This is a genomic window from Janthinobacterium sp. GW458P (assembly GCF_002127585.1).
GTDB lineage: Bacteria > Pseudomonadota > Gammaproteobacteria > Burkholderiales > Burkholderiaceae_D > Janthinobacterium.
The window spans coordinates 57,672-285,413 of record NZ_NEGZ01000002.1; the positions used below are offsets into that span (position 1 = coordinate 57,672).

The window sequence follows — 227,742 nt, forward strand, 5'->3', positions numbered from 1 at the left end:
TTCAGTACCGCCAACTGGTCAGTTTGATTCACGCAAGTCCTCCGTTTTTTTTATTCTACTCCGCGTGCGGGGATTTCACCGAGGCGCCATTTTTGCCGGTTGTAAAAAAATCCGCATCGCGGGCCGTGCATTGGTTGTAAATGAGAATCATTTCCATTAGAATGCCCGCCAGTAGTTATTTTGCAATGCGTGCTTCCACCCGAAAGGCCATGCCCATGAGATTCCCCCTGTCCTTCGCCGCTGTCCTGCCCGCCTGCGTGCTGGCGCTGAGCGCCTGCAGCAGCGTCGCTCCAGTCACTGACGCTGCCACCGCGACTGCCGCCGCTTCGCCAGACGTGCGCCAGCTGGGCGAGATCGTCGACCTGCGCAGCGGCCAGCGCGTGACTGCCGAACAATTGCTGGACCGGCTGGCCGCCGCGCCGCGCGTCATCGTCGGCGAGCAGCATGACCAGCTCAGCCATCACCGGATCGAGCAGTGGCTGCTGCAGCAGTTGCAGGGCCAGCGTCCGCAAGGCAGCGTGCTGCTGGAAATGCTGAACCCGGACCAGCAAGCCAAGGTGGACAAGGTCAAGCCGTGGCTGCAGACGGACCCCGTCGTGCGCCCCGAACACGTCGCCGAGCTGCTGGCCTGGCAACCGAGCTGGAAGTGGGCGCAATATGGCGACCTGGTGATGACCGTGATGCGCGCGCCGTATCCCGTCTGGTCGGCCAATCTGGACCGCAGCGAAATCAAGCAGCTGTTTGTCGACCAGCCTGCCGTGCAGGGCAAGCACTCGAACCTGGCCAACGACGGCAAAGTGCATGACAAATTGAAGGACATCATCCGCGTCATGCATGACAACCAGATCGACGCGCCGCGCCTGGCCGCCATGCTGTCGGTGCAGCAGCAGCGCGACCGCCGCATGGCCGAGCGCCTGCTGGCCGCGCCCGCTCCCGCCGTGCTGATCGCCGGCGCCTACCATGCGCACAAGGACCTGGGCGTGCCGCTGCACGTGCAGGACTTGACGGGCGGCCCCGCGCCGCTGGTGCTGGTGCTGGCGCAGCAGGGCGCCGCGGTGCAGGCGCCGCAGGCGGATTTTGTGTGGTACACGCCGGTGGCGGCGCCCGCCGTCGCCAGCGCCAAGTAAGCCGTTGCAACTCCGCTGGGCATTCAGCCCGGCACTCCTCCCCAGCAAGCCTCTTCGCAGCAGCCAGGTAGTCCGTCCGATTTTTTTGCATGCGCGTGCGCGCCGTTGGCGCAGCCATGCCTGTTAACTGTAGAAGCTACCATGCGTACCCCCTTGTTGTATGTCAAAGCCGCCGCCGGCGGCGTATTTCTTTTCCTATTCCATGCCATGGCGCAAGCGTCCGCCTTGCCGCACGACATGTCGCCGCTGGGCATGTTTTTCGCCGCCGACCAGGTGGTGAAAAGCGTGCTCATCGGTTTGTTGATCGCCGCGCTGGCCACCTGGGTAGTCTTGCTGGTGAAGGGCGCCAGCTTGCTGCAGGCGCGGCGCGACGCGGCGCAAGCCGTCGCCATGCTGAAGTCGGCGGCCTCCTTGCCGGACGCGGCAGTAAAGAGCGGGGCGTCTGGCCTGGCGCAACGGTTGCTCGACGAGGTGCAGCAGGAACTGAACCTGTCGCACGCCAATGCACCTGCGGCGGCCCTGAAGGAGCGGGCCGGCTTTCGCCAGGAACAGTTCATTGCGCAGCAGGTGCGCAGCATGACGCAAGGCATCGGTTTGCTGGCCAGCATAGGTGCCGTGGCGCCCTTCGTCGGCCTGTTCGGCACCGTGTGGGGCATCATGAACAGTTTCATCGGCATCGCCGTCAGCCAGAGCACGAATCTGGCGACCGTCGCGCCCGGCATCGCGGAAGCCTTGCTGGCTACCGCGCTGGGCCTGGTGGCGGCGATACCCGCCGTCGTCATCTACAACGTCCTGAGCCGCGGCATCAACCAGTACAAGGCGCTGCTGCGGGCCGCCTCGGCGCAAGTGCTGCTGATGCTGAGCCGCGACCTCGACACGCGCCAGCAGGCCTGAGCCATGGCGTCCCTTTTCCCTTCGCCGGACGACGACGCGGCCGACATGCCGGAATTGAGCGAGATCAATGTCACGCCCTTCATCGACGTGATGCTGGTGCTCTTGATCATCTTCATGGTGGTCTCGCCGCTGGCTACCGTCGACCTGAAGATCGACTTGCCGGCCGCCACGGCCCAGCCCGAACCCCGTCCCGACAAGCCCCTGTTCGTTTCCCTGAAGGCCGACCGCAGCCTGTATCTGGGCGAAGCGCCCGTGGCGCGCGAGCAGCTGGGCAGCCGGCTCGACGCGCAGACGGGCGGCGACCGCCAGCGCACCCTGTTCTTCCAGGCCGACAAGCAGGCCGCGTATGAAGACGTGCTGGGCGTCATGGATGCCCTGCGCCGGGCCGGCTATCTGAAAGTGGGCCTGGTGGGCCGGGAGGGCGGGTGAGTGCGCCGTCCACGCCGGCGCCGCGTCCGGTATTGAACTGGGGCATCGCCACCTCGCTGGTGGTGACGGGCGCACTGGCGCTGCTGCTGTGGGCCGGCTGGCAGCCCGTCACCGTCGTGCCCGCCAACCCGGCGGCCAGCGTGATGGTGGTCTTTGCGGCACAGGCCATGTCGCCGGAGACTCAACAGGCGGCAGCGGCAGGGGCACGCCAGTCGGCCGCGTCCAGCGCCGCCCAACCGAAAAAGAGTACGACCAGGCAGCAAGCGTTGCCCGTGCTGGCGCGCGCCGCCGCACCGCAGATCGTCGCCGCGGAAAAAGAGGCGAAGGCAGAAGCCAGTGCGTCGCCTGATCCCGGCAAGGATGCCGCGAAGGAAGCGTCCGTGCCCGCGCAGGCCAGCAGCAGCGCCACGCCGGCACCAAGCTCCGTGCGCGGTCCGCAGGCGGCGCCGTTCGACAGCGACATGCCGCCCGCCAGCGCGGCGCCGGCCAGCTGGCAAAGCCGGGTACTCGGCCACCTGGCCCATTTCAAGCGCTATCCGGGCGACGCGCGCCAGCGCAAGCGGGCCGGCGCCGCCTGGGTGCGCTTCCAGGTGGATGGCGACGGCAAGCTGCTGGCCAGCGAGCTGCTCACGTCGTCGGGCACGGTGCTGCTCGACCGCGAGGCGCTGCAAGTGCTGCAGCGCGCGCAGCCGCTGCCGGCGCCGCCCGCCAGCGTCTTGCGCCAGGGCACGGTGACGGTGACCTTGCCCGTGTCGTTCAAGCTCGACGCCGAAGGCGGCCACGGTGCCGGCTGATTTATCGCATTTTTTCAATCACATAACAAATCGAGGGTGTATGCATATCAAGACAATGACGCAGGCCGTGGGCATCTGCATGGCCTTGCTGGTACAGCAGGCCGGGGCGCAGTCGCAGGAAAGCGGCAAGGTGGAATTTTCGCCGCTGAATGTATCGGGTGAAACTGTGTCCGTGGAACAGCAGGCACTGGAAAAGCCGGGCGCCGTCAGCGCGCGCGGCGCGGACACGCGCTTGCAGCCGGTCGATCAGATCGTGCGCAGCATGCCGGGCACGTTTACCCAGATCGATCCGGCGCAGGGCGCCGTCAGCGTCAACATCCGTGGCCTGTCGGGCCTGGGACGCGTGAACATGATGGTCGATGGCGTGAGCCAGAATTACTATGGCAGCGCGCCCTCGTCCGTGTCGCACGGCGGCGTGCCCAGCAGCCAGTTCGGCGCCCTGATCGACCCGAATTTCATCATCGGCGTGGACGTGTCGCGCGGTAATGTCGTCGGCGGCGACGGCGTCAATGCGCTGGCCGGCAGCGCCAACTTCCGCACCATCGGCGTCGATGACGTGGTCTTCGCCGGTGAAAAGGTGGGAGCGCGCACGAAGATGTCGACCGGAAATAACGGCGTGGGCCGCAGCGCCATGCTGGCCGTGGCGATGAAAAACCCCGCCTTCGACGGCGGCAGCGTGGGCTTCATGGCCGCCACCAGCGCCAGCGTGATCGGCAATAATTACACGAATGCGAAAGGCGTCAACAGCGAGGAATTCGGTTTCGGCTACAACCGCTATTACAAGCAAAAGCCCAAGTCGCAGCTGCTCAAGCTGGACCTCACATTGAGCGATTTCCACGCGCTGGAACTGTCGGCGCGCGATTACCGCAATACGTTCACGCGCCGCGATATCCAGAGCGATGACTACTACGTAAAATATCACTACACGCCGTTTTCCGAGTTGATCAACCTCAATGTGGTGGCCAGCAGCAGTCGCGGCAAGCAGAAATACATGCCCGCGGCGCTCACCAATTTCATCAACACCCACGCGGCCAACCGCGCCGACGCCGTCGACATCAACAACACGAGCAGCTTCCGGCTGGCCGGCGGCGATGCGCTGGTGACCATCGGCGGCAAACTGATGCGCAACAAGTACAGCAAGCACGTGGAAAGTCTGGTCGACGATCCGGACAACCCCGATGCGAACCAGCAATCGATTGAAAACAATACCTTCGGCCCCGAGGGCGTGCAAAAGATCAGCAGCCTGTATGCGGGCCTGCAATACAACCGGAGCATCTACCAGATCAGCGCGGGCCTCAACACCACGCACTTTGATTTGACCGGCTACAAGCCGGCCTGCGATCCGCGCGTGCAATGCTTTCCGCAGGGGGCGAGCAATATTGCGTTGAAGGAACATGGCATCAACCCCTCGCTGCTCGTTTCCGCGCAGCTGACGCCGTGGTTCCAGCCGTTTGCCAGCGCCGAGCGCACCATGCGCGGGCCGAATCCGCAGGAAGTGTTTTTCTCGAATGACGGCGGGGCGTCGATGAATCCCTTCCTGAAGGGGGAGAAAGCGACGACCTACCAGCTGGGTTTCAATTCCAGCCTGCATGGCTTGCTGAGCAAGAACGACGTGCTGAACTTCAAGGCCCTGTACTTCAAGAGCAAGATCGACGGCTATATCACCAGCCAGTCCTTCCTCGTGTGCGACCGCGGCCGCAAGTGCAATATCGCGGAAGTGCTGGCTAATGACTGGCAGAACGTGGATGACTACATGACCAACATGTATATCTACATCAACTCGGCCACGCCCGTGTATTCGCGGGGATGGGAACTGGAAGCGCAATACCAGCTGGGCCCGGCGTATGCGCGCCTGTCGTACACGCGCGAAACGACACGCCAGCCGACGTCGATTGCCAGCGCCTGGTTCGGCGCGTCCGACATCAGCGAGCTGCCCAGCGTGTATTACAACCTCGACGTGGGCACGCGCTTGCTCGATAACAAGCTGGAAGTGGGCGCCATCCTCAAGCACACGGGCTCGAACCGCCGCCTGTCGCCCGACAATGAAGCCGACGAAGCGACGGGCGAGGTGCTGAAGGCCGAGAATCCGAAGATCCCGGCCGTGATCGACCTGTATGCGAGCTGGCAGGTGTCGAAAAACCTGTTCCTGCGCCTGTCCGTGCAGAACGCCATGAACAAGGATTTCTCGGAAGCGCTGAACCGGCTGAACTCGATGCCGTCGCAGTCGCAGGACAACACGCCGCTGAGCACGGCGCGGGGCAGGACGTATGTGGCGGGGCTGGAGTACCGCTTTTAAACCAGACCCCAGCCCCGCGCTTTGGCTGAATTAATACTCGCGTGGTGTCGTTCCGTAGTAACTATGGATGGAATTGGCCCACGTGGTATCGGCCATGTTCGGCCAGTTATCCGTATCGAAGCCGGGGGCGTTTTCGATGCGCTCCTTGTCGACGTTCAGGGTGAAGCGCTTGTTGACGGTGTCGAGCAGCAGCGCTTCCCAGGGCACGGCGAACAGCTTTTCGCCGATGGTGAAGACGCCGCCGTGCGACATGACGGCGTAGGCGATCTTGCCGCTGCGCATGTCGATCATGATTTCCTTGATTTCGCCCAGGTGTTCATCCCTGGCGTTGTGCACATGGTCGCCGATCAGGGTGTCGGCACCCATCAGTTCAGGGCCGGGGCCTTTGTGGCCGCGGTTGACATACATGCCGTAGGCGTCGCGTTCTTCGTAGCTCATGATGGACCTCCTGTTGAAAATGCCAGTCTGCGGCCTGGGAGCGGCAGGGTCTGTTCGCTCGCCCACACAAAGTATGGAATTGGAAAGATTTCAATTATTGCTATCGGGTAATTTTGTTGTGCGTAGACAGCAGGAGGGCGGGGGATAGTCGGTATTTGGCGCAAATTTCCGCGTGCGGGGGGCGACGCAGGCGGGCTTTAGTGTATAATTTCAATTTCCCGCACGTGCCGTTCGGCACCATCTGCAATGACCAAATTTGTCTTCGTCACTGGTGGCGTTGTGTCCTCCCTTGGAAAAGGGATTGCCGCCGCCTCCCTCGCCGCGATCCTCGAATCGCGCGGCCTTAAAGTCACCATGCTCAAGCTCGACCCGTATATCAACGTCGATCCTGGCACGATGAGCCCTATGCAACACGGTGAAGTATTCGTCACCGACGACGGGGCCGAAACCGACCTCGACCTCGGTCACTACGAGCGCTTCATCTCCACCCGCATGAAAAAGGTGAATAACTTCACCACCGGCCAGATCTATGAATCGGTGATCCGCAAGGAACGCCGGGGCGAATATCTGGGCAAGACCGTGCAGGTGATTCCGCATATCACCAATGAAATCCAGGATTACATCCGCCGTGGCGCCGAAGGCTACGACGTGGCCCTGTGCGAAATCGGCGGCACCGTCGGCGATATCGAATCCTTGCCCTTCCTAGAAGCGGCACGCCAGCTGAGCCTGCGCGCCGGCCGCAAGAATACGGCCTTCGTCCACCTGACCCTGGTGCCTTACATCGCCTCGGCCGGCGAACTGAAGACCAAGCCGACCCAGCACTCGGTGCAAAAGCTGCGCGAAATCGGCATCTTGCCCAACGCCTTGCTGTGCCGCGCCGACCGCGCCATCCCGGAAGACGAGCGCGCGAAAATCTCGCTGTTCTCGAACATCGAGGAAGACGCCGTCATTTCCGTGTGGGACGTCGACACCATCTACAAGGTGCCGCAGATGCTGCACGACCAGGGCCTCGACAAGATCATCTGCGACGCGCTGGACCTCGACCCGGCGCCGGCCGACCTGTCGATCTGGAGCAAGCTGATCTACACGATGGAGCACCCGAAGGCGGAAGTGACCGTCGGCATGGTCGGCAAGTACGTCGAACTGACGGAATCGTACAAGTCGCTGATCGAAGCGCTGCGCCACGCCGGCATCCACACGGAAAGCCGCGTCAACATCGAGTACATCGATTCGGAAGAAATCGAAACGACCGGTTGCGACAACCTGGCCAAGTACGATGCCATCCTGGTGCCGGGCGGCTTCGGCAAGCGCGGCGTGGAAGGCAAGATCAAGGCGGCCCAGTTTGCCCGTGAAAACAAGATCCCTTACCTGGGCATCTGCCTGGGCATGCAGGTGGCCCTGATCGAATACGCGCGCAACAAGGCTGGCATGCCGAACGCGAATTCGACCGAGTTCGACCTTGATACGGATCAACCTGTCGTTGCACTGATCAATGAGTGGCAAAACCACGATGGTAAAGTCGAGTTGCGCGATGAAAACTCGGACCTGGGCGGTACCATGCGCCTGGGCGCGCAGACCTGCGCCGTCAATCCGGGCACCCTCGCTTCCGAGATCTACGGCAGCGTGGTGACCGAGCGTCACCGCCATCGCTACGAAGCCAATAATCACTACCTGGCCCGTGTCGAAGCGGCTGGCCTGATCGTCTCGGCCCGCACGCCGAGCGAAGATTTGTGCGAAATCATGGAATTGCCGCGCACGGGTGAAAATGCCCACCCATGGTATATGGGCGTGCAATACCATCCCGAGTTCAAGTCGACGCCACGCACCGGTCATCCGCTGTTTACCTCGTTCATCAAGGCAGCGCTGGCGCACAAGGAAGCCAACGCCGCCGCAGAATAACGCGGGTCGCTTGCGACAGTATTACCCGTAAGACAGCTCCCGGCCAGATCGTTCCCGCCGGGAGTTTCTTTGCCCCCTTTGTGCAATTGCGCATCAGAACGCAGTGTGCAGCCCCTGTTACGCTTAACTTTGGAGAATGACATGAGTGCTATTGTTGATATTATCGGTCGCGAAATCCTGGACTCGCGCGGCAACCCGACCGTCGAATGCGACGTGTTGCTGGAATCGGGCGTGATGGGCCGTGCGGCCGTGCCGTCGGGCGCCTCGACCGGTTCGCGCGAAGCCGTGGAATTGCGCGATGGCGACGCCAAGCGCTACTTCGGCAAGGGCGTGCTGCAAGCATGCGAAAACATCAATACCGAAATCTCCGAAGCCATCATGGGCCTGGACGCCAATGAACAGGCGTTCCTGGACCGTACCCTGATCGACCTGGACGGCACGGAAAACAAATCGCGCCTGGGCGCCAACGCCATCCTGGCCGTCTCCATGGCCGTGGCCAAGGCTGCCGCCGAAGAAGCGGGCTTGCCGCTGTACCGCTATTTCGGCGGTTCGGGCGCCATGCAGATGCCGGTGCCGATGATGAACGTCATCAACGGCGGCGCGCACGCCGACAACAACCTGGACATCCAGGAATTCATGATCATTCCCGTGGGCGCCCCGTCGTTCAAGGAAGCCGTCCGCTACGGCGCGGAAGTGTTCCACACGCTGAAAAAGATCCTGCACAAGAAGGGCCTGAACACCAACGTGGGCGACGAAGGCGGTTTCGCGCCATCCTTGGCCAACCATGAAGAAGCCATCAAGCTGATCATCCAGGCCATCGAAGAAGCGGGCTACGAGCCAGGCACGCAGATCGCCATCGGCCTCGATTGCGCCGCGTCCGAGTTCTACAAGAACGGCAAGTACGAAATGGAAGGCGAAGGCCTGAGCCTGACGGCCACCGAGTTCACCAACCTGCTGGCGACCTGGTGCGACAAGTACCCGATCATCTCGATCGAAGACGCGATGCACGAAGGCGACTGGGACGGCTGGGCGATCCTCACCCAGGAACTGGGCAAGAAAGTGCAACTGGTCGGCGACGACCTGTATGTCACCAACACCAAGATCCTGAAAGAAGGCATCGCGAAAGGCATCGCCAACTCGATCCTGATCAAGATCAATCAGATCGGCACGCTGACGGAAACTTTCGCCGCCATCGAAATGGCCAAGCGCGCCGGCTACACGGCCGTCATTTCGCACCGCTCGGGCGAAACGGAAGATTCGACCATCGCCGATATCGCCGTGGCCACGAACGCCCTGCAGATCAAGACCGGCTCGATGTCGCGTTCGGACCGCATGGCCAAGTACAACCAGCTGCTGCGTATCGAGGAAGACCTGGGCGACATCGCCACCTACCCTGGCCGCGATGCGTTCTATAATCTGAAGTAAGCTGCTGTAAAACCCACTGGCCGGCCGGAGATGTTCCGGCCGGTTTTTTAACTGAATGCCCCATGCGCCTCATTACGCTCGCTCTGGCAGCCCTGCTGCTGCTGATCCAATTTCCCCTCTGGCTGGGTAAAGGCGGCTGGCTGCGCGTTGCCGACATGGAAGCCCAGGTGGCGGTGGCGAATAAAAAGAATATGGAATTGAAGGCGCGCAACGCCAAGCTCGAGTCCGAAGTGCGCGACCTGAAGGACGGCACGGGCGCCGTCGAGGAGCGTGCCCGCTATGAGCTGGGCATGGTCAAGCAGAATGAGATTTTCGTGCAGATCGTGCGCAAGGGCCAGACCCCGCCACTGCTGGAAACGCCGGTGGACGCTGCTGCGCCACACTAAGAAGTAAGACTTCCCGCTTGCCAGCCTGGACCGATTGCCAGGCTGACATGTCAATGACTGCCTTGTTACCTTGTACTGACTACTTTGTACTGCTGCACGCGACTGGCCGCATGGCGCGGCGTGGTGCGACTGCCTTGCTGCTTGTTGATCAGAAACGGGCCTTGCCGGTCGAGATCAGGTAGAAATGGATGCCGGTAACGACGACGGCTACGGCGATCAGTGCGGTTTCGAGAAACATCATAAAAATCCTTGTGAGTAAATAGTTAGCTTAAAAAAACGTCCAGGGCCAGGCGCCCAGCCGAAGACAGTACGCACTACGGCGAGGCGCAGGCAACGCCGCCCTGGGCGTTTTTTAGCCGCGCGAGGCCAGGAAGCGCAGTTCGGAGGCCAAGTTCGGCATCAGGTGCTCGTAACGGGCCGCTTCCGAGTTCAGCAGGGCGATATCGCGCATGCTTGGACGCACATAGCGCTGGTCTTCGGCGCTGCGGACAGTGCTCGTGGCGATGACTTCCTTCTGCGCCAGTTCGCTGTATGGCTTGGAAGCGAGCAGGGCGCCCAGGAAGGCGCGCGTGGCGCGGCCCAGGTTGCTGAAATAGTTATCGTCGTTGCTGTAGGTGTTGGTAAAAGTGGACATATGCCCTCCATGTATGGTCTGTTGTTGCATTGCACAATAATGGAGTTGGCGATATATGTCTAATTCCAAATTCCAATTTCAGAAATTCAAGAAACGAATAATAAGGGCGTAGCCGCCGGCCACGCCCTGAAAAAGAATTTGTTACGAAATGTTTATCCGGCGGCGATGCGCCCCAAGCCGGGATCATCGCTGAAAAAGCCGTCCAGTCCCGTCTCGACGTAGCGCCGCATTTCGGCCACGGAACCGGCTTCGTTGCGCGCATTGTCGCCATTGCCATCGCGGAAGTCGGCCGCCAGGAAACGGTTTTCCGGGCGGAAGGTCCACGTGTGCAGCAGCAAGCCCGCCTGGTGCGCATCGTCGACGATGGACGAGGGCTTTGCCAGGCGCTGGTCGGCGCCCAGCGCGATGACGCCCCGCGTGGGCGGCGCCACCACGTCCGCGTAGGCGGCGATGTCGCGCAGGCCGGCCGGCGAGGTCATTTGTCCAAACGTCAACTTTCCTCCCGCCTTGACGACATCCATCGGACGCACGTCGCCGCCCACCACCAGCTGCATCAGGCGCACGTTGGCGCGCCGTCCCAGCTTCTCGCGCAGGTATTTCAGATTCGCCACTTCGAAGGACTGGATTTCGATCGGCGCGCGGCGCGTGTATTCGTGCGCCAGCATGGTCGACAGGAAACGGTCTTCCAGCGCCAGGCCCCCATCGCGGAAATACGTCGAGCTTTTCAGCTCCGGCACGAGGCCGATGACGCGGCCGCTGGCGGCAGATTGCGCTGCAACAAAATCGATGATTTCTTCCCACGTGGGGATCTGGAATTGTCCATCGTATAAGGTGTTGCCGGTACGCACTTTCGGCAGCCGTTCGACGGCGCGCAGGGTCTTCAGTTCGGCCAGCGTAAAGTCGTCGACGAACCAGCCTTCGTGCCATTCGCCGTCGACCAGCTTCTTGCCGCGCCGGCTGGCGAACTCGGACCGGCGCGCCACGTCGGTGGTGTCGATCAGATTGCTTTCATGCCGGGCCACGAGGATGCCGTCGCGCGTGGCCACCAGGTCCGGTTCCACGTAGTCGGCGCCGTCGAGGATGGCCTTGGCATACGAGGCCAAGGTGTGTTCCGGGCGCAGGGCGCTGGCGCCCCGGTGGGCGAACACCAGCGGACGGGCCGGGGGCGTGGCCAGCAGGCCGGCGGCAAAGCCCGGCGCCGCCGCCAGGGCCAGGCCGCCCACGGCCGCCTGGACGAAGCTGCGGCGCGAAAAGTGCCGTTGCGGGAGGATGGGTGAGCGCATCAGAAATCCGCCGTCAGGGTCAGGAAGCCCTGGCGAGGGGCGATCGGGAAGGTGTTGTACGTCTTGTCGGCCGCGCCCACCACCACGTTCAGCGCGCCTTCGCGGTTGGCCAGGTTGCTCACATTCACGCGCCAGCGCGGGTTTTTCAGCCAGCCGGCCAGGGCCGGCAGCTTGCCCGACACGCCCAGGCCCATCAGGAAATAGCTGGGGACCGACAAATCGTTGGTGTATGTCGCGTAGCGCTTGCCCACATAGTCTCCAGTCAGCTGCACTTCGATATCGCCAAACGTAGCGGAAGCCACGAACTTGTTCAGCCATTCCGGCGAGCCCGGCACGTTCTTGCCCGCCGTCGGCACGAGTGCGGCGCCATTGTAGTAATTGTCCGAATAGCGTGAACGGTTGTATGACAGGGCATTGTAGAACGAGAAATTATTGCCGAAGTGAACAGTGCCCGCGATATCGATGCCGTCCGTGCGCACGCTGCCCACGTTGGCCAGCACGGGGTTGCCGCCGATGATGGAGGAAATCACGGGCGTCGGGCTGATCTGCAGCAAACGGTTGCTGAAATCGACGTGGTAGACGTTGACCTGGCCATCGATGGCCGTGATGGCGCCCAGGCTCAAGGCGTGGCTGCCGCGCACGCCCGCTTCATAGGTGAGGGCCGTTTCCGGCTTGGCGTCGCGCTTGAACAGATCAAACGCCGCCTGGCTCGACAAGCTCCAGGGCGAGGCGCCGCCGCCGCCGTAGGTGACGAACTGGCGCATGTTTTTCTGGATATTGAAGTACAGCTGGTCTTGCGGCGTGACATCCCAGCGCGCGCCCACTTGCGGCAGGAACCATTTTTTCGTGTTGATGGTGCCGATCGGCAAGGCCGTCGAGCCGCCGGCGATGGCGCCCTTGGCCGGCTGCACGGGGAATTGGCCATCGGCAAACTGCAGGCTGGACTTGAAGCCGGCCTGCAGGGCGATATCGGGGCGGATGCGCCATTCATCCTGCAGGTGCAGCTGCACCACCTTGTTGTCGATCTCGCTGCCGTACTGCGTGATCAAAGGATTGCTGGGGCGGTCATACGGCGAAGTGGGCTGGTTGACGTCGAGCGCATACCAGCGGCGGTAGGCGGACGAGCGGTTCTGCTCCAGCCACAGGCCCGCTTCGAGCTGGTGATTGCCGAGCTCCTTGCGCACGGTGGAAAGGAAGCCGCCGCGCTTGATGTCGTATTCCGTCGTGCGCACGGCGTAGCCGGAATTGCCGAAGACTTCCTTCAGGTTCTGTTTCGGGTAGTACACGCTGAACAGGCCCGGCAAGCCGGCCACGCCGATGGGGCCGGCCACCACGCCGGCGCCGTCATCCTTGTGGTAATACATCTGGTTGGACCAGGTCATGCCATCGGACAAGTTGGCGTCGAACTTGGCATACGCCAGGTAATCGGTGCGCTGCGCATCGCTGTAGTAATTGCGGTAATTATTGCCGTCGGCGGCGGGCGTGGCGCCCGTGGGCGACAGGTAATTGAGGGCCGTCTTGAAGTCCGGGTACAGGAAGGGGCGCGTGTACGGCGCGCTCGTCTCGCCCGCCACGTGCACGGTGCTGTCTTCGTTCGGCTCGATCTTGTCCGAATAGTTGAAGAACAGGGTCAGCTTGCCCGCCTCGCTGCGGTTGACGTATTTGGCGTTGACCTGGTCGCCGCCCTGGCGCGCATCGAAGTCCCAGGCCCGCGCCTCATGGTGCAGGATGGAAACATAGGCGCTGCTGCCGTCGCCGAAGGCGCCCGTGTCGTAGCGGGCAAACGTGCGCGAGGTGCGGTGGCTGCCCACCGTCTGCTGCACGCTGGCGCCCCGCGTGGCCAGCGGGTCGCTGGAATACGTCTCGATGGTGCCGCCCAGGTTGCTCGTCGAGGCCGTGGCCAGGTCGCCCGCGCCCGAGGACAGCACGACGCTGCGCACGTTCTCGCTGATGACGGCGCGCTGCGGCGACAGGCCGTTGTAGTTGCCGTACTGCTGGTCGCCCAGCGGCACGCCATCCATGGTGTAGCCGAGTTGCTGGCCGGAAAAGCCGTGCACGAACAGCGACAGGTTCTGCTCGTTGTTGCCCCATGGATCGGCCGTCTGGAAGCTGACGCCGGGCAGGGTTTGCAGGGCTTTCAGCGGGTTCGTGCCGGGCAGGATTTTCTGGATTTCATTCTTGCTCAGGGCGACCGAAGAACGCGTCTTGCGCGAGGAAATCTCCACGGTGGCCATGGGCGCATTGTCCTCGGCCGCCGGGGCAGCAGAGGCTGCCATGTCGGTAGTGGCGGACGCCACGGCGGCGGCCACGGCCGTTTGCGCCAGGGCCGGCAAGGACAGGCCTGCGGCGCAGGCGCCCAGCAAAACATGAAAGGAATGGCGGCGCAGGGCCAGCGTCAAGTGGGGTGTCATCATCAGCCTGTGGAAAATATTGGAAGCAATACAAGCTGCGCAGCGTAACGGCGGCGCGTGACGGGCTGATGACGAACTGATGACGGGACGATGACAGCGGAAACAATTGCGCCGCCTCAAGGGCGGCGCGGTAGATTCATTGCGAAAGTGTAATGATCAATTGATGCTGGCCGCTGGCGGAATCAACACCTCGGCCGGCGCATCCGTGATGAACAATTGCGCACAGTCAACCTTGTCGAAATCGTAGTGCTGGCCGCAGAAATCGCAGTTCACGCCCACATGGCCGATCTCTTCCAGGGTGCTGTTGACCTCTTCCTCGCCCAGCATCTTGAGCATATTGCCCACTTTTTCGCGCGTGCAGGTACAGTGGAAGCTCGGGTGCAGCGGGTCGAAGACGCGGATCGTCTCTTCCCAGAACAGGCGCTGCATCAGGGTGTCGATATCGGTTGACAGGATTTCCGCCTCTTTCAGGGTCGAGGCCAGCATCACGGCGCGGTTCCAGGTGTCGAGTGCGTCTTCTTCCGACACGGGCGTCGCTTCGGCCTTGCCGCCGTGGTGGGGCAGCTTTTGCAGCAGCAGGCCGCGCGAGACGGTGTCGTCCGTGGCCAGCCACAGGCGCGTGTCCAGCTGTTCCGAGCGCAGCATGTAGTTTTCGATGACGGTGGCCATGTCGTCGCCGTCCAGCGGCACGATGCCCTGGTACGGCTGCTGGCCCGGCACCTTGTCGGCCGGGTCCAGGGTGATGATGAAGCGGCCCTTGCCCGTGGCGTTGAGCAATTGCGGCACGGTGGCGCCGTCGGCAATGGCAGCGTCCGGGTCCAGCTTGGCCGTGGCGCGCAGGCGCAGGTTCGAATCGCATTCGACCACCATCAGGCGCACGGGACCGTCACCGTGGATCTGCATGATGATGGAGCCGTTGAATTTCAGGTTGGCCGACAGCAGGGCGGCGGCCGCCACCATTTCGCCCAGGACTTTTTTCACGGCCGTCGGGTAGGCGTGGCGCGACACCACTTCCTGCCAGGTGGTCGAGACGTCGATGAACTGGCCGCGCACGGCGGCGTTGTCGAAAATAAATTTTTGCAGGGTATCCTGGCCGGTGGCGGCGGCGCTGACGGCGCCCGTCGTTTCAGTCGTCATTCTCTTATCCAATCTTCTTGAGTTGCGTATTAAATAGCTGGCCGCGCTGCACATAGTTCACGGCGTTGCCTTGTAGCCTGGTGATATCGTCTGCCGTCAGGGCCCGCACGGCTTTCGCCGGTGAGCCGAGGATCAGCATATTGTCGGGAAATTCCTTGCCTTCCGTGACCAGGGCGCCCGCGCCGACCAGACAGCCCTTGCCGATCTTCGCGCCGTTCAGGACCACGGCCTGGATGCCAATCAGGGCGCCGTCGCCGATCGTGCATCCATGCAACATTGCCTGGTGGCCGATGGTGACGTTCTCGCCGATGTCCAGCGGGTAGCCGGGGTCCGTGTGCAGCACGGCGCCTTCCTGCACATTGCTGTTGGCGCCCACGCTGATGCGTTCATTGTCGCCGCGGATGGTGGCGCCGAACCATACGGAGCTGTTCGCGCCCAGGGTGACCTTGCCGATCACGTTGGCCGTGTCGGCCACAAAAGCGGAAGCATCAATCTGCGGCGCATAGTCGCCCAATTGGTAGAGTGTCATCGTTAGCCCGTGGCGGTGGTGGAAGCGCCGGGCAGGGCCGGACGCGGAAGTTACTGCGCTGCGTACGCTATTTTACGCTGTTGCAGGACAAGTCCTGCCGCCGACCGCCAATCCGGTATAATTATCGAACGGTCGTACTTTTATATGCGCATTATCTACAGACACAGCATGTGGCGCCATTCGCGCCACTTTCAAGGCAGGCATCCGATGAAACCCATGAAACTTTCCCGTTCCGAATTCATCAACATCCGCGGCGCCCGCACGCATGTGCGCCACTGGGGCCGCGAAGGCGCGCCCATACTGTTCATGGTGCACGGCTGGATGGACGTGGCCGCCTCGTTCCAGTTCGTCGTCGACGAGTTGCAGGGCGACTGGCACGTGATCGCGCCCGACTGGCGCGGCTTTGGCCTGAGCGACTACACGCAGTCCGACACCTACTGGTTCCCCGACTACCTGGCCGACCTGGACGCCATGCTGCTGTACTATTCGCCCGACGCTCCCGTCAAGCTGCTCGGCCACAGCATGGGCGCCAACGTGGCCGGCCTGTACGCGGGCGTGCGGCCGGAACGCATCAGCCGCTTCATCAACCTGGAAGGCTTCGGCATGATGGCAACGCGGCCGGAGCAGGCGCCGGGCCGCTACGCCAAGTGGCTAGCCGAATTGCGCGAGCCGCCCGCCATGCGCAGCTATCCCAGTCGGCAGGCCGTGGCCGAGCGCCTGCAAAAGACCAATCCGCGCCTGCCGGACGACCGCGCGGCCTTCCTGGCCGAGCACTGGTCGGCGCAGAACGAGGCGGGCGAGTGGGACATCCTCGGCGACCCGCAGCACAAGCGGGTCAACCCCATCCTGTATCAGGTGGAAGAGGTGATGGCTTGCTGGCGCCGCATCACGGCGCCCGTGCTGTGGGTGGAGGCCGCCGACACGAATATGTGGCAATGGATGGGGCCGAAAGCGGAGGCGCGTATCGAAATCGACAGGCGTTTGCGTTGTATCAAGGATGTGCGCTGCGAGATGATGGCGGATGCGGGCCATATGCTGCACCATGACCAGCCGGCGGAACTGGCGCGCCTGGTGGAAATCTTCCTCGCCCGAGCATGACGGGAACGCTATGCGCTTTTGACAAGCAGCGTACAATAAAAACTTCTTTCATGTAGAGCCCGTGCAGGGTATTGTTTTCGTATGCTTAAAGTCGACCTGCATTGTCATTCGAATATCTCCGACGGCGTGCTGTCACCGGCCGCCGTGGCTGCGCACGCCCGCAAGGCGGGCGTCGACGTGTGGGCGCTGACGGACCACGATGAAGTATCGGGCGTCGCCGCCGCGCGCGCGGCCGCGCTGGACCTGGGCATGCGCTTCGTGGCCGGCGTGGAAATTTCCATTACCTGGGCCGGCGAAACCGTGCACATCGTCGGCTTGCAAGTCGATGAAAACAATCCCGGCCTGGTGCAGGGCTTGCACCAGACTCGTTCGGGACGCGACGCGCGCGGCCGCGAGATTGCCCGCCAGCTGGACCTGGCCGGCATCCCCGACGCCTATGAAGGGGCCTTGAAATTCGTCGGCAACCCGGACCTGATGTCGCGCACGCATTTCGCCCGCTACATCGTGGAAACGGGCAAGTGCGCGAACATCCCCGACGTGTTCAAGAAATACTTGTCCGAAGGCAAGCCTGGCTATGTCGAGCACCGCTGGGCCACCCTGGCCGAAGCGGTCGGCTGGATACGCGGCGCGGGCGGCGTGGCCGTCATTGCCCATCCGGGCCGCTACCGCTTCAGCGACATGGCGCAAGGCGTGCTGTTCGATGAGTTCAAGCAATTGGGCGGCGTGGCCATCGAAGTCGTCACAGGCAGCCACAGTCCGGACCAGTATCCGGAATATGCGCAACTGGCCAACGCCTACGGCTTCCTCGCTTCGCGCGGCACGGATTTCCACGCGCCGGGCGAGTCGCGCGTGGATTTTGCCATGCTGCCGCCGCTGCCGTCGAATGTCACGCCCATCTGGCACGACTGGTTCTAGCTGAGAGCCAGGCAAATCTGCTGCGCGGCGCGCTTTGCGGCCGGCGATGCTCACCGTACCCAGTACGGTTGCGCTTCTCGGCCACAAATCACTGCCGCTCGCGACGATTTTCCTGGCTGCCGATGCGCTGGCGTATTGCCATAGCTGCTTGAAAATGCGCCTTTCCGTACTTATCTTTTCGTTATTCTTGTCATACATAGTCATCTGGAGCCATCGCCCATGAAACGCATCGTCCTCTTTATCGTTACCAACCTGGCCGTGATGCTGGTGCTGTCCATCGTCCTCAGCTTGTTGGGCGTGGGCAATCCGGCGCGGGGCAGCACCCTGAACCTGGGCAGCCTGATGGTGTTTTCGCTGGTGGTAGGCTTCACCGGGTCCATCTTTTCCCTGTTGATCAGCAAGCCCATGGCCAAGTGGAGCACGGGCGCGCACGTGATCGACAATCCGACCTCGTCGACGGAATTGTGGCTGGTCAATACCGTGCGCGCGCTGTCCGAGCGGGCCGGCATCGCCATGCCGGAAGTGGCCGTCTATGAAGGCGACGCGAATGCGTTTGCCACGGGTGCTTTCAAGAATTCGGCGCTGGTGGCCGTCTCGACCGGCTTGCTGCAAAGCATGAACCGCGATGAAGTTGAAGCCGTGCTGGGCCATGAAATCGCCCACGTCGCCAATGGCGACATGGTCACCTTGACCCTGATCCAGGGCGTGGTGAACACTTTCGTCGTCTTCATGGCCCGCGTGGTGGGCTTCTTTGTCGATAATGTGTTGCTGAAAAATAACAACCGCGAAGGCGGCGGGCGCGGCATCGGTTACTTCGTGACCGTGATGGTGTGCGAAGTGATCTTCGGCTTGCTCGCTTCCATCATCGTCGCCTGGTTCTCGCGCCAGCGCGAATTCCGCGCCGACGCCGGCTCGGCCAAGCTGCTGGGCAGCCCCACGCCGATGATGCATGCGCTGGCCCGCCTGGGCGGCGTGCCGCCGGGCGAGTTGCCGCAATCGATGCAGGCGCTGGGCATCAGCGGCGGCGATGGCGGCTGGGGCGCGCTGTTCGCCACGCATCCGCCGATCGAGCAGCGCATTGCCGCGCTGCGCGGCGTACAATAATGCTAACTTAACAAGCTGGTTCGCCAGAACGCTGACACATGAGTCAATTTTTCCAGATTCACCCCGACAATCCGCAATTGCGCCTGATCAAGCAGGCGGCGCAGATCATCCAGTCCGGCGGCGTCGTGGCCTTGCCCACGGATTCCTGCTACGCGCTGGTATGCCAGCTCGATGACAAGGGCGCCGTCGAGCGCCTGCGCCGCATCCGCGGCGTCGATGAAAAGCACCATCTGACCTTGCTGTGCCGCGACTTGAGCGAGCTGGGCGTGTACGCGCGCGTCGACAACCGCCAGTTCCGCCTGCTCAAGGCGGCCACGCCGGGCGCCTACACCTTCATCCTGGAGGCGACGCGGGAAGTGCCGCGCCGCCTCAGCCATCCTTCGCGCAAGACCATCGGCCTGCGCGTGCCGCAGCACCGCATCGTGCAATGCCTGCTGGAAGAGCTGGGCCAGCCCCTGCTGGGCGCCACGTTGACCCTGCCCGGCGATGAAGACAGCCTGACGGACGCCGACACCATCCGCGCACGGCTGGAAAAGCTGGTCGACCTGATCATCGACGGCGGCGTCTGCGCACACGGCCCCAGCACCGTGATCGACCTGACGGGGCCGGAGGCGGAAGTGGTGCGCGTGGGACGCGGCGACCCGGCCGTGCTGGGTTTGTAGCGAGGCATCGCGCACCCGTTCCGGCGCCGCTCTTCACCTATTCTTAATGACAACATAAGCAAGGACGGTGGACGCCTCTGTTAAAATCGGCGTCATGAATGATATCAATGTGACGGTACAGACGGTCGCGGTGTATCTGGTGCCGGTGCTGTTTGCCATCTCCCTGCATGAAGCGGCGCACGGCTACACGGCCAGGTATTTTGGCGATCCGACGGCCTCGAACGAGGGCCGGCTGAGCCTCAATCCCATCCGGCACATCGATCTTTTCGGCACGATCCTGCTGCCCTTGACCCTGTATTGGGCGATCGGCGTGCCGTTCGGCTATGCCAAGCCGGTGCCTGTCGATTTCAGCCGCCTGCGCAATCCGAAGCGGCAGATGGCCTGGGTGGCGCTGGCAGGGCCGATGGCCAACCTGGCCATGGCGTTTGGCTGGATGATTGCGCATGTCCTGCTGGGCACGGTATCGCCCGGTTTTGCCATGCGCGGTTACCTTGACGAGGTGAGCCTGGCTGGCGTGGCGGTCAACGTGGTCATGTTCTGTTTTAACCTGATACCCGTGCCGCCCCTCGATGGCGGGCGCATCGTCGCCGGCATGCTGCCCGACAGCCTGTCGAGGAAGTACGCCAGCATTGACCGCTATACGCCGTTCGTCTTCGCTCTGCTGATTTTTCTGAGCTATAAAGGCTACCTGGGCCTGGCGTTGAGCGGCGTGCTCCAGAAGGCGGTGGAGCTCCTGTACGCGATGACCTTGCCGCTGCGTATGCTGCTGGGCTGATGTGTGCTAAAGAGCAATTAACTGATGGAAGTACCGATGCAAGCAACTGAACAAGTAGTAGACACTGAAACGATTTCTGGCTGGGTGCGCCGCTGGGCGCCCCTGATTCCCGGTGGCGAAGTGCTGGACCTGGCGTGCGGCGCCGGCCGTCATGCGCGCCACCTGGTGAGCCTGGGCCACCCCGTGATCGCGCTCGACCATGATCCGGAAATGCTGGAAAAGGCGGCCGGCACGGGCATCACCACCTCGCTGGTGGACCTGGAAGGCCCCGACGCCGCCTGGCCGTTCGCTCCCTGCCGCTTTGCCGGCATCGTCGTCACCAATTATCTGCACCGGCCGCTGCTCGAGGCGATGATCGCCAGCCTGGCGCCCGATGGCGTGCTCGTGTATGAAACGTTTGCCGAGGGCAATGAGCAGTTCGGCAAGCCGTCGAATCCCGCATTCCTGCTGAAGGAAGGCGAGATGCTGGCCTGGGCGGTAGAGCATGGCTTGCGTGTGGTAGCGTACGAGGACGGGCGCGTGGAACAGCCAAAAGCTGCTCTGGTGCAACGAATTTGTGCCGTCCGGCCAGATTTTCCACGGTTGGCAGCCCTGCTGCCGACCTTTTGAGCGGCAGTTTATACTTCAGAATGCACCACAGGCGCGGGCTATCCGCTACAATCGTTGTTTTATTTATCGGCGCTATAAACTTACTATGATCAAGGGCAGCATTGTAGCAATCGTCACCCCGATGCACGCGGACGGCAGTCTGGACTTTCCAGGTCTGCGCAAGCTGATCGACTGGCATATCGCCGAGGGTACGGACGGCATCGTCATCGTGGGCACCACGGGCGAATCGGCAACTGTGAGCGTGGAAGAGCACTGCGAACTGATACAGCTGACCGTCGAGCACGCCAAGGGACGCATTCCTATCATCGCCGGCGCCGGTGGCAACTCCACGGCCGAGGCCATCAAGCTGACGCGCTATGCGAAAGAAGCGGGCGCGGACGCTGTCCTGCAAGTGGTGCCGTACTACAACCGTCCTACCCAGGAAGGCATGTACCAGCACTTCAAGGCCATCGCCGAAGCCGTCGACATCCCCGTCATCCTGTACAACGTCCCTGGCCGCACCGTTGCCGACATGAGCAACGAGACCATCGTGCGCCTGTCGGCCATCCCGAATATTGTCGGCGTGAAAGATGCAACGGGCAATATCGGCCGCGGCGTCGACCTGCTGCGCCTGGTGCCAGCCGGCTTCGCCGTGTACTCGGGCGACGATCCGACGGCCATGGCGCTGATGTTCTGCGGCGGCCACGGCAATATCTCCGTGACGGCCAACGTCGCGCCGCGCGCCATGCACGAGCTGTGCGTGGCCGCGATGGCGGGCGAACGCGCCACGGCCATTGCCATCAATAACAAAGTTTTCCCATTGCACCAGAAATTGTTTGTCGAGCCCAACCCGGTGCCCGTCAAATGGGCGCTGGCCGAAATGGGCATGATGCCTGCCGGCATACGCTTGCCGCTGGTGCCGCTGGCTGAAAATTGCCACGACACCGTGCGTGACGCCTTGCGCGACGCGGGCGTCCTGTCTTAAGCCCGGACTTTAAGCCCGGACTCGTACAGTCCGGACCTTCCCTGATTTCAGCTGCTACTTAGCTTCTTATCCAGTTACGACATGACTAATTGCAAGAAAACCAAACCGGCGCCTGCCACCATCGCCGTCCGCGGCATCGTCATCGGCGCCGTCGCAGCCAGCCTCGCGGGCTGCGGCATGATCAGTTCGGTGGTTGGTGGCGACAAGGTCGACTACAAGTCGGTCAAGAAAGCCAGCACCCTGGACGTGCCGCCTGACCTGACGCAATTGCAGCAGGACAACCGCTACTCGCTGCCAGACTCGAAAAACGGCGTGGCCACGGCTTCCGGCTACAACGCGCAGCGCAACGCCACGGCAGGTACGCCTGTCGTCGTGGGCGCCGACGGCGTGGTGGGTGTCGTGCCGGTCACGGCGGGCGGCGTCAAGGTTGAGCGCGCGGGCAACCAGCGCTGGCTGGTGGTCAAGCAGTCGCCTGAAGTGCTGTGGCCGCAACTCAAGCAGTTCTGGGAAGATTCCGGCTTCAGCATCGCCATCGACCAGCCGACGGCCGGCATCATGGAAACCGAGTGGAACGAGAACCGCGCCAAGCTGCCGCAGGATTTTATCCGCAACACCATCGGCAAGGCTTTCGATTCGCTGTATTCGACGGGCGAGAAAGACAAGTTCCGCACCCGCATGGAGCGCCTGGCCGACGGCTCGACCGAGATCTACATCAGCCACCGCGGCGTGGAAGAGGTCGTTACGGGCCGCGACAAGGAAACCACCACCTGGACGGCGCGTCCCAACGATCCGGGCCTGGAGGCGCAATTCCTGGCCAAGCTGATGACGCGCCTGGGCGCGGCCAGCGACGAAGCGCAAGCGAAGACGGCCGTCGACGCCGCCATCGTGCAGCCGCAGCACGCCAAGCTGGTGGGCGACGCCGCCACGCCGGCGCGCGCCATCGAAGTCGATGAAGCGTTCGACCGCGCCTGGCGCCGTGTCGGCCTGGCGCTGGACAGGGTTGGTTTCACCGTGGAAGACCGCGACCGCACGCAGGGCACGTATTTCGTGCGTTACGTCGATCCGGACGCGGTCAAGAAAGATGGTTTCTTCTCGAAACTGTTCAGCTGGGGTTCGTCCTCCGACAAGGACAAGGAGGCGCAGCGTTACCGCGTGCTCGTCAAGGCCGGCAATGGTTCGACCAGCCTGGTCAGCATCCTCAGCAACGAAGGCCAGCCGGCCACCTCGCCAGTGGCCGAGAAGATCCTGGGTCTGCTGAACGACCAGTTGAAATAAGCGCTACATTCGCGGCAGGCATCAGAACCTGCCGCACATTAAAAAGGCTGGCCCGGGAAACCGGGCCAGCCTTTTTTATTGCCTGCGTCCGGCATATATATCCTGCGGATAAAATGCCGGACGCAAAAAAGCCGGCCCGAAGGCCGGCTTTCTTTAGTGCAGGGTGCTAAATTACTTAGCAGCCGATGCAGCAGCCGAAGCAGCCGAAGCAGCGTCGGTAGCGGCCGAAGCGGCAGCCGAAGCAGCAGCAGCAGCGTCGGTAGCGGCCGAAGCAGCAGCGTCAGCAGCAGCAGCTGGAGCAGCTTCAACTGCTGGTGCTGGTGCTGGGGTTTCAACTACTGGTGCTGGTGCAGGAGCTTCTTCTTTTTTGCTGCAAGCAGCCAGAGCAACAACCATCAGGGAGGCGATCAGCAGGGATTTTTTCATTTGTTTTCCTTAATTATTTCAAAAAATAAATCAACATTGTTGCGATGAATAATTACCGGTAATTATCGCTCGTTAGGTCGTCTTCGAAGGCTTTTCGTACCAGGTGGTGCCTGCCAGACAACGGAAACTTCCTAACCGAATATTATAGCGATTTTTGGTGCGTCGCAATAGGAGCAAGAGGCAAATTCGCAACTATTTTGTGATATCGCAATATTTGCCGGGGCAAATTGCAAGCAAGTGTAAATGTTTTGCGAAAGCGCGACAAAACGATATAAAAATAATATGCTTTGTTGCGCTAGCGCAGAACTCGCACTATTTGCCCTTGTAATACCACTTTGCTACGCTACCGTCATTCAAGCCAGTTCGATCCAGCCATCCTGATACCAGGTATATAACGCATCCATGACGTCATCGGAAGCCTGGGCCACGGCGGCGCCATCGAGGGCGCGTTCGTTGGCCAGGGTTTCCAGAGCCGCCTTGTCGGCCTTGCCAATGGCAAATGACTCGCCATTGATAAAGACATTCTTGCCACGATACAGCATCAGGGTCTTGCGTGACAACACAACACCCTTCTTTTGCGCGGCATCCGCGAAGCGGCCCACCGTCAATGGCTTCGACAGCGGCGTGAAAAACACATTGTGCTTCGGTTCCGACAGGTGTTCGCCCAGGAAGATGGTGACATCTTCTTCCGTGAAGCGCACCTTGTTCAGTTCTTCTGCGATGGTGCTGAGCATTTCACGGGGAATTTCCGCCGGTTTGCCCGAGGCTTTCAGGTCCGGATCGCTGTAAATGCCCGGCAAGTCGATCGAGTCGGCCATGAATTGCAAAAAGGCTTCACCCAGTTCCTGGAACGTGGGCGAGCGGAAACCGATCGAATACGTCTGGCAGTCGCCGATGGCCACGCCGTCGTGCGCGTAGTGGGGCGGCAGGTACAGCATGTCGCCCGGTTCCAGCGTGAATTCTTCGTCGGGCGTGAAATTGCTGAGGATTTTCAGCGGCAGGCCGTCGATCAGGCTCAGGTCCTTCTGCGCGCCGATGCGCCAGTGGCGCTTGCCCTGGCCTTGCAGCAGGAACACGTCGTAGGAATCGAAATGCGGGCCCACGCCGCCGCCGTCGGTGGCGAAGCTGACCATCAGGTCGTCCAGGCGCGCGTCCGGCAGGAAACGGAACTGGCGCAGCAGGGCGTCGGCCTTGGCGCTGTGCAGGTTGGCGCCCTGCACCAGCAAGGTCCATTCCTTCTGTTTCAGCGAAGGCAGGCTGGTCAATGGACCCTGCTGCATGTTCCAGTGGCCATCCGCGTGGCTGACCAGGCGCGATTCGACGTGGTCCAGCGTGGCCAGCTCGGCCAGAGCCTTGAAATCGAACAACGCCTTGAAGCCGGGCACGGCCTGGCGGATCAGCAGGGGCTTTTTATGCCAGTAGTCGCGCAAAAATTGCGCCGGCGTGATATCGCCGAGGAGAGTTAATTTATTCATGCGCCCATTATAACAACCGGAAATGCAGGAATGCGCCTGTCGTTGGCGGCGTAAAGGTATAATTTGCCAGCTTATACAATGAAAGGAAGCATAATGAAGATTGCCAAGAATACGGTCGTGACTGTCAACTACAAACTGTCAGACGCGCAAGACAATCTGATCGAAGATGGCCGCCAGCCTATGGTCTACCTGCATGGTGATTATGAAAACACCCTGCCGAAGATCGAAGAAGAGCTCGACGGCAAGGAAGTTGGCTACTCCAACACGATCCAGATCGAACCGGATGATGCTTTCGGTGAATACGACCCAGCCCTGGTCAAGGTAGAGCCGCGCAATCGCCTGCCTGAGCCGCTGGAAGTGGGCATGCAGTTCGAAGGCATGCCGGAAAGCGATTCGCCGGACGAAGAAGCGATGATCTTCACCGTCACCGATATCGCCGACGACAAGGTCGTGCTGGACGGCAACCATCCACTGGCCGGCATCGCGCTGCGCTTCTCGCTGACCGTCGCTGACGTGCGCGCAGCCACCGACGAAGAAATCGCCCATGGCCACGTGCATGGCGCGCATGGCCACGACCATGGCGATGATGAAGATGAAGGCGAAGAGGGCGATCACTTCCGCACCCACCCAATCCACTAACACCTGACCAAACCTGCTGCGCGCGGCGGGGCGCGGCCGGCGATGCTCACCGGCTCGGCGCCCCCGTACTTACGTACGGTTGCGCTTCTCGGCCACGCCGCGCCGCTGCTCGCGACGGTTTTGTCAGGCGTCGTGACGTTTGTTGGTCGTGACGTCTGTTGTTGGATAGATGAAGGCTGGCTGCGTGCCGGCCTTTATTTATTGCGGCGCACTTTTATCGGCGCAGTGTCGACGCCCTGGCGCGGGCCTGCGCCGATGGCCTGACGGCCCGTTGACGCACCTCAAAGTATGGCGTCTTGCCGGGCCGCACGGCGATGGCGGACCAGTCGTTGTCGATGCTGACGTGGCCCAGGTTGCCTTTCCAGCGGATTGCCGGCGCGCCCGTCCTGGCCGTGGCCTTCTTGTTTTTTCCCTCTTTGCCGTCCGCGTCGCCATCGCGCTGCGTATCGACCAGTAACACCTTGCCGCTGAACTTCTTCGCCAGGGTGCGGATCTGCTTGCGCGGCCCCGCAAAGCCATCCTGTTTCGAACTGAAACTGGGCAGCAGCGAATTGTCGTCTTCATCGAGCACGCCCACGTCGCCGTCGGAAAACAGCACGATGCCGTCGAGCTGCTTGCGCTGCGCCATGGCGAACAACCGCTGCAGCCAGGAACGGTTGGCCACCAGGCGGTCTTCGAACTCGCTGTTGCGGCCCGCTTCCGGCAGGAAATGGTTGTTATTTGCGGGCAAGTTGACGGTGGCAAACAGCACGCCGCCGTATTCCCAGTGCGCGTTTTCCGCATAGCTGCGGAACTTTGCCGTCGATGACAGCCGCGACAGGGTCAGCTTGCGCTGGCCCAGGCTCTGGTCGTCCGCGAAATACACGTCGCGCAGGCGGTTCAGGCGTTCGATGGCGTTGATGCGGCCGCGCGAATTGCGGCAGTTGGCCCAGTCGCTGGCCGACAGCGAAACGATCAGCGGCGGCCCGCTGGCGTCGAGCAAGTCCTTGCGCTGGCTGTACAGCTTGTCGCTGCACGATTCGCTGGCCGCCTTGATGCCGGTCGCCACCACGAAGGAGGCATTGAAGGCGCTGGTGTCGGCGATGGCTTTTTTCAGCGGGCCATCGTCGGGCCCCGCCTTGAAGGAGTGGCCCAGCACGGCAAACTCGAAGCCGGCCTGGTCGCCCGGGGCTGCCAGCGCCGGCTGTCCCTGCAGGCAAGCGGCCAGCAGGCCGGCCGCCAGCAGGGGCAGGCGAACGAAGCGGCGCCCGATGGTCATGCGGCGGCCAGCCGTTTCAACTGGTACAGCTGCTCCAGCGCGTCGCGCGGCGTGAGCGCATCGGGATCGAGGTCGGCGATGGCGTCGAGCAAGGCTTGCTGCGCTTCATTGAGCGCGGCCAGCGGCGCCGCCGCTGCCTCGTCTTCATCTTGCGCATACGGATCGGCTGCCGGTGCGGCGAACAGGTCGCGCTGCGGCGTGGCGTCCAGCGCCTGCGCTTCCAGGCGCGCCAGGTGCTTGCGCGCGGCCTTGATCACCGGTTGCGGCACGCCGGCCAGCTGCGCCACCTGCAAGCCGTAGCTTTGCGAGGCGGGACCGGCTTGCACGGCGTGCAGGAAGACGATGCTGTCCTTGTGTTCGACGGCGGACAAATGCACGTTGGCGGCGCTCGGATGACTGTCCGGCAGTTGCGTCAGCTCAAAGTAGTGTGTGGCAAACAGGGTGAAACTACGGCTGGTGTCGATCAGATGGCGCGCGATGGCCCAGGCCAGGGCGAGGCCGTCGAAGGTCGAGGTGCCGCGGCCCACTTCATCCATCAGCACCAGCGAGTGCTCGGTGGCGCCGTTCAAAATCGCGGCCGATTCCGTCATTTCGACCATGAAGGTCGAGCGTCCGCCCGCCAGGTCGTCGGTGGCGCCGATGCGCGTGAAGATGCGGTCGATGGGGCCGATGGTGGCGGACGCGGCCGGCACGTAGCTGCCCACGTAGGCCAGCAGGGTGATCAATGCCACCTGGCGCATGAACGTCGATTTACCGCCCATGTTCGGGCCGGTAATCAGCAGCAGGCGGCGTTCGTTGACGAGGCGGCAATCGTTGGCGATGAAGCGTTCGATCTGCTTTTCCACCACGGGGTGGCGGCCTTCGACGATATTGATGCACGGCTCGTCGACCAGTTGCGGCGCGGCCCAGTTGTGCTGCTGCGCATGTTCCGTCAGCGCATTCAGGGTGTCGAGCTGGGCCAGGCCCTGCGAAATGGTCTGCAAGGTGCCGATGTGCGGCGCCAGCTCGGCGAGCAGCAGGTCGTACAGCATCTTTTCGCGCACGAGGGCCTTGTCTTGCGCCGACAGGGCCTTGTCTTCGAACACCTTGAGTTCCGGCGTGATGTAGCGTTCGGCGTTCTTCAGGGTCTGGCGGCGGCGATAGTCGTCCGGCACCTTGTCCGTCTGGCCGTGCGTGACTTCAATATAGAAGCCGTGCACCTTGTTGTATTCGACGCGCAGGTTGGCGATGCCCGTGCGTGCGCGTTCACGCGTTTCCAGGTCGAGCAGGAACTGGCCCGCGTTTTCCGACAGGGCGCGCAGTTCATCGAGTTCCGCGTCGAAGCCCGTGGCAAACACGCCGCCGTCGCGCACCATGGCGGCCGGTTCCTGCGCCACGGCGCGCACCAGCAAGTCCAGGCAGGCGGTCGGTGTCGCCAGGGCCGCGTGGATGGCGGCCAGCAAACCCGTTTCGCCGCCCTGGCCAGGGCCATAACAACGGACCACGTCGCCGCGCAGGGCCGGCAGTTGCAGCAAGCCGTCGCGCAAGGCGGCCAGGTCGCGCGGACGCGCCGACAGCAGGGCGATGCGCGTGGTGATGCGTTCGATGTCGGGCACTTGCGCCAGGGTGGCGGCGAGCGGACCGGCCGCTTCGCTTTGCGCCAGCGCGGCGATGGCTTCATGGCGCGCGCGCGCCACGTTCTGGTCGCGCCGCGCATGGTGCAGCCAGTGGCGCAGCATGCGCGAACCCATGGCCGTGCGGCAATGATCCAGCAGGGAAAATAGCGTCGGCGATTCCTGGCCGCGGATGGTTTCCGTCAGTTCCAGGTTGCGCCGCGTGGCCGCATCCAAGCCGATGAATTCGCTTTCCGTTTCCGTCGTCAGGGAGCGCACGTGCTGCAAGCCGCGGCCCTGCGTCGATTGCGCATAGCGCAGCAGCGCGCCGGCCGCGCCGAACGCGGCGCCGAGGCCGTCGGCGCCAAAACCCGTCAAGGTCGCCACGCCCAGCTGGTCAAGCAGGGCCTTGTGGCCGCCGACCACGTCGAAATGCCAGTCCGGCACGCGGTTGATGTGGGTGCCCGCATAGTCGTCGAACAGGTTGCCGTTGTCGCCGCTCAATATTTCGGCCGGCACGATGCGCTCCAGTTCCTGTTGCAATCGCGCGGCCACGGTGCTGCTGTCGCCGGAAAACTCCATCAGTTTTAGTGCACCGCTGGCCAGCGACAGCCAGGCCAGGCCCGTGGTGACCGTCTTGCGTTGCGTGATGCTGCACATGGCCAGCAGCGGGCGCTCGGCCTTTTCGGGCAGCAAGTCCGCATCCGTCAGGGTGCCGGGCGTGACCACGCGCATGACCTTGCGCTCGACTGGGCCCTTGCTGGTGGCCGGATCGCCGATCTGTTCGCAAATGGCCACCGACTCGCCCAGCTTGACCAGCTTGGCCAGATAGCCGTCGAGCGAGTGAAACGGCACGCCGCACATCTTGATGGGGTTGCCGCTGGCCACGCCGCGCGCCGTCAGGGTAATGCCCAGCAGGCGCGAGGCTTTTTCCGCATCCTCGAAAAACAGCTCGTAGAAATCGCCCATGCGGTAGAAGACCAGCATCGTCGGATGGTTTTCCTTGATGCCTAAATATTGCTGCATCATGGGAGTAAGCTTTTCAGCCGAATTTTTCTTTGCCGCGGCGGCGTTGATTTCTTTTGGGACGGTGGTCATGTGTTCTTTGTCGTTGGTCCGGCGGCAGGGAAACGCATGCCTGCCGGGCTGTGGGTGGTGCTGTGTGCGTGCCAGGCCGCGCCAGGGGGCGGAGCTTGGGTTCAAGGCCGTCATTTTACCGCTTTCGGCGGGCAGGGCGGCGTATTGCGTGCGGATGGGGGGGGCTGCCGCGCCGACAGGCGGCGCGGCGTGAATATATCTGTTTGAAGCGAAGGGCAGGAATCGCAATGTCAAACGATAACAAGGGCAGTCATTCCGTCATGGTCACAGGCATGGGCATTGATCTCCACGATATCAGTCTCTTCGGGGAAAAAGTACAGATCTTCCACTTGGATCTGACTAATTTCTGCCTTTGACGCTGCGGCACATGATTGATAGAGAGTACAACGTCCTGTCGCAGCGTGGATCTGCATTGATCCCCCTGTTTATAGATGAGCGGAATTAATTTGGTCCAGTATCGCCGCCGATGGAGCCTTCCGGGTCGAAAGAAAAGACGCGTAGTTCTGGTTGCCGACTATCGCCCCGCAAGATGCGGACGGTCAGCACGAATGATATTTCCCAGCGTCCCTTCGTGTGGCCCACATCAAGCGTGTGCTTCCATTCCTGGCGTATGCGGCGCAGGTCGGGCAGGAGTGGATCTGGCGGTAGCAGCTCGGAAACAAAATCGAGTTGCAGGGGATAGGTGGCGCCTACGGCTTGCAGGAAGGGGGATGGGGGGGAATAGACGGTCGGAATACCGGTGCCTATCTGTGTCAGCTGCGGTACGCTGATGATGCAGCAATCGAGGATCTGAAATGAGGTGAAGCCGCTTTTTTCCGAGCCGCAGCAATTGACTTCCAAGTAGACATGCTGGCCCGCTTGAAAGTGAACACTGCCCATATAAGGGCCGTGGCGCGGGTCGGCTGTGCCATCGCAGGAAGTGAAGGTATAGTCGAGCTGGTTGCTGGTTTGGTCGGCGTCAAAATGTACCGACAATTTCATCCACGGCTTTTCATACATCATTTTTTGCTGTCACTTTCTAATTTGATAAGAAGTTGTTGATAACGAGTATCCCTTCGCAATGGAAGGAAATCGGGTTCCGATTCGATCAGGTGCAAGGGATAGCCGAGTTTTGCCGCTTTTTCTAAAGAAACAATCGCTTCAGTACGCATGCCGATCAGTTCGAAGGTGAGTGCCGCCCGAAATGCGATGGCGCTGGTTTCGGCCTGCGCCAGTGTTTTTTTTAGTAACTCCAACGCCTGTTGCTTGTGCATGACACGGGCCTGGTAAAGCGCCATGCGCGACAGGGCGGTCGTATCGCCTGGCGTGCGTTCAAGCACGGGCGCTAGCAGGGCGATGGCGCGCTGGTAGGATTGGATGGATGCGGCCGCCAGCGATGGTACCCAACGTTGCGCATCGGCCAAGTTGGCCCATTGCAGATAGGCGCGCGGATTGCCTTTGCTGGCGGAGACACTATCCTCAAAGGCGCGCACTGCACCCAGGTAGTCGGTCTTGGTAAATAGCAACGTCCCAAGATTGTTGTACAGTTCCCAGTGGGGGCGGATTTGCAAGCCTTGCTGTAACACTTGCGCGGCTTCCTCGTTGCGGTTCATGCTTTGCAATACCAAGCTCAAGCCTGCGTAGGAACCGGATGACAGCGGATCCATCTTGATACTGTTGCGCATTGCCTGTTCTGATGCGGCAAGCTCTCCTTGCTCAAAATACATGCGTCCCTGCAATGCGTGAAAAAGGTGTTCTTGCGGATAGGCTGCCATGGCGACGGCCAGAGTAGCCTTGGCCAAGTCGTAATTTTTGGCATAAATCAGCATGCGTGTCTTGCCGTACAAGCCCAGCAAGTTGTTCGGTTCCAGGTTCAGTGCAGCGGTGGCTTCCTGCATGGCTTCTGCACGCTTTCCCTGAAATTCCCGTACCCACGCCTGTGCCACGTGCGACAGGGCAAGCTGGTTGTCGGCTTCCAGCGCCTGCCTGGCGCTCACGTCGGCCCGCTGCAGCCAGGTGTCGTCGCGGCCATTGCCGATATAGCGCAAGCTCGAAGCCAGCGATAAGCCAGCCGCGGCGGCGGCGTTGGCTGGATTATGCGCCAGCACTTTGCTGAATTCTTCAATGGCAAGGGTCTGGCTGGTATCGCGATCGAAGGTACGCAGCGCCTCCATGCCGGAACGCATGGAGGCTATCTCGGAATAGGCGGCTGTGGCGTTGTCGCTGCGCCGGGTGGCGATCAGTTCTGGTGCTTTCCAGGCGGCCAGTGCCAGCATCACGGCCGCCGCACAGGCGAGCATGGTGCGTTGGCTTGGCAAGTGAAAACGGATCGAAATGGCTTTCTGTGGACTTGGCGCCGGTTTGCTCGGCATAGCGTGAGCCGGCTGCTCATTACTTGGTGCCCCTAGCGCCTCGCGCACGTCGCGCATGGTGCGCGGCCGCTCGGCCGGGTCGTGCGCCGTCATCGCGCGCACGAGGGCGTTGATGGCGGGCGGCACGGAGTCGGGCAGGTCGGGCCACGGCTCCGTCGCCTGCATGTGGGCGGCGGCCAGGGCCAGGCCGTTCAGGTGGGCGAAGTGGCGCTGGCCGGCCAGCATTTCGTACAGCATGGCGCCCAAGGCATACACGTCGCCGCGCGTGTCGGGCAGGCGGCCCATCAGGCGCTCGGGCGCCATGTAGGCGATGGTGCCCTGCAGGTCGCACAGGGTAGTCGTTTGCGTCGCTTGCGGGTCGATGTGGCGGGCCAGGCCGAAGTCGAGGATGCGCACCTTGCCATCCGCTTCCAGCATCAGGTTCGACGGTTTCAGGTCGCCGTGCACGAGGTCCATGGCGTGCGCTTCGTCCATCGCGTCGGCGATCTGGTAGGCGATGTCGAGCGCCGCCTGCAAATCCGCCTTGCCGCTGTGCATGAACTGCCCCAGGGTCTGGCCTTCGACCAGTTCCATGACGATGGACTGGCTCGTGCCCTGGCCCTCGATGGCAAAGATGCGCACGAAGGCCGCATGCTTGAGCGAGGCGGCCAGGCGCGCTTCATTGATGAGTTTTTCGGGATGCAGCACGTCGGCTTGCGGTTTTAGACGCTTCAGCGCCACGCTGCGGCACAGCTTGGCATCCCACGCTTCGAATACATGGCCGAAACCGCCTTCGCCCAGCAAGCGGCGCACTTCGTAGTGCCCGCTGATCGTGTCGTCTTGCGGCGGGGTCTGACGCAGGGAGTCGAGCAGTTCCATATACCTTGGCTTCAGAGTGCATCAGCGTGGACGTCAAGCATCGAGAGGGTCAATGCGATGTTTGAATGCCCAAGATGATTGATTTTGAGTAACTTCCTGATTTAAAACGATTGTTTCGAATAAGTCAATTAATATTGGCAAGGAGTGAACAAAAGTTGCTGCCGGATGGCGATTGCTATTTTTGCGCCCGGCATGCCGTCAATGTGCGCGAACGCAATGACGAATGTTTCGTAGCACCCGATAATGCCAACGGGAGAGGCACCGCATGGACCGGTGCCGCGTTGTGTGCCGGACAAGGATAGGAGTCATTATGCGCGGCGTGATCCGCTTGAACGATCCCACCAGCCACGGCGGCAAGGTGGCGGGCGCGGCGCCGGACAGCACGGTGCTGGGCGTGGCCGTGGCGCGCAAGGGCGATCCTTGCGTGTGTCCGATCAAGGGCCATGTGCGCTGCGTGATCGCCGAGGGCGATCCGCAGGTGCTGATCGATGGCGTGCCCGTGGCGTTTGATGGGCACAAGACCAGCTGCGGCGCCAGCCTGATGTCCACCGTGGGCAACAGCGGGCGCGGTTAGCGCAGGCAGGCGTCGATGGCCGCGCCCAGCTTGTCGACGATTTCCTCGACGTGGCTGGCGTCGATGATGTAGGGCGGCGCCAGCAGGATGTGGTCGCCGTGCAGGCCGTCGATGGTGCCGCCCATGGGGTAGCACATCAGTCCATTCTGCATGGCTTGCGCCTTGATGCGCGCGTGCAGGCGGCGGGCCGGGTCGAACGGCTGCTTGGTGGCGCGCTCCTGCACCAGTTCCAGGCCCAGGAACAGGCCGCGGCCGCGGATGTCGCCCACGTGCGGGTGCTCGCCGAAGCGCTGGCGCAGCCGCTCCTGCAGCAAGCCGCCCATGGCGCGCACGTTGGCCAGCAAATCGCGCTCCTCGATCTGCCGCTGCACGGCCAGGGCGGCGGCGCAGGCCGTGGCGTGGCCGATGTACGTGTGGCCGTGCTGGAAGAAGCCCGTGCCGGCGCGGATGGTCTCGCGGATGTCCCTGGACACCATCACCGCGCCGATGGGCTGGTAGCCGGCGCCCAGCCCCTTGGCGATGCAGATCAGGTCGGCCGTGACGCCTTCCTGCTCGCAGGCGAACAGGCTGCCCGTGCGCCCCATGCCGCACATGACTTCGTCGAGGATCAGCAGGATGCCGTGGCGCTGGCAGATGGCGCGCATGCGCGCAAAATAGCCGGCGACGGCGGGCAGGGCGCCGGCCGTCGCGCCGACGACGGGCTCGACGATGAAGGCCATGACGTTCTCCGCGCCCAGTTCGGCGATATTGTCTTCCAGTTCCTGGCCCAGGCGCGCCACGTAGTCGGCATCCGTTTCGTGCGCCTGCTGGTCGCGCCAGGCGTAGCAGGGCGACACATGGGTCACGCCGATGAGAAGCGGCTCGAACTGCTGGCGGCGCCAGGCGTTGCCGCCCGTGGCCAGCGCGCCCAGGGTGTTGCCGTGATAGCTCTGGCGGCGGGCGATGACGTGGCGGCGCTGGGGCTGGCCCCGCTCGACGAAATACTGGCGCGCCAGCTTGAGCGCGCTCTCCACCGCTTCCGAGCCGCCGGAGACGAAATACACGCTGTCGATGCCGTCTGGCGCCCGCTCGACGAGGAAATCGGCCAGCTGCTCCATCGGCTCGCTGGTGAAAAACGAGCTGTGCGCGTATGCCATCGTGGCAATCTGCCGCTGCACGGCGGCGATCACGGCCGCATCCGAATGGCCGAGGCAGGAGACGGCGGCGCCGCCGCAGGCGTCCAGGTAGCGCTTGCCATCGGCATCGATCAGGTAGGGACCGTCGCCGCCCGTGGCGACAGGGTAGGTGGCGGTCAGGCTGCGGTGGAAGACATGGCTCATGGCATCGCTTTCTTGTCGGCAAGTGGGAATGGCCGATTATAGGATGCGCTGCGCCGCATTGCAACGTTTGATGTATTTTTTCTTAATTTACATCATTTGATGTTTCTGCATAGGCGCCTAGCGCCCGCAGCTGGTTTTCCGCCGCGCCGATGGCGTGCACGGCATCGTGTCCCGCGCGCGCCACCAGCAGTTCCGCCAGGCTTTCCACGGCCGCGACGCCGGCCACGATGGAGGGGAAGAACGAGGGGCTGTCGACGGCGATGACGATGCTGGCGTCGGCCTGCAGGGCCAGCGGCGACATGGCGCTGTCGCTGATGGCGACCACCTGGCAGCCGGCCTGGCGCGCCGTTTGCGCCACCAGCAGCGCTTCGCTCGAATACGGCGCGAAGCTGACGACGACGACGGCTTCGCCTGCCTGCAGGGCGCGCAAGTCCATTTCCAGGGTGCCGCCCTGGCCGCTCAGCAGCTGCACGCTGGGGCGCAGCAGCCGGTACAGGTAGTGCAGGGTGTAGGCGATGGGGTGGGCGGCGCGAAAGCCCGCCACGTGCACGCGGGGCGCCGCCTGCAACAGATTGGCGGCAGCATCCAGGGCGGCGTGGTTGGCGCTTTCCGTGGCGGCCAGGTTGCGCTGCTGCGCCGCGAACACTTCCGTGACCAGGCCGCCGTCCTTGCCGGCCAGCGCGCCCGCTTTTGCCGCGTAGCCGGCCGGGCCGGCGCGCAGACGTTCGACAAAGATGGCTTTCAGTTCCGGCCAGCCGGCAAAGCCCAGCTGCTGCGCCAGGCGCACGAGGGCGGCCGATTGCACCTGGGCCCGCGCGGCGATGCTGCGCATCGAGGAAACGGCCACGTCGTCCGGATGGTCGGCCAGGTAGCGGGCGCCGGCCTGGAATTGCGGACTCAGCCCCGCATAGCGGGCCTTGATCAGGTCCATCAGTGCCGCATAATTGTCGTTGGTGCTTGCTGCCTGCATCGCCTGCCTTGCATCGTGAGTGTCGTTGCGGCGATGGTACAGGATTCGTCAGCGCGCCGGTAGCGGCGCGCCTTGCACCCGGGCGGCCGTGCGTGGACGCAGGCGGGCAAACAGGTGCGGCCCGGCCGGCTTGCGGCGCGGTCCCGTCGTCAGCACGCGCAGGGCGACGGGCAGCGGCACGTCGTGGCAGTGCAGAAACAGGGCGGCGGCGCCCGTGCCGGCCATTTCCTGCAAGGCCAGCGCATGTTCGACCAGCGCCGCCGTGCGCATGTCGAGCCGTACCGGGATGTCGGGTTGAAATAACTGTATATCGACGTGCCGTGCATCGCGCATGCTGTCCCCGCCGGGTTCGCTAGTCAAGCTGCCAGCATAAAAGCGCCCCGGTAGCACCACTTTGCGCCACATCAATTCCTATGTCGGATAGATTCCACAAGGCAAAAAAACGCTAACCGTGGCCGGCTGGCGCTGCAAACCCCCGAAGGAAGAAAATATGTTTTTCAACGATGCTGCGACACCTGACAAAATCATCGCCGGCCGTAAAGCGCGCCGCGCAGCCGGTTTGCTCAGGTGTTACTGCCGGTGCTAAGAACGTCGAGGGCGAGGCGCCGCGCCGAAGACAGTACGTACAGTACGGCGAGGCGCGGCAACAACGTGCTGGACGTTTTTAGTAGCTCCAGCGGACGGACAGGCCGACAACCTTGTCATAGCGCCGCACATCGCGCACATACTCGGGCGTGTCGTGGTAGTCGCGGTAGGTCGAGTCGAGCAGGTTGTTCGCGTCCAGCGTTACCGTGGTGTTCGGGTTGAGCTTGTACGAGACCGACGCGTCCAGGGTTTTCGTCGGCGCAACGGTCAGGTGGATGCCCTTGCCGCGGTAGTTGTAGTCGTCGACGTACTTGTCGCGCCAGCTGTAGGCCAGGCGCGCCGACCACGGTCCCTGTTCGTACAGGCCGACGATATTGGCCGACCACTTCGACATGCCCGTGAACGGGTGCGCGCTGCCATTGAGTTCTTCCAGTTCGCCCGTCATGTAGGTGGCGTTGGCCTGCAAGCCCAGGCCGCTCATCCAGCCGGGCAGCTTGTCGTAGAACTGCTGGTAAGCCATTTCCAGACCTTGCAGGTGGCCCTTCGAGGTGTTGCGCGGGCGGGTAATGTCGTACTCGATGCCGCCGTACGTTTCCTTGGCCGAACCGGACAGGATGTAATTTTTGAAATTGTGGCGGAAGACGGTGGCCGTGACGGAACCCGTCTGGGCGAAATACCATTCCAGCGCCACGTCCAGGTTCTTGCCTTCCACGGGTTTGAGGTCGGGATTGCCGCCGCTGCCAGTCGGGCGCACCATTTCCAGGCTCTGGCCCAGGGTCACGCCGGGGTTAAAGTCGGCGAAGTTCGGGCGCTGCACGGCCTTGCCGGCCGTCAGGCGGGCGATCAGGTCCTGGCGCAGCATGGCTTTCAGGGTCAGGCTGGGCAGCACGTCCGTATCCGACGTCTTCACGCGCACCGGCGTGACGATGCCGTCTTGCGCGGAATTGCCTTGCAAGTCCTGCTTGGTCTGCACCACGCGCACGCCCAAGGTGCCATCGACCGGCACTTGCGCCAGATCAAAGCCGATGCGCGCCTTGCCGTAGACGGCATTGGTTTTCTCCACGTCCTTGTAGTGGGTCATCGGATCGTCCGGGCTGCGCTCGCTGCTGCCCGTAAACAGCTGGCGCAGCACGGCTGTGTTGTTGAGCATGAAGTCGCGGCAGGGCGTGAGCCAGCTTTGCAGGCCGAAGTTGCCCGTGTTCTTGTGCGAGGCGCAGGCCAGGCCGGGAATCGCGTCCGCAGTCATGGGCGACGCCAGGCCGCCTTGCACGTTCTTTTCGCGTATGGCTTCCGCCTTGCGCCTGGCCAGGCGCACGCCGCCCGAAAATTCGCGGAAAAAGCCCGTGCTGTCCATGTCGTAGCTGACGTCGCCGCGCCAGTCGGTGAAGCTGCCTTCGTCGTGGCTGTGGTTATCGTAGAAGCCGAGCAGCGTGTAGTTCTTCGGGTCCAGCATGTTGTAGCCGGGGTAGCTGATCTGCGCGCCGCCGTTGACGTTCGTGCTGCCGATCACGCTGGTCGGGTGGGCGAGAAAGTCGAGGATGGGAAATTCGCGCTCGAAGTTGCTCACCGTGCGCGCCAGTTCCGTCGTCGCGCGCAGCTGCGGCGTGATGTCCCAGCGCGCGCCGATGGCGCCTTGCGAGCCGATCGAGCGGTCGCGCCGCGCCTGGGTCGAGCCGAGGGTGAACGGCGACCACGGGCCGTCGATCTTGCCCACCGTGGCCGCCTGGCTGGTGCCGGGGATCAGGGTGATGTCGGGATTTTGCCCCCAGGGCAGCGAACCGACGAAGAACTGACTGTCGAACGCATGCTTGATCAGGGTCGACATGCCTTCCGCATACACTTCCACCTGCGAGTTCGGACGCCACTGGAAGGCGGCATTCGCCGCGTAGCGCTTGCGGTCGCCCACGGTCGGGATCATGCCGACGGAATCGGGGCCCGTGATGTTGCCCGCTTCGGGGCGCTTGACGGGTTCGGCGTTCCAGATCGTCTCGTCATAGTATCTGCCGCGCTGGTAGGACAGGCCGAGCAGGGCGCCGAATTCGCCGTATGGGGTCTTCCAGCGGTTCGAGACCATGCCGCTGACGTTCGGGTCCGTCGAGCCGGCCTTGTCGCGGTGTTCGGCGCGCACATTGCCCGATGCCGTAAAGCCCTTGAAGTCGAACGGGCGGTTGGTACGCACGTCGACCACGCCGGCCGTGCCGCCTTCGACCATGTCGGCGCCCTGCGATTTGTACACGTCCACGCGCTGCAGCATGGCCGTCGGAATGTCGGCCAGGTACAGGCTGCGGCCCACCGAGGTGAACATCTCGCGGCCGTTGAGCAGGGTCACCACGCCGGGCAAGCCGCGGATGATGACGGTGCCCGCTTCGCCGCCTTCGCGGCGGACCTGCACGCCCGTCACGCGGCCGAGGATTTCGGCCACGTTCTTGTCGGGGAATTTGCCGATTTCATCGGCGACGATGGAGTCGACCACCTGGTCGCTGTTTTTCTTGATCGTCTGCGCGCTCTGTGCCGCCCTGCGCACGCCCGTGACGGCGACGACGGCGATGCCGCTGTCGGCCGGAGTTGCTGCCGGCGCCGTTTCTTCCACTGGTGTTTTCGCGGCGGGCGCCTGTTGCGCCCGGACGGAAGCTCCGCTCAGTAGCCCTGCGCCGGCCAGCGCGGCCACTGTGGCTTTCAAGGTCAGCCGTGTATTGTGTCGGGACGTGCGGGTGCCCGTTGCCATCGATTGCTTCATCTTGTCTCCACCTGTATTTTAGTTATGTTGAGAACGCTGCGGCAGTTGCCGCCGGAGCTGAAACTTGCTCAAGAAATATGGTAGGGGGTATGACTTTGCCCCACAAATGAGTTCTTTTGCGCTGTCCATATCAATTCCGGTATCCCTGCCGCATTCATGCGCGCTGGCGGCAGGCGCAGGCAAGCCTTGCCGCTGCGGACGTGTGGCAAAGGGGCGACAGGTGGAGACAAATTGCGTTGTGTCTTGCGGCGGCGCCGCTGTTCGCTGCCGAAATGGGCGCCGTTGCGCTGACCATGCAGGGGCGAAAAAAAAGGCGGCCCGCAGGCCGCCCTTGTGCGCAGTTGGCGCGCTTATGCTTCGGCGACGCGCATGGCGATGTGCGCCAGCGCTTCTTCCACCTGGTCGATCAGGATCAGACACAGGTCGCCTTCGTTCAAACGCGCCAGGGCCTTGTCGATGGCGACGAATTCGCCGTTGATTTCATCGATATGGCTGGTGCGCTTGGCGCCGTCCAGGCCCTGGCGCAGCAAGGCCACGACTTCACCGTCGGCGCGGCCGCGCTGGCACTGGTCCTGGTACAGCAGCACGTCGTCGAAGGCGGCGCCGAGGATTTCCGTCTGCTGACGGATGTCTTCGTCGCGGCGGTCGCCGGCGCCGCTGATGACCACCGAGCGGCGCTTGGCCGGCATGCTTTCGACGGCCTGCACCAGCGCCAGGATGGCGTCCGGATTGTGGCCGTAGTCGGCGATCAGCGTGGCGCCCTTGTAATCGAAGACGTTGAAGCGGCCCGGCGCATTGTCGGCTTCATTGGCAAAGGTTTTCAGGCCCAGTGCAATGGTTTTCCAGTCCAGGCCCACGGCCCAGGCGGCGGCCAGCGAGGCCATGACGTTGTCGACCTGGAAGCCGATGGCGCCGTTGCGCGTGATGGGCACTTGCGACAGGGCGATTTCGTGGCGCTCCTTGCCCTGCGCCGCCACCAGCTTGCCGTCTTCCACGTACACCACGCGGTTGCCCTGCGCGCGGTGCGTGGCCATCACGGGATGCGTCTTGTCGGCGGCGAAGAAGGTCACCGTGCCGCTGCAATTCTTGGCCATGCGGGCCACGGCCGGGTCGGTGGCGTTCAGCACGGCCACGCCGCTGTCGGCCACGTTCTGCACGATCACGCGCTTCAATACCGCCAGGTCTTCCACGGTGGTGATGTAGTTCAGGCCCAGGTGGTCGCCCGCGCCGATATTCGTCACCACGGCGACCTGGCAGCGGTCGAAGGCCAGGCCTTCGCGCAGCATGCCGCCGCGCGCCGTTTCGAACACGGCCGCGTCCACGTCCGGGTGCAGCAGCACGTTGCGCGCGCTGCGCGGGCCGCTGCAGTCGCCGCTGTCGATCTGGCGTCCTTCGATGTACACGCCATCCGTGTTCGTCATGCCCGTGCGCAGGCCGGAAGCCGTCAGCAGGTGGGCGATCAGGCGCACGGTGGTGGTCTTGCCGTTGGTGCCCGTGACGGCGACGACGGGGATGCGGCCATCGTCGCCTTCGGCGAACATGGCGGCGATGATGGCTTCGCCCACGGGGCGCGGCTTGCCGAACGAGGGCGCCAGGTGCATGCGCAGGCCCGGCGCGGCGTTGACTTCGACGATGCCGGCGTTCTGCTCTTCCAGCGGTTTCAGGATGCTGTCGGACACCACGTCCACGCCGCAGATGTCCAGGCCCACCATGTGCGCGGCCGCGACGGCGCGCGCCGCCACTTCCGGATGCACGTCGACGGTGACGTCGGTGGCCGAGCCGCCCGTCGACAGGTTGGCGTTATTGCGCAAGATCACGCGCTGGCCCACGGGCGGCACGGATTCGGCCACATAGCCCTGCTTGGCCAGGCTGGCCAGGGCGATGTCGTCGAAGCGGATTTTCGTCAGCGAGGTGGCGTGGCCGCTGCCGCGGCGCGGGTCCAGGTTGACCTGGTCGACCAGTTCGCGCACCGTGTGCTGGCCGTCGCCCACCACTTGCGGCGGGTCGCGGCGGGCCGCCGCCACCATCTTGTTGCCGATGACGAGCAAGCGGAAATCGTGGCCCGGCAGATAGCGCTCGACGAGGATGTCGTCGCGGAATTCCTGCGCCGCGATGAAGCCGGCCGTCAGCTGTTCGCGCGTGGTGACATTGACGGTGACGCCCTTGCCCTGGTTGCCATCCTTTGGTTTCACGACGACGGGCAGGCCGATCTCGCAGGCGGCGGCCCAGGCATCGTCCACGTCGATGGCGACACGGCCTTGCGGCACGGGCACGCCGGCCGAGTCCAACAACTTCTTGGTCAGTTCCTTGTCTTGCGCGATGGCTTCGGCGATGGCGCTGGTGCCGTCCATTTCGGCGGCCTGGATCTTGCGCTGCTTGCTGCCCCAGCCGAACGTCACCAGGCTGCCTTCGGTCAGGCGGCGGAACGGGATGTTGCGGGCCACGGCGGCGTTGACGATGGCGCCCGTCGAAGGGCCCAGGCGCACGTCCTCATCGAGTTCCTGCAACTGGTGCAGGGCGCCGGCCAGGTCGAACGGCGCGTCGTCGAGCGCGGCGCGGCACAGCTGCTGCGCCAGTTCCAGGGCCAGGCGGCCTACGGCTTCTTCCGAGTATTCGACGACGACCTGGAAGATGCCCGTTTCCAGGGTCGGCGTGGTGCGGCTGAAGGTGACGGGGCAGCCGGCTTGCGCCTGCAGGCCCAGCGCCGCCAGTTCCAGCACCTGCGCCATCGGCGCGGCGTTGTAATTGCCCAGCGGTTGCAGCGGGCTCAGTTGCGGAAAGAGTGCGCGCAGGCGGGCTTCGAAGCCGGGCAGCTGGGCGATGTCGAGTTCCTGCGTGGTGCAGGAAACGATGGCTTCCACGGCGGTGTCGTGGCTCCAGAGGTTAGGGCCCCGCAAGGCCCGTACGCGAGATACTTCCATAATTAAACCGTAATCCTGTTGTGTTCTTGTGGGCCCGGCCGTAGCCGGGCTTCTACGTCAAATTAAACCGTAGCGAGCGGATGGGAGGCTCGGCGCCCCCGTTGGCCCGAGAAGCGGAGCTGTGCGGATGCACAGTGAGCATCGGAGGCCGCAAATCGCGACGCGCAGTCGGTTTGGTTTGACGTTTCTGGTTTTTCAATTCCCGATGCAGCCGGGGGCCGCGTCGAAGGTGCGCAAGCCGGCGCAAATCAGGTCGACGGGCAGGTTCAGGGCCCAAGCGGCGGCCGCGACGGCCAGCACGCTGTCGACATTGCCGGCCGTGGCCGGTTTCAGCAGGTCCAGGCACAGCAGGACCGTTTCGATGCCGCCTTCGGCCAGCACGATGTGGTTGCCGCGCACAAACACGGCGCGCTGGCCGGCGGCCAGCTGTGCCGCGAGGGCCGGCAGGCTGCCATCCTGCGCATACAGGGTCACCGTGCCGTCGCACAGTTCGGCCAGTTCCAGCACGTGGGCGTTGGCGGCGTTGAGCACGGCCACGCCGGTCGGCACGACCACGTCGACCTGGCTGCGCACGGCCTTGTACAGGCCCGCCTCGTCCAGCACGTCGAAATCCTTGATGCTATCGAGGCTGCCCATGTCCGTGACGATGCCGACCTGGCACTTGTCGTAGGCCAGGCCTTCGGCCAGGATCATGCGCGGATTGCTCTCGAACAGGGCCGTCTGCACGGTGCGGTTGAGCAGCAGGCGCTGGCCCGCGTCCCAGTTCACGCAATCGTTGCTGACGACGCGGCGCTGGTCCAGGTACATGCCTTCGCTGCAGACGGCGCCCGTGTGCAGGCCCGACAGGTTGAGCAGCTTGCACAGCATGCGCACGATCAGGCTGGCGCCGCGCGTGCCCGTCACGCCGATCAGCGGAATGCGGCCCGTTTCTTCGGCAGCGAACAGGTGGTCGACGATGGCCGCGCCGACAGGGCGGGGCTGGCCCACGCCCGGCTTGATGTGCGCCAGCAGGCCGGGGCTGGCATTGACTTCGATGATGGCGCCGCGCTGTTCTTCCAGCGGACGCGTGATGTCGGTGGTGACCAGGTCGATGCCGGCGATATCGAGGCCCACGACCCTGGCGGCCAGCAGGGCCGCATGCACGACGGACGGGTGCACGTCGTCGGTGACGTCGATAGCCACGTTGCCGTTCGGCTGGATCAGCACTTTCTGGCCCGATTGCGGCACGGACAGGGCGGTCATGCCCTGGCGCTGCAGTTCCAGCACGATTTCGCCCGACTCGTGCGGCTTGACGGTGCCCAGCGGGAAATCTTCGCCTTCGCCGCGGCGCGGATCGGTATTGATCTGCGTGTTGACCAGTTCCAGCACGGTGGACACGCCGTCGCCGTCGACCCACAGGGATTCGCCCTTGGCGGCCGCGATCAGCTTGTTGCCGACGACGAGCAGACGGTGCTCGTCGCCCGTGATGAAGCTTTCCACCAGCACGGCCGAACTGTCGCCCTTGCGCGCGGCCAGTTCATAGGCTGCCTTGACGTCGCTTTCTGTCATCAGGTTCAGCGACACGCCGCGGCCGTGGTTGCCGTCATACGGCTTGACGACGACGGGCACGCCGATGTCCTGCGCTTCTTCCCAGGCCGCTTCGGCGCTGCGCACCAGGCTGCCTTCGGGCACGCGCACGCCGCACGATTTGAGCAGGAATTTGGTGAGATCCTTGTCGCTGGCGATGCCTTCGGCAATCGCGCTGGTGCGGTCCGTTTCGGCCGTCCAGATGCGGCGCTGCGCGGCGCCGTGGCCCAGCTGCACCAGATTGCCGTCGTTCAGGCGCAGGGAAGGGATGCGGCGCTCGGTGGCCGCATCGACGATGCTCGCCGTGCTCGGGCCCAGGCAGCGCGAATCGACCATGTCGCGCAGCGGCGCCAGGGCCGCCTCCAGGTCGTAGGCTTCATCATTGATGGCGGCCATCAGCAGTTCGCGCGCGGTCGCCAGGGCAGCGCGGCCCACGTGCTCTTCGCGCGTGCGGAAGGCCATCTTGTAGACGCCGCGCTGGCTGGTCGAGCGCGTCTGGCCGAAGCCCGTGCGCATGCCGGCCAGGTTTTGCAGTTCCAGCACCACGTGTTCGAGGATGTGGGCCGACCATGTGCCTTCGCGCAGGCGCTCGAAAAAGCCGCCCCGTTCGCCCACGCCGCAGCGGTGCTCGATCATGCCGGGCAGCCACGCCACCAGGCGCTCGTACAGGCCGGGCAGGGTATTCGATGGATAGTCTTCCAGTTCGCCGATATCGACCCAGGCTTCAATCACCGGGCGGTAAGTCCAGATGTTGGGGCCGCGCAAGTGGGTGACGCGGACGAATTCGATGTTCTTCTTCTTGATCATGTAAGTGGTTTCTTGATAACAAGCCAGGCGTCTGGGCGCCAGATACTTTATGTTGGCTTTACAGAGTCTTTTCAGGCTCGTGCTTGGTTCTTTATCCCGGGTATGCGCAGTGTGCCACTTTTAGCGGCCTCTTGTCGCGTTTGCTTCTCGTATTCTGCTGGTGTTGTCATTCTAATTGTTACTAATTGTTGCCATACTTGTTATAAAGTTACCGACTCCGGGCTAAGCTGGAGCATTTGCGCAACAGCGGGCTGTTGTATACTTGCCCCTGTACGATGGCCGCGCATTTTTTTGCTCCGTTTTGCCATCATTCATTACCTGCAGGCATCCATTCGATACAATACAGGAAATTGCCACTGGTGCATCTACCTCGCCATCGCGCAATACACAAACATTGATCGGGCGTCTGCCCCATCCCCCAAATCCCGCCCTGAAGGGCTTGGCCTCGAGCCGGAGTATGCTTTACGATGACAACTGAACTGAGTGTTCCTGCAACAACTATTCCCCTTACCTCGCTGCCGGAACACTGGCTGGCGGAAGTGGAAAGCAAGCTTTCTCCAGGGGAGAACGTTTTAAGTAGCGTTGAGGTTGACCTCGATGCGCGATTACGTTTCACAAAAGGCATAATTGTTGTCACAGAGAAGCGTTTACTGGCCCGTTCCCCGGGCGATACCGCCTGGAAAAGTTGGTCTTTCCGCCACGGACTGCGCCTGACGCACCACGACCATGCCGGTGTCGGCCACCTGGAACTGTTCGACGACCACGGCCGCCTGGCCTCGTGGCGCTTTACCCTGGGACAGAATTTGCATGCGATCCGCGTGCTGGAGCAGTTCGTCGAGCGCCTCGACAGCCACCTGACGGGCCAGCCCGTGCTGGAAGCAGAGCAGGAAGTGTGCCCCAGCTGCAAGGCGCCTCTGGAGCCGGAACAGGAAGAATGCCCGATCTGCGCCAAGGTGCTGCACACGCCGCCGTCCACCTGGACCCTGTTCCGCCTGTGGCGTTTTGCCCACCCTTACCGTGGCCAGCTGGCGCTGGGCTTCCTGCTGATGCTGCTGAGCACCGCTGCGCACATGATTCCGCCCTACCTGACGGCGCCGCTGATGGACAATGTGCTGATCCCGTATCAGAACGGCAAGCATATCGACCCGTGGCTGGTGGTGTACTACATGAGCGGCTTGCTCGGTTCGGCCCTGCTGGCCTGGCTGCTGGGCTGGGGCAAGACCTATGTGCTGGCCCTGGTGTCCGAACGCATGGGCGCCGATTTGCGCTCGGCCACGTATGAACACCTGATGAAGCTGTCGCTGGAATTTTTCGGCGGCAAGCGCACGGGCGACCTGATGGCGCGCATCGGCAGCGGCAGCGACCGCATCTGCGTCTTCCTCTCGCTGCACTTGCTCGATTTCGCCTCCGACGTGTTGATGATTATCATGACGGGCGTCATTTTGTGGTCGATGAACCCGTGGCTGGCCATCATGACCCTGGCACCGCTGCCCTTCATCGCCTGGATGATCCACCTGGTGCGCGACCGTCTGCGCACGGGCTTTGAAAAGATCGACCGCGTGTGGAGCGAAGTGACCAACGTGCTGGCCGATACCATTCCCGGCATCCGCGTGGTCAAGGCGTTTGCGCAGGAAAAGCGCGAAGCGGCCCGCTTCCGCGACGCCAACGCGCACAACCTGGCCGTCAACGACAAGTTGAACAAGGTCTGGTCGCTGTTTTCGCCGACGGTCTCCTTCCTGACGGAGATGGGTTTGCTGGTCATCTGGTGCTTCGGCATCTGGCAACTGTCGCGCGGCGAAATCACCGTCGGCGTGCTGACCGCCTTCATCGCCTACAGCACGCGCTTCTATGGCCGCCTCGACTCGATGAGCCGCATCGTCTCCGTGACGCAGAAATCGGCGTCCGCCGCCAAGCGCATCTTCGACATCCTCGACCATGTGTCGAGCGTGCCGGAACCGGCGCAACCGGTCAAACTGGACAAGATCGAAGGCCGCATCGACCTGCGCGAAGTCGGTTTCCGCTATGGCAACCGGGCCGTCAACCGCGGCATCACCCTGAACATCAAGGCGGGCGAGATGATCGGCCTGGTGGGCCACAGCGGTTCGGGCAAGAGCACGCTGGTCAACCTGATCTGCCGCTTCTACGACGTGTCGGAAGGGGCGATTTTGCTCGACGGCGTAGACATCCGCTCGTTCGCTGTCTCTGACTACCGCCGCAACATCGGCCTGGTGCTGCAGGAGCCGTTCCTGTTCTTCGGCACCATCGCGGAGAATATCGCCTACGGCAAGCCGCACGCGACGCGCCAGGAGATCATCGCCGCCGCGCGCGCTGCGCATGCCCACGAATTCATCCTGCGCCTGCCGCAGGGCTACGATTCGATGGTGGGCGAGCGCGGACAGGGCCTGTCCGGCGGCGAACGCCAGCGCATCTCGATCGCCCGCGCCCTGCTGATCGACCCGCGCATCCTCATCATGGATGAAGCGACATCGTCGGTGGACTCGGAAACGGAAAAAGAAATCCAGAAGGCGCTGGACAACCTGGTGCAGGGCCGCACGACGATCGCCATCGCCCACCGCCTGTCGACATTGCACCGGGCCGACCGCCTGGTGGTGCTGGACCGGGGCCAGGTCGTCGAAGTGGGCAGCCACGATGAACTGATGGCGAAAGAGGGCGCCTATTTCCGCCTCTATGAAGCACAGGCGCGCAACAATGAGCTCGCCCTGGATGACAAGGAATAAGCATGGCCAGTACAACTTTTACATTAAGCCGCGACCCCTTCGGCAAGCTGGTGATGACGGACGCGGACGGCCAGGTTTTTGAGGGCGTGGCGCCCGTGCGCGCCTTTCCCATCCAGTCGCCGGATGAAGGCATTTCGCTGGTGCTGGGCGACGGCAAGGAAGTGGCGTGGATCGACCGCCTCGACGCCTTGCCGGAGCCGACGCGCGGCCTGCTGCAGGAAGAGCTGGAAGGGCGCGAATTCATGCCCGAGATCGCGCGCGTGAAAAGCGTCTCCAGTTTCGCCACGCCGTGCACCTGGTACGTCGACACGGACCGGGGCGAGACGCAATTCGTGCTGAAAGGCGAGGAAGACATCCGCCGCATCGGCGCCACGTCGCTCTTGATCGCCGACAACCACGGCATCCACTTTTTGATACGCGACATGTTCAATATCGACAAGACGACGCGCAAGATACTCGACCGCTTCCTGTAAGCGTTGGAGTTACCTGAAAACCGCTGCCTGCAGCGGTTTTTTTTCGTCTGCCGGGCATGAAAAAAGCCGCACAGGCGTGCGGCTTTCGAGGGCAACGCCGGCAACCGTTTCAGACTGCCGGATAATGCGCTACATTACATGAATTTGTAGCCTGCGCCGATGTAGAAGTAACGGCCGCGCACGTTGTACAGCTGGGCAAAGCCCAGGGTGCCGTACTGGTTGGTGGCACCCGTCGCGCTAAACGGCGGCATCTTGTCGAACAGGTTCTTGATGCCGGCCGTGAAGGTCAGGTTTTGCATCGCCACGTACTGGCCCGTCAGATCCACTTCCGTGTGCGAAGGAATCGTGCGGGTGCCCGGCTTGACTTCGTCGCGTCGCAAGGGCGAGTCGATCATGTCGCCCGTCGTGCGGATGACCAGGGTGCCGGACATATTGTCCTTTTCCAGGCTGGCGGTGAACGTGTTGCGGTACTTCGGATTCATGAACATCTTCATCGTGCTTTGTTCTGGATCCGTCGCCGTGTCCTGGGTGTCCATGCGGGTGTAGATGGTGGACGCATTGCGGATCGTGAATTTGCCGAACATCGTTTGCGGCGAGATGTAACGCAGGTCCGTATCGAAACCGCGCACTTCGGTGGTAGCCAGGTTCTGGTTGTTCAGCAGGATGCGCGCATCGCCATTCTTGATTTCCACGTTGCCCAGCTCGATCGCCTTGGTTTCCGTCAGGGTGCCGATCTCATTCTTTTTGTTAATCTTGAAGAAGTCGATGCTGGCTGTGAACGAGTTCACTGGCGAGAACACCACGCCCAGGTTGTAGGTCTTGCCCGTTTCAGGTTTCAAGTCCTTGTTGGAGCCGGAGACCTGGTAGTAGGCAAAGTTTTTGCAATTGCCGGCAATCGATGGGAAGGCTTTGCAGATATCCGCATCGCTGGTCGTGTAGGCGCCCGCATCGACGCCGCCGTACATCTGTTTCAGCGATGGCGCCAGGTAGCTGCCCGCATACGAACCGCGGAACATCAGGTTGTTCAGGGGCTGGTAGCGCAAGGCCAGTTTCGGGCTGGTCTTGCTGCCGACATTCGAGATGTCGTCATAGCGCAGGGCGACCTGCGCTTCGACGTTTTTCAGGAATGGAATCGACAGTTCGCCGAAGATGCCCTTGGAATTGCGGTCCGCCTTGACGGCCGCTTGCTGGATGCTGCCGAAGACCACGCCATCAATCTGGTTCTGGTCGGGTTGGTCGCTCAGCGTTTCCTTGTTGTACGACACGCCAACGGCGTAAGCCATCGCGCCGCCTGCCAGGTCCATGATCGGCGCCGATGCCTTGGCGTTGAAGAAGGTCAGTTCCGACTTGCCGGCGCGCGTAGGCGTCAGGCGAATCTTGTCGACGGCTGCCTGCGGATTGTCGGTGCGGGTCGGATTGATCGTACCATTGGCGATCGCTTCGTTGAACAGGTCGTAATGTGCGTAGTTCGAATCGCGGTTGGTGGCCTTGCTCACGCCCTTGCCGATGGCGACATCCCAGTCGATGCCGCGCGTCGTGCCTTCCAGACCCGTCGAGAACTGGGTCATCGTGCCCTTGCGGTTGGTCTGGCGCGGACCCATCTGCATGAAGCGGCCGGCGACGGTCTGGTTGCCGACCTTGAAGTTGCCAGGCGCTGGCTGGGACGAAAAGTCGTCCTTGCTTTCGGAATAGGTAAATTCCGCAAACGCGCGGATGCTGTCGCTGATTTTCAGGCTGCCGATCAGCATGCCGCTGGCGCGGTCGGCGCCGTTGGTGGAGGTCAGCAAGGTCTTGTTGACGTCAAAACGGCAGCCTTCGGGGCTTACATCGCCCGCTGGGCAAGGCACCAGGGTGCCGCCGCCGACGATATTGCCGCTAGGATGATAGCCGCTGCGGCCATCCGGGCCGCCAAAGCGGCGGAAGTCTGCCGAACTGGTCAGGTCGCGGTCCTTGCGGTAGATCGGGTCGCGCTTGAAGATGTCGACTGTGGCCAGCACGTTGAAGCCCTGGGTGTCATAGTCGCCATAGCCGTACACGAGGTTGGCCGTCTTTTCCTTGGCGTCCGAGCGCGAGCTTTGGCCGTAGCTGGTTTTCGCTTCCAGGCCCTGGTAGTTCTTTTTGGTGATGAAGTTCATCACGCCGGCGACTGCATCGGCGCCATAAATGGCGGAGCCTCCGTCTTTCAGGATTTCAATGCGTTCCAGCGCGCTCAGCGGGATGGCGTTGACGTCGACCGCTGCGCCCGCCCCCGAACCGTCAGCCAGCGCATTGGTCGGCAGGCGGCGGCCGTTCAACAGGATCAGCACGTTGCGTTCGCTCAGGCCGCGCATCTTGATGTTGGTGGTGCCGGAACCGGAAGGGGAGCTGGCGCTCAGTTCGCCCTGGTCATTGATGTCGATGGAGGCCAGGTTGCGCACCAGTTCGGCGACGCTGGTGGCGCCAGTGCGCTCGATATCTTTCTTGCTGTAAATCTCCACCGGTGCGGCTGTCTCGGCATCCACGCGTTTGATGGCGGAACCCGTCACGACCACGCGCTGCAATTTCTCGTCAGCCTTGGCTTCCTGCGCTTGAGCCGCCTGGTGCATGAAGCCTGCGCTCATGACCAAAGTGCCGGCAAACATCATGCGCAAGGATTTGCTTAATTTCTTTTCAATCATTGTCCATCCTCCAACTAGGAAACTTAAGTTTCCTTAGGTTTTTATTTAGCTATTTGAAAGTATTTTCAAAATTACCATGTTTATAAATTTAGCAGCTTAAATTTACAATTCATCAGACCATTTTTCGCCTTCGGCTGTCAAGACGCCTCTGCTTTTTGCGTATGGATTCTTTATTCGAAGAATGACGCTGGATGAATTTGATTTGTGTATGGCAGGAAATCATGAAATTTTAATTGTTAAATAAATTTAATTTTCCAATTGGCAAAAAAAGCGTGGATAGTTTTGTTTTTTTGTAATGCCAATCTAGACATCTGTTGTTTTTTTGTGACGTTTTATATCGTCGTTGCGACGATTGTCCGCCGCATTGCGGCAGCGCTACGGGCAAAAAAAAGCCGCCCGTGGAGGGCGGCTGGCATGACGGGGGAGCGCGATTACTGAAACGCCACCTCGGCAAAACTGCGCAATTTGCGGCTGTGCAGGCGGTCCACTCCCTGGCGGCGCAGCAGTTCCACGGCGCGGATGCCGATGCGCAGGTGCTGGTCGACGCGCTCGCGGTAGAAGTGGTTGGCCATGCCGGGCAGCTTGATTTCGCCGTGCAGCGGCTTGTCGCTCACGCACAGCAGGGTGCCGTACGGGACGCGGAAGCGGAAGCCGTTGGCGGCGATCGTCGCGCTTTCCATGTCCAGCGCGATGGCGCGGCTCTGGCTGAAGCGGCGCTCCGGCGTGCGCTGCGGCAGCAGTTCCCAGTTGCGGTTGTCCGTGCTGGCGACTGTGCCCGTGCGCATGATGTGCTTCAAATCATGCCCCGTCAGCTGGGTGATTTCCGCCACGGCCGTTTGCAGCGCCTGCTGGATTTCCGCCAGCGGCGGGATCGGCACCCACAGCGGCAAGTCTTCGTCGAGCACGTGGTCTTCGCGCACATACGCATGCGCCAGCACGTAGTCGCCCAGGCTTTGCGTGGTGCGCAGGCCCGCGCAGTGGCCCAGCATCAGCCAGGCGTGCGGGCGCAGCACGGCGATATGGTCGGTGATGGTCTTCGCGTTGGCCGGCCCCACGCCGATATTGACCATGGTGATGCCGCTGCCGTCCGCGCGCAGCAAATGGTAGGCGGGCATCTGCGGCAAACGCGGCGGGGCCGCGCCCAGCGCGTCGTCGCTTTCGCCGGCATGGCCGACGCGGCGCGTGACGACGTTGCCCGGTTCGACAAAGGCGATGTAGCCATCGTCGTCCGACGGTGCGGCGGCGTCGGGCGCGCGCTGCATCAAGGCTTGTCCCAGGCGGATGAATTCATCGATGTAGAACTGGTAATTGGTAAACAGGACGAAGTTCTGGAAGTGCTGCGGCGAGGTGCCGCTGTAGTGGCGCAGGCGCTGCAGCGAATAGTCCACGCGCGGTCCCGTAAACAGCGACAGCGGCTGCGCTTCGCCGTGCGCCGTCTCGTGCGTGCCGTTGGCGATGCCGTCGTCCATGGCCGACAGGTCCGGCAAGTCGAACAGGTCGCGCATGGCCATGCGGCGGCCCGCATCCATATTGCCTTCGATGTGGTCGTGCTCGGCGAACGAGAAGTGCACGGGGATGGGCTGGGCGCTGACGCCCACTTCCAGCAGCACCTTCTGGCCACCGTTATGGTTTTTCAGCAGCAGGGTGAACTGGTCGAGGTAATAGTCGCCAAACAGGTCGGGGCGGGTCAGCGTGGTTTCAAACACGCCGGGGCCGGCGACAAAGCCGTAGGCCAGCGGCGAGTCGGCGCGCGCCACGGTCTCGGTCTGGATGCGTACGAAGGGGTAGCAGGCGCGCACCCGTTCGTGCATGTCTTCGCCAGCGACAAAGCGCTGCAGCGCATCGCGCAAGTGTTCGATGCTGCTGCGGTAAATGGCTTGCACCTGCGCCAGCGCCTGGCGTGGATCGTCGAAGCGGGCGGAGGCGATGAAGGGGGGCGTAAGCAAGCGGATTCTCCTTGTGGCGGTTCGTGCATATCATTGTAAGGCAGCAAGGCAAGTCGTGTTGGCCGCGTTGCCTGGCCGTCTGGGGCGCTTGACGGATTCAAATAGAATCGGTATTCTATTTGAATGGTCAGACTAGCCAAATTCAACGAAAACAACTTCATCGACAGCGCGATCGCCGTCGCCGCCCAGTGCGGCGTGGGCGCCGTCTCGATGGCCGCCATCGCCGTCAAGGCCGGTGCGCCCATCGGCTCCGTGTATCACCGCTTCGATTCGCGCAACGCCATCCTGGCGCGCGCCTGGCTGCGCGTGAAGAGCGACTTCCGCGAGGAAGTGGCCAGCCGCTGGCTCGGCGGCGACACCTGGGCCGGCGTGCACGGCTTGCTGGACTGGTGCCGGCGCAAGCCCGTGTACGCGCGCTTCCTGCTGCAATGCGAGGACAATCCCGATTTCAGCGGTGGTCTCAGCGAGGAATTGCTGGCCGCCGTCGAAGAGGAGCAGGCGGCGCTCGACGCCTGCTTTGAGCGCTGCGCCGAAGCCATGCCCGCCAGCAAGGAGCTTGATCTGGATCACATGCTGCTCAAATTCGTGCTGATCGACGCCCCCGTGGCCGTCGTCAAGCCTTACCTGGCGCAGGAGCGGCCGATACCGGCCAGCGTCGATGCCATGCTGCGCGCCGCGCACGATGCCGTGCGCGGCTGGGCGACCCAAACCATCACACACTGACAAAGAAAAGAATCTCCATGCGCTATTCCACCCAGCTTGAACACGGCAAGAAAATCCCCCTGCACGACGAAGAAGGTTTCATCGGCATGCGCGCGGCCGGCCGCATCGCCGCCGATACGCTCGACTACATCACGCCCTTCGTGAAGCCGGGCGTATCGACGGCCAAGCTTGACGCCCTGTGCGAGGAATTCATGCGCGCCGCCGGCGCCATCCCCGGCACCATCGACTACCACGGCTACAAGCACGCCAGCTGCATCTCCGTCAATCACGTGGTCACGCACGGCATCCCGTCCGAGACGAAGATACTGAAAGTGGGCGATATCCTGAACATCGACGTGACGCCGAAGTTCCAGGGCTGGTTCGGCGACACCAGCCGCACCTTCAAGGTGGGCGCCGTGTCCATCCTGGCCAACCGCCTCGTCAACACGGCGTATGAAGCCATGATGGCCGGCATCCACACCGTGCGCCCGGGCGCGACCCTGGGCGACGTGGGCGCCGCCATCGAGGCGGTGGCTAAGGCGCAGGGCTTTTCCTCCGTGCGCGATTTCTGCGGCCATGGCGTGGGCCAGGTCTTCCACGACACGCCGCAAGTGCTGCACTATGGCCGCGCCGGCACGGGCATCGTGCTGGAACCGGGCATGATTTTTACCATCGAGCCGATGCTCAACGTGGGCAGCTACCAGGTCAAGGTCTTGCCCGACAAATGGACGACGGTGACGAAAGACCGTTCGCTGTCGGCGCAGTTCGAGCATTCGCTGGCCGTGACGGAAACGGGTTTTGAAATCTTCACCCTGACCGGCTTGTCCGATCCGCTGGCGTAAGCATGGATGACGCGCGCCGGCAGCAGCTTACCGAGATCGTCGCCGCGAAAGCCGGCGTGGATGCGGCCTGCGCGGCGCGCCACCTGGCGCAGCATGATGACGACGTGGCCGCCGCCCTGCGCGGCATTGACGCCGAGCGCTACACGCTGACGCAGCGCCTGCTGAACAAGTACCGGCGCGACCCGCAAGACGCGCTGCAGCAGGTAGCGCTGGCCGTGCTGCAGCAGGAAGGCATCCGCGACGACCGCGTGCTGCGTTCTGAACGCATCGCGGCCCTGGCGCCGCCCGTCGCCGGCGTGGTGCTGCTGGCCGAGTGGCTGGCCTATGTGGAATGGGAAGGCTTCGACAGCGCGCTGTACGCGAATATCGACGCGGTGGCCGCGTTCATCGCCGGCGAATTGGACCTGCCCGGGGTGGCGGCCAACCTGCTGCAGGCGCGCGACGAATGCGCGTTCGAGGCGCAGCGCCCCGCACTGGCGCTGGCCGCGCTGGCGTACATCGAACGCCACATGACGCAGTTTCCCTGACGGCGGGCGCTTTGCCGCCGGCGTGGCAGGTCTTACAATGGAGGCAAGCACTGTTGCCCCATTTTGAAGACTCCACATGAGCGATTTTCCCGAAGATATCTACACCGAGCCGTCCGTTGACGTGCACACGCTGAACAACCTGGGCCCATTGACCGGCATGGCCGGCATCTGGACGGGCACGCGCGGCCTGGACGTCAAGCCGAAAGCCGACGGCCCGCGCAAGCAGGCCTTCGTCGAGCGCATCGAGCTGCAGCCTATCGACCCCGTCACCAACGGCCCGCAACTGTTCTACGGCTTGCGCTACTACATCCACATCACCAAGCCGGACCAGGTCAAAACCTACCATGAGCAAGTCGGTTACTGGCTGTGGGAGCCGGCCACGGGCGCCGTGATCCAGACCCTGGCCATCCCGCGCGGCCAGATCGCCATGGCGTCGGGCACGACGACGGCGGACGCCACCAGTTTCGAACTGGTGGCCAAACGTGATTCGACGGCCTACGGCATCTGCTCGAATCCCTTCCTTGAACACGCGTTTACCACCGTCGAATACCGCATCAAGGTCGACATCCACGCCGACGGCAGCTGGGGCTATGACGAAGACACGGTCATGCTCATTCGCGGCAAGGATGAACCGTTCCACCACACGGACCGCAACCTGCTGACGAAAATCGGCGAGCCGACGCCGAATCCGATGGCCTTGCAGGCGCTGGCGGCGGTGTAAAAATCAAAAAGCGGCGACTTTTGCCGCCGCTCTGCTGGAGCGCCTGAAAAATGCTCAGGGCTAGGCGCGTTGCCGCAGGCAGTACGAACGTACGGCCAGGCAAGGCAACAACGCCATGGGCTTTTTCTCAGGTCTTTTGTCGCCGCTCTGCTGGAGCGCCTGAAAAATGCTCCGGGCTAGGCGCGTTGCCGCAGGCAGTACGAACGTACGGCCAGGCAAGGCAACAACGCCATGGGCTTTTTCTCAGGTCTATTGTCGCCGCTCTGCTGGAGCGCGTGAAAAATGCTCCGGGCTAGGCGCGTTGCCGCAGGCAGTACGAACGTACGGCCAGGCAAGGCAACAACGCCATGGGCTTTTTCTCAGGTCTTTTGTCGCCGCTCTGCTGGAGCGCCTGAAAAATGCTCAGGGCTAGGCGCGTTGCCACAGGCAGTACGAACGTACGGCCAGGCAAGGCAACAACGCCATGGGCTTTTTCTCAGGTGCTCCTTAAGGTTTGCCTTGCGCGACGGCCTTAATCGCGCGCTCCTCTCCCATGGCGGCAGCGATCTTCCAGCGCTGCATGGCGCTGTCGCGGTCCGGGCGCTTCAAGCCGGCGCCTTCCCAGTCCATCAGGCCCAGGTTGTAGATGTCGCCCGCGCTGCCCTTGTCAGCGGCCAGGGTGAACCATTTGCGCGCTTCCTTATGGTTGACGGGAAACTGGTAGCCGCGCACGTGGTACAGGCCCAGCAAATGCATGGCTTGCGCATTGCCCTTGTTGGCCGCCTGCTTCAGCAGGTCCAGGCCGCGCGCCATATTGCGCGGCTCCTGCCAGCCTTCGGCCAGCATCACGCCCTTTGCCGTCAGCGCGTAGCTGTCGTTCTTCACCAGGCCCTTGCCGACCAGGGGCTTGGCGGCCACCTGGCGCGCCTCGCGCTGGCGCGCCGTCGGCGCCGTGACGGGGCCGTTCTGGCCTTCGCCCATCAGCAGCATCCAGCCATACAGGCCATACGCGCCCGCGTCGCCCTTGCCGACCAGGCTTTCCAGCATGGCCAGCGCCTGCGTCTTGTCGCCATTTTCATACAGTTTGACGGCCCTGGCGCTGCTTGCGTCCGGCGGCACGGTGGCCGGTGCATGGGGCGCGACGGGCGCCGAGGCCATGGCCGTTTGCGGTGGCGCAGAAGCGGGACGCACGCGCGCGGGCAAGCCATAGCTGGCGGCCAGCACGGCGACGCTGGCGGGCGCCAGGATCAGCACGTGGGCCAGCTGGTTGCGGCGGCCCTTGCCGGCGATGCCCATGGCCCGTGCGGCCTGCTGCTGGCCGCCCAGCGCCTCGCTCAGCACGTTCTTGACCTTGCGGTTGAACAGCCAGTAGCCGGCGCCCGCGACGAACAGGCCGGCGACGGCGGCCGCACCGCGCCCTGCGAAGAACCAGGCGGCGATGGCGGCGGCCAGGGCGGCCAGCGCGCTTTTCCACCAGAACTGCTTGGCCAGCCGCGTGTAGACCTGGCGCAAGGCACCGAGCACGCAGGTGCGCACATTGTTGGCATACTCGGCGGAGACGACATCGACGTGGGCGTGGTCCGCGTCGCCGCTGAGGACAGACTCGATCACGTCCGCATTCAATTCCGATGCGGCCACGTCGCGCAGCGGCGTCAATAAGCCCTGGACGTGGGCCGAGAACAGGCCGTCGTCGGCGCTGCCGGCCAGCGCGTCGCTGAGCGCCTTGAGGTCGCCGCGCAGCAGCTTTTCCACGATGTCGTCCAGGGTCAGCCAGCGCAAGTCCGTGCCGTACGCCACCAGGTGGTGCTTTTCCCCGTTGCAGGCGGCGTCCAGGCGCACGATGCGCAGCTTGCCCCCGTACAGGGCGTCGACTTCCTGCGGCTGGTCTTCATTGTAGATGCTCACTTTCGCCAGGGCCAGGCTGCTGGCGATGGCTGCCAGTGAGTGCACGCTCTCCTTGTCGCGGATGCGGCGCGCGTCGTCTGGCGCCTGCTTGGGCAGGCTGACGCTATAGCCGGGCGCCACGTGCACGTCGATCCAGGCCGCCTTGCCCACCTTGCCGGAACCGTCGCACGGGTTGCAGCGCAGGTCGCCCGCGCCGCTGCAGGTGCGGCAGGTGACCTTGCCGCTGGCGCGGCAGGTGGCGCAATTGATGTTGCCGGAACCGTGGCAGGTGTTGCACGTGACCTTGCCGAAGCTGCAATGGTAGCAATTGCGGTGCTCGGTGCGGTACTGCGTGCGCGTTTCGCTGTGGTAGCTGGTGTGCGAGCTGCCGTTGCTGTAGGTGGTAGTGGGTACTTGCACCGTCACGTAGTCGGTGACTTGTTCGGCCACCGTGCCGTTGCCGTTGCAATACGAGCAGGAGACCTTGCCGCTGCCGTAGCAGCCGTAGGCGTCGCAGCTGACGGTGCGCCCGCCGTGGCAGGTCCAGCACGTTTCCGTGGTCAAGCCGTGGCAGGTATGGCAGCCGATGCGGCCTTTGCCGGAACAGGCGCTGCAGGTATCGAGGTGCCAGTACTTGACGGCGTGCGGCAGGTAGATGCCCGCCTCGATGCCGTTGTAGGCCTGGCCCGGCTGGCGCAGGGCGGCGTCAAGCTTGCCTGCCGCGCGGCGCAGCCTTTCCTTCTCCTGCGTGTGAGCGAGCGCTCCCACCTCGTGGGAGCCACAGCGGCAGTCATTTCCCGCCGGCGCAAAATAGCCATTGATGACGCGCTGCTCGAAGCGCGCCTCGAGCGCGTAATTCGCCTGCAGCGAAAAATCCTGCAGCACGTCTTCCTCGCCCAGCGGCGTGATGTCCTGCGGCTCGAAACGCGTCTTGTCCTGCACCAGGGTGCGCAGCTTGCCCAATACGGTGGGGATGTCCTCTTTGCCGAGCTTGAGGGGCGCTGGCGCCGTCGCGGCCGTCTCTGTCACCTGCGGCGCAACCTCGCTGCCTGGGGTTTCATGGGCCGTCTCGGTGCTGGAGTTCATGCGCGTCCTTTTGCTCTCTGGAAAGATGTTTGAATTTTAGCATCCATGCCTGGAAAGCATGCAGTTTAGTCCACGTTTTTCAGCGCAGGCCGCGGCGGAACTGGTCGGGCGTGCCGCCGCTCTGGCGGCGAAACATGGCGATGAAGGCCGAGGCCGTGCTGTAGCCCAGTTCCAGCGCGATCGCCTGCACGGTATCTCCCTGTTCCAGCATCGGCAGGGCCGCCAGGAAGCGCTGGCGCTGGCGCCATTCGCCGAAGGGCATGCCCAGCTCGCGCTGACAGCGGCGCGCCAGCGTGCGCTCGGTGACGTGCAATTGCGCGGCCCACTCGGCCAGTGAGCGGTTACTTCCCGGCTCCGCCTGCAGGGCGGCCAGCAGCGCCGCGATGACGGGTTCGTCGCTGCCGGGCAGATAGTTGCGGCTGCACGGCGCCAGCTGCAGCTGGTCGACCAGCACCTGCGCCAGGCGCTGGTCGGCTTCGGTGGCGGGCGTGGTGACGCCCCTTTCGGCGAAGTCGCCGAGTATGGCTTTGAGCAAGGGACTGAGCACCAGCGCGCACGGCTGCGCCGGCAGCTGCGCGCACAGGCCGGTATCGATGTAGGCGGAGTGAAATACGACGTCCTGGCGGATATAGCCGTCATGCAAGGTCTCGGGCGGTATCCACACGGCGTACTGGGGCGGCGACAGGTAGCGCTGGCCCGCCACCATGATTTCCATCACGCCCGTGGAGCAATACGTGAGCTGGCCCCACGGATGGCTCTGGTAATCGAACTGCTGGTGCGCGTGGTAATCGTCGAGGCGGAAATACACGGGATAGGGCAGGGCGTCGGAAACGGCGGGGAAATGCTGGTTGCTGGCCATGGTATCTCCTGTTTTGTCCTGTTCTTCGCATCGTTTGTCCGGTTTTCATTATATCCATGGAATCGGACCATGCGAAAATGGCAGTCATTGAATCGTGGAGTTACTTGCATGAAAGCCAAGCATTATCTGTTTCCCGTGATTGCCGTGCTGATCTGGGCCATCAACACCATCGTCAGCAAGATGGCCGTGGGCGTGATCGACCCGGCCGCCATCTCGTTCTATCGCTGGCTGCTGGCCGGCGTGCTGCTGGCGCTCGTGTTTGCCCGTCCCGTGTGGAAGCAGCGCTCCGTGGTGAAACCGTATCTGGGCAAACTGTTTGTGCTGGGCATGTTGGGCATGGTCATGTACCAGTGCCTCGCGTATATCGCCGCGCAGACGACGACGGCCACCAACATGGGCATCCTCGCGTCGATGATGCCGCTGCTGGCCGTGGGCCTGTCCGTGCTGGTGCTGAAAGAGGCGCCCACCGTGGGCGGCGTGTTCGGCGGCATCGTGTCCTTGCTGGGACTCGGCTACCTGCTCAGCCATGGCGACCCGGCCGCGCTGCTCGCTCATGGCGCGGCCGTGGGCGACGCCCTGATGCTGCTGGCCTGCCTGTCGTATGCGGGCTACGGCGTGCTGCTCAAGCGGTGGAAGATTCCCCTGAATAACTGGCACTCCTTGCTGATCCAGGTCTGGTGCGCCGTGCCCGTGCTGTTCGTGTATTACCTGAGCCAGTCGGCGCCGCCCGTCACCGGCGCCGGCTTGCCGCTGGTACTGTTTGCCGGCATTCCCGCTTCCATCATCGCGCCGTTCTTGTGGATGCACGGCCTGGCCAGGCTGGGGCCGAGCCGCGCCACGACATTGATGAATCTGCTGCCCGTGTTCACGGTGATCATCGCCATGCTGTTCCTTGGTGAAACCTTGCACAGCTATGATGTGATCGGCGGCGGCGTGACCCTGCTGGGCGTGGTGATGGTGCAGTACCTGAAACGCCCATTGAGGCGCGCACAGGCGTAGTATTTTTGCTATGCTGATGTTTTTCGCAAGGAGCCATCATGCCGGACATTGATACCCTGTTGAGCGAACTCGAAGCCTTCGGCAGCAGCAACGATGCGGCGCACGCGGAGCGCGCCAGCCGCATGCTCAACATCACGCGCGACACGGGCGAATTGCTGGCCGTGCTCGTGCACGCGCGCGGCGCGCGCCGGGTGCTGGAAATCGGCACCTCGAACGGTTACTCGACGCTGTGGCTGGCGCGCGCAGTGCAGGCGCTGGGCGGCAGCGTGGTGACGGTGGAAAAGGCGCAGGACAAGTTCGACATGGCGCACGCCAACTTTGTGCGCGCGCAATTGCAAGGCGTGATCGGTCAGCTGCTGGCCGACGCCGGCGACGTGCTGCGCGATGCGGCGGACGGCGCCTACGATTTCATCTTCCTCGATTCCGCGCGCCAGCAATACGAACAATGGTGGCCGCAGCTGGACCGCGTGCTGGCGGCCGGCGGCGTGCTGGTGGTCGACAACGCCAGCTCGCACTACGCGGACATGGCGCAGTTTCTTGACGCCATCCGCGCCGACAGCCGCTACACGACGTGCCTGGCCACGGTCGGCAAGGGCGAATTCATCGCCGTCAAGGCGGGCAACTAACGCTTACTCGGCGACGATGGCCGCTTCCAGCACGCGCACCAGCGATTCGACGCCTCGGGCGTCGACCTCGTCGAAGCGGCCGGTCAATGGGCTGTCGAGGTCGAACACGCCGATGATGTGACCTTGCGCAAACACGGGCACCACCAGTTCCGAACGCGAATTGACGTCGCAGGCGATGTGGCCGGGAAACGCATGCACGTCCTGCACGACGATGGACTTGCCTTCGACCACCGTGGTGCCGCACACGCCGCGTCCTTTCTTGATGCGGATGCAGGCCGGCTTGCCCTGGAACGGCCCCAGCACCAGTTCCTCGCCTTTCAGAAAGTAGAAACCGGCCCAGTTCAGGCCCGGCATGGCGTGGAAGACCAGCGAACTGAAGTTGGCCGTATTGGCGATGAAGTCGGTTTCGCCCGACAGCAAGCCTTGCAGCTGCGAACGCAGATCCGCATACATGGCTTGCTTGGCTTCGGGGGTATCGGTGGCGTAGGCGGTGTCGCTGAGGGTAAACGTCATGGTCGTGGCGGGGCGCAAAATGGGGAAGGCGCCATGGTAGCGCGTCTGGCGCGTCCGCGCGCGGCCCTCACTTTTGCAGATGTTCTTGCGCCAGCCGGCGCAGCAGGGGCAGGGCAGCATGCCCGTGTTCTTCCCGCCAGGCCAGGCCGATGCCGGCCGCCAGTTCCTCGCCCTCTGCCAATGGCCGGTAGGCCACGCCAGCGAGGCGCAGCGCGCGGAACGAGTCGGCCAGCAGCGCCATGCCCTTGCCGGCCGCGACGTCGCCGAGCAGCACGTGGTGGTCGGGCGCTTCGCGCAGGAAGGCGGGGGCGAAGCCGTGGCGGCGGAAAATGGCCTGGCAATGGTCGAAAAAGGCGGGCTGGCGCGCCCGTTCGAACCAGTAGATCGATTCCTGCGCGATATCAGACAGGCCCAGCTTGCGCTTCTTCGCCAGGCGGTGCCCGGCGGGCAGGGCCAGCATCATGGGCTGGCGCGCCAGCGGCTGCACGGCCAGCTCGAACGTGGCGCTGGGCAGGGCGAGCAGGGCGGCGTCGAGCTGGCCCTTGCGCACGGAGGCCACCAGGCGCGGCGACGGCGCCGCCGTCAGCTCCAGCCGGACATTGCCCAGTTGCGCCTCCAGCTGCCCTTCCAGCACCGCCAGCAGCGGACGGAACAGGCCCGCTTCCACGGAACTGGTCAGGCCCAGGCGCAGGCGCGCCGGGGCCGCATCGCGCTGCAGCGAGGTTTGCGCCGCATCCAGCAAGTCGAGGATGTGCAGCGCCTGCGGCAGCAGGGTGCGGCCCGCCTGCGTCAGGGCCACGCCCTGCGTGTCGCGCTCGAACAATCGGGCGCCCAGCTTGTCTTCCAGCGTCTTGATGGCGCGCGACAGGGGCGGCTGGGTCATATGCAATTGCTCGGCCGCCTGGCGGAAGTTCAGGCAGCGGGCGACGGTGCAAAACAGGGTCAGGGCATGGGTGTCAAGGGCTCTCATACCAGAAAGGTATCACGAAATCGCGCATTCCCCCGCCAGCCGGCGCGGTCTAGACTGGCCGCATTGACACTTGAGGGAGATCAACATGCAACTGCAACAACGACGCATCGGCCATAGCGGCTTGACCAGTTCGGCACTGGGCCTGGGCTGCATGGGCATGTCGGAATTCTATGGCGCCACGGACGAGGCGCAATCCTTGGCCACGCTGGAAGCGGCCCTGGCGGCGGGCGTGACCCTGTTCGACACGGCCGACGCCTACGGTTTCGGCCACAACGAGCAATTGCTGGGCCGTTTTCTGAGCAAGCATCGCGGGCAGGCGCTGGTCGCCACCAAGTGCGGCCTGGCGCGCGAGGCGGGCAGCTATGCGCGCCGCGTCGACAATGCTCCCGCCACCATCCGCCATGCCTGCGAGGCGTCGCTGGCGCGCCTGGGCGTGGAGACCATCGACCTGTTCTACCTGCACCGCCTGAACCTGGACACGCCGCTGGAAGAATCGATGGGGGCGCTGGCGCAGCTGATGCAAGAAGGAAAAATTCGCGCCGTGGGCCTGTGCGAAGTGAGCGCCGCCACTTTGCGGCGCGCGGCGGCGCTCTGCCCCGTGGCGGCCGTGCAGAGCGAATACTCGCTGTGGACGCGCGAGCCGGAGCAGGGCGTGCTGGCCGCCTGCCGCGACGTGGGCGCCAGTTTCTTTGCCTACAGCCCGCTGGGACGCGGTTTCCTGACGGGAACGATCGTCGGCGCGGACAGTCTCGACGCGGGCGACTTCCGCCATTTCAATCCCCGTTTCGCGGCCGGAAACCTGGCGCGCAACCAGGCCATCGTGGCGCTGGTCCAGGACCTCGCGCGCGCCAAAGGCTGCACGCCGGCCCAGCTGGCGCTGGCCTGGCTGCTGGCGCAGGGCGACGACATCATTCCCATCCCCGGCACCAAGCGCATCGCCTACCTGCACGACAATCTCGGCGCGCTGGACGTGCGGCTCGATGCCGCGGAACTGGCGGCGATCAGCGCCGCCTTTCCTTTGGGCATGGCGGCGGGCGCGCGCTACACGGACGAAGGCATGAAGGGCGTGGATGCGTGAAAAAAGGCGCGCGAGTGTACGCCAGCGTACCTAACTGAAGCTTTTCCTGCGGGACAATCCACGACGATCTGCTAGCATTTGGCAGTGACTGCTCGGTGCGCGTTGCACCGTGTTCAACAGTCAGGTATCCGATGAGGTGGATGTTGTTAGATGACGATATTTTCGATATAGAACTGAAATTATTGCTTGAGGGAATCTTGTTGAGATATCAGCACGATTTCCGCGATTATTCCGTGGCGTCGCTGCGCCGCCGCATGCGCCAGGCCATGGAGCGCTTCGGCTGCGCCAGCCTGTCGCAGTTGCAGGACCGCATACTGCACGAACCTGCCGTGTTCGCGCAGATGCTGCAGTTTTTCACCGTGCAGGTGAGCGAGATGTTCCGCGATCCCGCGTATTTCCGCGCCCTGCGCGAAAAAGTCGTGCCCATCCTGCACACTTATCCATCGATCAAGATCTGGGTGGCCGGCTGCAGCAGCGGCGAAGAGGTGTGGTCGCTGGCCATCCTGCTGGACGAGGAAGGCTTGCTCGAACGCAGCATGATTTATGCGACGGACATCAATGTCGAGGCGCTGGCGGCCGCCGAAGCGGGCATATACGCCGTCGAGCGCATTGCCCAGTTCAGCGAGAATTATCAGCTGGCGGGCGGCAAGCGCTCGCTGTCCGACTATTACACGGCGGCCTACAAGGGCGCCATCTTCGACCGGCGTCTGCGGCGCCAGTTCGTCTTCGCCGACCACAGCCTGGCGACGGACAGCGTGTTTTCGGAGGTGCACATGGTTTCCTGCCGTAACGTGATGATTTATTTCAATAAAGATTTGCAGGACCGCAGCCTGGGCCTGTTCCACGAAGCGCTGGTGAACCGGGGCTTCCTGGGCCTGGGCATGAAGGAAAGCCTGCATTTCAGCCGCCATGCGGACAGCTTCAACGAGCTGAGCCCGGCCGAGCGCATCTTCCAGCGGGCCTGACATGCTGCCCACCTGCGACGTGGCGCCGCCGCCGCCGGGCCTGCGCCTGATCGCCATCGGCGCTTCGGCCGGCGGCGTGGAAGCGCTGGGCATCGTGCTGCGCGCCTTGCCGGCCCGCTGCCGCGCGGCCGTCGTGGTGGTGCTGCACCTGGCGCCGGGCCGCTCCAGCCAGTTGCCGCAGCTGTATGCGCAGCGCTGCCAGCTGCCCCTGCGCGAAGCGCAGGACAAGGAGCCGCTGCAGGCCGGCGTCGTGTATTTCGCGCCGCCCGACTATCACCTGCAAATCGAACCCGAAGGCTGTTTTTCGCTGTCGCAGGAAGAACCCGTGAATTTTTCGCGCCCGTCCATCGATGTCCTGCTGGAAACGGCGGCGTATGCCTACCGGCGCGCCATGCTGGCCATCATCCTGACGGGCGCCTCGGCCGACGGCGCGGTGGGGCTGGCGCGCGTGCGGCAGCTGGGCGGCGGCGCCTGGGTGCAGGACCCGGCACGGGCCAGTTGCGCCGTCATGCCGGCCGCTGCGCTCAAGCGTGCCGGCGCCGACCGCGTGCTCGATTTGCCGCAAATGGCCGCCAGCCTGGCGTTGCTCGGTGCATGAACGGACAAATGGATCGCTGCGGGGAGTGCGTGTAATATATGACCACTGATGTGAATACAGAAATAATACTAATTTTAAATATCGCAACATGCCGGCATGCCGCCATGGCGACGCCTGAAGACTGATCCGTGACTGCACCTATTCATATCCTCGTCGTTGACGACATCGCGCAAAACCTGATCGCCGCCGAAGCTGTGCTGGCGCGGCCCGGTATTGTTGTCCTGAAAGCATCATCGGGCGCGGAAGCGCTGGAATTGCTGTTGACGCACGAGGTCGCGCTGGCCCTGATCGACGTGCAGATGCCGCAGATGGACGGCTTCGAGCTGGCCGAGCTGATACGCGGCAGCGAACGCACGCGCAGCATTCCCTTGATTTTCCTCACGGCCGCCTCGCGCGAACCGAGCTACAGTTTCCGTGGCTACGAGGCGGGCGCCGTCGATTTCCTGTACAAGCCCATCGACGTGAAAGCCTTGCAGAGCAAGGTGGCGGTGCTGGTGCAGTTGTACCAGCAGAAACGCGAACTGTCTGCCCAGCTCGACGAGCTCAAGCACGCCCTGCACCTCAACGAATTATTTACGGCCGTGCTGGGCCACGACTTGCGCACGCCGCTGTCGGTGGTGATGAACGGCGCCATGCTGCTGCCGATGATGAGCGACCACCCGAAAGTGGTCGTCACGGCGCAGCGCATCGAAAGCAGCGCCAAGCGCATGGCGCGCATGGTCGACCAGTTGCTGGACCTGGCGCGCATCCGCTCGGGCACGATGGAGTTGCGCAGCAGCATGCACGACTACCTGGCGCTGGCGCGCGCCATCGTCGAGGAATTCGAAACGGCGGGACAGGCCGCATCCATCGAACTGAGCAGCGTCGGCGAGCTGCATGGGCAGTGCGATGCGGGCTTGCTGTCGCAAGTCATTTCTAATCTCTTAAGCAACGCCATCACGCATGGCGAGGCGGGCGCACCCGTGCAGCTGGCGCTCGACGGGCGGGCTGCCGACTGCATCGAGTTGCGCGTGATCAATCGCGGCGTGATCCCTGCCGCCCTGCTGCCGACCCTGTTTGAGCCGTTCCAGCAGGCGCGCGAGAAACGCAGGACGGGGCAGGGACTGGGCCTGGGCCTGTACACCGTGAACATGTTCGTCAAGGCCCATGGCGGCACGGTCGAGCTCAGCTCGTCGGCGACGCAGGGCACGGTGGCGACGGTGCGCATTCCGCGCCATTGCCATGTGTGCGTGCAGCCCGACGTGGCGGCGCCATGAGCAAGCCTACCTGGCCGCGCGGCGGCGGCAGCATGGGCGAGCTGGTGCGCCAGTTCGACTGGTCGGCGAGCAGCCTCGGCGCGCTCGACGCCTGGCCCGCCCATTTGCGCACCAGCGTCGACATCGTGCTCCATTCGCCGATGGCGATGGTGCTGATGTGGGGGCCGCAGCACGTGATGGTCTATAACGACGAGTACATCAATATCGCCGGCCCGCGTCATCCGGCCGCGCTGGGCGGCACGGTGCCGGCCGTCTGGCCCGAGATCTGGGACTGGAACGCGCGCATCCTGGAGGCGGGCTTGCGCGGCGAGACGCAGGTGCACCGCGAGCGCTGCCTGCCGCTGTTGCGCGACGGGCAGCCGACGGACGTCTGCTTCGACCTGTTCTACACCCCCGTGCATGGCGCCGATGGCCAGGTCGACGGCGTGCTGTGCACGGCCGTGGAATTGACGGCGCGCATGGAAGAAGGGCGCCAGCTGAAGCTGGCCACGGCCGAGCTGGGCAAGCTGAACGCCACCTTGCAGGCCGAGAGCGAGGCGGTACGGGCCGCGAACCGCCGCCTGGACGAGGACCGCGCCCTGCTGCGCGCCCTGTTCCAGCAGGCGCCCAGCTTCATGGCTCTGCTGCGCGGGCCGCAGCATGTGTTCGAGCTGGCCAATGAACACTATCTGCGCCTCGTGGGACGCGACGACCTGCTGGGCCAGCCCGTGGAAGTGGCCTTGCCGGAAGTCAAGGCGCAGGGCTTCATCGACCTGCTCGACCAGGTCTACCGTTCCGGCGTTGCCTACGAGGGACGCCAGGTCAGGGTGGACTTGCAGACGGCGGACGGGCAGACGGGCGAGCGCCATGTCGATTTCGTGTACCAGCCCATCAAGGATGCGGACGGCGCGGTGACGGGCATCCTCGTCGAAGGCATCGACGTCACCGAGCGCATGGAAGGCGAGGAGCGCCTGCGCCTGGCGCAGCAGGCGGGCGGCATCGGCACCTTCGAATGGTTCCCCGAGACGGGCGCGATGCTCGTGTCGCCCACGTTCCGCCGCCAGTGGGGCATCGCCGATGATGAGGAAGTCACGCAGCAACTGCTGGTGAGCCTGGTCGATGCGCGCGACCAGCAAAAGGTCGGGCCCAGCAAGCTTGAGCTGGCGCCCAATCCGCTCGAATACGTGGAATACCGCATCCGCCGCCCCGCCGATGGCGCGGTGCGCTGGATCGCGCGCCAGGGCGAGGTCATTGCCGGCCGCTTGCCGGGCCAGCGCCGCTATGTGGGCGTGTCCTTCGACGTCACGGAACGGCGCCAGATCGAGGAGGAACTGATGGCCAGCCAGGAGCGCATGGCGGCCATTTTCGGCCAGGCATCCGTCGGCTTGTCCGAACTGGGCCTCGATGGCCGTTTCCAGCGCGTCAACGGCGCGCTGTGCTGCATGCTGGGGCGGTCGGCCGAAGAGCTGCTGAGCCTGAACATGAACGATATCCTGCATCCCGACGACGTGCCGGGCAACAATGTGCTGTTCCGCCGCCTGGTGGAGACGGGCGAGTCGTTTTCGCTGGAAAAGCGCTACCTGAAACCCGATGGTTCGCAAGTGTGGGTGTCGAGCAATGTCAGCCGCCTCGTCGATGAACAGGGACACACGCGTTCCTTGATCGCCGTCAAGACGGATATCACGGACCGGCGCCGCGTGGAAAAAGCGCTGCATGAATTGAACGAAACGCTCGAGCACCGGGTCGAACAGGAAGTGAGCGAGCGCACCAAGGCCGAAGACGCCTTGCGCCAGGCGCAAAAAATGGAAGCCGTGGGCCAGCTGACAGGCGGCATCGCGCATGACTTCAACAATGTGCTGCAGATTATTTCCGGCAATTTGCATCTGCTGCAGCACCTGGCGGGCACGGATGGCCTCATGCGCCAGCGGCTCGACACGGCCATTGCCGCCGTCGAGCGGGGCGCCAAGCTGTCCTCGCACCTGCTGGCGTTTGCGCGGCGTCAACCGCTCAAACCCGTGGTGGCGGACCTGGCCCGCGTGGTGCGCAATATGGATGCGCTGCTGCGGCGCGCCTTGGGCGAGGCCATCGACATCGTGCTGGTGGGCGGCGGCGGCCTGTGGAACACCCTGGTCGACCGCAGCCAGATCGAAAACGTCATCCTCAACCTGGCCATCAATGCGCGCGACGCCATGGATGGCGCGGGCAAGCTGACCATCGAGCTGGGCAATGTCGTGCTCGACGAGCATTATGTGCACAACCTGGTCGACGTGCCGGCCGGACAGTACGTGATGCTGTCGGTGACGGACACGGGGCGCGGCATGAGCGGGCCCGTGCTGCAGCGCGCGTTCGAGCCGTTCTTCACCACCAAGCCGGAAGGGGCGGGCACGGGCCTGGGCCTGTCGATGGCCTACGGCTTCGTCACGCAGAGCCGCGGCCATATCCGCATCTACAGTGAACCTGGCGTGGGAACGGGAGTCAAAATCTATCTGCCCCGCTCCCTGATGGCCGAGGCGGACGAGGAAGTGGAATTGAGCGGCGTCGTCACGGGCGGCACGGAAACCGTGCTGGTGGTGGAAGACGACGTGGGCGTGCGCACCACGGTGGTCGACATGCTGGGCGCGCTCGGCTATACGGTGCTCAAGGCCGAGGATGGCGAAAGCGCGCTGGCCGTGCTGCACAGCGGCGCGCAGATCGATCTGTTGTTTACGGACGTGATCATGCCCGGTCCCGTCAGCAGCACGGACATGGCGCGCCAGGCGCGCGAGCTGCAGCCCGATATCGCCGTGCTGTTTACGTCCGGCTATGCGCAAGACGTCATCGTGCACGAAGGGCGGCTCGACGCAGGAGTAGAATTGCTCAGCAAGCCGTACCGGCGCGAAGAGCTGGCGCGCAAGCTGCGCCATGTGCTGGCCAACCGCCAGCAGCAAATGCGCGCGCGCCAGTTTGAACGGTCCGGCGCACCGGTGTCCGGCGGCCTGGCGGCCAGCGCACTGGGCGCCGGCACGCCGGGGCTGGATTTGACGGGCCATGCGCCGGCGCCGCAGGGAGACATGCCGACATCGATGAAAATACTCGTGGTGGAAGACAACCTCGATTCGCAGCTGATGGTGTGCGAGCTGGTGGGCATGCTCGGGCATACGGTGAGCGGCGTGTCCGATGGCGAGTCCGCGTGGCAATTGCTAAGCGAACAAGACTTCGATATCCTGTTTACCGATGTCAGCCTGCCCGGCATGTCCGGCATCGCGCTGGCGCGCATGGTGCTGCGCGAAAAACCTGACATGCGCATCATCTTTTCCACCGGATACGGCAAGGAATCGATGGATGAGCTGGGCTTTTCCGCCAGCGTCCTGCGCAAACCGTATGATTTGATGGAGCTGCAAGCGGCACTCGACCAATCCTGACGGGCGCGCGCCATCGGCCCGCCCGTCTTACCCTGCAGAGGCAAGCATGACCCCTGAACTGACGATGCTCGCGTGTACCCTCGTGCTGGCCCTGCTGCAAATCCTCCTGCCTGCGCTGTTGCGCACGCTGGAAACGGGTCCTCAATACAATATGGGGACGCGCGACAGCGCGGGGCCGCCCGTGGGCAAGGTCACGGGCCGCTTGCAGCGGGCCCAGGCCAACCTGTTCGAAACCCTGCCCCTGTTCGCCACCGCCGTGCTGATCGTCCACGTGACGGCGCAGGAAAGCGCGCTGACCCTGTACGGCGCGGCCCTGTACCTGGCCGCGCGCGTGCTCTACCTGCCCCTGTACGCGTTCGGCATCCCCGTCGTGCGCACGCTGGTGTGGTGCGTGTCGGTTGCCGGCCTGCTGATGCTTTACTGGGCCATCCTGTTCGCTTCCTGAATTCCTACGCGGGCTGTAGCGGCCGTCCTATGGCCTGTCGACAGGCCCGGCCGTAAAGTAGCGGCGAGCTGGCGACTGGCGCCGGCATGCGAGGAACCAGACCGCGATGGCGACTACTATTTCTGCAGTGCAAGACCTGGGCCGCGTGCCCCAGCGCAAGATCCAGCGCCTGCTGCGCTCGGTATTCGGCATCGCGCGCCTGCGCGCGGGCCAGCAGGAAGTCATCGACAGCGTGCTGGCCGGGCGCGATACCCTGGCCATCATGCCCACGGGCAGCGGCAAGTCGCTGTGCTACCAGCTGCCGGCCGCGCTGTTGCCGGGCGCCACGCTCGTCGTGTCACCGCTGATCTCGCTGATGCACGACCAGCTGGAAAAATTGCATGCACTGGGCATCACGGCCGTGCAGCTCAACAGCAGCCTGTCGCGCGCCGAGGAAGACGATGCCATCGCCCGCATCGCCCAGGGTGGCAAGCGCATCATTTTTTGCACGCCGGAACGCCTGGCGACGGCCGGATTCCTGGCCCTGCTGGCCGCCGCACCGCCGGCGCTGGTGGTCATCGACGAAGCCCATTGCATCTCCCAGTGGGGTCACGATTTCCGTCCCGCCTACCTGGACATCGCCGCCGCCCTGCGCGCCCTGGGCCGCCCGCCCGTGCTGGCCTTGACGGCCACGGCCACGGAAGACGTGGTGGCCGACATCCGCGCCCAGCTTGCCGCGCCGCAGTTGCGCGTCGTCAATACGGGCATTTACCGCGCCAACCTGCGCTATGGCGTGGTCCAGGTCACCAATGCCGGCGAAAAACACGATGCAGTCCTGCGCCTGCTGCGCGAGACGCGAGGCGCGGGCATCGTCTACGCGGCCACGGTGAAAACCGTCGAAGAGCTGGCGACGCGGCTGGCGGAGCTGGGCGCAAGCGTCACCTGCTACCACGGCAAGCTGGCGGCGCGCGAGCGCAAGCACAACCAGGACCTGTTCATGGGCGGCGAACGCCGCATCATGGTGGCCACCAACGCCTTCGGCATGGGCATCGACAAGCCCGACACGCGCTTCGTCATCCACCTGCAGGTGCCGGCCAACCTGGAAGCGTACTACCAGGAATCGGGCCGGGCCGGGCGCGACGGCTTGCCCGCCGACTGCACCTTGCTGTATTTCCAGGAAGACAAGCGGGTACAGCAGTTTTTCCTGGCGAAACACTACCCAACGGCTGACGAGCTGGCCGCCATCGTGGCGGCAGCGCAAGAACTGCCGGCCACGTTCGCGTTCGCTGCGCTGGCGTCCAGCCTGCCCGATTTTTCCGACGGTCACCTGAAGGTGTGCCTGAAACTGTTGAAAGACGGCAAGCTGCTGCGCCAGGACCGCCAGCTGGGCTACACCTTGAAAGCGCCCTCGGCCAGCTCGCCCACGTACGCGCAGCTGGCGCAGGTCTATGTCGACAAGCAGGAGCGCGACAAGCAGGCGCTCGAGCAGATGGTGGCGTATGCGCAGAGCGGTTTTTGCCGCTGGAAGCTGCTGCTCGAGTATTTCGGCGATGCGGGGGATTTCGAGCGCTGCTGCACCTGCGACAATTGCCAGTCGCCGCCGGCGCTGACGACGCCCATGCTGCTCGACGACGCCCCCGTGCCGCCGCTGCCCGCCGCGCCATCGGCACCGTCGATCGCCGTGGGCAGCCGGGTGCGCGTGCCCCGCTTCGACATCGGCACCGTGCTGTCGGTGGCCGGCGACCAGGTCACCATCGCGTTTCCGGAAAACACCACGCGCACCTTCATGGCGGAATTTGTCGCCCCCGCGTGAAGCCAGTGTGCGCTGCCCGACAGATGATCTGGCGCAAGAGCGCTAGAATCAGCCCATTCCAACGCATGTTAACGTAGGAGCTGGGCATGGCGGACATGGTAGTGGTGCGCAAGGAAGGCCTGTATTGCGTGCCGGGACAGTTTTATATCGACCCGTGGCGTCCCGTCGAGCGCGCCATCATCACGCATGCGCATGCCGACCATGCGCGGGCCGGCCACCGGCATTACCTGTGCGCGGCCGACGGCGCGCAGGTGCTGCGCGCGCGCCTGGGCGCCGTTTCCATCCAGGGCCTCGCGTATGGCGAGACCATCGAACACCACGGCGTGCAGGTGTCGCTGCACCCGGCCGGCCACGTGCTCGGTTCGGCCCAGGTGCGCATGGCGCACGGCGGCAAGGTATGGGTGGCGTCGGGCGACTACAAGCTGCAGCCGGACCCCACCTGCGCGCCGTTCGAGCCCGTGCGCTGCGATACCTTCATCACGGAATCGACCTTCGGCCTGCCCATCTACCGCTGGCAGGCGCCGCAGGAAATATACGACGACATCAACCAGTGGTGGCGCGGCAATGCAGCCGAGGGGCGCACCAGCGTGCTGTTCTGCTATGCCTTCGGCAAGGCGCAGCGCATCCTGGCGGGCCTGGACGCTACCATCGGCCCCATTATCTGCCATGGCGCGGCGCAGGCATTGACGCAGGTCTACCGCGAGTCGGGCGTGGCCTTGCCGGCCACTGTCATGGTGGGCGAGGTGACGGACAAGGCGGCCCTGAAGACGGCCATGGTGATCGCGCCCCCATCGGCAGCCGGTTCGCCGTGGATGAAGCGTTTCGGCGACTACAGCGATGCGTTCGCCAGCGGCTGGATGCTGCTGCGCGGCGCGCGCCGGCGGCGCGGCGTGGACCGGGGTTTCGTGTTGTCCGACCACGCCGACTGGCCCGGCCTGATGCAGGCCATCACGGCCACGCAGGCCGGACGCATCATCGTCACGCACGGCGCCATCCCCGTGATGGTGCGCTGGCTGCGGCAGAACGGCTGGCAGGCGGGCGGCTTCGAGACGGAATATGGCGATGACGAGGCCGATGACGGTGCGCCTGGTGCTCCCACGGCGGCGGAGGACGTTGCGCATGCGTGAATTTGCCCGGCTGTACGCGGAACTCGACGAGACCACCGCCACCAGCCGCAAGCTGGCGGCCCTGCAAGCGTATTTCCAGCGCGCCAAGCCGCACGATGCGGCCTGGGCCGTGTATTTCCTGGCCGGCGGCAAGCCGCGCCAGGCCGTGCCCACCAGGCTGCTGCGCGACTATGCGACCGAACGGGCCGGCCTCGACGCCTGGCTGTTCGACGAGGCCTATCACGCCGTCGGCGACCTGGCTGAAACCATCGCCCTGATCCTGCCCGCGCCCACCCGCCACAGCGACATCGGCCTGGCCGAGTGGGTCGAGCAGCGCATCGCACCGTTGCGCGGCGCGCCGCCGGACGCCATCCGCGCCGCCCTGCTGGGGTACTGGGACGAGCTGGAAACGCGCGAACGCTTCCTGTTGATCAAGCTGATCGGCGGCGGCTTTCGCGTGGGCGTCTCAAAACTGCTGGTGACGCGGGCGCTGGCATCGATCGCCGCCGTCGACAGCAAGCTGATCGCGCAGCGGCTGATGGGCTGGACCGATGGCAAGGTCAGCCCCACGGGCGCGGGATTTTTGAAACTGATCGCCGCGCAGTCCGATGGCGAGCAGGCGTTGCGCGGCGGCCAGCCTTACCCCTTCTTCCTGGCGCACCCCTTGCAGGCAGCGCCGGAATCCTTGGGCGAGCCTGCCGGCTGGCTGGCCGAGTGGAAATACGACGGCATGCGCGCCCAGCTGCTGCGCCGCGAGGGCGTGAACTGGCTGTGGTCGCGCGGCGAGGAATTGATCACGGACAGGTTTCCCGAACTGGCGCAGCTGGCCTTGCCGGAAGGTACCGTGCTCGATGGCGAAATCCTCGTCTGGCAGCCGGGCGCCGTGCCGGCGCCGTTTGCAGATTTGCAACAACGGATGGGCCGCAAGACGGTCTCGCCGAAGCTGCTGGCAGCGTTGCCCGCCGTGCTGGTGGCTTATGACGTGCTGGAACTGGACGGCGTGGATATCCGCCACCTGCCGCAGCACGAGCGCCGCGCGCTGCTGGAAACCGTCGTCGCCGCAGTGGATGCGCCCGCGCTGCGCCTGTCGCCGTGCATCGCCGCCGAGAGCTGGGAAGCGCTGGCCGCCATCCGCGCGGAATCGCGCGCGCGCGGCGTGGAAGGCTTGATGCTGAAAGCCGCGTCGGCCGCGTATGGCGTGGGGCGCACGAAAGACGTGGGCACCTGGTGGAAATGGAAGATCGACCCCTACGCCGTCGACGCCGTGCTGATCTACGCCCAGGAGGGCCACGGCCGGCGCGCCTCGCTGTACACGGACTACACGTTCGCCGTGTGGGATGAAGCGGACGATGGCGAACGCAGGCTGGTGCCGTTCGCCAAGGCGTATTCAGGCTTGACGGATGCGGAAATCGCCCAGGTCGATGCCGCCATCCGCCAGACCACCATAGAAAAATTCGGCCCCGTGCGCAGCGTCAGGCCCACCATGGTGTTCGAGATCGGCTTCGAGGGCATCGCCGCCTCCGGCCGCCACAAGGCGGGCATCGCCGTGCGCTTTCCCCGCATCCTGCGCCGCCGCGAAGACAAGGCCGTCGCCGACGCCGACACTCTGGCCACCCTGCAAGCCATGCTGGCCGGTGCCGGATGAAGGACGGTCCATGAGCAAGAGCTTGCTGGCGCAGCGCGTCGCTGCCTGGTTCACGGGGCGCGGCTGGGCCGTGTTCCCTTTCCAGCGCGCCGTCTGGCGGGCCAGCGCGCAGGGACGATCCGGCCTGCTGCATGCCAGCACGGGCTCCGGCAAGACCTACGCCGTCTGGTTCGGCGCCCTGCTGCGCGCCGAGCGCCTGGCGGGCAAGCGCCGCAAGCAGGGCTTGCGCGTGCTGTGGATCACGCCCATGCGGGCGCTGGCGGCCGACACGGTGCGCGCGCTGCAGGCGTCCGGCGAAACGCTGGCGCCCGGCTGGCGCATCGAGGCGCGCACGGGAGATACCAGCGCCGCGCAGCGGGCGCGGCAGGCCAAGGCCTGGCCCGAGGTGCTCGTCACGACGCCGGAAAGCCTGTCCCTGATGCTGAGCCAGGCGGATGCGCACGCACGCTTCGCCTTGCTGGAAACGGTGATCGTCGACGAGTGGCATGAATTGATGGGCAGCAAGCGCGGCGTGCAGGTGCAGCTGGCGCTGGCCCGGCTGCGCCGCTGGCAGGAAAACCTGATGACGTGGGGCCTGTCGGCCACCTTGGGCAATCTGCGCCAGGCGCAGGACGTCTTCGCGCGCCTGAAACAGGGCGACCATTTTCTGTTTGGCGGGCGCATCCTGGAATTCGTGCGCGTGCACGAGATGACGGCCTATGTGCGGCGCGCCACGGGCAGCCGCGGCGCCGTGCCGCGCTGGCAGGGCGGCAAGATGCCGCTGTCGTCGGAACTGGCGCACGCCGTGCTCGACCAGCTGCAGCTGGCGCGGGAGGGCCGTGCCAAGGGGCCGGAAATGCGCGCGCTGGCGCCCCTGCTGGCCATCCAGGCGCGCTGGTCGGCCCTGCCCACGCGCACCAACCTGCTGGTGGAAACCCTGTGCAGCCGCGAAGGCCGGCACTTGTTCGTGTATCCGTTCGCGGGCCGCGCCGTGCACCTGGGCCTGGCCTCGCTGCTGGCCTACCGCATTGCCCGCGCGCAACCGACCACCTTGTCGATTGCCGTCAACGACTACGGTTTTGAATTGCTGGGGGGAAGCGAGCTCGATTATGTCCCCCTGTTCGACGGGGCCACGGGCGCGGGGTTGGACTTATTCAGCACGCAACACTTGCTGGAAGACGTGCTGGCCAGCCTGAATGCAACGGAACTGTCGCAGCGGCGCTTCCGCGAAATCGCCCGCATCGCCGGCCTTGTGTTCCAGGGCTATCCGGGCCAGCCGAAAAGCGCGCGCCAGCTGCAGGCCTCGTCCTCGCTGTTTTTCGAGGTGTTCCGCAAGCATGACGCGGCCAATTTGCTGCTCACGCAGGCGCAGCGCGAAGTGCTGGAGCAGGAACTGGAACTGACGCGGCTGCGCGCCACCTTGCGCGAGCTGCATGAACGCAATATTTCCCTGCAGCCGCTGGAGCGCGCCTCGCCGTTTGCCTTCGGCCTGATGGTCGAGCGCTTCCGCGAACAGCTGACGACGGAAAGGCTGTCGGACCGGGTAGCGCGGCTGGTCAGCGCGCTGGAAAAGGCGGCCGCATGAAGGGCCAGGAGCAAGCGCATTGCGCGGTGGAGCTGGCCGGCGAAAGCGTCTGGCTGCTGGCGCACAGAGCGCTCTATTGGCCGGCGCGCCGGATGCTGGTCGTGGCCGACATCCATTTCGGCAAGGCGGCCGCCTTCCGCGCGCTGGGCGTGCCCGTGCCGCGCGGCACGACGACGCAAAACCTGCTGGCGCTCGACGCCTTGCTGGCCCGTTACGCCTGCGAGGAAATCGTCTTCCTGGGCGACTTCCTGCATGCGCGGGCCGCGCACGCGGCCGCCACCGTGGCGGCCATGCTGGCCTGGCGCGCGCGCCATCCCCGCTTGCGCCTGACCCTGGTGCGCGGCAACCACGATGCGCACGCGGGCGACCCGGCCGGCGCGCTGCGCATCGCCATGGCGGACGAGCCGCATACGGTGGGAAATTTGTCGTTCTGCCATCATCCGGAGACGCCGGCGCCCGGCTATGTGCTGGCCGGCCACGTCCATCCCGTGTATCGCTTGCGCGCGGGCGGCGGGGGCGGCCTGCGCCTGCCCTGTTTCCTGCTGGGGCCGTCGCGCGCCATCCTGCCCTCGTTCGGCGCCTTCACGGGCGGCCACGCCGTGCGGCCGGGCATTGGCGAGCGCGTCTACGTGACGGCCGACGCGGCGATCTTCCGCCTGCCACCGTGACCGTCCGGGTTATATACTTTTGGTATATTTTTTATTGTAACCGCGCCACCAGTGGCGGGACTCATCCTACATCAGCGCTTGCCATCCTCCTATTTCTTGCCGCCCATGCCCGCACTAAGATGAGGATTCCCTTGCCATGCGAGGGGAAGAATTGCATGGTTTGCACTGTTTTCTGATTCTATCGATCAAGGAGATCATCATGGCCACATCGAGCGACAATAAACAGCAGGGTAGTAAAACCAGTAGCAGCAGTAGCGGCAGCAGCGGCGGAAGCAAGCAGAGCGATACGAGCAAACGCGGTTTCGCTTCCATGGATCCGGCCCAGCAGCGCGAAATCGCCAGCGAAGGGGGGCGCGCCGCGCATGAAAAAGGCACGGCGCATGAATTCACGTCCGAGGAAGCGCGCCGCGCAGGCAGCCAAAGCCATAAAAACGATGCGAACCGGCAAAGCGCCGCCAGCTCCGGCGGTTCGCGCGACAATGCCAGCAGCGACAACCGGCAAAGCGGCGGTTCCGGTTCAAGTGCGGGTTCCGGCTCCGGCTCGCGCAACAAGTAGCAGCGCGCCGTAGGGTGAAGCCCATCAGTGGGCAGGGCCGGCGGGAAGCGGGGCTTTCCGCCGGCCCTGTGCAGGGTTTTTCCTGCGGCGCCAAAAAGTGATGCAATGCAGCAGACATGGACTATGATGAAATGGCTGTGATGGCAGGCTAGCGCGTAGTCAAGCCCGCAGCCAACTTTCCGGGAGAAGATGATGGGCAACTCCAACACGCCGAATCCAGGCAATAGCCAAGGCGGCACGCCGTCCACGGCGGGCAGCAAGCAAAGCGCGGCAGAGGCGGCCGAAAGCTTTGTGCTGGTCGATAGCGAGCAGGGCCTCGATATCGGCGACGATCTGTTTTCCATCGGCGAAGTGCGGCGCGCCGACCGTTTGCCGCATCACCAGTCCGGCGTGGCCGGCCAGAGCCGGCAGAGCGCCGACGATGCGCCCGACACCACGGGCAGCACCGGCGTCTGAGCTTCCCCGTCCGTTTCCTTAACTGTCTGACAAGCCCCGCCGGGCCAGCCGCAAGACGTGTTCGCGCACGTCGGCTGGCCAGTCGCGCACGTTTTCAAGGAAGGCTTCCTGCCGGCCCGCGAACAGGGCGCGGCTCGCTTCCTCGAAGCCGGCAGCGTCACCGGCCAGGGCGTTCATGACCTTATAGGCCGCTTCGCGCGCCTGGCGCTGTTCATCGTGCGCCTTGTTGCCGCGCTGCGCCTGTTCCACCAGCTTGCGCAAGGCCACGGACGCCCCGCCCGGTTGCGTCGCCAGCCATTCCCAGTGCCGGGGCAGCAAGGTGATTTCGCGCGCCACCACGCCCAGCCTGGGCCGGCCCGCCGTGCGCGCGGGAGCGGGAGTATCGTCCTGCGGCGCCGGCGCGGCTTCGCGCGGCAGGCGCTGCAGCACCTCGTCCAGGCTGCCATGCAGGTTCAGGTCCACCTGGCTGCCGTTCGTGTCATCGAAGATCAGGATCTGCGCATCGGGATCGCGCGTCACCAGTTCCTTCAGTGTTTGCGCCACGGCATGTAATGTGCCGGCGGCCACTTTGCGTGGGCCGGCAAAGGCGGTCAGTTGGGTGGGGGCGTGCATGGCTTGCTCCTATGAGTGCATATGCAGGCAATTTTACCCGGGTTAAATTGAAAGTCAATAACACCCGGGTAAAATAGGGCGGCCGTGTTACAGGTCGATGCGGCCGTGTTCGCCCAGGTCTTTCGGCGGCTCGCCCGTGATGGCGGCCTTGGCCATTGCATAAAATTGCATCATCTTGCTGGCGCTGCTGTCCCAGTATTCGGCCGACTGTATCGTCACCTTGATCAGCGACAGCTTGGGATCGTCGAGTCCGCCGGGGAACCAGGCTTGCACCAGCGGGCTCCACAGTTCCTCCGCCTTGGCGCGGTCCTTCAGCAATGCCGCATGGCCGCAGACGGACACATACAGGCTGTCGCCCGTGTCGACGAAGCTGACGTTGACCTGCGGGTTGTTCAGCAGGTCGCGCGTATAGCCGGCCTCGTCGGAAACAAAGAACCAGATATGCCCGTCGCCGTCGACCTGCTGCTGCGTGAGGGGACGGCTGGTCAGCGTGCGCGTGTCGTCGCTGGTGGTGAGCATGCCGAACTTGACGCCCTTGATCCTGTCCGCGATGCTGGCCAGTTGTTCGCTGGAATAGTGTTGCATGGTGTGCTCCCGTGATGGTTGTCCTGAACAACAGCATAGGCGGGCGCAGCGCGCGGCTCTGTACGCCAGCTTACGTAGCGGAGGCGCTTTGTTTCAACGCTGTTACAAAACGCCGGCCCGGCGGGGTGCTCCATGTATTGACTTAATAAATGATAATCATTATCATTTGTTTGAATGTATCAGCTTGAACTTTGATTGAAGGATGGGAATGAAGCACACTGACTTGTCGCGCCAGCTGGCCCGCCCCTTGCCGGGAGCGGCCCATGCATAGTGCGGGCGCCGCCGACAAGGCCAGGAACAATGCCAGCCGCGCCGTCTGGCTGAAGAATCTGCACCAATGGCACTGGATCAGCTCGGCGCTCTGCCTGCTGGGCATGTTTTTGTTCGCCATCACGGGCATTACCCTGAACCACGCCAGCCAGATCGAGTCGAAACCGTCGATCACGCGCCAGCAGGCGCAGCTGCCGGCCCCTCTGCTCACCGAACTGGCCGCCTATGCCGCCCGGCATGACGGCGCCAACGCGCCCATGCCGGCCGCCGCCGAAACGTGGTTGAAAAAGCAATGGTCGCTCAACGCGGGCGGCCGTCCCGCCGAGTGGAGCGCCGACGAGGTGTATTTGCCCCTGCCCAAGGCGGGCGGCGACGCCTGGGTGCGCATCGGCCTGGATGACGGGGCCGCCGAATACGAATTGACGGACCGTGGCTGGGTATCCTGGCTCAACGACGTCCACAAGGGCCGCAACACGGGCGTGGCCTGGAACTGGTTCATCGATATCTTTGCCGGCGCCTGCATCGTGTTTTGCCTGACGGGTCTGTTGATTTTGAAGTTCCACGCGGCCAACCGGCCATTTACCTGGCCGATGGTTGGCCTCGGTATCCTGATACCCTGCGCGATCGCCTTGCTGTTTATCCATTGATCGTTTTTCTTTTTCCTTTTTACAGGCACACCATGAAATTACGCTACTCCCTGGCGCTTGGCCTTCCCCTGATCGGTACGTCGGCGATGGCGGCCGACCTGGCTCTCAAGATTGAAATTCCGCAACTGAACGTGGCGGAATACCACCGCCCCTACGTGGCGGCATGGCTGGAAACGGCGGACCAGAAGGTCGTTGGCAACCTGGCTGTGCTGTACGACGTGAAAAAGAAGGACAAGGCGGGCGAAAAATGGCTGAAGGACATGCGCCAGTGGTGGCGCAAGAGCGGCCGCGACCTGGCCATGCCTGTCGACGGCGTCAGCGGCGCCACGCGCGCGCCGGGCGAGCACAATCTGACCTTCCCCGGCTCGAAAGCCGTGCTCGACAAGCTGCCGGCCGGCGAATACCAGCTGGTGGTGGAAGCGGCGCGCGAAGCGGGCGGACGCGAGCTGGTGCGCGTGCCCTTCCAGTGGCCGCCGAAGTCGGGCCAGTCCGTGCCTGCCAAGGGCAAGGAAGAACTCGGCAATGTCGTCGTCCAACTCAAACCTTAAGGCGCCCCTACCATGTTGAAGCAACTGAATAAACCGCTGCTCGCCCTGGCCCTGGCCGGCCTGGCCATGAACGCCCACGCCCACCGCGGCTGGATGGTGCCGTCGAGCACGATGGTGGAAAGCAAGGACGCCTGGGTGACGGTGGACGCGGCCGTGTCCGACGGCCTGTTCGAGATCGACCACCAGCCGCTGCGCCTGGACGCGCTGCAAGTGACCGGCCCGGACGGCGCCAAGGTCGCGCCGGCGAATGCCGTCACGGGCCGTCTGCGTAGCGTCTTCGACGTAAAAATGGAAAAGCCGGGCACCTACAAGGCGGCCATCGTGTCGCAGAACGTGATGGCCAGCTACACGGTGAACGGCGAGCAGAAGCGCTTCCGCGGCAACGAAGAGACGTTCAAGAAGGACATGCCGGCCGACGCGAAAGACGTGAAAGTCACGCGCACGGCGGCCCGCCTGGAAACCTTCTTCAGCAATGGCGAGACCAGCACGGAAGTGTTCAAGCCGACGGGCGTGGGCCTGGAATTCGTGCCCGTCACGCACCCGAACGACTTGCGCGCGGGCGAGAAAGCCACATGGCGCTTCCTGGTCGACGGCAAGCCGGCCGCGAACCAGGCCTTCAGCCTGGTGCCGGGCGGGGTGCGCTACCGTGGCGTGCTCGGTGAAATCCGCCAGAGCACGGACGCCAAGGGCGAGATCACGTTCACCGTGCCGGCCGCCGGCATGTATTACCTGAGCAGCACCTGGCCCGCGGCCGCCCCGGCCGTTGCAGGCCAGCCGCCGGCGATGCCGGAGCGCCGCATGACCTACGCGGCCACCGTGGAAGTGCTGCCGCAGTAAGCGGCGGCATCGTCACGAGAGCGCCGATGCGCCGGGTCCTGCTGCCGCAGCATATTTCCGATCAGGTCGCGCCGCCCGGCGCCGCGATCCGGGACTTGCGCGGCCTGTCCATGGGCACCAGCTGGACCGTGCGCCTGCTCGAGTCCGCCATGCCGGGACGCGCCGGCAGCGCCGACTTGCAGCAGGGCCTGCAGCAGCAGCTGGATCTGGTCGTGGCGCAAATGAGCCACTGGAGCGAGGAGTCCGACCTGGGCCGTTTCAACCGGGCCGAGCCCGGCAGCTGGCACAGCCTGCCCGCCGCGTTTTGCGAGGTGCTGGGCTTTGCCATGCACGTCTCGCAGGCGTCGGGCGGCGCGTACGACCCGTGCGCGGGCGCCCTCGTCAACCTGTGGGGCTTCGGCCCCCGCCACCGTTACGACGAGCCAGGTTTCCTGCCGCCGAAGGATGACACGGTAGCCCTGCTGCTGTCGCAGCGCCAGCGCCGCCGCCTGGAGCTGGACTTGCCGGCCCGCCGCATCCGCCAACCGGGCGGCTTGCAGCTGGACCTGTCCGCCGTGGCCAAGGGCTATGGCGTGGACCGCCTGGCCCGCTACCTGGACAGCCAGGGCATACACCATTACCTGGTCGAAGTGGGCGGCGAACTGCGCGGCGCCGGCAGCAAGCCCGACGGCCAGCCATGGTGGGTCATGCTGGAACAGGTCGACGGCGCCGCCGATAGTGCCGATAGTGCCGATAATGCCGATAATGCGCAGCATCCGCCGGAAATGCTGCTGGCGCTGCACGGCTTGTCCGTGGCGACGTCGGGCGACTACCGGCGTTTCTTCGAAGACGGCACGGCGCGTTTTTCGCACACCATCGATCCGCGCAGCGGCATGCCGATCGCCAATCAACTCGCTTCCGTCACCGTCGTGCATGCGCAATGCATGGCGGCCGACGCCTGGTCGACGGCCCTGACCGTGCTGGGCGTCGAGGCCGGCTTGGCGCTGGCCGAGGAGCAGGGCCTGGCCGCGCGCTTCCTGCAGCGCGACGGGCACGGTTACCGCGAAACCTTGAGCAGCCGCATGCTGGCCATGCTCGACGAATGAACCCTTACCTTTCATGATTTTTACGCACGATACGACGCGGCTGGCTTTGCTGGCCGCCCTGTCCCTCAGTTACGCGGGCGTGTGCCTGGCGCCCTGGCTGCGCGCGCGCGCCCGGCGCCGCGCCGCCGCTGCCGCCACGGCGGCGCTGGCCAACAACCCCGCCTGGCTGGTGGCGTATGCGAGCCAGACGGGCAATGCCGAAGAGCTGGCCACCCAAACGGCGCGCAGCCTGCAGCTGGCCGGCATTCCCGTGCGCCTGTGCGCGCTGGCAGAACTGACGGCCATTGATCTGCAACAAGCCGAACGTGCCTTGTTCCTGGTCAGCACCTATGGCGAGGGCGACGCGCCCGACAATGCGGCCGCTTTCATGGGCCACCTGATGACGGGCGAGCTGGCGCTGCCGCAATTGCATTATTGCGTGCTGGCCCTGGGCGACCGCAGCTATGGCCAGTTCTGCGGCTTCGGCCGCGCGCTCGACGCCTGGCTGGCGACGCAGGGCGCGTCGCGCCTGTTCGAGCGCATCGAGGTCGACCGCAGCGCCGGCGCCGCCATCGAGCAATGGTTCCAGCACCTGAGCCACCTGGCCGGCACCAGCGACGCGCCCGACTGGAGCGCGCCCGCCTTTGGCGACTGGCGCCTGACCCGCAGGCAGCTGCTCAACCCGGGCAGCGAGGGCGGCCCCATCTATCACGTGGAACTGGCGCCCGTGGAAGGCAGTCTGCCCGACTGGCAGTCGGGCGACCTGGTGCAGGTGGCGCCGCCGCTTGACCCGGCGCAAGCGCGCGAGTATTCGATCGCCTCGATCCCGCGCGATGGCGGCGTGCACCTGCTGGTGCGCCAACATGCGCATCCCGACGGCAGCCTGGGCCTGGCGTCGGGCTGGCTGACGGCGCAGGCGGCTGTCGGCGAGGTGGTACAGCTGCGCTTGCGCCAGCACAAGCGCTTTCGTCTGGAAGACAATGCCCAGCGTCCTTTAATTTTGATCGGCAACGGCAGCGGCATCGCCGGCTTGCGCGGCCACCTGAAAAGCCGCGTGCTGGCCGGGCAGCGCCGCAACTGGCTGATCTTTGGCGAACGCAATGCGGCCCACGATTTTCATTACCGCGAAGAAATTGAACACTGGCACGCGAGCGGCGATTTGCCGCGCCTGGACCTGGCGTTTTCGCGCGACCAGGCGCAGCGCACCTACGTGCAGGACCGTCTGCGCGGCAATGCCGACGAAGTCAGGCTGTGGCTGGAGCAGGGCGCGGCCATCTACGTCTGCGGCAGCCTGGCCGGCATGGCGGGCGGCGTCGACCAGGCCCTGCAGGAGATGCTGGGCCGCCCCGCGCTCGATGCGCTGGCGGCCCAGGGGCGCTACCGGCGCGACGTGTATTGATCGACTGCGCATAAAAAAAGGACTGGCCGGGCCAGTCCTTTTTTATTCGGCAAGCCCGCTTACGGCTGCAGCGCGGCCAGCGGCGCCGCCTCCATCTCGCCGCTCACTTCCTGCAGGCCGCGCGCCAGGCTGGAGATGCTGGGGTTGTCGATGAAGACGCAGCGCTTGCCCGTGCGCTTGCAATAATCCTTCACGCGCCAGTAGGCGCTGTGGCTGATGCAGCCCGTCTGGCAAATCACCAGGTCGGCCGCCGCCAGGCTGGAATCGAGCAGGTTGGCATTGTCTTCCAGGCCGCCGTCGTGGTGGGCGAACTGCGCGCCCACGCGTTCGATCAGGGCGCGGTAAGTGGCGACATTGCCGCTGCGCCCGCCCACGCACAAGACGCTTTGGTCGACGAGGCGGATCGGCATTTTCAGCTTGCCGCCCGTGGGCACTTCCAGCTTGGTTGCCGGTGGCGGCACGGCGGCGCCCGGACGCGGCTGGGCCTGTTTCAATTCCGCGATTTGCTGGCGCAATTCCTTCTCGCGCTCATCCATCTGCGCCAGGCGCTCGACGAGGCGCGTGCGCGATTCCAGCGCGGGGACGGCGGCCTGCAATTGCGCCAGATCAAGGCGCAAGCCGTCGATGAGGCTATCTTTGCCGATCGATTCGGCACGCGCGCGCAGCAGCAAGGCTTCCTGGCGCTCCAGCTCGCCCGTCTTTTCCGTCAGCATGGCCTGGCTGCGCTGTTGCAGCCTGGCCAGTTCCTGCGCCAGGCGCGCGTTTTCTTCCTGCAAGGCCGTAAACTTGCCCATGTCGGCGCGCACGCAGGCGCCGGCCTGGTGCTGGATCATGTGCAGGTCGCGGCACATCTGCTCTTCCAGCTCGGCGTCGCAGCGCGGGTGCGTGAGGCCGGCCCAGAAGGCGCCGGCCACGTCGCCGTTGGCGACGGCCGTGCGCCACTGCTGCGCCACCTGCTGCGTCGTCTTGGCGCCGCGAAAGCGCAGGATCACGGGCGCGTAGCGGCGTTCCAGTTCCTTTTGCAGTGCTTCGGACAGGCGGTTGCGCGCGCCGCATTCCGTCACGGCGCCCACATGCACTTCGTAGTCGTCGGCCAGCACGCGCCCGCCCGTCATCTTGCCCACCAGCTTGCGCAGGTAGCCCAGCGGCAAGCCTACGCCGACCAGCGGGCAATGACAGGTATGCGACAGTTCCCACAGCCGGCGGCGGCGAGAGGCGAGCGCGGCCGTGTCGGCCTCGCCGCTGGAACAATTGCTGATGACGGGCAGGGACTGGTCTTTGTCACACATGGCGATATCCTGTTGGGCGGTGGGCAGTGTTGGAGAAATTATTGCGGCAGGGGCGAGACGGGACGCTTGGGACTCAGCAGGCGTGCCAGGCGGGCGAGCAGGGTGGCCCTGGGCGGCGCCGGGCGGTGCTGGGCCACGAGGGCGGCCCACTGCTGCGACAGCTGCTGGCAGGTTGCCTGCAGCACGGGACCCAGGTCGGGCACGCCGGACAGCACTTGCAGATGGCGTTCGATGACGGCGGCCAGCTTCGCGCAGGGGCTGCCCGCATGGTAGTGCGACATCAGGTGCAGCACGGCCGACAGCATCAATGCCGGCTGTTGCCCCTTCGCTGAAGAAAACATCGAGTCAGTATGATCGATCGCCATCAAACGCTCCTGTGCGGTGGTTTGGCTGGCTGGCGCGCGGGGCGCGACTGGCTGGCGGGTGGGGTGGCTGCGGGACAGTATCAGGCAGTCAGGATCAGCTTGTTCAATTGGGTGACGCGCAGGCGGTAAATCTTGCCGCTGTGTTCAATCTCCACTTCGCGCCCCTGCTGCAGCAGCGCTTCGCTGGTGATGCGGCGCGCCGGTTGCGCCACGCTGACGGGAGGGCGGACGTGTGCGCTGGCGGCATCCTGGATCAAGGCGGGTTTTGAGCTTTGCATGTTGGCTTTCTTTGTCTCAGTTGAGAATGATTCGTATTTGCATTATTGTTGAATGTGGCCCGAAAAGCAAGGCTTATTTGTGCCGGATGCAGGCTTTTTTTTGACTGACGGGGAGGGGGCTGGCGGGGGCGTGGCGCAAGGTGGCACCAGCGGGCTGAAGAAGGGTGCGGACAGCAAAAAAGACCCGGCGAGGCCTAGCATGCCTCGGCCGGGTCAAGCCTGTGCCAAGCTTGAGGAAAGGGGGCGCTAAATGGTGGCCAGCAATTGCGCCGAGGCGTCGGCGGCCGCTGCCGTATCGGCTTTCAGCTTGGCGGCGGCCAGCTGCTTGGCGCGCGAGCGCGACGGCGGCAGGCGGCGCAGGGTCTTCAGGGCGTCCGGGTCCTTGATGCCGATGGTGCGCTGGTCGACCGTGATGAGGCCGATTTCATTGAAGGCGGACAGGGTGCGGCTCACCGTTTCCAGGGTCAGGCCCAGGTAGCTGCCGATTTCGTGGCGCGTCATGCGCAGGTTGAACAGTTTGCTGGAGTAGCCCATCTGGCCGAAGCGGTCGGCCAGCGAGACGAGGAAGCGGGCCACGCGCGCTTCGGCGCTGAGGGCGCCCAGCATGCCGATCATCGCCTGTTCGCGCACGAGTTCGCGGCTCATCACGCCATACATGACGTTTTCCAGTTCCAGGTGGACACGGCCCAGCGCCGTGAGCTTCTTGAACGGCAGCAGGATCAGGTCGCAGTCGGACAGGGCCACGGCTTCGGACGAGTAGTGGCGCGAGTGGATGCCGTCCACGCCCAGCATGTCGCCCTTCATGGGAAAGCTGAGTACCTGTTCATTGCCGAATTCATCGATGAGCACGGTTTTCAGGAAGCCTGAATTGACGATGTACAGGGTGTCGAAGGGCTGGCCTATCGTGTGCACGCGCTGGCCCGTCTTGAATTGCACGTGCTGGAACAGCAGCTCGTCGGCGGCGATGGTGCAGGCGCTGGAAATATGCAGCAGGTCGCACACTTCCTTCAGGTTCGACCATAGCCGCCCCTGGCGCTGGCGTCCCGCTTCCATCGGCGTGGAAGGGGGCAGTGCTGGTGAGGCGGGGCGGTTTTCAGACGTTTGCGTGGACAGCATGTTCATCTCCTGGTAACAGGTAATTCAGAGTTGACTGACGGAGTGCGCAAGGCGGCGGGCACGGCAGAGGGCCGGCGGCGCGCGTCCTGGCAGGTAATGCTCAATTCGCTGAAGACTTGCTGTGTGATGAAATAACTTCCCAGCAACTTGATTACTGGTTTCAGTATGCCAACAACCGTATGGAATTAATATCAGCAGTGGCTGAATATGGCAGTAGGAGCTGTGGTAGCGGGCGTAGGATTGTTCCTACGCGCGGCCTACGCCGTCTGGCTCAGGTCTTGAAGGGGGACAGCAGGCGGTGGGCCACGGCATACTGGACCATTTCCGACAGCGAACTCATGCCCATCTTTTGCATGATGCGCGTCTTGTGCGTGCTCACCGTCTTGACGCTCAGATGCAGGTTGTTGGCGATTTCCGTGATCGACTTGCCCGCCACCAGCAGGGAAAAGACTTCGAATTCGCGGTCCGACAGCTGTTTGTGCAACAGGCTTTCATTCGGCATCATGATGTTGAGCACCAGCTGCTCGGCCACCTCGGCGCTGATGTAGGGCCGTCCCGAGGCCACCTTGTGGATGGCGCCCACCAGCTGCGTGCCCGCGCTTTCCTTGGTCAGATAGCCTTGCGCGCCGGCGCGGATGGCGCGCACGGCATATTGCTCTTCCTCGTGCATGGTGAGGATCAGGATGGCCAGCTTGGGCGCTTCGCTGCGGATTTGCCGGATCAGGTCGACGCCGCTGCGGCCCGGCATGGACAGGTCGAGCAGCAGCAGGTCGAAGCCGCCCTGGCGCACGTGGTTGAGGACTTCGAAGCCGTCGATGGCTTCGCCCACGATATCGATGTCCGGCGCGCCGTCGAGGATGCGCTTCAATCCCTCGCGCATGATGGTGTGGTCGTCGGCAATCACAATGCGTATCATAGGCGTGCAATCAGCTCTGGCCGTACATGGACGGCCAAATGTTAAGAAACGAGAAAGGTTGTCATATTAACTGAAAACGGCCGCATGTCCGCCTGTTTCTAATTGTGCTCGCGCGGCCGGCTCCTGTTGCCATGTGACCCCTCATTGTGGCGAGGGTTCCTTGATCAGCCGGTGCACCAGCACGGGCAGCTTGGAATGCGACAGCACCTTGTTGGTGACGCTGCCCAGCAACAACTGGCCCCAGCCGCTGCGGCCGTGCGAACCCATGAAGATCAGGTCGCAATGCTGGAGTTGCGCCACCTCCACGATCTTCAGGGCCGGGCTGTCGGAAAACGCCGTCAGCCCCGTCGCTTCCAGCCCCCGTTTGGCAGCCGCGTCGAGGATGGGCTGCCAGTGATCGGCGCCCGCCTTGCGCATGGCGATGCGGTATTCCTCTTCGCTGGGATAACTGGGCGGAATGATTTCGATGTACACGGGATACTGGTATTCGGGCGCCACGTACAGGGCCAGGATGTCTGCGTGCATCTGTTCGGCAAAGGCCACGCCGGCGCAGGCGGTCAGATTGGAGACGGTGGAGCCGTCCGTGGCGATCAGAATTTTCTTATACATGGCAGCTCCTTAGCAGTGGACCGGCGCGCGCAACATCCCCTATTGTAGACGTGGCGGCAGCATTGTATTCATGTAAAGACTTGATAATTATCAATACTATTGCACCTTCAGTATAGACAACATTGGCAGAAAGCTCGTGTTTTTGCCCACAATGACGCCTGCGCGCCGGCGTTGCGCGAGTGGCACGGCGCAAGGATTTCTTCAGTGATGCGTGGTCTTGCCTGCACGTCAATGGTAGTATTTCAAAATACAATGGCAGGAACAATTATTTCCTGGTGGAAAAGCTCTTGCAAGCCCGCTTTGCACCAGGAAGCGCGTTTTGAGATTTACCAACAGGGCAGCGCCCTGCTACACTCGCACCATCGCAGCGGTATTGCCTCAAATCATCTTAATCGAGAAATTGTGGGTATCAGTCTGTAAAACGCACAGTTCAGGCGGAATTTTGACAAATTATGGAGAAGCAGGGATATGACCAACGCCGCTGATGATTTCGATGCATTATTCGATGAAGTATCTGCGCAACGCGCGGCCGAGCCGGCGCCCGCGCCTGCCGCCGCGCCTGCTCCCGCCGTGATTGCGGAGGACGATTTCGACGCGCTGTTCGATTCCGTCTCGGCAGCCGCGCCGGCAGCCCCGCCTGCGGCAGCCGAACCGGCCGCCACAGAAGCGGCGCCCGCGCCAGCCGGCGAAGCGGGCGAAGCGGCCGACCCCGTCGACCAGTCCGACAAGCCGATGTTCGAGCGCCTGGGCGGCATCGTGCGCCTGCTGCACGATTCCCTGCGCGAGCTGGGCTACGACAAGGCGCTGACGGAAGCGTCGTCGCAGATCGTCGACGCGCAGGACCGCCTGGAATACGTGGCCACGCTCACCGAGCAGGCCGCCAACAAGGTGCTGAACACGCTCGACGAAGGCATGCCGGCGCAGGACGTGCTGTCGAAGAAGGCCAAGGACATGGACGGCCGCTGGACGGCCCTGTTCGACGGCAAGCTGAGCCTGGAGGAATTCAAGGCCCTGGCCGGCGACTCGCGCCAGTTCGCGCAAGCCGTTGCCGAGGCGACGGAAGCGGAAAAAGCGCGCTTGCTGGAAATCATGATGGCGCAGGACTTCCAGGACATCACGGGCCAGCTGATCAAAAAAGTGGTCAACATCACCAAGACGGTGGAAAACGAGCTGGCCCAGTTGCTGCGGGACAACGCGCCGGCCGAAGTGCGCGAAAAACTGGCGCAAAAGCCGGTGCCGCTGATGCAGGGCCCGTCCGTGCCGTCGGTGGCGCTGGACCAGGATAATGTAGACGACCTTCTTGCGGATTTGGGATTCTAATGGACGATATGCTCAAGGATTTCGTCGTTGAGGCGATGGATCTTGCGGTTAATGTTGAAGAGCACTTATTGCGTCTCGAACGCGATCCGGACAACAAGGAAACACTGAATGCCGTGTTTCGTTCTTTTCACACCATCAAGGGCGGTGCCGGCTTCATGGGCTTGCCCGCGCTGGTGGCGGCCTGCCATCTGACGGAAAACCTGTTCGACGCCCTGCGCACGGGCGCCGCGCCGGTGACCCCGATCGCCATTGAGGCGGCGCTGCAAGCGTCCGGTTTCGTGGCTGACCAGCTGACGGAGCTGGCCAACGGTTCCGCGCCGGAAAGCCTCCCGGCCATGCCGGAAGAGCTGGAACACATCCTCACCAACGCCATCGAAGGCAAGGGCATGGATGCGCCGGCGCCTGCCGCCGCCGTGGCTGCCGAAGTGGCCGTGGCCGAGGTCGTTGTAGCCGCGCCCGCCGCTGCCGCCGCGACCGTCGGCGCCGATGGCCTGGACTGGGAAGCCATGTACAACGCCGTCGTGCCGGCGGGCAGCCAGGTTGCCGCCGCGCCAGCTGCCGCCGCCGTCGCCGCACCTGCTGCTGCTGCCGCGCCTGCCGCCGCTGCGCCAGCTGCGGCCGCCAAGCCCGCCGCCAAGGCCTGGGATGGCGCGGAACGCCGCGAAGAACGCCCGGACGTGCGCCATGCCGCGCCCGTCAAGGAAGACAGCATCCGCGTCGACGCCGTCAAGCTCGACGCCCTGCTGGAAGTGGCCGGCGAATCCGTGCAGGCCGCCAACCAGGCCGCCGTGCTGCTCGAACGCTTGCTGCAGTTCAAATTCGAAGGCCAGGCCGCCACCCTGATGGCGACCCTGGCGGAAACCCTGGAACGCGCCTCGCGCTACTCGACGGAACTGCAGCGGGCCACCCTGGCCACGCGCATGCAGCCGGTCGGCCGCCTGTTCCAGAAATTCCCGCGCCTGGTGCGCGAACTGGCGAAAGACCTGGGCAAGGATGTCGAACTGACCATCGAGGGCGCGGAGACGGAAGTCGACCGCGTCGTGGTGGACAGCCTGTACGATCCGCTCGTGCACATGCTGCGCAACTCGCTCGACCATGGCGTCGAATCGCCGGAAGCGCGCCTGGCCGCCGGCAAGCCCGCCAAATCGTATATTTCGCTCAAAGCCTGGCAGGAAGCGAACAGCGTCATGATCGTGCTGCAGGATGACGGCAAGGGCATGGACCCGGTCTTCCTGCGCAGCAAGGCCCAGCAAAAAGGCTTGATCAGCGAAAACGCCCAATTGAGCAACGACGAATGCTTCCAGCTGGTATTCCTGCCGGGCTTCTCGACCAAGGAAGTGGCGTCCAGCGTGTCCGGGCGCGGCGTGGGCATGGACGTGGTGAAAACGGCCGTGGAGAAAAACCGCGGCGCCATCCACATCGAATCCATGCTGGGCAAGGGCACCAAGTTCGCCATCCGCCTGCCGATCGAACTGTCGATCGTGCCGACCATGCTCGTGTCGACCTCGGGCGCCGCGCTGGCGCTGCCGATGGCGGTGGTGCAGCGCGTCGTCGAGTTGCCGGAAACGTTCATGGAAGTGGGCGGCGCGCCCGTGCTGAAAGACCAGGGCCGTCCATTGCCCGTGCGCTCGCTGGCCGGCGCCCTGGGGTACGAATCGTGCAGCGAACGCGTGGGCATTGTTGTCGCTGCGCCACAGCCGTACATTCTCGCCGTGGAAGCCGTCGACGGCACGGCCGACCTGGTGATCAAGCCGATGACGGCCATCACCGTGGAAGGCATTACCGGCACGGCCCGCTCGGCCGAGGGCGAGCTGGTGCTGGTCGTGGGCCTATCTTTCCTGATGGATGGTTGCAGGGGAAGCGTGCGCATGGCTGCATGAGGACGCCCGACCAAACCTACTGCGCGTCGGTATAGGCGGCCTGCGATGCTCACCGTACTGGAGTACGGTTGCGCTTCTTAGCCACCTCTCCCTTCCGCTCGCTACGGTTTTGCCGGTCGTTGTAACTATCGCTGTATTCTTTGGAAAGCCCGCTAGGCATAGCGGGCTTTTTTCATGGTGTCATCAAACGCCGTCGGGGCGTAACGTCCCGCCTTCCAGCCAGCGCTGCACGCGCAGTACTTCCTGAGCGCGCTCTGCCTCGTCCTTCGGCGGCGGCAGGTAGATGTCTGGCATGATGCCTCCGAGATCCACCTGCAGCTGCGGCAAACGGGCCGAGCGCGAGGTGGCGTAAGCCAACTGGCGCAGTCCTGAAGGCAGGGCTTGCAGGCGCAGATTCGAGTAATCGAGCGCGCCACCGCTGCTGCGTCCGATCAGTTTGACACGAAAGCTTTGTCGCGCTTCCAGCAGGAATTCTTCGCAGGAACTGCCGCAATCGCGGTCGACCAGTACTGCCACCCGTGCCGGCTGTACAGCCTGGCCGGGAAAACTTGCATAGCTGACAGGCCCGCCAGCGCTCTGCGCCACGAACTGGCCCGGCTGTACGCTGCGCATGCGGATGACGGCCTGGGCCATGTAGATCGTGCAGGTGGCATCGCCTGGGGCATACAGCGCGCAGATGTTTTCCTGATTGCCAATATTGGCCGGCGTGGACAGCCATTCTCCGCCCACGTTGACGCTCTCGCCTGAAGCTATCCATGGCGACAAAGGCGCATAGCTGCTGTCGCTGCCGCCGTTGTTGCGCCGGACATCGATGATCCAGTTGGCTCGGCTGGCCAACTCGTCGCGCTTGCTTGCCAGTAAATCGGCGATGACTTTGGCGTACTCCGGGAAAAAACTGGGCAGTGTCAGCAGCGCCGTTTGCGATGACAGCAGTTGCAGTGATGGCATCCTGTCATCAATGGCGGCCGTCTGCGCGGCGGCCGAGGAAGGTGCTGGGGCAGGCTGCTCATGTTTCCATGCATTGCCTGGCACAATTTGCAAATGACCTTTGCGCCACTTGCTCAGGTAATCGCCCAGTGCCAGGTTGCAAGCAGCCTCATCGTCCGCTTTGGCCGCTGCCTCGCTGGCGCTGGCCAGTGCATTGTCGAAATAGGCTTGCCCCTTTTGCGCCAGGTGCTGGCGCGCGCCGGTATCGTTTTCCAGCAAGAAGCCGGGAAGGGCGCGCAAGTCCCGCAGGCAGGTCTCGCTGGATGTGGCGGCTTGTGTATGGCTAGTGGCCAAGGTGGTCAAGAGGGTGGTCGCAAAAAAACGCAGATTCATCAGTGCTATCTTCCTTGAAATTGTTGTCAAATACAATACGCGAAAAATTAAAGAAAAAGTATCGATTTCTTGCCGCGCCGTGGCTCGTTCGGCGGCCTGCCTGCAGATGGGGTCGCCATGCCGCCGATATGCCGATATCGGCAATTTCCAGCTCATATCCAACAAAGTCGCCGAACTTTGTATCGCCAATCCCACGCTTTTGCCTGTTTCGGTTCTGTGTCGCCCAATATATGGCATAATCCTTGTGGATCACCGTATGACCTGGTTCACTTGATCACTTACTACAGGCTGTGGCAACGCTGCATAAATCATGATGAAGACGCTTTACGACAAACTCTGGGAATCCCACGTTGTTCGGGCCGAAGATGATGGCACGACAATTTTGTACATCGACCGGCACCTGCTGCACGAAGTCACCAGTCCGCAAGCCTTCGACGGCCTCGGCGTGGCGGGACGCCAGCCGTGGCGCGTGTCCGCCAACCTGGCCGTGGCCGACCATAATGTGCCCACCACCAGCCGGGTCGACGGCATTGCCGATCCCGTCTCGCGCCTGCAGGTGGAAACCCTGGACAAGAATGCCAGGCACTACGGTTTGACCTACTTCAATATGAACGACAAGCGCCAGGGTATCGTGCATGTCATCGGCCCTGAGCAGGGCGCGACCCTGCCCGGCATGACGGTCGTCTGCGGCGATTCGCACACGTCCACGCATGGCGCCTTCGGCGCGCTGGCGCACGGCATCGGCACGTCCGAAGTCGAGCACGTGCTGGCCACGCAAACCTTGCTGCAAAAGAAATCGAAGTCCATGCTGGTGCAGGTCGACGGCGCTCTGCCGGCCGGCGTGACGGCCAAGGATATCGTGCTGGCCATCATTGGCAAGATCGGCACGGCCGGCGGCACCGGTTACTGTATCGAGTTCGGCGGCTCGGCCATCCGCGCCCTGTCGATGGAAGGACGCATGACGGTGTGCAACATGGCCATCGAGGCGGGCGCGCGCGCCGGCATCATCGGCGTCGATGACACCACCATCAACTACGTCAAGGGCCGCCCGTTTTCGCCGGCCGGCCCGCACTGGGACCGCGCCGTCGCCTACTGGCGCACCCTGCATTCGGACCCGGGCGCCCGTTTCGACCTCGTCGTTACCCTCAACGCCGCTGAAATCGTGCCGCAGGTGACCTGGGGCACTTCCCCCGAAATGGTGATCGGCGTCAATGGCCGCGTGCCCGATCCCGACCAGGAAAAAGACAGCGTCAAGCGCGATGCGATGGAAAAGGCGCTCGTCTACATGGCCTTGAAACCGAATACCGCCATCGAAGACATCCGCATCGACAAGGTCTTCATCGGTTCCTGCACCAATTCGCGCATCGAGGATCTGCGGGCCGCCGCCGCCGTGGTGCGCGGCAAGTACCGCGCCTCGAACGTCACCCTGGCGCTGGTGGTGCCCGGTTCCGGCCTGGTGAAGGACCAGGCCGAGCGCGAGGGACTCGACCGCATCTTCAAGGATGCCGGCTTCGAGTGGCGCGAGCCGGGCTGCTCCATGTGCCTGGCCATGAATGCGGACCGCCTGGAAGCGGGCGAACGCTGCGCGTCCACGTCGAACCGCAACTTCGAAGGCCGGCAAGGGCAGGGCGGACGCACGCACCTGGTGTCGCCGGCGATGGCGGCGGCGGCGGGCATCGCCGGCCACTTTGTCGACGTGCGGGCTTTGCGATGACGGCAGGGACTGGCGCCGCTGGTTTACACTAGCGTTCCCCGTCCCTTATTTACTATCAAGAAATCATCATGAAAAAACTCTTCGCCCTCCTCATCGCCACCGTTATCTTGTCCGGCTGCAACACCGTCTCCGGCATCGGCCGCGATGTGCAGAAAGTCGGCCAGGTTGTCACCGGCGCCGGCGGAAAATAAACCGTGACGTGCCGGCGCCCCGCGCCGCCCGTCTTACCGAGTAGAAACAGCATGGATAAATTTACGATTTACGAAGGCCTGGTGGCCCCGCTGGACCGCGCCAACGTCGACACCGACGCGATTATCCCGAAGCAATTCCTGAAATCGATCCACCGCAGCGGCTTCGGCCCCAACCTGTTCGACGAATGGCGCTACCTCGACCATGGCGAACCGGGCCAGGACAACAGCCGCCGCCCGCTGAACCCGGAGTTCGTGCTCAACGAGCCGCGCTACCAGGGCGCCTCGATCTTGCTCACGCGCAAGAATTTCGGCTGCGGCTCCTCGCGCGAACACGCGCCGTGGGCGCTGGACCAGTACGGTTTCCGCGCCATCATCGCGCCCTCGTTTGCCGACATCTTCTTCAATAACTGCTACAAGAACGGCTTGCTGCCCATCGTGCTGTCGGAAAGCCAGGTCGAGCACCTGTTCAATGAAGTCAAGGCTTTCCCCGGCTACAAGCTGGTGGTGGACCTGGAACAGCAGTGCGTGCGCACCAGCAATGGTTCCGTCTCCTACTCGTTCGAGATCGATGCTTTCCGCAAATATTGCCTGATGAATGGCCTCGACGATATCGGCCTGACCCTGCGCCATGCCGACGATATCCGCGCCTTCGAAGAGCGCCACCTTGCCACTCAACCGTGGCTCGCCAACGTCATTTAATCGATAAAAATATGAAAATTGCAATTTTACCCGGCGACGGCATCGGTCCTGAAATCGTCGCGCAAGCCGTCAAGGTCTTGAATGTGCTGGGCGAATCGTTCGAGCTGGAAAGTGCGCCCGTGGGCGGCGCCGGCTATGCGGCCCATGGCCATCCTTTGCCGGAAGGCACGCTGGCCCTTGCCAAGGCGGCCGATGCCGTGCTGTTCGGCGCCGTGGGCGACTATCAATACGACAGCCTGGAGCGCCAGTTCCGTCCCGAGCAGGCGATCCTGGGCCTGCGCAAGAACCTGGGCCTGTTCGCCAACCTGCGTCCGGCCATCTTGTACCCGGAACTGGCGGGCGCCTCGACCCTGAAGCCGGAAGTGGTGTCCGGCCTGGACATTTTGATCATCCGCGAGTTGACGGGCGACATTTATTTCGGCCAGCCCCGCGGCGTGCGCGAGTGCCCGGACGGGCCGTTCAAGGGCCAGCGCGAAGGTTTTGACACCATGCGCTATGCGGAAGGCGAAATCCGCCGCATCGCCCATGTGGCGTTTCAGGCCGCGCAAAAGCGCGACAAGCGCCTCACCAGCGTGGACAAGGCGAACGTGCTGGAAACTTTCCAGTTCTGGAAAGACATCGTCATCGACGTGCACAAGGAATACCCGGATGTTGCGCTCGATCATATGTACGTCGATAACGCGGCCATGCAGCTGGTGCGGGCGCCGAAGAAATTCGACGTCATGGTGACCGGCAACATGTTCGGCGATATCTTGTCGGACGCGGCCGCCATGCTGACGGGCTCGATCGGCATGCTGCCGTCCGCCTCGCTGGACGCCAACAACAAGGGCCTGTACGAGCCCTCGCACGGTTCGGCGCCCGATATCGCCGGCAAGGGCATCGCCAATCCGCTGGCGACGATCCTGTCGGCCGCCATGATGCTGCGCTATTCGCTGAACCGCGAAGAGCAGGCAAACCGCATCGAAGGCGCCGTCAAGAAGGTGCTGGCGCAGGGCCTGCGCACGGCCGACATCCACGAAGCGGGCACCACTTTGGTCGGTACCGAGGCCATGGGCGATGCGGTGGTCAAGGCATTAGGATAAAATATTTCAATGACGGCAGTCGCCGTCTCATCTTGAGGAATGGTAATGAAATTAGTTGGCTTGGTAGGTTGGCGCGGTATGGTCGGTTCGGTCCTGATGCAGCGCATGCAGGAAGAGGGCGATTTCGCCCACATCGAACCGGTGTTTTTCACGACGTCGAACACGGGCGGCGCCGCGCCGGCCATGGCGAAGAATGAAACCATCCTCAAGGATGCCAACAACATCGCCGAACTGTCCAAGTGCGACATCATCATTTCCTGCCAGGGCGGCGACTACACGAGCGCGGTCTTCCCACAGCTGCGCGCAGCGGGCTGGAACGGCTACTGGATCGATGCGGCCTCGACCTTGCGCATGGAAAAAGACGCCGTCATCGTGCTCGATCCCGTCAACCTGCACGTCATCAAGGATGCGCTGGGCAAGGGCGTCAAGAACTATATCGGCGGCAATTGCACGGTATCGTGCATGATGATGGGCCTGGGCGGCCTGTTCCAGCACGACCTGATCGACTGGATGACGTCGATGACCTACCAGGCGGCCTCGGGCGGCGGCGCGCAGCACATGCGCGAACTGCTGACGCAATTTGGCACCATCAACAGCTCCGTCAAGGCCTTGCTGGAAAACCCCGCTTCGGCCATCCTGGAAATCGACCGCCAGGTGCTGGCCACCCAGCACGGCTATTCCCCGGATGAAATCAAGCAATTCGGCGCGCCGCTGGCCGGCAACCTGATCCCGTGGATCGACAAGGACCTGGGCAACGGCCAGTCGAAGGAAGAGTGGAAGGCGGGCGCGGAAACGAACAAGATCCTGGGCCGCGGCGCCGACTTTGGCAGCAAAGAAATTCCTGTCGACGGCCTGTGCGTGCGCATCGGCGCCATGCGCTGCCATTCGCAGGCGCTGACCATCAAGCTGAAGCAAGACGTGCCGCTCGATGAAATCAACGACATCATCGCCAGCAACAATCAATGGGTGAAATTCGTGCCGAACACGCGCGAAGCGTCCGTGCGCGACCTGTCGCCGGCAGCCGTCACGGGCAGCCTGACGATTCCCGTCGGCCGCGTGCGCAAGATGAGCATGGGCGGCGAATACCTGTCCGCGTTCACCGTGGGCGACCAGCTGCTGTGGGGCGCGGCCGAGCCGCTGCGCCGCATGCTGCGCATTTTGTTGGATGCGTAATGGCAAGATATTGCTGATCAAGATCAAGCCGGGGCTGTTTTCCCGGCTTTTTTTTCGTCCTGAGCCCGTCAAGGCTCAACCATGCGGAGCTTGCATAGCTCTGGGCATGATGATATGTTGATACCTCTGGAAAAGTAACTGTTTTCCCTCGTCAACTAAGATGCCGCCAACTATGCCTGTAAACACTCGTCCCCGGGTCGCCTCCCTTGCCATCAAAACACTCACCAGCGCTGTCGCCTGTGCGGTGTTATTGTCACCGGCGGCATCCGCAGCCGAGCTGGGCAAGATCACGGTGCTGTCCGCCGCCGGCCAGCCGCTACGCGCCGAGGTCGAACTGTCGGCCATCAAGCCCGGCGAGGCAGCCAGCCTGCTTGCCAAGCTGGCGCCGCCGGAAGCCTACCGCCAGGCCAACGTGGAATTCAATCCCGCGCTGAACGCGCTGACGTTCGCCGTGGAAAACCGCAACGGCAAGCCATTCATCCGCATCGGCTCGGCGCAAGCCGTGGCCGAACCCATGGTCGACCTGCTGCTGGAACTGAGCAGCAAGAGCGGCCGCCAGGTGCGAGAGTATGCGTTCGTGCTCGATACGCCCGAGGCGCGCCAGACGCGCGGCGCGCAGGTGGCTGCACCGGCCGAGCCTGGCAAAGGCAAGGCGGGCGCCGCTGCCGCGCCGGCGGCGCAGAAAAAAGCCGCTGGCGAATACAAGGTCAGGCCGGGCGATACCCTGAGCCGCATCGCCAGCGAATTGAAGCCGTCGGGCGTGTCGCTCGACATGATGCTCGTCGCCCTGTACCGCGCCAATCCCGATGCCTTCAAGGGCGAGAACATGAACCGCATGCAGGCCGGGCGCATCCTGGCCGTGCCGGGCGCGGACGCCATCCGTGCGACGGACGCGGCCGAAGCGAAGGGCGTGGTGACGGCGCACGCCATCGATTTTGAAGCCTACCGCAACAAACTGGCGGGCCAGGTCGCGCAAAGCAAGCCGGCCAAGGCGGCGCAGGCGGCGCAAAGCACGGCCGGCAAGATCGGCGCGACCAAGGTACAGGAAAAGCCGACGGCCGTGAGCGAGTCGCAAGACAAGCTGAAACTGTCGAAAGCGGAACCGGCGGCCAAGTCGGCCGGCAAGAGCGCCGTCGCCAGCGAGGAAGACAAGATCGCCAAGGCGAAACAGGTCGATGAAGCGGCCGCGCGCGTAAAAGAATTGGAAAAGAACGTCAGCGACCTGGAAAAGTTGATGGCGGTCAAGAGCAAGGCCATGGCCGACAAGAGCGCCCCGGCGCCCGCCAAGCCGGCCGAGGCCGCTGCCAGCGCATCGGCAAGTGCAGCGGCCGGCGCCGTCGCCAGCGCGCCGGCCGAGGCGCAGCCGCCCGTTCCCAAGGCCAAGCCCGTGCCGCTGGTCAAAAAGCCGTCGCCGCTGGAACCGACGATTGCCGACAAGATCAACGACCACCTGGGCGCCATCGGCATCGGCCTGGCCGCGCTGCTGGCCGCCGTGGCCGCACTGGTGGTTGCGCGCCGCCGCAAGGATGCGCCGCCCGCGCCGCAGAGCGAGGCTCCCGTATCTGAACCGGAAGCGCCGGTGACGCCGCCGTCCGGCCTGGCGCCGGAAGACCAGCAGTCCGAAGCGAGCAATCACCTGTTCGGCGCAGGCGCCGCCGCCGCGGGCATCGGCGCCGCGGCAGGCGCCAGCGTGCTCGAAGGCAATGAAACGGATCCCGTCGCGGAAGCCGACGTGTATATCGCCTACGGCCGCGACGGCCAGGCGGAAGATATCCTCAAGGAAGCCCTGCGCATCCATCCGGAGCGCCACGCGGCGCGCCTGAAGCTGCTGGAAATCTATTCGGCCCGCAACGATGCGCGCGCGTTTGAAGACCAGGCAAGCGAGCTGTACAGCATGACGCGGGGCCAGGGCGAGGAATGGCCGCAGGCCGCCGCGCTGGGACTGGCGCTGGACCCCGCCAATCCCCTGTATGGCGACACGGAAGACGACGCCGTCGTCAGCCTGAGCAAGGGCGTGGACGATGGCTTGCGCGGCCAGAGCATGGATTTGCCGGACGAAGCACCTGCGCCCGCACCGCTGGCGGACCTGGCGCCGGCCGAGCCGGTGGCCAGCATTGCCGCCCGCGATACGCGCGAGCCGCTCGATTTTGACCTCGACAGCCTCGATTTCGAACCTGTCTCCACCAGCGACCCTATCGTCATGCCGGGGCCGGAAACGCCCCCGTCCGCGCCTGCGCACGAGGCCCAGTACGACGCCAGCATGGACTTCGGCCTGGACCTGGAGCCGCCAGCGGGCCCCGTGAATGGCATGGGCGCCGGCCTGGCGCCCCTGCCCGACCCATTGAAGGACGTGGATCTCGCGCATTTCGACCTGGACGAGCCGGTGTCGCCTGCCGCGACGCCAGCGGCGCCGCTCGCCGCGGCCGAGCCATCCGTCGACAGCCTGTTTGATGATGCGCAAGCGCCTGCCGCGCTGCCGGACGCCATTCCGCCCGCGCGCGAACTCGATCTGTCCGGCATCGATCTGGACCTGCACGACAACAAGCCGGCCAGCGTGGGCGTGGACGACCCGCTGTCGGCCATCCACATGGAAATGGATACCAAGCTGGACCTGGCGATCGCTTACCAGGAAATCGGCGACAAGGAAGGCGCGCGCGAGTTGATCGACGAGGTCATCAAGGGCGGCAGCGAAGAGCAGGTCGCCAAGGCGAATACCATGCGCGCGCTGCTCAGCTAAGCCAAGCGTCGATACGACGTCCATGGCTGCGTTGCGCGGTCTCGCCGTACTGTTCGTACTGTCTTCGACCGCGCGCCTTGCCCTGAACGCCGTCTCGCTCGCTTGCAAGCACCAGATACGACGTCCATGGCTGCGTTGCGCGGTCTCGCCGTACTGTTCGYACTGTCTTCGACCGCGCGCCTTGCCCTGAACGCCGTCTCAGGCGCTTGTGTGGCCGGAAGGCGGGGCCGCCTTTGCGCCGGTATAATGCTTCGATGCAAAATATTACGACAGCAACGCCATTGAAGCGTATCGTCCTCGGTCTGCAGTACGACGGCACGGCCTGGCATGGATACCAGAAACAGGAAGACGGGCAGACGGTGCAGGACCAGCTGGAAAACGCGCTGGAGCAGTTCGCCCGCGTGCGCCTGGCCACCACCTGCGCCGGCCGCACGGACACGGGCGTGCATGCGCTTGAGCAAGTCGTGCATTTCGATACAGAATTGAGCCGCGACGTGCATTCCTGGGTGCGCGGTGTCAACGCCTTCCTGCCAAAGTCCATCGCCGTGCGCTGGGCCAAGGAACTTGAAGGCGATCCGACGGTCAATGACTTCTTCCACGCCCGTTTCAGCGCCCGCGCGCGCACTTATCATTATGTGTTGTATAACAACGCTACCCGTTCGCCGCTGGTGGAAGGGCGCGCCGGCTTCTTTTTCCGCCCGCTGGACGTGGAACTGATGCGGCAAGCCGTGCAGCCGCTCTTGGGCTGGCACGATTTCACGGCCTTCCGCGCCGCGCAATGCCAGGCCAAGTCGCCCGTCAAGCTGATGCACGACATCCGCATCGAGCGGCGCGGCGATTGCGTCATTTTTACGATTACGGCCAATGCCTTCCTGCACCACATGGTGCGCAACCTGGTCGGCTCGCTCGTGTACATCGGCACGGGGCGCGAAAAGCCAGACTGGCTCGGGCATTTGCTGGAAAGCAAGGATCGCCACGCGGCGGCGCCCACCTTCATGCCCGACGGCCTGTACCTGGCGCAGATCGACTACGATCCGAAATGGGAATTGCCGCAAGACAGCAGCAGCGCCTTGCCCTGGTTTTGAGCTGCATCAATAAAGGAATCGCATGCCACGCACACGCATCAAGATCTGCGGCCTGACCCGCGTTGAAGACATCCAGGCTGTCGTGGCGGCGGGCGCCGACGCCATCGGCTTCGTGTTTTATCCGAAAAGCCCCCGTTACGTGACGCCCGAGCAGGCGGCCAACCTGATCGCCGCCATTCCCCCGTATGTAACGGCAGTGGGCCTGTTCGTCAATGCCACCGTGGAAGAAGTGCGGGCGACCCGGGCCGTGGCGCCCTTGTCCCTGTTGCAATTTCACGGCGACGAGACGCCGGAACACAGCGCCGCGCTGGCCGGCGCAGTCAATACACCGTTTACGCAAGTGTTCAGGGTGAAAACCGACACCCGCTTTGAAGATTTGCTAGAATACGAACAGCGCTATCGCGCCGCCAGTCCCTTGTTCTCGAGCCTCTTGCTCGATACCTATGTGGATGCGTATGGCGGTGCAGGAAAGGTATTCGATTGGTCCCTCATTCCAGAAGAACTCGCGCCTCGGGTCGTTTTAAGTGGTGGCTTGAGCGTACAAAACGCGACTGACGCAGTGGTGCGCGTGCGCCCTTACGCCGTCGACATCAGCAGTGGTGTCGAAGCGTCCAAGGGCATCAAGGACGCATCCAAAGTCCGCGCGTTCGTCGCCGCGGTGCAGGATGCCGATGCCATCATTGCCAGAGGAAACCACCATGAATGACCATACTACAGCGCCCGGCGCAGCCGCCGCATTGTTCCACGCCGCCGATTACCCGTTTCCCGACCCGCGCGGCCACTTTGGCCCCTACGGCGGCTCGTTTGTGGCCGAAACGCTCACGCACGCGCTGGCCGAGCTGAAGGACGCCTACGCGCGCTACAGCGTCGATCCGGAATTCCTGGAAGAATTCCGCTACGAGCTGAAACACTTCGTCGGCCGCCCGTCGCCCATCTACCACGCCAAGCGCTGGTCCGAGATGGCCGGCGGCGCGCAAATCTACTTCAAGCGCGAAGACCTGAACCACACGGGCGCGCACAAGATCAATAACGTGATCGGCCAGGCCCTGCTGGCCAAGCGCATGGGCAAGCCGCGCATCATCGCCGAGACGGGCGCGGGCCAGCACGGCGTGGCCACGGCCACCATCTGCGCCCGCTTCGGCCTCGAATGCGTGGTCTACATGGGCAGCGAAGACGTCAAGCGCCAGGCGCAGAACGTGTATCGCATGAAATTGCTGGGCGCGACCGTCATACCCGTTGAATCGGGTTCGAAGACCCTCAAGGACGCGCTGAACGAAGCCATGCGCGACTGGGTCACCAACATCGAAAACACCTTTTACATCATCGGCACCGTGGCCGGCCCCCATCCGTATCCGATGATGGTGCGCGACTTCCAGTCCGTTATCGGCGAGGAATGCCTGGTGCAGATGCCGGAAATGACGGGCCGCCAGCCCGACTACGTGCTGGCCTGCATCGGCGGCGGCTCGAACGCCATGGGCATCTTTTACCCGTATATCGACCAGAAAGACGTCAAACTGATCGGCGTGGAAGCGGCCGGCGAAGGACTGGACACGGGCAAGCACTCGGCCTCGCTGACGGCCGGTTTCCCCGGCGTGCTGCACGGCAACCGCACCTATCTGCTGCAGGACGAAAACGGCCAGATCATCGAGACGCATTCCGTCTCGGCCGGCCTCGACTATCCGGGCGTGGGTCCGGAACATGCCTGGTTGAAAGATTCCGGCCGCGCGCAATACGTGTCCATCACGGACGACGAGGCGCTGCAGGCCTTCCACGACTGCTGCCATATCGAAGGCATCATCCCGGCCCTGGAATCGTCGCACGCGCTGGCCTACGCGGCCAAGCTGGCGGCTACCTTGCCGAAAGACCAGATTGTGCTGGCCAACCTGTCGGGCCGTGGCGACAAGGACATGCATACGGTGGCGGAGCGCATGGGATTGAATTTCTCTTAACCCGAAAGCAAGAACCGGGGGCGGACCCTCAGGGTCCGACCCCAGCATTTGCTGTTGGGTTTGAAAAATATTCCATTTATTTACCGTCAAGAAAGATAACCATGTCCCGTATCGCCACCACCTTCGCCCAATTAAAATCCAGCAACAAGACCGCCCTGATCACCTTCATCACCGCCGGCGACCCCGGCCCCGACGCCACCGTGCCCCTGATGCACGCGCTTGTCGAGGGCGGCGCCGACGTGCTGGAGCTGGGCGTGCCGTTTTCCGACCCCATGGCCGAAGGCCCCGTCATCCAGCGCGCCTGCGAGCGGGCGCTGGCATTCAATGTCGGCATCCACGACGTCTTCGGCTACGTGCGCCAGTTCCGCGAAACGAACCAGACGACGCCCGTGGTGCTGATGGGCTACGCAAACCCGATCGAGCGCATCGGCAGCGCCGCGTTTATTGATGCAGCGCAAGCTGCAGGCGCCGATGGCGCCATCGTCGTCGATTATCCGCCGGAAGAGTGCGAGCAGTTCGCGGCCGCCATGCGGGCGGCGGGACTCGACCTGATTTTTTTGCTGGCGCCTACCTCGACGGAAGAACGCATCGCGCAAGTGGCCAAGGTTGGTGGCGGCTTCAGCTATTACGTGTCGCTGAAAGGTGTCACGGGAGCGGGAAACATTGATACGGAACAGGTGGCGGAGCGCCTCGCGGCCATCCGTCAGCATGTAAAATTGCCTATCGGCGTGGGCTTCGGCATCCGCGATGGCGCCACAGCCAGGGCCGTTGCCAAGGTGGCCGATGCCGTCGTCATCGGCAGCCGCATCATCCAGGAAATTGAAAATGCCCCTGAAGGGGGCGCCGTCGACGCCGTGCGCAGCTTTACAGCTGGCATCCGCGCCGCACTGGATGCCTGAGCAATCTTGCCTTTTACGCAAGATGTGTTGGCGGCAAAGTTCGACAGCCCGGCGATAAACGGCTACACTTCGGCCACTGAATGCCTGTTATTGTGCAATAGATAAAATTTTTGGTGGCGCCCCGCGGGGCGTCGCCGTTGACCGTCTGCCGGGGGCGTCCACCGACGCTACCCCTGCAAGGGCCCAAGGAGAAAATATGAGTTGGTTGGAAAAACTGCTGCCACCGCGCATCCAGCGTTCTGATGCTGCCGCGCGCAAGACCATGCCGGAAGGCCTGTGGGTCAAGTGCCCGTCGTGCGAAGCCGTGCTGTACCGTACGGACCTGGAATCGAATTTGCACGTGTGCCCGAAATGCGATCACCACATGCGCATCCGCGCGCGTGAACGCCTCGACAGCCTGCTCGACGCGGGCGGCCGCTATGAAATCGGCCAGGAAATCCTGCCTGTCGATACCTTGAAGTTCAAGGACAGCAAGAAATACCCGGACCGCCTGAAATCTGCCATGGAAGCGACGGGCGAGACCGATGCGATGGTTGTCATGGGCGGCGCCATCATGAGCCTGCCAGTGGTCGTGGCGTGCTTCGAATTCGAGTTCATGGGCGGCTCCATGGGTTCTGTCGTGGGCGAGCGCTTCGTGCGTGGCGCGCAGATCGCACTGGAGCAGAAAGTGCCGTTCATTTGCATCACCGCCACCGGTGGCGCGCGCATGCAGGAAGGCTTGCTTTCCTTGATGCAGATGGCGAAAACCACGGCCATGCTGACCAAGTTGTCGGAAAAGAAATTGCCATTCATCAGCGTGCTGACCGACCCGACCATGGGCGGCGTGTCCGCTTCGTTCGCCTTCATGGGCGACGTCGTCATCGCCGAGCCGAAAGCGCTGATCGGCTTCGCCGGCCCGCGCGTGATTGAAAACACCGTGCGCGAAAAACTGCCGGAAGGCTTCCAGCGCGCCGAGTTCCTCGTCACCAAGGGCGCCGTCGACATGATCGTCGACCGCCGCAAGATGCGCGAAGAAATCGCCCGTCTGCTGGCCTTGTTGCAGAACCAGGCCGTTGAAGTGCTTGCTTAATCGTCAATAGTTACAGGCCGGGCGGCGTCCTGCGGACCCGCCTGGTTGCCACGCCACACCGTCTGCGCGCCGCGCGCACTGTCTCCTCATCAAGAAGTCTCCCATGCAAAACCTCCCCACCACCTTGCCGGACTGGCTCGCCCTGCTGGAAACCCGCCATTCGGAAACCCAGATCAACATGGGCCTGGACCGCGTGCAAGCCGTCAAGGCGCGCATGCAGCTCGCTTTTACTTGCCCCGTGATCATGGTGGCGGGCACGAATGGCAAGGGTTCCACCTGCGCCATGCTGGAATCGGTGCTGTTGCGCGCCGGATACAAAGTGGGCTTGTACATCAAGCCGCATTTTCTCGATTTCAATGAGCGCGCCCGCGTGCTGGGCGAGATGGCCAGCGACGAACAGCTTGTCGCCAGCTTCAACTTTGTTGAGTCCGTGCGCGGCGACACGCCGCTCACGTATTTCGAATTCACCACCCTGGCCATCCTGCACCTGCTGTCGCAGGCCAAGCTCGACGTGGCCATCCTGGAAGTGGGCCTGGGCGGGCGCCTGGACGCCGTCAATGTGATCGACGCGGACGTGGCCATCGTCACCAGCGTCGATATCGACCACACGGATTACCTGGGCGACACGCGCGAAGCGATCGGCTTTGAAAAAGCCGGCATCTTCCGCCCGGGCAAGGCGGCCATCTGCAGCGACCCCGTGCCGCCGCAATCCTTGATCGACCATGCCGAGGCCATCGGCGCCGACCTGTGGCTGATGGGCCGCGATTTCAACTATTCGGGCGACAAGCAGCAGTGGAACTATGGCGGGCGCGAACAGCGCCGCAATTCGCTGGCCTACCCGAGCTTGCGCGGCGCCAACCAGATCCTCAACGCGACCGCCGTGCTGGCCGCGCTGGAAGTGCTGAAATTGAAACTGCCCGTGGGCGCGCAGGAAGTGCGCACGGGCCTCGTGACGGTGGAACTGCCGGGCCGCTTCCAGGTCTTGCCTGGCCGTCCCAGCGTGATCCTTGATGTAGCGCATAATCCCCACGCGGCCTCGGCCCTCAACCAGAACCTGGGCAATATGGGATTCCACCCGTACACCTATGCCGTGTTCGGCTCCATGCACGACAAGGATATCGATGGCGTGCTCGCCGCCATGAGCGAGCACGTCGATCACTGGTGCCTGGCGGGCCTGCCGTCGCCGCGCGCGGCCACGGCCTCCGAGCTGGCCGCCAAGGTGCAGATCATGTTGGAAGATAAACCCGACAGCAGCGAGCATACTGTGTCTATTTTCGATGATCCGGCACAAGCTTTTGCAAATGCAATGAGCCGGGCCGGTGAGAATGATAGAATTGTGGTCTTTGGTTCTTTCCTCACCGTTGCCGGCGTGATGAAGGCCCGAAAATCCTCACTTCACTGAAACGCACTCGACTGAAAATCACGCATGGGCTTGTTCTCGAAACTGTTTAAAAACAAGCAAGAATCCTCTGGCGAAGACAGCGGCTTTTATGTCCCTGGCGAAGCACAGTCGCCGACCCGCAAACGCGCCGCCAACACCTCCGGTGGCGGCGGATCGCGCCGTGGCGGCAAGGAAACGCCGGACCCGGTCTTGCCTGAAAAAAAGCGCGCACGCCGCCGCCTGGTCGGGGCCATCGCCCTGGCCCTGGGCGTCGCCGTCGGCTTGCCGATGCTGCTCGATTCCGAACCGAAAGCGCCCGTCAACGACATCGCCATCGACATCCCCTCGAAAGAAAAGGCGGCTGCTGCGCCTGCGCCGGCCCCGGTGCCGGCCATGCCAGCCCAGACGGCTGCAAACACTGGCCTGGACCAGTCCGAGGAAATTGTCGATGCGCCGCTGCCGCCAGTCGCCAGGCCCAAGCCGGCGCCGGCACCCGTGTTGGCAGCTGCCGAGCCTGCGCCGGTGAAGCCGGCCTATGTCGAGCCGAAACCTGAACCCAAGCCTGTCAAGGTGGAGCCGAAGCCGGAGCCGAAACACGAGCCCAAGCCGGAAGCCAGGCACGAGCCCAAGCCTGAACCGAAGCCGGAACCCAAACATGAAGTAAAACCGGAAGCCAAGCCGGAGCCGAAACCGGCCAAGCCGGCGCAGTCGGCCGACGATGCGGCGCGCGCCATGGCAATTCTGGAGGGCAAGCCGCTCGATAAGCCACAGGAAAAAGCGCACGATGCCGGCAATGGCAAGTTCGTGGTGCAGGTGGCGGCCCTGGCGACGCAGGACAAGGTCGACGAATTGCAGGAGAAGCTGCGGGAAGCAGGCATCAAGTCGTACACGCAGAAAGTCTCCAGCCCGGCGGGCGAGCGCATCCGTGTAAGAGTGGGGCCGTTCGGCAGCCGTGACGATGCGGAAAAGACACGCGCCAAGCTGCAAAAACTGGGCCTGGGCGGCAGCCTGGTGCCGGTGTGACGATGCAAGGCTGAACGCGCGTGACGATCTTCGATTACCTGGTGCTGTTCGTGCTGGCCACGTCCGTGCTGATCAGCATGATGCGCGGCCTGGTCAAGGAAATACTGTCGCTGGTCAGCTGGATCGTGGCGTTCGTCATTGCCAACGCCTATGGCGCCACCCTGGCGAAATTCCTGCCGGAAGCCGTGCCGGGCGAAGCCATCCGTCTGTTGCTGGCTTTCGTCGTGCTGTTCATCGGCGTGCGCATTTTGATGGGATTGCTGTCCATGACGGTCGACGCGCTGGTCAAGGTGACAGGCCTGAGCCTGGCTGACCGTACCCTGGGCAGCCTGTTCGGCCTGGCGCGGGGCCTTGTGATCGTGCTGACCGCCGTCATCTTGTGCGGCATGACTTCCGTACCGCAGCAGCCCTTCTGGAAAAACGCGCTGCTCAGCCCGCTCGCGGAGCAGGGCGCGCGCGCCATCAAGCCTTATCTGCCTGCCGCCTACGCGCAGCATGTGAAATTTTGAATTTTTTTTAAAATCAGTAGCACAGTTTAGGAGCACACCATGTGTGGCATCGTCGGCGTCGTTTCCCATCAACCTGTCAATCAATTGCTCTATGATGCATTGTTGCTCTTGCAACATCGCGGTCAGGATGCGGCAGGGATTGCGACAAATCACAGCAGTATGTTTTCCATGCACAAGGCCAACGGCCTCGTGCGTGACGTCTTCCGTACGCGCAATATGCGTTCGCTGCAAGGCACTACGGGCATCGGCCACTGCCGTTACCCGACGGCCGGTTCGTCGAGCGAAGAGGAAGCACAGCCGTTTTATGTGAATGCGCCGTTCGGCATCACGCTGGCGCACAATGGCAACCTGACCAACTGGGAGCAGTTGAAGCAGGAAATGTTCAAGAACGACCGCCGTCACATCAATACCGATTCCGACTCGGAAGTGCTGCTCAACGTGCTGGCGCATGAAATCCAGGAAGCGACGACGGGCCTGAACCTGGACCCCGACGCCATCTTCAAGGCGGTCACCGTGCTGAACCGCCGCGTCAAGGGCGGCTATGCCGCCGTGGCGCAAATCGCCGGCGTGGGCTTGCTGGCCTTCCGCGACCCGCACGGCATCCGCCCGCTGTGCCTGGGTATCAATGAAACGGAGCAGGGGCCTGAATACCTGATCGCCTCCGAATCCGTGGCCCTGGAAGGCATGGGTTTCCGCTTCGTGCGTGACATCGGCCCCGGCGAAGCCGTCTTCATCGATGCCGACAAGCAATTGCATAGCGCTCAGTGCGCCGATAACGCCAGCCTGAATCCGTGCGTGTTCGAATTCGTCTACCTGGCCCGTCCCGATTCCGTCATCGACGGCGCCTCCGTGTACGCCACGCGCCTGAAAATGGGCGAATACCTGGCGGAAAAAATCCGCACCGAGTTGCCTGGCGTGCATATCGACGTGGTCATGCCGATTCCCGACTCCTCGCGTCCGGCCGCCATCCAGCTGGCCATGGCGCTCAACATCGAGTACCGCGAAGGCTTCATCAAGAACCGCTACATCGGCCGCACTTTTATTATGCCGGGCCAGGCGGCGCGCAAGAAATCCGTGCGCCAGAAGCTCAACGCGATTCCATCGGAATTCAAGGACAAAGTGGTCTTGCTGGTCGATGACTCCATCGTGCGCGGCACCACCAGCCGTGAAATCGTGCAGATGGCGCGCGAAGCGGGCGCGACGAAGGTCATCTTCGCCTCGGCCGCGCCGCCGGTGATCTACCCGAACGTATACGGCATCGACATGCCGACGCGTGACGAGCTGATCGCCTACGGCCGCACGACGGAAGAAGTGTGCCGCGAAATCACGGCCGATTACCTGGTGTACCAGGACATCGGCGCCCTCAAGCAGGCGATTGCCGACGTCAACCCGGCCCTGACGAACTTCGAGGCGTCATGCTTCGACGGCGTCTACGTGACGGGCGACGTGTCGCAGGAATACCTGGACCGCCTCGAATATGCGCGCCACCATCCGAAGGCGGCAGCGCCCGAAGATACGCCCCGTTCCCAGCTGAACCTGAACCTGGCAACGACAGAAGCGTAATTATCTTGCCCGGCTAGCGCCGGGCTTTTTTTGCTCCGCGATCATGAACGATAAAAAAAACTACGGCTTTACCACCACCATCCTGCATAACGACCGCCGCAAGGGCATCGAGCACGGCTCGCTGCACAAGCCCGTGCACACCTCCGTTGCCTTCGGCTACGGCGACGCGCGCCAGCTCGCCTCCGTCTTCCAGGGCAAGGAGCCGGGCTTTCGCTATGGCCGCCAGGGTAACCCGACCGTGTCCGCGCTGGAAGACAAGGTCAACAAGATGGAAGACGGCGTGGCGACCCTGTGCTTCGCCACCGGCATGGGCGCCATCGGCGCCGTGGTGCAGTCCTTGCTGCGCGCGGGCGACCACGTGGTGTCGTCGGCCTTTCTGTTCGGCAATACCAACAGCCTGTGGCAAACGGTAACGGGACAGGGCATGGCCGTGTCCTTCGTCGACGCCACCGATGTGGCGAATGTGGCGGCCGCCATCACGCCGGCCACGCGGATTGTTTTCGTGGAAACTATTGCCAATCCGCGCACACAAATCGCTGACCTGAAAAAAATCGGTGACCTGTGCCGCGAGAAGGGCATTTTGTACATCGTCGACAACACCATGACGACGCCCTACCTGTTCCGCCCGAAAGCCGTGGGCGCGGGCCTGGTGGTCAACGCCTTGACGAAATCCATCGGCGGCCACGGCAATGCGCTCGGCGGCAGCTTGACGGACACGGGTGTGTTCGACTGGACACAGTATCCGAACATTTTCGAGAATTACAAGAAGGCGGCGCCGGCCCAGTGGGGCATCGCGCAGATCCGCGCCAAGGCCTTGCGCGATTTCGGCGCCTCGCTGGGCCCGGAAGCGGCGCACCATCTCGCCGTCGGCGCGGAAACCATGGCCTTGCGCCTGGATCGCACCTGCTCGAACGCCCTGGCGCTGGCGACGATGCTGCAGGCGGACCCGCGCGTCGCTGCCGTGCACTATCCGGGCTTGCCGTCGCACCCGCAGCACGCGCTGGCGACGGACCTGTTCCGCAGCTATGGTTCGCTGTTCAGTTTTGAGTTGAAGGATGGCATCGATTGCTTCGATTTCCTGAACCGCCTGAATCTGGCCATTCCAGCCAGTAACCTCGGTGACACGCGCACCCTCGTCATTCCCGTCGCCCACACGATTTTTTACGAGATGGGGGCCGAGCGGCGCGCCAGCATGGGCATCGCCGAGTCGCTGATCCGCGTTTCCGTCGGTATCGAGGACGAGGTGGATCTGCTCGAGGATTTCAGCAGCGCGCTTGAGGAATGATGCCCAGCCAAACCTGCTGCGCGTCGGTATAGGCGGCTTGCGATGCTCACCGGCTCGGCGCCCCCGTACTGAGTATGGTTCCGCTTCTCGGCCACCTCTCCCTTCCGCTCGCGACGGTTTTGTCGGGCATTGAAACTTGCGTGTCAGGCATGAGACGGGGGCAACTAAAAACTGGGGTCAGACCCGGCGGGTCTGACCCCGGCGTGCAACTTAATGCCAGCTGCGCATCAAACCTACGGCTAAACCTTCCAGGGCGAATTCGTCTTCCGGCGATACGGTGATGACCTTGAAGTCGGGATTTTCCGGGAACAGTTCGATGACGGAGCCCGTCTTCTTGTAGCGCTTGACGGTGACTTCGTCGCCGATGCGGGCAACGACGATCTGCCCGTTCTTGGCGCTGTCGACCTTTTTGACGGCCAATAAGTCGCCATCCATGATGCCGGCGTCGCGCATGGACCAGCCACGCACTTTCAGCAGGAAGTCCGGCTTGGCCGAAAACAGGGCCGGGTCGACGTTGTAGCTCGCTTCCAGGTTTTCCTGCGCCAGGATGGGGGAGCCGGCCGCCACGCGGCCGATCAGGGGCAGCGACATCAGCAGGGCCGGCGCTACCTTCGGCAGCGCCTCGGCCGCCGCACCGATCAGGCGGATGCCGCGCGAAGTGCCCGGCGAGATCTCGATGGCGCCCTTGCGGGCCAGGGCCTGCAGATGCTCTTCGGCCGCGTTGGCCGATTTGAAACCCAGTTCATTGGCGATTTCGGCACGGGTGGGCGGAAAGCCCGTGTTTTCAATCGCATCCTTGATCAGGTTCAGGATTTGTTCTTGTCGTGCTGTCAGCTTGATCATGAGCGGTGGGTGCATACTAAAATGCTGTCTATATGAACAGTCTGTATTTTTGTACAGTATCGCCCACTATGCAAGCGGAATTCGGCCTTTTTCAGCGATTTTGAAAGAAAACCTGCTGTTCGGGCAAGAACGGCGGTCGCTGGCGGGCGCGGCGCAAGCAATCATTGAATAGTTCGCAAAAGGCAGTTATAATCTTCGGCTGACCTTCCCACACCCGTCTTGACGCCGGGGTGGGCGATTATTAATCCGACCTGAAGGAGTTTGCATGCGTCATTATGAAATAGTCTTTATCGTCCATCCGGACCAAAGCGAGCAAGTGCCCGCGATGATCGAACGCTACAAAGCCAGCGTAACCACCCGCGGCGGTTCGGTTCACCGCGTGGAAGATTGGGGCCGCCGTCAAATGGCTTACTCGATCCAAAAGCTGCCTAAAGCACACTACATCTGCCTGAACATCGAATGCGACAACGAGACCCTGGTCGAGTTGGAAACAGCATTCAAATTCAATGATGCCGTGTTGCGTCACCTGACCGTTAAAATGAAGAAAGCTGAAACAGCTCCTTCGCCGATGATGAAATCGGTACAACGCGAAGACGCGGCCAAAAGCCACCGCACCGAAGCACCAGCAGCCGCTCCAGCCGCAGCCGCTTAATTTCTGACCAGGATCGTGCGCTGAACCAGCTACAAGTTACCGCCATCATTGCCGAGCGCGAAATATTGCGCTATACCCCGGCAGGGCTGCCGATTGTGAATGCAGTATTGCAACACAGTTCGCAGCAGATGGAAGCAGGAATTGCCCGTTTGACCGAGTTTGATGTTGCCGCGCTTGCCGCTGGCGAAATTTCAGGCCGGTTCAGCCAGGCAAGCTTGGGCGGGGTCTATCAGTTCACGGGTTTCCTGGCCAGAAAGAGCCGCAACAGCAAGAGTTTGGTGTTTCACATCATTGATTTTAGTGCAGTCATTCCCGACTAGCGCATTTTAGATACAGGAGCCTGACATGGCATTCGGTAAAAAGTTCGACAAAAATAAGCTCAAGCTTAAAGAAAAACGCAAACAGCAAAACCCATTGTTCAAACGTAAGAAGTTCTGCCGCTTCACGGCAGCTCACGTTGAGCAAGTCGACTACAAAGACGTCGACACGCTGAAAGACTTCGTCCAGGAAAACGGCAAGATCATGCCAGCACGCCTGACCGGTACCAAAGCGCACTACCAGCGCCAAGTCGACACCGCAATCAAGCGCGCTCGCTTCCTCGCGCTGCTGCCATACACCGATCTGCACCACGCTTAATCGGTCAGATATTCCTGGAGAAGAACTATGCAAATCATTCTGTTAGAAAAAGTTGTAAACGTCGGTAACCTCGGCGAAGTCGTCAAAGTCAAGGACGGTTACGCACGTAACTTCCTGATCCCGCAACGCCTGGCACGTCGTGCCACGGCAACCGCTGTGGCTGAATTCGAAGTCAAGCGCGCCGAACTGGAAAAAGCTGCTGCCGCCAAACTGGCCGCATCGCAAGCCCAGGGCGAAAAACTGAGCGGCCTGACCGTTCAAGTTGCTCAAAAAGCTGGCGTCGATGGCCGTCTGTTCGGTTCCGTCACCAACTTCGACATCGCTGAAGCGCTGACCAAGCAAGGTTTTGCTGTTGAAAAAGCACAAATCCGCATGCCTACCGGCCCGCTGAAGATCGTTGGCGAGCACAACGTTTCGGTTGCTCTGCACACCGACGTGGTCGTGGAAGTGGTGATCGCTGTCGTTCCAGACGCGAACGCGTAATCGTCTGCGGGCCTGGCCCGCAAGCGCTGCCGCACTATGAAAAGCCGGGTTCGCCCGGCTTTTTTGTGGCCTTTTTTTCGCTCATTTTCAGCCCTTTATTTTTGCCGGCACGCCGAAGCGGGTATAATTCGCGCCATGAACGCCCCCTCTGATCCGCAACTGGATTCCCTCCGTATTCCGCCGCATTCGATCGAAGCAGAACAATCCGTCATCGGTGGTCTGCTGCGCGACAATGCCGCCTATGACCGCATTGCCGACTTCATGCATGCGGAGGATTTCTATCGCTATGACCATCGCATCATCTTCGAGCAAATCGTCAAGATGGTTAACGCTTCCAAGCCAGCCGATGTCATTACTGTTTTTGAAACCCTGACCCAGCTCGGCAAGGCCGAGGATGTGGGCGGACTCGCTTACCTGAACGCCATGGCGCAAAATACGCCATCGGCTGCGAACATCCGGCGCTATGCCGAAATCGTGCGCGACCGCGGCGTGCTGCGCAAGCTCATCACCGTCGCCGACGATATCTCCGGCACGGCCTTCAGCCCGCAAGGCAAGGAAGTCAAGCAGATGCTTGACGAGGCCGAATCGAAGATTTTCGCCATCGCCGAAGAAGGCGCGCGCGGCGCCCAGGGCTGGACCGCCATCCAGCCCCTGCTGACGCAAGTGGTCGAGCGCATCGACGAACTGTACAGCCGCGACAACCAGAGTGAAATCACGGGCGTGCCCACCGGTTTCATCGACCTCGACCGCATGACCTCGGGTCTGCAGCCGGGCGACCTGGTGATCGTGGCGGGACGTCCGTCGATGGGCAAGACGGCGTTTTCCGTCAACATCGGCGAAAACGTGGCCATCGACAGCGGCTTGCCCGTGGCCGTGTTCTCGATGGAGATGGGCGGCGCCCAGCTGGCCATGCGTATGCTCGGCTCCGTCGGCCAGCTGGACCAGCACCGCCTGCGCACGGGCCGCCTGAACGACGAAGACTGGCCGCGCCTGACGAATGCAATCCAGAAGATGAACGACGCGCAGTTGTACATCGATGAAACGCCGGCGCTCAACTCGATCGAATTGCGCGCCCGCTCGCGCCGTCTGTCGCGTCAATGCGGCAAGCTTGGCCTGATCATCGTCGACTATTTGCAGCTGATGTCGGCCAATACCCCGGGCGACAACCGCGCCACGGAAATTTCCGAGATTTCGCGGGGCTTGAAGGGCCTGGCGAAGGAACTCGGCTGTCCCGTGATCGCGCTGTCCCAGCTGAACCGCTCGCTGGAGCAACGCCCGAACAAACGTCCCGTGATGTCCGACTTGCGCGAATCGGGCGCTATCGAGCAGGATGCCGACGTGATCCTGTTCATTTACCGCGACGAGGTGTATAACCCCGACTCGCCGGACAAGGGAACGGCCGAAATCATCATCGGTAAACAGCGTAACGGTCCAATCGGCAGCATCCGCCTCACCTTCATGGGGCAGTACACCAAATTTGGCAATTACAGTGGTGGCCTGGCGCTTTACCAAGGCGACTAAGACTCAGCAGCACTGGCAATTCCATCGGCCGCCCCCTCATACGGGGCGGCTTTCTGTAGTAAATAACACGACTCAATGCTTAACGGAGAATGACATGTTTGGACGCTTGATGCCCACTGAGGGCAAGTTTTTTGAATTGTTTAACCAGCACGCGGAACTGTGCGTCAAAGGCGCAAAAGAGATGCTCGGCCTGATGACCAATTTCGACGACCTGGAAAACCGCGTGCATGCGATCGAAAGCATCGAGAAACAGGCGGACAAAGTCACCTACGCCACCGTGGAAATGCTGCACAAGACCTTCATCACGCCGATCGACCGCGATGACATCCATCAGCTGATCACGCGCCAGGACGACATCCTCGACCTGCTGGAAGACGCCGCGCAAACCGTCTCGCTGTACGACCTGAAAGCCGTCACGCCGGAAGCCAAGCGCCTGGCTGAACTGGTGCTGGCCTGCACCGAGAAAGTGCGCGACGCCGTCGCCATGCTGCACAACATGGATAATTCGCGCAAGATCGTCGCCATCTGCGAAGAGATCGACCGCCTGGAATCGGACGCCGACCACGTGATGCGCGCCGCGATGTCCAAGCTGTTCCGCGACGAACCGGACGTGCGCAACCTGATCAAGCTCAAAGCGATCTACGAAATTCTGGAAACCGTGACCGACCGTTGCGAAGACGTGTCCAATATTATCGAAGGCATCATCGTCGAAAACGCGTAAGCGTTGGGCCTGTCCTGAACCAGAATCAGAAAAGAAACTACAATGACCATACAAATCAGCATCTACGTGCTAGGCCTGTTGATCGTCCTCGCGCTGCTGTTTGACTTCATGAACGGCTTCCACGATGCCGCCAACGCGATCGCCACGGTGGTCTCGACGGGCGTATTGAAACCGCAGACCGCGGTTGCCATGGCCGCCACGTTCAACTTCGTCGCCATCTTCGTGTTCCACCAGCTGACCGTGGCCGCCACGGTGGGCAAGGGCACCATCGACCCGGCCGTGATCGACCAGTACGTGGTCTTCGGCGCGCTGATGGGCGCCATCTTCTGGAATTTGTTTACCTGGTACTACGGCATTCCATCGTCGTCCTCGCACGCGCTGATCGGCGGCCTGGTGGGCGCCGCCGTCGCCAAGTCGGGCACGGGCGCGCTGGTCGCGGCCGGCCTGTGGAAAACCGTGGCCTTCATCGTCATCGCGCCCGTGCTGGGTTTTGTGTTCGGCTCCATCATGATGCTGCTCGTGTCGTGGATATTCGTCCGCTCGACGCCGCGCAAGGTCGACAAGTGGTTCCGCCGCCTGCAACTGGCATCGGCCGCCGCCTACAGCCTGGGCCACGGCGGCAACGATGCGCAAAAAACCATCGGCATTATCTGGATGCTGCTGATCGCCGCAGGTTATTCCAGCGCGAACGACCAGATGCCGCCGATGTGGGTCATCATCTCGTGCTACACGGCGATCAGCTTCGGCACCCTGTTCGGCGGCTGGCGCATCGTCAAGACCATGGGCCAGAAGATCACCAAGTTGAAACCGGTCGGCGGCTTCTGCGCCGAAACGGGCGGCGCGATCACCCTGTTCGTCTCGACGGCGCTGGGCATTCCTGTGTCGACCACGCATACGATCACGGGTGCCATCGTCGGCGTCGGCTCGTCGCAAAAAATGTCGGCCGTGCGCTGGGGCGTGGCTGGCAATATCGTCTGGGCCTGGATCTTCACGATTCCCGCTTCCGCGTTTGTCGCGGCAGTCGCCTGGTGGATTGGCCACCACATCATGTAAGGCACCTCTGCAAACCTACTGCGCAGCCCACTATCGAATATCCGTTGCTCACTGTACTAAAGTACAGCTCCGCTACTCAGTCCGATATCGGGCTTGCTCGCTACGGTTTTCAGAGGGCCTTGGGTCAACTGGGCGCATGTATAAAAAAGGGAACCAAAAGGTTCCCTTTTTTTATGCGCCGGCCAGTTCCACCGTCAGCCCCTCGCTGGCGAGGAAGACCTGCAGGCTGCCCAGCCGGCTCGCATAGCGGCCCATCACGTCGGCGAACACGGCTTCCAGTTGCGCGTCGCTGCGCGTCGGTTCGTGGTGGGTGCAGTACAGGCGCCGCGCGCCGCAGCGCAGGGCCAGGTCGAAGGCCGCGTCGAAGGTGCCGTGGCCCCAGCCCTGCTTGCCCGGGTATTCCTCGCGCGTGTAGGAGCAGTCCATGATCAGCGCATCGACGCCGGCGACCAGCGCATCGATGCCGGCCTGGCGCTGCGCGTTGCGCGCCGCGCAGGCCGCGTGCTCGGCATGGCCGGGCGGATGCAGGTTGTAGAACGGTTCATGGTCGCCGCTGAAAAACAGCGAGGCGCCGGCGCAGTCGATGCGATAGCCCAGGTTGACGACCGGATGGTTCATTTCCGTGCCGCGCACGCGCGCGCTCCCCACTTCGACGGTGTCGCCGGGCGCCAGGGTGCGGTACTCGATGCGGGCCGCCATGGCCGCTTCGCTGACGGGAAAGTAGCTGTTTTGCAGCTGCACCGCCATTACATGCTCGATGCCGCGCCCGCTGATGGCGTCCATGGCGCCATGCAGGCGCATGCGGTTGCCGGCCACGAACAGGGGCGAGAACATGGGCAAGCCATGGATGTGGTCCCAGTGGCTGTGCGTGATGAAGACGTGCGCATCGACGGGCTGGCCCGCCGGCAGCTGCTGCGCCAGTGAAAAGATGCCGCTGCCCGCATCGAGAATGATCAGGCTGTCGTCGGTGCGCACTTCGATGCACGTGGTGTTGCCGCCATAGCGGGCCGTGCGCGGACCGGGGGAGGGGATAGAGCCGCGTACGCCCCTGAACGTGAATTTCATTCAGTACCTTGTTACAGTGTAATTATTGTTGATTCTATTCTAATTAATGAGATTGGCGGCAACATTTGTGAGTGTTGCAACACGGCAAGTTATTTCATTCTGTTGTGACTAAGTAATGTACAGTGCGCGGGACGGCCGTTACACTGGCGCTTGCCGACTTCCCCTTTTTTTGCTTGCCCATTACCTGATCGCTGCCAACATGCCTCAGCTGCACCCTGAGAAAATCGCCCACAGACTGGAGCAATTGACCGAGCTCAGTGTCGCGCTCGGCCATGGACAGGGAAGCCAGGGGCGCGATCTCGGACCGTTGTTGCAGCGCATCGTTATGCTGGCAAAAAACATGAGCGGCGCCGACGGCGCCACGCTGTACCGGCCCGCCGCGGACGGCCGCCAGCTCGATTTCCACATCAGCGTCAACGACAGCCTGGGCATCATGCAAGGGGCGGACATCGGCTTGCCCGGCGTGCCCCTGTTCGACGCCGCCGGCCAGGCCAACCTGGCATCGGTGGCCGCGTATGCCGCCAACCTGCGCCGCTGCGTGAATGTCGCCGACGTCTATCGCGACGAGGCCTTCAATTTTTCCGGCATGCGCGAATTCGACCGCCATCACGGCTACCATACGCAATCGATCCTGACGGTGCCCATGAGCGACCACGAGGGAGACTTGATTGGCGTGCTGCAACTGATCAATGCCAAGGATGGCGAGACGGGCCAGGTGCGCGCCTTTTCGCCGACCGACCAGCGTTTCATCGAAGCCCTGGCGGCGCAGGCTGGCGTGGCGCTGACGAACCAGCTGCTCATTTCGCAGCTCGAAGAGCTGCTCGAGTCGCTCGTCACCCTGATCAATATCGGCATCGATGAAAAGTCGCCGTACACGGGCCGCCATTGCCAGTTCGTGCCCGAACTGACGATGCTGCTGGCCGACGCCGCCCATGCTGTCGATACGGGGCCATTGGCCCAGTTTCGCCTCAGCGAGAACGAGCGCAAGCAGCTGTGGCTGGCAGGCCTGCTGCACGATTGCGGCAAGATCACCACGCCCGTGCACGTGGTCGACAAGGCCACCAAGCTGGAAACCATTTTTGATCGCATCGCCCTGATCGACACGCGCTACGAAGTGCTGCTGCGCGACGCCGAGATCGCCGCCCTGCGCCAGCAGGCGGCGCAGCCGCAGCAGAAGGACGCCATCATGCAGGCGCTGGCGCAGGAACAGGCCGCGCTGCGCGAAGAGCGCGAGTTCATCCGCCGCGTCAATGTGGGCGGTGAAAGCATGGCGCCGGCCGACCAGGAAAGAGTGCGGCAGATCGCGCGGCGCCGCTGGCGCGCGGCCGACGGCGAACTGAGCGATTTCCTCGACGCCGACGAGACGGAAAACCTGACCATCCGCGCCGGCACCCTGACGGCGGCCGAACGGGCCATCGTCAACAACCATATCAGCGTGTCGATCCGCATGCTCGAGGCGCTGCCATGGCCCAAGCACCTGAGCAAGGTGCCCGAGTATGCGGGCGGTCACCACGAGCGCATGGACGGCAAGGGCTATCCGCGGGGGCTGACCAGGGAGCAGATGTCGGTGCCGGCGCGGCTGATGGCCATCGCCGATATTTTCGAGGCGCTGACGGCGCGCGACCGGCCGTATAAAAAAGGCAAGCCGCTGTCCGAATCCCTGCGCATCCTCGGCAATTTCAGCCTGAACGGGCATATCGACCCGGAGCTGTTCGACGTCTTCATCCGCAGCAAGGTGTATCTGACCTTTGCTGAAAAGCACCTGCATCCGAGCCAGATCGATGCCGTCGACGAGGCGTCCATCCCGGGCTACACCCCTTGAAGCTGTCGCCGGCCTTGCGCAGGCATGGCGCGCGCTGGCTGCTGGGCGTGCTCCTGATCCTGGGCGCCGCCATCGCCTGTCTGGCAGGCAACGAAAACATTGCGCGTCTGGACGCCATGCTGGGCGACTGGCGCATGCGCGCGGAAAAGCCGCAGCTCGACGGCCGCATCGTCATCGTCGATATCGATGAACAAAGCCTGGCGCGGATAGGGCGCTTTCCCTGGGGCCGCGACGTCCAGGCGCGCCTGGTGCGCCAGCTCACCGGCCATTACCGCGTGGCAGCGCTGGGCTTTGATATTTCCTTTCCCGAGCCTGACACCAGCTCCGGCTACGCCGTGCTGGAAAGGCTGGCGCGCGGCGAACTGGCCGGCGTGCCCGGCTTGCCGGCGCAGCTGGAAAAACTGCGTCCGGCCATGGACTACGACGGCCTGCTGGCCGATGCCATGCGCGGCCAGCCCGTGGTGCTCGGCTACAGCGTCTCGGCGCAGCAAAGGAAGGGCGTGCTGCCCAAGCCCGCCTTCACCGTCGCCGATTTGAACGGGCGCACGCTCACGGCCTACGTGGCGCGCGGCTACGAAGCCAATATCGCGCCCCTGCAGGCGGCCGCGCGCGGCGCCGGCATCTTCACGGCGCTGACCGACGCCGATGGCGTGGTGCGTTCCTCGACCCTGTTGCAGCGTATCGGCGATGGCTATTACCCTTCGCTGTCGCTGGCCACGGCCGCCGTCTACCTGCAGGCGCGCGCCATCGCCCCCCGTTTCACGGGCACGGCCGACAGCCTGTCGGCACGCGAACTGGCGAATGGCGGCCTGGAACACGTCGTGCTGTTTGCGCCGCGCGGCGCGATGGCGATTCCCGTCGGCGAAGCCTTGACCACCACGGTGCAGTACCGCGGCACGGGCGGCCCCGCCGGCGGCGCCTTCCGTTATGTCTCCGCTGCCGACGTGCTGGCCGGCACGGTGCCTGCCGCGCTGCTCAAGGGCGCCATCGTGCTGGTGGGCACCACCGCGCCTGGCCTGAACGATATTCGCGCCACGCCCGTGAATGCGGAATATCCGGGGGTGGAAGTGCACGCCAACCTGATCAAGTCCATCCTCGACGGGCGCTTCAAGGCACGCCCCGACTACGCGCCGGCGCTCGAACTGGTGCAGATCGTGCTGTTTGGCCTGCTGCTGGCCGGCGCACTGGCCGTGCTGCCGCCGGCCGGCGTCATGCTGGCTGCCGTGGGCGCGCTGGCGGCCGCCATCGGCATCAACCTGTACCTGTACGCCGTGCACGACCTGGTGCTGGGCGGTGCCGTGCTGTTGCTGCTGATCGTCGCGCTGTTCATCGTCAACCTGGCCTGGGGCTATTTTTTCGAGGTGCGCAAGGGACGCGCGCTGGTGGCCCGCTTCGGCGAATACGTGGCGCCCGAACTGGTGGCCGAGATGGCGGACAACCCGCAGCGTTACACGATGGATGGCGAGAACCGCGAATTGACGGTGCTGTTTGCCGACGTGCGCGGCTTTACGGCCATTTCCGAGCAGCTGGCGCCTGCCACGCTGCGCGAATACATCAATCAGTACCTGACCGCCATGTCGCAGGATATCCGCGACAGCCACGGCGGCACTCTGGACAAATACATCGGCGACGCCGTGATGGCGTTCTGGGGCGCGCCCGTGGCCTTTGCCGACCATGCCAGCCGGGCCGTGGCCAGCGCGCTGCTGATGCAGCGCAGCGCGGCGCGGCTGAACCAGCAGTTTTGCGCGCGCGGCTGGCCGCCGCTGCGCATCGGCATCGGCATCAATACGGGCGCCATGCATGTGGGCGACATGGGCTCGCGCATTCGCCGCGCCTATACCGTGATGGGCGACAACGTCAATCTGGCCGCGCGCCTGGAGGGGGCCAGCAAGCAATATGGCGTGGGCATCGTCGTGGGGGCCGCCACGCGCGCGGCGGCTCCCGCCTTCCTGTATCGCGAGCTGGACCTGGTCAGGGTGCTGGGCAAGCAGGAGGCCGTGGCCATTTTCGAGCCACGCGGCATGCGCGACGATGCGGATGCGCAGGAACTGGCCCAGCTGGCGCGCTGGAGCGAGGCCCTGGCGCTGTTGCGCGCGCGGGACTGGGACGCGGCCGCGGCCGCCGTGGCCAGCCTGCAGACGGATTTCCCCGAAGACGGTCTGTACCGCCTGTACGCGGGGCGGCTGGCGCAGTACCGCCTTGCGCCGCCGCCAGTCCACTGGGATGGCGTGACCGTATTGCATAATAAATAAGGCCGTGATGTGACCGGAAAATGTTGTCGCTTGCATCATTTTTCGCGCTTGTATGCATGATGTATGGTGCTGCTGCCGTGAAAATCGCGGGAAAACGTTAGAAATTTCTGACTGGAAACTAAAAGCCGTCTAAAATTTGTCTTCAATCCATTGCCGGATACAGTGCCCTGGCGCCCGCGGGACCGCGCGCTTGTCCGGTTACACAAGAAATCCTTCACATGACATATCGATTGGTGCACCTGCTTGCGGGTTCCGCGCTGCTGTTCGCCGTCGGCGCCGCCGGCGCTGCCGTTTCCATGGATGACACCACGCCTGCCGCGCAGGAGGACGGCGTGCCGCGCTTCGACATCAGCCGTTTTGAGGTGCAGGGCAACACCTTGCTCAGCGACGTCCACGTGCAGGCCTTGCTGGCGCCGTTTGCGGGGCCGCAGCGCGATTTTTCCTACCTGGCGCGCGCCGTCGAGGCGCTGGAAAACGCCTATCGCGCGCGCGGCTACGGCGCCGTGCAGGTGCAATTGCCTGAACAGGAGCTGGAACGGGGCGTGGTGCGCCTGAGCGTGCTGCAAACACCGCTGGGCAAGGTTGCCGTCAGCGGCAATGCCTATGTGGACGAGGCCAATGTGCGGCGCGCCTTGCCGCATCTCCGCGAAGGCGAGACGCCGAACTTGGCGGCCCTGTCGCAAAGCCTGAAGCTGGCCAATGAAAACCCGGCGCGCAAGATCGAAGTGCGGCTGCAGGCCGACGAACCGGCGGGCGCCATCGACGCCAGCGTCACGGTAGCCGATGAGAAGCCCTGGAAAGCCATGCTCAACGTGGACAATACGGGCAATACGCAAACGGGCAAGACGCACGCGGGCGTGGTGCTGCAGCATGCCAATCTGTTCGGGCGCGATCATGTTGCCAGTTTGCAATACACGAGCAGCCTGGAAAAACCGGACAAGGTCGGCGTGTATGGCGCCGGCTACCACTTGCCGCTGTACGCGCTGGGCGATTCGATGGACTTTTTCGCCAGCTATTCGAACGTCGATTCGGGCAGCGTTTCGGCTGGCATTTTTGATCTGGCCGTCAGCGGCCAGGGCAGCATGGCCGGCATCCGCTACAACCAGAACTTCGCCCGCCGCGACGATTTCGAGCCCAAGCTCGTGTACGGCATCGATTACAAGGCTTACCGCAACAGCGTGCAGCTGTTCGGCATGGAGCTAGGCGCCGACGTTACCGTGCACCCGCTCAGCGTCAGCTATATCGGCGCCTGGTCGCTGCCCGCAGGCGAGACCAGCGTGGCTGTCACCTTCACGCATAACATTCCTGGTGGAAAACACGGTGCGCAAGCCGATTTCGACCGCGTGCGCGCGCATGCCAAGGCCGCCTACAATACCTTGCGGCTGAGCGCCAGCTCGGGCCGCGTGCTGGCCAACGACTGGCAATGGCGCGCCCTGTTCAATGCCCAGGTCACGCCGGACGCGCTGGTGCCTGGCGAGCAGTTCGGCGCCGGCGGTGCCGCGTCCGTGCGCGGCTTCGCCGAGCGCGAGGTAGCGAATGATTCCGGCGCCAGCCTGAATCTGGAGCTGTACACGCCGAACTGGTGCGGCCAGGCCCTCGGCTACCAGTGCCGCGCGCTGGCGTTCTATGACACGGCCTGGCTGCGCCGCAACCATGCGCTGCCCGGCGAAAGCGCCTCGCAAGGCATCGCCAGCGGGGGACTCGGCGTGCGTTTGCTGCTGAGCCGCTACGCCAATCTGCAACTCGATTACGCGCACGTCGTCAACGGCGGCGACACGGGCCAGCGCGGCGCCAACCGCCTGCATTTCCGACTCGCCTTGGCTTACTAGCATCAGGATGAACACCATGCACAATAACGCCCCCTTTTCCGCCTTGCCGTTGCCGCCCTGCGGTCCGCCGTTGCGGCGCACGGCGCTGGCGCTGCTGCTCGCCGGCTGTTTCGGCGCAGCGCAAGCCAACCCCGCCTTGCCGCAGGTGGTCAATGGACAAGCCACGTTCAACCAGCAGGGCAATGTGTTCTCGATTACGAACACGCCCAACACCATCATCAACTGGCAGAGTTTTTCCATCCATGCGGGTGAAATCACGCGTTTCATCCAGCAAAACGGCAATAGCGCCGTACTCAACCGCATTACGGGACAAGACCCCAGCAAGATCCTCGGCAGCCTGGAATCGAACGGCAAGGTCTTCCTGATCAACCCGAACGGCATCGTCTTCGGCCATGGGGCGAGAGTGGACGTGAACGGCCTGGTCGCGTCCAGCCTGGGTATGTCGAATGAGGATTTCCTGGCTGGCAAGCGCCAGTTTACGGCGGGCGGCGCGGCCGGCGGTGTCAGCAATGCGGGTGTGATCAATGCCGGCAAGGGCGGGCAGGTACTGCTGATCGCGCCGAACGTGGAAAACACCGGCGTCATCACGGCGCCGAATGGCGAAGTGATCCTGTCGGCCGGGCGCAGCGTGCAGCTGGCCGACCCCGGCAACCCGGAATTGCGCGTGCTGGTGTCGGCGCCGGCGGACCAGGCCCTGAACCTGGGCCAGATCATCGCCCAGGGCGGCAGCATCGGCATGGCCGGCGCGCTGGTCAGCCAGCGCGGCGTGCTCAATGCAAACAGCGCCGTCATGGGCGAGAACGGCAAGATCGTGCTCAAGGCCAGCGGCAAGGCGTTGCTCGAGGCGGGCAGCATCACCAGCGCCACGGGCGCGGCGGGCAAGGGCGGCGAGATCCGCGTGCTGGGCGACCAGGTGGGCTTGCAAGGCAATGCGCGCGTCGATGCCAGCGGCGCCACGGGTGGCGGCACGGTCTTGCTGGGCGGCGATTACCAGGGCAAGAACGCGGCCGTGCAAAATGCGCGGCAAGTGCTCGTCGGCAAGGATGCCAGCGTCAATGCCGATGCGATTGTCAGCGGCAACGGCGGCAAGGTCATCGCCTGGGGCAATGAATCGGCCCAGGTGCACGGCAGCATTTCCGCGCGCGGCGGGGCGCAGGGCGGCGACGGCGGCTTCGTGGAAACGTCCGGCCATTACCTGGCCGTCGACGGCATCCGCGTCAATACCAGCGCGGCGCGCGGCAAGCGCGGCAACTGGCTGCTCGATCCGTATGATATCGACGTGGTGCAGGGCGCAGGCGGCAGCCTTGCCAATGTCGATCAGTTCAGCGACATGCCGTCGAGCGGCAGCACCAGCATCGGCGCCGATACGATCTCCGGCGCCACCAGCGACGTCACCTTGCAAGCCCTGCACCGCATCAATTTCAGCAGTTCGGTGAACATGCTCAATTCCGGCGTCAGCCTGACGGCGCAGGCGGGTGAAACCATCAATGTCTACGCCGCCATCACCACCAACGGCGGCAATGTGACCCTGTCGGCGAATGACCCTGCTAGCACCGGCGGCAACTATGGCCTGGGATCAAACGTCAATCTGAACGCGGCTATCACCAGCAACGGCGGCAACATTTCGCTATCCGGCGCCAGCATCGAAGGAGCCGCCACGGTCCATGTCGGTAACGGCAATCTGAGCTTGCGCGCGAATGACGCGCTGGGCGGCATCAATCTGTCGGGCGGCGCCAGCCAGCTTGCTGGCAGCGGCATCGCCGGCCAGACGGTGACCCTGCAGGCCGACAATATCACCGTTGCCGGCGGCATCGACGTCGGCGGCACGGCGGGCGGCGCAAATGTCATCATCAAGCCCCTGAGCAGTGCGCGCAGCATCGACCTGGGCACCAAATCGGGTACGGCTCTCAGTTTGAACGCGGTTGAGCTGGCCGGCATCTCGGCCGCGTCGCTGACCATCGGCGACGGTACGAATACGGGCGGCTTGCGGATATCGGATGCGCTTGCCAGGACCGGCGATCTGCACCTCAATTCCGGTTCCGCCATCACGGCCACGGGCGCCGTGACGGTGGGCGGCAGCTTTGTGCTCGACGGCGGCGTCTGGGTGCAAAACGCGGCGGCCCTGCCAGGATTTAGCGCCAGAAACTTCACCATCGGCAGCGGCGCCAGTTTCCTGCGCGTGGCCGGCGGCGACGGTGCCGCCACACCTTATCTGCTCGCCGATATCTATGGCTTGCAAGGCATCGCCAGCCTCGGTCTGGGCAACAGCTATCGCCTGGCCGGCAATATCGACGCCAGCGGCACGGCGAACTGGAACGATGGCCAGGGCTTCGTGCCGATCGCCGGCAGCGGCATCGGTTTTTCCGGCGTGTTCGATGGCGGCGGATTTACACTCAGCAATTTGAAAATCGACCGCAGCCTGGTGCCAGGACCGGCGGCAGGCCTGTTTGGCACCGTGCAGGGCGGCACCTTGCGCAACCTGACCCTGAGCGGCGGCAGCGTCACCGGCAGGGCGAACGTGGGCGCGCTGGCCGGCGAGGTCGTCAGCGGCACTATATCCGGCGTGAACAGCAGCGTCGCCGTCAGCGGCCAGCGCAATGTCGGCGGCCTGGTGGGCAGCAACGGCGGCGCCATCACGCTGTCGGCCAGCAGCGGCGCCGTCACCGGCGTCAATGCCGACAACGGCGGCGCCATCGGCGGCCTGGCGGGCTCGAATGCGTCCGGCGCCAGCATCGCGACTTCGTACGCCACCGGCGTGGTGACGGGCGCGCGCGAGATGATCGGCGGCCTGGTCGGCAACAACCAGGGCGCGCTGAGCCAGTCTTATGCCACCGGCAATGTCACTGGCGCGCGCAGCATCGGCGGCCTGGTGGGCTTGAACGGCGGCAGCATCGACGATGCATATGCCAGCGGCGCCGTGGGGCGGGCCGTTACCGCCGATCCCATCCTGTCCATGGAAAACATGGGCGGGCTGGTCGGTGAAAGCACGGGCAGCGTCAGCCATGTCTTCAGCAGCGGCGCCGTGAGCGGCGACGGCTACGCGTCCGTGGGCGCGGTGGCCGGCCGCGTGTCCGCCGGTTCCCCGTTCAGCTATGGTTTTTTCAATTATGAAACATCGCTGGTGCAGACCGGTGGCGGCGGCTCCAGCGGCCGCAGCACGGCGCAGATGCGGCAGCAGGGCAGCTTCAGCGACTACAATTTCAGCAGCGTGTGGCGCATGTACGAAGGCTACACGACGCCGATGCTGAAGGCTTTCCTCAAGCCGCTGCAAGTGAACCTCGCGGGCAATGCCACGGGCAAGGTCTACGATGGCCAGCTGGCCGCCTTCCTCGGTTCGATCGCCTATGTGGGATTGATCGACGGCGACACGGGCGTGAATGGCAGCCTCGGCTACGGCAGCAACGCGCGCAACGTGGGCAGCTATGCTGCGACGGGCCTGTGGTCGACCAAGTACGACATCACCATGGGCGGCACGACGACTTTCGCCATCACGCCGCGCACCCTCAACGTGCAATTTAACGGCGTCAACAAGGTCTATGACGGCACGACGGGCGCCGCGCTGGGTTTCGGCGATGACAGGGTTGCCGGTGACCGCCTGGACCTGTCGGCCCTGGCCAGCTTCAGCGACAAGAATGCGGGCGCGGGCAAGACGGTATTCGTGACGAACCTGAGCCTGGGCGGCGCCGATGCGGGTAATTACCTGCTGACCTCAACGGGCGGCACGACGCAGGCGACGATTGCGCAAAAACAATTGTCGACCTGGGTAGGCAGCGGCAGCGGCTTGTGGAGCGATGCGGCCAACTGGGACGGCGGCGTGGTACCGGAAGGCGCGAACGTGCTGGCTGTCGACTTTAGCAACAGCAAGGGCATCGTGACCTACAGCGCGGCGGCCGGCAACACCATTCTGAAAAACCTGACGGCGTCCGCGGGCTTACTGCTGACGGGCGGCAGCCTGACCCTCGGTGAAAAGGCGCCGGATAGTTCCCTGCTGGCCAGCCTGGAAGTCAACGGAGGCAGCCTGTTGCTGAACGGCAGCCTGTCGGCCGACCGCTACGCGCAAGGCGGCGGCTTGCTGAGCGGCAACGGTAACTTGCTCGTCGCCAACAGCTTTACTCAGACTGCCGGCGCCATCCGGCTGGCGGGCCAGCTGGCCATCACGCAAGCGGCTGGCGACCTGCGCTTCGCCAGCCTGGCGGCCAACGATGTGCAGCTGAGCGCCCTGAACGGCGCCATCGGCCAGGACGGTGCGGTGCTCGCCAGCAGCCTGACCGCGCAGGCGCGCGACGGCATCGTGTTGAGTCATGCGGGCAATCAGGTCAGCAGTTTTAGCGCCAGCAATCGTGCCGGGGGCGGCATTGCGCTGAACAATACCTCGGCGCCGGGCATCTTGACCCTGGGAACGCTGACCACTGGCGCGGGCAATATCGCCATCGACAATACGGGCGGCGTCACGGCTGGCAATATCGATGCGAATGGCGGCAACGTCAGCGTGACGGCGCGCAGCCCCGTTACCGTCAACGGCAGGATCGCGGGCAATGACATCGCGCTCAATGCCAGCACCGACGTGGTGCTGGGCGATGGCGCGCAGCTGGCGGCGGCGCGCGACATCAGCCTGATGGCAGGCGGCGACGTCCTTGTCGGCGGCAACGCCAAGATCGTCGGCGGCGGCAATTTTTCCGCCAGCGCACAAGGCAATGTGCGCTTTGCGGACACGGCCGGCTTCACTTTGCCGGCGGCGACCAGCATGAGCGTGCTGGCGAAAACGGGCGGCATCACGGGCGGTTCCGGTGTGCGCATCAACCGCCAGCGCGCCAACGTCAGCTTGCAGGCGCCGAACGGCGCGGTGTCCATGGCGGATGCCATCTTCCTGCCCGTCACGACCATCGACCAGCCCGTCATCATCGTCATCACCAATAGCACATTGAACGTCATCAAGCAGGCCGACCATGCCAACGCCCCGCTCGCTTTCATGCTGCCAGTCAAGCCGGATGACAAGGTACCGGACGACAAGGATGGTGCCGCCTCCACAGGTAACTCAACAGGACTTACAAAAAATGATGCTGCTAAAAAAATGTACTGTAATTAATGCCTTTTTGTGGCTGGCTCTGATGTGCGTGGGCGCGCACGCCTGGGCTGGGCAGGTGGCCGGTACCGTCATGCAATTGAGCGGTCCGCTGATGGTGAAAAAGGCTGACGGCAAGGTGAAATTGCTGGCCATCAAGTCCGAAGTCGAGCAGGGCGACACCTTGCTGACGGAAAAAGAGACCTATGCCTTGATCAAGCTGATCGACAATAGCGAAATCACCTTGAAACCGAATACCAGTTTCGTGATCGAGCAATTCAGCTACACGGCCGAGCAGCCCGATGGCGACCACGCCATCTTCAGCCTGCTCAAGGGGGGCTTGCGTTCCGTCACGGGGCTGCTGGGCAAGCGCAACAAGGAGCGCTTCGAGATGAAGACGCCGGCCGCCACCATCGGCATTCGCGGCACGACATTTATTGCCGAGTATATTGGCCCGTCGACGCCTGCACTGTCGACGCCTGTGGTGTCGGCGCCTGCATCGTCGACGCCACGGGCTCCCGGCCTGTATGTGCAAGTGCTCGATGGCCTGATTCATGTGACGAATCCATCGGGTACGAGTAATTTTTCCGCCGACCAGTTCGGCTATACGCCGAATTTCCGGCAGCCGCCGGTGGTGCTGCCGACCAATCCGGGCATGAAGTTTGCGCCGCCGCCCGTGTTCAATTCCAGCATGCCCCCGACCGCCAGCAGTACCACGCCGGGCAAGTCGAACAACGTCGACTGCGAAGTACGCTAAGTTTCGCTTGACCTTCCCATCATGGTAGGGACGATCCTGTAGACATCACCTCTTATCTACAGGATCCGCGCCATGCAGCCAGCTTCCCCTTATTTGCAATCGTTCACGGTCGACGGCATGACCTGCGCCTCGTGCGCCGCCCGCGTTGAAAAGGCGCTGGCGGCCGTGCCGGGCGTGACCAGCGCCAGCATCAACCTGGCCACCGATACGGCCAGGGTGGCGTCCAGCCAGAACGTTCCGCTGGCCACCTTGCAGGCGGCGGTGGACAAGGCCGGCTATGCGGTGGCGCAGCGCGAGATCGACCTGAACATCGCCGGCATGACGTGCGCCTCGTGCGTGGGCCGGGTGGAAAAAGCCCTGCTGAAAGTGCCGGGCGTGCTGGCCGCCAGCGTCAACCTGGCCACGGAAAGCGCGCGCATCAAGGTCACGGGCGGCGCGGATGCCGCCACCCTGATCGCCGCCATCGACAAGGCCGGCTATGCCGCCACGGTGCCCGCCGCCAGCCAGGCCAGCGCGCCCGCAGTGGCCCCCAACCGCGACGGCATGAAAGTGGCGTTCGCGGCCGTGCTGGCCTTCCCCCTGATGCTGCCCATGCTGCTCGAGTGGGCCGGCATCCATTTGATGCTGCCAGGCTGGGCGCAATTCGCCCTGGCCACGCCCGTGCAGTTTTATTTTGGCGCGCGTTTCTACAAGGCGGGCTGGAAGGCGGCCCGTGCCGGCAGCGGCAATATGGATCTGCTGGTGGCGCTGGGCACGAGCGCCGCATATGGCTTGTCTGTCTACCAATGGCTGACGGCGGGCGAGATGCTGCCGCACCTGTACTTTGAAGCGTCGGCCGTCGTCATCACCCTGGTGTTGCTGGGCAAATGGCTGGAAAGCCGCGCCAAGCGCCAGACGGCTTCGGCCATCCGCGCGCTGCAAGTCTTGCGTCCGGAATCGGCCCGCGTGCGCCGCGACGGCGTCGAGCTCGACTTGCCCGTGGAACAGGTGAAAGTGGGCGACCTGGTGGTCATCCGCCCCGGCGAGCGCGTGGCCGTCGATGGCGTGGTGGTGGAAGGTGCCAGCCAGGTCAACGAATCGCTGATCACGGGCGAAAGCTTGCCGGTCGATAAGCATCCGGGCGACAAGGTCACGGGCGGCGCCATCAATGCCGATGGTTTGCTGCTGGTGCGCACGCAAGCCGTGGGCGGCGAGACGACCTTGTCGCGCATCATCCGCCTGGTGGAAGATGCGCAGGCGGCCAAGGCGCCCATCCAGCATCTGGTCGACAAGGTCAGCGCGGTTTTTGTTCCCGTGGTGCTGCTGCTGGCGCTGCTGACCATGCTGGGCTGGTGGTTCGCGACCGGCGAGCTGGAAAACGCCATCATCAATGCCGTGGCTGTGCTGGTCATCGCCTGCCCATGCGCGCTGGGCCTGGCTACGCCGACGGCCATCATGGCCGGCACGGGTGTTGCCGCCCGCTACGGCATCCTGATCAAGGATGCGGAAGCGCTGGAAGTGGCGCACGCCGTCAATACCGTCGTGTTCGACAAGACGGGCACCCTGACGGTGGGCAAGCCGGCCCTGGCGGCCCTGCATGCGCACGGCATCGACGATGCACGGCTGTTGCAGCTGGCGGCCAGCATCCAGCGTGGCAGCGAGCACAGCCTGGCTACGGCCGTGCTGGATGCGGCCGGCGCGCGCCACATCGACCCCTTGCCGGCCACGGCCCTGTCGGCCTTGCCGGGCCGCGGCCTGGCGGCGCATGTCGATGGCCTGGACCTGAAACTGGGCAGCACGCGGCTGATGCAGGAGTTAAACGTGGACATGGCGCCGCTGGCGGCACAGGCCTCGTCGCTGGAAAACACGGGCAACACGATTTCCTGGCTGGCCTCGGGTACGCAATTGCTGGGGCTGTTCGCCTTCAGCGACCAGGTCAAGCCGAACGCGCAGGCGGCCATTGCCCATCTGCACAGCCTGGGCATCCGCACGGTGATGTTGACTGGGGACAACCAGGGCAGCGCCGACGCCGTCGGCAAGGCCCTGGGCATCGACACGGTGGCGGCGAAAATGTTGCCGGCCGATAAAACCGCTAAAATTGTCGTGTTGAAAGGCGAGGGCGCGAAAGTGGCCATGGTGGGCGACGGCATCAACGATGCGCCCGCGCTGGCCGCTGCCGACGTGGGCATCGCCATGTCGACGGGCACGGACGTGGCCATGCATGCGGCCGGCATCACGCTGATGCGCGGCGATCCGGCCCTGGTGGCGGACGCCATCGATATCTCGCGCCGCACCTACAGCAAGATACGGCAGAATCTGTTCTGGGCCTTTATTTACAACCTGATCGGCATTCCGCTGGCCGCCTTCGGCTTGCTCAACCCCATGGTAGCGGGCGCGGCGATGGCTTTCAGTTCCGTCAGCGTGATCAGCAATGCCCTGTTGCTGCGTCGCTGGAAAGCGCGCAGTCATGCAGGCAACGCGCATACCAAGGAGTCATGAGCATGAATATCGGCCAGGCCGCCAGTGAAACTGGCGTATCGGCAAAAATGATACGCTATTACGAGAGTATTGCCTTACTAAAACCCAGCGCGCGCAGCGACGCCGGTTACCGCATTTATACGCCGAACGACTTGCATGCCTTGCGTTTTATCAAACGCGCGCGCGGGCTCGGTTTTTCGCTGGAGCAGATACGCGAGTTGCTGTCGCTGTGGCAAAACGATCAGCGCGCCAGCGCGGACGTGAAAGGCATCGCCCTGGCCCATGTCGCGGACTTGAACCAGCGCATCGCCGAACTGACGGAAATGCGCGACACGCTGGCCCACCTGGCGCAATCGTGCCACGGCGACGACAAGCCTGATTGCCCCATCCTGCAAAGCCTGGGGCTGGCCGGCGATATGGAAGCGAAGGCTTGCTGCCATTGAGGTAAATCAACGGAGGTGGGTATGGCTTACGAACTGTACTACTGGCCTACGATACAGGGGCGCGGCGAATTCATCCGCCTGGCCCTGGAAGCGGCGGGCGCCGACTACCGCGATATCGCCCGTTTGCCTGAACGCAAGGGGCAAGGCGTTCCCGCCATGCTGGCCTGTCTCGATGGCGGCAGCGCGCCACAGGCGGCCTATGCGCCGCCCGTGCTGCGCGACGGCGACTTGCTGATCGGCCAGACCAGCAATATCCTGCTCTACCTGGGCCGGCGCCTGGGCCTGGCGCCGCGCGCGGAAAGCGGCCGTTTATGGCTGAACCAGCTGCAACTGACGATGGCCGACTGGCTGACGGAAGTGCACGACACGCATCATCCGCTGTCGATGAATCAATATTATGAGGAACAGAAACAGGCGGCCATGCTGCGCAGCGCGGATTTCCGCGAAACACGGTTGCCGAAATTCCTCGATTATTTCACCCAGGTCCTGCTGAATAATCGCAGCCGCGGCCACTATCTGGTGGGCGCACGGCTCACGTATGGCGACCTGTCGCTGTTCCAGATGCTGGCCGGCCTGCGCTTTGCGTTTCCGCAAGCCATGGCGCGCCTGGCGCCCGCATACCCCGCCTTGCTTGAGTTGCACGACGCCGTGGCGGCGCGGCCGAATATCGCCCGCTACCTGCAGTCGAAGCGCAGAATCGCCTTCAATGAAGAAGGCATCTTCCGCCATTATCCGGAACTGGACGGGTAAGCAAAGACAGCCGGCGCGAAGGCCGGCTGTTGTGCGTGTCGCTTTGCGTGCCGCTTATTGCGCGCGGGTAACGGGGTAGCCCGCCTCCACGATGGCGGCGCTGATGGCGCCCAGTTCACTCGACGATTCCACCGTGACGCGCTTGCTGGCCAGGTCGATCTGCACCTGGGCTTGCGGATCGATGGCTTGCACCGCTTTCGTGACCGAGCCGACGCAATGGCCGCAGCTCATGTTTTCTACTTGTAACTGATACATGGCAAGCACTCCTTGAATGATTAAGTGTCTCCACTGTAAGCCTTCCCCCGATGGTAAGGTCAAGGGGAAAGCTGGCGCGCGGATCAATTCAGCAGGAAGTCGACGGCTTCCATGGGCGGTGGCACATTGTCGTCTTGCAAGGACTGGCGCAGACTGATCTCGATGGCGCGGCACATGGCCGACAGGGGTAAATCGTTCGCATCCTCGCCGAACGGTTCCTCGATCTCGTCGCCCAGCGCGTCCAGGCCAAAGAAGGTGTAGGCGACGATGGCGACGACGAAGGGCGTCATGAAGCCAAGAGAATCGACGAGGCCGAATGGCAGCAGGAAACAGTACAGATAGGCAGTGCGGTGCAGCAGCAGCGAATACGAAAACGGGATCGGCGTGCTGCGGATGCGTTCGCACGAGGCGCCCGCGCCCACCATGGCGGAAATCGAATTGTCGATCTGCGCGGCCAGCATGCTGTCGATGCGGCCTTGCCGGACGCAGTCGGCCAGGTCGTGGCCCATCTGCAGCATCAGGTAGTCGGACGGGTTCGCGGCCAGGCACGCCGCTTCCCACTCGCCGGGCCGCAGCAGCGGCTCCAGGTCGGCCGGTCCGCGCGTGTCGCGCAGCTGGTGGCGCAGCGCATGGCAAAAGGCGATGGTGCGGTAAATCATGCGCACGCGCACGTCATCGAGGCCCAGGCTGGCGTGGGCCGGCGTGTCGCTGCGCAGCATCGTCTGGCACTGGCGCGAGAAGTTGCGGCTGCGCAAGACCAGTTCGCCCCACAGCTTGCGCGCTTCCCAGTAGCGGTCGTAGGCGGCCGTGTTGCGAAAGCCCAGGAAGATGGCCAGCGGCAAGCCGATCAGGGTAAACGGGATGGTGGTGAGGATGACCTTGTGGTCGAACAAGGTGCCATGGCACCAGGTGACGAGGGTGGCGATCAGGGTATTGACGATCAGGGTGGTGCGGATGCGCGGCAGGACGGAGCCGCGTACCACCAGAAACAGCCGTAGCGCCGAAGGGCGCTCGCGCACGATCATGACGGACTCCCTGCAGGGGGCTGGGCAAGCGGGGAAATGCTGGCCCGGTGACTGATCAAAAATGGGGAAATGCGAAGTGGCAGGTGCCGGGAACAAAAAGCCCGCAGTGCGTGCGGGCTGAGCTGGGTGTGCATGGGAAGCAGTGTAGGGGAGACGGCATGAGTATAGGCCGCCGATCCGCTTCCGGCCAATTCACAGTGATAATGGGTATTATTCATTTCATGAATGAATATTTCATTTGTGATATGTCGCGTGAGTCAGTTGCCTGGCCCCTGCCTGATTTTCTTGCGGTGCTCCGCCTGCTGACGCTTCAGTTCGGCGCTGGAGGCATATTCATCACGCAACCATGTCCGATTCTTCTTGCTGCCCGGCCAATCGCAGCGCAACATATTGGCCACGTCGGCGCAATCGCAAGCGCAGTCGAGCAAGGGCGCGTCGCAGTCGCAATACCCGGCCTGGGCCTGGCGGCGCGGGCTGCGCCGCGCTTGCGGATGCAGCGCCAGGTGCTGGCGGTGGCGTTCGCCACAGGCGCGCAGGCGCCGTTGCAACAGCGCCCATCCCGGGCGCAAGCCATGGCGCACGATGACCTTGTAGCCGTAGGCGGAACAGCTGTCGCGTCCCGTCAGCACGCGGTAGGCGCAGGAAAAACCTTTCCATGGCGACAGGTAGCGCCGGTAGGCGCGAATGGCCCACAGGGCCAGGTGCTTGCCGCAGGTATCGAGCGTGAGAATGATGCATCCTTTGCGATGGCCGTCAGGCAATGCTTCGAGCATACGACAGCTATGCCGAAATGCATAGCGCTGGGCCAGCATGAATGATCAATGTGACAAATGGATAGAATCGCTCAGCTCGCCTCTGTTACGCTGAGTGAGCGATTTGGAAATATTTCCTAAAGCAAATACACCATCCCGATAGCCGCCGCCAGGGGCATGGTCAAGCTTGTTTATCCTTCCTGTGAAAGTGATCTGCATGTTTAAAGCTTCCAGCATCTGCCTCGCCACCCTGATCCTGTTGCAAGCGCCCGCCGGCTGGGCCGGCCAGCCAGCGCCGCTGAGCCAGCAGCAGCAAGCGCTTGCCGCGCAAATCGACGCCGGCATCGCGCCGTATTACAAGGCCGGCGATCCCGGCGCCGTCGTTATCGTCGTCAAGGATGGCCAGCCGCTGCTGCGCAAGGCGTATGGCCTGGCCAGCGTGAAGGAGGGCACGCCGCTGGCGCCCGACATGTCGCTGCGCCTGGGCTCGATTTCCAAGCAATTCACGGCCGTCGCCATCCTGCTGCTGGCCGACCAGGGCAAGCTGGCCCTCACGGATAGCATCACGAAATTCCTGCCCGATTATCCGACCCACGGCAAGAACATCACGATCGAACAGCTGCTCGCGCACACGTCCGGCATCCACGACTACACGCGCAAGCCGGAATTCGTGCCCAACAGCACGAGAGACGTGAGCGTGGCGCAGATGATCGATTTCTTCAAGAACGATCCCCTCGACTTTGAACCGGGCACGCAGTGGCGCTACAGCAGTTCCGGCTATTTCCTGCTGGGCGCCATCATCGAAAAGGTCTCTGGCCAGCCGTATGCCACGTTTGTGGAACAGCGGATCTTCGTGCCGCTGGGCATGAACGACACGGCCTATGAAGGCCATGAGCGCCGTCCGGCCAGGCGCGCGGCCGGGCATATCCGCTCGGGCGAGGCCTATGCGCCGAACTTGCCTTTGAGCATGACGCAGCCGTATGCGGCCGGCGCCCTCGTTTCCACCGTGGATGACCTGGCGCGCTGGGACGCGGCCATCTCCGACGGCAAGCTGCTCAAGGCCGCCACCTGGCAGCTGGCGTTCACGCCGGCCAGGCTGAACGATGGCAAGGCGACCCGTTCCGGCCTGGGCTGGAAGGTGGGCACCTGGCAAAACACCCCCGTCATCCACCATGGCGGCGGCATCAATGGGTTTGCCACGTATGCGATGCGCTTGCCGAAGGAAAAAGTCTACGTGGCCGTGCTGGAAAACTCGGACACGGGCCTGGTCGACCCTGACGTGGTGGCCCGCAAGGCGGCCGCCATCGCCGTGGGCCGGCCGTATCCCGAGATCAAGCTCATCACGCTCAAGCCTGCCATCCTGGACGCCTACGCGGGCGTGTATGCCATAAATGACAAGGCCGGCTATACGATCCGCAACTTCGAGGGTAATCTGTTGCTGCAGCGTACAGGACACCCGGCGCAGCGCATGCTGGCCTACTCGCCCAACGGTTTTCTGATTGAAAACACGCTCACTACTGCCGAGTTCGAGCGTGGCCCGAAAGGCGAAGCGCAGCTGATCCTCAACGATGGCGGCGAGTCGAAGTCCGTGCATGAGCGGGCCAGCGCCGTCAAGCCGGCGCGGGCCGTGGTTGCCATGACGCCCGCGCAATTCGACGGCTACGTGGGCCGCTATGCGCTGGCGCCCGAGGTCTACCTGGAAGTGACGCGCGAAGGCGACAAGTTCTTCGCCCAGGTGACGGGCTTCCGCAAACTGAGCATGCTGCCGATGAGCGAGACGGCCTTCTTTTCGAATGAAGTCGATGCGGAGGTGCGTTTCAACAAGGATGCCAGCGGCAAGACCGATCAGTTGATGCTGCGCCAGGAAGGGCAGGACATGCCGGCCAAAAGGGTGAACTGACGTGTGCAGGCCGGCTTGCGCCCAAGCGCCAAGCCGGCCTGCAACGACATGGCTTGCCAGGCATGCAGGCCGAACGCCGCCGCCCATGCCAGCAAGATCGCCAGCCCCGGCAGCAACAGCCATTTTGCCGCCGTCTCTTCCCACGCCACAAAGGGCTTGCCGCCTCGCGCGATGGCCAGCAGCGCCTGGCCCCCGTTCAAGCCGCCAAACGGCAGCAGGTTGAAGGCGCACAGTTTTAACGAGAACACGGCGAACACCAGCGGACAGGCGTGCGCGCGGGCATACGCCTCGCCCGCGTCCAGCAGTGCCTGCGCGGTCGACAAGGGCGCCAGTGCGCCGGCAAATATCTGCCCGAATGCCGCGCTAAAGCTGTCCCAACCCTGCGCGCCCGCTATTCCCAGCGACAGCGCCAGCAGCACGGTCACGCCGCTCAGGGGCAGCAGCACCTGCTTCCACAGCGGCTGGAAGTTGTAGGCGTCAAGGCCGGGATCGTCGTCATACAAGGTTTCCTCGCGCGTATCTTTCAGTACCAGATTGCCGGCCAGGGGCAGCAGCTTAAGGTGGACTTTTCCTCTGGTCAGCAAGGTGGGACCCACGCCGTAGCTGATGCTGCGCACCGTGATGCCGAACAGCCTGGCGCAGGCCGCCATGACGGAAATGTGGAGGAACATGAAAAGGACAATAGCTAGGAAGAATTGTATGGCCGGAGACATTGCTGATATTTTGAAGGGCAGGGGGCGACATTAGAACATGCTAAAAGAATCAATACGCTCGCTAGTTCGAAATTTATCCTTGATAGATGTTGTAAATAACTTTAGCCGTATCTGATTGGCAACTATATTTATTGACTTGACAGAAATTCAGTACTATTCGGCCGCTTTAAGCTCGTCAATGAACATTAGGGAGTAAAGTTGTGCGTGAAAATTCAGTAGTCCAAGATTAATGATGAAGTGGCGAGGCAAGAATGAACGACTCAGATATAGTATCTCCAGCTTTTGAATCAGATTTTCTGCAAGGCAGTCTGTCTGCAGATGCAAAGCTTTAGCGCGCCCGTACGGAGTTGCTGGACCTGACTGCACGCAACCGCCTGCTGAATATTCCACGCTCATCTACCACTGCACGCACCATTGATGTGGTTGATGAGAAGTCGAGCGAGATATTTCGGTTGATGGTATCTGAAAGTCGCCCATTTAACTTTTTGCCTGGAAGGGCAGCAAGCAAGACTGAACTTGACAATGCTGATGCTGATGAAATTGCGGAATTGGCGCCAGCCCATGATGACAGTGTCGACGCGCGCGGTGTTCTGAACCGGCATGCCGATACGCGCCTGCAAACTAGGCTGACCGTGAAGGGGCTGCAGAAGCGCCTGCTCGACATGTATCTCGATGCACGGACCTTGGAAGAAGAACAGGGGGTTAATATCTTGTTCTTGGCGCTCGGCACCTTGAAATGGCTGGATCCATTGAATGCGAAGAATGTGCGATACGCGCCGCTGATCCTGATTCCCGTTAGCTTGGAAAGGGGCAACGCCGCCGAGCAATTCAAATTGAAATGGCGCCAGGAAGAGCATTCATCGAATCTGTCGTTGGAAGCCTTTCTGGAACGCGCGCACCATTTAAAAATGCCCGCATATGAGGCGGGCGATGAATTCGATCCCATGGCTTACATCGACGCTGTCAGGAATGCTGTGCAGTCGAAAGACGGCTGGGTGGTTGATGCTGACGATATAGTGCTCGGTTTCTTTTCCTTTTCCAAATTCCTGATGTACCGCGACCTCGATCCTGCCATGTGGCCGGAAGGCGGGCTGACGAATCAACCCTTGATGCGCGGTTTGTTATCCGATGGTTTTGCTGCCGGTACACCTAGCATTCCCGAAGACGCCAACCTTGACGACTATATCGCACCGGCTGATTTGCTGCATATCGTCGATTGCGACAGTTCGCAAACGCTGGCCGTGCACGACGTGCGCGCTGGGCGTAACTTGGTGATCCAAGGGCCGCCCGGTACTGGCAAATCTCAAACTATTGCTAATGTCATCGCGTCGGCGATTGCCGATGGCAAGACGGTGTTGTTCGTAGCGGAGAAAATGGCCGCGCTCGAAGTGGTCAAGCGGCGACTGGATCAAGCCGGCGTTGGCGATGCCTGCATTGAATTGCACAGTAATAAAGCTAATAAGAAAATGTTTCTCGATGAGCTACGCCGTACGTCTGAACTGGGCTCACCCAAGGGTGATGCGGCCACCACATTAAACAGCCGGTTGCTGGTGGCGCGCGATCAACTCAATGCACACAGTGCGCGCCTGCACCTGCAGCACTCCGCTGCCAGGCTCACGCCCTACCAAGTGATCGGCGAATTGAGCAAATTGCGCCTGGAGCATGTCAAGCCGGTGGATATCCGTTTGCAAGAGCCTGAAAGCTGGTCGCCCGACGAGGTGCAGCAGCGCCTGGCAGTAGTTGAGGAATTGGCGCAGCGCATCGTTGATATTGGCGAGCCGGGCGACCATCCATGGCGCGGCGTGGCACTCAAGATGATACTTCCCAATGACGTGGAGCGCTTAGTGTTGCGCATCACGGCCATGCGGGCGCGCTGCAAGGAACTTGCTGAACAACAGGCAGAGTTGGCCATGTCGCTCGATACGGTGGCGCCGCCGGTGCTGCGCGACTTTACTTATCTGGTGGCGCTGGCGCGGGACGTTGCTGCGGCGCCCAATCTTGCCAATGAAGCCCTGCGGGCGCCAGAGTGGAGCGAACAGGCGCATGCCCTGACGGCTCTGATCGACGATGGCTTCCAATTTCAGTCCGTGCAGGCCGCTCTGATCGGCGAAATCCATGCAAACGCGTGGGAGATTGACGTGCTTGACTTGCGCCAGCAACTGGTTGGCTTGCCGCCGTACGCGAACGGCCAGGCATTCGAACGGGCGGTGGCCTTGCAAACGCTGCTTAGCAGGCTCGACGGGGAGGTTGCTTTGCTCAGCCGGCTGCTCGGTGTCGATGCAGGCAGCCCAATGGCGAGCTACAGCGAGATCAACCGCCTAGCGTTGACGGCACAGAAAGTAGCGACGGCACCGGATGTCAGTCCTGACGTGTTTGTTTCGACGGTATGGGATCAAGGCTTGGAACAGGCTGCCGACCTTGCGCAATGCGTGCTGGAGTTGGAAGGCTTACAGGAGCGACTAGAAGGAAAAATCAGCAGCGATGCGTGGCAGCTTGATCTGTCTGGGGCGCGCCAGACGCTGGCTGCCCACGGCGACAGCCTGCTGCGTTTCGTCAGCAGCGAGTGGCGCGCGGCTAGCAAGCAGGTCAAGGGTCTGTTGCGCAATCCGGAGACAGCGCTGCCCGAACAGCTTGAAATTCTCGACCATTTGGGCGAAGCGAGAAAGCTGCTGGAGCGGATTGAGTCAAACAACACATTTGGTAGCGGGGCGTTTGGCGCCGACTGGAAGGGGGGGCAATCGCGCGCGGCGCCCATGCTGGCGCTGGTGGAATGGATGCGTAGCTTGCGTGGCTTGGGAGCGCAACCGCGCATTATCGCCAGCAAGTTGCCAGACCGCCCGGAAATCAGCCGTCGGGCTGCACTGCTGGAGAGCCTGCTGCAGGAAATCCGGCCTTTGCTAGACGCGATGTGGTTTAACGGCTGGAAAGATGAACCCGCTTTTCGTGAATGGGCTAGCGTGGAAGCCTCCGCCCTTGAAACGGTAGTCGGGCAAGTATCCCGGCTTGCATTTTGCCAAGCCGGCTGCCAAGCTGTGATACAACATGTACCGCTTGATCTTTCAGGAAAAATAGCGCGTCTCGACTTGTTGATCGAAGCGCAGCAACTGCGCCGACGCATTGATGCGGGTAGCGAATTGGGCCGAGCTGCGTTTGGCGCGCATTGGCAGGGCCTATTGTCTGACTGGCAGAATTTGCGCGTCAGCACAGTATGGATGGCGTCCAAGTCTAGCCTGCGCTATATGGTCTCGCGTCACGATAATCGCTCCGTACCGCTACATCGCGCATTGGAGCTTGAAGCTGTGCAGGATAAGTTCGTGAGTGAACTTGACGAACTCTATAGCGAGTTATGCACCAATAACGAAAAGCTGTTTCAGGTGCCAGCTATCTTGGATTTGCCCGCCTTTGCTTTGCTTGGGCGCATGGCAGTGTGGATTGAATTTTCCGAAGAGTTGTCGAAGTGGGTGATCTACCGCGATCGCTGCTCTAAGGCGCGCCAGTTGGGTATCGGTGAAATTGTGACGCAACTGGAAGCTGGTGCGCTGATCCCGAGGGATGCCATGCGCACGTTCACAATGGCGTATTTCGAAGCGCTTTTTGCTGACCAAGTGCGCAGCGACGAGGCGCTGGCCCATTTTGACGGCCACCTCCATAGCCGCATAGCGGCAGATTTTGCGCAGATGGACCGTCAGCGCATTGCTGCATCCAGTCTGGAAGTAGTGCTGGCACACCACCGCCGCATCCCGCACGGAGGCGGTGCGATCGGCCCATTGGGCGTGCTGCGCGGCGAAATGGCCAAACGTAAAGGGCATATGCCAATACGCCGCTTGATGCAGCGCGCTGCACCCGCCGTTCAGGCGCTCAAGCCGGTATTTATGATGAGTCCGCTATCGGTAGCCCAGTTCCTGCCTCCTGGGCAACTCAGTTTTGATTTGCTGGTGATGGACGAGGCCAGTCAGATCCAGCCTGTGGATGCGCTGGGGGCCATTGCACGGTCGCGCCAAGTGGTTGTGGTGGGTGATGAGCGGCAATTGCCGCCAACCAAGTTCTTTTCCAAGATGACTAGCGCTGAACCCGATGAAGATGGCGACGATGACGCGCAAGTCGCCGATATCGAGAGCATCCTGGGGTTGTTTACTGCACGCGGCTTGCCGCAACGCATGCTGCGCTGGCATTACCGCAGCCGGCATCAGTCCTTGATCGCAGTGTCGAACAGCCAGTTCTATGAAAACAAGCTGTTTATCGTGCCCAGTCCCTACACCCAAGAGGCGGGCATGGGCTTGCAGTTTCATCACGTCGCTAACGGCGTCTTTGATTCCGGGAACACTGGCACCAATGCGGAAGAGGCCAGGGTCATTGCCAGGGCCATTATCGACCATGCGCGCAACTCACCGGAACACTCGTTGGGCGTGGCGACTTTTTCGGTCAAGCAGCGGCGAGCCATCCAGGATGAACTGGAGTTGTTACGCCGCGAACACCAGGATGTGGAGCCCTTTTTTCAGCAGCATGCCAGCGAGCCGTTTTTTATCAAGAACCTGGAAAACGTGCAGGGCGATGAGCGCGATGTGATTTTTATATCGGTTGGCTACGGTCGCAACAAGCTCGGCTACATGGCCATGCGCTTCGGCCCACTGAGTGCCGAAGGCGGTGAGCGGCGCCTCAATGTGCTGATCAGTCGCGCCAAGCGCCGTTGCGAAGTTTTTGCCTCAATTACCGATGAAGACATCGATCTTGAGCGTGCCAAGGGACGGGGTGTAGTGGCCTTCAAGCTATTCCTGCATTTCGCGCGCACGGGCAGGCTGGGCTTGTCGCGCGTATCTGGGCGCGAATATGACAGTCCGTTTGAAGTACAAGTGGCCGATGCCGTTAAGGCCTGTGGGTACGAAGTCCATCCACAAGTCGGCATCGCTGGGTTTTTTATCGACCTGGGTATTGCCGACGCGCAGCATCCGGGCCGCTACCTGCTGGGTATTGAGTGCGATGGCGAGTCTTACCATAGCTCGCGTTCGGCGCGTGATCGTGATCGCTTGCGCCAGGCCGTGTTGGAAGACCATGGCTGGATCATCCATCGCATTTGGGGACTCGATTGGTTTCAGAGGCCAAATAATGAGTTGCAGCGCCTGCTGATGGCCATTGATGCCGCCAAGACCGAGTTGGCAGCGCGCGCTGAACTCCATGGGCGGCAGGAGCGCAAGCCGGGTGTGTCTGTAGTGACCGTGGAGCGAGAAGATCATGCAGAGATTGGCCTGGAAAGGAGTGGACCAAACAGGCCGGCGGCCTATGTCGAAGCGATCCCTGCCAAACCTGCCTATGCCGACGAGTTGCATGAGATGCCGGTAGCGGCCTTGAGCGACTTGGTCAAGCAGATTGTCTCCCTGGAAGGTCCCGTGCACGTCGATGAAGTCGTGGTGCGCCTGCGCGCTGCATGGGGCTTGAAACGGACCGGGGCGCGAATCCAGGCAGCGGTGGAACGCGCCATCCATGCCGCCATACGCTTCGATGGCATGATCATGACGGAGCGCTTTTTGAGCATGGCTGATACCATCGTCAGCATCCGTGACCGCGGCGCTGTGGTTTCCGATACCTTGCGTAAACCCGACATGCTACCACCGCAGGAAATCGATGTGGCGATCCTTGATACGCTACAGAAAAACTATGGCGCAGGATTGGTCGAAATTGCCCAGTACGTAGCGCGCCTGCTTGGTTTTAAGGCCACCAGCCCGCAGTTGCGCGACACCATCCGCGTACGCATTGATGATTTGCTGCTGCGCGGCTTGCTGCAAAAAAATGGTGAGGTGTTCGAACTCAGGCAGCAGGACAGCGTATAAGGCTATCATTATGAAAAAAGCCCCGCCTGCATCGCTGCAGCCGGGGCTTTTGCATGACTGGGACGGCTGACGCCGCCCGCTGCAACTTACAGCACTTCGCTGGCGTGATCGGCCAGGCGCGAACGCTCGCCGCGGGCCAGGGTGACGTGGCCGCTGTGCGACCAGCCCTTGAAGCGGTCGACCACATAGGTCAGGCCGCTCGAGCCTTCCGTCAGGTACGGCGTGTCGATCTGCGCGATGTTGCCCAGGCACAAGATCTTCGTGCCGGGACCGGCGCGCGTGACCAGGGTCTTGACCTGTTTCGGCGTCAGGTTTTGCGCTTCGTCAATAATGAGGAACTTGTTGACGAAGGTGCGGCCGCGCATGAAGTTGAGCGACTTGATCTTGATGCGCGAGCGGATCAGGTCTTGCGTTGCCGCACGGCCCCATTCGCCGCCATCGGAGTCGGACTTGTTCAGCACTTCCAGGTTGTCGTCGAAGGCGCCCATCCATGGCGACATCTTTTCTTCTTCCGTGCCCGGCAGGAAACCGATGTCTTCGCCGACCGGCACCGTGACGCGGGTGACGATGATTTCGTTGTAGAGCTTGGTTTCCAGCACTTGCGCCAGGCCGGCGGCCAGGGCCAGCAGGGTCTTGCCGGTACCAGCCTGGCCCAGCAGGGTGACGAAGTCGCATTCCGGGTTCATCAGCAGGTTCAGCGCGAAGTTCTGCTCGCGGTTGCGTGCAGTCACGCCCCATACATTGTTCTTCGTGTGGCTGAAGTCGCGCAGGGTTTGCAGCACGGCCGTCTTGCCGTTGATCTGTTTCACCTGGCCATAGAACGGCGCTTCGCCGTTTTTCGGCTCCAGGTAGATGAACTGGTTGACCAGCATGGACGGCACGAACGGGCCCGTCACGCGGTAGAACGTGGAGCTGTAGCCGTTCTTGCTTTCCTGCCAGGATTCCATGTCCTTGCCGTGCTTGTTCCAGAAGTCGTCCGGCAGCTGCACGATGCCCGAATACAGCAAGTCCGTGTCTTCCAGCACATGGTCGTTGAAGTAGTCTTCGGCAGGCAAGCCCAGGGCCCGCGCCTTGATGCGCATGTTGATGTCCTTTGACACCAGCACGACGGGGCGGCCATCCTGTTCCGCTTCCAGCGAGCGCACGACGGCGAGGATCTGGTTGTCTGCCTTGCCTACTGGCAAGCCAGCCGGCAGGTCGGCGCTCTGCAGACGCGTCTGGAAGAACAAGCGGCCCTTGGCATCCTTGTTGCCCAGCTTGGACAGGGGAATGCCGTGCTCGATGGCGTCGTCGTCCGTGTTGCTGATCAGGGCGTCCAGGGTGCGCGATACCTGGCGTGCATTGCGCGCCACTTCCGTCATGCCCTTCTTGTGGTTGTCCAGCTCTTCCAGGGTCATCATCGGCAGGTACACATCGTGTTCCTCGAAGCGGAACAGCGACGACGGATCGTGCATCAGCACGTTCGTGTCGAGCACGAACAGCTTGCTGATGCCGCGCTGGTCGGCGGCGCGGCTGGCGGATGACTTGAGCTGCACTTCGACCGCCTTGTGCTTGGCCGGGTGCGGCTGCTCTGCCTGCTTGACGGACTTGATCGGCGTGACCTTGGCGGCGGGCGCCTTGGCTTTGATTGCCGGCTTGGCCTTGGCAGCGGGCGCAGGTGCAGCTACGGCGGCAGGCGCCGGCACGGGCTTGGCGACCATCAGGGCCGCCACTTGCTTGATCTTCGTGGCCGCATTGCGGACCGGCTTGGCAACTTCGGCGATCGCCGCTTCAATGATCGGTGCAGCCACTTTCTTGGCTGCCGGGGTTTTGGTGGCCGGGCGCGCTGCGCCTGCGCTTGGGTAATCTTGGGTGGCCAGGATGGTGGCTGGCTTGCTCGGTAATTTTGGCAGTGGCATCAGGATCTCAATCAAAAAATTTCTGGAATGAATCGCCCATGGGCTGCCAGCTTCTGGCGGCACTACTCATGGGGTGGATGCTTGGGAACAACAATGGAACAGGACGAGTGACTGCCGGACGGCCGGCTGCTTGGCCGGTCATGAACGCCATGGGCGGGCTGCAGGCCCGCCTGGCGGAGTGGGTAGAGGCGCTTCGTTGACTCAAAATGGCGATAGGTACCGTGAACTGGACTGCGGTTGAACTAAGCTGGCTGGATGCCGGCAACGCGCATTCGATCAGAACAGATGATCACTTCAGACGCGCTACGAATTCCAGCACTTCTTCCACGTGAGTTGCGACCTTCACGCCTCTCCATTCTTTCACCAATCGGCCCTGGGCGTCAATCACAAACGTGCTGCGCTCGACGCCGCGCACGGTCTTGCCGTACATCTGTTTCATCTTCATGACGTTGAACAGCTGGCAAACGGCTTCGTCCGGGTCGGAAATGAGTTCGAACGGCAGTTCCAGCTTGGCCTTGAAGCTTTCGTGCGAGCGCAGGGAATCGCGGCTGATGCCGTAGATCTCCACGCCGGCGGCCGTGAACTGCGCATAGGCGTCGCGAAAGGCGATATTTTCAGTGGTGCAGCCTGGGGTATTGTCCTTCGGATAGAAAAACAAGACCGTGGCCTTGGCCGGACGGCCCAGCAACTGAAAAGTCTTGCCGCTGGTCATGGCAGCGGTGAAGTCGGGAATGCTAACGAGGGATTGGCTATCAGCCACAGGTTCTCTCCTGAACGGTGATCATAGCGCTGTTTTTAATCTGGCAACGCATCCAGGTGCAACGATACAGCATTCAGGCCGCTTTGCCCTGCACAATCAGGCGTCCCGAACGCCCTGGCAATTCATCCCAGGTGATGGGGCAAACGGGCAGGTCCGTATTTTTTATCTTTTCATAATAGTCGCCCATCGCTGCAAACTGGTAGCCCTGGGCTTTCCAGCCAGCCAGCAGTTGCTCGAAAATGGGGGCGAGTTTCTGACCTTCAAGTTCCGCATGCAAGGTATACACGTGATCGCGCGGATTATCCGCCGTCAGCGACAATATATGCGCGGCAACATTTCCGGTTGTGATGGTTTTGCCATCGATTTCGCAACCGAGCAGCTCGTCCAGGGTGGGCAGGGTGGTGGGCAACTGCACGCATTGGAGAATGGTATTGCCGTTGCGCACGCGATGCGGACCCTGCGCCGGCTGCTCCATGGCGCCGCGCGCGTCGAGCATGGCGCGGCCATCGGACGCAAAGCGGTAGCCGGCCGTGTCATGCTCGACAAAGGCGCTGACATTCATTTGCCAGCCGGCCGCGCCGTGCGTGTGCGGCTTGGTGCCGAACACCTGCTCGTAGCGGTTGGCGGCCTTGCGCATCATGCTGATGGTCCAGGCGGCGTTGCGCTTGGCCACGTTGTCTTGCCACAGGGTATGGTCCCAGGTGTGGATGCCGCACTCGAAACCGGCATCGCGCACGGCGCGCAATTGCGCCGCGCATTGCTTGCCGATATCGGGTCCCGGCAGCAAGGTGCCGTACATCAATGTTTTCAAGCCGTAGTGCTCGACCACCGAGGTGCGCGACACCTTGCTGAAAAAGCCGGGCCGCAAGGCGCGCCGCAAGGCCCAACCTGTATGGTCGGGACCCAGCGAGAACAGAAAGGTGGCGTTGGCCTGGTGCGCCTGCAACATGCGCACCAGATTGCCCATGCCTTCACGGGTGCCGCGATAGGTATCGACGTCGATCTTCAGGGTCAGGAACGGCTTGCTCAACATTAATCCATCAGGGCTTTGGCTTGGGCTACCTGGCTGCGGTAGGCGTCGAAGATATTACGCAGGGAATCGGCCATGGACGTCGTTGGCGCCCAGCCCAGTTCTTCGCAGGTATTCGTGATTTTCGGCACGCGGTTCTGCACGTCCTGGTAGCCGGCGCCGTAGTAGGCGCCCGAGGTCGTTTCCACGATTTTCACGTGTTTTGCGCCTTCGGCGTATTCCGGGTACTCGGCGGCCAGGTTCAGCATCATGCCGGCCAGGTCGCGGATCGAGTAATTATTGGTCGGATTGCCAATGTTGTAGATCTTGCCGCTGGCGACGCCATTTTTGTTGGCAATGATGCGGATCAAGGCATCGATGCCGTCGTCGATGTAGGTGAATGCGCGTTTCTGCGCGCCGCCGTCCACCAGCGAGATGTTCTCGCCGCGCACGATATGACCGAAGAATTGCGTCACGACGCGCGACGAGCCTTCTTTCGGCGTGTGGATCGAGTCCAGGCCCGCGCCGATCCAGTTGAATGGACGGAACAAAGTGAAGTTCAGGCCTTCCATGCCGTAGCCCCAGATCACGCGGTCCATCAGCTGCTTGGCGTTCGAGTAGATCCAGCGCGGCTTGTTGATCGGGCCGCAGATCAGTTCCGAGTTTTCCGGATCGAATTCTTCGTCGTGGCACATGCCATACACTTCCGAGGTCGACGGGAAAACCAGGTGCTTGCCGTACTTGGCGGCCGAGCGCACGATCGGCAGGTTGGCTTCGAAGTCCAGTTCGAACACGCGCAGTGGCTGCTTGACGTAGGTCGACGGCGTGGCGATGGCCACCAGCGGCAGGATCACGTCGCATTTCTTGACGTGGTACTCGACCCATTCCTTGTTGATCGTGATGTCGCCTTCAAAGAAGTGCATGCGCGACTTGTAGTTTTCGTCGTCCAGCAATTCCGTGATGCGGTCCGTGTTCATGTCCATGCCGTAGACATGCCAGTCGGTGGTTTCCAGGATGCGCTTCGACAGGTGGTGGCCGATGAAGCCGTTGACGCCTAAGATGAGGACTTTTTTCATGTGAGATTCTCGAGTGTAATATTCAATGTGTGCTGACGCGGGTGGTCAGTCTTTCTTGCAATTGCTTGGCCGAAATCGTCTCCTCACCGGCCTTCAGCGCGGAAATGGCCAGCATGCGGCCGTCACCGCAGACGCCAAAGATGCAATTATCCACTACCGCCAAGCCCGGTGGCAAACTTCCCGCTGAAAGCTTGCTTAAACGGGCTGTTTCGATGATGTAAACGACATTGTTGACCTCGGTGAAGGCACCCGGATACGGTGGCGCGACGGCCCGGTGCAAGTTGTACACCTGTTGCGCGGGTAACTTCCAGTCGATGCGGCCGTCTTCGGGCTTGCGTCCGCCAAAATAGCCGCCCTGGCGCAGGTCGTTCAACTGGCGCGGCGCCGTGCCGTCCAGCAAGGCGGGCAGCACGCCCCAGAGAGTTTGCTCTGCGGCAACAGTTACCTTGCCAAACACTTCAAACGCCGTGTCGTCGGGCAGGATGGGCACGGCCGTCTGCGCCACGATGGCGCCGGCGTCGGGTTTGACCGTCATTTCATGCAGGGTGGCGCCCGTTTCCGTGGCGCCATGCAGCACGGCCCAGTTGACGGGGGCGCGGCCACGGAACTGCGGCAGCAGCGAGCCGTGCATATTGTAGGCCGGCGCGACTTCCAATATGCTGGCCGGCAACATGTGACGGTAGTAAAAACTGAACAGCATGTCCGGCGTGGCCGCCTGCACCTGCGCCAGCAGCTCCGGCGCGCGGGCGTCGCCCGGCGTGACATAGGGGATGCCTTCGGCCCGGCACAGGTCCGCCACGGACTCGAACCACAGGTTTTCCGTGGGGCTGTCTTCGTGCGTGACGACGAGGGCGATATCGACGCCACCGGCCAGCAGCACCTTGATGCAGCGCACGCCGACGTTGTGGTAGCCGAAGACGACGGCGCGCGGGGCACCCATCAGCGCCCCACCTGGCGTTGTTCCAGGCGCACGTACGGCTGTGCCTCGGTTTCCGCCTGGGTCATGCCGTCCTGCAAGATGGTCTGCACCACATAGCGGGGACGGGCGCGCACTTGCTGGAAGATGCGTCCCACGTATTCGCCCACCAGGCCGATGCCGAACAGGATCACGCCCATGAAGAAGAAGGCGATGGCAAACAGGGTGAACACGCCTTCGGCTTCCGCGCCCAGCAGGAAGCGGCGCACCAGCAGGAAGAACACCAGCATCGCCGAGCCCAGCGACAAGGCCATGCCGAGCATGGAAAAGATCTGCAGCGGCACCAGCGAAAAGCCCGTGACGAGGTCGAAATTGAGGCGGATCAAGCTGTACAGCGAGTATTTCGACTCGCCGGCGGCCCGTTCTTCGTGCTCGACGGTGATTTCCGTGGGCTTGCGGGCAAACGTGTAGGCCAGCGCGGGCACGAAGGTGTTCACTTCGGCGCACTGGTTGACGAGGTCGATCACGTTGCGGCCATACGCGCGCAGCATGTTGCCCTGGTCGGTGATCTTGATATTCGTGATCTTTTCGCGCAGGCGGTTCATCATTTTCGAGGCCAGCGTGCGCCAGGCGGAATCTTGTCGCTTGCGCCGGATCGAGCCTACGTAATCGTAGCCTTCGCGCATCTTCGCCACCAGGTTGCCGATTTCCTCGGGCGGATTTTGCAGGTCGGCGTCGAGCGTGATCATGATCTGGCCGCGCGAGGCTTCAAAACCGGCCAGGATGGCCATATGCTGGCCGTAATTGCCGTTAAATAAGACCACGCGCGTGACGTCGGGCCGCTGCCGGAATTGCTCGGCCAGGATGCTGACCGAATTGTCGCGGCTGCCGTCATTGATGAAGACGATCTCGTAGCTTGTTTGCAAGGCATCGAGGGCCGGATACAGGCGCGCAAACAGGGCGGCCAGGCCATCCTGCTCGTTGTAGATGGGAATGATAATGGACAGTTCAGGTTTCATCGGCGCGTTACTTATTTGATGAGGATGGATTTGACGGTGGCGACGGCACGTTCCACGTCCTGTTTCGTCATGGCGTAGAACATCGGCAGGGTCACGGTCAGGCGGCCGATCTTTTCCGAGACAGGGAACATGCCTTCGGTAAAGCCGCGTTCGCGGTACATGGTAAACAGGTGGATCGGTGCGTAATGATAGCCCGTTCCCACGTTCTGCTGTGCCATCGCCTGCATGAATGCGGCGCGCGTGCCGGGGCCATTGTCGGGCAGGATGATCTGGAACAAATGCCAGTTGCTGTTCTCAAAGTCCTGCACCGGCAGCTGGGCGCCGCTCTGCGCTTCGAAATCGTTGCCGAATTGCGCGAAATAATGGCGTGCCAGGGCGCGGCGGTGGGCCGTGATGGCATCGATGTTGGCAAACTGGCCCAGGCCGATGGCGGCCATGATGTCGCTCATGTTGTACTTGCCGCCCAGCACATCGACATCGATGCCGTCGACGCCGCTGCGCGTGACGCCTTGCAGCCGGTATTTCTCGGCCAGCTTCGCTTCTTCCAGGTTGTTCAGGACCAGCGCGCCGCCTTCTCCCGTGGTGATGTTCTTGTTGGCCTGGAAGCTGAACGAGACGAAATCGCCGAACGAACCGATGCGCTTGCCCTTCCATTCGGAGCCGAACGCCTGCGCCGCGTCTTCCACGACTCTTAAGTTGTGCTTTTGGGCAATCGCGTACAGGCGGTCCATGTCGACCGGCAGGCCGGACAGGAAAACGGGGATGATGGCTTTCGTACGGGGCGTGATGGCCGCTTCCAGCTTGTCGAGGTCGATATTGCGCGTGACGGGGTCGATATCGGCGAACACGGGCGTGGCGCCCACTTCGATGATGACGTTGGCTGTCGCCACCCACGACACGGGCGTGGTGATGACTTCGTCGCCGGGGCCGATGCCGGCGATGCGCAGCGCAATTTCCATGGTGCAAGTACCCGAATTGAACGTACGCACGGGGCGCCCGCCGAAGTATTCGGACAGCTGGGCTTCAAAGGCTTGTACTTTCGGTCCGCTGGTGATCCAGCCAGAGCGCAGCACTTCGCCGACGGCGGCGATGGTTGCTTCATCGATGGTGGGTTTGGAAAAAGGCAAAAAGGGCAGGGTAGAGGTCATGGGGCGCTGTTCTTGGGTTGACTATGCTGTATGGGTTGTTGCCGAGGCCGCCAGCGAGACCGTTGTCCGCGGGCCGTCATGCTTATTCTAAATCTATATTGCGGGAGCGGCGCAGCCGTTTTTTGGGGGTGATCAGCTTCCGATGCGGGCGCGGACCGTTCTGGTACGCGCCCTGTCATGCACGTTGTTCTTTACTGATTGGCAATAACCATGCGGCGCGCATCCTGCGCCACGACGCGCATGGGGATGCCCCGTTGCTGCAATTCCTTGTAGCGATCGAGGCTGATGATGGCCACGTCGCGCACACCGGCAGCCGCGTCGCGCGTCCACTGTTCGATGAAGGGCTCAATGGTCGGTATCGACAGTTCGGGCTGCTGTTTCAGGCCGAAGGTGAACTCATCCCAGTAGTCGACGAGGATCACGGTGCGCTGCAGGTAGTACGTGAGCGACTGTTCATAGATGCCGACGGAGTAGACCTTGGTGTCGGGCTTCAGTTCGGCCTGGATCTGCGGCAGCATATCGGTGCCGGCGCGGTTCTGGCCATACAGTTCGGAACCGGCCAGGATGCAGTGCGTGGCCAGGAAGCCGGCGCCGGCGATGGTCAGTATCGTCATGTCGCGGCGCAACTGGCGCGCATGCAGCAAGGCCAGGGCGCCGCCGGCCAGGGCGAAGAAGCCGGCCGCCATCAGCCAGGGCTGGTAGCCCTTGAGTGCAATCAGGGCGGCCGGATCGCGCGCGCTGGCCTTGCCGAAGGCGATCGGGCCGCCGATCAGGATGGCCGCGCCCAGCACGCACAGCAAGCCCGCAGCGAGCATGCGCTGGCGCCGCGACGCCGACTCCAGGAACAGTGCGATCAGCAGCGCCAGGGCGGGGAAGACAGGCACGATGTAGCCGGGCAGCTTCGAGGTCGAGTAGCTGAAGAAGAAAGTGATGAACAGGACCCAGATCAGCACCATCAAACGGGGCTGGAAGGCGCCTTCCTGGCGCTTGAAGGCGGCCGCTATGCTTTGTGGCAATACACCCAGCCAGGGCATGATGCCCGGGATTAGCAGCACGAGGAAGTAATACCAGGCGCCTTCGCGTTTGTGGCCCTTCATCAGGAAGCGCTGGAAGTGCTCGTGGATGAAGAAGAAATGCGGCTGTTCGGGGTTGCGCAGGGCCACCAGCACGAACCACGGCGTGGCGATGGCGAAGAAGACGAGCAGGCCTTTGACCAGGTGCAAACGGGTCCAGATGCGCCAGTCGCGCGCGCACAGCGAGTACAGTACCAGCACGGCGCCCGGCAGCACGATGCCGATCAGGCCCTTGGCCAGCACGGCCAGCGCCATGCCTGCCCAGCACAGCAGCATCCAGTTGCGCCGTTCGGCGGGGCCGGCCTCGTCACGCTGGGCGATCAGCAGGCTGGTCAGCACAATGGTCATCATGGCCGACAAGCTCATGTCCAGCGAATTGATCTGGCCGGAAGCGAGCCAGAACAGGCTCGACGCCAGCACCAGGCCGGCATACAGCCCCACGCGCGGACCGAAGACTTTCCTGCCTGCGTAGGCGGTCATGCACACGCCGATGATGCCGCACAGGCCAGTCCACAGGCGCGCCTGCCATTCGCCCAGGCCAAAGGCGGCGAAGCTGAGCGCATTCATCCACGTTTGCAGGGGCGGTTTTTCGAAGTACTTGATGCCGTTCAGGCGCGTGGTGATCCAGTCGCCGCTGACGAACATCTCGCGCGCCATCTCCGCGTAGCGGCCCTCGTCGGGCGGCACCAGGGTGCGGATGCCCAGCGCGTACAGGGTGACGATGATGAAGATGCCCAGCAGGGACCACATCAGCACCCGTGACGAGTGCAGTTCGTTGACGTTGATTTTCATGCGTTCTTGCCTGCGCCTGGGGCCAGGATCAGGGCCAGCGTGACTTTGCGGCCTTCGCCCATGAGGATGTTGTAGGTGCGGCAGGCAGCCTGGCTATCCATGCATTCGACGCCAATGCGGCGCATGGTCAGCGCGGCCGTCAGCTTCGGATGCACGAAGCGCTGGCGTTCGCCCGTGCCGAGGATGACCACGTCGGGCGCGTCGGCCAGGATTTGCGCGAAATGCGCCTCGCTCAGCTGCTCGAAACTGTCCACATCCCACGCCCGTGGCGGCATTTCCGGCATGACGATCAGGCTGTAGTTGTACGGCAGGGCATTGATTTCAACGCCATTTTCGTCGTAGCCTGTGACGGTTTGGTATTGTTGGGTGCTGCTGGCATGAAGTTTCATGGCGATGGGATGGTCGTGTCGGTTGATCGGAGCGCGCGCCGTCTGGATGCGTGCTGCGACGAAGGGCGTAAGCATGCCATAAATGACAGAAAAGAGCGAATGCAATGCAACATTCTTTCCAATTTGCAATGTTTGCCGCCGCGCTCGCAGACGGTGCTGGCGCCATGGTAGTGGGTAAAGATTAAGAGAAGATGAAGGTGCTCTGGCCGGAATGGCCGTTCGCGGCGCCCGGCGTGGCAGAATCGGCGCGAAATGCTGCAGTTCGCCATGTTTAATTTGATAAAATGGCCTGCTTTCGGCGAGAATGGTTGTTTTCGCATTGCAGTCTCATGGGTTCATAGTTCTGGCGCGGGTGTTACGCCGCAAGCGTAAGGCCGGCAGCGCCGCATCACGACAGGGATTTATTTTGCGACCGATTCAGAAATCGAATAAATTGGCGGACGTCTGCTACGACATCCGCGGCCCGGTCCTGGAAAAATCCAGGCAAATGGAAGAAGAAGGCCACAAGATCACCAAGCTCAATATCGGCAACCTTGCCGTATTCGGCTTTGATCCGCCAGACGAGATCGTGCGCGACATGATGCTCAACCTGCAGAACGCGGCCGGCTATACGGATTCGAAGGGCATGTTCGCGCCGCGCAAGGCCGTCATGCACTACACGCAAGGAAAGAATATCGCCGGCGTGACCATCGACGACATTTACCTGGGCAATGGTGCCTCGGAACTGATCGTCATGTCGATGAACGCCTTGCTCAACAGCGGCGACGAGGTGCTGGTGCCGGCGCCCGACTATCCGCTGTGGACGGCCGCCGTCAGCCTGTCCGGCGGCAATCCCGTGCATTACGTATGCGACGAGCGCAACGAGTGGTACCCCGACATCGAGGACATGCGCCGCAAGATTACGCCGCAAACAAAAGCCATCGTCGTCATCAACCCGAACAATCCGACGGGCGCGCTGTACCCGGTTTCCGTGCTGCTGCAGATCGTCGAACTGGCGCGCCAGCACCAGCTGATCATTTTCGCCGACGAGATTTACGACAAGGTGCTGTACGACGAAGCCGAGCACGTGTCGATCGCCTCGCTGGCCGACGACGTGCTGTTCATTACCATGAACGGCTTGTCGAAGAATTACCGCTCCTGCGGCTACCGTTCCGGCTGGATGGTGGTCTCGGGCGAAAAGCGCCACGCAAAAGATTACATCGAGGGCCTCAACATGCTGGCCTCGATGCGTCTATGCGCCAACGCCCCGGGGCAGTTTGCCATCCAGACGGCGCTTGGCGGCTACCAGAGCATACAAGACCTGGTGGGGCCCGGCGGGCGCCTGTTGAAACAGCGCGACCTGGCGCACAAGCTGCTGACCGATATTCCGGGCGTCACCTGTGTCAAGCCGAAGGCTGCGCTGTACATGTTCCCGCGCCTGGACCCGGAGATCTACCCGATCGCCGACGACCAGCAGTTTGCCTATGAATTACTGGCCGAGGCCAAGGTCCTTATCGTGCAGGGCACGGGTTTCAACTGGATCGCGCCCGACCATTTCCGCGTCGTCTTCCTGCCCAATTCCGATGACCTGACCGAGGCCATGGGCCGCATTGCCCGCTTCCTCGAAGGCTATCGCAAGCGTCACGGCCGGGGCTGAACCGGCCAGCAGCAGCAATCTCGATCAACCATACCGATCAACCTGGCGCCGCCCAAGGGGGGCGCCACTTATGAGCAGTCAAGCACAACTATGAAATCCATCAAGATCGGCCTGCTGGGCCTGGGCAATGTCGGTTACGGCACGTTCAGCGTCCTGCAACGCAACCAGGAAGAAATCAAGCGCCGCGCGGGCCGCGGCATTGAAGTCGTCGCCGTCGCCGTGCGCGACGTGGCGCGCGCCGAGACGCTGGTCGCCGGCGGCTGCAAGGTCGTCAATGACCCCTACTTGATCGTCAACGACCCCGAGATCGACATCGTCGTCGAACTGATCGGCGGCTACGACCTGGCAAAAACCCTGGTGATGCAGGCCATTGCCAACGGCAAGCACGTGGTCACGGCCAACAAGGCCCTGCTGGCCGTACACGGCAACGAAATCTTCGCCGCCGCCCAGGACAAGGGCGTGATGGTGGCCTTCGAAGCGGCTGTCGCCGGCGGCATCCCCATCATCAAGGCGCTGCGCGAAGGCCTGACGGCCAACCGCATCGAATGGATCGCCGGCATCATCAACGGCACCACCAACTTCATCCTGTCCGAAATGCGCGACAAGGGTCTCGATTTCGCCACCGTGCTGAAACAGGCGCAGGAACTCGGTTACGCGGAAGCCGACCCTACTTTCGACATCGAGGGCGTGGACGCCGCGCACAAGGCCACCATCATGTCGGCCATCGCCTTCGGCATCCCGGTGCAGTTCGACAAGGCCTACGTGGAAGGCATCAGCAACCTCAATGCCGTCGATATCCGCTACGCCGAGCAGCTGGGCTACCGCATCAAGCTGCTGGGCATCACCAAGCGCGCCACCGTCAACGGCGTGGAAGGCATCGAGCTGCGCGTGCATCCGACCCTGATCCCGGCCAAGCGCCTGATCGCCAACGTCGAAGGCGCCATGAACGCGGTGCTGGTGCACGGCGACGCCGTCGGCGCCAGCCTGTATTCGGGCCGTGGCGCCGGCGCCGAGCCGACCGCCTCGTCGGTGATCGCCGACCTGGTCGACATTACCCGCCTGGCCACGGCCGACCCGGAACACCGCGTGCCGCACCTGGCGTTCCAGCCGAACGCCATGACCGACATCGCCATCCTGCCGATGTCGGAAATCACCACCAGCTACTACCTGCGCATGCACGTGGCCGACCAGCCGGGCGTGCTGGCCGACCTGACGCGCATCCTGGCCGAGCGCAGCATTTCGATCGACGCCATGCTGCAAAAAGAGCCGGCCGAAGGCGAGACGCATACGGACATCATCATGCTGACGCACCAGACGCAGGAAAAGAACGTCACGGCCGCCATCGCGAAAATGGAGGCGTTGCACAGCGTGGTGGGCACCGTCACCAAGATCCGCCTGGAAAACCTCAGCTGACCGTTTGCGGCGATCCATGCAAAACGGCGCCCGCGGGCGCCGTTTTTTTATCGTTAAACTGTCTTACAGCTGCGGCACATCGGGCGCGCCGACGGGGCCCACGTCCATGCCGTCATAGCTGGCCAGCTGGTTTTCCTGCGCAAACTGCATCAGTTCGCCATTGCGCGCATGCAGGCTGTCGACGCCGTGCACTTCGGCCTTTTCCACGTGCAGCACCCACACGGGGGCGGCGGCCGGGTCGTCCAGTTCCGGCTGGTACAGCTCCACGGGGCGGTAGCCCTGAATCGCCAGCAGGGAGGCGGCCTGCTCCAGCGGTTCGGACGTGGGATTGGTGAAGTAATAGCCCCACAGCAGCGGCTGGGACAGGTCCCACGGCGCGTTCTCGGCGATATTGGCAAACAGTTCGCTTACATCTTCTTTGGTCATCATGGCGGCAGGCTTTCATTGAAATCTCAGGGCGCGATCTTAACATCGGCACCGGTGACGCGCCACGCGCCCATAAAAAAAACCGGCTTTGCAGCCGGTTTTTATTATCCGCCGTCAAAACGGCGGGATGCTGGTTCGCGCAAGCGCGAATTAGAACTTGTAGCGCAGGCCGATCGACAGCAGGTCGGCTTTCAGTTTGTCGCCGCCTTCGCTGGCAACTTTGCCGAAGTTTTCGTATTCCGCCACAGCCGACAGGTTCTTGCTGATGTTGTATGCCGCGCCGATGCCAAAGATGGCGGAGGTCTTGTTTTTCGATTCGCTACCGCTCGCGTCGCTGATGCTGATTTTGGTGCGGTTTTGCGATACACCAGCCTTGGCGAACAGCGAGAACTGTTCGTTCAGCGGCAGGGTGCCGGTCGCGGCGACGTAGAATGCATGGCTTTTTGCTTCCAGCGTCGTGCCGTCAATGGTGCGGTTTACCTTGCCGAAGTCGACATAGCCGGCTTCTGCGCCGAAGTTTTGCGTGAAATCGTAGCCAGCGTACGCTTTGTAGCCGGTGTTGCTCTTCTTGTTCGAACCGTCTTGATCGATAGACAGTTTCAATTCCGAACGGCCGACGTTAGCGCCGATGTATGCGCCTTCTGCTTGAGCGAACAAAGGGAATGCCAGGGCGGCGCCAACAACTACTGCAAACAATTGCTTTTTCATATTGATCCTAGATAATTAATGCGGGGAGACTGCCTCGCCGCTTAATGGGAACCGAATTGTATAGGGATGAATATGTTTACGTAAGGCAATTATTTAAAAAATATTAGAAATAAACTACGTGTTGTTTTTGAGCAACGTTCGATATCGAAGGCATATCGAAGGCATATCGATGCAATGCTTCACGTGGCAGCGCTGAAAAGCACGCTGACTTTCAAGCCGTGCCCATTGGCCGCCGTCGCCAGTTCCAGCCGTGCGCCGTGCAGGGCGGCGATGTCGCGCACGATGGCCAGGCCCAGCCCGGCGCCGCCAGGATTGCTCTCGAGCGCCGCGCCGACCCGGTAAAACGGTGTAAATACGCGTTCGCGTTCCGCAGGCGGGATGCCGGCGCCGCTGTCTTCCACTTCCAGCACCGTTTCACGGCCATCGCCATTCATTGTCATCACGCGCACGCGCAGGATCACGTTGCCGCCCTGCGGCGTGTAGCGCAGTGCATTGTCGACCAGGTTGGCCACCAGTTCGTGCAACAGCAAGGCCTGGCCATGCACGGGGGCTTCGTCGCGCGCTTCCAGCGACAGGTCGATATTCTTGCTGACGGCGCTCATGGCCATTTCCAGGCCCACTTGCTGCGCCACGTCGCGTAACGGTACGGTGTCCATGGCCAGGCTGTCGCCGCCATGTTCGATGCGCGCCAGGGTCAGCAGGCGGTTGGCCAGCAGCACGGTCGAATCGGTGGTGACGGCGATGGAACGCACGATGTCGCGCAGCGCGGCCACGTCTGCCGCACCGGGAGAGGTGCCGCTCTGGCGGTCGCAGGCCCGCAAGGCCAGTTCGGCCTGGGTTTTCAGCACCGTCAGGGGCGTGCGCAGCTGGTGCGAGGCGTCGGCGATGAAGCGGCGCTGGCTGGCGATCAGCTGCTGCAGGCGCGACATGGAGCCGTTCATGGCGCTCACCAGCGGGCGCATCTCCTTGTGCACCAGCGCCGGGTCGACGTCGGACAGGTCGGACAGCGTGCGCGTCTCGACTTCCGTTTTCAATCGCATCAGCGGCTGCAGTACCAGGCGCACGGCGAACCACACGAGGGCGCCCATCACCAGTATCATCGCCGCCTGCCAGCTCAGGGTGTCGAACAGGATCTGGTTCGACAGGCCGCGCCGCGCATCGAGCGTTTCGGCCACCTGGATCAGGGCGATGCCGCGCATCGAGTCGTCATACACGGGTTGCAGCAGGGCGGCGATGCGGATCGGCTTGCCGTGATAGTCGGCGTGGTAGAAGCGCACCAGAGCAGGGTAATTCTGCGAGCGGGGCACGTTTTTCGGCACGGGCGGCAAGTCGCCATAGCCCGAGACCAGTTCGCCGTTGATGCCGGTGACCTTGTAGTAGATGCGGCCCAGGGTATCGGTCTCGAAGCTGTCGAGCGCCACGTAAGGCACTTCCGCCACCACTTTGCCGCCCACGATGGAAACGCGCTCGGCCAGCGCGCGCGTTGACGCCAGCAGCGAGCGGTCATACGCCATGTCGGCCGCATCGAGCGCGTTGCGGTAGACGAAGAAGGCGTCCAGCAGCACCAGCATCACCAGCGGAATGAGCAGCCAGCGCAGCAGCTGGCTGCGCAGGCTGCCCAGCGGCCGGCCCTGCGCGGAGTATCGGCGCAGACGTTCGGCCAGCGGCAGGCGGGACACACTCATTTTGACGCTGCCGGCACCATGGCGCTGCGCGGCTGCAGCAGGTAGCCGATGCCGCGCAGGGTGGTGATGGCGGCGGCGTCCGGCGCATCGCTTTCAAGCTTCTTGCGCACGCGGTGGATGTACAGTTCAATGGCGTCCAGGTTGGCGTCGTCGGCCAGGGCGAAGACTTCGTCGAACAATTTTTCTTTCGATACGGCGCGGCCAGAGCGCGTGATCAGGGCCTCAAGCACCGCGTGTTCGCGCGGCGTCAGGGCCAGTGCCGCACCGCCATAGCTGAACATGCGCGTGACGGTGTCGAAACTGAGAGCGCCGCAGCTATGCACCAGCGCTTCGTTTCCCTGGCTGCGGCGCAGCAGGGCCTTTACGCGCGCCTCCAGTTCGGCCAGTTCGAACGGCTTGGCCATGTAGTCGTCGGCGCCCAGGTTCAGGCCCTGCACTTTTTCATCGAGGCCGCCGCGCGCAGTGAGTATCATGACAGGAGTCTTGCCGCGCGTGCCGCCGCGCGCGCGCAGGCGGCGCAGCACGTCCAGGCCATCCATCTTGGGCAGGCTCAGGTCGAGCAGCACCAGCGAGTATTCCTGCGTGTGCAGCAGGGCGTCGGCATCGGCGCCGTTGTGGGCGGTCTCCACCGTCAGGTGCGCGTCGCGCAAGGCCTTTGCCAGCCAGTGCGACAGCTCCAGATGGTCTTCCACTAATAATATGCGCATGGTCTCCGCCATTCGTTGAAATGAAGCAGTGTAAGCCTGGCGGCAGGGGAGGCGATGAATATGTTGATGTCCATTGTGGCTGGCCAGCGACACCTGTCCATCTGAAAGCCAATTGAAAGGATGGCGCTCATATAGTGTGATCCTGATTCATGAAATTGATCAGGCTTATCACCAATAACTATATCTGAGGGAGACTCTACATGAAGAAAACCGCATTCTCGCTGGCTGCCATGGCTGTTCTTGCCGCAGCCGGCGCTGCCCACGCCCAGTCGAACGTTACCGTGTACGGCTTGCTCGACGTCGGCGTCGACAATACCAGCAATGCCTCGCCATCGAAAGGCTCGGTCAGCCACGTCAGCTCCGGCGGCATGAATACGTCGCGCTGGGGCATCCGCGGCAGCGAAGACCTGGGTGGCGGCCTGAAAGCCGTCTTCAACCTGGAAGGCGGCATCCTGATGGATACGGGCGCTGCCGATGGCGCGCTGTTCAAGCGCCAGGCGTATGTCGGCCTGGAAGGCAGCTATGGCCGATTGGTGCTGGGCCGTTCGTTCACCACCGTGTACGACTTTGTGCTGCCGTTCGATCCGATGGGCTATGCGCCTTACTACTCGTGGGCCACGTCGGCCAACGCCAGCGGCCCCAGCAAGTACGGCATGACGACCGCGTTCGACAACCTGGTCAAGTATTCGGGCAAGGCCGGAGACTTCAAGTTCGGCGCCTCGTATGGCTTCGGCGAGCAAGCGACAGGCGCCCAGGACAGCGCCAAGTTCTCTTCCGGCGTGACCTACACGGCCGGTCCCGTGAGCCTGCTGGCCACGTATGAGCGCGTCAACGGCAATTCCATTGCCGGCGGTGCGCGCGACAAGACGACCTCTTACCACCTGGGCGCGATGTACAGCGAAGGTCCGTGGAAGGTGCAGGCCGTCGCCCGCGACTACAAGCTCGATCCGGCCGCCGCCGGCAAGGCTGACGTGCGCGGTACCTTGTACTGGGGCGGTGTCAGCTACATGACCACGCCGCAAGTCACGCTGACGGGCGTCATCTACTACCAGGACGTGAAGAACGTGGCGGCCAATACGGATGCCGATCCGATCATGTACGTGGCGCGCGTGCGCTATGCCCTGTCCAAGCGTACCGACCTGTACGTGGCCGGCGCCTACGCCAAGGCCAAGCATAACCAGCTGGTCAGCCTGTCGCGCGACGATGCCGGTTTCGACAACACGCAGCGCGGCGTGATCGCCGGCATCCAGCATCGCTTCTAAGCCCATGACGATGCCGCGCTCCCTGTTCCTGTCGCTGTTGTGCATGCTCCCCGCCGTGGCCGTGGCCGCGTCCGGGGCGCAGGCGTCCGCGCCAGCGGAGTGCGTGGTGCCGTCCAAGCCGGGCGGCGCCATGGATCTGACTTGCAAGCTGGCGAAAAAAGGCCTGGCGCAGGGGAGCGCGGCGGGCGTCGCAGGCCCGATGCGCATCACTTATCTGCCTGGCGGCATCGGCGCGGTGGCCTGGCATTCGATGGGCTCGCAGCGCCGCCGCGCGGAAGCGAACACCCTGGTGGCTTTTTCGGGCGGTTCGCTGCTCAATCTGGCGCAGGGCAAGTTCGGCAACGCCAAGGCAAGCGACGTGCGCTGGGTGGCGGCGCTGGGCGCAGACTACGGCATGATCGCCGTGCGCAGCGATTCGCCCTACAAGACGCTCGGCGACCTGATCGCGGCATTGCGCCAGCATCCGGACACGGTGCTGATCGGCGTCTCGGGCACGATCGGCAGCCAGGACTGGCTGAAGATGGCGCTGGTGGCGCGTCACGCCGGCATCGACCCGAAAGTACTGCGCTTCGTGGCACTCGAAGGTGGCGGCGAAGTATTTACGGCGATGCAGGCCGATTACGTGCAGGTGGTGTCGGGCGATACGTCCGAAGCGACCCTGAACGCGAGCGCCAATCATGCACGCGTGCTGGCGGTACTGTCGGAAAAACGCTTGCCGGGCGTGCTGGCGAACGTGCCGACGGCGCGCGAGCAGGGCATCGACGTGGTATGGCCCATCATCCGCGGCGTGTGGATGGGGCCGCAGGTGCCCGAAGCGGACTACCAGCGCTGGGTGGCCACTTTCGACCGGGCCATGGCCACGCCGCAGTTCGCCGAATGGCGTGCGCAGGCCGGTCTGTACCCGTTCGTGCTGACGGGGGCGAAGCTGACGGCGTATGTCAGGAAGGCGGTCGACGAATATGCGCGGCAGGCCACCGAGCTCGGATTAATGCGCTGAACGGCATCACACTTTAAAAATATCTATTTCATAGACGGAGACAACCTCATGCAAACCAAGACCCTGCTTCAAGTCGCCATTGCCACCGCGTTTGCCAGCCTGGCCGGCGCCGCCTTTGCGCAAGTGCCGTCCGGCTATCCTGCCGACTACCAGAAGATCATCGACGCGGCCAAGAAGGAAGGCAAGCTGGTAATTTACAGCGCGACCGACAGCAAGGCGGCCGCACCCCTGATCAAGGATTTCAGCGCCCTGTATCCAGGCATTTCGGTCGAATACAACGACATGAATTCCACCGAGGTGTACAACCGCTTCATTTCCGAGGTGGCGGCAGGCGGCAACACGGCCGACGTGATGTGGTCGTCCGCGATGGACCTGCAGATGCGCCTGGCCTCGGACGGCTACGCCCTGAAGTACAAGTCGGTCGAAGCGGCGAAGATTCCCGGCTGGGCGATGTGGGACGACCAGGCATACGGCACCACGTTCGAGCCGGCCGCCATTGTCTACAACAAGCGATTGCTCGACCCGAAGGAAGTACCGAAAAGCCACGACGACTTCGTCAAGCTGATCGCCACGCCGAAATTCAAGGACAAGGTCACCACCTACGACATCGAGAAATCGGGCGTGGGCTTCATGTTCATGGCGCAGGATGCCAAGGAGTACCCGCAGTTCCTGGCGCTGGAAAACGCCTTTGGCACTGCCAAGGTGCGCGTGCAGTCGTCGACGGGCACCATGATGGAGCGCATCTCCTCGGGCGAAAACCTGATCGGCTACAACGTGCTGGGCTCCTACGCCCTGGTGCGCGCCAAGACCGACCCATCGATCGGCGTGGTGCTGCCTAAGGATTACACGCTGATCCTGTCGCGTGTGCAGTTCATCAACAAGAACGCGAAGAACGTCAACGCCGGCAAGCTGTGGCTCGATTACATCCTGTCGCATCGCGGCCAGACCATCATCTCGAACGGCGCCAAGCTGTTCGCCATCCGCGCCGACGTCACGGGCGAGACCACCTCGGCTGAATTGATCAAGGAAATCGGCGCGGCCAACGTCAAGCCGATTCCCGTGCACCCGATCATCCTGCAATTTTTGGGACCTGCCAAGCGCATGGCCTTCCTGAAGCAATGGAAAGAAACAGCCGGCAAAAAATAGGGACCTCCGAAAAACCTACTGCGCGTCGCGATTTGCGGCCTCCGATGCTCACTGTGCATTCGCACAGCTCCGCTTCTAAGCCACAACTCACTGCCGCTCGCTACGGTTTTATCGGAGTTCCTAGGCCGCCTGCGAACCGCGGTTCGCGGACGGATGCCGCACCCTTCATTCATTGGATTCATCATGCAAACTGCTATCTTGCCGCCGCCAGCACGGTCGCGCTCTCCCTTGTCGCGCCTGAACTGGTCGCGCGGCGTGGTCGTGACGATCACGTTAATCGCCATTTTTCTGCCGCTGTTCCTGATTTTTTACCAAAGCTTCCTGAACGCGCCGTTTTTCATGCCGGTGCGCGAATTCGGCTTTGATTCCTACCGTTTCATCTTCGATGATCCCGATTTCGCCATGGCCTTCAAGAATGGCCTGATGCTGGCCTTCGGCCTGACCGTCATCGCCGTGCCGCTGGGCGGCATGCTGGCCTTCCTGATGGTGCGCACCGACTTGCCGGGCCGCGGCTGGGTCGCCCCCATGCTGCTGGTGCCGATCTTTGTCTCGCCGATGGTGATGGGCTTCGGCTACGTCGTCTCGATGGGGCCCGTGGGCTTTTATTCGACCTGGGCCAAGGAGTTGCTCGGCTTCGTGCCCTGGAATATCTACTCGTTCACCAGTATCGTGATCATCGCCGGCCTGACGCACGTGCCGCACGTCTACCTGTACGCTTCGTCGGCCCTGAAAAGCCTGGGTTCGGACGTGGAAGAGGCGGCCCGCGTGGCTGGCGCCTCGCCGATCCAGGTCATGCTGAACGTGTCGCTGCCGATGATCATGCCGGCGCTGGCATATGCGGGCGTGCTGGTGTTCTTCCTCGGTTTCGAGGTGTTCGGCCTGGTGCTGGTGCTCGGCGATCCGGAAGGCCATCTGGTGCTGCCGACCTACTTGTACAAGCTGACGAACAAGCTCGGTACGCCGTCGTACCACCTGATGGCGGCAGTCGCCGTGTGCCTGGTAATGGTGACCATGCCGCTGGTGATGATACAGCGCTGGCTGCTCAAATCGGCCAACAAATATGTCTCGATCAAGGGCAAGGGTGCGCGCAGCAAGGCCATGCCCTTGGGCCGCTGGAAGTGGCTGGCGTTCGCCTTGCTGGCCGGCTGGCTGATCTTCACCATCATCCTGCCTTTGAGCGGCATCGTGCTGCGCTCCTTCGTGCAGTACTGGGGCGAGGGCGTGCACCTGGCCGACGTATTGACCTTGCAGCATTTCCGCGACATTTTTGATCAGCCTTCGCTGGTGCGCGGCATCGTCAACACCATCCTGATCGGCGTCGTCGGCGGCGCGTTGGCCGTGGCCTGCTACAGCTTCATCGCGCTGGCGATGCACCGCAAGCAGGATGGCATCACGCGCCTGCTCGATTACAGCGTGCTGGTACCGCGCGCCGTGCCAGGGCTGCTGGCCGGCCTGTCCTTTTTGTGGGTATTCCTGTTCGTGCCGGCCTGGCTTGACGGTATATTCAAAGGCATGGACAACGGCGTGGCCCTGTGGCTAAGCGGCCATGTGATTCCCGTGCTGCGCGAACTGCGTTCGACCATCTTCGCCCTGTGGCTTGCATATTCGGTGGTGTGGATGGCCTACGGCATGCGCCTGATTTCCACCGCGCTGCTGCAGGTGGGGCCGGAACTGGAGGAGGCGGCGCGCGCCGTCGGCGCCAGCCGCGGCCAGGTGACGCGCGACGTGACCCTGCCGCTGATCAAATACGGCTTGCTGGGCGCCTGGCTGATGGTCTTCCTGATCTTCGAGCGCGAATACTCGACGGGCGTGTACCTGCTCTCGCCAGGCACGGAAGTGATCGGCGCCATGCTGGTATCGCTGTGGGCGGGCGGCTCGACCGACCTGGTGGCGGCGCTGTCCTTCATCAACATCACCCTGGTGGCCATCGGCCTGGGCATCGCCTTGCGTTTTGGCGTGAAACTCCATAATTAATAGAAGACTGAGACCACATCATGAATGAATTGACCGTCAATGAATTGCACCTGGACTATGGCACCGGCCCATCCGCCAACCAGATCCTGAAGGGCGTCTCGATGCACCTGCAAAAAGGCGAAGTGGTCGCCCTGCTGGGGCCTTCGGGCAGCGGCAAGACTACCCTGCTGCGCGCCGTGGCCGGGCTGGAGAGCCCGAAGGCGGGCACCATCCAGATCGGCGAGCGCAATGTCTTCGACGGCGCGAAACATTTCGAAATGCCGGCCGAGCAGCGCAACCTGGGGCTGGTGTTCCAGTCATATGCGTTGTGGCCGCACAAGACCGTCTTCGACAACGTCGCCTACGGCCTCAAACTGCGCAAGATGGGCAGTACGGAAATCGCCGCGCGCATCAAGGAAGTGCTGACGCAGCTGGGTCTCGGGCACCTGGGAGAACGCTACCCGCACCAGCTGTCCGGCGGCCAGCAGCAGCGCGTGGCGATCGCCCGCGCGCTGGTGTATAACCCGCCCGTGATCCTGCTCGACGAGCCGCTGTCGAACCTCGACGCCAAGCTGCGTGAAGAGGCGCGCGCCTTCCTGCGCGAGCTGATCGTGCGTCTGGGCCTGTCCGCGCTGATGGTCACGCACGACCAGGGCGAGGCCATGGCCATTTCCGACCGCATCTTGCTGCTCAATAACGGCAAGATCGAGCAGCAGGGCACGCCGCAAAGCATGTATGAAACGCCGGACACCCTGTTTACGGCCGAGTTCATGGGCAGTAACAACCGCCTGCCCGGCAAGGTGGTGCAGCGCGAGGGAAATCTGGTGCGCCTGCTGGTCGATGGCGCTTCCATGCAGGGCGTGGCGCGCGGCGCGAACGTGGGCGCGGAAGTGACGACGATGATCCGCGTCGAAGAGGTGAAGATCAGCGCCACGCAGGTGGACAACGCCATCGAGATGCCGCTCCTGACCTGCATGTACCTGGGCGACCGTTGGGAATGCCTGTTCGAGCGCGGCGGCGCGGACAACATCAGCCTGCGCGCGTATTCGCGCCACAAGCTTGAAGCGGGCAAGTACTGGCTGCATATGCCTGCTGACAAGCTCTGGGTGTTTTAACGGTGCCATGGTGGCCACGCTGGCGCGCAGTCTGTGCCGCGCTGGCAGCCGGTCTGGCGGGCGCCGCCATCAGCCTGTGGCTGCGCACGCCGCTGCCGTGGATGATCGGCCCCCTGTTCGCCACGGCCGCGCTGCGCCTGGCGGGGCGCGAACTGGCTTGCCCCGTGCGCGTGCGCGAAGCGGGGCAGTGGGCCATCGGCACGGCCCTGGGCCTGTACTTTACGGCGCCCGTGCTGGCCGCACTGTCTTCCTATATCCCGTGGATCGCCGGCGCCGTGCTGTTCGCGCTGGCGCTCGGCGCTGCCGGCGCGCTGCTGCTGCGGCGCCTGTCGGGCGCTGATCATGCCACCGCCTTTTTTGCCATGGCCGTTGGCGGCGCCTCTGAGATGGCAGTGCAAAGCGAGCGCCATGGCGCCGACGTGGGCAAGGTGGCCGCCGCGCACAGTCTGCGCATGATGCTGGTGGTGGCGACGATTCCCTTCGGCGTGCGCTACTGGGGCAGTCATGGCCTGGAGGCGGGGCATGAAACCTTCGTGCCGGGTGCCGCGCTGGTCGATTATGGCGGGCTGGCGCTGCTGGTCGGCATCACGGCGCTGGCGGCCCTCGCCTTGAAACGGGGCAGGCTGCCCAACGCCTGGGTCATCGGCCCCTTGCTGGCGGCCTTGCTGCTGACGGCGTGCGGCATCCATCTGTCACGCCTGCCCGAGTGGATGATACGCGCGGGCCAGCTCTTCATCGGCATCGCCCTGGGCACGCGCTTCAGCCCCGCCTTCCTGCATGCGGCTCCCCGTTATCTGGCCAGCGTGGCCGTCTGCACGCTGTTGATGCTGCTATTGGCGACCGCCTTCGGTCTGGGCCTGTCGCGTTGGCTGGCCATTCATCCGGGTACGGCCATCCTGGCCACGTCGCCGGGCGGCATTGCGGAAATGTCGCTGACGGCCAAGACATTGCACCTGGGCGTGCCCATCGTTACGGCATTTCATGTGGCGCGCATGGTGGTGCTGGTATTGTTGATTGGCCCATTCTTTTCCATGTTGAAAAACCGGCATCGGCAGCGTTAAATCACGTCACGTAAAAAGGCATAAAGCAAACGCTCTGAATTGCCTCCGCCATGGCTGTATTTAATGCGGGCGGCAGTCGGTTCGCAGCGCTGCGTCACACTGTGGAGCGAGTATGTCCGGGAATATATTTGCTGGAATTTTCCTCCGTTAGCGCACTCTCCGGTCATGCATGGCGCCGGCATCACACCCCCGCTCGTGCCTCTCTGGGCCGGTGCGAGACATGTTATCCAAAAACAACGTTGTTGCAGTCATTGTAGGCATCATGTCTTTAGCGTTGGTAAAGAATTCTTATTTTGAAAAATCGCGCCAGTTTGCGGAAGAATGCCGCTTTTCCATGTGGAGAGAATGGGTAGGGTGTTACAAATAGTAACGGTGGGCGTATTTTTATGAATGCCGGTTTTTTGGGGTGTGTATTTAAAAAGTTGCCACGCGGCCATTTATTTTAGTTATTTTTACTTCCATCGTTTATAATTTGAAAAGAACGCCGGCTGGGCTTTTTGCGCAGTTTTTACGTGAGTTCGCCCTTTTTTTGAGCTCAGGAAATTGTATATGCGCACCGATGGTGTCCGTTTTTCGATTGTCAGACAGGCTGCCTGGGCGCCGGGAATGGAAACGCCGCAGCAATGGCAGGTGTGGGCGCAAGCCGGCCCGTCCGTCGCGCCGATCGACGTCATTGGCGAGCCTGGTGTGCGCCAGATGGCGCCGCTGTTGCGCCGCCGTGCCGGCCAGTTGGGCAAGATGGCGCTCGAGGTGGCTTATGCCTGTCTGGCGGGGCAGCGTGATGTTCCCCTGGTCTTTTCCTCGCGTCATGGCGAAGTGGCGCGTGCCGTCGAATTGTTGTCCGCGCTGGCCCAGGGCGAGCCCTTGTCGCCGACCGCATTTGGCATGGCCGTGCATAACGCCAGTGCCGGCCTGTTTTCCATCGCCCGCGCCGATACGGCCAATCAATTGGCCATCGCTGCCGGCGCCGCCAGCCTTGAGGCCGCAGTGATCGAAGCGTGTGCCTTGCTGGCCGATGGCGCGCCGCAGGTCCTGCTGGTGCTGGCGGAATGTCCCTTGCCGGCACCCTTCGAGGTCTTCGAGGATTGTCATGAGCAGCCGCATGCGTTTGCCTGGCTGCTGCAGGCCGAATCTTCCCCGGATAAGGGTTTCAGCCTGACGTGGCGTACCCGTGGCAGTGACGATGCCTTGCCGGCCGCTGCCGCCGCGGTGCCGGCCAGTCTGGCCGTACAGCGCTTCATGCTGAGCGGTGCCCGCACGTTCGAGCACGTCGCCAATCGCCAGGTCTGGTGCTGGAGTCGCCATGCGTAAGCTGGCGCACGTGCGTACCGGCGTCTCCGTGGGCTGGCGGATCTTCGCCACCGGACTCAGTTTTGCCGCCTTCGGCGTAGGCGGCTTGCTGCTGCGCGTGCTGGTGTTTCCCATGCTGCATGTGCTGGTGTGGCGGCGCGAGGCGCGCATCGCCGGCGCGCGCGCCATCATCCGCTGGAGTTTTCGTTTCTATATCGGCTTGATGCGACTCCTCGGCGTGCTGCGCTATGACCTGCGCGGCCTGGATAAACTGGAGCGTGGCGGCTTGCTGATCCTGGCCAACCATCCGACTTTGATCGACACGATTTTCCTGATGGCATATGTCAAGCAGGCCGATTGCATCGTCAAGTCTGATTTGTGGAACAACCCGTTTACGCGCGGCCCTGTGCGCGCGGCAGGCTATATCAACAATACGGGCGGTGCCGAACTGGTGGAGGCCTGCCTGGCATCGCTGGCGCGCGGTAACAACCTGATCATCTTCCCGGAGGGGACGCGCACGCCTCGCAGCGGCGAGATCCTGCTCAAGCGGGGCGCGGCGAATATCGCCGTGCGCGGGCGGCGTGACGTGACGCCGGTGCTGATACGTTGCCTGCCCAGGACTTTAGGCAAGGGCGAGCAGTGGTGGCGTGTACCGGCCCGCCGCGCGCATTTCGAGATTGCAGTGCAGGACGACCTGGCGATCGACGAGTTTACCGGCGGTGGCGCCAGCGACGTCCTCGCGGCGCGCACTTTGACCAATCATCTGCAACATTACTTTAGCGGGAAACAGGAACAACATGCTTGAACAAGAAGTGAAGGAACTGATCATCGAGGCGCTGCAACTGGAAGACATGAGCGCCGCCGATATCGATACGGATGCCCCCCTGTTTGTTGAAGGCCTGGGACTCGATTCGATCGATGCGCTGGAGCTTGGCGTCGCCCTGCAGAAAAAATATGGTATTTCCCTGTCGGCCGATTCGGCCGATACGCGCCGCCACTTCGCCTCCGTACGGGCACTGGCGGCCATGGTTGACACTCACAGAAAGAAGTAAGGGAGCAGCAAAAATGGTAGATATGAGCGCAATGAGCCGCGATGAACTGTACGCATGGGTAGTGCAACTGCTGGCCGAAATGTTCGAGCTTGATCCGGCGGCGCTGACGCCGCAGTCGAATCTGTATGCGGAACTCGATATCGACAGTATCGACGCGGTCGACCTGGCGGTTAAGCTGAAGCAACTGACGGGTAAGCGCCTGCAGCCGGAAGTATTCAAGACCATCCGCACCATTGATGACGTGGTCGAGGCGCTGCGTGCGATGTCGGTGTCGGAACAGGCGGCATGACGCGTGCTGCTTAATGCCGTCGCATTGCTGCTGACAGTACTGTATCCGCTGGCAATCTGGTTCGGCCATGGCCTGGTCGAACCGCGCTGGCTGGCATTGCTGTTGTTGCTGGCCGTCGCCTGCCGCCTGCCCGCATTGAAGCTGCAGCCTGCTGCACGCTGGTCGGTGGCCGCCGCGCTGCTGCTGGTGGCGATCGCGCTATGGAGCAATCTGCTGCTGCCACTGAAGCTGTATCCGGTGCTGGTCAATGCTGTGCTGCTGGCCACTTTTGCCTACAGTCTGTGGGCGCCTCCATCCGTGGTGGAGCGCCTGGCGCGCCTTCGCGAGAAGGACTTTCCGCCAGCCGCCGTGCGCTATACGCGCCGCGTGACGCAGGTCTGGTGCGGCTTTTTCATCGTCAACGGCAGCATTGCGCTGGCCACCGCCTTGTGGGCCAGCGATGCCGTCTGGTCGCTGTACACGGGCGTGGTCGCGTATGTGCTGATGGCTCTGTTATTTGGCGGCGAATACCTGGTCCGCCTGCGTTTTAAGCGTCTGCATCATGTCTGAAGTCCTTATGCCGGAAACTCATTCTCCCGTTGCTTCCCTGGCCCGCCTTGCGCTGGCCATGCATGCCCGTCCGGCAGCCCTGGCCGTGGGCTGGCGCGATGGTGCCGTGCTCGATCACGGGCATTTTGCCGCACGCATGCAAGCCTGGGCAGGCATGCTGGAGTGCCAGTCTGGCCACGATTTCGCATTGTATCTGGACGATAGCATCGAGTTTGGCGCCGCCTTGCTGGGAGCCTGGCAGGCGGGGAAAACCGTCTGGCTGACAGCCGATACATTGCCGGCCAGCTGTGCCTCGCTGGCCGCGTCGGTGGACGGCTTCCTGGGACAGTTCCCGGCCAGGCATGCGCCGCTGTCGCCGCCGGCCGCCAGTGCTCCGGCGCGGGCGTGGAAAGTGCTCGCCGAGGATTTCCCTGCTTTGGTTGTGTACACCTCCGGCAGCACGGGGGCGGCGCAGGCCATCCCGAAAAAGCTCTCGCAACTGGCCAGCGAAGTGGCCACGCTGGAGCAGCTGTTTGGCAGCCATGCCGATGGCGCGGCCGTTGTTGCCACGGTCTCGCACCAGCATATCTACGGCTTGCTGTTCAAGGTCTTGTGGCCGCTGGCCGCCGGGCGTGCCGTGCATGCGCACAGCGCGGACTACCCGGAGCAGCTGTCCGCCTTGCTGGCGCGCGGTCCCTGCGTGCTGGCGGCCAGTCCCGCGCACCTGAAACGCCTGCCAGAACACCTGGACTGGTCAGGCGCGCGAGCGCAGCTGCGCGCCGTGTTTTCATCGGGCGGTCCGCTGGCCCTGGATAGCGCGCTGGCGGCAGGAAGTTTGCTTGGCCGCGTGCCCTGTGAAATCTATGGCAGTTCGGAGACGGGCGGCGTGGCTTGGCGCCAGCGTGCGCCTGAGCGGCCAGACGACGAGAGCTGGCAAGGTTTTCCCGGCGTGGATTGGCGCCTGCAGGATGACGGCGCGCTGGAAGTGCGTTCGGCGCATCTGGCCGGCGATGGCTGGCTGCGCCTGGCGGATCACGCGCGGCAGACGGATGCGGGACGATTCCAGCTGCTGGGGCGCAGCGACCGCATCGTGAAGATCGAAGAAAAACGCATTTCTCTCAATGCCATCGAGGCGGCCTTGCTGGCCACGCCGCTGGTAGCCGAGGCAAGAGTGCTGCTGTGCGACGCGCCGGCCGGCGAGCGGCAGAAAGTGGCTGCCTTTATCGTTTGCAGCGCCGCCGGCCGCGCGCTGCTTGGCGCGCAGGGCAAGCTGGCCTTGAACCGCCAACTGCAGCTGGCGCTGGGCGGGCAGGTCGAAGCGGTCGCCTTGCCGCGCCGCTGGCGCTACCTGGAACAATTGCCCATCAATGCGCAGGGCAAGACGACGCAGGCCTTGCTGCTCGCGCTGTTGGAACAGCCGCGTTTGCCGCATGTGGAACTGATCGAGAGCGCTTCCGGGGGCGATACGCCACGGCTGCTGTTCGAGTTGCGCGTGCCCGCGAATCTGTTTTATTTCGATGGCCACTTCACGGGCGCACCCTTGCTGCCCGGCGTGGTGCAGGTGGAGTGGGCACTGCACTTTGCGCGCCAGCATCTGGCGCTGCCCGCGCATTTTCGCGCCATGCATGCCTTGAAGTTCCAGCAGCCGGTGCTGCCGGACCGGCCGGTCCGGCTGGCGCTGGAGTATGACGCGCTCAAGGCCAGCCTGCAATTCCGTTATCTGTCGGACGCCGGCCAGCATGCCAGCGGCCGCATCCTGTTTCACCCGAATGCCGCTGCCGTTCCTGGTGGCGGCTCCGATACACCCACTCCAGCAGCGAGCGCATGTTAGATAAAAAATTCTCACCCGAACGCCAGACCGCTTTTGCCGCCCGTTTTGAAGCGCAAAAAATCGCTTTCGGGCCCGTCGTCTTTCAATGCGTGCGCTATGCCTGGAAGCGCGGCATGTTGCAGGCGCTGGCCGATACCGGCCACACCGGCCTGACGATCACCGACATGGCCGCCAGCGGCCGATGGACGGAATATGCACTGAAGGTGGCGCTGGAATCATGCCTGTCGGCCGGCGTCGTTTCGCTGCGCGACGGCGCTTATGTGCTCGACAAGGTGGGTTTTTGCATGCTCACGGACAGCATCACCCAGGTTAACCTGGACTTCATGCATGACGTTTGCTACCAGGGTTTGTTCGACCTGGACCGCTCGCTTGACACCGAGCAGCCTTTGGGACTGGCCGCGCTGGGCGACTGGCCAACCTTGTACCAGGGCTTGTCAGCCCTGTCGGAGCCGGCCAAGGGCAGCTGGTTCGCCTTCGATCATCATTATTCGGATACCTCGTTTCCCGAGATCTTTCCGGACGTCTTCGCCACGGCGCCACGCCGCATCTTGGACATCGGTGCCAATACGGGCAAGTTCGCCACTGCGGCGCTGGCTTACCATGCGGGCGTCGAACTGCACCTGGTCGACCTGGAACGCCAACTGGCGGTAGCCGACCGTACCCTGACCGACGCTGGCTTGCGCGAGCGTGCGCACTTGCATGCCTGCGACCTGCTCGACGACGCGGCACCCCTGCCGGCCGGCATGGACCTGATCTGGATGAGCCAATTCCTCAGCTGCTTTTCCGAGGCTGCCATCGCCAGCATCCTGCGCCGCGTGGCGCAAGCGCTGGGGCCAAACGGGCAAGTGCTGATCATGGATACCTTCTGGGACCGCCAGCAGTACGATATCGCGGCCTACTGCCTGATCAACACCTCGCCCTATTTCACGGCCATGGCCAGCGGTAACAGCAAGATTTACCAGAGCAGCGACTATATCCGCCTGGCGCAAGCCGCCGGCCTTGAGTTGCTGACCACGCGCGACGGTATCGGCTATTGTCATTCGCTGCTGCGTTTTGGCCGCGCCGGAGCGCACAGTGACTGAAGTGCGTTTTTACCCCTGCATCGTGATCCCGGTGTTCAATCATGAACACGCGATCGGCGCCGTCGTGCAGCGCCTGCTGCCGCATGGCGTGCCGCTGATCCTCGTCGACGACGGCAGCTTTGACGCCGGCGCGCGCACCCTGGACGCGCTGGCTGCCGCGCATCCGTCGCGCGTGACTCTGCTGCGCCATGCGCATAACCAGGGCAAGGGTGGGGCGGTGCTGACGGGCTGCCGCCACGCGCATGCGCAAGGCTACAGCCATGCGCTGCAGATCGACGCCGACGGCCAGCATGAAACGGACGATGTGCCGCGCTTCCTGGCGCAGGCGCGAGCCACGCCGGCGGCCGTGGTGATCGGCTACCCCGTGTACGATGCCTCGGTTCCCAATGCGCGCTACTACGGCCGCTATGCGACGCATATCTGGGTATGGATCAATACCTTGTCGCTGCAAATTCGTGACTCCATGTGCGGTTTCCGCGTCTATCCGCTGACGCCGCTGACGGCGCTGGCGCAGCGTGGCGTGCTGGGGCAGCGCATGAATTTCGACACCGATGTGCTGGTGCGTCTGTATTGGGATGGCCTGTCGATGGCGAATCTGCCCACGCGCGTGGGTTACCCCAGCGACGGCGTCTCGCATTTTGAGCTGTGGCGCGACAATGTACTCATTTCGCGCATGCACGCGCGCCTGTTTTTCGGCATGCTGTGGCGCGCACCGCGCCTGCTGGCCCGCCATTGGCGCGCGCGATGACGGCAGCATCGAACGGGCAGCGCAGCCACTGGGCCGGTTTCAACGAAGTGAGCTTCGTGGCCGGCATGCGCCTGCTGTTCTGGATCTGCCGCGTGTTTGGCCGCTGGCCGTTCCGCGTCGTGCTGTACCCGGTGCTGGCCTGGTATGTGCTGACGAATGCCCGCGCGCGCCGCGTCTCGCGCGCCTATCTGCGCCGCGTCGCGGCCTGCGGCGGAGCGGAGGACCTGAGGGTGCTGCGCCATTTCGGCTCGTTTGCCGAATCCATCCTCGACAAGATGCTGTTGTGGGGTGGCCTGTTCGATACGCACAGCGTGAGTCTGCATGGCGTCGATGGCGCCGATGGCGTCAACCGCTGTCTGGACGAGGGACGCGGCGCCTTGTTGATCTGCGCCCACCTGGGCAACCTGGACCTGTGCCGCGTGCTGTCGCAGCGCAATGCGCGCCTGAAGCTCACGGTGCTCGTGCATACGCGCCATGCGCAGGCCTTCAACCGCATGCTGGAGCGGCTCAACCCCGACAGCCAGCTCAATCTCATGCAGGTGACGGAGATGACGCCGGCCACGGCCATGCTGCTGGCCGAGAAGGTGGCGCAGGGCGAGTTCGTCGTGATCGCCGGCGACCGTATCCCTGTCTCGCCGCAGCCGCGCGTGGCCGTGGCGCCCTTTCTGGGGCAGCCGGCTGCGTTTCCGATTGGCCCCTATGTTCTGGCCAGTGTGCTGCAATGCCCGGTGTATCTGCTGTTTTCGATGCGCAGCGGCCAGCGTTCTGAGGTGCACTTCGAACTTTTCCGCGAGTCGCTGCATCTGCCGCGCAAGGCGCGCGAGGCGATGCTGGCCGAACTGGCCGCCGACTATGCGGCGCGCCTGCAGTATCACTGCCTGCGTTCGCCGCTGGAATGGTTCAATTTTTACGATTTTTGGCAACTCCCCGATACTTCAAGACTGGATACACCCGATGCATCTCGCTGACCTGAAAAACACCCGACGCGCCGTCCGCTTCGACCGCGAACGTCTGTGCATTGAAGACATTGCCGATATTGCGCATGGCCGCGCCAGCGCCGAACTGTCCACCGATCCCGTCTTTCGCGCGGCGATAGCGCGCGGCGCCGACTTCCTCGACCGTCTGCTGCGCGAGGATGGCACCATCTATGGCGTGACCACCGGCTATGGCGATTCGTGCACCGTCACCGTGCCCCCGGAGCTGGTGGCCGAGCTGCCGCACCACCTGTACACTTATCACGGCTGCGGCCTGGGCGAATTCTTCACGCCGGCGCAGACGCGCGCCATCATGGCCACGCGCCTGGCGTCGCTCTCGAAGGGTTTTTCCGGCGTCAGCGTGGAATTGCTGGCGCAGATCGCGCGCCTGCTCGACGCTGGCCTGCTGCCGCTGATCCCGTCGGAGGGCTCGGTGGGCGCCAGCGGCGACCTGACGCCGCTGTCCTACCTGGCGGCGGTGCTGTGCGGCGAGCGCGAAGTGTGGCGCGATGGCGATCACGTGCCGGCGGAACAGGCGCTGCGCGAAGCGGGCATCACGCCGTTGCGCCTGCGCCCGAAGGAAGGCCTGGCGATCATGAACGGCACGGCCGTCATGACGGCGCTGGCCTGTCTGGCGTATGAGCGCGCTGAATACCTGGCGCGCCTGACGACGCGCATCACGGCCATGGCTTCGTTCGCGCTCGATGGCAATGCGCACCACTTCGACGAAACGCTGTTTTCCGTCAAGCCGCATCCCGGCATGCAGCAGGTGGCGGCGTGGCTGCGCGAGGACCTGCCGACCGATAGCTGGGAGCGCAACGGCAAGCGCCTGCAGGACCGCTATTCGATCCGCTGCGCGCCGCACGTGATCGGCGTGCTGGCCGACGCCTTGCCGTGGCTGCGTTCGTCGATCGAAAATGAACTCAATAGCGCCAACGACAATCCCATCATCGATGCCGAAGGCGAGCGCGTGCTGCACGGCGGTCACTTCTATGGCGGCCATATCGCCTTCGCCATGGACAGCATGAAGAACACGGTGGCCAACCTGGCCGACCTGCTGGACCGCCAGATGGCCCTGCTGGTCGACAGCCGCTACAACCAGGGCTTGCCGGCCAACCTGTCGGGCGCCACCGGCCCGCGCGCGGCCATCAACCACGGCCTGAAGGCACTGCAGATCAGCGCTTCCGCCTGGACGGCCGAAGCACTGAAGCTGACCATGCCCGCCTCGGTGTTTTCGCGCTCGACCGAATGCCACAACCAGGACAAGGTCAGCATGGGCACCATCGCCGCGCGCGACTGCCTGCGCGTGCTGGAACTGTGCGAGCAGGTGGCAGCGGCGCTGCTGATCACGGTGCGGCAGGGCGTCTGGCTGCGCTGCAAGGCCAATCCCGACGTGCTGCCGCAAGCGGCGCTGACAGCGATGATGGAAGCGCTGGCGGCCGATATCGCGCCCGTGGAAGAAGACCGCCGCCTCGATCCGGAACTGCGCGTGCTGCTCGAACGCATGCGCGCCCAGGCATGGCCGCTGTACGGAGCCGAACATGGCTGATATGCAGGCACCGACGCACAAGGGACGCGGCAGGAAGGCCGCGCCCAGCCGCTGGCACGCGGAAGTGGAGATGCAGGTGCAGTTCTTCGACCTCGACCCGATGGAGATCGTCTGGCATGGCCGCTACGTGAAATATCTGGAAGTGGTGCGCTGCGCGCTGCTCGACAGCATCGGCTACAACTACGTCGAGATGAAGGCGTCCGGCTATGCCTGGCCCGTGATCGACATGCACCTGCGTTACGTGGCGCCGGCCACGTTCGGCCAGCGCCTGACCTTGCGCGCCGACCTGGTGGAGTGGGAGAACCGGTTGAAGATCGAATACATGGTCAGCGACAGCCTGACGGGCAAGCGCCTGAACCGCGCCAGCACGACGCAGGTGGCTGTGCATATCGCCAGCGGCGAGATGTGCTTTGCCTCGCCGCCCGTACTGTTTGAAAAATTGGGATTGGAAGCCGTATGAAGCACATCATCAGTAAAGCGCTGGCTGCTTGCAGCCTGGCAGCCATGGCCGCGGTGTCCCCTGCGCAAGCGGCCGCGCCCGTCGCGAAGATTGAAGCCATGCTGGCCAAGCCGCAGCAGCTGTGCGGCCGCTTCGACCAGAGCAAGCAGCTGGCCGGCATGAAGAAGCCGCTGGCGTCGAATGGCCGCTTTTGCGTGGTCGCCGGCAAGGGTGTTTTGTGGCGCACCTTGCAGCCGTTTCCGAATACCCTGCGCCTGACGCGCGACGAGATCGTGCATTTCCAGGGCGAGCGCGTGGCCATGCGCCTGGAGGCGAAGACGGAGCCAGTGGTCAAGATGATCAACAGCGTGCTGTTTTCGCTGCTGGCCGGCGACCTGGCGCAGCTCGACAGCCTGTTTGAGGTGGACGGCAGCATCGACGGCGGCACCTGGCAAGTGGCGCTGAAGGCGCGCCAGCCGGCGCTGGCCAAGGCCATCGGCAACATCCGCCTCGATGGCGGCGCCTTCGTGAAAAACATCAGCATCAGCGAGGCGAGCGGCGACCGCACGAGCATCGTGTTCTCGGCGATTGAGACGGGACCGGCTGCCATTACGGCGCAAGAGGCGGCCCTGTTTTGAGCGCGCTGACGAAGCGCAGCCGCAACACCGGGCGCATGCTTGCCATCGCCTGGGCGCTGGTGGTGGCCCTGCTGCTCGCGCATAACGCCTACCTGTGGCTGGGCAAGCGCATCGCGCCTGAAACGGACATCCTGGCCCTGCTGCCGGTGCAGGAGCGCGACCCGGTGCTGCAGGCCTCGTTTACGCACATGGTCGACGCGGCGCAGCAGCGCCTGGTGGTGCTGGTCGGCGCGCCCGACTGGGCCGACGCCAGGCGCGCGGCAGATGCCTACAGCGCCGTGCTGGCGCGCCATGCGGGCCAGTTCCAGTCCACGCCGCTCGATGAGCAGACGCAGAACGACTGGCTGGCGCTGTTCCAGCAGCACCGCTTGACCTTGCTGACGGCGCCGCAGGAGACGCAGCTGCGCCGGGAAGCGCCCGCGTTCTGGCGCGATTCGGCGTTGAGTCAGCTCTACAGTCCTTTCGGCGGGCCGAAACTGGGCGCCTGGCAGGACGATCCCTTCGGCCTGTTCGGCGGCTGGGTGCAGGAGCGCGCACAGGAAACGCCCGTGCGTCCGCGCGACGGCCATTTGTTCGTCGCCGACGGCGAGCGCCAGTATGTGCTGCTGCCGATGACCCTCAACCTGCCCGCCTTTTCGCTGGGCGCGCAGGAAGGCGTGTTGCCTGCGCTGGCGCAAGCCGAAGCGGCGGCGCGGCAAGCCGTGCCCGGCGTGGAAATCATCAGCGCGGGCGTGATCCTGCATGCGGCGGCGGCCAGCAGCCAGGCGGCGGGCGAAATGTCGACCATCGGCCTGGGGTCCCTGGCCGGCATCATCCTGCTGACGTGGTTCACCTTCCGCTCGTTCAAGCCTATCTCGCTGATCCTGCTGTCGATCGGCATCGGCTGCCTGGGTGCCCTGTCCGTGTGCTGGCTGCTGTTTGGCAAAATACACCTGATGACATTGGTGTTTGGCGCCAGCCTGATCGGCGTGGCGCAGGACTACGGCATTTATTTCTTGTGCAACCGCCTGGGGGCCGATCCGGCGCTCGATTCGCGCACCTTGCTGCGCCGTTTGCTGCCGGGCCTGTGCCTGACCCTGCTGGCCGCCGTCATCGGCTACATGGGCCTGGCCCTGACGCCATTCCCCGGTTTGCGCCATATGGCCGTTTTTTCCGCCCTGGGCCTGGTGTTTGCCTGGCTGACGGTGGTGTTCTGGTTCCCCGCACTGGTCAAAGGCGGCGCCTTGAAGAGCGGCGCGCTGGTCAAACAGTATGGAGCGGCGCGCGCGCACTGGCCGCTGTTGCGGGCCAACCGCGCCACCCTGGCGGGTGGCGTGCTGTTTGCCCTGTTTGCGCTCTTCGGCATCAGCCGCCTGGGTGTCAACGACGATATCCGCTTGCTGCAAACGCCGCCCGCGCACCTGATACGCGACCAGATCAAATTGAGCAAATTGCTCGATGGGCCTACGCCGGTGCAGTTCTACCTGGTGCGTGGCGACAGCGCGGAAGCCGTGCTGCAGCGCGAGGAAGCGTTGAAACAGCGGCTGCTGCCGCTGATCGCGCAAAAGCACATCAGCGGCTACCAGGCCATGTCGAACTGGGTGCCGTCGCTGCAGACGCAGGCGGCGCGGCGCACGCTGCTCGACACCGCCATCCTGCAGCCGGGCGCCGCGCTCGACTTGCTGGCGCAGGCCGTTGACGAGGGCCCGGAATGGGCCGGCGCAGTGCGCGCGCAGCTGGCGCAGGCGGGTGCGCCGCTGTCGATCGACGCCTTCCTGAAGGTGCCGGCCAGCGAGCCATGGCGCCATCTCTGGCTGGGTAAGGTAGAAGGCGGCTATGCCTCCATCGTTGCCCTGCGAGGCATGCAGTACGCGGCCATCCCGCTGCTGGCGCAGGCGGCCGACGGTCTGCCCGGCGTGCAGTGGGTCGACAAGGTGAGTGAAATTTCCTCGGTGCTGGGCCGCTACCGCGTCTACATGGGTGCGGTGGTGCTGGGCGCTTACCTGGTTGTATGTGGCTTGCTGCTGCCCCGCTACCGGCGCCGCACCTGGCGCGTCCTGGCGCCCACGGCGCTGGCCAGCGTGGCGGCCCTGGCCTTGCTGGGCTACCTGGGCATGCCGCTGCAGCTGTTCCACGTGCTGGCGCTGATGCTGCTGCTGGGCGTCGGCGTCGATTACGGCATCTTCATGCAGGAGCACCCTGGTCGCCGCAACGACACGCCATGGCTGGCCGTGGGCCTGTCGGCGGCGAATACGATTCTGTCTTTCGGCTTGCTGGCCTTGAGCAAGACGGCGGCATTGCAGGCGTTTGGCCTGACCATGCTGATCGGCACGGCGCTGGTGTGGCTGTTGTCGCCGTGCTTTGCCGAAGCCGATTCCCATCACCGTAGTACAAAGGCGGCCGATGCCGCAGGAGTGGCCTGATGGCTTTGCGATATACATCATCGATAGCGACGCTGATGCTGGCGGTACTGGCGGGCTGCGCCAGCGCGCCGCCCGCCGCGCCGGCGCGGCTGGGCCTGAAGCTGGCGCCGCAGGCGCTGGGCGCCAGCGTCAGCGTGCAGCAACATTTGATCGTGGAGCGGGCAGGGCGCATCGACGAACTCGATGCGGCGCTGGAAGTGGAGCCGTCGCACCTCGACCTGGTGGGGCTGGCCTTCGGCCAGCGCGTGCTGTCGCTGCATTACGACGGCAACGAAGTGAGTTCCTGGCGCCACCTGATGCTGCCGGCACAGGTGCGCGCCGAAGACGTACTGGAAGACATGCAACTGACCCTGTGGCCGCGCGCGGCCATCGAGCAGGCTTTGCCGTCTGGCTGGCGCATCGAGGACAGCGGCTTGCGCCGCACCCTGTTCCTGCATGACGAAGCGGTGACGGTGATCGATTACAGCGCGATGCCGCGCTGGAGCGGCACGGTGGTGCTCGACAACCTGCGCTACCGCTATCGCCTGACGATACAGAACGCCCCGGAAGGAAGCTGAATGGCTGGCTTGACTGCGTATTTGAATGACTGCGGCATCGTCTGCGCGCTGGGAGCCAGCCGCGCGGAAGTGCGCGCACGCCTGTTCGCCGCGCACAGCGGCGTGGTGCCCACCGGGTTGTACACGCCAGGGTGCGTGCTGCCGCTGGGCCTGGTCGACGTGGCCCTGCCCAGCGTGGAGCACCACGCCATCGCGGCGCGCAGCCGCAACAACCGGATGGCGCTGGCGGCGCTGGCGCAAATCCGCCCTGCCGTGGAACATGCCATCGCGCGCTATGGCGCGGACCGGGTAGCCGTGGTGATCGGTACGAGTACTTCGGGCATCGCCGAGACGGAAGATGCCATTGCCCGGCATGTAACGGACGGCGGTTTGCCGGACGCCTTTCACTATGGTCAGCAGGAGATGGCATCGCCGGCGCTGATGCTGGCCGAAGAGCTGGGCATCGATGGCCCGGCCCTCGTGCATTCGAGCGCCTGTTCGTCAAGCGCCAAGGCGATGGCCAGCGCGGCGCGCCTGCTGCGCATGGGCTTGTGCGACGCCGTACTGACGGGCGGCGTCGATACCCTGTGCGGCTTTACCGTGGCGGGATTCTCCGCACTGGCCTCCGTCAGCGCGCAACGCTGCAATCCTCTGGGTGCGGGGCGCGACGGCATCAATATCGGCGAGGGTGCGGCCCTGTTCCTGATGACGGCGGAACGTGCCGCCGTGGCCCTGCGTGGTTGGGGCGAGTCGTCCGACGGCCATCACATGTCGGCCCCCGATCCCGAAGGCGGCGGCGCGCGGCTGGCCATCGGCCAGGCCCTGGCGCGCGCTGGCATCACGGCGGCGCAGGTCGACTACGTGAATTTGCACGGCACGGCCACGCTGCAGAACGATGCGATGGAAGCGCGCGTGGTGTCCGACCTGTTCGGCGGCACGGTGACGGCCAGTTCCACCAAGCCGCTGACTGGCCACGCGCTGGGCGCTGCGGCGGCCATCGAGGCGGCGCTGTGCTGGCTGGCGATGCAGGACGATAACGCCGAGGGCTTCTTGCCGCCGCACCTGTGGGACGGCGTGCCTGATGAATCCCTGCCGCCGCTGCGCCTGGCCTTGCCCGGCGCGCGTCTGGGGCGACCGCTGGCCTGGGCGCTGAGCAATTCGTTTGCCTTTGGCGGCTCAAATGCCGCCTTGCTGTTCGGGAGGGGAGCATGAATTTTCCGGATATCCGCGACCTTGTCCCGCATTCCGGCGCCATGGTGCTGCTTGACCGGGTGCTCTCGGCCGATGCTGAAAACCTGTGCGCCGAGGTGCGCATCCATGCCGGCAGTGTGTTTTATGACGCGTCGGCGGCCGGTGTCGGCAGCTGGGTCGGTATGGAATACATGGCGCAGGCGATCGCCGCGCATGCGGGCTATCGTGCCCGCCTGGCTGGCGCGCCCGTGAAGATCGGTTTCTTGCTGGGGGCGCGGCGCTACGAAGCGCAGGTGCCCCTGTTTGCCGCTGGCAGCGTGCTGCAGGTGCAGGTACAGCAAGCCTTGCAAGGCGAGAACGGACTGGGCGCTTTCGAGTGCCGTATCGAGAGGGCGGGCGTCGTGCTGGCGCAGGCGACGATCACGGTGTTTCAGCCCGAGGATGCAAAGCAATTTCTGCAGGAGAGTATGAATGGAGCGCAGCATGAGTAAAAGTGTGTTGGTGACGGGATCGTCGCGCGGCATCGGCAAGGCGATCGCCTTGCGCATGGCCCGCGATGGCTTTGACGTGGTGCTGCATTGCCGCAGCGCGCGCGCGGAAGCGGAAGCGGTGGCGCAGCAGGTGGCGGCGCTGGGACGCGCGGCGCGCGTGCTGCAGTTCGATATCGGCGATCGTGCCGCGGCAGCTGCCGCGCTGGAAGCGGACATCGCCGAACATGGCTGCTATTACGGGGTCGTGTGCAATGCCGGCGTGGCGCGCGACAATGCATTTCCCGCCATGTCAGGCGAGGATTGGGACATTGTCCTGCAAACCAATCTTGATGGTTTCTACAATGTGCTCAATCCGCTGGTCATGCCGATGGTTCAGCGGCGCAAGCCGGGGCGCATCGTCACCATGGCGTCTGTCTCGGGGCTGATCGGCAACCGGGGACAAGTCAATTACAGCGCCGCCAAGGCCGGCATCATCGGCGCCACCAAGGCGCTGGCGCTGGAACTGGCCAAGCGCGCCATCACGGTCAACTGCGTGGCGCCTGGCCTGATTGAAACGGACATGATCAGCGACGTGCCGCTCGACGAAGCGCTGAAGATGATTCCTGCGCGCCGCGTCGGCACGCCGGAAGAAGTGGCCGCCGCCGTCAGTTTCCTTGTCGGCGAGGAAGCGGGCTACATCACGCGCCAGGTCATTTCCGTCAATGGAGGCATGGCATGAGCCGCCGGGTCGCAGTGACCGGCATGGCCGGCATCAGCCCGATCGGCAACGACTGGCCGTCCATCCGCCAGCGCCTGGGAGCATACCGCAACGCCGTCGTGCGCATGGGGGAATGGGCCGATTACGAAGGCTTGAATACGCAGCTGGGGGCTCCGGCCGCGCCGTTCGCGCTGACGGAACGGTACAACCGCAAGGCCGTGCGCAGCATGGGCCGCATCGCGCTGATGGCGACGCGCGCCAGTGAACTGGCGCTGGAACACGCGGGCCTGGCCGGGCACCCGATGGTGACGAGCGGGCAGATGGGCATTTCCTTCGGCTCGTCGGCGGGCACGCCGAGCGCCATCGGCGACTTTGGCCGCATGATGGAAGAGCGCACCACCAAGGGCATCAACGCCACCACCTACATCAAGATGATGGCGCACACGGCGCCCGTCAACATCGGCGTGTTCTTTGGCGTCACGGGAAGAGTCATTACCACGTCGAGCGCCTGTACCTCGGGCAGCCAGGGCATCGGCTACGCCTACGAGGCGATCGCCGGCGGCAAGCAGCTGGCGATGATCGCCGGCGGCGCCGAGGAGCTGTGCGCCACCGAGGCGGCCGTCTTCGACACCCTGTTCGCCACCAGCACGCGCAATGACGACGGCCACACGACGCCGCGCCCTTTCGACGCCAGCCGCGATGGCCTGGTCATCGGCGAGGGCGCCGGCTGCCTGATCCTGGAAGAATTCGAGCACGCGCAGGCGCGCGGCGCCACCATCCATGCGGAACTGGTGGGCTTCGGCACGAACAGCGATGGCTGCCACGTGACCCAGCCCAACGCCGCGACCATGCGCCAGGCGATGCTGCTGGCGCTGGCCGACGCCGGCCTGCAGCCATCCGACATCGGTTACATCAACGCGCACGGCACCGGCACGCAGCAGGGCGATATTGCCGAATCGCAGGCCACGTTCGAAGTGTTTGGCGACCGTACGCCTATCAGTTCGCTGAAAAGCTACATGGGCCACACCCTGGGCGCCTGCGGCGCGCTGGAGGCGTGGATCAGCATCGAGATGATGCGCGAAGGCTGGTTTGCGCCGACCATCAACCTGCAGCAGGTGGACCCGCAATGCGCGCCGCTCGACTACATCGCCGGCGAAGGCCGGGCCATCGAATCCGAGTATGTGATGTCAAACAATTTTGCCTTTGGCGGCATCAACACGTCGCTGATTTTTAAACGCTACCGGCCGTGACGCCCGTTTGTGCCGGCGCAAACGGCAAGTGTGGCCCCTTTCGTACTATCTCTATCTAATCGAGGAAAACAGCATGAAAAAAATGATTATCCTGGCGGCAATGAGCGCAGTGCTGACGGTTGCCCTGCCGGCACAGGCAGGCGATACCAAACACATGATGTCGATCGCCAATGCGATGACCGCCAACGATGCCCAGGCGCGCCTGGGCGATACCGTCAAATTCTATTTTGGCGACCAGGCAACGCCGCCGATTGCTACGCGCATCAGCAGCGACAAGACGAGCCAGAAAACCAATGGCGTCGGCAAGTCGGCGGAAACCTCGTGCAACTGGGCCTTCCTGTCGGCCATGCTGGCGCTGCAAAAGCGCGCCCAGTCGGTGGGTGCCGATGCCGTCGTCAATATCGTCAGCAATTACAAGAACGTGGAAAATTCCAGCGCCACGGACTTCGAGTGCCACGAAGGCACCATGATGACGGGCGTGGCCTTGAAGGGGGAGTTCGTGAAGTTGAAAGCAGCGAAGTAAGCAGCGCAGTAGCGGTAAGCAAGAAGCAGCAGGAAGCACCAGGGTAGTCCTCCACATCGGTAAGCGGCGCAATCAGACGCAACGATTGCGTCAGGGAGCCATTTCAATAAAAAGTAGAAAGAGAATATGCAAAAAGTATCGAAAACGGTCATTCTGGCTGGCGCAGTGCTGGCCTTGACCATGTTGCAAGGCTGCGCTACGCGCATCAAGGCATCGTCGACGACCAATCCGCCGCCGAGCGAGGCTTTCTCGTCGTTTGGCCGCATTGAAGTCAAGCCGACGGTCTTTGCCGAAGGCTACAAGGGCAACCAGGCCGGCATGGCGAAGATCGACGAGAATATCCGCAAGGACCTGGCCGAATCGCTGACCAGCTGGAATGCCGCCCCGGCCAATGGCCGCGTGCTGATCATCGAGCCGATCGTCGAAGAAATCCAGTTCAAGAGCGGCGCCAAGCGTGTACTGCTGGGCCCACTGGCCGGCAGCTCGGGCGTGCGCATGCGCGTCATGATCCGCGACAACAAGGGCGCCCTGGTTGCGACGCCGGAGTTCTTCCAGCGTGCGGATGCGATGGCGGCCGGATTCACGTTTGGCGTGCACGATAACCTGATGCTGACCCGCATCGCCAACCTGACCAGTGCTTACATCAAGGCCAATTATGTACGTGCCGAAGGCGGCCCGACTGGCGCCGATAATAAAGCGGTCGAAGCAGCAATGACGAACTAAGACGGGCGCGGCGCGCAAGCGCTGGCAGGCCTGCTGATAGTGGCAGCGACGGGCAACCGCGCTGCCATTTTTTTGCCGCATGCATGCTGGCAATTTGTGGCAGACTGCGCCTTTGCCTATCCAGACCTTGTCATGCCATCAGCCTTGCCCAGTACCGGCGCCAGCATCTGGCTGCTCGATTCCCGCCGCATTGATCTCGCGCAGATCGGTCTCTATGAAGCCTGGCTGGGTGCAGCTGAAGCGACCCGATACGCGGGCTTTCTGCGGCCGCAGCGCCGGCGCCAGTTCCTGCTGGGGCGTGCTTTGCTGCGCGCAGCCATGGGGGACATGCTCCAGGTGGCGCCGGCCGCCATCGCGCTGGAAGAGCGGCCAGGCCAGGCGCCGCGGCTGCTGGCCCCCGCCGTAGCTGTCCATTTCAGCATCTCGCACAGCGGCAACTGGGTGGCCTGCGCGCTCAGTGGCGCGACGCCGCTGGGACTCGATATCGAGCTGCAGGACCCGCGGCGCGACGTGCTGGCGCTGGCGCGCCAGGCGTTCGGCGCGGCCGTGGCGGCGGCGCTGGAACAGCTGCCGCCGCAAGAGCGCCGGGCGGCGTTTTACCGGCGCTGGAGCGAGGCGGAGGCGCGCTACAAGCTGGGCGTGGAGGCGGCCAGCTGCGTGGCGCTGGCGCATGCTGAACTGTCCATCGTGTTGTGCAGCGCGGCGCCGCTGGCGCAGCCGCCGCTCCTGATCCTGTCCGGTCTGGCGCCGGATTAGTTGCCGCGCACCACGATTTCCTGCGCCTTCGGTTCGCGCTGCCGCATGAAGCGCACGATGGAGTCGACGGTGACGACGTCGATCTGGCGCGTCATGCGGCGCTCGAACGGGTGGTCGTCGAAAGCGATATTGGCGCGGAACATGCGCGCGCCCAGGCGCGTGGCGGCCGGTATGCTCAGCGTTTGCGGCGCGTAGCTGGCGCTGCGCAGCCAGGCTTGCGCTTCGGCGCGCGTTTCGATCTTGCCTGGCTCGTTGCTGGCGGCGGCCAGGGTTTCCAGCACCCACTGGTTGGAGTTCTGGTACTTGGTGGAAAACGGGTAGGCCAGCATATTGTAGTGGGGCTCATGCAGGCGCTTGGGCGTGTTCGACGTCAGCAGGCGCGCCAGTTGCTGCTGCGTATCCTGGCCGGGAATCAGGATCAGCGTTTCATACATGAAGACATCATCCATGAAGAAATTGCCCAAGCCTTCGTTGTACAGCGACGATTGCGCCGTGCCGCATTCATTGAGTTCATGCACCACCAGCCAGCGGCCCTTCGGGTGGTCGCGCCAGGCCAGCGCCATGTGCGAATAGCGCAAATTGTACTTCGACAGGTCCTGCCCGGCGCGCGCCACCAGCGCCACCTGCGCGCCCGAGGCGTCGAGCGCCTGCAGGGTCTTTTGCGCCAGGTCCATCGATTTGACGAGGGTGGTCGCGTCCGTTGGCTTTTCCTCGCACGAGCGCCCCGCGTGGGCGGCGCCGGCCAGGACCAGGCTGATGACGATGACGGTCAGGCGTTTCATGGGGTTCACGCTTTCGAATGGTGGAGGATGGCGTTGCCGGCCGCATTCGGCACATAGGCGATGGCCTTGCCCGACAGCATCAGCATGTGGCCCGTCGAGACGGCCACTACATTGACCACCGTGCCGGCCGCCAGCGACAGGCCTTGCATGGCCTTCTGGCTCAGCTTGACGGAAGCCGTGGCGGCCGAGGACGCGCCCCTGGCCGCGCTTTTCAGCACGAGGACGCTGCCGTCGGCCACGTCGTCGACTTTGTCGATGACGATTTCACCGGCGGCGGCCAGCGCCGACATGGAGCCGACGAGCACGATGGCCGAGGCCATGCTGGCATTGTCGGAGGCGTTGGTGGTGTCCGAATTGGCGGCCTGGCCTGTCAGGGTGGCGGCGCACAGCAGGGCGGTGGCGAGTAACTGTTTCATGGGTTTTCCGTTTTTCATTGGTGCTTATACTTTGGAGTGGTGCAGCAGGGCCTTGCCCAATTCGTTCGGGATGAAGGCGATGGCCTTGCCGGAAAGAACCAGCATATGGCCGGTGGACAGCGCCACCACGTTGACCACGGTGCCGGCCGCCAGCGACAGGCCCTTGGCCGCTTGGGTGCTCATCTGGATGGACGCGCCGCCCGCTTCGGAGGCGCCCTTGAGCACGATGACGATGCCCTCGCCCGCTGTTTCCACGCTGGCGACGACCACCTGGCCGGAGGCGACCAGCATCGACATGGAGCCGGCGACGACGATGGCGGAACCCTGGCTGAGGTTTTGCGAGCCTTTCGACAGGTTCTCCGAGGCTGCGGCGTGGGCCAGGCCGGGGGCGGCCACGGAGAGCGTCAACAGCGACAGGGACAGGCAGAGGGGCAGCAGGCGTTTCATGTGTTTCTCCTTCAAGTGTGCCAAGTGGCAACGCCATCATTGTAGACTGTGGGCAATTGGTCAATGAAAACGCTACTCGTAGCGGGCAAGCGTACTGCGGGTAGCGTATTTCGCTACTTTTTTGCCGCTGGAACCGATGCTATTTTTATAAAGGAAGTGCATGCCGCAAACCCACGCCCTGATCGAGGCCCTGAAACGCCTGTTGAAGGCGCGCGCCGTTACGTATGCCGAATTGGCCCAGCGCATCGGCGTGTCCGAAGCCAGCGTCAAGCGGATGTTTTCGCAGAAGCAATTTACCCTGCAGCGCCTGGACCAGATCCTGGTGGCCGTGGGCAGCGACTTCCAGCAACTGGCGCTGGCCGTGCAGGCAGCACACGCGGCGCCCACGCTGATCACGGGCCTGACGTACGCGCAGGAAAAGGAAATCATCGAAGATACCCGCTTGTTCGTCGTGGCCGTATCCGCCCTGAATTTGCTGCCGCTGGAGCAGATCGTCGCCATCTATGACATCAGCGAGGCGCAAGCCGTCAAGTATCTGTTGCGCCTCGACAAGATCGGTTTTCTGGAACTGCTGCCGAATAACCGGGTCAAACTGCTGGTGGCGCGCACGTTTGCGTGGATACCGAACGGCCCGATTCATACCTACTTCAAAAAGGAGGCGTATGGCGACTACCTGAATTCGCAGTTCGATGGCGAGACGGAACTGCTGCGTTTGGTGAACGTGATGCTGTCGAAAAAATCCACGGCGGCCCTGCTGGAACGCCTGAAGCAGGTGGCAGTGGAGTTTTCGCAGCAGCACCAGGAAGATGCGCGCCTGCCCGGCGATGAACGCCTGGCCATCAGCTTCATGCTGGCGGCACGTCCCTGGATGCCGCAGACGTTCAAGGCCTTGCTGCGGCAGTGAGACAGGCATATCGCGGGCAAGCGGCTAATGTTCCTGTTTGTCGGTACTGCCTTGCTCCTGTTTTATCTGCGACAGCAAGCGCCAGGCAAAAAAGCCCAGCACGGCCACGCCCAGCAGCAGTGCGCCCCACAGCGCGGCCAGGCGCCACGTTGCCCCGTCCTTGGTGACGCCTGCTGGCGCCGCCTCGCCCCCGTTGGGTGTGAGCGCGCCGGCGCTGGCAGTCTTGAGCGCCAGCAATTCGTCCGCCCTGAAGCCGGGCGCCACTTGCGACAGCGGTTGCGCCACGGCGGCGGCGTTGCTGTTGCCGAACGCCAACTGATAGGGCGGCTTGCCGCTGGCCAGGAAGACCACGGTGGCCGGTGTCCAGCCCAGGCGCATGGCGGGCGCATCGCTGGCGGAGAGCGAGAGATCCGTGGCCGTCAGCAGCACCCATTCGCCTGTTTGCGTCACGGGCATGGCCAGGTCGCCCGAAATGCGCTCCTTGCCATCGAGGCCGATGCGGTAAAACGTCGTGCTCAGCAGGGGTTCGAAATACGCGCCTTGCGCGGGACGCGCCTGCTGGCGCAGGTGCAGCCTGTGCCGGGGAACATAGCTGTTCTGGCGATACACGCCCAGAGTCACGGGCAGCACCACATTGTTGTGCGTCAATTGCAGGGCGATGCTGTCGGCGGGAATGGCGAGGGGAGTGGCGTAGCGCCATTCATTCGCCTGCTTGCCGGGCAAGCCTTGCAGCACGATGGAGGCGCGCGGTGCAGCGATGTCCGTTTCGCTGACGGCTTGCGCCGTAATCGCCGCAAAGGCCAGCGGTTCGCCCGCTTGCCAGCTCAGGCGCGCATAGCGGAAGGCGCGCGGCGCAAAGGCGATGCTGTCGTTGGCCAGGGTTCGCGTGTCGCTGTTGCTGAGCCAATTCAGGGTGGTGGTGCCGATGGCGTCCCATTGCTTCAGGTCATCACTCACTTCCAGCAGCACTTGCGCGCTGTAATTGTCCGTGCGGGCCGGCGGCGTGAAGCGCAAGGCGGCGATGCGCTTGTCTTGCGCTTGCTTGCCCAGGTCGAGGATCAGCGCCTGCAGCGCGGCCGTGGCCGCTGCCGTGCCGGCGCGCGTGCTGACCGACAGCAGCCGGCCATCGTCGGCCGTGCGGATGTCGATGGCTTGCAAGCCATCGCCAGTTGCCGGCGTGCCCGTCACGGGGAAGATACGGGCTGGAAGGCTGGTCCGCTGCGTGGCCGACTGCGCGGGCGGCGCACCGATGGCATAGGCCAGGCGCTTGCCGTCAGCGTCGAACAAGCGCAGGTCGGCCAGGCTGGCCGAGCTGGCGTGCAGGTAGACTTCCCGGGGTAACACTAGCTGGACGATGCCCGCGCCCGCCGGCACCTGCACAGGCATGCTCCAGGCATAGTTCTGTGGCCGGTCCTGGCCAGGCGCGGCCAGCGCGGCGCCCGCCAGCAGCAGGCTGCAACAGATCGATATGGTTTTCATGCGGCTCCCGGGTGCGGTTCGGCCGGCGCTGTCGCGGCAGCCTTGGGGAAAGGCGCCAGGTAGCCGATCAAGACCATCAGCAAGCCGACACCGACAAAGGAGATGATGCGTTCGATGCCGCCCACGTTCGACAGGTCGATCAGGAACAGTTTCAAGACAACCAGTCCCAGCAGCACGGCGCCCATGCTCCATTGCTGGCGCCGCTGTTGGCGGGCCGCATGGCGCATCAGCAGCAGGGCCGTGACGCTCCACACCAGGGACAGCATCGCTTGCACGAACTGCGAGGCCAGCATGGCGTCAAAGGTGTAGGGCACGCCAAGGTAGTGCGAGACCGTGCGCAGCAGCATCAGGTTGAACCAGCCATACAGCACGCACGCGGCCACGACGGGCAAGCGTGCCTGCCACAGGGACGGCAGCGGGATCTGGCCGGCCGGGAATAAACGGTAGCTGGCAATGGCCAGCAGCACGGCAAAGCCCGTGCTCAGGTCCAGCGGATTGAGCAGCGGCAAGTAGGGCAGCGGTGCCATGCCGCCGTCGTCAAAGACGTTCCATGCGGCGATCAGCAGCAGCGACCACAGCGCGCCCAGCGGTATCAGGATGCGCCGGTACCACGCGGCAATCGGCGCCACCGGCCAGGCGCCAGCGCGGCAGCGGCGGATCAGCCAGGCCAGTACCAGCATCATGGCCCAGGCCGGCAAGTAGCGGGCCCAGGCGGGGCTGACGCTATCTTCATGGTGTGCCAGCCAGGCGCCGACGTGCATGGCGCCGACGGGCCACAGCATCAGCCATGGCGCGGCCGTGCGCAGCGTATGCAACAGGCGCTGCGCCCGCACGTCGAGTGACCAGCCCGCTTGCGGCCAGGCCCGCAGCAGGTATTCGCCGGCCGCCAGCGCGCAGGCCAGGGCCAGCCAGCTCAAGCCCGTCGGCAGGTAGTCGCGCAGGTACAGCGCCAGCAGCAGCTTGGCGCTCCACAGGCCCAGGCCGAGCCAGGCGGCCACGGTCAACCAGCGCAGTTGTGGCCAATCGAGGCGCCGCGCCAGGATGGCGAACACGGGCGTTGTGACGGACACGGCAATCAGGTATAGCGCCAGCCAGTGTTCGCCCGCGTGCGGGTGCATGCTCAGGTCGCCGTCGATCAGGCGCAGCAGCCAGCTGGTGAAGGGCACGAGGATGGCGGCAAACCACAGCAAGCCGCTCCAGACCAGCAGCGGGCGCGCTCCCAGCGCCAGCAGCGCGTCGCCGCCGCGCGCGCGCAGCGCAAGGAAGCGGGCGCTGGCAAAGGCGGCGGCGCCCAGCAGCAGCGCGCTGAGGAAGGAGCCTTCGAACAGGCTGGCCGGATGCCGGTCCCAGGCCCAGCTGGCGCGGCTGAGCATGACCATGCCGGCAAGCACCTGCACGGCCAGCAGCAGCGCGCGCGGCGCATGCCATTGTTCGCGCCGCGCCAGCGCCGCCAGCAGGGCCGCCACTGCCAGCGCGCTGATCGTCAGCAGGTTCAGTTGCGTGGCGGCGTCCGTGCGCAGCAGGATCTCGCTCCAGATGCCGCCCAGCAGCCAGACCGTGGCGGCCGTCAGGAACAGCACGGACAGGCTGCGCATGAACTCCGGATGCAAGTGGCTGCCATGGCGGCGGAAATTGTAGGCCATCACCAGCGCGGCCGCGGCCAGCAGCGCGCAGCCGAGCCAGATGTTGGCCTGCAGGGCCGCTGCCGTATTGAGGTCCTGTAAGGCGCCGAGGAAGGCAATCCACGCGGCCCCCTGCACCAGCAGGCCGAAGGCCCAGGCCAGGGTCTGGCGCTGGCGCAAGCCGACCCAGACGATGCCCGCGCCTTCCAGCGCCCAGGCGGCCGACGTCCAGCGGCCATCGAGGGCGAACGGGATGGCCAGGGTGCCAAAGACGATGCCCAAGGCCAGGAAGGCTTCGGCCAGCAGGCGGAAGCCCTCGCGGCGCCACAGGGCCACGGCCAGCCCCGTGTAGGTCAAACCGGCGGCCAGCGCGGAAAACGCCAGGCCAAATTTAAAATTCCAGACCAGGCTGTATTGCAGGCCCATGGCCGCCAGCGGCGTGCCGAAGACGAGGGTGCCATCGACGTAGTGCTTGAGGCGCGGCGCCTGGCGCGCGCAATAGGCAATCGCGATGCCGATATAGAACAGCACGAACAGGATCAAAAACAGCTGCGTCGACAGGTAGTGCTCTGGCGTGTAGCGCAGCAGGCCCCAGGTGGTGGCGACGACGAAGGTGAAGCCAAAGCTCAGCACATTCAGGACGCGCCAGGCGCGTTGCAGGGCGATGGCGAAGACGCCCGCATTGAGCAGCGCGTAATAGCTGAACAGGCCGATATGGTTGCCGCTGCCCGTCGACACGAGCAGGGGCACGGCAAAGCCGCCGACGATGCCGAAGACGGCCAGCCAGACGGCGTTTTGCAGCACGGCCAGCAAGCACGTGAACGCCGTCAGCACGAACAGCACGGCAAACGTCAGGCCGGCCGGTATTAGTGCATACAGGCGGAAGGCGCCGAACGTGACCAGCATCAATATCGCCAGCGCCGTGCCCTGCAGCGGCAGGCTGATGCCGGGACGCTTGACGCGGATGCGCCAGGCCCAGGCCAGCAGGGCGATGTCGGCCAGCGCGATGCCGGCCAGGCGCAGTTCGATGGGCAGCGTGACCTGCGCCGACACATATTTGAGCAGGAAGCTGACGCCGAGGAAGAGGATCAGCAAGCCCAGCTTGGCGACCAGGTTGCCGGTAAATAACCAGTTTTTCGCCTTGGCAAGCAGGCCGTCCGGACGCGCGATCCAGGTGGGGGTATTGGGGGCGGGCCTGGCGGGATGGGGCAGGGTTGGCTGCGCCGGCTTCGGCGGCACAGGGGCGGCTGCCGGCACGACCTTCGCCACTTCGGCCACCTTGATCTCGGCCGCTTGGGGCACAGGTGCGGGCGGCCGCGTCGTCACTGGCGCCACGCTATCGACTGCGACGGGGGCAAGCGGCGGGACGTTCGCGTCGGCCTGGCCTTCCAGCGCTTGCAGGCGCTGCCCGATGCCGTCAACTTCCTTGCGCAAGCGCGCTGTCAGCAACTCCAGATCGGCCACTTTCCTGCGCTGCTGCAGCACCTGCACGAAGGCGGCGATCAGCAAACCTAGTATGACCAGCGTTAACAATCCAAACATGGGGCAGCTTTCATGGAAGAGCCGGGCGAAAGCGCCCGATGTATGCGCACATTACCTTATTATCAAGAAACTGGCGATTTATTGCTGTCTATGCAAGTGCCAGGGACGGCGTGCGCAAGATGGAGCCAGCATGGTGCGGCACGCCGTTTTCCGTATTGATGCTAAGCAAGGAGGAGACATTAAGATTGTCGTGCGCAGGATAGTGCTGTATTTTAGCAATTCCTTAATTGCCAGTCCCCCATGCCATGAGTCAAAGCAGCCAGTTTTCCTTATTGTCGCAGCGCCGTTTCGGGCCGTTTTTCTGGACCCAGTTCTTTGGCGCCTTCAACGACAATCTGTTCAAGACGGCCCTGATGGTGATCCTCGCCTACGATGCGCTGAGCTGGACCACGCTCGATCCGTCGACCATCACCAACCTGATTCCCGGCCTGTTCATCCTGCCCTATGTCGTGTTTTCGGCCACGGCGGGCCAGCTGGCTGACAAGTTTGAAAAGGCGGGCCTGGCGCGCTTCGTCAAATGGATGGAGCTGGCCATCATGGCCGTGGCCGCCGCCGGCTGGATGACGCACACGCTGTGGCTGCTGGTGGCCGCCGTGGTCGGCATGGGCGTGCATTCGACCCTGTTCGGCCCCGTGAAATATGCGTATCTGCCGCAACAGCTCAAACCCGAGGAATTGGTCGGTGGCAATGGCCTGATCGAGATGGGCACCTTTGTCGGCATTTTATTGGGTGAAATCCTCGGCGCCGTCCTGATCGTGCATAAGCCGCTGGGCGTGGAACTGGTGGCTGGCGCGACAATTGCCGTGGCCGTCTTCGGCCTGATCGCCAGCTACCGCGTGCCGCGCACGCCCGCGCCCGAGCCGGACTTGAAAGTGAGTTTGAACTTTGTTGCCGAATCGTTCCGCAACCTGAATTTCTCGCGCAAGAACCGTCCCGTCTTCCTGGCCATGCTGGGCAATTCCTGGTTCTGGTTCTACGGCGCCCTGATCCTGGCCCAGTTCCCCGTGTATTCGAAGGATTTCCTGCACGGCGACCACAGCGTGTTCGTGCTGCTGCTGACCGTGTTTTCCGTCGGCATCGGCACGGGTTCCCTGCTGTGCGAACGGCTGTCCGGCCACAAGATCGAGATCGGCCTGGTGCCGTTCGGCTCCATCGGCCTGTCGCTGTTCGGCATCGACCTGTATTTCGCCAGCAATGCCTATGCGAATACGCACATCGTCGACGCGCTGGCCTTCGTGGGCCAGGCGGGCGTGCCGCGCATCTTGCTCGACATCGTCATGATCGGCGTGTTCGGCGGTTTCTTCATCGTGCCCCTGTTCGCGCTGATCCAGACGCGCTGCGACCCGAAGCACATTTCGCGCACGATTGCCGGCATGAATATTTTGAATGCCCTGTTCATGGTGGCGGCCGCCGGCGTGGCCATCGTGCTGCTGGGCAAGGGCTTCACCATACCCCAGCTGTTCCTCGTCACGGCGATTTTGAATGCGCTGGTGGCCGCCTACATCTTCTCGCTGGTGCCGGAATTTCTCATGCGCTTCCTCGCGTGGATACTCATCCAGACCGTGCACCGCGTCAAAGTGGTCGATGGCGAGCGCATTCCCACGGAAGGCGCGGCCGTGCTGGTATGCAACCATGTCAGCTATGTCGACGCCATCGTCATCATGGCGGCCAGCCCCCGTCCCATCCGCTTCGTCATGGACCACCGCATCTTCAAGATGCCGCTGATGGGCTGGATTTTCCGCACGGCCAAGGCGATCCCGATCGCGCCGGCCAAGGAAGATCCTTTCCTGATGGAAAAGGCCTTCATTGATATTGCGCAAGCGCTGCACGAAGGCGAGCTGGTGTGTATCTTCCCTGAAGGCAAGCTGACGCGCACGGGCCAGATCAGCGAATTCAAGGGTGGTATCGCAAAAATAGTCGCGCGCAGCAAGGTGCCCGTGATTCCGCTGGCGCTGCGCGGCCTGTGGGGGCATTTGTTGAGCCACCGCAATGGTCATTTGTTCGAGCGCGCCTTCAAGGCGGGCTTGCGCTCGCGTTTGTCGCTGGCCGTGGGCATGCCCGTGGCGCCCGAGGCGGCAACGCCGGAGTTGCTGCAGCAAAAGGTGCAGGAATTGCGCGGGAAATGGAAGTAGGCCTCATCGCGTCGGCGTAGACGCCGCCCGCTGCGCCAGGTGCTGCTGCAGCCGGGCGGCGAGGGCGGCGAAGTCCACGGGTTTCGTCAGGTGATGGTCGAAGCCGGCTTGCGCCGTGCGCTGGCCCGCATCGCCCCAGCCCGTCAATGCGATCATCAGCACGTCGCGCCCCCGCGCTTTCAGGCGGATCTGGCGCGCCGTTTCATAGCCATCCATGTCCGGCATGCCCAGGTCCATCACGATCAGCTGCGGCCACACGGCATCGACGGCCGCCAGCGCCTGCGCGCCGTCGTAGGCAACCCGCACGGCATGGCCTTCCAGCAGGAACAGCGCCTGCAGCGAATCGGCCGCGTCGCGGTTGTCATCGACCACCAGCACCTGCACGGCCTGGCCCGGCCGGGCCGGTGCGTCGCCGGCCGGCGTGGCGGCCGATGCGGCCATGCTGGCGGCCAGGCTGACGACGAAGCGGCTGCCTAGCCCGGGCCCGGCGCTGTGCGCTTCGATCTTGCCGCCATGCATCTCAGCGAACTGGCGCGCCAGGCTCAGGCCGATGCCCAGGCCGCTGGCCATCTGGCCGGCCACCGTGCGGCCCTGTTCGAACATGGAAAAGATGCGCGGGATGGCGTCCGGGTCGATGCCGATGCCATTGTCTTCCACGGCCACCTGCAGCTGGCCGTCGGCCAGCTGGGCCGTAATATGGATGTGTCCGCCGTTCGGCGTGAATTTGACGGCGTTCGAGACGATGTTGGCAAAGATCTGTACCAGGCGCGCATAATCGGCGTGCAGCATCACCGTGTGCGGCGGCAAGTCCAGCGCGATGCTGATGTTGCGGCTGCTGGCGGCCGGCTGGCACAGCTCGATCACGTGGCTGAGAACTTGTTGTAGCGCAATGTCCTTGCATTGGAGCACTACCTTGCCGCTGGTGATGCGGGCCACGTCGAGCAAATCATCGACCAGCCGCGTCAGGTGCGTGACCTGGCGTTCGATCACGCCTTTCACCTTGTTCACCTGTTCCGATTCCGGATACAGATGGCTGAGCAGGGCGATCGATGTCTTGATGGGCGCCAGTGGATTGCGCAATTCATGGCCCAGGCTGGCGAGGAATTCATCCTTGCGCCGTTGCGTTTCGCGCACCTGGTACTGGCGCGCGCGCGCGCGCAGCATGGCGTGCGCCGAGGTGATCAGGGTCAACATGTGCACGGGGCGTTCCAGCAGCGTCAGGTTGCCCAGGGTGGCGATGGCTTGCCGCAGGGGCAGGGAATCGAGTCCCGCATGCGTGAGCAGGATGATGGGCAGGTCGGACCAGTCCGGCTGCTGGCGGCCGTACTCGTCGAGCACCTGGTAGGCGCCCGCATGCAGCGCCTCGTCTACCGTCAGCACGCCGCCGGCGCCCAGCGCCAGCTGTTCGGCCAGGTCGCAGGCGGAGCGGCAGGCGTGGCTGGCAATGGCGCCGCTGGCCAGCACCTGGCTGGCCAGGGCGGCGTCCTGGCCGCCCGGCGCGTAGATCAGGATGCGCTGTTCCATGGCCGGTCCTAGGGGAATGGCGTGCCGCCGACGGTGGGCATGCCCGACAGGATGCCGTGGAAGCCGGCCAGTGTCGGACCGATGCGCAAGCCCTGCGGGCCGATCTCGAAGCGGCGGATGCTGCGTTCATGCGCGCTGCCGCGCTTCTTGAAGACGGAAATGGCTTGCCGCACTTCGCCTTCCGTTTCGTAGTAGCGCAGCATGATGACGCTGTCGGCCAGGTAGCTGGCGTCGGCCGAGGTAGTCATCGACATGCCCAGCATGTTCTGCTGCACGCCGACGAGCAGGGCAGACACGCCGCGCTGGCTCAGGTAGTTGAGCAGCTCATGCAAATAGGTGCTCTGGAAACGCTCGTCGGGCACGGCGTGCATATAGCCGTTCAGGCTGTCGATGACGATCATCCTGGCACCCCGTTCGGCCGCGTCGACGACGGCCTGGGCGAATTCGCCCGGCGTCAGCTCGGCCGGGTCGACTTGCTGCACGCTCAGCAAGCCCGTGTCGAGCGCCTCCTTCAAGCGCATGCCCAGCTCGTCCGTCCGGTGCAGCAGCTTGCTGCGCGCTTCCTCGAACAGGAACATGGCGCATGGCTCGCCGCGCGTCGTGGCCGCATGCACGAATTGTGCCGCCAGGGTCGACTTGCCGCTGCCGGCGGGGCCGGAAATGAGGGTGCTCATGCCTACTTCCAGGCCGCCACCCGTCATGGCGTCGAGTTCCGCAACGCCGCTCGACAGGCGGTGGTGGTTGCCGTCGCGGCGCGTGTCGGCCGCCACCAGGCGCGGATAGACGACCAGGCCATCACGGGCGATCTTGTAATCGTGCGTGCCGCTGCGAAACGGCACGCCCCGGTATTTCACCACGCGCACGCGGCGCCGGTCGTTGCCATAGGCCTGGTTTTGCAGCTCCAGCGAAATGACGCAATGGGCCACGCTGCGTACCTGCAGGCCGTCATCGAGGGCGGAACGGTCATCGATCAGCATGGTGGTGCAGTGGCGGTTGGCCATGTACTGTTTCAGAGCTATCACCTGGCGCCGGTAGCGCAGGGGATTTTCCGCCAGAAGTTGCAGTTCGGATAATGAGTCAAGTACCAGGCGGGCGGGACGGTGCTTGTCGATGGCCGCCAGGATGCGCTGGTTGGTCGCCGCCAGCTCGATTTCCGACGGGTGGAAGATGGTGTACTGGCGGTCGGGGTCGAGCATGTCGTCGCTGGGCGCCACCTCCTCGATGGCGATGCCGGCCAGGTCCCAGCCGTGCGAGTCGGCCGCGCCGCGCAGCTCGATTTCCGATTCGGCCAGCGCGATGTACAGCACGCTTTCGCCCGCGCGCGCGCCTTCGGCCAGGAATTGCAGCGCCAGGGTGGTCTTGCCCGTGCCCGGTTCGCCTTCGAGCAGGTACAGCCGCTCGGCCAGCAAGCCGCCGGCCAGTACGGCGTCAAGGCCGGGCACGCCCGTGGACAGCAGGGGCGGGATGGCCGGACCGGCCCCTGCCTGCATGGTGTGCTGCGCCGATGCCGTCATCGCAGTGCCCCCTGTCATGGCTTGCTGTGGGCATCCATCTTAGCGCACCTGCGGCGCCATGTCTTTTCGATACCATTGGTAAATAATTACGCGGGCGGGGCAGGCGTGGCCGGCAATGTTGTATCCTTGTCGGTCAGTTCAGCAAAGAAATCTTGACCCTGCTAAAGTATTCACTCAATCCAACTTTCCCGCTTTGCCGTTTTGCCGCCGCCAGCCTGTTTTCTGATGAACCCTGCTGGTGCGCCCTGCTGTTGTTGTCACCACTTAATTGCATCATTAGCAATAAAAAACGCTTAAAGGTCACTTTGTTTCAATTGTAACGATGCTTGACGATTTTAGAATGATCGTTCATTCTTTGATCTGCGTTAATAAATTTAGTCATTTCTAACGACACTAGCCAGCTTCTTTTTCAGAAAGTCCAAGATGCAACCAACCTTTTCCTTGACGTCGCCGCGTACGAGCGGCGCTATTGCCGTTCTGTGCGCCACTGTAATCATGGCCGGCTGCAGTAAAAAACAGGAAGCACCTCACGCGCAGCAAGCGCCACAGGTGGTCGTGTTTACTGTTAATCCGGCCGCGTTGCCGATGAGCGCCGAATTGCCCGGCCGCACGAATGCCTACCAGGTCGCCGATGTGCGCCCGCAAGTCGGTGGCTTGATCCAGAAGCGCCTGTTCGTCGAGGGCAGCGACGTGAAAGCGGGCACGGCCCTGTATCAGATCGACCCGGCCACCTACCAGGCCGCCTACAATTCGGCCAAGGCCGCCCTGTCGAAAGCCAAGGCCAACCTGCTGACGGCCGGCCCGAAAGCATCGCGCTATAAAGAACTCGTCGCGATCGAAGGCGTCAGCCGCCAGGAATACGACGACGCCGTGGCCGCCTTTGAGCAAGCCAAGGCCGATGTCGAGTCCGCCACTGCGGCGCTGGAAACGGCGAACATCAACCTGAAGTACAGCACCGTGACGGCGCCGATCAGCGGCCGCACCAGCCGTTCGGCCGTGACGGCCGGCGCGCTGGTCACGGCAGGCCAGGCGCAAGCCCTGACCACCGTGCAGCAACTCGATCCGATCTATGTCGACGTGACCCAGTCGAGTACCGACCTGCTGCGCCTGAAGCGCCAGATGGCCGACGGCTCGCTGAAAAAAGTCGGCGAAGGCCAGGCCAAGGTCGACCTGATCCTGCCGGACGGCAGCAAGTACAGCGAACCGGGCAAGCTGCAGTTTGCCGGCGTGACGGTCGATCCGACCACCGGCAACGTGGTCTTGCGCGCGCTGTTCCCGAACCCGAAAGGTGAATTGCTGCCAGGCATGTACGTGCGCGCGCAGCTGGCCACGGGCGTCGACGAGAAAGCCATCACCGTGCCGCAAGTGGGCGTGACGCGCAACCAGAAAGGTCAAGCCACCGCCATGATCCTGAACAAGGAGAACAAGGTTGAGCAACGCATCCTGACCACCAGCGGCACCATCGGCAATGACTGGCTGGTGACGTCCGGCCTGGCCGCAGGCGACCGCGTGATCGTGGAAGGCTTGCAAAAAATCAAGCCAGGCGCGCCCGCCGTTGCCGTGCCGGCCAAGGCCGAAGCTGCGCCTGCCGCTGCAGCCTCTGCCGCAGCATCGGCTGCCAGCGCCCACTAATTCAGGAGAATATTAATGGCCCGTTTTTTCATTGACCGCCCGATTTTTGCCTGGGTGGTCGCGATCGTCATCATGCTTGCCGGCGTGATTTCGATCCTCAGCCTGCCGATCGCGCAGTACCCGAGCATCGCCCCGCCGTCGATTTCGATCAGCGGCTCCTACCCAGGCGCCTCCGCCAAGACCGTGGAAGATGCAGTCACCCAGGTCATCGAACAAAAGATGAAGGGTATCGACGGCTTGCGCTACATGGCTTCGTCGAGCGATGCCACTGGCGGCATCAGCATTACGCTGACGTTTACCAGCGGCACCAATCCTGATATTGCTCAAGTGCAAGTACAGAACAAGCTGCAGCTGGCCACCCCACTGCTGCCGACGGCTGTCACGCAGCAGGGCCTCGTCGTGTCGAAAGCCACCAAGAACTTCCTGATGGTGTTCGGTTTCATTTCCGAAAACGGCAAGATGGACCAGACCGACTTGAGCGACTATGTGGCCGCCAACGTCGTCGATCCGCTCAGCCGCGTGGCGGGCGTGGGCGACGTGACCCTGTTCGGTTCGCAGTACGCCATGCGTATCTGGCTCGACCCGGCCAAGCTGCAAAGCTTCAACCTGACGCCGGCGGACGTGATCACGGCCGTGCAGGCGCAGAATGCGGAAGTGTCGGCCGGTGAACTGGGCGGCACGCCGTCCGTCAAGGGCCAGCAGCTGAACGCCACCGTGTCGGCGCAAAGCCGCTTGCAGACAGTGGAACAGTTCGGCGCCATCCTGCTGAAAACCACGACCGACGGCGCCATGGTGCACCTGAAGGACGTGGCCCGCATGGAACTGGGACGCGAGAACTACAACACCGTGGCCCGCTACAACGGCCATGCGGCCACCGGCGTGGCCATCAAGCTGGCGACGGGCGCCAACGCGCTCGATACGGCCAACGCGGCGAAAGCCATGCTGGGCAACCTGAGCAAGCAGTTCCCTGAAGGCATGAGCTACCAGGTGGCGTTCGACACGACCCCGTTCGTGAAACTGTCCATCGAGGAAGTGGTCAAGACCCTGGTCGAAGCGGTCATCCTGGTGTTCCTGGTGATGTATTTGTTCCTGCAAAACTTCCGCGCCACGCTGATCCCGACCATGGCCGTGCCGGTCGTGCTGCTGGGCACTTTCGGCATCCTGAACGCGTTTGGCTACTCCATCAATACGCTCACCATGTTCGCCATGGTGCTGGCCATCGGTTTGCTGGTCGATGACGCGATCGTGGTGGTGGAAAACGTCGAGCGCGTGATGAGCGAAGAGGGCTTGTCGCCGCTGGAAGCGACGCGCAAGTCCATGACGCAGATCACCGGCGCGCTGGTTGGTATCGCCATGGTGCTGTCGGCCGTGTTCGTGCCGATGGCCTTCTTCGGCGGTTCGACGGGCGTGATTTACCGCCAGTTCTCGATTACCATCGTCTCGTCGATGGTGCTGTCCGTCGTCGTCGCGCTGGTGTTTACGCCGGCCCTGTGCGCCACCTTGCTCAAGCCGGTCGAAAAGGGCCATCACGCCACCAACAAGGGTTTCTTCGGCTGGTTCAACCGCAGTTTCGACAGCAGCAGCAGCAAGTACCAGGGCTGGGTCGGCGCCATGATCACCCACCGTTTCCGCTCGATGCTGCTGTACGTCATCCTGCTGGCCGGCCTGGTATTCGTCTTCATGCGCTTGCCGACCTCGTTCCTGCCGGAAGAAGACCAGGGCATCCTGTTTACGCAGATTCAGTTGCCGACGGGCGCCACGCAAGAGCGCACCCTGAAAGTGATCGAACAGGTCGAAGACCACTTCCTGAACAGCGAAAAGGACAACGTCGCGTCCGTGTTTGCCGTGGCCGGTTTCAGCTTCGGCGGTAACGGCCAGAACACGGGTATCGCCTTCGTGCGCCTGAAAGACTGGGCCGAACGCAAGGCCGTGGCGCAGAAAGCGCCGGCCGTGGCCGGTCGCGCCATGGGCAAGTTGTTGCAGATCAAGGATGCGATGGTGTTTACGTTTGCCCCGCCTGCCGTGCTGGAACTGGGTAACGCCACCGGTTTTGACATGCAGCTGCAGGATATCGGCGGCGTCGGCCATGACGCCCTGATGGCAGCGCGTAACCAGCTGCTGGGCATGGCGTCGCAGAATCCGGCCATGGTGGGCGTGCGCCCGAACGGCCAGGAAGATACGCCGCAGTACAAGATCGAGATCGACCAGCAGAAAGCCACCGCGCTGGGCCTGCAAATCTCGGAAATCAACCGCGTGCTGAGCGTGGGCTGGGGTAGTTCGTATGTCAACGACTTCCTCGACCGCGGCCGCGTGAAGAAAGTGTTCATGCAAGGTAGCGCCGAAGCGCGCATGCAGCCGGAAGACTTGAACAAGTGGTTCGTGCGCAACAGCACGGGCGAGATGGTGCCGTTCTCCGCATTTGCCACCGGCAAATGGATTTACGCTTCGCCACGCCTGGAACGCTACAACGGCTTGCCGTCGGTAGAGATCCTGGGCACGCCGGCGCCGGGCCAGAGTACGGGCGCCGCCATGAACGCGATGGAAGAGATGGTGGCCAAGTTGCCTCCTGGCATAGGTTTCAGCTGGACCGGCGTCTCGCTGGAAGAGCGCGAATCCGGTTCGCAGACGCCGCAGCTGTATGCGCTGTCGCTGCTGATCGTCTTCCTGTGCCTGGCCGCGCTGTATGAAAGCTGGTCGATCCCGTTCTCCGTGCTGCTGGTGGTGCCGCTGGGCGTGATCGGCGCCGTGCTCGGCACCTGGCTGTTCGGCCTGTCGAACGACGTGTACTTCCAGGTGGGCTTGCTCACGGTGGTTGGCCTGTCGGCGAAGAACGCCATTCTGATTGTCGAGTTTGCCAAGGAAATGCAGGAATCGGGCATGTCGCTGCTGGACGCGACCTTGCATGCGGTGCGTCTGCGTCTGCGTCCGATCCTGATGACCTCGATCGCTTTCGGCCTGGGCGTATTGCCACTGGCGATCTCCAGCGGCGCCGGTTCCGGCAGCCAGAACGCCATCGGTATCGGCGTGCTGGGCGGCATGTTGACGGCCACCTTCCTCGGTATCTTCTTCGTGCCGGTGTTCTTCGTGCTGGTGCGCGGCTTCTTCTCGAAGTCGGACGCGCCGGCGACGCCTGGCGCGCCAGCCGTCACGCTTTCTAAGGATGCGCATTAATATGAAAAAAACGCTACTCTCCATGGCGGCACTGGCCTTGCTGGCCGGTTGCAGCCTGGCCCCCACGTATGAGCGTCCGGCAGCGCCGGCGCCCACGGCGTGGCCGACCGGCCCGTCCTACAAGGCCGACACGGCCGCTGCCGACGCCAAGCCGGTGGCGGACGTCGCCTGGCGCGAGTTCTTTGCCGATGCGCGCCTGCGCCAGGTACTGGAACTGGCGCTGGCCAACAACCGCGACCTGCGCGTCTCGATCCTGAACATCGAGAAGGCGCGCGCCACGTATGGCATCGAACGCGCCGCCCTGATCCCGACCCTGTCGGCCTCGGGCGGCCAGTCGGCCACGCGCATCTCGAAAAACGCCAGCCCGACGGGCGAAGCGTCCATCAACCGCCAGTACACGGCGAACCTGGGCGTATCGGCCTACGAGCTGGACTTCTTCGGCCGCGTGCGCAGCCTGTCCGACAGCGCGCTGGAACAATACCTGGGCACGGAAGAAGCACGCCGTGCGCAGCAGATCAGCCTGGTGGCCGAAGTGGCCAGCACCTATCTGAACCTGGTGGCCGACCAGCAGCGCCTGCGCGTGGCGCAGGACACCCTGAAGAGCCAGCAGGCCTCGTACGACCTGGCCGTGCGCCGCTTCAGTGCCGGCGCCACGTCGGGCCTGGACAAGTACGATGCCCAGACCAGCGTCGAATCGGCCCGTTCCGACGTGGCTGTATTCACGAGCCAGGTTGCGCTGGATCAGAACGCGCTGGTCCTGCTGGTGGGCGGCCCCGTGCCGGCCGACCTGCTGCCGCAAGGCGAGTTCGGTAGCGTCACGGCGCTGGCGGACATTCCGTCCGGCCTGCCATCGGACGTGCTGCAACGCCGCCCCGACGTGCTGGCTGCCGAGCGCACCCTGCGCGCCGCCAACGCCAATATCGGCGCGGCGCGCGCGGCCTTCTTCCCGCGCATTTCGCTGACGGCGACGGCCGGTTCGGTCAGCGACAACCTGTCGGGCCTGTTCAAGGCGGGCAGCGGCACGTGGAGCTTCCTGCCGCAGATCAGCTTGCCGATCTTCGATGGCGGCGTGAACCGCGCCAACCTCGATATCGCCAAGGTGCAGCGTGAAATTTCCGTGGCGCAATACGAAAAGGCGATCCAGGTCGCCTTCCGTGAAGTGTCCGATGCGCTGGCCCAGCGCGGCACCATCGACGAGCGCCTGCAGTCGCAGGTCGCGCTGGTCGAGGCGTCGACGAAGAGCTACACCATCCACGACGCGCGCTACAAGCAGGGCGCCGAGTCCTACCTGAACGCCCTGGTGGCCCAGCGCGCGCTGTACACGGCGCAGCAAAGCCTGATCACGGCGCGCCTGGCCAAATCGACCAACCTGGTGACCTTGTACAAGGTGCTGGGCGGCGGTTGGCAACCTGAGCAGACAGCCGTCGCGGCGGCTGGCGGCGTCCAATAATCACGGGGACGCCGACGCCGGCCTTGCCCGCAAGGGCAGGGCCGGCGCGCTACTGGAAAAGTCATGAACCAAGTTGAAAAGAAGCATCCGGATCCCGAGCGCGCCAACACGCGGCGCAAGCAGGTGCTCGATGCGGCCGAAAGCTGTTTCAGCCGCCGCGGCTTCCACGGCGCCAGCATGGCCGAGATCTCGAAGGCGGCCGGCATGAGCGCGGGCCATATCTATAATTATTTCGACAGCAAGGATGCGATCATCGCCGCCTTCGTCATGCAGAATACGGAGCGCGTCTCCAATTTGATGCAGGACCTGGCGCAGCGCGACGATCCGCTGCAGGCCGTGATCGACAATGCGGGCGAGCACGTGCTCGAAGCGCTGGACGCGAAGACGTGGATGATGCCGCTGGAAATTTTTGCCGAAGCGTCGCGCAACCCGGTGATCGCCGCCATGCTGCAAACCTCGGACCAGCGCTCGCGCCAGTTATTTCTCTCCATCATACGCGACGCGCGCATCAAGCGCGGCTTGCCGGCTGACGAGGAAATGCTGCAAGGACGCCTCGATGCCCTGGTCGCCCTGTACCAGGGTTTGCCCGTGCGCTTCATTCACAATCCGGACGTGAAGGTCGAGCCGCTGATCGCCGGTTTTCGCATCATCCTGACGGCGCTCTTGCTGCAAGAATAGGCCGCTTGCCAGCGATGGATAAAAATCTTTGTGCAGTTCGATATGAATCAAGCGCAAAGCATGGCAAAAACCTAAAAGCGTCTGCTATAATTCTTACCTCGTCGGGGCGTAGCGCAGCCTGGTAGCGTACATGCATGGGGTGCATGGGGTCGGAAGTTCGAATCTTCTCGCCCCGACCATTAGATTCAAGGAGTTACAGCGCAAGCTGTATAGAAACCCAGTACTGTATATTATACGTTTGTATAATATCGGTGCTGGGTTTTTCCGTTTACGTGACGTATGATTTGATCATCGCCGCGTACCGATGGCTGCTTTCGGCCAGCACCGAACCTCAACTAATATTTGAATATTATGAAAAAGCCAAATATTATCAATGAGACAGCGCTTCTTGATGAGATGAAGCGCTCGTTGAAAGACGATGCTGATTTTTTTTCGAATAATGGAAAGGAGGCTAGGGAAATATGGGTGGTACGTGAATTCCTGCGCCGCATCAACCTTCCATTTGAAGACTCAGAATTGGTGTCGCAAAGGCAAGATAGTAAGATTGATTTGCAGTTCCGCTCGGCTAATTTCCAAATTAAAGAAATAACGGACCCAAATATCAAGCGTGGCGATGAGGTCAGGGCTGCCTACAAAAAAGTCAGGGATGCTAAGACTCTGGAAGACACTCTTGGCCCTGGTTTTGTGTATGATGTTCCCGCGATATCGAGTGCCTATCAGTTGGTGAGAGAGAAAGCTTCGGGAGCTAAATATAATGGCCACAAGGCTCAATTGGACTTGCTATGCTACGTTACGCGTACACGCGCGTCGAAGATATCGGCGGACGAAGTTCAATTGCCAGAGCTGACTGCACTTGGCTGGCGTTCCATTTCGTGCCTAATCGGCGATCAGGCGACAGTTCTATGTATCGGACATGATGCTCCTTTATTTCTGATAGAGGCCGCGAAAAATCAGATATTTACATGAATACATTGACTTACTTTTGGGATCGGTGAAGACGCCATTTGACCAAAAGCAGCTGCTCAACAAATATTTAAAGTCCCATGCAGGACAAATCTCAAGCAGTTTTACTGAAAATGGCATCGCTTTTGCAGACCCACTACGGATCGATCCACCGGTTAGATACCACCCATGAGCATTTACTCGTTCCAACTCAATCAGCAGTACAACCGAAGCGAAATTAGAGCTGCCGTCGGACTCGACCCAAAATCGAAAGGTGGTTCCATTGACACGGGGTATGTGCAGCTAAACGGGGCAGATTTTGTGTTCTGCACTGTAGGTGGCACCAGCCGCACTGGTCATAACTACAATAATTACTTTGAAGGCAAAGATTTGATCTGGCGCGGGAAGACTAACAGCCATATTCATCAGCCTACTATCGAGAGAATGACAGGGGCAGATGCGGAAGTCCATGTTTTTTGGCGCGTAGGTGACCGCGATCCCTTTACCTATGCAGGGCTGGGGAAAGCAGCTGCGGTCTGGGACGAAACGCCAGTCAGAGTCCGTTGGCGGTTCAGCGCTGATCAAGGATTGGTCAAACTGTTGCGTAGTTCGAAACGGCTACCAGCTATAGAGTTAAAAAAGATTGGCCAAGACCACGTTCATCAAGCAGTTCAATTAATCCGCGATGGCAGTGCTGAGCATCAGTTTGGTCCTTCGACAGACTATGATTTGATCGACTCGGACGGTGTTAGGTTGCCACCTAAAGCAGTATTCGGCCTTGCGGCGCGGCTTGCTTTAGGATTTGATGTTTTGCCTGGGCACTTCACGGCAGGCGAGACATCCCCTTGCTTTCGCATCCTTCGACGGGCGGGCTATCAGATCGTTCCCAAGGAAATGCAGGACGAGTCTATAAACGGATTTGCTGAGGATTCGCAGGATGAGCCGGCACTTGAATTATCTGAGGATGACCGGGAATGGGTCGAGGGTAGGCCGAAGCTCATAAGGCATCTTGTGCGTGAGCGTGCTAAGGGACTTGCGCAAGCAAAACGTTTGCGTTTTAAGCGAGATCATGGGAAGTTGTTTTGTGAGCGCTGCAAGCTTGACCCCGTTGAGTTTTACGGATCGATCGATGGCGAGGCCTGTATTGAAGTCCATCACAGCGAAACTCAAGTGAGTGAGATGAAACAGGGGCATAAGACTCACTTGGACTCCCTTCAGTGCCTGTGCGCGAACTGTCATCGATTAGTACACAAACAGTTGAAGGAAGGATATCCTACGTAATAACTGGCGCAAGTCTCTGCTGGGAGTGCCTATTGAACATCCAGCGGATTTGGTGTCACATGCGGGCGAGCTTGAACGTTCATCGCGACGGGTGATTCCGTCGAGAGGTGGAACCGCCATCCAGCGTTGATATAGGACGGCGGCAGTTTGCAAAAGTCGGGCTTCACTCTAGCCAGGGTAAGGCCATTGGAATCTCAGAAACATCCGCAATCACTTCCTTGATGTAGATATCAGTGGTCTTGCCAGACGTGTGCACCAAGCGCTTTTGAATGTCGCTGCGGTTCTCGCCGCGCCGTGCCGCATCCGTGGCCGCCAAAGCCCGGATATCGCGGAATACAACGTCATCCTTCATGCCAATGCGCTCCTTTGCGCGGTCCCACATCGAACTGAGGCCCGAGCGGGTGTAAGCGCCGCCTTTTTGCGTCGGGAATACGAACTGGCTGATTAGCCCATACTTGATTTTCAGTCCACGGGCGCGGGCTATCACTTCGGCAATCTCAGGCGTGACAACAATATCGACTGCCTTGCCGCTGGTTTTTTGCGTTTTACTTGGCTTGATCCTGATCCGTCCATCTTCGATCTGTGATTCTTTGAGCATGCGGATATCGATGCCGCGCGCCCACAGTAGGTAAGACATATCGATGATGCACGCGAACATCGGACCGCTGGCTGTGGGGATGCTCAAGCCCGTGCCCTTGCGTTCCTTGCTCATCATGCCGGCTTCGCGTATCGCTTGCACTTGCGCATGTGTGGCCAGCACCTCGCGCCGTCCGGTCTTGTAGCTGGACATGTCGAGTTGATCGATAGGGTTGTCCTGGCGCAGGCCCAGTTCACCGATGATGAACTTGAACAGCCGGCTCATCAGTGCAGCGTATTTCTTCGCTGTGTTCGGCGTGCTTTTGAAGTTGTCGCGCAGGAAGCCGGCGCAGTCCTTGGTTGTCACCTGGGAAGCATGGAATTCTTCGAACTCGTCCGCGATCACGTCCAGGTAACGACGGTAGGCATCTTGCGTGTCCTTGCCGTAGTTACTTAGCTTATTTTCTTTGAACTCCACGCACGCATGTGGCATTGAGCCTTCCACAAGTTGCGGACTGCCCAGCAGCGCGGCCAAGGCCGCCAGCATCTTGCTTTCTCCCTCGGCCTCATAGGCCAGATGAATCCAGCTTTGCATCTTGCCGTTGGCGGGGTTGCGCATCGGTGTGGCCGCCAAGTAGCGATACGCACCATTTTTCAGATATACGCGACGCGGCAGACCGCGCTTGATTTTGCGGTGACGATTCATTTTCTCGCAGATTTCCTTACAGGGGCGGGGGCCGCCGGCATGGTGGCGGGATGGATAAGATGCATGCGCAGCACACGAACTGTGTTGTCGTGCAATCTGGTGGCGGGAACGCCCATTTCCTTCAATACGCGAAGCTGCTCTGCCGCGCGCCGGTAATGCGTCAGGTCGATGACCTCTTGATCGCTCAATGCCAAGTCGCTCATGTCGGTATTTATCCTCATTGGTCTATGAAATAGTTTTTATCAAGTCAAGCTGTCGCGGGTCGCTATGATCCAGTACGTAGATATAGGTCATACCAGCTGGCGCGCGCTCTTCGCAGTCAGGTTGGCCGTTGGCCTTGGCAAGTGCTGCGGCAGTGGAGCACACACCGAACGATCGTTCAAACAGACAACCATCGCAGCCCACCGCCTCTGCCTTGTACGCCTTGAAGCGCACCGCCGTCGGATCGACGGGCACGGCGCGCTCACCGCGCCATTTATCGCTTGTGATGCACTTCGTCATGCTGCTGTCGCTGCGAGTAGCTGAACAGCGCCCAGCGGCACCGCGCGGAACATGCCCGGCCACTGGTGGTCCAGCTCGACCCACGCATGCAGCTCGCCATTGCCCACGTCGCGGCGCAAGTCGTTGACGGTGCCGGCCTGGTAGCCTTCGTCGGTATCGAATGTCACGCGGTCGCCCAGGGCGATTTGCCGCGGTGAATCGGTCAGGGTGTTCAGCATTGCGGTGCTCCTTTCAGTTTGGCGGTAACGCCGCATACGCCGAAGTGGTCGATGGCGGCCTGGATCGCGTCGCCGCTGGAAGCGGCAATCGCGGCGTATTCAAAGCGTTCGGTTTGCGTGCGAACGATCACGGCATAGGTGCTCATGTGCCATTTCCTTCATGGGGTGGGTTGTCGGGGAAGATCAGCCGGGGATACGGGCAGGCGTTGACGGCCGCCCAGGCGGCAATCAGCGCTGTTTTTGCCTCGTCAGACAAATTAGGGATTGGCGCCGCCGGCGGCGTGACCGGGGCAGGGCGGTCGGGGTGCGTACAGTTATTTACACGAGTCCGAGGAACGGCAACCCCAACAGCCACCGCGCGAGCGCCTGTGGCCTGTACCGGCGTCCACGTATGGCGCACGGACTTGAAGACCACGCCGATCAGATCGCTGCAGCGCACGCCGTAGGGCGTGATACGCAGTGTTTCACCGTAGCGGCCGATGACGGTTTTTTCGTCTTTGGCCAGCGTGACGGCCAGTTCCTTGCGCGGCACCAGGGCGCCGCCCTGGGCGCGCAGGTATTCGGCCCAGCAGGCGCGCTTTTCGCCGTCGATCTTTTGCACGGCATCCCAGGCGCGGCGCATGGCGGCCGGGGCTTCGTTGAGCATGTTCTCCTCGATGCGGCGTAATTCGCGCCACACGGTGACGGGCGCGCCGCCCCATTGCTGGAATTGCCGGATGCCCCAGCGCGCGGCCCACGCCTCGACGCGTGCCGATGGCGTCAGTTTGATGTCGCCTTCGGTATCGGCCGTGACGATGTAGCCTTCCTTGGTCTTGTGGTCGGCCACGCCGTCAATGTTCTTGGCTACGTACTTGGCGATGTAGCCGGCCGCGCTGCCCTTGGCCCAGTCGATGCGCTTGACGTCCAGGCGGCGCTGGAAGGCGCCCGGTTCGCCACGGTCCACGCGCCAGGCGTAGCGCTTCATGATGCGGATGGCGCGGCCGGCCACATCCTGCAGGTGGGCCGTCTTGTATTTCGCGGTGGGGCGCACGAACAGCAGCAAATGCCAATGCGGGCAGCCGTCGTGATGCGGTTCGGCGATGCGGAAGCCGTACAGGCCGATGCCACGGCGCGCCAGCGCGGAGCGGCACAGGGCCGTCATCTTGCCCAGGTAGGCGTTGGCCTCGCGTGGTGTTGAATTATCGTATTTTGGGTTTGGCTTGCCGCTATGCTGCATGGCGTGGAAGCGCGATGGGCACGTCCACGTGATGAAAATGCCCTGGTCGCCGCACTCGCGGGCGATCTGCTCGAAGCCGTTGATGCGCAACATCAGCTCGCCGCGCCGGATGGCCTTGTTCGCTGTCGTTTTTTCGGCCAGCTCGGCAATGCTGAATTGCTGGCCATTCTCGTTTTGCACCAGGGTTGCGGCCAGCGCCGCCGCATTGCGACGGTTCTGCGCCAGGCGGGCCAGCACGGCCTCTGTGCTGGCGTAGGGTTCGCCATGATAGTTGACGTAGCCCAGGCGGATATTGCCCGCCTCAAAGGCGCGGCCTACGCGCTTGCGCAGTTGCCGGCGCCACCAGCGGGCGTCCACCAGGCGGGCGATGGTGTCGGCCGCTTCGTCAAATTCCGGCAGCTCGATGCCATACGAGGTGCATTCGTCTTCCATGATCTGCAGGGCATGCTTGTCGGAGATAGCACCCCACAGCATCTTGACGATGCCGGCCGCTGCGCGCTCGGCCGTGGCCACGATGTCGGCATCGCTTTGCGACAGGTCAACGCCGGCCGGCACGTACTGTTCGGCGAACTCGCGCACAAAGCTGGTAGCGATGGACTCATAGATTTTGTACCAGGACGACCAGGCCATCTTGGCCAGGGCCGCGTTGATGATGCGATTGCGCCACTTGAACGGTATGCGGGCCAGTTCGGGCGCGAACTGTGCGGATCGCAAGAAGGCTTCGTGACGCTGTGCGTCAGGCAGCAGGATTTGTTTAGATTGCATTCAACAGTCTTTCGTACACACGGATAGCGGCAGAGGTGGCGGCGCGCAGCTCGATGCGCTCTTCCTCGGTAAATGAGTGGATGGGCGATTCCCAGCGGTCGGCGTCCATGCCGGCGGCGATCAGCACGGAGCGGCGCGCCCCGCGTGGCGACAATCCCCAGGCCTGGGCCATGAAGGGCGCCAGGTTGCGCGGCTTGATGCTGCGTAGCTGGGCCTTGGCTTCGGCGATGGCGGCCAGCGCGTGTCCGGCGCCTGGTGGCGTCGGCATGTCCTTGTCGCGCGCGGCCAGAATCTCGGCAGCAGGCTGGAAGGACAGGTGATTGTCGATAAGGGACGCCGGCATGGTTCAGTCCTTGATGGCGCCGATGGCCCGCAGCACGTCAGGGGTAATGACGATCAGGAGCGACAGCAGCCAGATGCCGCAGGTTTTGGCCAGGCGCAGCATCAGCGTGCCCCTTCCTTAGGAAAATACTTGGCCCAATCAGTCTGTGTTCTTAAGGAGCTGATGTACGGCACGACGCCCAATTCGCTGGCGAACAGATAGCGCAAATCGATTGCCAGATCGCCGAGCAGAACACGTTGGTGCTCAGGTGTAAAAAAGCCCGAAACATTCAAAGCTTGCGCATCGCTGATGATGAAGGTGAGATTGGCTGCGCCGTAGGCGTGATAGGTCTTGGCAATCTCATGGATGCGGGCGGTCAGCGCCGCGATGCCGATGCCCGAGCTGGCTTGCAGCAGAAAACACGTTGGCGCCACGGGGACAATACAGTTTTGCAGGGTCGGGCGGATCGTGCTTGATGCCATGGATTTGTCGGCATGACTGGTGGCGTGCAGCGTGTTTTCCATCGGTTTTCCTTATTTCAGGTTGAACGAATCCCGCACGCTCAAAAAGGAGCGCAGCAGGGCACAGCAAAAGAGGGGAGTTACGGCGGCCGGGCTACGGCGGCGCGAGGATCAGGATAGTCATCAGCAGCCCGCAGTCAGGTCCAGGGCCAGCTGGCTGGTGGCTGCCGTGCGCGCATGCTGGGACATCGGGATGCGGATATCCGGCTTGGGCATGGCGGACAGCGAGAGGGTGCGCAGCACTTCCAGGCCTGCCACGAAGGAGTGCCCGCAGTCCGGGTTCTGGCACATGTAGGTGATTTCCTTGAACATGGCGGACATCGTGCGGCTCTTGACGGCGCGGACGGTGTATTCGCAATGCGGGCAGGGCAGGCCGATGACTCTCATTTCAGCTTTCTTTCCACTTGGTACAGGGCGCGACCGCGACCTGTCATGTTTTTTGACTGCTTGCGTAAGCGCGATTTGACGAGCCATTCGGCTGCTTGCTCGATACTTGCCAGCCCTTGCCGTTGACGAACGACTTCCAGCGCTGCAAGTTCTTCGTCATTGATATGAATTTCGTGATCGGGCATGTTCGGCAGCTTTTCAGTTACTCAAAAGTTACTATTCAGGGACTCGGTTTAAGCGCTGCGACGCTGTACGCTGTCGATGTCGTCAGCAGCAATAGCGGCAAGGGCTTCACGCATGACGATCTGGCGCACAAGTACCGCGATTTCTTCGCCTTGGTAATTGGCGATAGAGGAAACGAGCTGGTGCTCGTAATCGTCCAGGCGCAGCATGACTTTATGGCTGCGGATACGTTTTGCATCGGGATACATGACGTTGTCCTTAGTGGGTGGTTTGGGTAGCGAGTTCGCGCTTATAGTCGGCGAGGCCGCGCAAGATCAGGAAGCGTAAGAACCAAGCACGGGACCGTTGTTGCGCAGCGGCAAAGGATTCGACTTCCAGCACCTCATCAGGCGCCAGACGGACGCCTAGAGGCTGCGACGTGGCGCCCTTGGGAGTGCGCCCGATTTTGGATACGTTTTTCATAATGTTATGATGTGTAATCGCTACAGGATGGCGTAACTATAGTGTACGAACGTACACCTGTCAATGAGATTTAGTGAAAATATGAGCACCATTGGGGAAGCACTAAAAGCCGAGCGCCTACGCTTAGGCATGAATCAGGAAGAGTTTGGAGCGGCGGGTGGCGTAAAAAAGCGTACTCAAATATCGTATGAACAGGACGAGCGTTCGCCGGATGCTGTTTATTTGCGCGCAATCTCTTCAATCGGCGTTGACGTTCAATTTATCCTTACTGGAGATCAGGCGACAGCCTCGCTCACTCAGGACGAAAAGGAATTGCTGACTGGTTATCGTGGCTTGGATATTCGAGGAAAAGCAGGTGTGCTAGGGATGATCGACGGGATGAGCTCTACCCCGGCAGCGGCCCCTGCAAAGAGCGGCCCACATGTCGAGTTCCATGGAAAGGTTGGCCACCAAGTGACCGGCAATATCACTGGAAATCAGACCATCAACATGGGTGGCGGCAAGAAGAAGATTAAAGATTAGGAAAATGACGGATCACTGATGGCAGAGAAATCAGAGTTTTACGGGGAAGTTGGTCAGGCTGTTGTTGGGGATGTGATAGAGGGGCCTCGCCAAAGTAACGTGGTCAATTTCACGATAGGTTCGAAGCCTGAATTTCAGCCGCTGACGAAGTTGCAGCGGCAAGATGTGACTGCCAAGGTTAAGACACTGGTTGGGCTTAGTGGCGGGCCAGCATTGGATGTTTACCGCGTGCTGCTGAATAATTTCGGTGCGGCTAATATGAATGCATTCCCTGGTGATAAGTACATGGCAGCGATGGCGTTGCTAAATGCCCGTATTGTTGCCCTGCAGAATGGGCCAGGACCAATGCCCGTGCCGGTAGGTCCGGTTGCTCCCACTATCTCACCACATCAGGAAACCGTGCACCTGAAGATGCCGTGCGCGTCCTGCGTTCGTCACGCGGCCGAAATGAAACGGATGTGGGCTACGGTTTTAGTGTTGTGCGTACTGCTGCTTGGTTCGGCGCTGCTTTGCGGCTGGCTATTGCTGCCTTCGGCTGTCGGTGCTGCACCAGGATCGTCCACTGAGACACAGTGTTTCGTCGATGGCAAGGCGTATTCATTGGGAAGTTCCAGCAGGATGCCGAATGGGGCGGTACGCGAGTGCGTGAGTAACGTCTCCGACGGGATTCCCCGGTGGTCCGCAGGCACAAGAAAATGAGGTTCTTACTAGTCAAGAAACTAGCCTTTACCGCCTGCCTACTTGCATGCATCCCACTGCTGGCGGCCAATACGCCATGCTCGGGCCGCAAAGGTGGCATTTCTCATTGTGATGGCGCGACTTTCGTCTGCAATGACGGCTCGATCAGTGCATCGAAAAAGATATGTTCCGCAACTGGTCAGCCAGCCAAGGCGCCTGTGGCTGATTCCTCCGGCTGCTCTTGTCGCAGTGGAAGCTACTGCACTGGACCGCGTGGTGGACAGTACTGTCTGAGCGACAGCGGCGCCAAGAGTTACCGACGCCGCTGATTCACACTTTGTTTTATACACACTGACATTTATATGAAAAAAACAATCGCTGCCATTGCATTATTCTCGCTTCCTTTCCTCGTTTTTGCCGATGCCAAGACAGTCACGTCCCCAGTCGAAGTCCAGAAAATCATTGCCCAAATTTCCGTTGCCGACAAGACTTTTGGCTATAAAAATATTGGCGAGAGAATGCAGAAGATTGGCATGACAATCAGCTCCGTTCGAGTCGACCAAGTTGGGAAAGAAGATGCCGAGCCACCAATGTATCGTGCCGGCGACCAGGTGATTTCAATATTTACCAGTGAACCATCGGAAGCGGTCAAAGCCATTTGCCCAATTATGGGATCGCCGGTGTTTATCAAGCGCGGCGGCGCATACATTCCTTCTGGTCGGACCGCATATTGGTTGATGCACAATAAATGTGAGAATGGAGAGCGACGTTAACTTTGAATAGCTCAGGTTTATTCCGACATTTAGCGTACGATGAATGGCATGTTCTGCCCCTGAGACTGACGTTAGAGGAGAACGATCGATACCGCAATGATAGCGTTACCGCGCGCGCTGGCCCTGTCCGACTTTAGCTCATTAGGTGCCACATGTGCGCGGCTCCCCAACCACCACAGTATTTACTTGGGAAGTGCCATATTATGGAATACGCAGCGTACGGGCGAGCGATAGCGTTGTCCTCTGCACCTATTGTTGGGCTTTATCGTTTTGGCGACGAATTTCAGATATACCCTGCGCCCGTTGGTTCACCGACAACCAATCATATCGAGGCAACCTATCCTTTCATCATCGAGGTGAAGTATATGGCCACAGATCAAGGGAAACAACTTGAAATGGGCTTCATCGAGCCTGACTGGATTAATCAAAGCCGGCGAGTTGACCGCATTAACCATGTACTACTTTGGCTCACCACTTTAACGGCCTTCCAGCTTGTTTTTCCTAAACAACGATCATCATGGTTCCGGTCGGATTCGGATCGCCACGTCGATCCGTTCCCACTCCCTCAATGGGGAACTGAGGCATACATCCTGCGCGAGATCGGCCCTTGTATCGAAGCGTTTACGGAACCTGACTACGCTGCGATTCAGCATACAGAGATTCATGAGTATCACTCACGCATTGGACTCATACTGGGACATGAGTTCGATCTGCCAGACTCGATCACTGAGTTGCTGAAAGATGTAATTTCACTTGATGCTGAAGCGACGGAGACGTTTCTCTCTGCGTGTTTATTGTTTCGTCAAGCGATTGATCTATGGCAATGCTATTCAAGCTTATCCTTTGCTTCGGCTGTTTCGGCGCTTGAGACGCTCATAGATTACAACCATAGAGAGCTTAAATTAGAACGTTGCGGAACGTGCGGGCAAGAACGATATCGAGTTGTGAAAAAGTTCCTTGATTTCTGTCTTCAATATGGTGTTGGCAATCGCAAAGATCTTTATCAGGAGTATAAGAAGGCCTTTAGTAAGATATACAGCATACGTTCTGCATTGTTGCATACAGGAAAACTGATGCACGATGACTTGTATTGCCCCACTATCGGAACATGGGACAACTTTGAAGAGCGCGAACAACATCGCACCCTCCTGAGGTTGTATCGGATATGCGCGCTAAATTGGTTGCGCGCAACTGCTGCAGAGCAGAGAGTAAAGCGGGTGGGTTAATCCTTGGCTCAAAGAAGCGGTATTCTCGTAGGGGTACACTCATGTTGTTTCGCTGTCATTGTGGGCCGCCGTGTACCTATCTGTTCATGGCACCTCGCCATTCTCCCTGATGATGTCGCGCACTTCCTGAATGCGCTTCCACGCATGCAGCGCCGCCCGCTTCGCGGCCTGCTTGCTCTTGTAAACGTGATCCAGCGTCTTGAGCGTGCCCGTGGCCCCAGCCTGTTCCTGGCCCGTTTTTTTCTTCTTCGCCGCCACGTCCTTCCATTTCGCCGCCACGCCCGTGATGCCTTCGTCCGGGTCTTTCTCTTCCTCTCGCTCGGCCTCTACCGCTTCTGTCTTCGTTTCAAATTCCACCCGCGTGGTAAAGCCGTTGCCGCCCAGGTTGTGCGTGACCTTGACCGATAGCCATTCGGTAGCGTCGATCTCGGGCTTGAAGCCTTGCACGGTCACGGGGGATTGCGGGAACACGGCCGGGTTGCCCAGGGCCAGGCTCATTTCAAAGGTGGCCAGGCCGCGCAGGATGCGCTGCCATTCGGCCACGGCCGCCGCGCGCGCATCGGTTTCGCTGGCGAAGGTCGTGCGCAGGCGCTTGCTGTTGCCCGGCACGCCGGCCACCACGCTGCGGCGGCGCGCGTAGCGCTCGTCGTGCCAGAACGCGCGCACGCCCGTGTAGGCGTCGCTTTCGGCGCTGTGGTAGCGGTGGCCGTCGCCCAGGGCGCGCGTGATGGGGATGACGGGCAGCGCCTTGCCGCTTGCGGTGCGGCTCTGGTTGATGGGGATGAAGAGCAAGGTGTCGTTCTTGACGGTGGCCACCGCGTCGTATTTCCTGCCCAGCCGGCGCAGGAAGGCCGCATCGCTTTCGTGGGTCTGGTCGATGTGCTCGACGGCGGTATCGCGCAGGCGCGCGGACACGCCCGACGCCAGCTCGTTGCGAAAGGCGATGGCCTCGATGATGGCGCCCAGAGTGGTCTTGTGAAAGCTGTGTTCCTGCTGCTGTTTAAACGTGTCGATCAGGTTGGCCGACCTGGCGCGCAGGGTGATGGTGTCGGGTGCGCCGCTGTGCTCCACCTCGTCGACGGTGAACCTGCCCATGTCTACCAGGCCGGTGGCTTGCCAGCCCAGCGCCAGGGCGATCTGCGCGCCGCGCGGCGGCAGGGCCAGCTTGCCGTCGCTGTCATCCAGGGAAATGTCGAGCTGGTCGCTCTCGTCGCCACGGCACAAGGTGAGGGTCAGATTGATTAGCCGCGGTGACACGATGGCCGTCAAATCCTTGTCCTCGATGCTGACCTTGAAGGCGGGGATATGCTCGCTCATTTGAACTTGTCCGCCGCGCTGCCGATGGCGCCGCTGATGGTGCCCCCGATCTTGTCTTTCATTTCACTCACTACACCGCCGTATTTTGACGTGATGCCGCCGACCACATTGCCCACGACGCTGCCCACGGCATTCTTGGCCGCGCCGGCAATGCTGCTGGTCATGCCGTCGATGCTGAGCATGTTTTTCAGGTCGCCGATGTCGCCCAGGCCGACCATGGCCAGCACGCCGTCGTCGTCGCGCTTGAGTGCAATCGAGAACTCGACGCGGCGCGCGCCGCCGCTGCCGTCCAGGATGGTGCGGCCTTCCGTCATGCTGGTGATGCGGTAGGAGCCGAGTATTCGACCCGTGCCCTGGATCAGAATCCACGATTTACCCGTGTCGGCCATCATGCGCAGCGCATCGAGTGAATACAGGGAGCCGGTCAGTTCCGGCGCCACCCAGCCAGACAGGGTGATGGTGTCGTCGCCGGGCCCCACGTACTGGTGCGCGTCGCGCAGGCCCATGCGCGCCGTGCTGGCGTGCTTCCATTCCGTTTGCCGCTGCAGCTCGTGATAGGCCAGCGTTGGCAGGCTGAACACGAACATTCCTAAAATCATCATCATGGTGTGCTTCTTTCTTTAATCGTGGTCGCGCAGGGAAGAGCGGATGCGTGCGGCCTTTTCACGGTCGCGCTGATCGAGCGCCGCGCTTACCGCGCGGGCGATGGCCTGCGGATCGGTGCCGGCCTGCACGTTGAAGGTGATTTCGATCTTGTCGCCCTGGATCGTCATACCGGCGCCGAACCCGCCTTGGGACAACGGGGCGCGCGTGTCGAAGGCGCTGGCGGGCAGGGCCGTGGCCGTGCCGATGGCGATACCGGCGCCCAGTTGCGTCAGACGCTGCGCCAGTCCGGAAACCTTGGCAATCGGCGCACCCTCGCTGCGGTCCAGGCCCACGGCCAAACCCTGCATGGTGTAGTCGCCCAGCTGGGCAAACACGCGGCTTGGGCTGTGGATGCCCAGCTTTTCCTTGAACCAGGCAATGGTGCTGGAACCGGCATTGCTGATGGCGTCCTTGACGGCGCCCATGGAACCCGTGATGCCGTTGACCAGGCCGCGCAGGATGTTGGCGCCGAACTCGGTGAACTGGGCCGGCAGCTTGATGCCGAACCAGCTCAACACGCCCGCGAACGCCTGATAAAACACGCCGACCGGTGACCAGTTGATAATCAGGGCGCTGATACCCGCCAGGCCGCCGGCACACGTCGCCTTGAGCTGCGACCACACGCCGGCAAAGAACGTCTTGACCGGCTCCCAGCATTGATAGATGACGTTCAAGCTGCTGGTGATGCCGCTGGCCATGCTGCGCAGCAGGCCGCTGCCGAAGTCGCTGAACCTGGCCGGCAGCGCAATGCCGAACCAGCCCAGCACGCCCGCGAAAGCGCGATAGAACAGGCCGAGCGGTGACCAGTTGGCGATCAGGGCGCTGACGCCGCCAATGCCGCCGGCAAACGCAGTCTTGACGTGCGACCAGATGCCGCTGAAAAACGCCTTGATCGGCTCCCAGTATTTGTAGATCAGGTAAGCGGCGCCGGCGATGGCCGTCACGGCCAGGCCAATCGGATTGAGCATGAAGGCACGGCCCAGCCACAGTACGGCCCGGCCCGCCCACATGAAGGCGCCGCCCAGGCCGCGCAGGATGGGCGTGAGCACGCCGCCCGTCACGCCCATTTTGGCAAACATGACATGCAGCATGGCATACGGGCCGATCATGGCGGCAATGCCCAGCATCAGCGGCCCGAGTACCAGCAGCAGGCCGGCCAGCACGGCAAAGGCGGTAATCATGACCTTGGCCACGGCCGGGTTGCGCTCCATGAAGCCATTCAGGCGTTGCACGGCGCCAATCGCCATTTCCAGCCCCTGCGCGTACAGCGGCAGGATTTTTTCGCCCATGGTGAGCTTGAGGTTGGCCAGCTTGGCTTGCGCTTCCAGTTCCTTGCCAGCGGCAGAGTCGCGCCCCAGCTTGTCCAGTTGGGCGATATTGGCGGCGCCCCGGTTGAGCTTTTCGTTCTTGTGAATCTGCACGCGCTGCAAGTACATCTGCGAATGCAGGTTCGACGCGGTGCGGTTGGAAAAAATGCTGCCGATGGCGTCGAGCACCTGTTTCTTTTCGGTGATGCCCTTCTTTGCCAGTTGCGGCAACAGCACCTTTTCCAGCCATTCGAACTGATTTTCGCGGAACAGCTCTGAACCCAGCAGCGCGCCGGGATCGAGGAAGGAAATTTGCCCCGCTTTGTCGTGCTTGACCTTGCTCTTGTCGCCGATCAGGCCGAATTCTTCCAGCTTTTTGGCTGAGCGCTTCGTCGTGCGGCCCTGGTACAAGTTCTGGTAGGCGCTCATCAGGGACGTACCGACGCGGTTGCCGCCCATTTCCTGCACCAGCGGTTCCATCTGGTAGTAAAAGGCATCGTCTTGCAGGCCCTTGGCGGCGAGGCCGCCGGTTTTAATCATGTTCAGCCATTCATTCGGGCCGACGCGCCCGCCCGTGGCAGTGATGACTTGCTGCACGATATTGGCCTGGGCCTCGAACTTTTCCTTGCTCTCCAGGCCGCCGCGCAGCTCGATGACCTTGAGCATGTCCATGAACTTGCGTTCGTTGTCGGCGCCCTCGGCCTCGCCGAAGAAGGCATGATTGGCAAACTTCATTTTGGCCAGGGTAGGGGCGACCATTTCCGCGTGGTGCACGTCGGCAAAGGCGCTCATGCCGTCGCGCATGAGCTGCAGGTTGTCGAGCTGGCTGGTGCCGTAGGTTTTCATGTTGCGCGCGAAGGCGACGGCTTCGGCAGATACCTTGTCGCCCAGGCCCAGCGCGTTGACGCGGCCCACTTCCGTTTGATAGTGCTTGGCCTCGTTCAGTCCCTTGACGACGGGCGCGCCGATGACGGCGCCCGTGGCGGTCGCGCCAGCGCCGGCCATGGTCAGGTTGCCCGCGCGGTTGCGCAGCTTGTCGGCGTGCTGGGTGGCGTTGGTGACGCGCTGCTGCTTGGCGTTTGCATTGGCCAGCTTCTGCTGCTGCAGCGTCATGGTTTTGTTGGTGGCCTCGATTTCGCGGCGCAAGGTGCGCTCGTGGTTGGCCAGGTCTTTGGTGCCGATGCCGGCGCCCGCCAGGCGCTCGCGCATGACCTGCAGTTGCTGCGCCTGCTGCTGGCCGGCCATCTTCAAGGCGCCGGCCGCTTTGACTGCGGCGTTAAACTCGCGCGTCATGGCGCGCGTGGGCGCTTCCGTCTGTTTCATCTTGGTGGCCAGGCTGGCCACCTTCTGCTGCGCCGCTTCCAGCTTGCTGCGGGTGGCGTCCAGGCCGCCGTGCAGCTCGCGAAATTTGCTGATGTTCTTTTGCTGGGCGTTCAAGTCGCGCAAGCGGTCGCTGGTGGCCTTCAAGGCCTTGGCCGTGTCGCTGGAGCCGCCCATGATTTTTTTCAGCGGGCCGGTAATCTTGTCCAGTGCCGCAAAAACTACCTGTAATTTCAGATCCCGACCAGCCATCTATTCCGCTCCGCTTCGTTGCCTGGCGCGTTCGCGCCAGGCCATCAGTTCATCCATCGTAAAGCCGTCCATCGCGGCCGGCGTCCAGTGAAAGACGCCGGCAATGTCGGCCATGGCGTCTTCTACTTCGCCGGGGATACCGAAAGGCGATCGGCCTTGCTCGCCAAAAAACCGGCAACCTCGGCGCCCACGGCCAGCAGGTCGGCCGGGTCCATGTTGGCGATGTCGTGCGTGGTCAAGGTCGGCTCGGTGATGCGCGGCAGCACGATCTGCAGGGCAGATACGTTCAGGTTGGCCAGTTCGATCAGGGACACGCCGCGCAGGGCGCCCGCCTTGGGCTTGCGCACGGTCAGCGAGGTGATGACGGTGTCGCCGCGCTTGATCGGTTCGTCCAGTTCGATGACGGATTGGTTTTGGGTATCGTTGTGCATGGTGTGGTCCTTGTAGGGTGGTGGTAAATAAAAAGGGGGTTACAGGCCGATGGCCTTGCGGATGGCCGCATTGGTGTCGCCGCCGAAGTTTTCGGTGCCGCTCATGAAGTCCAGTTCGATGACGGTGGCGCCGTCGATCAGCAGCTTGTAGTAGCTGCAGGGCATCGTGTATTTGTGGGTGGTGTCGTCGCCCATCTTGGCCGCGCCCATGTCGATTTCCTTGTAGCGGCCGCGTACGACCACTTCCACGGCGGCGACCGTGCCGTCATCGTCTTCCTGGTAGGCGCCGGCAAAGCGCAGTTGCACGGCGCCGTGCGTGTGCGCACCGTACTGTTTCAGGGCTTCGGCGATCAGGCCGCCGCCGCTCCATTCCAGCGACAGCGCCTCGTTGCCGAAGTCCACGGACACGGGGCCGCTCATGCCGCCGGCGCGGTACTCTTCCATTTTGCGGCTCAGTTTCGGCAAGGTGACTTCCGGCACCATGCCCAGGAAGGACACGCCGTTTTGAAACAGGTTGAAATTTTTCAGTTTGCGGGGCAGGCCCATAGTGTTCTCCGTTGTTCAGTTGCGCCCGCGCGGGCGCGGGCAGGGTGGTGATGGCGATTACGCGGAGATGCGCGAGGCGAAGTCGGCCAGGTAGCGGTCGGTAATGCGCTGCTGGAAACGCAGGTTTTCCAGCGGCGGCACGGGCGTGTAGTCGTAGTCGATGGCCAGCTTGCCCGCCTTGAGCGTGTCCTTGTCGTTGAACTGCTCGTCATACCAGGCGTGGCCGTCGATGATGTAGCCCTGCAATTTCAGGTCGCGGAACTTGGCGTTAATGCTTTCCAGCAGGTCGCGCACCAGGGACGGGTGCAAGGGCAGGTCGACAAAGGCGAAATGCGCTTCGGCGATGGTGTCGGCCAGCACCTGGGCCGTGCGCGTGTAGCTCTCGAAATAGAAGAAGCCGCCCGGCGCCTCGCAGGTGCGCGAGCCCCAGAAACGATAGCCGCCCATGTTAATCAGGGTGGTGACTTCCTTGGCGTTGAGCACGCCGGCGTCGGTGGCCGGGTCTTGCAGGTCGAAAAATACGTCACGGGTCAAGCCGGTCGGGCCGTTGATGACGACGTTCGACAGCGTCTTGTGCCAGCCCGTTTCCTCGTCGATCTTGGCGCGCAGGCCCATGGCGTAGGCCACGGCGGAAATGCTTGCCTCTTCATCGATGGCGGTATCCCAGTTCACAAAATCGGGCCAGATGATCATGACCTCGCGCTGGCCGAACTGGCCGCGATAGGTGGTGGCGGCCACGACGTTGCTGCAGCCATATGCGGAGGCATACACGAAGGCGCGCAGTTGCTGCGCCACGCTGGCCAGGGCGTTGGTGACGGCCTTGGTGTCCAGGCCCGGCGCGCCCAGGATGCGCGGTTTGACGCCCAGCTTGCTTTGTGCGGCCAGCAAGGCTTTCACGCCCAGGTACTTGCCGTCCGGCGACACGCCGCCCACCACATTGGTGGTGGTTTCCGCTTCCGTCTCGCCTTCGGCCACGCGCACGACGATGGTCAGGGGTTTTGTTTGCGCGGCGATCGCTTCCAGCGCGCGGCACAAGGTGCCCGTCTTGCCGGCCTTGCCCATGGCGGCCAGCACGTTGGTGATGAGCACGGGCGTGTCCAGCGGGAAGGCGGCTGGGTCGGCGTCGTCGGCCGTGGCGATCAGGCCCAGCACGGCCGTGGAGACGGTGCGGATGGGGCGCGAACCCTCGTTAATTTCAATGACGCGCACGCCATGGTGGTAGTCGGTGGCCAAAATTAGTTCTCCTGGTGAGTGGTGAATGGGGCGTTACTGGGCAATGGGGGGCACGAGGGCAATGCCGGCATCGTCGAAGGCGCGGCGGGCCTCGCCCGGCAAGCTGGCGGCGATGCGGTCGTATTCGCCTTTGATGGCCGCCTGCAGCGCTGGCATATCCTGCGCGGCGATGACCGATGGGCAGATGGTGATGTCGAGCAGCGCCTGGCGCGCTTCGATAGCGCCTTCCACGATGTCCGTTTCGCCGTTCATCATCGCCGCGAAGCCGATACCGGCCAGGCGGTTCAAGACGGCCTCACGCGCGGCGCGCACTGCGTTGAGGTAGACGGCGGCCAATTGCACATACGGCGTGGGCGCGCGGGCCGTCACGATCCACTGGCCACGGGGATCGAGCGAGACGGTGGCGCCTTCGGCTACCGCCGCCTGCATGCCGGCGAGCAGTTCGGCAGGAATCAGCACGGCGTCAGCGGGCCATGAGCCGGCGGCGTCATAGGCCGCGCGCAGGCGTTCGGGGTAGAAGCCTGCCGTTTGCACGGAATAAAAAACGGCGTCAAGGTTGTCGGGGGCAAGCATATCCATGGGGCTTCCTCTTGTTAATAGCCGCGTGCGGTATAGGTGATGGGGTATGCCAGATAATCACTGGCGCTGGAATTGACAACCGCCACCGGCACGCCGCTGCGCGTTTTTGCATCCATGTTGAAGTTGACGGAACCGGCCCCCAGGGAACCATGGATGACGTTGCCTTGAATGGACAGCAGCCCGTTAGGGAATGCCGTTGGGAATGTCAGCATGCTGTAGCCGGTTTTACTGGCGACAAAGGTTCCTGTCTGGCACATGATGCCGCCGGGCGATGCCTGGCAGGAACTCACGCCCGCGCTGGCAATGGACGTGAGGAAATCGGCGTTACGCCACATTTCCGCCGTCGTGTCGATGACCTGCCATACGCTATCGGCAATGGCGGCAAGGGTGATGTACTGGCCGGATTTGACGTCCATGCCATTCACGCCGGACACATCGGCATTGAGCGAGGCGCCGGGGCCGGGGGCAAGTCGTCCCACTTTTCCGGCCAGGCCGAAGAAGTGAATACAGCGGCCGGAATTGGTCGTGATACCCAGGTCGCTCGGCTTGGGAAGCGTGAACAGCACATTGTCGGAAGAAAAATACAGGCATTTGCCGATGTCCTCGCCGGTCAAGCTGCGCGACGCCGATACTGCGCCGGATGCCACGATATTGCCCTGTTCCTGCTGTACAAAAGCAGCATTGACCAGCTTTTTCGATGCATCGAATTTTTCCAATGTCGCCACTTCCTTCCTGCTGTACTGGGGGTGCGGGTCCAGCGCAGCCAGGTGCAGGGCCAGTTGCTTGTCTGCATAGGCGCGCACTTCGCTGTCCTGCTCGTCGGCATACTGGCGCGTGGCCAGCACGACGGACGGGTCGATTTTCAGCTCAATGGCGGCCGTGCTGGCGACGATCAGCACCACGCGCACCACTTGCGTGCGCGCGCTGCCCTCGGCCATGACGGGCTTGTAGCTGGGCGGGCAGTTGGCCACGGCGCACAGGTCGCCCGCCTCGTCGTAGATGCCGATTTCGCGCAGCCACCAGCCGCCCACGTTTTCGGGCAAGACTTGCTCGACGATGATCTGGCTGGCGTTGGCCGGGTCGATGGCGAGCTGGTTCAGGTCGGCGCGGCGCACTTCATGCACGAGCGCCTTTTGCGCGCGGTCGGGAATCGGCAGGGCGCCGTTGCCGTCGCCCACGCCCATTTTTTTCAGTTTCAGGGTGTGGCCCAGGGCGATGGCGTTGGCCAGCTTGGCCTCGCCCACCTGCGTCAGAATGGCAAAGTATGTGCTCATGGATAGATGGTCATGGTGTCAATGGTATGGGGTGCGCCGCGCTGTACCAGCGTGCCGCGCACTTCGATTTTTTCGGCGATCCACGGATAAACTGTCATCGCATCGCCGTGATAGGCGGCCAGGCCGATCTGCACCTGGCCACGGGTTTCCAGATACAGCGCCAGGCCCGTCAAATGCCGGCTGACGGGCTTGGCGTCGGCGATCAGGCGTTCCATTTCCTGAAACATGGCATCCGTGATGCCCGTGTCGAGCACGCCCACGTCGAGGCGGAAAGTGCCCGGCGTACCGGGCGGCGTGGTCTGCCACCATTCGGTGATGCGGATCAAATAACCCAGGGACTCGACCACGCGGCGCACGGCGGCAATCGTGCCCTTGTGCTTGTGGATGAAATAGGCCGCCTTGATGGTGCCGCGCTTGATCGATTCGGGCCAGGCGTCGTCCCAGCGGTCGACGGAACAGGCCCAGGCCAGGAACGGCAGCAGGGCGACCGGGCAGCGGTCGGCGTTCCACAGGTCGCGCAGCGGCACGGGCACGTTGACCAGTTCGGCGCAGGCCACGGCAATGGCGCGCTCCAGCGCCGTGGTGTTCGGCGGAAGAGTGGCAACGTGCTTATTCATCGAGCACGACCACGTTGAGATTGATGCCGGTGCAGCGCGCGGCCTGGGTGGCGTCCAGCTCGATGTCTGCCGCCGGGCTGGTCAAGACGACCTTGCGCACGCCTTCGACGTGGACGGCAGCGCTGCAGGCGGAACGGTAGATGCTGTGGCCCAGCGGGCGGCGCGGCTGCGACACGCGCACGGCGTTGGCGCGCGCGGCGGCCAGCAAAATCGGCACTTCCGGGCCGACGCCGATAAACAAGGTGGCCTCGATCTGGTAGTCGATGACCTGGGCGGCCTGCACGGTGAGGCGGTCGCCCAGGGGGCGCACATCCTCGGCGTTGAGCGCGCGCGCCACGGTGGCCAAGAGGTCGGCGCTGGCGATGCCGCCGGCCTCAACTGACAGCACCGTGACGATGACGCTGGCCGGCGCCGGGCTGGTGGCGCTCGCGTCCTTGACGCGGCCGTCGCTGCTGCGCGAGTGGAATTCATACGAGGCTTTCGGGCCGGCCACGGACAGGCCGTCCGGCGCTTCCTGGATGCGCAGGCGGTAGGCGTCGTTGTCTTCCATGACGGCGGCCACGGGCGGCAGGGCGTTGGGATTGGCCGGCGTGATGACCAGGCGCGCCACGTTGACGTTGGCCCCAAGCTGGTCCAGGTCGCCATCGAGGGCAAACGCCAGCATGACGGCCTTGCCCGCCTCGTTGACGCGGTTGCGCAGGATGGTTTCCTGATACGCGTTCTCTTCCAGCAGCTTGGTGGCCGGTTCCGATTCCAGCTCCAGGAGCGCCGTGACGGCGGCGCGCTCGGCTTCCGGCAGCAGGCTCACCAGGTGGGTCTTGCGGCCGGCGAGGATGGTTTCGAAGTCCAGCACCTCGACCACGCTGGGCGCCGGCAATTGGGTCAGGTCGATGGGCGTGCTCATACAACGTCCCCCTGCTTGATGGGCACGGCCAGCGTGATGCCCTGGC

At 63.0% G+C, this 227,742-nt stretch carries 204 protein-coding genes and 1 tRNA gene (1 of these 205 cut by a window edge); 121 read left to right on the forward strand and 84 right to left on the reverse strand.

All coding sequences use genetic code 11. From position 1 onward, the window contains the following. Positions 1-215: 215 nt before the first annotated feature. From CBW50_RS02415 to CBW50_RS02435, 5 genes are all read left to right on the forward strand, one after another. On the forward strand, positions 216-1,127 hold the full coding sequence (locus tag CBW50_RS02415) for a ChaN family lipoprotein (RefSeq protein WP_086144038.1): 912 nt from the start codon (positions 216-218) through the stop codon (positions 1,125-1,127). A gap of 141 nt (positions 1,128-1,268) precedes the next feature. Further along, on the forward strand, positions 1,269-2,021 hold the full coding sequence (exbB, locus tag CBW50_RS02420) for a tonB-system energizer ExbB (RefSeq protein ID WP_086144039.1): 753 nt from the start codon (positions 1,269-1,271) through the stop codon (positions 2,019-2,021). A gap of 3 nt (positions 2,022-2,024) precedes the next feature. After that, entirely contained in the window at positions 2,025-2,450 is a 426-nt protein-coding gene (gene exbD / locus CBW50_RS02425) for a TonB system transport protein ExbD (RefSeq protein WP_086144040.1), read from the forward strand. Then, positions 2,447-3,244, forward strand: a complete 798-nt coding sequence (locus CBW50_RS02430; protein ID WP_086144041.1) for an energy transducer TonB — start codon at positions 2,447-2,449, stop codon at positions 3,242-3,244. The genes exbD and CBW50_RS02430 overlap by 4 nt, the downstream gene beginning before the upstream one ends. A 40-nt stretch (positions 3,245-3,284) precedes the next feature. Then, a complete protein-coding gene (locus tag CBW50_RS02435; protein ID WP_086144042.1) occupies positions 3,285-5,540 on the forward strand; it encodes a TonB-dependent receptor in 2,256 nt (751 codons plus the stop codon). Positions 5,541-5,570: 30 nt separating this feature from the next. Here the strand turns inward: CBW50_RS02435 and CBW50_RS02440 are convergent, their stop codons facing one another. Further along, the gene (locus CBW50_RS02440) at positions 5,571-5,978 is read right to left on the reverse strand and encodes a PRC-barrel domain-containing protein (protein WP_086144043.1); all 408 of its coding nucleotides are present in this window, start codon (positions 5,976-5,978) and stop codon (positions 5,571-5,573) included. A gap of 246 nt (positions 5,979-6,224) precedes the next feature. Between CBW50_RS02440 and CBW50_RS02445 the strand changes: the two genes are divergently transcribed. From CBW50_RS02445 to ftsB, 3 genes are all read left to right on the forward strand, one after another. Further along, entirely contained in the window at positions 6,225-7,877 is a 1,653-nt protein-coding gene (locus CBW50_RS02445; RefSeq protein WP_086144044.1) for a CTP synthase, read from the forward strand. Between the two features lie 141 nt (positions 7,878-8,018). Next, positions 8,019-9,302 carry a phosphopyruvate hydratase gene (eno, locus tag CBW50_RS02450; RefSeq protein WP_086144045.1) on the forward strand — a complete coding sequence of 428 codons (1,284 nt, stop codon included), beginning with the start codon at positions 8,019-8,021 and terminating at the stop codon, positions 9,300-9,302. A gap of 62 nt (positions 9,303-9,364) precedes the next feature. Then, the gene (ftsB, locus tag CBW50_RS02455) at positions 9,365-9,688 is read left to right on the forward strand and encodes a cell division protein FtsB (RefSeq protein ID WP_035821182.1); all 324 of its coding nucleotides are present in this window, start codon (positions 9,365-9,367) and stop codon (positions 9,686-9,688) included. Positions 9,689-10,040: 352 nt separating this feature from the next. On the opposite strand, the gene CBW50_RS02460 is transcribed toward ftsB, so the two are convergent. From CBW50_RS02460 to CBW50_RS02480, 5 genes are all read right to left on the reverse strand, one after another. Beyond that, entirely contained in the window at positions 10,041-10,322 is a 282-nt protein-coding gene (locus tag CBW50_RS02460) for a hypothetical protein (protein ID WP_086144046.1), read from the reverse strand. A gap of 152 nt (positions 10,323-10,474) precedes the next feature. Further along, a complete protein-coding gene (locus CBW50_RS02465; RefSeq protein ID WP_086144047.1) occupies positions 10,475-11,605 on the reverse strand; it encodes a glycerophosphodiester phosphodiesterase in 1,131 nt (376 codons plus the stop codon). Further along, the gene (locus CBW50_RS02470; RefSeq protein WP_226935361.1) at positions 11,605-14,019 is read right to left on the reverse strand and encodes a TonB-dependent receptor; all 2,415 of its coding nucleotides are present in this window, start codon (positions 14,017-14,019) and stop codon (positions 11,605-11,607) included. The genes CBW50_RS02465 and CBW50_RS02470 overlap by 1 nt, the downstream gene beginning before the upstream one ends. A 153-nt stretch (positions 14,020-14,172) precedes the next feature. Continuing rightward, on the reverse strand, positions 14,173-15,153 hold the full coding sequence (gene hslO / locus CBW50_RS02475; protein ID WP_086144048.1) for an Hsp33 family molecular chaperone HslO: 981 nt from the start codon (positions 15,151-15,153) through the stop codon (positions 14,173-14,175). A 4-nt stretch (positions 15,154-15,157) separates the two neighbouring features. Beyond that, on the reverse strand, positions 15,158-15,682 hold the full coding sequence (locus CBW50_RS02480) for a gamma carbonic anhydrase family protein (protein WP_086144049.1): 525 nt from the start codon (positions 15,680-15,682) through the stop codon (positions 15,158-15,160). Positions 15,683-15,898: 216 nt separating this feature from the next. Here CBW50_RS02480 and CBW50_RS02485 point away from each other — a divergent pair, with 216 nt between their 5' ends. The 8 genes from CBW50_RS02485 (at position 15,899) to bamC (ending at position 23,084) form a co-directional block, all read left to right on the forward strand. After that, the gene (locus CBW50_RS02485; protein ID WP_086144216.1) at positions 15,899-16,780 is read left to right on the forward strand and encodes an alpha/beta hydrolase; all 882 of its coding nucleotides are present in this window, start codon (positions 15,899-15,901) and stop codon (positions 16,778-16,780) included. 81 nt (positions 16,781-16,861) lie between these two features. Further along, the gene (locus tag CBW50_RS02490; RefSeq protein WP_086144050.1) at positions 16,862-17,695 is read left to right on the forward strand and encodes a 3',5'-nucleoside bisphosphate phosphatase; all 834 of its coding nucleotides are present in this window, start codon (positions 16,862-16,864) and stop codon (positions 17,693-17,695) included. A 219-nt stretch (positions 17,696-17,914) separates the two neighbouring features. Next, entirely contained in the window at positions 17,915-18,799 is an 885-nt protein-coding gene (gene htpX, locus CBW50_RS02495; RefSeq protein WP_086144051.1) for a protease HtpX, read from the forward strand. Between the two features lie 38 nt (positions 18,800-18,837). Further along, positions 18,838-19,461 (forward strand): L-threonylcarbamoyladenylate synthase, encoded by a 624-nt coding sequence (locus CBW50_RS02500; protein WP_086144052.1) that lies wholly within the window; start codon positions 18,838-18,840, stop codon positions 19,459-19,461. Between the two features lie 94 nt (positions 19,462-19,555). Next, positions 19,556-20,236: a site-2 protease family protein gene (locus CBW50_RS02505; RefSeq protein WP_086144053.1), complete on the forward strand. Its 681-nt coding sequence runs from the start codon at positions 19,556-19,558 to the stop codon at positions 20,234-20,236. A 36-nt stretch (positions 20,237-20,272) separates the two neighbouring features. Then, on the forward strand, positions 20,273-20,845 hold the full coding sequence (locus CBW50_RS02510; protein WP_086144054.1) for a bifunctional 2-polyprenyl-6-hydroxyphenol methylase/3-demethylubiquinol 3-O-methyltransferase UbiG: 573 nt from the start codon (positions 20,273-20,275) through the stop codon (positions 20,843-20,845). Positions 20,846-20,930: 85 nt separating this feature from the next. Continuing rightward, positions 20,931-21,809, forward strand: a complete 879-nt coding sequence (dapA, locus tag CBW50_RS02515; protein WP_086144055.1) for a 4-hydroxy-tetrahydrodipicolinate synthase — start codon at positions 20,931-20,933, stop codon at positions 21,807-21,809. A gap of 81 nt (positions 21,810-21,890) precedes the next feature. Then, positions 21,891-23,084: an outer membrane protein assembly factor BamC gene (gene bamC / locus CBW50_RS02520; protein WP_086144056.1), complete on the forward strand. Its 1,194-nt coding sequence runs from the start codon at positions 21,891-21,893 to the stop codon at positions 23,082-23,084. A gap of 171 nt (positions 23,085-23,255) precedes the next feature. Here bamC and CBW50_RS02525 read toward each other — a convergent pair whose 3' ends face one another. Continuing rightward, complete coding sequence (locus tag CBW50_RS02525) at positions 23,256-23,510, reverse strand: hypothetical protein (RefSeq protein ID WP_034783358.1); 255 nt, start codon at positions 23,508-23,510, stop codon at positions 23,256-23,258. Positions 23,511-23,863: 353 nt separating this feature from the next. Next, on the reverse strand, positions 23,864-24,985 hold the full coding sequence (locus CBW50_RS02530) for a cupin domain-containing protein (protein ID WP_086144057.1): 1,122 nt from the start codon (positions 24,983-24,985) through the stop codon (positions 23,864-23,866). Positions 24,986-25,078: 93 nt separating this feature from the next. Here CBW50_RS02530 and CBW50_RS02535 point away from each other — a divergent pair, with 93 nt between their 5' ends. Beyond that, positions 25,079-25,624: a peptidylprolyl isomerase gene (locus tag CBW50_RS02535; RefSeq protein ID WP_086136197.1), complete on the forward strand. Its 546-nt coding sequence runs from the start codon at positions 25,079-25,081 to the stop codon at positions 25,622-25,624. Between the two features lie 214 nt (positions 25,625-25,838). Here CBW50_RS02535 and CBW50_RS02540 read toward each other — a convergent pair whose 3' ends face one another. The 4 genes from CBW50_RS02540 to CBW50_RS02555 all read right to left on the reverse strand — a co-directional run bounded on the left by CBW50_RS02540 (position 25,839) and on the right by CBW50_RS02555 (position 32,781). After that, entirely contained in the window at positions 25,839-26,882 is a 1,044-nt protein-coding gene (locus CBW50_RS02540; RefSeq protein WP_086144058.1) for a hypothetical protein, read from the reverse strand. Beyond that, entirely contained in the window at positions 26,879-29,572 is a 2,694-nt protein-coding gene (mutS, locus tag CBW50_RS02545) for a DNA mismatch repair protein MutS (RefSeq protein ID WP_086144059.1), read from the reverse strand. The genes CBW50_RS02540 and mutS overlap by 4 nt, the downstream gene beginning before the upstream one ends. 441 nt (positions 29,573-30,013) lie before the next feature. Then, complete coding sequence (locus CBW50_RS02550) at positions 30,014-30,574, reverse strand: hypothetical protein (RefSeq protein WP_139842380.1); 561 nt, start codon at positions 30,572-30,574, stop codon at positions 30,014-30,016. Beyond that, entirely contained in the window at positions 30,571-32,781 is a 2,211-nt protein-coding gene (locus CBW50_RS02555) for a serine/threonine-protein kinase (RefSeq protein ID WP_086144061.1), read from the reverse strand. Before CBW50_RS02555 ends, CBW50_RS02550 begins: the two co-directional genes overlap by 4 nt. A 310-nt stretch (positions 32,782-33,091) precedes the next feature. Here CBW50_RS02555 and CBW50_RS02560 point away from each other — a divergent pair, with 310 nt between their 5' ends. Then, positions 33,092-33,355: a PAAR domain-containing protein gene (locus CBW50_RS02560; RefSeq protein ID WP_086144062.1), complete on the forward strand. Its 264-nt coding sequence runs from the start codon at positions 33,092-33,094 to the stop codon at positions 33,353-33,355. Here the strand turns inward: CBW50_RS02560 and CBW50_RS02565 are convergent. The 6 genes from CBW50_RS02565 to cphA (CBW50_RS02590) all read right to left on the reverse strand — a co-directional run bounded on the left by CBW50_RS02565 (position 33,352) and on the right by cphA (CBW50_RS02590) (position 44,260). Further along, positions 33,352-34,674, reverse strand: a complete 1,323-nt coding sequence (locus CBW50_RS02565) for an aspartate aminotransferase family protein (RefSeq protein WP_086144063.1) — start codon at positions 34,672-34,674, stop codon at positions 33,352-33,354. The two genes, CBW50_RS02560 and CBW50_RS02565, sit on opposite strands and share 4 nt — an antisense overlap. Positions 34,675-34,756: 82 nt before the next feature. Then, on the reverse strand, positions 34,757-35,644 hold the full coding sequence (locus CBW50_RS02570) for a MurR/RpiR family transcriptional regulator (RefSeq protein ID WP_086144064.1): 888 nt from the start codon (positions 35,642-35,644) through the stop codon (positions 34,757-34,759). Positions 35,645-35,692: 48 nt separating this feature from the next. Further along, entirely contained in the window at positions 35,693-36,004 is a 312-nt protein-coding gene (locus CBW50_RS02575) for a hypothetical protein (protein WP_139842381.1), read from the reverse strand. Positions 36,005-36,308: 304 nt separating this feature from the next. Next, positions 36,309-38,966: a TonB-dependent receptor gene (locus tag CBW50_RS02580; protein WP_253251896.1), complete on the reverse strand. Its 2,658-nt coding sequence runs from the start codon at positions 38,964-38,966 to the stop codon at positions 36,309-36,311. A gap of 350 nt (positions 38,967-39,316) precedes the next feature. Beyond that, positions 39,317-41,887, reverse strand: coding sequence for a cyanophycin synthetase (gene cphA, locus CBW50_RS02585; protein ID WP_086144066.1), 2,571 nt, complete (start codon positions 41,885-41,887; stop codon positions 39,317-39,319). A 195-nt stretch (positions 41,888-42,082) separates the two neighbouring features. Next, the gene (gene cphA / locus CBW50_RS02590) at positions 42,083-44,260 is read right to left on the reverse strand and encodes a cyanophycin synthetase (protein ID WP_086144067.1); all 2,178 of its coding nucleotides are present in this window, start codon (positions 44,258-44,260) and stop codon (positions 42,083-42,085) included. A gap of 467 nt (positions 44,261-44,727) precedes the next feature. Here cphA (CBW50_RS02590) and CBW50_RS02595 point away from each other — a divergent pair, with 467 nt between their 5' ends. Both CBW50_RS02595 and CBW50_RS02600 read left to right on the forward strand, forming a co-directional pair. Next, complete coding sequence (locus tag CBW50_RS02595; RefSeq protein ID WP_086144068.1) at positions 44,728-46,998, forward strand: ABC transporter ATP-binding protein; 2,271 nt, start codon at positions 44,728-44,730, stop codon at positions 46,996-46,998. A 2-nt stretch (positions 46,999-47,000) separates the two neighbouring features. Further along, on the forward strand, positions 47,001-47,471 hold the full coding sequence (locus tag CBW50_RS02600; protein WP_086144069.1) for a DUF1854 domain-containing protein: 471 nt from the start codon (positions 47,001-47,003) through the stop codon (positions 47,469-47,471). Between the two features lie 134 nt (positions 47,472-47,605). Here the strand turns inward: CBW50_RS02600 and CBW50_RS02605 are convergent, their stop codons facing one another. Further along, positions 47,606-50,128, reverse strand: a complete 2,523-nt coding sequence (locus tag CBW50_RS02605; protein WP_086144070.1) for a TonB-dependent receptor — start codon at positions 50,126-50,128, stop codon at positions 47,606-47,608. Between the two features lie 431 nt (positions 50,129-50,559). Continuing rightward, positions 50,560-52,074, reverse strand: a complete 1,515-nt coding sequence (locus CBW50_RS02610; RefSeq protein WP_086144071.1) for an AMP nucleosidase — start codon at positions 52,072-52,074, stop codon at positions 50,560-50,562. Positions 52,075-52,197: 123 nt separating this feature from the next. Here CBW50_RS02610 and CBW50_RS02615 point away from each other — a divergent pair, with 123 nt between their 5' ends. From CBW50_RS02615 to CBW50_RS02630, 4 genes are all read left to right on the forward strand, one after another. Continuing rightward, positions 52,198-52,797 carry a TetR/AcrR family transcriptional regulator gene (locus tag CBW50_RS02615; protein WP_086144072.1) on the forward strand — a complete coding sequence of 200 codons (600 nt, stop codon included), beginning with the start codon at positions 52,198-52,200 and terminating at the stop codon, positions 52,795-52,797. A gap of 17 nt (positions 52,798-52,814) precedes the next feature. Beyond that, positions 52,815-53,618 carry a type I methionyl aminopeptidase gene (map, locus tag CBW50_RS02620; RefSeq protein WP_086144073.1) on the forward strand — a complete coding sequence of 268 codons (804 nt, stop codon included), beginning with the start codon at positions 52,815-52,817 and terminating at the stop codon, positions 53,616-53,618. A gap of 2 nt (positions 53,619-53,620) precedes the next feature. Further along, positions 53,621-54,145 carry a hypothetical protein gene (locus tag CBW50_RS02625; protein WP_086144074.1) on the forward strand — a complete coding sequence of 175 codons (525 nt, stop codon included), beginning with the start codon at positions 53,621-53,623 and terminating at the stop codon, positions 54,143-54,145. 76 nt (positions 54,146-54,221) lie between these two features. Beyond that, entirely contained in the window at positions 54,222-54,866 is a 645-nt protein-coding gene (locus tag CBW50_RS02630) for a heme-binding beta-barrel domain-containing protein (protein WP_086144075.1), read from the forward strand. A gap of 486 nt (positions 54,867-55,352) precedes the next feature. Here the strand turns inward: CBW50_RS02630 and CBW50_RS02635 are convergent, their stop codons facing one another. Together CBW50_RS02635 and CBW50_RS02640 are read right to left on the reverse strand one after the other, a co-directional pair. Further along, a complete protein-coding gene (locus CBW50_RS02635) occupies positions 55,353-57,815 on the reverse strand; it encodes a tetratricopeptide repeat protein (protein ID WP_086144076.1) in 2,463 nt (820 codons plus the stop codon). A 79-nt stretch (positions 57,816-57,894) separates the two neighbouring features. Next, the gene (locus tag CBW50_RS02640; protein ID WP_086144077.1) at positions 57,895-58,674 is read right to left on the reverse strand and encodes a helix-turn-helix transcriptional regulator; all 780 of its coding nucleotides are present in this window, start codon (positions 58,672-58,674) and stop codon (positions 57,895-57,897) included. Positions 58,675-58,782: 108 nt separating this feature from the next. On the opposite strand from CBW50_RS02640, the gene CBW50_RS02645 reads away from it, so the two are divergent. Both CBW50_RS02645 and CBW50_RS02650 read left to right on the forward strand, forming a co-directional pair. Beyond that, positions 58,783-59,673 (forward strand): DMT family transporter, encoded by an 891-nt coding sequence (locus tag CBW50_RS02645; protein ID WP_086144078.1) that lies wholly within the window; start codon positions 58,783-58,785, stop codon positions 59,671-59,673. A 38-nt stretch (positions 59,674-59,711) separates the two neighbouring features. Then, positions 59,712-60,299, forward strand: a complete 588-nt coding sequence (locus CBW50_RS02650) for an O-methyltransferase (protein ID WP_086144079.1) — start codon at positions 59,712-59,714, stop codon at positions 60,297-60,299. Positions 60,300-60,302: 3 nt separating this feature from the next. Here CBW50_RS02650 and CBW50_RS02655 read toward each other — a convergent pair whose 3' ends face one another. Both CBW50_RS02655 and CBW50_RS02660 read right to left on the reverse strand, forming a co-directional pair. Next, positions 60,303-60,812, reverse strand: coding sequence for a GAF domain-containing protein (locus CBW50_RS02655; RefSeq protein ID WP_086144218.1), 510 nt, complete (start codon positions 60,810-60,812; stop codon positions 60,303-60,305). A 67-nt stretch (positions 60,813-60,879) separates the two neighbouring features. Continuing rightward, complete coding sequence (locus CBW50_RS02660) at positions 60,880-61,782, reverse strand: LysR family transcriptional regulator (protein WP_226935357.1); 903 nt, start codon at positions 61,780-61,782, stop codon at positions 60,880-60,882. Between the two features lie 85 nt (positions 61,783-61,867). Here CBW50_RS02660 and CBW50_RS02665 point away from each other — a divergent pair, with 85 nt between their 5' ends. The 13 genes from CBW50_RS02665 to CBW50_RS02725 all read left to right on the forward strand — a co-directional run bounded on the left by CBW50_RS02665 (position 61,868) and on the right by CBW50_RS02725 (position 77,291). Beyond that, positions 61,868-62,860 (forward strand): aldo/keto reductase, encoded by a 993-nt coding sequence (locus CBW50_RS02665; RefSeq protein ID WP_216356304.1) that lies wholly within the window; start codon positions 61,868-61,870, stop codon positions 62,858-62,860. A gap of 131 nt (positions 62,861-62,991) precedes the next feature. Then, a complete protein-coding gene (locus CBW50_RS02670; protein WP_172404655.1) occupies positions 62,992-63,825 on the forward strand; it encodes a protein-glutamate O-methyltransferase CheR in 834 nt (277 codons plus the stop codon). Between the two features lies 1 nt (position 63,826). After that, positions 63,827-64,423, forward strand: coding sequence for a chemotaxis protein CheB (locus tag CBW50_RS02675; RefSeq protein WP_086144080.1), 597 nt, complete (start codon positions 63,827-63,829; stop codon positions 64,421-64,423). A 128-nt stretch (positions 64,424-64,551) separates the two neighbouring features. Beyond that, positions 64,552-65,679: a hybrid sensor histidine kinase/response regulator gene (locus tag CBW50_RS02680; protein ID WP_086144081.1), complete on the forward strand. Its 1,128-nt coding sequence runs from the start codon at positions 64,552-64,554 to the stop codon at positions 65,677-65,679. Beyond that, entirely contained in the window at positions 65,676-69,059 is a 3,384-nt protein-coding gene (locus CBW50_RS02685; RefSeq protein ID WP_086144082.1) for a PAS domain S-box protein, read from the forward strand. The genes CBW50_RS02680 and CBW50_RS02685 overlap by 4 nt, the downstream gene beginning before the upstream one ends. A 46-nt stretch (positions 69,060-69,105) precedes the next feature. Beyond that, on the forward strand, positions 69,106-69,504 hold the full coding sequence (locus tag CBW50_RS02690) for an MAPEG family protein (protein WP_086144083.1): 399 nt from the start codon (positions 69,106-69,108) through the stop codon (positions 69,502-69,504). A gap of 106 nt (positions 69,505-69,610) precedes the next feature. Next, positions 69,611-71,296 (forward strand): ATP-dependent DNA helicase RecQ, encoded by a 1,686-nt coding sequence (locus CBW50_RS02695; RefSeq protein ID WP_086144084.1) that lies wholly within the window; start codon positions 69,611-69,613, stop codon positions 71,294-71,296. A gap of 86 nt (positions 71,297-71,382) precedes the next feature. Continuing rightward, positions 71,383-72,423, forward strand: a complete 1,041-nt coding sequence (locus CBW50_RS02700) for a ligase-associated DNA damage response exonuclease (protein WP_086144085.1) — start codon at positions 71,383-71,385, stop codon at positions 72,421-72,423. After that, complete coding sequence (locus CBW50_RS02705; RefSeq protein WP_086144086.1) at positions 72,416-74,047, forward strand: ATP-dependent DNA ligase; 1,632 nt, start codon at positions 72,416-72,418, stop codon at positions 74,045-74,047. The genes CBW50_RS02700 and CBW50_RS02705 overlap by 8 nt, the downstream gene beginning before the upstream one ends. 10 nt (positions 74,048-74,057) lie before the next feature. Next, positions 74,058-75,611, forward strand: coding sequence for a DEAD/DEAH box helicase (locus tag CBW50_RS02710; RefSeq protein WP_086144087.1), 1,554 nt, complete (start codon positions 74,058-74,060; stop codon positions 75,609-75,611). Further along, a complete protein-coding gene (pdeM, locus tag CBW50_RS02715) occupies positions 75,608-76,279 on the forward strand; it encodes a ligase-associated DNA damage response endonuclease PdeM (protein WP_086144088.1) in 672 nt (223 codons plus the stop codon). Before CBW50_RS02710 ends, pdeM begins: the two co-directional genes overlap by 4 nt. A gap of 199 nt (positions 76,280-76,478) precedes the next feature. Continuing rightward, entirely contained in the window at positions 76,479-76,835 is a 357-nt protein-coding gene (locus CBW50_RS02720) for a KGG domain-containing protein (RefSeq protein ID WP_086144222.1), read from the forward strand. 189 nt (positions 76,836-77,024) lie between these two features. Then, positions 77,025-77,291, forward strand: a complete 267-nt coding sequence (locus CBW50_RS02725) for a hypothetical protein (RefSeq protein WP_086144089.1) — start codon at positions 77,025-77,027, stop codon at positions 77,289-77,291. A gap of 18 nt (positions 77,292-77,309) precedes the next feature. On the opposite strand, the gene CBW50_RS02730 is transcribed toward CBW50_RS02725, so the two are convergent. Further along, the gene (locus CBW50_RS02730) at positions 77,310-77,903 is read right to left on the reverse strand and encodes a DUF2239 family protein (RefSeq protein ID WP_086144090.1); all 594 of its coding nucleotides are present in this window, start codon (positions 77,901-77,903) and stop codon (positions 77,310-77,312) included. An 87-nt stretch (positions 77,904-77,990) separates the two neighbouring features. Next, on the reverse strand, positions 77,991-78,488 hold the full coding sequence (locus CBW50_RS02735; RefSeq protein ID WP_086144091.1) for a pyridoxamine 5'-phosphate oxidase family protein: 498 nt from the start codon (positions 78,486-78,488) through the stop codon (positions 77,991-77,993). Between the two features lie 263 nt (positions 78,489-78,751). Here CBW50_RS02735 and CBW50_RS02740 point away from each other — a divergent pair, with 263 nt between their 5' ends. Genes CBW50_RS02740 through CBW50_RS02760 form a run of 5 tightly spaced genes read left to right on the forward strand, consistent with a single transcriptional unit; the run spans position 78,752 to position 83,253 of the window. After that, a complete protein-coding gene (locus CBW50_RS02740; protein ID WP_086144092.1) occupies positions 78,752-79,405 on the forward strand; it encodes a PepSY-associated TM helix domain-containing protein in 654 nt (217 codons plus the stop codon). Between the two features lie 32 nt (positions 79,406-79,437). Next, positions 79,438-79,953, forward strand: a complete 516-nt coding sequence (locus CBW50_RS02745) for a DUF2271 domain-containing protein (protein ID WP_086144093.1) — start codon at positions 79,438-79,440, stop codon at positions 79,951-79,953. A gap of 12 nt (positions 79,954-79,965) precedes the next feature. After that, positions 79,966-80,790, forward strand: coding sequence for a DUF4198 domain-containing protein (locus tag CBW50_RS02750; RefSeq protein ID WP_086144094.1), 825 nt, complete (start codon positions 79,966-79,968; stop codon positions 80,788-80,790). Positions 80,791-80,816: 26 nt separating this feature from the next. Next, entirely contained in the window at positions 80,817-81,875 is a 1,059-nt protein-coding gene (locus CBW50_RS02755) for an FAD:protein FMN transferase (protein ID WP_086144095.1), read from the forward strand. Positions 81,876-81,888: 13 nt separating this feature from the next. Beyond that, on the forward strand, positions 81,889-83,253 hold the full coding sequence (locus CBW50_RS02760; RefSeq protein ID WP_086144096.1) for a sulfite reductase subunit alpha: 1,365 nt from the start codon (positions 81,889-81,891) through the stop codon (positions 83,251-83,253). A 59-nt stretch (positions 83,254-83,312) separates the two neighbouring features. Here CBW50_RS02760 and CBW50_RS02765 read toward each other — a convergent pair whose 3' ends face one another. The 6 genes from CBW50_RS02765 to CBW50_RS02795 form a co-directional block, all read right to left on the reverse strand. Next, positions 83,313-84,542 carry a DUF2325 domain-containing protein gene (locus tag CBW50_RS02765; RefSeq protein ID WP_086144097.1) on the reverse strand — a complete coding sequence of 410 codons (1,230 nt, stop codon included), beginning with the start codon at positions 84,540-84,542 and terminating at the stop codon, positions 83,313-83,315. 38 nt (positions 84,543-84,580) lie between these two features. Then, on the reverse strand, positions 84,581-84,907 hold the full coding sequence (locus tag CBW50_RS02770; protein WP_226935355.1) for a hypothetical protein: 327 nt from the start codon (positions 84,905-84,907) through the stop codon (positions 84,581-84,583). A gap of 80 nt (positions 84,908-84,987) precedes the next feature. After that, positions 84,988-85,185 carry a hemin uptake protein HemP gene (gene hemP / locus CBW50_RS02775; protein ID WP_071322532.1) on the reverse strand — a complete coding sequence of 66 codons (198 nt, stop codon included), beginning with the start codon at positions 85,183-85,185 and terminating at the stop codon, positions 84,988-84,990. Between the two features lie 246 nt (positions 85,186-85,431). Then, complete coding sequence (locus tag CBW50_RS02785) at positions 85,432-86,238, reverse strand: Crp/Fnr family transcriptional regulator (RefSeq protein WP_086144099.1); 807 nt, start codon at positions 86,236-86,238, stop codon at positions 85,432-85,434. Between the two features lie 334 nt (positions 86,239-86,572). Continuing rightward, positions 86,573-87,217 carry a response regulator transcription factor gene (locus CBW50_RS02790; RefSeq protein WP_034750556.1) on the reverse strand — a complete coding sequence of 215 codons (645 nt, stop codon included), beginning with the start codon at positions 87,215-87,217 and terminating at the stop codon, positions 86,573-86,575. Positions 87,218-87,358: 141 nt separating this feature from the next. Further along, positions 87,359-87,826 (reverse strand): universal stress protein, encoded by a 468-nt coding sequence (locus CBW50_RS02795; protein WP_076566795.1) that lies wholly within the window; start codon positions 87,824-87,826, stop codon positions 87,359-87,361. A 468-nt stretch (positions 87,827-88,294) separates the two neighbouring features. Between CBW50_RS02795 and CBW50_RS02800 the strand changes: the two genes are divergently transcribed. Beyond that, complete coding sequence (locus tag CBW50_RS02800; protein ID WP_086144100.1) at positions 88,295-89,146, forward strand: protein phosphatase CheZ; 852 nt, start codon at positions 88,295-88,297, stop codon at positions 89,144-89,146. Beyond that, complete coding sequence (locus CBW50_RS02805) at positions 89,146-91,026, forward strand: chemotaxis protein CheA (RefSeq protein ID WP_086144101.1); 1,881 nt, start codon at positions 89,146-89,148, stop codon at positions 91,024-91,026. Before CBW50_RS02800 ends, CBW50_RS02805 begins: the two co-directional genes overlap by 1 nt. 183 nt (positions 91,027-91,209) lie before the next feature. Here CBW50_RS02805 and CBW50_RS02810 read toward each other — a convergent pair whose 3' ends face one another. Beyond that, positions 91,210-92,502 carry a S41 family peptidase gene (locus CBW50_RS02810; RefSeq protein WP_172404656.1) on the reverse strand — a complete coding sequence of 431 codons (1,293 nt, stop codon included), beginning with the start codon at positions 92,500-92,502 and terminating at the stop codon, positions 91,210-91,212. Between the two features lie 154 nt (positions 92,503-92,656). On the opposite strand from CBW50_RS02810, the gene leuC reads away from it, so the two are divergent. From leuC to CBW50_RS02890, 16 genes are all read left to right on the forward strand, one after another. Then, a complete protein-coding gene (gene leuC, locus CBW50_RS02815) occupies positions 92,657-94,060 on the forward strand; it encodes a 3-isopropylmalate dehydratase large subunit (RefSeq protein ID WP_086144103.1) in 1,404 nt (467 codons plus the stop codon). A gap of 68 nt (positions 94,061-94,128) precedes the next feature. Beyond that, positions 94,129-94,251: an entericidin A/B family lipoprotein gene (locus CBW50_RS02820; RefSeq protein ID WP_010400408.1), complete on the forward strand. Its 123-nt coding sequence runs from the start codon at positions 94,129-94,131 to the stop codon at positions 94,249-94,251. A gap of 51 nt (positions 94,252-94,302) precedes the next feature. Next, on the forward strand, positions 94,303-94,950 hold the full coding sequence (gene leuD / locus CBW50_RS02825) for a 3-isopropylmalate dehydratase small subunit (protein WP_086144104.1): 648 nt from the start codon (positions 94,303-94,305) through the stop codon (positions 94,948-94,950). Positions 94,951-94,961: 11 nt separating this feature from the next. Further along, positions 94,962-96,032, forward strand: a complete 1,071-nt coding sequence (gene leuB, locus CBW50_RS02830) for a 3-isopropylmalate dehydrogenase (protein WP_086144105.1) — start codon at positions 94,962-94,964, stop codon at positions 96,030-96,032. A gap of 45 nt (positions 96,033-96,077) precedes the next feature. Beyond that, positions 96,078-97,205 (forward strand): aspartate-semialdehyde dehydrogenase, encoded by a 1,128-nt coding sequence (asd, locus tag CBW50_RS02835; RefSeq protein WP_086144106.1) that lies wholly within the window; start codon positions 96,078-96,080, stop codon positions 97,203-97,205. 244 nt (positions 97,206-97,449) lie between these two features. Beyond that, a complete protein-coding gene (locus CBW50_RS02840; RefSeq protein ID WP_253251897.1) occupies positions 97,450-99,942 on the forward strand; it encodes a FimV/HubP family polar landmark protein in 2,493 nt (830 codons plus the stop codon). A gap of 281 nt (positions 99,943-100,223) precedes the next feature. Next, positions 100,224-101,027 carry a tRNA pseudouridine(38-40) synthase TruA gene (truA, locus tag CBW50_RS02845; RefSeq protein WP_086144108.1) on the forward strand — a complete coding sequence of 268 codons (804 nt, stop codon included), beginning with the start codon at positions 100,224-100,226 and terminating at the stop codon, positions 101,025-101,027. A 22-nt stretch (positions 101,028-101,049) separates the two neighbouring features. Next, positions 101,050-101,733: a phosphoribosylanthranilate isomerase gene (locus CBW50_RS02850; RefSeq protein ID WP_086144109.1), complete on the forward strand. Its 684-nt coding sequence runs from the start codon at positions 101,050-101,052 to the stop codon at positions 101,731-101,733. Beyond that, the gene (gene trpB, locus CBW50_RS02855) at positions 101,726-102,976 is read left to right on the forward strand and encodes a tryptophan synthase subunit beta (protein ID WP_099375059.1); all 1,251 of its coding nucleotides are present in this window, start codon (positions 101,726-101,728) and stop codon (positions 102,974-102,976) included. The genes CBW50_RS02850 and trpB overlap by 8 nt, the downstream gene beginning before the upstream one ends. Positions 102,977-103,077: 101 nt before the next feature. Continuing rightward, complete coding sequence (gene trpA, locus CBW50_RS02860) at positions 103,078-103,875, forward strand: tryptophan synthase subunit alpha (protein WP_086144111.1); 798 nt, start codon at positions 103,078-103,080, stop codon at positions 103,873-103,875. A gap of 196 nt (positions 103,876-104,071) precedes the next feature. After that, positions 104,072-104,944 carry an acetyl-CoA carboxylase, carboxyltransferase subunit beta gene (gene accD / locus CBW50_RS02865; RefSeq protein WP_010400390.1) on the forward strand — a complete coding sequence of 291 codons (873 nt, stop codon included), beginning with the start codon at positions 104,072-104,074 and terminating at the stop codon, positions 104,942-104,944. A gap of 103 nt (positions 104,945-105,047) precedes the next feature. Next, positions 105,048-106,346 carry a bifunctional tetrahydrofolate synthase/dihydrofolate synthase gene (folC, locus tag CBW50_RS02870; RefSeq protein ID WP_086144112.1) on the forward strand — a complete coding sequence of 433 codons (1,299 nt, stop codon included), beginning with the start codon at positions 105,048-105,050 and terminating at the stop codon, positions 106,344-106,346. A 24-nt stretch (positions 106,347-106,370) separates the two neighbouring features. Then, positions 106,371-107,348 carry an SPOR domain-containing protein gene (locus CBW50_RS02875; RefSeq protein WP_086144113.1) on the forward strand — a complete coding sequence of 326 codons (978 nt, stop codon included), beginning with the start codon at positions 106,371-106,373 and terminating at the stop codon, positions 107,346-107,348. Positions 107,349-107,368: 20 nt separating this feature from the next. Beyond that, a complete protein-coding gene (locus CBW50_RS02880) occupies positions 107,369-107,857 on the forward strand; it encodes a CvpA family protein (RefSeq protein WP_086144114.1) in 489 nt (162 codons plus the stop codon). 39 nt (positions 107,858-107,896) lie between these two features. Further along, complete coding sequence (purF, locus tag CBW50_RS02885) at positions 107,897-109,420, forward strand: amidophosphoribosyltransferase (protein WP_086144115.1); 1,524 nt, start codon at positions 107,897-107,899, stop codon at positions 109,418-109,420. A gap of 43 nt (positions 109,421-109,463) precedes the next feature. Next, positions 109,464-110,705, forward strand: a complete 1,242-nt coding sequence (locus CBW50_RS02890; protein WP_086144116.1) for a cystathionine gamma-synthase family protein — start codon at positions 109,464-109,466, stop codon at positions 110,703-110,705. A 210-nt stretch (positions 110,706-110,915) separates the two neighbouring features. On the opposite strand, the gene lexA is transcribed toward CBW50_RS02890, so the two are convergent. Next, positions 110,916-111,548: a transcriptional repressor LexA gene (gene lexA / locus CBW50_RS02895; protein WP_086144117.1), complete on the reverse strand. Its 633-nt coding sequence runs from the start codon at positions 111,546-111,548 to the stop codon at positions 110,916-110,918. 265 nt (positions 111,549-111,813) lie between these two features. Here lexA and rpsF point away from each other — a divergent pair, with 265 nt between their 5' ends. From rpsF to CBW50_RS02930, 7 genes are all read left to right on the forward strand, one after another. Next, on the forward strand, positions 111,814-112,200 hold the full coding sequence (rpsF, locus tag CBW50_RS02900; RefSeq protein WP_010400028.1) for a 30S ribosomal protein S6: 387 nt from the start codon (positions 111,814-111,816) through the stop codon (positions 112,198-112,200). A 20-nt stretch (positions 112,201-112,220) separates the two neighbouring features. After that, complete coding sequence (gene priB, locus CBW50_RS02905; protein ID WP_086144118.1) at positions 112,221-112,520, forward strand: primosomal replication protein N; 300 nt, start codon at positions 112,221-112,223, stop codon at positions 112,518-112,520. A 25-nt stretch (positions 112,521-112,545) separates the two neighbouring features. Further along, positions 112,546-112,836: a 30S ribosomal protein S18 gene (rpsR, locus tag CBW50_RS02910; protein WP_010400024.1), complete on the forward strand. Its 291-nt coding sequence runs from the start codon at positions 112,546-112,548 to the stop codon at positions 112,834-112,836. 27 nt (positions 112,837-112,863) lie between these two features. After that, on the forward strand, positions 112,864-113,319 hold the full coding sequence (gene rplI / locus CBW50_RS02915; RefSeq protein WP_034783456.1) for a 50S ribosomal protein L9: 456 nt from the start codon (positions 112,864-112,866) through the stop codon (positions 113,317-113,319). A 135-nt stretch (positions 113,320-113,454) separates the two neighbouring features. Beyond that, a complete protein-coding gene (locus CBW50_RS02920; RefSeq protein ID WP_071322553.1) occupies positions 113,455-114,840 on the forward strand; it encodes a replicative DNA helicase in 1,386 nt (461 codons plus the stop codon). A 94-nt stretch (positions 114,841-114,934) separates the two neighbouring features. Continuing rightward, positions 114,935-115,561 carry a DUF47 domain-containing protein gene (locus CBW50_RS02925; RefSeq protein WP_010400015.1) on the forward strand — a complete coding sequence of 209 codons (627 nt, stop codon included), beginning with the start codon at positions 114,935-114,937 and terminating at the stop codon, positions 115,559-115,561. 42 nt (positions 115,562-115,603) lie between these two features. Further along, complete coding sequence (locus CBW50_RS02930) at positions 115,604-116,614, forward strand: inorganic phosphate transporter (protein ID WP_086144119.1); 1,011 nt, start codon at positions 115,604-115,606, stop codon at positions 116,612-116,614. Positions 116,615-116,785: 171 nt separating this feature from the next. On the opposite strand, the gene CBW50_RS02935 is transcribed toward CBW50_RS02930, so the two are convergent. Then, positions 116,786-117,679, reverse strand: a complete 894-nt coding sequence (locus CBW50_RS02935; RefSeq protein WP_086144120.1) for an MBL fold metallo-hydrolase — start codon at positions 117,677-117,679, stop codon at positions 116,786-116,788. Between the two features lie 199 nt (positions 117,680-117,878). Here CBW50_RS02935 and CBW50_RS02940 point away from each other — a divergent pair, with 199 nt between their 5' ends. From CBW50_RS02940 to CBW50_RS02975, 8 genes are all read left to right on the forward strand, one after another. Then, a complete protein-coding gene (locus tag CBW50_RS02940) occupies positions 117,879-119,501 on the forward strand; it encodes an HD family phosphohydrolase (RefSeq protein ID WP_086144224.1) in 1,623 nt (540 codons plus the stop codon). Continuing rightward, the gene (locus tag CBW50_RS02945; RefSeq protein WP_226935353.1) at positions 119,498-121,753 is read left to right on the forward strand and encodes a CHASE2 domain-containing protein; all 2,256 of its coding nucleotides are present in this window, start codon (positions 119,498-119,500) and stop codon (positions 121,751-121,753) included. The genes CBW50_RS02940 and CBW50_RS02945 overlap by 4 nt, the downstream gene beginning before the upstream one ends. 218 nt (positions 121,754-121,971) lie before the next feature. Beyond that, positions 121,972-123,582, forward strand: a complete 1,611-nt coding sequence (locus tag CBW50_RS02950) for a ShlB/FhaC/HecB family hemolysin secretion/activation protein (RefSeq protein WP_086144121.1) — start codon at positions 121,972-121,974, stop codon at positions 123,580-123,582. A 16-nt stretch (positions 123,583-123,598) separates the two neighbouring features. Then, positions 123,599-128,668: an S-layer family protein gene (locus CBW50_RS02955; protein WP_086144226.1), complete on the forward strand. Its 5,070-nt coding sequence runs from the start codon at positions 123,599-123,601 to the stop codon at positions 128,666-128,668. Positions 128,669-128,675: 7 nt separating this feature from the next. Further along, entirely contained in the window at positions 128,676-129,401 is a 726-nt protein-coding gene (locus CBW50_RS02960; RefSeq protein ID WP_319017118.1) for a FecR family protein, read from the forward strand. Between the two features lie 72 nt (positions 129,402-129,473). Further along, entirely contained in the window at positions 129,474-131,879 is a 2,406-nt protein-coding gene (locus CBW50_RS02965; RefSeq protein WP_086144122.1) for a heavy metal translocating P-type ATPase, read from the forward strand. 2 nt (positions 131,880-131,881) lie between these two features. Further along, positions 131,882-132,301: a Cu(I)-responsive transcriptional regulator gene (gene cueR / locus CBW50_RS02970; protein WP_086144123.1), complete on the forward strand. Its 420-nt coding sequence runs from the start codon at positions 131,882-131,884 to the stop codon at positions 132,299-132,301. Positions 132,302-132,322: 21 nt separating this feature from the next. Then, the gene (locus CBW50_RS02975; protein ID WP_172404658.1) at positions 132,323-133,051 is read left to right on the forward strand and encodes a glutathione S-transferase; all 729 of its coding nucleotides are present in this window, start codon (positions 132,323-132,325) and stop codon (positions 133,049-133,051) included. A gap of 54 nt (positions 133,052-133,105) precedes the next feature. Here CBW50_RS02975 and CBW50_RS02980 read toward each other — a convergent pair whose 3' ends face one another. The 4 genes from CBW50_RS02980 to CBW50_RS29235 form a co-directional block, all read right to left on the reverse strand. Further along, complete coding sequence (locus tag CBW50_RS02980; RefSeq protein ID WP_086144125.1) at positions 133,106-133,306, reverse strand: heavy-metal-associated domain-containing protein; 201 nt, start codon at positions 133,304-133,306, stop codon at positions 133,106-133,108. 83 nt (positions 133,307-133,389) lie between these two features. Continuing rightward, positions 133,390-134,331 (reverse strand): bestrophin family protein, encoded by a 942-nt coding sequence (locus CBW50_RS02985; protein WP_086144126.1) that lies wholly within the window; start codon positions 134,329-134,331, stop codon positions 133,390-133,392. Positions 134,332-134,588: 257 nt separating this feature from the next. After that, positions 134,589-135,104 carry a membrane protein insertion efficiency factor YidD gene (gene yidD / locus CBW50_RS02990; protein WP_086144127.1) on the reverse strand — a complete coding sequence of 172 codons (516 nt, stop codon included), beginning with the start codon at positions 135,102-135,104 and terminating at the stop codon, positions 134,589-134,591. A gap of 45 nt (positions 135,105-135,149) precedes the next feature. Then, positions 135,150-135,302, reverse strand: a complete 153-nt coding sequence (locus CBW50_RS29235; protein WP_157792484.1) for a hypothetical protein — start codon at positions 135,300-135,302, stop codon at positions 135,150-135,152. Between CBW50_RS29235 and CBW50_RS02995 the strand changes: the two genes are divergently transcribed. Next, a complete protein-coding gene (locus CBW50_RS02995; RefSeq protein WP_086144228.1) occupies positions 135,301-136,983 on the forward strand; it encodes a serine hydrolase in 1,683 nt (560 codons plus the stop codon). The two genes, CBW50_RS29235 and CBW50_RS02995, sit on opposite strands and share 2 nt — an antisense overlap. Here the strand turns inward: CBW50_RS02995 and CBW50_RS03000 are convergent. Beyond that, a complete protein-coding gene (locus CBW50_RS03000) occupies positions 136,929-137,696 on the reverse strand; it encodes a site-2 protease family protein (protein WP_367301820.1) in 768 nt (255 codons plus the stop codon). The genes CBW50_RS02995 and CBW50_RS03000 overlap by 55 nt on opposite strands. A 347-nt stretch (positions 137,697-138,043) precedes the next feature. On the opposite strand from CBW50_RS03000, the gene CBW50_RS03005 reads away from it, so the two are divergent. Further along, complete coding sequence (locus CBW50_RS03005) at positions 138,044-143,521, forward strand: DUF3320 domain-containing protein (protein WP_216356306.1); 5,478 nt, start codon at positions 138,044-138,046, stop codon at positions 143,519-143,521. Between the two features lie 86 nt (positions 143,522-143,607). Here the strand turns inward: CBW50_RS03005 and CBW50_RS03010 are convergent, their stop codons facing one another. The 9 genes from CBW50_RS03010 to CBW50_RS03050 all read right to left on the reverse strand — a co-directional run bounded on the left by CBW50_RS03010 (position 143,608) and on the right by CBW50_RS03050 (position 153,601). Next, positions 143,608-145,419: a PhoH family protein gene (locus CBW50_RS03010; RefSeq protein WP_086144129.1), complete on the reverse strand. Its 1,812-nt coding sequence runs from the start codon at positions 145,417-145,419 to the stop codon at positions 143,608-143,610. A gap of 289 nt (positions 145,420-145,708) precedes the next feature. Continuing rightward, entirely contained in the window at positions 145,709-146,179 is a 471-nt protein-coding gene (locus tag CBW50_RS03015) for a peroxiredoxin (RefSeq protein ID WP_301178797.1), read from the reverse strand. Between the two features lie 73 nt (positions 146,180-146,252). After that, on the reverse strand, positions 146,253-147,212 hold the full coding sequence (locus CBW50_RS03020) for a polysaccharide deacetylase family protein (protein ID WP_086144130.1): 960 nt from the start codon (positions 147,210-147,212) through the stop codon (positions 146,253-146,255). After that, positions 147,212-148,264, reverse strand: coding sequence for a bifunctional UDP-4-keto-pentose/UDP-xylose synthase (locus tag CBW50_RS03025; RefSeq protein WP_086144131.1), 1,053 nt, complete (start codon positions 148,262-148,264; stop codon positions 147,212-147,214). Before CBW50_RS03025 ends, CBW50_RS03020 begins: the two co-directional genes overlap by 1 nt. A gap of 22 nt (positions 148,265-148,286) precedes the next feature. Next, the gene (locus CBW50_RS03030) at positions 148,287-149,204 is read right to left on the reverse strand and encodes a formyltransferase (RefSeq protein WP_086144132.1); all 918 of its coding nucleotides are present in this window, start codon (positions 149,202-149,204) and stop codon (positions 148,287-148,289) included. Further along, positions 149,204-150,199, reverse strand: coding sequence for a glycosyltransferase (locus tag CBW50_RS03035; protein ID WP_226935350.1), 996 nt, complete (start codon positions 150,197-150,199; stop codon positions 149,204-149,206). The genes CBW50_RS03030 and CBW50_RS03035 overlap by 1 nt, the downstream gene beginning before the upstream one ends. An 11-nt stretch (positions 150,200-150,210) precedes the next feature. Then, positions 150,211-151,347, reverse strand: a complete 1,137-nt coding sequence (locus CBW50_RS03040; RefSeq protein ID WP_086144134.1) for a DegT/DnrJ/EryC1/StrS aminotransferase family protein — start codon at positions 151,345-151,347, stop codon at positions 150,211-150,213. Positions 151,348-151,538: 191 nt separating this feature from the next. Further along, positions 151,539-153,212, reverse strand: a complete 1,674-nt coding sequence (locus CBW50_RS03045; protein WP_086144135.1) for a glycosyltransferase family 39 protein — start codon at positions 153,210-153,212, stop codon at positions 151,539-151,541. Further along, positions 153,209-153,601 (reverse strand): Mth938-like domain-containing protein, encoded by a 393-nt coding sequence (locus tag CBW50_RS03050; protein ID WP_086144230.1) that lies wholly within the window; start codon positions 153,599-153,601, stop codon positions 153,209-153,211. The genes CBW50_RS03045 and CBW50_RS03050 overlap by 4 nt, the downstream gene beginning before the upstream one ends. Positions 153,602-154,007: 406 nt before the next feature. On the opposite strand from CBW50_RS03050, the gene CBW50_RS03055 reads away from it, so the two are divergent. Both CBW50_RS03055 and CBW50_RS03060 read left to right on the forward strand, forming a co-directional pair. Then, positions 154,008-155,237: a pyridoxal phosphate-dependent aminotransferase gene (locus tag CBW50_RS03055; protein ID WP_086144136.1), complete on the forward strand. Its 1,230-nt coding sequence runs from the start codon at positions 154,008-154,010 to the stop codon at positions 155,235-155,237. Positions 155,238-155,327: 90 nt separating this feature from the next. Then, a complete protein-coding gene (locus tag CBW50_RS03060; protein WP_086144137.1) occupies positions 155,328-156,650 on the forward strand; it encodes a homoserine dehydrogenase in 1,323 nt (440 codons plus the stop codon). Between the two features lie 63 nt (positions 156,651-156,713). On the opposite strand, the gene CBW50_RS03065 is transcribed toward CBW50_RS03060, so the two are convergent. From CBW50_RS03065 to CBW50_RS03080, 4 genes are all read right to left on the reverse strand, one after another. Continuing rightward, positions 156,714-157,079: a ribonuclease E inhibitor RraB gene (locus CBW50_RS03065; RefSeq protein WP_086144138.1), complete on the reverse strand. Its 366-nt coding sequence runs from the start codon at positions 157,077-157,079 to the stop codon at positions 156,714-156,716. A 147-nt stretch (positions 157,080-157,226) separates the two neighbouring features. After that, positions 157,227-157,784, reverse strand: coding sequence for an outer membrane beta-barrel protein (locus CBW50_RS03070; RefSeq protein WP_086144139.1), 558 nt, complete (start codon positions 157,782-157,784; stop codon positions 157,227-157,229). 179 nt (positions 157,785-157,963) lie between these two features. Then, entirely contained in the window at positions 157,964-159,469 is a 1,506-nt protein-coding gene (locus tag CBW50_RS03075; protein ID WP_086144140.1) for a sensor histidine kinase, read from the reverse strand. After that, positions 159,466-160,176 (reverse strand): response regulator, encoded by a 711-nt coding sequence (locus CBW50_RS03080; protein WP_086144141.1) that lies wholly within the window; start codon positions 160,174-160,176, stop codon positions 159,466-159,468. The genes CBW50_RS03075 and CBW50_RS03080 overlap by 4 nt, the downstream gene beginning before the upstream one ends. A gap of 200 nt (positions 160,177-160,376) precedes the next feature. Here CBW50_RS03080 and CBW50_RS03085 point away from each other — a divergent pair, with 200 nt between their 5' ends. The 27 genes from CBW50_RS03085 (at position 160,377) to CBW50_RS03215 (ending at position 186,699) form a co-directional block, all read left to right on the forward strand. After that, entirely contained in the window at positions 160,377-161,438 is a 1,062-nt protein-coding gene (locus CBW50_RS03085; RefSeq protein ID WP_086144142.1) for a porin, read from the forward strand. 43 nt (positions 161,439-161,481) lie between these two features. Next, on the forward strand, positions 161,482-162,435 hold the full coding sequence (locus CBW50_RS03090; RefSeq protein ID WP_086144231.1) for a tripartite tricarboxylate transporter substrate binding protein: 954 nt from the start codon (positions 161,482-161,484) through the stop codon (positions 162,433-162,435). Between the two features lie 48 nt (positions 162,436-162,483). Then, positions 162,484-163,581 (forward strand): ABC transporter substrate-binding protein, encoded by a 1,098-nt coding sequence (locus CBW50_RS03095; RefSeq protein WP_086144143.1) that lies wholly within the window; start codon positions 162,484-162,486, stop codon positions 163,579-163,581. Positions 163,582-163,764: 183 nt separating this feature from the next. Next, entirely contained in the window at positions 163,765-165,555 is a 1,791-nt protein-coding gene (locus CBW50_RS03100; protein WP_086144144.1) for an iron ABC transporter permease, read from the forward strand. 20 nt (positions 165,556-165,575) lie between these two features. Then, a complete protein-coding gene (locus CBW50_RS03105; RefSeq protein WP_086144145.1) occupies positions 165,576-166,649 on the forward strand; it encodes an ABC transporter ATP-binding protein in 1,074 nt (357 codons plus the stop codon). A gap of 2 nt (positions 166,650-166,651) precedes the next feature. After that, a complete protein-coding gene (locus CBW50_RS03110) occupies positions 166,652-167,710 on the forward strand; it encodes an AbrB family transcriptional regulator (protein WP_253251898.1) in 1,059 nt (352 codons plus the stop codon). A gap of 606 nt (positions 167,711-168,316) precedes the next feature. After that, positions 168,317-169,021 carry a beta-ketoacyl synthase chain length factor gene (locus CBW50_RS03115; protein ID WP_226935348.1) on the forward strand — a complete coding sequence of 235 codons (705 nt, stop codon included), beginning with the start codon at positions 168,317-168,319 and terminating at the stop codon, positions 169,019-169,021. Further along, a complete protein-coding gene (locus CBW50_RS03120; protein ID WP_086144147.1) occupies positions 169,014-169,805 on the forward strand; it encodes a 1-acyl-sn-glycerol-3-phosphate acyltransferase in 792 nt (263 codons plus the stop codon). Before CBW50_RS03115 ends, CBW50_RS03120 begins: the two co-directional genes overlap by 8 nt. Continuing rightward, entirely contained in the window at positions 169,798-170,052 is a 255-nt protein-coding gene (locus tag CBW50_RS03125) for a phosphopantetheine-binding protein (RefSeq protein ID WP_071322591.1), read from the forward strand. Before CBW50_RS03120 ends, CBW50_RS03125 begins: the two co-directional genes overlap by 8 nt. Positions 170,053-170,083: 31 nt before the next feature. Further along, entirely contained in the window at positions 170,084-170,341 is a 258-nt protein-coding gene (locus tag CBW50_RS03130) for an acyl carrier protein (protein ID WP_034750398.1), read from the forward strand. Positions 170,342-170,344: 3 nt separating this feature from the next. After that, positions 170,345-170,890, forward strand: a complete 546-nt coding sequence (locus CBW50_RS03135) for a hypothetical protein (RefSeq protein ID WP_086144148.1) — start codon at positions 170,345-170,347, stop codon at positions 170,888-170,890. A 7-nt stretch (positions 170,891-170,897) separates the two neighbouring features. Beyond that, the gene (locus CBW50_RS03140) at positions 170,898-172,700 is read left to right on the forward strand and encodes an AMP-binding protein (RefSeq protein ID WP_086144149.1); all 1,803 of its coding nucleotides are present in this window, start codon (positions 170,898-170,900) and stop codon (positions 172,698-172,700) included. Next, positions 172,694-173,782, forward strand: a complete 1,089-nt coding sequence (locus CBW50_RS03145; protein WP_086144150.1) for a class I SAM-dependent methyltransferase — start codon at positions 172,694-172,696, stop codon at positions 173,780-173,782. The genes CBW50_RS03140 and CBW50_RS03145 overlap by 7 nt, the downstream gene beginning before the upstream one ends. Continuing rightward, entirely contained in the window at positions 173,775-174,530 is a 756-nt protein-coding gene (locus CBW50_RS03150) for a glycosyltransferase family 2 protein (RefSeq protein WP_253251899.1), read from the forward strand. The genes CBW50_RS03145 and CBW50_RS03150 overlap by 8 nt, the downstream gene beginning before the upstream one ends. Beyond that, on the forward strand, positions 174,527-175,498 hold the full coding sequence (locus CBW50_RS03155) for an acyltransferase (RefSeq protein WP_086144234.1): 972 nt from the start codon (positions 174,527-174,529) through the stop codon (positions 175,496-175,498). The genes CBW50_RS03150 and CBW50_RS03155 overlap by 4 nt, the downstream gene beginning before the upstream one ends. Then, positions 175,485-177,053: a histidine ammonia-lyase gene (hutH, locus tag CBW50_RS03160; protein WP_086144151.1), complete on the forward strand. Its 1,569-nt coding sequence runs from the start codon at positions 175,485-175,487 to the stop codon at positions 177,051-177,053. The genes CBW50_RS03155 and hutH overlap by 14 nt, the downstream gene beginning before the upstream one ends. Before the next feature lies 1 nt (position 177,054). Next, the gene (locus CBW50_RS03165) at positions 177,055-177,513 is read left to right on the forward strand and encodes a thioesterase family protein (RefSeq protein ID WP_086144152.1); all 459 of its coding nucleotides are present in this window, start codon (positions 177,055-177,057) and stop codon (positions 177,511-177,513) included. Continuing rightward, on the forward strand, positions 177,510-178,130 hold the full coding sequence (locus tag CBW50_RS03170; protein ID WP_086144153.1) for an outer membrane lipoprotein carrier protein LolA: 621 nt from the start codon (positions 177,510-177,512) through the stop codon (positions 178,128-178,130). Before CBW50_RS03165 ends, CBW50_RS03170 begins: the two co-directional genes overlap by 4 nt. Positions 178,131-178,165: 35 nt before the next feature. Then, positions 178,166-180,532 (forward strand): MMPL family transporter, encoded by a 2,367-nt coding sequence (locus tag CBW50_RS03175; RefSeq protein ID WP_086144235.1) that lies wholly within the window; start codon positions 178,166-178,168, stop codon positions 180,530-180,532. Beyond that, positions 180,532-181,089: a DUF3261 domain-containing protein gene (locus CBW50_RS03180; protein WP_086144154.1), complete on the forward strand. Its 558-nt coding sequence runs from the start codon at positions 180,532-180,534 to the stop codon at positions 181,087-181,089. The genes CBW50_RS03175 and CBW50_RS03180 overlap by 1 nt, the downstream gene beginning before the upstream one ends. Then, positions 181,090-182,280, forward strand: coding sequence for a beta-ketoacyl-ACP synthase (locus tag CBW50_RS03185; protein WP_172404660.1), 1,191 nt, complete (start codon positions 181,090-181,092; stop codon positions 182,278-182,280). It begins immediately after the preceding gene. Beyond that, on the forward strand, positions 182,277-182,750 hold the full coding sequence (locus tag CBW50_RS03190; protein ID WP_086144237.1) for a hotdog family protein: 474 nt from the start codon (positions 182,277-182,279) through the stop codon (positions 182,748-182,750). Before CBW50_RS03185 ends, CBW50_RS03190 begins: the two co-directional genes overlap by 4 nt. Beyond that, positions 182,731-183,468, forward strand: coding sequence for a 3-oxoacyl-ACP reductase FabG (fabG, locus tag CBW50_RS03195; RefSeq protein WP_086144155.1), 738 nt, complete (start codon positions 182,731-182,733; stop codon positions 183,466-183,468). The genes CBW50_RS03190 and fabG overlap by 20 nt, the downstream gene beginning before the upstream one ends. Continuing rightward, on the forward strand, positions 183,465-184,697 hold the full coding sequence (locus CBW50_RS03200) for a beta-ketoacyl-ACP synthase (RefSeq protein ID WP_086144156.1): 1,233 nt from the start codon (positions 183,465-183,467) through the stop codon (positions 184,695-184,697). Before fabG ends, CBW50_RS03200 begins: the two co-directional genes overlap by 4 nt. Before the next feature lie 73 nt (positions 184,698-184,770). Beyond that, positions 184,771-185,220, forward strand: a complete 450-nt coding sequence (locus tag CBW50_RS03205) for an excinuclease ATPase subunit (RefSeq protein ID WP_086144157.1) — start codon at positions 184,771-184,773, stop codon at positions 185,218-185,220. 126 nt (positions 185,221-185,346) lie between these two features. Then, a complete protein-coding gene (locus CBW50_RS03210; RefSeq protein WP_086144158.1) occupies positions 185,347-185,943 on the forward strand; it encodes a hypothetical protein in 597 nt (198 codons plus the stop codon). A 132-nt stretch (positions 185,944-186,075) separates the two neighbouring features. Beyond that, the gene (locus tag CBW50_RS03215; RefSeq protein WP_139842382.1) at positions 186,076-186,699 is read left to right on the forward strand and encodes a 4'-phosphopantetheinyl transferase superfamily protein; all 624 of its coding nucleotides are present in this window, start codon (positions 186,076-186,078) and stop codon (positions 186,697-186,699) included. On the opposite strand, the gene CBW50_RS03220 is transcribed toward CBW50_RS03215, so the two are convergent. The 3 genes from CBW50_RS03220 to CBW50_RS03230 are packed head-to-tail and all read right to left on the reverse strand — an operon-like array spanning position 186,696 to position 188,344. Then, the gene (locus CBW50_RS03220; protein WP_086144238.1) at positions 186,696-187,481 is read right to left on the reverse strand and encodes a DUF2145 domain-containing protein; all 786 of its coding nucleotides are present in this window, start codon (positions 187,479-187,481) and stop codon (positions 186,696-186,698) included. The genes CBW50_RS03215 and CBW50_RS03220 overlap by 4 nt on opposite strands. 5 nt (positions 187,482-187,486) lie before the next feature. Further along, positions 187,487-187,897: a hypothetical protein gene (locus CBW50_RS03225; protein WP_086144160.1), complete on the reverse strand. Its 411-nt coding sequence runs from the start codon at positions 187,895-187,897 to the stop codon at positions 187,487-187,489. Between the two features lie 24 nt (positions 187,898-187,921). Continuing rightward, positions 187,922-188,344 (reverse strand): hypothetical protein, encoded by a 423-nt coding sequence (locus tag CBW50_RS03230; RefSeq protein ID WP_086144161.1) that lies wholly within the window; start codon positions 188,342-188,344, stop codon positions 187,922-187,924. A gap of 160 nt (positions 188,345-188,504) precedes the next feature. On the opposite strand from CBW50_RS03230, the gene CBW50_RS03235 reads away from it, so the two are divergent. Then, positions 188,505-189,248 (forward strand): helix-turn-helix transcriptional regulator, encoded by a 744-nt coding sequence (locus CBW50_RS03235; protein ID WP_226935346.1) that lies wholly within the window; start codon positions 188,505-188,507, stop codon positions 189,246-189,248. 24 nt (positions 189,249-189,272) lie between these two features. On the opposite strand, the gene CBW50_RS03240 is transcribed toward CBW50_RS03235, so the two are convergent. Next, positions 189,273-190,727: a DUF3999 family protein gene (locus tag CBW50_RS03240; RefSeq protein ID WP_086144162.1), complete on the reverse strand. Its 1,455-nt coding sequence runs from the start codon at positions 190,725-190,727 to the stop codon at positions 189,273-189,275. Continuing rightward, positions 190,724-193,891, reverse strand: a complete 3,168-nt coding sequence (locus CBW50_RS03245) for a DUF2339 domain-containing protein (protein WP_086144163.1) — start codon at positions 193,889-193,891, stop codon at positions 190,724-190,726. The genes CBW50_RS03240 and CBW50_RS03245 overlap by 4 nt, the downstream gene beginning before the upstream one ends. 245 nt (positions 193,892-194,136) lie before the next feature. Here CBW50_RS03245 and CBW50_RS03250 point away from each other — a divergent pair, with 245 nt between their 5' ends. After that, positions 194,137-196,023 carry an MFS transporter gene (locus CBW50_RS03250; RefSeq protein ID WP_086144164.1) on the forward strand — a complete coding sequence of 629 codons (1,887 nt, stop codon included), beginning with the start codon at positions 194,137-194,139 and terminating at the stop codon, positions 196,021-196,023. A 3-nt stretch (positions 196,024-196,026) separates the two neighbouring features. On the opposite strand, the gene CBW50_RS03255 is transcribed toward CBW50_RS03250, so the two are convergent. Together CBW50_RS03255 and CBW50_RS03260 are read right to left on the reverse strand one after the other, a co-directional pair. After that, positions 196,027-197,547: an ATP-binding protein gene (locus tag CBW50_RS03255; protein WP_086144165.1), complete on the reverse strand. Its 1,521-nt coding sequence runs from the start codon at positions 197,545-197,547 to the stop codon at positions 196,027-196,029. A gap of 8 nt (positions 197,548-197,555) precedes the next feature. Next, positions 197,556-199,037 (reverse strand): ATPase domain-containing protein, encoded by a 1,482-nt coding sequence (locus CBW50_RS03260; RefSeq protein WP_086144240.1) that lies wholly within the window; start codon positions 199,035-199,037, stop codon positions 197,556-197,558. A gap of 447 nt (positions 199,038-199,484) precedes the next feature. Here CBW50_RS03260 and CBW50_RS03265 point away from each other — a divergent pair, with 447 nt between their 5' ends. The 7 genes from CBW50_RS03265 to CBW50_RS28610 all read left to right on the forward strand — a co-directional run bounded on the left by CBW50_RS03265 (position 199,485) and on the right by CBW50_RS28610 (position 208,215). Then, positions 199,485-200,693 (forward strand): efflux RND transporter periplasmic adaptor subunit, encoded by a 1,209-nt coding sequence (locus tag CBW50_RS03265; protein ID WP_086144166.1) that lies wholly within the window; start codon positions 199,485-199,487, stop codon positions 200,691-200,693. Between the two features lie 15 nt (positions 200,694-200,708). Next, positions 200,709-203,864 carry an efflux RND transporter permease subunit gene (locus CBW50_RS03270; protein WP_086144167.1) on the forward strand — a complete coding sequence of 1,052 codons (3,156 nt, stop codon included), beginning with the start codon at positions 200,709-200,711 and terminating at the stop codon, positions 203,862-203,864. A 1-nt stretch (position 203,865) separates the two neighbouring features. Then, on the forward strand, positions 203,866-205,314 hold the full coding sequence (gene adeC, locus CBW50_RS03275; RefSeq protein WP_086144168.1) for an AdeC/AdeK/OprM family multidrug efflux complex outer membrane factor: 1,449 nt from the start codon (positions 203,866-203,868) through the stop codon (positions 205,312-205,314). Between the two features lie 63 nt (positions 205,315-205,377). Further along, positions 205,378-205,992 carry a TetR/AcrR family transcriptional regulator gene (locus CBW50_RS03280; RefSeq protein ID WP_076566882.1) on the forward strand — a complete coding sequence of 205 codons (615 nt, stop codon included), beginning with the start codon at positions 205,378-205,380 and terminating at the stop codon, positions 205,990-205,992. A gap of 102 nt (positions 205,993-206,094) precedes the next feature. Beyond that, positions 206,095-206,171, forward strand: a tRNA-Pro gene (locus CBW50_RS03285). A 172-nt stretch (positions 206,172-206,343) separates the two neighbouring features. Beyond that, positions 206,344-206,958, forward strand: coding sequence for a DUF1780 domain-containing protein (locus CBW50_RS03290; protein WP_086144169.1), 615 nt, complete (start codon positions 206,344-206,346; stop codon positions 206,956-206,958). A gap of 165 nt (positions 206,959-207,123) precedes the next feature. Then, positions 207,124-208,215: a hypothetical protein gene (locus CBW50_RS28610; protein WP_139842383.1), complete on the forward strand. Its 1,092-nt coding sequence runs from the start codon at positions 207,124-207,126 to the stop codon at positions 208,213-208,215. Positions 208,216-208,378: 163 nt separating this feature from the next. On the opposite strand, the gene CBW50_RS03300 is transcribed toward CBW50_RS28610, so the two are convergent. The 12 genes from CBW50_RS03300 to CBW50_RS03350 all read right to left on the reverse strand — a co-directional run bounded on the left by CBW50_RS03300 (position 208,379) and on the right by CBW50_RS03350 (position 214,072). After that, on the reverse strand, positions 208,379-209,497 hold the full coding sequence (locus CBW50_RS03300) for a tyrosine-type recombinase/integrase (protein WP_086144171.1): 1,119 nt from the start codon (positions 209,495-209,497) through the stop codon (positions 208,379-208,381). Then, entirely contained in the window at positions 209,494-209,700 is a 207-nt protein-coding gene (locus tag CBW50_RS03305) for a DUF4224 domain-containing protein (RefSeq protein WP_035820921.1), read from the reverse strand. The genes CBW50_RS03300 and CBW50_RS03305 overlap by 4 nt, the downstream gene beginning before the upstream one ends. A gap of 22 nt (positions 209,701-209,722) precedes the next feature. After that, on the reverse strand, positions 209,723-209,998 hold the full coding sequence (locus CBW50_RS03310) for a hypothetical protein (protein WP_086144173.1): 276 nt from the start codon (positions 209,996-209,998) through the stop codon (positions 209,723-209,725). Beyond that, the gene (locus CBW50_RS03315; RefSeq protein ID WP_086144174.1) at positions 209,995-210,216 is read right to left on the reverse strand and encodes a hypothetical protein; all 222 of its coding nucleotides are present in this window, start codon (positions 210,214-210,216) and stop codon (positions 209,995-209,997) included. The genes CBW50_RS03310 and CBW50_RS03315 overlap by 4 nt, the downstream gene beginning before the upstream one ends. Continuing rightward, on the reverse strand, positions 210,210-210,362 hold the full coding sequence (locus tag CBW50_RS29240; RefSeq protein WP_172404661.1) for a hypothetical protein: 153 nt from the start codon (positions 210,360-210,362) through the stop codon (positions 210,210-210,212). Before CBW50_RS29240 ends, CBW50_RS03315 begins: the two co-directional genes overlap by 7 nt. Further along, a complete protein-coding gene (locus CBW50_RS03320; RefSeq protein WP_086144175.1) occupies positions 210,359-212,197 on the reverse strand; it encodes a replication endonuclease in 1,839 nt (612 codons plus the stop codon). The genes CBW50_RS29240 and CBW50_RS03320 overlap by 4 nt, the downstream gene beginning before the upstream one ends. Then, complete coding sequence (locus tag CBW50_RS29860; RefSeq protein ID WP_034745810.1) at positions 212,187-212,540, reverse strand: hypothetical protein; 354 nt, start codon at positions 212,538-212,540, stop codon at positions 212,187-212,189. Before CBW50_RS29860 ends, CBW50_RS03320 begins: the two co-directional genes overlap by 11 nt. A gap of 101 nt (positions 212,541-212,641) precedes the next feature. Beyond that, positions 212,642-213,043, reverse strand: a complete 402-nt coding sequence (locus CBW50_RS03330; protein ID WP_086144176.1) for a hypothetical protein — start codon at positions 213,041-213,043, stop codon at positions 212,642-212,644. 120 nt (positions 213,044-213,163) lie between these two features. Continuing rightward, positions 213,164-213,427 carry an ogr/Delta-like zinc finger family protein gene (locus tag CBW50_RS03335; RefSeq protein WP_071079002.1) on the reverse strand — a complete coding sequence of 88 codons (264 nt, stop codon included), beginning with the start codon at positions 213,425-213,427 and terminating at the stop codon, positions 213,164-213,166. Next, positions 213,424-213,612, reverse strand: a complete 189-nt coding sequence (locus CBW50_RS03340; protein ID WP_086138170.1) for a hypothetical protein — start codon at positions 213,610-213,612, stop codon at positions 213,424-213,426. The genes CBW50_RS03335 and CBW50_RS03340 overlap by 4 nt, the downstream gene beginning before the upstream one ends. 48 nt (positions 213,613-213,660) lie before the next feature. Further along, a complete protein-coding gene (locus CBW50_RS03345) occupies positions 213,661-213,858 on the reverse strand; it encodes a hypothetical protein (protein WP_071322622.1) in 198 nt (65 codons plus the stop codon). A gap of 10 nt (positions 213,859-213,868) precedes the next feature. Beyond that, positions 213,869-214,072, reverse strand: a complete 204-nt coding sequence (locus tag CBW50_RS03350; protein WP_086144177.1) for a hypothetical protein — start codon at positions 214,070-214,072, stop codon at positions 213,869-213,871. A gap of 81 nt (positions 214,073-214,153) precedes the next feature. Here CBW50_RS03350 and CBW50_RS03355 point away from each other — a divergent pair, with 81 nt between their 5' ends. From CBW50_RS03355 to CBW50_RS28620, 4 genes are all read left to right on the forward strand, one after another. Further along, positions 214,154-214,594, forward strand: a complete 441-nt coding sequence (locus tag CBW50_RS03355) for a helix-turn-helix domain-containing protein (protein WP_086144178.1) — start codon at positions 214,154-214,156, stop codon at positions 214,592-214,594. Between the two features lie 18 nt (positions 214,595-214,612). Beyond that, complete coding sequence (locus CBW50_RS28615) at positions 214,613-215,293, forward strand: hypothetical protein (RefSeq protein WP_139842384.1); 681 nt, start codon at positions 214,613-214,615, stop codon at positions 215,291-215,293. Between the two features lie 341 nt (positions 215,294-215,634). Beyond that, on the forward strand, positions 215,635-216,045 hold the full coding sequence (locus CBW50_RS03365) for a hypothetical protein (RefSeq protein WP_086144180.1): 411 nt from the start codon (positions 215,635-215,637) through the stop codon (positions 216,043-216,045). A 203-nt stretch (positions 216,046-216,248) separates the two neighbouring features. Then, positions 216,249-217,271 carry a hypothetical protein gene (locus CBW50_RS28620; RefSeq protein ID WP_139842385.1) on the forward strand — a complete coding sequence of 341 codons (1,023 nt, stop codon included), beginning with the start codon at positions 216,249-216,251 and terminating at the stop codon, positions 217,269-217,271. 84 nt (positions 217,272-217,355) lie between these two features. Here the strand turns inward: CBW50_RS28620 and CBW50_RS03375 are convergent, their stop codons facing one another. From CBW50_RS03375 to CBW50_RS03430, 12 genes are all read right to left on the reverse strand, one after another. Further along, a complete protein-coding gene (locus tag CBW50_RS03375; protein WP_086144182.1) occupies positions 217,356-218,588 on the reverse strand; it encodes a phage late control D family protein in 1,233 nt (410 codons plus the stop codon). After that, entirely contained in the window at positions 218,585-219,193 is a 609-nt protein-coding gene (locus CBW50_RS03380) for a phage tail protein (RefSeq protein ID WP_086144183.1), read from the reverse strand. The genes CBW50_RS03375 and CBW50_RS03380 overlap by 4 nt, the downstream gene beginning before the upstream one ends. 15 nt (positions 219,194-219,208) lie before the next feature. After that, positions 219,209-222,037 (reverse strand): phage tail protein, encoded by a 2,829-nt coding sequence (locus CBW50_RS03385; protein ID WP_139842386.1) that lies wholly within the window; start codon positions 222,035-222,037, stop codon positions 219,209-219,211. 75 nt (positions 222,038-222,112) lie between these two features. Then, positions 222,113-222,226, reverse strand: coding sequence for a GpE family phage tail protein (locus tag CBW50_RS03390; protein WP_086144185.1), 114 nt, complete (start codon positions 222,224-222,226; stop codon positions 222,113-222,115). An 8-nt stretch (positions 222,227-222,234) separates the two neighbouring features. Beyond that, positions 222,235-222,543, reverse strand: coding sequence for a phage tail assembly protein (locus tag CBW50_RS03395; RefSeq protein WP_086144186.1), 309 nt, complete (start codon positions 222,541-222,543; stop codon positions 222,235-222,237). A 39-nt stretch (positions 222,544-222,582) separates the two neighbouring features. Then, positions 222,583-223,089 (reverse strand): phage major tail tube protein, encoded by a 507-nt coding sequence (locus CBW50_RS03400; RefSeq protein WP_086144187.1) that lies wholly within the window; start codon positions 223,087-223,089, stop codon positions 222,583-222,585. Positions 223,090-223,146: 57 nt separating this feature from the next. Then, the gene (locus CBW50_RS03405; RefSeq protein WP_086144188.1) at positions 223,147-224,322 is read right to left on the reverse strand and encodes a phage tail sheath protein; all 1,176 of its coding nucleotides are present in this window, start codon (positions 224,320-224,322) and stop codon (positions 223,147-223,149) included. Positions 224,323-224,355: 33 nt separating this feature from the next. After that, positions 224,356-224,901 (reverse strand): hypothetical protein, encoded by a 546-nt coding sequence (locus tag CBW50_RS03410; protein WP_086144189.1) that lies wholly within the window; start codon positions 224,899-224,901, stop codon positions 224,356-224,358. Between the two features lie 14 nt (positions 224,902-224,915). Beyond that, positions 224,916-226,175, reverse strand: a complete 1,260-nt coding sequence (locus CBW50_RS03415) for a phage tail protein (RefSeq protein ID WP_086144190.1) — start codon at positions 226,173-226,175, stop codon at positions 224,916-224,918. After that, on the reverse strand, positions 226,172-226,792 hold the full coding sequence (locus CBW50_RS03420; RefSeq protein ID WP_086144191.1) for a phage tail protein I: 621 nt from the start codon (positions 226,790-226,792) through the stop codon (positions 226,172-226,174). Before CBW50_RS03420 ends, CBW50_RS03415 begins: the two co-directional genes overlap by 4 nt. Further along, a complete protein-coding gene (locus CBW50_RS03425) occupies positions 226,785-227,696 on the reverse strand; it encodes a baseplate J/gp47 family protein (protein ID WP_086144192.1) in 912 nt (303 codons plus the stop codon). Before CBW50_RS03425 ends, CBW50_RS03420 begins: the two co-directional genes overlap by 8 nt. Next, positions 227,693-227,742, reverse strand: the final stretch of a protein-coding gene (locus CBW50_RS03430) for a GPW/gp25 family protein (RefSeq protein ID WP_086144193.1). It continues 295 nt past the right edge of the window; the window shows 50 of its 345 coding nt (coding positions 296-345); its start codon lies off the right edge, out of view — the gene reads right to left on this strand; its stop codon occupies positions 227,693-227,695. The genes CBW50_RS03425 and CBW50_RS03430 overlap by 4 nt, the downstream gene beginning before the upstream one ends.

Bases quoted from the DNA above. Each gene is read 5' to 3' on its own strand.
- CBW50_RS03310 (WP_086144173.1), bottom strand. From the start codon at position 209,998: ATGACGAAGTGCATCACAAGCGATAAATGGCGCGGTGAGCGCGCCGTG.
- CBW50_RS03390 (WP_086144185.1), bottom strand. From the start codon at position 222,226: ATGGCCGACATTGCCGGCGTCTTTCACTGGACGCCGGCCGCGATGGAC.
- CBW50_RS02930 (WP_086144119.1), top strand. From the start codon at position 115,604: ATGACCATACAAATCAGCATCTACGTGCTAGGCCTGTTGATCGTCCTC.
- CBW50_RS28615 (WP_139842384.1), top strand. From the start codon at position 214,613: ATGGCAGAGAAATCAGAGTTTTACGGGGAAGTTGGTCAGGCTGTTGTT.
- CBW50_RS03245 (WP_086144163.1), bottom strand. From the start codon at position 193,891: ATGTTTGGATTGTTAACGCTGGTCATACTAGGTTTGCTGATCGCCGCC.
- cueR (WP_086144123.1), top strand. From the start codon at position 131,882: ATGAATATCGGCCAGGCCGCCAGTGAAACTGGCGTATCGGCAAAAATG.
- CBW50_RS03230 (WP_086144161.1), bottom strand. From the start codon at position 188,344: ATGAAACGCCTGCTGCCCCTCTGCCTGTCCCTGTCGCTGTTGACGCTC.
- CBW50_RS03065 (WP_086144138.1), bottom strand. From the start codon at position 157,079: ATGATGACCAAAGAAGATGTAAGCGAACTGTTTGCCAATATCGCCGAG.
- CBW50_RS03000 (WP_367301820.1), bottom strand. From the start codon at position 137,696: ATGTCTCCGGCCATACAATTCTTCCTAGCTATTGTCCTTTTCATGTTC.
- CBW50_RS03400 (WP_086144187.1), bottom strand. From the start codon at position 223,089: ATGGGCCTGCCCCGCAAACTGAAAAATTTCAACCTGTTTCAAAACGGC.
- CBW50_RS03220 (WP_086144238.1), bottom strand. From the start codon at position 187,481: ATGAAACGCCTGACCGTCATCGTCATCAGCCTGGTCCTGGCCGGCGCC.
- CBW50_RS02535 (WP_086136197.1), top strand. From the start codon at position 25,079: ATGAAGATTGCCAAGAATACGGTCGTGACTGTCAACTACAAACTGTCA.
- CBW50_RS02460 (WP_086144046.1), bottom strand. From the start codon at position 10,322: ATGTCCACTTTTACCAACACCTACAGCAACGACGATAACTATTTCAGC.
- CBW50_RS02770 (WP_226935355.1), bottom strand. From the start codon at position 84,907: ATGGCGATCGATCATACTGACTCGATGTTTTCTTCAGCGAAGGGGCAA.
- CBW50_RS03185 (WP_172404660.1), top strand. From the start codon at position 181,090: ATGGCTGGCTTGACTGCGTATTTGAATGACTGCGGCATCGTCTGCGCG.
- lexA (WP_086144117.1), bottom strand. From the start codon at position 111,548: ATGATCAAGCTGACAGCACGACAAGAACAAATCCTGAACCTGATCAAG.
- CBW50_RS03225 (WP_086144160.1), bottom strand. From the start codon at position 187,897: ATGAAACAGTTACTCGCCACCGCCCTGCTGTGCGCCGCCACCCTGACA.
- exbD (WP_086144040.1), top strand. From the start codon at position 2,025: ATGGCGTCCCTTTTCCCTTCGCCGGACGACGACGCGGCCGACATGCCG.
- CBW50_RS03075 (WP_086144140.1), bottom strand. From the start codon at position 159,469: ATGAGTGTGTCCCGCCTGCCGCTGGCCGAACGTCTGCGCCGATACTCC.
- CBW50_RS02625 (WP_086144074.1), top strand. From the start codon at position 53,621: ATGGATGACGCGCGCCGGCAGCAGCTTACCGAGATCGTCGCCGCGAAA.
- CBW50_RS02955 (WP_086144226.1), top strand. From the start codon at position 123,599: ATGCACAATAACGCCCCCTTTTCCGCCTTGCCGTTGCCGCCCTGCGGT.
- CBW50_RS02720 (WP_086144222.1), top strand. From the start codon at position 76,479: ATGGCCACATCGAGCGACAATAAACAGCAGGGTAGTAAAACCAGTAGC.
- yidD (WP_086144127.1), bottom strand. From the start codon at position 135,104: ATGCTCGAAGCATTGCCTGACGGCCATCGCAAAGGATGCATCATTCTC.
- CBW50_RS02875 (WP_086144113.1), top strand. From the start codon at position 106,371: ATGGGCTTGTTCTCGAAACTGTTTAAAAACAAGCAAGAATCCTCTGGC.
- CBW50_RS02470 (WP_226935361.1), bottom strand. From the start codon at position 14,019: ATGATGACACCCCACTTGACGCTGGCCCTGCGCCGCCATTCCTTTCAT.
- CBW50_RS03335 (WP_071079002.1), bottom strand. From the start codon at position 213,427: ATGAGAGTCATCGGCCTGCCCTGCCCGCATTGCGAATACACCGTCCGC.
- mutS (WP_086144059.1), bottom strand. From the start codon at position 29,572: ATGACCACCGTCCCAAAAGAAATCAACGCCGCCGCGGCAAAGAAAAAT.
- CBW50_RS02735 (WP_086144091.1), bottom strand. From the start codon at position 78,488: ATGCAACACTATTCCAGCGAACAACTGGCCAGCATCGCGGACAGGATC.
- CBW50_RS02920 (WP_071322553.1), top strand. From the start codon at position 113,455: ATGAACGCCCCCTCTGATCCGCAACTGGATTCCCTCCGTATTCCGCCG.
- CBW50_RS03410 (WP_086144189.1), bottom strand. From the start codon at position 224,901: ATGGATATGCTTGCCCCCGACAACCTTGACGCCGTTTTTTATTCCGTG.
- CBW50_RS03175 (WP_086144235.1), top strand. From the start codon at position 178,166: ATGCTTGCCATCGCCTGGGCGCTGGTGGTGGCCCTGCTGCTCGCGCAT.
- CBW50_RS03010 (WP_086144129.1), bottom strand. From the start codon at position 145,419: ATGCCACTGCCAAAATTACCGAGCAAGCCAGCCACCATCCTGGCCACC.
- CBW50_RS28610 (WP_139842383.1), top strand. From the start codon at position 207,124: ATGAGCATTTACTCGTTCCAACTCAATCAGCAGTACAACCGAAGCGAA.
- CBW50_RS02685 (WP_086144082.1), top strand. From the start codon at position 65,676: ATGAGCAAGCCTACCTGGCCGCGCGGCGGCGGCAGCATGGGCGAGCTG.
- CBW50_RS02730 (WP_086144090.1), bottom strand. From the start codon at position 77,903: ATGCACGCCCCCACCCAACTGACCGCCTTTGCCGGCCCACGCAAAGTG.
- CBW50_RS03145 (WP_086144150.1), top strand. From the start codon at position 172,694: ATGTTAGATAAAAAATTCTCACCCGAACGCCAGACCGCTTTTGCCGCC.
- CBW50_RS02630 (WP_086144075.1), top strand. From the start codon at position 54,222: ATGAGCGATTTTCCCGAAGATATCTACACCGAGCCGTCCGTTGACGTG.
- CBW50_RS02600 (WP_086144069.1), top strand. From the start codon at position 47,001: ATGGCCAGTACAACTTTTACATTAAGCCGCGACCCCTTCGGCAAGCTG.
- CBW50_RS03060 (WP_086144137.1), top strand. From the start codon at position 155,328: ATGAAATCCATCAAGATCGGCCTGCTGGGCCTGGGCAATGTCGGTTAC.
- CBW50_RS03345 (WP_071322622.1), bottom strand. From the start codon at position 213,858: ATGTATCCCGATGCAAAACGTATCCGCAGCCATAAAGTCATGCTGCGC.
- CBW50_RS02760 (WP_086144096.1), top strand. From the start codon at position 81,889: ATGATTTTTACGCACGATACGACGCGGCTGGCTTTGCTGGCCGCCCTG.
- CBW50_RS03355 (WP_086144178.1), top strand. From the start codon at position 214,154: ATGAGCACCATTGGGGAAGCACTAAAAGCCGAGCGCCTACGCTTAGGC.
- CBW50_RS02435 (WP_086144042.1), top strand. From the start codon at position 3,285: ATGCATATCAAGACAATGACGCAGGCCGTGGGCATCTGCATGGCCTTG.
- CBW50_RS03130 (WP_034750398.1), top strand. From the start codon at position 170,084: ATGAGCCGCGATGAACTGTACGCATGGGTAGTGCAACTGCTGGCCGAA.
- CBW50_RS03120 (WP_086144147.1), top strand. From the start codon at position 169,014: ATGCGTAAGCTGGCGCACGTGCGTACCGGCGTCTCCGTGGGCTGGCGG.
- CBW50_RS03320 (WP_086144175.1), bottom strand. From the start codon at position 212,197: ATGCAATCTAAACAAATCCTGCTGCCTGACGCACAGCGTCACGAAGCC.
- CBW50_RS03380 (WP_086144183.1), bottom strand. From the start codon at position 219,193: ATGATGATGATTTTAGGAATGTTCGTGTTCAGCCTGCCAACGCTGGCC.
- CBW50_RS02695 (WP_086144084.1), top strand. From the start codon at position 69,611: ATGGCGACTACTATTTCTGCAGTGCAAGACCTGGGCCGCGTGCCCCAG.
- cphA (WP_086144067.1), bottom strand. From the start codon at position 44,260: ATGATCAAGAAGAAGAACATCGAATTCGTCCGCGTCACCCACTTGCGC.
- ftsB (WP_035821182.1), top strand. From the start codon at position 9,365: ATGCGCCTCATTACGCTCGCTCTGGCAGCCCTGCTGCTGCTGATCCAA.
- CBW50_RS02795 (WP_076566795.1), bottom strand. From the start codon at position 87,826: ATGTATAAGAAAATTCTGATCGCCACGGACGGCTCCACCGTCTCCAAT.
- htpX (WP_086144051.1), top strand. From the start codon at position 17,915: ATGAAACGCATCGTCCTCTTTATCGTTACCAACCTGGCCGTGATGCTG.
- CBW50_RS03210 (WP_086144158.1), top strand. From the start codon at position 185,347: ATGCAAAAAGTATCGAAAACGGTCATTCTGGCTGGCGCAGTGCTGGCC.
- CBW50_RS03040 (WP_086144134.1), bottom strand. From the start codon at position 151,347: ATGACCTCTACCCTGCCCTTTTTGCCTTTTTCCAAACCCACCATCGAT.
- CBW50_RS03365 (WP_086144180.1), top strand. From the start codon at position 215,635: ATGAAAAAAACAATCGCTGCCATTGCATTATTCTCGCTTCCTTTCCTC.
- purF (WP_086144115.1), top strand. From the start codon at position 107,897: ATGTGTGGCATCGTCGGCGTCGTTTCCCATCAACCTGTCAATCAATTG.
- CBW50_RS02790 (WP_034750556.1), bottom strand. From the start codon at position 87,217: ATGATACGCATTGTGATTGCCGACGACCACACCATCATGCGCGAGGGA.
- CBW50_RS03115 (WP_226935348.1), top strand. From the start codon at position 168,317: ATGGAAACGCCGCAGCAATGGCAGGTGTGGGCGCAAGCCGGCCCGTCC.
- CBW50_RS03180 (WP_086144154.1), top strand. From the start codon at position 180,532: ATGGCTTTGCGATATACATCATCGATAGCGACGCTGATGCTGGCGGTA.
- CBW50_RS03290 (WP_086144169.1), top strand. From the start codon at position 206,344: ATGAAAAAGCCAAATATTATCAATGAGACAGCGCTTCTTGATGAGATG.
- CBW50_RS02525 (WP_034783358.1), bottom strand. From the start codon at position 23,510: ATGAAAAAATCCCTGCTGATCGCCTCCCTGATGGTTGTTGCTCTGGCT.
- CBW50_RS29235 (WP_157792484.1), bottom strand. From the start codon at position 135,302: ATGCAGATCACTTTCACAGGAAGGATAAACAAGCTTGACCATGCCCCT.
- CBW50_RS02965 (WP_086144122.1), top strand. From the start codon at position 129,474: ATGCAGCCAGCTTCCCCTTATTTGCAATCGTTCACGGTCGACGGCATG.
- CBW50_RS02565 (WP_086144063.1), bottom strand. From the start codon at position 34,674: ATGAGCCATGTCTTCCACCGCAGCCTGACCGCCACCTACCCTGTCGCC.
- CBW50_RS02635 (WP_086144076.1), bottom strand. From the start codon at position 57,815: ATGAACTCCAGCACCGAGACGGCCCATGAAACCCCAGGCAGCGAGGTT.
- accD (WP_010400390.1), top strand. From the start codon at position 104,072: ATGAGTTGGTTGGAAAAACTGCTGCCACCGCGCATCCAGCGTTCTGAT.
- CBW50_RS02500 (WP_086144052.1), top strand. From the start codon at position 18,838: ATGAGTCAATTTTTCCAGATTCACCCCGACAATCCGCAATTGCGCCTG.
- rpsR (WP_010400024.1), top strand. From the start codon at position 112,546: ATGGCATTCGGTAAAAAGTTCGACAAAAATAAGCTCAAGCTTAAAGAA.
- CBW50_RS03030 (WP_086144132.1), bottom strand. From the start codon at position 149,204: ATGGGTGCCCCGCGCGCCGTCGTCTTCGGCTACCACAACGTCGGCGTG.
- CBW50_RS03165 (WP_086144152.1), top strand. From the start codon at position 177,055: ATGCAGGCACCGACGCACAAGGGACGCGGCAGGAAGGCCGCGCCCAGC.
- CBW50_RS03105 (WP_086144145.1), top strand. From the start codon at position 165,576: ATGAATGAATTGACCGTCAATGAATTGCACCTGGACTATGGCACCGGC.
- fabG (WP_086144155.1), top strand. From the start codon at position 182,731: ATGGAGCGCAGCATGAGTAAAAGTGTGTTGGTGACGGGATCGTCGCGC.
- CBW50_RS03095 (WP_086144143.1), top strand. From the start codon at position 162,484: ATGCAAACCAAGACCCTGCTTCAAGTCGCCATTGCCACCGCGTTTGCC.
- CBW50_RS02710 (WP_086144087.1), top strand. From the start codon at position 74,058: ATGAGCAAGAGCTTGCTGGCGCAGCGCGTCGCTGCCTGGTTCACGGGG.
- CBW50_RS02850 (WP_086144109.1), top strand. From the start codon at position 101,050: ATGCCACGCACACGCATCAAGATCTGCGGCCTGACCCGCGTTGAAGAC.
- CBW50_RS03205 (WP_086144157.1), top strand. From the start codon at position 184,771: ATGAAAAAAATGATTATCCTGGCGGCAATGAGCGCAGTGCTGACGGTT.
- CBW50_RS02765 (WP_086144097.1), bottom strand. From the start codon at position 84,542: ATGTGTGACAAAGACCAGTCCCTGCCCGTCATCAGCAATTGTTCCAGC.
- CBW50_RS03300 (WP_086144171.1), bottom strand. From the start codon at position 209,497: ATGAATCGTCACCGCAAAATCAAGCGCGGTCTGCCGCGTCGCGTATAT.
- CBW50_RS03085 (WP_086144142.1), top strand. From the start codon at position 160,377: ATGAAGAAAACCGCATTCTCGCTGGCTGCCATGGCTGTTCTTGCCGCA.
- CBW50_RS02805 (WP_086144101.1), top strand. From the start codon at position 89,146: ATGGACGATATGCTCAAGGATTTCGTCGTTGAGGCGATGGATCTTGCG.
- CBW50_RS03090 (WP_086144231.1), top strand. From the start codon at position 161,482: ATGCTCCCCGCCGTGGCCGTGGCCGCGTCCGGGGCGCAGGCGTCCGCG.
- CBW50_RS03305 (WP_035820921.1), bottom strand. From the start codon at position 209,700: ATGAGCGACTTGGCATTGAGCGATCAAGAGGTCATCGACCTGACGCAT.
- hemP (WP_071322532.1), bottom strand. From the start codon at position 85,185: ATGCAAAGCTCAAAACCCGCCTTGATCCAGGATGCCGCCAGCGCACAC.
- CBW50_RS03020 (WP_086144130.1), bottom strand. From the start codon at position 147,212: ATGTTGAGCAAGCCGTTCCTGACCCTGAAGATCGACGTCGATACCTAT.
- CBW50_RS02745 (WP_086144093.1), top strand. From the start codon at position 79,438: ATGAAATTACGCTACTCCCTGGCGCTTGGCCTTCCCCTGATCGGTACG.
- hutH (WP_086144151.1), top strand. From the start codon at position 175,485: ATGCATCTCGCTGACCTGAAAAACACCCGACGCGCCGTCCGCTTCGAC.
- CBW50_RS02940 (WP_086144224.1), top strand. From the start codon at position 117,879: ATGCCTCAGCTGCACCCTGAGAAAATCGCCCACAGACTGGAGCAATTG.
- CBW50_RS02785 (WP_086144099.1), bottom strand. From the start codon at position 86,238: ATGGAAGCGGGACGCCAGCGCCAGGGGCGGCTATGGTCGAACCTGAAG.
- CBW50_RS02540 (WP_086144058.1), bottom strand. From the start codon at position 26,882: ATGACCATCGGGCGCCGCTTCGTTCGCCTGCCCCTGCTGGCGGCCGGC.
- CBW50_RS03425 (WP_086144192.1), bottom strand. From the start codon at position 227,696: ATGAGCACGCCCATCGACCTGACCCAATTGCCGGCGCCCAGCGTGGTC.
- CBW50_RS29240 (WP_172404661.1), bottom strand. From the start codon at position 210,362: ATGAGCACCTATGCCGTGATCGTTCGCACGCAAACCGAACGCTTTGAA.
- CBW50_RS03250 (WP_086144164.1), top strand. From the start codon at position 194,137: ATGAGTCAAAGCAGCCAGTTTTCCTTATTGTCGCAGCGCCGTTTCGGG.
- CBW50_RS03270 (WP_086144167.1), top strand. From the start codon at position 200,709: ATGGCCCGTTTTTTCATTGACCGCCCGATTTTTGCCTGGGTGGTCGCG.
- CBW50_RS02675 (WP_086144080.1), top strand. From the start codon at position 63,827: ATGCTGCCCACCTGCGACGTGGCGCCGCCGCCGCCGGGCCTGCGCCTG.
- CBW50_RS02490 (WP_086144050.1), top strand. From the start codon at position 16,862: ATGCTTAAAGTCGACCTGCATTGTCATTCGAATATCTCCGACGGCGTG.
- CBW50_RS02655 (WP_086144218.1), bottom strand. From the start codon at position 60,812: ATGACGTTTACCCTCAGCGACACCGCCTACGCCACCGATACCCCCGAA.
- CBW50_RS03385 (WP_139842386.1), bottom strand. From the start codon at position 222,037: ATGGGCGGCTCCAGCGACACGGCCAAGGCCTTGAAGGCCACCAGCGAC.
- rplI (WP_034783456.1), top strand. From the start codon at position 112,864: ATGCAAATCATTCTGTTAGAAAAAGTTGTAAACGTCGGTAACCTCGGC.
- CBW50_RS03100 (WP_086144144.1), top strand. From the start codon at position 163,765: ATGCAAACTGCTATCTTGCCGCCGCCAGCACGGTCGCGCTCTCCCTTG.
- CBW50_RS03215 (WP_139842382.1), top strand. From the start codon at position 186,076: ATGCCATCAGCCTTGCCCAGTACCGGCGCCAGCATCTGGCTGCTCGAT.
- CBW50_RS03255 (WP_086144165.1), bottom strand. From the start codon at position 197,547: ATGGAACAGCGCATCCTGATCTACGCGCCGGGCGGCCAGGACGCCGCC.
- CBW50_RS02505 (WP_086144053.1), top strand. From the start codon at position 19,556: ATGAATGATATCAATGTGACGGTACAGACGGTCGCGGTGTATCTGGTG.
- CBW50_RS02800 (WP_086144100.1), top strand. From the start codon at position 88,295: ATGACCAACGCCGCTGATGATTTCGATGCATTATTCGATGAAGTATCT.
- map (WP_086144073.1), top strand. From the start codon at position 52,815: ATGCGCTATTCCACCCAGCTTGAACACGGCAAGAAAATCCCCCTGCAC.
- CBW50_RS03025 (WP_086144131.1), bottom strand. From the start codon at position 148,264: ATGAAAAAAGTCCTCATCTTAGGCGTCAACGGCTTCATCGGCCACCAC.
- CBW50_RS03420 (WP_086144191.1), bottom strand. From the start codon at position 226,792: ATGAATAAGCACGTTGCCACTCTTCCGCCGAACACCACGGCGCTGGAG.
- trpA (WP_086144111.1), top strand. From the start codon at position 103,078: ATGTCCCGTATCGCCACCACCTTCGCCCAATTAAAATCCAGCAACAAG.
- CBW50_RS02595 (WP_086144068.1), top strand. From the start codon at position 44,728: ATGACAACTGAACTGAGTGTTCCTGCAACAACTATTCCCCTTACCTCG.
- CBW50_RS02650 (WP_086144079.1), top strand. From the start codon at position 59,712: ATGCCGGACATTGATACCCTGTTGAGCGAACTCGAAGCCTTCGGCAGC.
- hslO (WP_086144048.1), bottom strand. From the start codon at position 15,153: ATGACGACTGAAACGACGGGCGCCGTCAGCGCCGCCGCCACCGGCCAG.
- CBW50_RS02670 (WP_172404655.1), top strand. From the start codon at position 62,992: ATGAGGTGGATGTTGTTAGATGACGATATTTTCGATATAGAACTGAAA.
- CBW50_RS02440 (WP_086144043.1), bottom strand. From the start codon at position 5,978: ATGAGCTACGAAGAACGCGACGCCTACGGCATGTATGTCAACCGCGGC.
- CBW50_RS02985 (WP_086144126.1), bottom strand. From the start codon at position 134,331: ATGATCGTGCGCGAGCGCCCTTCGGCGCTACGGCTGTTTCTGGTGGTA.
- CBW50_RS02950 (WP_086144121.1), top strand. From the start codon at position 121,972: ATGACATATCGATTGGTGCACCTGCTTGCGGGTTCCGCGCTGCTGTTC.
- CBW50_RS03415 (WP_086144190.1), bottom strand. From the start codon at position 226,175: ATGAGCACATACTTTGCCATTCTGACGCAGGTGGGCGAGGCCAAGCTG.
- CBW50_RS03200 (WP_086144156.1), top strand. From the start codon at position 183,465: ATGAGCCGCCGGGTCGCAGTGACCGGCATGGCCGGCATCAGCCCGATC.
- CBW50_RS02725 (WP_086144089.1), top strand. From the start codon at position 77,025: ATGATGGGCAACTCCAACACGCCGAATCCAGGCAATAGCCAAGGCGGC.
- CBW50_RS02740 (WP_086144092.1), top strand. From the start codon at position 78,752: ATGCATAGTGCGGGCGCCGCCGACAAGGCCAGGAACAATGCCAGCCGC.
- CBW50_RS03280 (WP_076566882.1), top strand. From the start codon at position 205,378: ATGAACCAAGTTGAAAAGAAGCATCCGGATCCCGAGCGCGCCAACACG.
- CBW50_RS03240 (WP_086144162.1), bottom strand. From the start codon at position 190,727: ATGAAAACCATATCGATCTGTTGCAGCCTGCTGCTGGCGGGCGCCGCG.
- CBW50_RS03140 (WP_086144149.1), top strand. From the start codon at position 170,898: ATGCCGGAAACTCATTCTCCCGTTGCTTCCCTGGCCCGCCTTGCGCTG.
- CBW50_RS03035 (WP_226935350.1), bottom strand. From the start codon at position 150,199: ATGAAACCTGAACTGTCCATTATCATTCCCATCTACAACGAGCAGGAT.
- CBW50_RS02660 (WP_226935357.1), bottom strand. From the start codon at position 61,782: ATGAGAGCCCTTGACACCCATGCCCTGACCCTGTTTTGCACCGTCGCC.
- CBW50_RS02665 (WP_216356304.1), top strand. From the start codon at position 61,868: ATGCAACTGCAACAACGACGCATCGGCCATAGCGGCTTGACCAGTTCG.
- eno (WP_086144045.1), top strand. From the start codon at position 8,019: ATGAGTGCTATTGTTGATATTATCGGTCGCGAAATCCTGGACTCGCGC.
- CBW50_RS03190 (WP_086144237.1), top strand. From the start codon at position 182,277: ATGAATTTTCCGGATATCCGCGACCTTGTCCCGCATTCCGGCGCCATG.
- CBW50_RS02975 (WP_172404658.1), top strand. From the start codon at position 132,323: ATGGCTTACGAACTGTACTACTGGCCTACGATACAGGGGCGCGGCGAA.
- leuB (WP_086144105.1), top strand. From the start codon at position 94,962: ATGAAAATTGCAATTTTACCCGGCGACGGCATCGGTCCTGAAATCGTC.
- asd (WP_086144106.1), top strand. From the start codon at position 96,078: ATGAAATTAGTTGGCTTGGTAGGTTGGCGCGGTATGGTCGGTTCGGTC.
- CBW50_RS02700 (WP_086144085.1), top strand. From the start codon at position 71,383: ATGGCGGACATGGTAGTGGTGCGCAAGGAAGGCCTGTATTGCGTGCCG.
- CBW50_RS02615 (WP_086144072.1), top strand. From the start codon at position 52,198: ATGGTCAGACTAGCCAAATTCAACGAAAACAACTTCATCGACAGCGCG.
- CBW50_RS02465 (WP_086144047.1), bottom strand. From the start codon at position 11,605: ATGCGCTCACCCATCCTCCCGCAACGGCACTTTTCGCGCCGCAGCTTC.
- CBW50_RS02705 (WP_086144086.1), top strand. From the start codon at position 72,416: ATGCGTGAATTTGCCCGGCTGTACGCGGAACTCGACGAGACCACCGCC.
- CBW50_RS03340 (WP_086138170.1), bottom strand. From the start codon at position 213,612: ATGCCCGATCACGAAATTCATATCAATGACGAAGAACTTGCAGCGCTG.
- CBW50_RS03265 (WP_086144166.1), top strand. From the start codon at position 199,485: ATGCAACCAACCTTTTCCTTGACGTCGCCGCGTACGAGCGGCGCTATT.
- leuD (WP_086144104.1), top strand. From the start codon at position 94,303: ATGGATAAATTTACGATTTACGAAGGCCTGGTGGCCCCGCTGGACCGC.
- rpsF (WP_010400028.1), top strand. From the start codon at position 111,814: ATGCGTCATTATGAAATAGTCTTTATCGTCCATCCGGACCAAAGCGAG.
- dapA (WP_086144055.1), top strand. From the start codon at position 20,931: ATGATCAAGGGCAGCATTGTAGCAATCGTCACCCCGATGCACGCGGAC.
- CBW50_RS02890 (WP_086144116.1), top strand. From the start codon at position 109,464: ATGAACGATAAAAAAAACTACGGCTTTACCACCACCATCCTGCATAAC.
- CBW50_RS03080 (WP_086144141.1), bottom strand. From the start codon at position 160,176: ATGCGCATATTATTAGTGGAAGACCATCTGGAGCTGTCGCACTGGCTG.
- CBW50_RS03125 (WP_071322591.1), top strand. From the start codon at position 169,798: ATGCTTGAACAAGAAGTGAAGGAACTGATCATCGAGGCGCTGCAACTG.
- CBW50_RS02995 (WP_086144228.1), top strand. From the start codon at position 135,301: ATGTTTAAAGCTTCCAGCATCTGCCTCGCCACCCTGATCCTGTTGCAA.
- CBW50_RS28620 (WP_139842385.1), top strand. From the start codon at position 216,249: ATGGAATACGCAGCGTACGGGCGAGCGATAGCGTTGTCCTCTGCACCT.
- pdeM (WP_086144088.1), top strand. From the start codon at position 75,608: ATGAAGGGCCAGGAGCAAGCGCATTGCGCGGTGGAGCTGGCCGGCGAA.
- CBW50_RS03070 (WP_086144139.1), bottom strand. From the start codon at position 157,784: ATGAAAAAGCAATTGTTTGCAGTAGTTGTTGGCGCCGCCCTGGCATTC.
- CBW50_RS03155 (WP_086144234.1), top strand. From the start codon at position 174,527: ATGACGGCAGCATCGAACGGGCAGCGCAGCCACTGGGCCGGTTTCAAC.
- CBW50_RS03315 (WP_086144174.1), bottom strand. From the start codon at position 210,216: ATGCTGAACACCCTGACCGATTCACCGCGGCAAATCGCCCTGGGCGAC.
- cphA (WP_086144066.1), bottom strand. From the start codon at position 41,887: ATGGAAGTATCTCGCGTACGGGCCTTGCGGGGCCCTAACCTCTGGAGC.
- CBW50_RS02480 (WP_086144049.1), bottom strand. From the start codon at position 15,682: ATGACACTCTACCAATTGGGCGACTATGCGCCGCAGATTGATGCTTCC.
- exbB (WP_086144039.1), top strand. From the start codon at position 1,269: ATGCGTACCCCCTTGTTGTATGTCAAAGCCGCCGCCGGCGGCGTATTT.
- bamC (WP_086144056.1), top strand. From the start codon at position 21,891: ATGACTAATTGCAAGAAAACCAAACCGGCGCCTGCCACCATCGCCGTC.
- CBW50_RS02580 (WP_253251896.1), bottom strand. From the start codon at position 38,966: ATGAAGCAATCGATGGCAACGGGCACCCGCACGTCCCGACACAATACA.
- CBW50_RS02935 (WP_086144120.1), bottom strand. From the start codon at position 117,679: ATGAAATTCACGTTCAGGGGCGTACGCGGCTCTATCCCCTCCCCCGGT.
- CBW50_RS03350 (WP_086144177.1), bottom strand. From the start codon at position 214,072: ATGAAAAACGTATCCAAAATCGGGCGCACTCCCAAGGGCGCCACGTCG.
- CBW50_RS02570 (WP_086144064.1), bottom strand. From the start codon at position 35,644: ATGCAGGCAGCAAGCACCAACGACAATTATGCGGCACTGATGGACCTG.
- CBW50_RS29860 (WP_034745810.1), bottom strand. From the start codon at position 212,540: ATGCCGGCGTCCCTTATCGACAATCACCTGTCCTTCCAGCCTGCTGCC.
- CBW50_RS03050 (WP_086144230.1), bottom strand. From the start codon at position 153,601: ATGAAACTTCATGCCAGCAGCACCCAACAATACCAAACCGTCACAGGC.
- CBW50_RS03395 (WP_086144186.1), bottom strand. From the start codon at position 222,543: ATGCACAACGATACCCAAAACCAATCCGTCATCGAACTGGACGAACCG.
- CBW50_RS02605 (WP_086144070.1), bottom strand. From the start codon at position 50,128: ATGATTGAAAAGAAATTAAGCAAATCCTTGCGCATGATGTTTGCCGGC.
- CBW50_RS02980 (WP_086144125.1), bottom strand. From the start codon at position 133,306: ATGTATCAGTTACAAGTAGAAAACATGAGCTGCGGCCATTGCGTCGGC.
- CBW50_RS02550 (WP_139842380.1), bottom strand. From the start codon at position 30,574: ATGATGTATGAAAAGCCGTGGATGAAATTGTCGGTACATTTTGACGCC.
- CBW50_RS02415 (WP_086144038.1), top strand. From the start codon at position 216: ATGAGATTCCCCCTGTCCTTCGCCGCTGTCCTGCCCGCCTGCGTGCTG.
- CBW50_RS03045 (WP_086144135.1), bottom strand. From the start codon at position 153,212: ATGAAAATCAACGTCAACGAACTGCACTCGTCACGGGTGCTGATGTGG.
- folC (WP_086144112.1), top strand. From the start codon at position 105,048: ATGCAAAACCTCCCCACCACCTTGCCGGACTGGCTCGCCCTGCTGGAA.
- trpB (WP_099375059.1), top strand. From the start codon at position 101,726: ATGAATGACCATACTACAGCGCCCGGCGCAGCCGCCGCATTGTTCCAC.
- CBW50_RS03330 (WP_086144176.1), bottom strand. From the start codon at position 213,043: ATGGAAAACACGCTGCACGCCACCAGTCATGCCGACAAATCCATGGCA.
- CBW50_RS03375 (WP_086144182.1), bottom strand. From the start codon at position 218,588: ATGAGCGAGCATATCCCCGCCTTCAAGGTCAGCATCGAGGACAAGGAT.
- CBW50_RS02750 (WP_086144094.1), top strand. From the start codon at position 79,966: ATGTTGAAGCAACTGAATAAACCGCTGCTCGCCCTGGCCCTGGCCGGC.
- CBW50_RS02530 (WP_086144057.1), bottom strand. From the start codon at position 24,985: ATGAATAAATTAACTCTCCTCGGCGATATCACGCCGGCGCAATTTTTG.
- leuC (WP_086144103.1), top strand. From the start codon at position 92,657: ATGATGAAGACGCTTTACGACAAACTCTGGGAATCCCACGTTGTTCGG.
- CBW50_RS02560 (WP_086144062.1), top strand. From the start codon at position 33,092: ATGCGCGGCGTGATCCGCTTGAACGATCCCACCAGCCACGGCGGCAAG.
- CBW50_RS03170 (WP_086144153.1), top strand. From the start codon at position 177,510: ATGAAGCACATCATCAGTAAAGCGCTGGCTGCTTGCAGCCTGGCAGCC.
- CBW50_RS02485 (WP_086144216.1), top strand. From the start codon at position 15,899: ATGAAACTTTCCCGTTCCGAATTCATCAACATCCGCGGCGCCCGCACG.
- CBW50_RS03235 (WP_226935346.1), top strand. From the start codon at position 188,505: ATGCCGCAAACCCACGCCCTGATCGAGGCCCTGAAACGCCTGTTGAAG.
- CBW50_RS02645 (WP_086144078.1), top strand. From the start codon at position 58,783: ATGAAAGCCAAGCATTATCTGTTTCCCGTGATTGCCGTGCTGATCTGG.
- CBW50_RS02445 (WP_086144044.1), top strand. From the start codon at position 6,225: ATGACCAAATTTGTCTTCGTCACTGGTGGCGTTGTGTCCTCCCTTGGA.
- adeC (WP_086144168.1), top strand. From the start codon at position 203,866: ATGAAAAAAACGCTACTCTCCATGGCGGCACTGGCCTTGCTGGCCGGT.
- CBW50_RS02925 (WP_010400015.1), top strand. From the start codon at position 114,935: ATGTTTGGACGCTTGATGCCCACTGAGGGCAAGTTTTTTGAATTGTTT.
- CBW50_RS02690 (WP_086144083.1), top strand. From the start codon at position 69,106: ATGACCCCTGAACTGACGATGCTCGCGTGTACCCTCGTGCTGGCCCTG.
- CBW50_RS02820 (WP_010400408.1), top strand. From the start codon at position 94,129: ATGAAAAAACTCTTCGCCCTCCTCATCGCCACCGTTATCTTGTCCGGC.
- CBW50_RS02640 (WP_086144077.1), bottom strand. From the start codon at position 58,674: ATGGCCAGCAACCAGCATTTCCCCGCCGTTTCCGACGCCCTGCCCTAT.
- CBW50_RS02510 (WP_086144054.1), top strand. From the start codon at position 20,273: ATGCAAGCAACTGAACAAGTAGTAGACACTGAAACGATTTCTGGCTGG.
- CBW50_RS02810 (WP_172404656.1), bottom strand. From the start codon at position 92,502: ATGAGCTGGAAATTGCCGATATCGGCATATCGGCGGCATGGCGACCCC.
- CBW50_RS02555 (WP_086144061.1), bottom strand. From the start codon at position 32,781: ATGGAACTGCTCGACTCCCTGCGTCAGACCCCGCCGCAAGACGACACG.
- CBW50_RS03260 (WP_086144240.1), bottom strand. From the start codon at position 199,037: ATGCAGGCAGGGGCCGGTCCGGCCATCCCGCCCCTGCTGTCCACGGGC.
- CBW50_RS02755 (WP_086144095.1), top strand. From the start codon at position 80,817: ATGCGCCGGGTCCTGCTGCCGCAGCATATTTCCGATCAGGTCGCGCCG.